Here is a 226,508-nt window from a genome sequence, read left to right on the forward strand (position 1 = left end):
TCGGGGGCGGCGGGTGCGGGGGCGGGCGCGACCGCGGTGGCCCGGTCGGGTCCGGCCGCGGTGGCGCGGTCGGGGGCGGCGGTGGCGACGCGGTCGGGTCCGGCCGCGGTGACGCGGTCGGGGGCCGGTGGGGTGGCTCCCCCGGGCTCCGGTACGGGAGCCGGGCCGGGCCGGGGAACCTCCCCCGAGGGGATCCTGTGGGCCAGACGGCGGAGCAACAGCGCGCGGATCGGCTCGGCGACCAGCATCGTCAGGGTCAGGTAGAGGAGCACCGCGAGCCACAGGAACCCCGGCCAGGCCACCGCCTGCTGGAGCACGAAGGGGGCGCCGGCGCGGCCCGTGGTCAGCGCGGCCACAGAGAGGAGGGGCAGGGCGATGGTCAAGGCCGTGCCGATGCGGCGGGGCAGTCCGCCGGGGGCCGTGGTGTCGCGGACCAGGCGGATCCACAGCCAGCGGTGGACCAGCACCAGGAGGGCCAGGACGGCGAGCGCGATCAGCGCGAAGGCGGCGGTCTTCACGCGTCCGAGCCGTCACGTGATCCGCGCCGCAGCGCCAGTACCCCGCGCAACCCGATCACACCGACGGCCGTCCCCAGGAGAAAGGACGTCACCGCGAGGGCCAGGTGCACCCAGAAGTAGGAAGTGGGATCGCCCGCCGCGTCGAACGCGAGGCCGCTGCCGTTCTTCCACAGGTTCCGGACGAAAGACACCCAGATGAACCAGCTCCACACGCCGAAGGCGAGCAGGAACCAGGAGGCGGCGCGGCTGAGTCTCATGCCCTCAGTATCGGATCCGCAGCCAGGACGGACGCGCGGGGGTGGGCTGTCCCGGCGGTGGTGGCCCCGAACTGCCCGGTCAGCGGCTGCGCCCGGCCCGCCGGACGGTACTTTCACCTGCGTGTCCGCCAAGAAGACCGCGCTGACGGTCCTTTCCGCCGCGCTGATGGTCCCCGCGATGTTCGTGGCCCCCGCGCACGCCGCGCCGGCCCCGCCGGCGCCGCCGGACGGGAAGGGGAAGCCCTCCAGGACCCGGGCGGCGGCCGCGCCCCCCGCGTCGATGTCCACGGTCGGCGGAGCCCTGCTCGGCCAGCCCGGTACGCAGGTGAACCTGCTGCCCGGGGCGCCCGCCCTCCCGGCGAACCTGACGGGCCGGTCGTGGATCGTGGCGGACGCGGAGTCCGGCGAGGTGCTGGCCGCGCACAACGCCCACTGGCGGCTCCCGCCGGCCTCCACCATGAAGATGCTCTTCGCGGACACCGTGCTGCCGCGCCTGCCCAAGGACCAGGTCCACAAGGTCACCGACCAGGACATGGACGGCGTCGGCCCCGGCAGCAGCCTGGTCGGGGTCAAGGAGGACCACGAGTACAGCGTCCACGACCTGTGGCTCGGGGTGTTCCTGCGGTCGGGCAACGACGCCGTGCACGTGCTGTCGGCCATGAACGGCGGGATCGACAAGACCGTCCGGGACATGCAGGCGCACGCCGAGGAGCTCCAGGCCCTGGACACCCACGTGATCTCGCCGGACGGGTACGACGCCCCGGAGCAGGTGTCGAGCGCCTACGACCTGACCCTGATCGCCCGGTCGGGCCTGGCGAAGCAGGACTTCCGGGAGTACTGCGGCACGGCCGAGGCGAAGTTCCCGGGCCTGCAGGAACCGGGGAAGGCACGCGACTACTTCGAGATCCAGAACACCAACCGGCTGATGACGGGGGCGGGTGGCCTCTCTCCCTACAAGGGCATCGCCGGGGTGAAGAACGGCAACACCACCATGGCCGGTTCCACCTTCACGGGCGTCGCGCAGCACGGCGCCCGCAAGCTGCTGGTCACGGTGATGAATCCGGACGGGGGCGGCGCCAACGAGGTATACGAGGAGACCGCCGCGCTCTTCGACTGGGGTTTCGGCGCGGTCGGGAAGGTCAAGCCGGTGGGTGAGCTGGTGCCGCCGAAGAGCGCGGACACCACCTCCCAGGGGTCCACGGCCGAGGCCCACGAGCACGGCCCGGCGGCGGCCGGGGCCGGTTCGGGCGGCGGCGGCGCGGGCACCGCGCTCGGTGTCGCCGGCGGTGCGCTGGCGCTCCTCGCGGGCGGCGCCCTCGTCTTCAACCGCCGCTGGCCCCGCGGCCGCCGGGGCCGGGACGAGGACCTGGTCTAGGACCCGGTCCGGGACCCGTCCGCGGCGCGGCCCGTCGGCGCCGGCCGCGGGTTCCCGACCGGCCCGGGCTCCTGGTCCGCGTCCGGCTGCGGCGCGGGGCCCGGCTCCCTGCCCGGCTCCGGGTCCTCCAGGCCGTCGCCGTCCGCGTCGTTCCGGGTCGCCGTCCAGGCGGCGACGAACAGCAGCAGCTTCGCCGTGAAGTTGATCCACAGCAGCAGGGCGATCGGCACGCCGAAGGCCCCGTACATGCTCTTCGCGGCGACCCCCCGCATGTAGCCGCTGAGCAGGAGCTTGAGCAGTTCGAAGCCCGCCGCCCCGATCAGGGCCGCCTGGAGCAGGCGGCGGCGCGGCGGGTGGACGCCGGGGAGCAGGGTCAGGACGTACAGCAGCAGCAGGAAGGCCGCCAGCACGCCGACGAGGAAGGCGCCGCCGCGCAGCAGCACGCCGCCCGCGCCGTCCCGCGGGATGCCCAGCCACCCGCCGAACTTCCCGACGGCGCTGGAGCCGATGATCGAGGCCGCCGCCGAGGCCAGGGCTGCGCCGCCGAGGCCGAGGAGCACCAGGCCGTCCTTGCCCTTGCGGGCGATCGGGTTCCCCTGCTCCTCGTCGTCCTTCTCCCACACGGCGCGCAGGCAGTCCCGCATCGAGCCGACCCAGCCGATACCGGTGAAGAGCAGGAGGGCCGCGGCCACGAGGCCGACGGTGCCGGCGTTCTCGACGAGGGTGTTCAGGTCGAGCTGGTCGGAGATGCCGGGGACCTGTTGGGCGAGGTTCTGCTGGAGCCGGTCGAGCTGCTCGTCGCTGAGGAGGGCGGCGCCGACGGCTGCGGCCACGGTGATCAGCGGGAAGAGTGCGAGGAAGCTGATGAAGGTGATCGCGGCGGCGAGCCGGGTCCAGTGCACGCGGTCGAGGCGCTCGTACGAACGCCACGCGTGGGTCCGCATCAGACGGGCCACCAGAGGCCCGATCACCGGGAGTTTCGTCAGCCAGTCCATGGGGCCACCGTAATCAAGCTGCCGGAAATAGCCGGGATCGTCACGTTCGGGGACTACGGTCGTTGATTGTGACTTTTCGCCCGACGGCTCTCCCGTTCCACACCCTGGTCCTGCGAAGGCTCGGCTTCCGTGTCCGGCCGGCCGCCCGGCTGACCCTGCGCCCGCTCCGTCAGGAACGCCGTACCGTCTCGTCGGCACGTGGGCCCGGCTGCGCCGGAACGCCGGCGGGCCCCGAGCCGAAAGGGTATTCGCGCAGCTTGCGCCACACCCCGTCCGAGCCCTGCTCGTAGAGCGCGAAGCCCTCGCAGACCCAATCGGCGGCGTAGCCGGCGAGTGCCTCGAACGCCAGGTCCATCGCTTCTTCGGAGATGCCGTGGGCGACGGTGACGTGGGGGTGGTAGGGGAAGGCCAGCCGGCGGTCGAGCGGCCCCTCGGGAGCGCGGAGCTCGTTCTGGAGCCGGGTGCAGCCCGCGGCGCCTTCGACGACCTGGACGAAGACGACCGGGGAGAGGGGGCGGAAGGTCCCGGTGCCGCCGAGCCGCATCCGGAAGGCGCGGAAGCCGGCCGCGACCCCGGCGAGGTGGGCGCCGATCGCCGGGAGCCGCTCCGCCTCGACCTCGGTGGGCGGGACGAGGGTGACGTGCGTGGGGATGCCGTGCGCGGCGACGTCCCCGAAGCCGGCGCGCCGCTCCTGGAGCTGGCTGCCATACGGCTCCGGGACCGCGATCGAAACGCCGAGCGTTACGGTCCCCACGTATCTCTCCTCCGTCTGTCGCTGCGGACTGCTGCCGCCCCAGTGTGGCGGCAGCACCCCCCTTGGTGCCAGGGCCCCCTGTCCCGGGTCCCCGCGGTCAGTGCTTGGCGGGCAGGAAACCGAGGCGGTCGTACGTCTGCGCGAGGGTCTCGGCGGCGACCGCGCGGGCCTTCTCCGCGCCCTTGGCCAGGAGGGAGTCCAGCGTCTCGGGGTCGTCCAGGTACTCCTGGGTGCGCTGCTTGAACGGTGTGACGAAGTCGACCATCACGCCGGCCAGGTCGGTCTTCAGCGCGCCGTAGCCCTTGCCCTCGTACTTCGCTTCGAGAGCCGGGACCGTTTCGCCCGTGAGGGTGGAGTAGATCGTGAGCAGGTTGCTGACGCCGGGCTTCTTCTCGGTGTCGAAGCGGACCTCGGCCTCGGTGTCGGTGACCGCGCTCTTGATCTTCTTCTCGGTGACCTTGGGCTCGTCGAGGAGGTTGATCAGGCCCTTGGGCGACGACGCGGACTTCGACATCTTGATCGTCGGGTCCTGGAGGTCGTAGATCTTCGCGACCTCCTTGACGATGTGCGCGGCGGGGAGGGTGAAGGTCTGGCCGAAGCGCTGGTTGAAGCGCTCGGCGAGGTCGCGGGTCAGCTCGATGTGCTGGCGCTGGTCCTCGCCGACGGGCACCGCGTTCGCCTGGTAGAGCAGGATGTCGGCGACCTGGAGGATCGGGTACGTGAACAGGCCGACGGTGGCGTTGCCCGCGCCCTGCTTGGCGGACTTGTCCTTGAACTGCGTCATCCGGCTGGCCTCGCCGAAGCCGGTGATGCAGTTCATGACCCAGCCGAGCTGCGCGTGCTCGGGCACGTGGCTCTGGATGAAGAGCGTGCAGCGCTCCGGGTCCAGACCGGCGGCCAGCAGCTGCGCGGCGGAGAGGCGGGTGTTCGCGCGGAGGTCCTTCGGGTCCTGCGGCATGGTGATCGCGTGCAGGTCGACGACCATGTAGAACGCGTCGTGCGTCTCCTGGAGGGCGACGTACTGGCGGATGGCCCCGAGGTAGTTCCCGAGGTGGAACGAACCGGAGGTGGGCTGGATGCCGGAGAGCGCGCGAGGACGATCAGAAGCCATGGCCCCATTCTCTCAGGTGCGGGGGCGGGCTCCGGCCCGCCGGGGGCCGGAACCTGCCGCGCCGCCCCCGCCGCCGTCCGGTACCCGCACGGGTACCGGACGGTAGCGGGGTGTCCGGATCCTGCCCCGGCCGGTCGACCGGTTCACCGTCCGGCGCCGGGGCCGCCCACGGCCCGGCGCGATCGCCACGGCACCTTCTACGACAGGGGCAGGCCCGGCGCCGGGAACGCCGCCATCAGGTCCGTGACCTCCGCGCGGACGGCGGCGAGGGCCGGCTCGTCGGACGTGGCGGCGGCGTCGACCGCACGCGAGATCCACTCCGCGACCGCCGGCATGTGTGCGGTCGACAGGCCCCGCGACGTCAGCGACGGGGTGCCGATCCGGATACCCGACGGGTCGAACGGCTTGCGGGGGTCGAACGGCACGGTGTTGTAGTTCACCACGATGCCCGCCCGGTCCAGGGCCTTGGCCGCGACCTTGCCCGGGACGTCCTTGCCCGTCAGGTCGATCAGGATCAGGTGGTTGTCCGTACCGCCCGAGACGAGGTCGAAGCCCCGCTCCAGCAGCGCCGCGGCCAGGGCCTTCGCGTTGGCGACCACGGCGTGCGCGTACGCCGTGAAGGACGGCTGCGCGGCCTCGTGCAGCGCCACCGCGATGCCGGCCGTCGTCTGGTTGTGCGGGCCGCCCTGCAGGCCCGGGAAGACCGCCTTGTCGATGGCCTTCGCGTGTTCCTCCCGGCACATCAGCATCGCACCGCGCGGACCGCGCAGCGTCTTGTGCGTGGTCGTCGAGACGACGTCCGCGTGCCCGGCCGGGGAGGGGTGGGCCCCGCCCGCGATCAGGCCCGCGATGTGCGCCACGTCGGCGACCAGGACCGAGCCCGCTTCCCGGGCGATGGACGCGAAGGCGGCGAAGTCGATGGTCCTCGGCAGGGCGGTACCGCCGCAGAAGATGATCTTCGGCCGCTCAGCGAGGGCCTGGTCGCGCACCGCGTCGTAGTCGATCAGACCGGTGTCCTGCCGTACGCCGTACTGGACCCCTCGGAACCAGGAGCCCGTCGCCGAGACGCCCCAGCCGTGGGTAAGGTGCCCGCCCATCGGCAGCGCCATGCCCATCACGGTGTCGCCCGGCTGCGCGAAGGCGAGGTAGACGGCCAGGTTCGCCGGGGAGCCGGAGTACGGCTGGACGTTGGCGTGGTCCACGCCGAACAGTCCCTTCGCCCGCTCGACGGCCAGGGCCTCGACGCGGTCGATGTTCTGCTGGCCCTCGTAGTAGCGGCGGCCCGGGTAGCCCTCGCTGTACTTGTTCTGCAGCACCGTGCCGGACGCCTCCAGCACGGCGGCGGACACGTAGTTCTCGCTGGGGATCAGGCGCAGGGTCCGCGCCTGGAGTTCTTCCTCGGCCGCGACGAAGGACGCCAGTTCGGGGTCGGTCGCGGACAGGGCGGGATGGCGGCTCGCGGGCATGGCGGGCTCCTCCGGGGTCGATGTGATCGGTACCCCGCGAGGCCCAGGCGAGCGGCCCTGAATGCGGTAGTGCGCGCACGACTCCCCCGGAGTTGGTTCTCCGTACGCCAGTCGCCGTGCGTACCGGCCACCTTAGCGGGCGCGCCACAGGAAAGGTTTCTCCGTCCCGTATACGAGCGAGGATGGACAGTGACGCCACCCTCGTCACAGGCCTGACGGACGATCGGAGACCCCGTGTCGACAACTGCTGATGCCATCCGTTCCGCCGACGCGCACAGCGCGCACAACTACCATCCGCTGCCCGTCGTCGTCACCTCCGCGGAGGGCGCGTGGATGACGGACGTAGAGGGCCGCCGGTACCTCGACATGCTCGCCGGGTACTCGGCGCTCAACTTCGGGCACGGCAACCGCCGCCTCCTCGACGCGGCCCGCGCGCAGCTGGAGCGGGTCACGCTCACCTCGCGCGCCTTCTTCCACGACCGGTTCGCCGACTTCTGCACCGAACTGGCCGCGCTGTGCGGCAAGGAGATGGTGCTGCCCATGAACACCGGCGCGGAGGCCGTGGAGACGGCCGTGAAGACCGCGCGCAAGTGGGGCTACGAGGTCAAGGGGGTGCCGGACGGGCACGCCAAGATCGTGGTCGCGGCGGACAACTTCCACGGGCGCACGACGACCATCGTCTCCTTCTCCACGGACCACGAGGCCCGCGACCACTTCGGCCCGTACACCCCGGGCTTCGAGATCGTCCCGTACGGGGACCTCACCGCGCTGGCGGCCGCCGTCACCGAGAACACCGTCGCCGTCCTGCTGGAGCCGATCCAGGGCGAGGCGGGGGTGCTGGTGCCGCCCGCCGGGTACCTCAAGGGCGTACGGGAGCTGACGCGCGAGCGGAACGTCCTCTTCATGGCGGACGAGATCCAGTCGGGGCTCGGCCGGACCGGCCGGACCTTCGCGTGCGAGCACGAAGGGGTCGTCCCCGACGTGTACATCCTCGGCAAGGCGCTGGGCGGCGGGGTGGTGCCGGTGTCGGCCGTCGTCGCCGACCGGGACGTGCTCGGGGTGTTCCGGCCGGGTGAGCACGGCTCCACCTTCGGCGGGAACCCCCTGGCGTGCGCCGTGGGCCTGGAGGTCGTCGCGATGCTGCGCGGCGGCGAGTACCAGCAGCGCGCCACCGAGCTCGGCGACCACCTGCACCGGGAGCTGAACCTGCTGGTCGGCGGGGGCGCGGTGACCGCCGTGCGCGGGCGGGGCCTGTGGGCGGGCGTGGACATCGACCCGTCGCGCGGCACGGGGCGGGAGATCAGCGAGAAGCTGATGGCGCTGGGCGTCCTGGTGAAGGACACCCACGGCTCGACGATCCGGATCGCGCCGCCGCTGGTGATCAGCAAGGAGGACCTGGACTGGGGGCTGGAGCAGCTCCGGACCGTCCTCGCCGGGTAACCGGGCCGGGGCGGCCGGCGGGTCGGCGGCGGGTCGCCGCCGGTCGCAGGCCGCCGGTCGCCGTCGCCGTCGCCGTCGCCGTCGCCGTCGCTAGAGGATCACGTGGGGCAGGAAGCGGGCGTACTCGTCCGTGACCGGCCCCGCGGATTCGCGGATGCCGAGCCCCGCCGCCTCGTCCTCGACGACCCACGCGCCGAGCACCACCCGGTTGCCCTCGAAGTCGGGCAGCGGGGCGAGGCCCTGGAAGACGTACGACTCCCCCTCGGCCGGCACGAAGGGCTCGCCGCCCTCCCCGGCCGGGTGGAGCGTCACCCCGGCGCCCTCGCGGCCCAGCAGCGGTTTGGCCGCGTAGCCGGCGGAGCCGGCCTCCGCCAGCTCGCGCGGGCCGTCCAGGTAGGCGGGCAGCAGGTTCGGGTGCTCCGGGAAAAGCTCCCACAGGATCGCCAGCAGGGCCTTGTTGGACAGCAGCATCTTCCACACCGGCTCGATCCAGCAGGTGGTGCCGGAGCCGCCGCCGTGGTCATAGGTGCCGAGGACCTGGGGGCCGAACGGGTCCGTGGCCAGCCACTCCCACGGGTAGAGCTTGAAGCAGCCGCGGATGAAGCGGAGCTTGTCGTCCACGAACCGGCCGGAGAGGCTGTCCCAGCCGATCTGCTCGACGGACAGGGCGTGGGTGTGCAGGCCGGCCTGCTCGGCGGTCTCCTGGAGGTAGGCGACCGTCATCAGGTCCTCGCCGAGCTCGTCGGTCTCGGAGTGCGCGAAGTGCAGCGGGCCGGGCGGCAGCAGCTCGGCCTGCCGGCGCCAGGCGTCGACGAGCCGCTCGTGCAGGGAGTTCCACTGGTCGGCGCCGGGGAAGCGCTCCTCCATCCAGAACCACTGCGGGCCGGCCGCCTCCACCAGCGAGGTGGGGGTGTCGGCGTTGTACTCCAGCATCTTGGCGGGACTGCCGGTGCCGTCGTAGCGCAGGTCGAAACGGCCGTAGAGGGAGGGCTGTTCGGCCCGGCGGCGCCAGGACCGCGCGATCAGCGCGGCCAGTTCCGGGTCGGTGATGCCAAGGTCGGCGAAACGGTCCTGGTCGACGATGTGCGCGGCCGCGGCCAGGCACATGGCGTGCAGCTCCTCGACGACGTTCTCCAGCGCCTCGACCTCGGGCAGGGAGAAGGAGTAGTACGCGCTCTCGTCCCAGTAGGGGCGCAGGGAGTCGTCGGGGTAGCGGGTGAGGGGGTAGATCAGGCCCTGTTCCTCGACCGTCTTCTGCCAGTCGGGGCGGGGCTCTATGGTGTGCCGCTGCATGGGGCGCTCAGCCGCCGGACGAGCCGGAGTGGCTTCCGCCGATGCCGCCACGGGTGACGGCCGACTTGTCGAAGCTACCGCCGGAGACCCTGCCGTTGCTGACGGTGCCGCCGTAGTAGTACGCGCCGTGGCCGCCGCTCTTGCACTCCCGGTTGTTCAGCTTCTCCAGGGTGGAGCGGTGGGCGCACCGCTTGTCCGGCTCGTCGCTGCTGCCGCAGGCCACGAGCGTGGCCGCGAGCAGGCCCATGCCTCCGAGTGCGACGGCGCCGGAGCGCATACGGCGCTTGTTGGTGCTGCTGCTGTCCATGTCTGGGGCTCCCCCTCGGTGGCGTGCTTCCGACAGACTAGGCCGGGGGCGTGGGGGGATGGAATCCGGCCGTCGAGAGATCCGTGACTTAGAGTCGGTTCGTGCTCATTGGGATGGTTTGCGCACTCGGTGCGGCGGTGTGCTTCGGTACGGCGTCCGTCCTGCAGGCGATGGCGGCGCGCGCCGCGCAGCCCGGGACCGGGTCCGGGGTGGACCCGGCGCTGCTGCTGCGGGCGGCGCGCCAGTGGCGCTACCTGGCCGGCCTCGGCCTGGACGCCGTCGGCTTCGTGCTCCAGATCGTCGCGCTGCGCCACATCCCGATCTACGCGGTGGGGGCCGCGCTGGCCGCGAGCCTGGCCGTGACGGCGGTGGCCGCGGCGAGGCTGCTGCGGGTGCGGCTGTCCGGTACCGAATGGGGTGCGGTGGGGGTGGTCTGCGCGGGACTGCTGATGCTCGGGCTGGCTTCCGGAGAGGAGGGTTCGGGGACGGGCACCTTCGCGCTGAAGCTCGGGCTGCTCGGCGTGTCGGTGCTGGTGCTGCTGGCCGGAGCGGTGGCGGGCCGGCTCCCCGAGGGCCCGCGGGCGCTGGTCCTGGGGCTGGGCTCCGGGACGGGCTTCGGGGTGGTGGAGGTGTCGGTCCGCCTGATCGACTCCGTCCGGGACCTGCGCAACCCGGCCCTGTACGCGCTCCTGCTCGGCGGCGGCGCGGGCTTCCTGCTGCTCACCTCGGCGCTCCAGCGCGGCTCGGTGACGGCGGCGACGGCCGGCATGGTGCTCGGCGAGACCATCGGGCCGGCGGTGGTGGGGGTCGTCTGGCTCGGGGACCGCCCCCGCGAGGGCCTGGCCTGGCTGGCGGTCACCGGCTTCGCGGTAGCGGTCGCCGGCGCCCTCGCCCTGGCCCGCTTCGGCGAACTCCCGAAACCGGAACCCGGCCCCGACCCCGGGACGGAGACGGGGACGGGGACAGGGACAGGGGCGGCTACGGGGCCCGGACGGAACCCGGAGCGCGGGCCAGAGCCGGAGCAGTAGCGGGACTTGGAGCGGGGTACCGGAGCCCGGCCCGGAGCGGGGGCCAAAGGCCGGAGCGAGAGCAGCAGCGAGGGCAAGACCCCGGACGGAACCCGGAGCGCGGGCCAGAGCCCGGCCCGGAGCGGGGGCAGTAGCAGGACCCGGAGCGGGGGTCGGGGCCTGACCCGCAGCCCGGACCCGGCGCCCGGCATCGGTGTCACGGCAGGGCCGCCGACAGGGCCGCCAGGGTTGGTGTCCAGGCGCTGTCCGACGGGGTTCCGTAGCCGACGACCACCGCGTCGCGCGGCGGGAGGCCGGCCTGCGGATGGCGGAAGGCGGACAGGCCGTGCAGGGCCAGGTCCTGCCAGGCCGCCGACTGGAGCACGGAGCGCTCCGTCCCGGCCGGGAGGTCCAGCACCGCGTGCAGCCCCGCCGCGATGCCGGAGACGGCCACCCGGCCGTCCACCGCCGCCACCAGTTCGTCCCGGCGGCGCCGGTAGCGCAGCCGCATGCCGCGCACGTGCCGGTCGTAGGCGCCGGAGGTGATGAACTCCGCCAGCGTGAGCTGGTCCAGCGCGCTGGAGGTCCAGTCGCCCATGCCCTTCGCGGCGAGGACCTCGTCCAGCAGCGCCGGCGGGACCACCATCCAGCCCATGCGCAGCCCGGGCGCCAGCGACTTGCTGGCCGTGCCGAGGTACACCACCCGCTCCGGGTCCAGCCCCTGCAACGCGCCCACCGGCTGGCGGTCGTAGCGGAACTCCCCGTCGTAGTCGTCCTCCAGGATCAGGCCGCCCGTGGTCCGGGCCCAGTCGACCGCCGCCGCCCGGCGGGCCGGGGTCAGGGCGACCCCGGTGGGGAACTGGTGCGCAGCGGTCAGCAGCACCGCCCCGGCCGCCGGGGAGAGCCCGGCGAGTTCACCCGTCCGCGCCCCCTGCGCGTCCACGCCGAGCGGCGAGGTCCGCAGCCCCGCGCGCGTGAGCAGGTTGCGGTGGACGTCCAGGCCGTACCCCTCCACCGCCACCTCGCGGACCCGGCGCCCCCTCAGCACCCGTGCCAGAAGGGTCAGGGCGTGGGCGAAGCCGGCGCACAGCACGATCCGCTCGGGGTCGGCGTGGACCCCGCGGGCCCGTGCCAGGTACCCGGTCAGCGCCTCCCGCAGCTCGGGCCGGCCGCGCCCGTCGGACCCGTACCCGAAGGCTTCGTTCGGCGCGTGGGTCAGCGCCCTGCGGGCCGCCGTCAGCCAGGCCGCCCGGGGGAAGGCGCCCACGTCCGGGGAGCCGGGCAGCAGGCTGTACGAGGGCCCCCGGCGGGCCGGGTGCCGTACGCGGGCGGACGCCGCGGCCCGGCGCGGCCGTGCGCGCTGGGCGACGCGCGTGCCCGAGCCCTGGCGGGCCGTCAGCCAGCCCTCGGCGACGAGCTCGGCATAGGCTTCCGCGACCGTGTTGCGCGCGACGCCCAGGTCGACGGCGAGCGAGCGGGAGGACGGGAGTCTGGTCCCGGGGGCGAGCCGTCCGCTGCGGGCCGCCTCGCGCAACGCCTCGGCGAGACCGGCCCGCAGCCCCCGGCCCGCGGAGAGGTCGAGATGCAGGTCGGCTCCGAAAGTGGCCCACGATTGCGTCATGAACATGGACCATATCGGCGGGCCGTCCGCCTCCTAGGGTGGATCACATGACGACTACGAACGAGCAGCGGTACACCGCCGGCGTCACGCCCGCCCCCGCCCCCTCCCCCGCCCACTCCCACGCGCCGGAGCACACTCCGCGCCTGCACATGGCCAAGCTCGCCCCCGAGGTGTACAAGGCCGTCCTGGGCCTGGAGATCGCCTCCAAGAAGGGTCTGGACCCGGCCCTGGTCGAGCTCGTCAAGATCCGGGCCTCGCAGGTCAACCACTGCGCCTTCTGCCTGGACATGCACACCAAGGACGCGCTCGCGGCCGGTGAGAGCGTCGAGCGGATCGTGCAGCTGGGCGCCTGGGAGGAGTCGCGGCACTTCTACACGGAGAAGGAGCTCGCCGCGATCGAGCTCACCGAGGCGGTCACGGTCCTCACCGACGGGTTCGTACCCGACGCGGTGTACGAGAAGGCCGCCCGGCACTTCGAGGAGGGCGAGCTGGCCCAGCTGATCGCCGTCATCGCGACGATCAACGTCTGGAACCGCTTCGGTGTCACCACCCGTATGGTGCCGGGGCACTACACGCCCGGCATGTACAAGAGCTGACCCCGGGCCCGGGCCCGGGCCCGGTCCCGGTCCCGGTCCCGGTCCCGGTCGGTCGGTCGGCCCGTTCGCCCGTTCGCCCGTCCGTCCGTCCGTAAGGGACCCACGGCCGTCGCACGCCGAAAAGGCCCCGGCGCGCTGGGCGCCGGGGCCTTCGGTCGTGCGGGCCGGGCGAGTGGCCGATCCGGCCGGCTCGCGCCGGGTCGGGTCAGATCAGGCCGAGTTCGCGGACCGCGTCGCGCTCCTCGACGAGCTCCTGCACGGAGGCGTCGATGCGGGTGCGGGAGAACTCGTTGATGTCCAGGCCCTGGACGATCTCGTACGTGCCGTCCTTGGTGGTGACGGGGAAGGAGGAGATGAGGCCCTCGGGGACGCCGTAGGAGCCGTCCGACGGGATGCCCATGGAGGTCCAGTCGCCGGCGGCGGTGCCGTTGACCCAGGTGTGCACGTGGTCGATGGCGGCGTTGGCGGCCGAGGCGGCCGAGGACGCGCCACGGGCCTCGATGATCGCGGCGCCGCGCTTGGCGACGGTCGGGATGAAGGTGTCGGCGAGCCACAGCTCGTCGCTCACGACCTCGGCGGCGTTCTTGCCGGCGATCTCCGCGTGGAAGATGTCGGGGTACTGGGTCGCCGAGTGGTTGCCCCAGATGGTGAGGCGCTTGATGTCGGTGACGTCGGCGCCGGTCTTCTTCGCGAGCTGCGAGATCGCCCGGTTGTGGTCCAGACGGGTCATCGCGGTGAAGCGCTCGCGCGGTACGTCCGGGGCGGCGGCCTGCGCGATGAGCGCGTTGGTGTTGGCCGGGTTGCCCACGACGAGGACCTTGATGTCGTCCGCGGCGTGGTCGTTGATGGCCTTGCCCTGCGGCTTGAAGATGCCGCCGTTGGCGGACAGCAGGTCGCCGCGCTCCATGCCCTTGGTGCGCGGGCGGGCGCCGACGAGCAGCGCCACGTTGGCACCCTCGAAGCCCTGGTTCGGGTCGTCGAAGATGTCGATGCCCTTGAGCAGCGGGAAGGCGCAGTCGTCGAGCTCCATGGCGGTGCCCTCGGCGGCCTTCATGCCCTGCGGGATCTCCAGGAGGCGGAGCCTGACCGGCACGTCCGCGCCGAGCAGGTGGCCGGAGGCGATGCGGAAGAGCAGCGCGTAGCCGATCTGGCCGGCAGCGCCGGTCACGGTGACATTCACGGGAGTGCGGGTCATGGCCTTCTCCGTTAGACAGCGGGCGGTGGGGCGTCCCTGCCCCATGTGCTGGGAGGACGCCGCTCCCCGGCCCTGTGAATCTTGACGTGAAGAGACATCCGCGGTCAGGCTATCCGACCCGGGACCGGGTCAATCCCCCGGTCCCTGTGGTCCGTGGCACACAAAGCCCCCGGTTCCCAGGGGATACGGGGGCCCGGCCCCCTATTCGACCAGGAAGATCTCGCCCGTCCGGTGGCCTTCGACGGCCTTGACGTAGGCGTTCGCCGCGCGCCGCACCGGCACCGCGTCGAAGCCGGCGAAGGTGTCCCCGTAGACGCCGAGGGACTCTTCGAAAACGGTCGGGCTGACGGCGTTGATCCGCTGCCGGCCGGGGAGTTCGATGGCGGCGGCCCGTACGAAGGCTTCCACGGCGCCGTTGACCAGGGCGGCGACCGAGCCGGTGAGCAGCGGTTCGCGCGCCAGGATCCCGGTGATCAGGGTGAAGGAGGCGTGGGCGGGCAGCCGGGCCGCGCCCTGGCGGACCAGTTCGATCTGGGAGACGGCCTTGCCCTCCAGGCCGCCGCGCACGTCCTGGACGGTCAGTTCGCCGAGCGGGCGCCAGGGGACGCTGCCGGCGGCGACGGCCACCGCGTCCACGGCGCCCACCGCCTCGTACATCGCCCGGATCGATTCGGGGTCGGTGATGTCGACGTGGATGTCGGCCCCCGTGCGGGAGGCGGTGACGACCATGTGGCCGCGCTCGCTCAGGGCCGTGTGAACCGCTCGGCCGAGGGTTCCGTTCGCTCCGATCAGTACGACGTTCATAGGGCGAGCATCGCGCCCGCCGACCGTGAAGTCCAGCTACCTCCGCTACAGCGATCGTTAAGGTGAACTCATGCTTGATGTGAAGCGGATGGTCCTGCTGCGCGACCTGGCGCAACACGGTCGGGTGACGGCGGTCGCCGAGCTGCACGGGGTGACGCCTTCCGCCGTCTCCCAGCAGCTGCGCGCCCTGGAGGCCGAGGCGGGTGCCGCCCTCGTCGAGCGCGAGGGGCGGGGGCTGCGGCTCACCGCGGCCGGCTCGGCGCTGGCCGCCGCCTGCGAGCCGGTGCTGGCCGCGCTGGAGCGCGCCGAGGGGGCCGTCCGCGCCCTGGACGCCGACGTGAGCGGGGAGCTGGCCGTCGGCTGCGCCCCGAGCGCGCTGGCCACCGTGGCCGCGCCGCTCGTCGCCGAACTGGCCGTGCGCCACCCCGGGCTGCGCCCGCGGATCGTGCAGGCCGACCCGGAGGAGGCCGTCCCGCTGCTGCGCGGGCGCCGCCTGGACCTGGCGGTCACCTACGCCTACCCGCTGCTGGGCGCGCCGCCCGCGCCCGGGACCACCTCGGTGCCGCTCTTCGAGGACCCGCTGTGCCTGGCGCTGCCCGAGGCGCTGGCACCGGCGTACGAACGGGACGGGCTCGCGGCGCTGCGCCGGAGCGAGTGGGTCTCGGCCCCGGCCCCCGGCAGCTGCCGGGAGATGCTGCTGCACGCCTGCCGGAACGCCGGTTTCACCCCGCGCATCGCACACGAGTGCGCCGATCTGCGGGCGGGGCTGTGGATCGTCGCCACCGGGCAGGCGGTGTCGATCCTGCCGAAGCTGCTGTGCGACGCCCCGCCGCCGGGCACCGTCGTACGGGAGTTGCCGGGCCCGGGGCGGACGCTGCAGGCGCTGGTCCGGGCGGGCAGCGAGAGCCGGCCGGCCGTGGCGGCCACCCTGGCGGCGCTGACCGCCCGGCACGCACTGCACGCCCGCGACCCCCGCGGCGCCGGGCCCGTGCGGCCCGGCGGGCGCGGGCCGGTTACCGGCGGGCGCGGGCCGGTCAGCGGACGGTGAAGCGGACCGCCGTCTCCAGGAAGGGGATCTCCAACCACGGCTTCGGGGCCATGACCAGCGCGAGCAGCGTGATCGCGATGCCCAGCAGCCCGTAGGTGACCATGTCCGTGAAGCGGGAGCGGACCGCGAGCATGCCCACCGAGGGCAGCAGGCGCCGCAGCGCCGCCGCCGCGATCAGGGCCACACCGATCACCAGGCAGCCGACCCGGGGCTGCCCCAGCGCGGTGACCAGCAGCCCGGCCGCCGTCGCGGTCAGCACGCTGAGCATCGGCCACTGACGGGCCGGCGCGGACACCGCCCCGGGGACGGCCCGGCCGCTGCCCTCCGGGCGTGCGGTGCCCTCGGTGACGGGCGGGAAGCGGCGGGAGCGGGGCGCCTCGGCCGCGGGTTCCGTGCCCGGTTCAGCCTGCACTGGTGATCCGTTCCGCCGCTTCGACGACGTTGCCCAGCAGCTGGGCCCGGGTCATCGGGCCGACGCCGCCCGGGTTCGGGGAGATCCAGCCCGCCACCTCGGCGACGCCGGGGTGCACGTCGCCCACGATCTTGCCCTGCTCGTCGCGGCTGACGCCCACGTCGAGCACGGCCGCGCCCGGCTTCACGTCCTGCGGCTTGACCAGGTGCGGGACGCCGGCCGCCGCGACGACGATGTCCGCCTGGCGCAGCAGCCCCGGCAGGTCGCGCGTGCCGGTGTGGCAGAGGGTCACGGTGGCGTTCTCGGACTTGCGGGTCAGCAGCAGGCCGATGGAGCGGCCGACGGTGATGCCCCGGCCGAGGACGACGACGTGCGCGCCGTCGATCCCGACCCCGTGGTGGCGCAGCAGTTCGACGATGCCGTAGGGGGTGCACGGCAGCGGGCCGGGCTCGTTCAGCACCAGTCGGCCCAGCGACATGGGGTGCAGGCCGTCGGCGTCCTTGACCGGGTCCATCAGTTCGAGGACCCGGTTGGTGTCGATGCCCTTGGGGAGCGGGAGTTGGACGATGTATCCCGTGCACGCCGGATCGGCGTTGAGTTCCCGTACGACGGCCTCGATGTCCTCCTGTGAGGCGGTCGCGGGAAGTTCGCGCTGGATGGAGGCGATGCCGACCTCGGCGCAGTCCTTGTGCTTGCCGTTGACGTACCAGCGACTGCCCGGATCGTCCCCGACCAGCAGGGTGCCGAGGCCGGGCGTGACGCCCCGGGCCTTCAGGGCCGCCACACGGGCGGTCAGTTCGGACTTGATCGCGGCTGCGGTGGCCTTGCCATCGAGAATCTGGGCGGTCATGTACCCATCCTCCCGGATGGAGTGCCCCCGGTTCCAGTCAAGGGGCTCGCGGGTGCGCGCGGTTCATTGCACTTGCACAACAAGTCACCGGCCGTTCGGCCGTCGGCTGGACAAGTCCTGTCCGATCGGACGACGATGACGCAAAAGAGTGCCGCGGGCAGTGCCGGGGGGCGGACCGTAGACCACAGCTTTCCTCCGTGCGTGCCGTGCGTCCCCGCACTTCCACGGAGGAACACCCCAGATGAGCTTCGGCGACCCGAACAACCCGTACGGGCAGCAGCCCCCGGCCCCGCAGGGCCAGCCCGGCTACGGCTACCCGCAGCAAGCCCCCCAGGGCGTCCCGCCGCAGGGCGGCTACGCCTACCCGCAGCAGCAGGCCCCCCAGGGGTACCCCGGCTACCCGGCCGGTCCCGGTGGCTACCCGGGCATGCCGATGGAGATGCCCGGTCTGCTGAAGACCGCCCGCGTCCTGCTGTTCATCGTGTCCGGCCTCCAGATCGTCGTCGGACTCTTCGCGCTCGTGGGCGCGGCGGCGGTCTCCAGCAGCACCAACTCGGACGCCGGCGACCTCGGCGCAGGCCTCATCGCGGTCGTGGCCGTCCTCGTCTTCGCGTTCGCCGTGTGGGCCCTCATCCTCGGCGTGAAGTTCGCCAAGGGCGGCAACGGCGTCCGCATCGCGACGATCGTCTACGGGTCGCTGTCGATCCTGGGCAGCCTCGCCAACTTCGCCAACACCTCGGCGAACGGGTCGAGCGGCGTCTTCGGCGGCATCATCGGCCTGGCCATCGGCGGCACCATCCTCGCCGCGGCGGTCAGCAGCTCTGGCGCCGCGTGGTTCAAGCGCCCGCGCTACTGACACGGGCGGTCCACACGGCGAAGGCCGCGACCCGCAGCGGTGCTGCGGGTCGCGGCCTTCGCCGTGTCCGGGGGCCGGCTCAGTGGAAGAAGTGGCGGGTCCCGGTGAAGTACATCGTCACGCCGGCCTTCTTCGCGGCCTCGACGACCTGCTCGTCGCGGACCGAACCGCCCGGCTGGACCACGGCCTTGATCCCGGCGGCCGTGAGGATCTCCAGTCCGTCCGGGAAGGGGAAGAAGGCGTCGGACGCGGCGTACGAGCCCTGCGCGCGCTCGGCGCCCGCCCGCTCGACGGCGAGCTTCGCCGAGTCGACGCGGTTGACCTGGCCCATGCCGACGCCGACGGAGGCGCCGTCCTTGGCGAGCAGGATCGCGTTGGACTTGACGGCCCGGCAGGCCTTCCAGGCGAAGGCGAGCTCGGCCAGCTCGGCCGGGGACAGCGCGTCCCCGGTGGCGAGGGTCCAGTTCGCCGGGTCGTCGCCCTGCGCCTGGAAGAGGTCGGACTGCTGGAGCAGCGCGCCGCCGCTGATGGGCTTGAGGTCGCCCGGCTGGTGCGGGGCGCCGTCCACCTTCAGGACGCGGATGTTCTTCTTCCCGGCCAGGATCTCGACGGCGCCGTCCTCGTAGGCGGGGGCCGCGATGACCTCGGTGAAGATCTCGGCGACCTGCCGGGCGAGCGCGACGGTCACCGGGCGGTTGACGGCGATGACGCCGCCGAAGGCCGACAGCGGGTCGCAGGCGTGGGCCTTGCGGTGGGCGGCGGCGACGTCCTCGCCCTCGCCGGCGACGGCGATGCCGCACGGGTTGGCGTGCTTGATGATCGCGACGCAGGGCTCTTCGTGGTCGTAGGCGGCGCGGCGGGCGGCCTCGGTGTCCACGTAGTTGTTGAAGGACATCTCCTTGCCGTGCAGCTGCTCGGCGTTGGCCAGCCCGCCCGGACGGCCGTCCGTGTAGAGGGCGGCGGCCTGGTGCGGGTTCTCGCCGTAGCGCAGGGTCGACTTGCGCTCCCAGGCGCCGGCCAGGAACTCGGGCAGGGCCGTGGTGTCGTCCTCGGCGGCTTCCGGGGCGTACGCGTTCGTGAACCAGGAGGCCACGGCCACGTCGTAGGCGGCGGTGTGCTGGAAAGCCTCGGCCGCCAGCCGCTTGCGCGCGGTGAGGTCGAAGCCGCCGCCGCGGGCGGCGTCGAGCACGTCCGCGTAGCGCTCGGGGCTGGTGACGACCGCCACGGAGGGGTGGTTCTTGGCGGCGGCGCGGACCATGGAGGGGCCGCCGATGTCGATCTGCTCCACGCACTCGTCCGGGGAGGCACCCGACTGGACGGTCGCGAGGAAGGGGTACAGGTTCACGACGACCAGGTCGAACGGCTCCACGCCCAGCTCGCCGAGCTGGCGCCGGTGGTCCTCCAGGCGCAGGTCGGCGAGGATGCCGGCGTGCACGCGGGGGTGCAGGGTCTTGACGCGGCCGTCGAGGCACTCGGGGAAGCCGGTCAGCTCCTCGACCTTGGTGACGGGCACGCCGGCCGCGGCGATCCGGGAGGCGGTGGAGCCGGTGGAGACGAGGGCGACGCCCGCCTCGTGCAGGCCGCGGGCCAGCTCTTCCAGTCCCGTCTTGTCGTAGACGCTGACGAGCGCACGCCGGATCGGCCGCTGGGTCGTGGTCGGGTCGTTGCTCTCTACGGCGGTCACTGGATTGTTACCTTTCGTCCCTCAATGCGGTAGCCGTGCCGGGCCAGGCGCCCCACGACGTCGACGAGCAGCTGGCGCTCGACTTCCTTGATCCGCTCGTGCAGAGCGGCTTCGCCCTCCCCGTCCGCGATCTCGACGACACCCTGGGCGATGATCGGACCGGTGTCCACGCCGGAGTCCACGAAGTGGACGGTGCAGCCGGTGACCTTCGCGCCGTAGGCGAGCGCGTCCCGTACGCCGTGGGCGCCGGGGAAAGCGGGCAGGAGGGCGGGGTGGGTGTTGATGAAGCGGCCGCCGAAGCGGTCGATGAAGGCCTTGCCCACGATCTTCATGAACCCGGCGGAGACCACCAGGTCCGGCGCGTGGGCCGCGGTCGCCTCGGTGAGGGCGGCGTCCCACTCCTCCCGGCTCGCGTGGGCCTTGACGGGGCACACGAAGGTGGGGATCCCGGCCTTCTCGGCCCGCTCCAGGCCGACGATGTTCTCGCGGTCGGCCCCCACGGCGACGACTTCGGCGCCGAAGCCCTCGGAGCCGCCGGGGTGGGCGTCGATGGCGTCGAGCAGGGCCTGGAGGTTGGTGCCGGAACCGGAGACCAGCACGACCAGGCGGGAGGCGGCCATGGGAGGCCCTTTCTCACGGGAATGCGGTGTTCGTCTTTGTGCGGTCATACGAAACTTCGGGGTACCGATATACGGGGAACCATACGAAGCGACCGACCGCCTGCAACGATACCGGCACACCGGACGGCCCCCGAGGGACGGGGGGACGGCCGGGAGGTAGCGTCGGGCGTACACGCCACGACGTCGTCCTGACGTCCCTGACCCAGGGGAAGAAACGCACCCGATGCCGGACCGCCGTCAGCCCGACTCCTCCACCGACGACAACCCCTTCGCGGCTCCCCCCGAAGGCCGGCCCGACCAGCCGTGGCAGCCGCGCGCCGGTGGCAGCGGCGAGGGCGGCGACGGCACCGGCCGCGACTCCGAGGGCCGGGGCGGCCCGGCGCGCTGGGACCCGACGGACCCGGTCCAGCGGCGTGCGCGGTACGCACTGCTGGCCGGCATGTGGGGCTTCTTCTTCGGGATCTTCGGGATCCCGTCGGTGGGGTTGCTGCTGGGGGCGCTCGCCCTGTACTGGGGCATCACCGCGCTCCGGGGCAGGCCGGCGCCGAAGCCGGCGGCCCCGACGGACCCGGCGGCGCGGACCGGCGCCCCGGCGCCCACGGGAGCGACCCCGCCCCCGGGTGGCCTGGCCGCCCTGGGCCCGGCGGCCCGCCCCCAGCGCACGGCGGCGGTGAGCGGCCTGGTCTCGGCCTCGCTGGCGATCCTGCTGGCGATGAGCTCGTACGCGCTGCAGCTGGCGTACAAGGACTTCTACATCTGCCGCGACGACGCCCTGACGAGCGCGGCGGAACTGCAGTGCAACACCCTCCTGCCGGACAACATCGTGGGCGACGTCCTGAAGGTCCGCCAGTAACCTCCGAAACCCGCGGGACCGCCGGACCCCGGGACGCCTCCTGAACCCGCGGGACCGCCGGACACCTCCGGAACCCGCGGGACCGCCAGTAACCTCCAGCGCGTCGGGCTGGAGGTGTCCGGCGGCCGTTCGAGGCACAAGGCCGGGGGCTCCCTCCCCGGGCCGCCCAGCCGCACGGGCAATCCCAGTCCCGCCGACGTTTGAGGCGCGGGGGCCCGGGGGCAGAGCCCTCGCAACGGCGCCGCGGGCGCCCCCCACCCGACCGCGCACCCGCCCAGGCCTCCCACACGGAGTGCCTACGCCCGCCGGGGACACACCTCCGGCCCGCTTGCGACCGACACGCGACGGCCTGTCCTCTCCGGGCCCGGGCTACCCCGCCACAGCGGCAATTCCAGCCCCGACGGCATTTCAAGGCGCGGGGCGCGTACCTGCTCCCGCGGCTGGTCGGCCCAGTCGCAGGGGCAATTCCAGCCCCGCCGGCGTTTGAGGCGCGGGGGCCGAGCTCCCCCATCGGGCCCCCAGCCGCACGGGCAATCCCAGCCCCGCCGGCGTTTGAGGCGCGGGGGCCCGGGGGCAGAGCCCCCGCAACGGCGCCGCGGGCGTCAGACCGGCGGCTTCCGGCGGGCCAGGACACGCGCCCCCACCACCGGTGGAGCCAAGGGCACCCCCGGCGCCCCCGTCGGCTTCGCCGGAATCACGATCGGGGACAGGTCCAGGCTCAGCCCCGGCACCACGGTCAACGACCGGTGCGACCGCGTCACCGCGCCGCGCGCCGGAGCCGCCCCCACGCCAGGAAGATCAGCCCGGGCCGACGCCCGAACGCGGTCACGGGCCGGCACCGCTGCTCCCGGAGCCGGGGCCAGGCCCGGACCCGATTCCGAGCGCGGCCCCGCAGCCAACTCCAGCCCGGGAGCCAAAGCCGCGCCCGGAGCCGGGGCCGCACCCGGGGTGAGAACTACGCCAGGGACCGAAGCCAAGTCCGGCCCGGGGGTCAGGGCCTTCCCCGGAGCCAAGGCCAAACCGAGAGCCGAATCCGGGGCCGGATCCGGGGCCGGGGCCGAATCCGGGGCCGTGCCCGGGGCTAGGGCCGCGCCCGGGGCCAAGGCCGAACCCGTGGCCACGGCCGCAGCCGGCCCGGGGGTCAGGGCCTCCCCAGGAGCCGGGGCCCCACCAGGAGCCGAATCCAGCCCCGGGCCCGGAGCCGGGGCCGCGCCTGGGGCCGGGGCCGGGCCCGGAGCCGGGTCCTTGGCCGGGCCCGGAGCCGGGGCCGGAGTCGGGGCCGGAGTCGGGTCCTTGGCCGGGGCCGGGCCCGGGGGCGGGGGTTCGGGGGCGGGCTGGGGGGTCATGTCCGGGACCAGGGCGCCGGCGGCGCGCCGCAGGGCCGCCCACCGGACCTCCCGCACCCCACTGTCGTGCCACCCGTCGTCCACCACCGCCGCCCCACCCCGCACCGGCCGCATCCGCCACCCATGCACCGCCACCGCCACCGGTACCGCCAGCACCAGCGTCCACGCGAACGCCGCCGCCCCGGTGGCCCACCACACCGGCCCGAAGGCGGCCAGCGCCCGCGACCCCATCGGCCCCGCCGAAGCCGCCGCCAGAGCGCCCATGAGCAGCCCGCACACCACCGCGCCCAGCGCCGCCGTGAATGCGGTCTCCCCGTACGAGACCTCCCGCGCCCGGCGCACCGCGAACCAGCCCACCGCCAGCCCGGCCACCACCGGTACCCCGGCGACCGCCCAGGTCAGCGGCGTCCCGGGCCCCTCGGGCGGCAGCGCCGCCAGGAGCGGGAACCGGGGCAGCGCGGGTGACCCGGCGAAGCCGAGCGGCGTGACGCTTCCCCCGGCCCCCAGGGCGAAGCCCGGCCCGAGGGCATAGGCCGCTCCCCACACCATGGCGTTGGGGACCAGCGCGAGCGCGAGCAGCAGCACGGCGAACCGGCCCGACCACACCCCGGTCAGCGCCAGGAAGGACCCCTGCACCTCCGCACCGTGCCAGGCGAGCGAGCCGCCGACGAGCAGGACGCCGCCGCCCAGCAGGACCAGCGCCCCGCCCGCCCCGGCCCGGAGCGCCAGCGCGTACCGGGGGCGCGCACATGCCCTCCGCACGCCTTGCGGCACCCACGCCGGCACCGGCCCGGGCAGCCGCCCCCGGGCGGCCCACACCCCCACGGCGGCGGCGAGCACGGCCACCATCGGCACGTGCCAGGCCGCGCTCAGCGGATCGGCGGGCATCGGCCCGCCGGCCGCGTACACCGTGGCCAGGGCCCCGACGGCCAGGTACCCGCACAGCACGGCCGAGAAGACCACGCCGGCAGGCAGCTCCTCCTCCCCCTCCTCGTCGGAGGCGGCCCCCAGCCGGGCGGCCCGCCGCATGAGCAGCACCGGCAGCGCGACGAGCAGCAGGGGGGTCATGCCGACGGGCGCGGGCACGCCGGAGAGGGTCTCGTAGCGGACCAGCTCCGTGCCGTGGGCGAGCAGCCACAGCCCGGCAGCCAGGTGCAGCGCCCCGCCGGGGCCGCTGTCGGGGTAGGGGGAGCTGATCCACAGCACGATGACGAGCACGGCGAGGAAGCCGAGCCCGAGTCCGGCCGCCACGGCGCCGCCCACCACGCATGCGGCCGCCGCCGGAGAGCGGCGCCGCCGGACGCTTCGCGGGGCCGCGGACAACGGGGTCCCGGGTTCGGTCACTTGGGTCACCCCGCCATGGTGCCAACGACACGCGCTATGGGCGGGTAACAGGCGAATGTCCGTGGTGTCGCTCAATATACGTTTATGTACTTTTTCGCCCAGGGCTGTCGGGTCGCGGGGAGTGTGGCATGACACAAAGCGTCGAGACGACCTCGGAGCTGAGCCTCCCCTCTCCGAAGGAACGCCGCAGACTGCGCGAATCGGCGGACCTGACGCACGAGGACGTGGCGGCGGCGGTGGGCGTCACACCGAACACCGTGCGCTCCTGGGAGACGGGCCGCACGGAACCGCGCGGGCGCAAGCGCGAGGCGTACGCCAGGCTGCTGGCCCGCATCGCGGCGCCGGTGCAGGACCCCCCCTGCCCGGACCCGGCCCCGGACCCGGACCCGGACGCGGACCCGGACGCGGACCGCGAAATCGCCCTTGCCGAAGGCGGCGCCGCCGACACCCCGGCCACGGGGCCGGGGCCCGTGTCCGCACCGCACACCGGCGGGTCGCCGAAGCTCTCCGGCGGCGGCCAGGAGCGGCCCGGCGGAGCTGGGACCCGCCCGAAGTCCGCCGCCCCGAATTCCGCCGCCCCGCAGGCCGCCAAGCCGCCCGCACCGCTCCCCGGGCACGAGGCGCTGCCACCCGTACGGATCACCGGCTCCCCGGCCCCGGACACGCCCGCTCACGGCAGCGCTGACGGCGGTGAGGACGGCGAGCCACACGGACCCGGCGGGCGGCCCGTCGGCGCCGCCCACATCAAGGCCGCACTCCCCGAGCACGGTCCCCACCCGGCCTCGGCCGCGCCGGCGGCGTCCCCGGAAGCCGGAGCCGCACCCCAGCCGGCGCCCGCCCCCTGCGGCGGTGCCGCCGCACCGGAGGCACCCGCCGCCTGTCCCCCGGCGCCCGGGACGCCCCCCTCCCCCGAAACCGCGCTCGCACCCGTACCCACCCCGGAGCCCGGGACCGCCGCGGCCACGGCGTCTGCGGAGACCGGGGCCCCCACCCAAACGGCCGACGCCGCCGAAATCGCCGAAATCGCCGGAACCGCGGGGGCCGGGGCAACGACCGCACCGACCACGCCGGACGGGTCCGCCCCGTCCGATGTATCCGCCGAAGGCGCCGAGTCGGCCGCGTCCGCCGACGCCGACCCTGCCGGCCCTGCCGAAGCCGCCGACCCTGCCGAAGAGCCCACCGGATCCGCCGAGTCCGCCGCCTCCGACGACACGCCCGCGCCCCCGCCGGGACCCGCCCGGGACTTCGACGCCCTCTACGCCCATGCGGCCGCCACCCTCACCCGCCAGGCCTACCTGCTCACCGGCCGCCGGGCCCTCGCGCACGAAGCCGTGGAGCGGGCCTTCCAGCGAGCGTGGGCCAACTGGCCCGAGGTCGCCGCCGACCCCGACCCCGTGGGCTGGGTGCGCGCGGCCGCGTACGAGTGCGCCCTCTCCCCCTGGCACCTGCTGCGCCGCGCCCACCGGCACCCCGACAAGCCCCCCGTCGAACCCGCCGACCGGATCCTCCTCGACGCCATGCTGGCGCTGCCCGTCGCCCACCGCCGCACCGTGCTGCTCTACGACGGCGTCGGCCTCGACCTGCCCGACACCGCCGCCGAGACCGAGGCCAGCACGCCGACCGCCGGCGGCCGCCTGATCCACGCGCACGCCCACCTCGCCGACCGGATCCCCGAACTGGCCGGCGTACCGCCCGAGAAGCAGTCCGCCGTGCTGCGCGAACGGCTCACCGCGCTGGCACCGGCCGTACGCATCGAACCGCGCCCCGCAGCCGTCGTACGCACCTGCGGCGAACGCCGCACCCGGCGGTGGACGCGCGCCGCCCTCGGCCTGACCGCGGTGATCGCCGCCGCCACCGCCTACACGGCCACGACCGCGCCCACCCGCTACGAACCCCCGAACGCCCCCGGCGCGAACGTCTCGGGCGTGCCCCCGCTCAGCGGCCCCCAGCAGCTCACCGAGGAAAGCAGGCAGCTCCACGACAAGCTGCGCGCGGACCCGGCCGCCGGGCCCGCCCGCGTCGCCCCGCGGATCGACTGAGAACGGGCGTGGCCCGCACCCCGGAAGGGTGCGGGCCACGCCCGTGCGCACGTACCGCTGAGACTGCTACTGCGCGGCGGCCAGGATCGCGCGCGCCAGCTGGGCCGTCTCGGTCGGCGTCTTGCCGACCTTGACGCCCGCGGCCTCCAGGGCTTCCTTCTTGGCCTGTGCGGTGCCGGAAGAGCCCGAGACGATGGCGCCGGCGTGGCCCATGGTCTTGCCCTCGGGGGCGGTGAAGCCCGCGACGTAACCGACGACCGGCTTCGTGACGTTCTTGGCGATGAAGTCCGCCGCACGCTCCTCGGCGTCGCCGCCAATCTCGCCGATCATGACGATGAGGTCGGTGTCGGGGTCGGCCTCGAACGCCTCCAGGGCGTCGATGTGCGTGGTACCGATGACCGGGTCGCCACCGATGCCGACGGCCGAGGAGAAGCCGATGTCACGGAGCTCGTACATCATCTGGTAGGTCAGCGTGCCGGACTTGGACACGAGACCGATGCGGCCGGGCTTGGTGATGTCGCCCGGGATGATGCCGGCGTTGGACTGGCCGGGGGTGATCAGACCCGGGCAGTTCGGGCCGATGATCCGGGTCTTGTTGCCCTTGGCGGACGCGTACGCCCAGAAGGCGGCGGAGTCGTGCACCGCGATGCCCTCGGTGATGACGACGGCCAGCGGGATCTCGGCGTCGATCGCCTCGACCACGGCGGACTTGGCGAAGGCCGGCGGGACGAAGAGGACGGAGACGTTGGCGCCCGTCTTCTCCATCGCCTCGGCGACGGAGCCGAAGACCGGGACCTCGGTGCCGTCGAAGTCGACGGACGTGCCGGCCTTGCGCGGGTTCACGCCGCCGACGATGTTGGTGCCGTCAGCCAGCATCAGCTTGGTGTGCTTCATGCCCGTGGCACCGGTCATGCCCTGGACGATGACCTTGCTGTCCTTGTTGAGGAAGATAGCCATGTGAGTCTGTGACCTCTGCCCTTACTTCGCAGCCGCGAGCTCGGCGGCCTTGTCGGCCGCGCCGTCCATGGTGTCCACGCGCTGGACCAGCGGGTGGTTGGCGTCCGAGAGGATCTTGCGACCCAGCTCGGCGTTGTTGCCGTCGAGACGGACGACGAGCGGCTTGGTGACCGCCTCGCCCTTCTCCTCCAGCAGGGCCAGCGCCTGGACGATGCCGTTGGCGACCTCGTCACAGGCGGTGATGCCACCGAAGACGTTGACGAACACGGACTTGACGTCCGGGTCGCCGAGGATGATCTCGAGACCGTTGGCCATGACGGCGGCGGAGGCGCCACCGCCGATGTCCAGGAAGTTGGCGGGCTTGACGCCGCCGTGGTTCTCGCCGGCGTAGGCGACGACGTCGAGGGTGCTCATGACGAGACCCGCGCCGTTGCCGATGATGCCGACCTCGCCGTCGAGCTTCACGTAGTTGAGGTTCTTCGCCTTGGCGGCGGCCTCGAGCGGGTTCGCGGCCGCGTGGTCGACGAACTCGGCGTGGCCCGCCTGGCGGAACTCGGCGTTCTCGTCGAGCGAGACCTTGCCGTCGAGCGCGATGACGTCGCCGTTGGCGACCTTCGCGAGCGGGTTGACCTCGACGAGGAGCGCGTCCTCGGCGATGAAGGTGTCCCACAGGGTCACGAGGACCTCGGCGACCTTCTCGGCGACCTCGGCCGGGAACTTCGCCTGGGCGACGATCTCGCGGGCCTTCTCGATGGTCACGCCCTCGTTGGCGTTGACCGGCACCTTGGCGAGGGCCTCGGGGGTCTTCTCCGCGACCTCCTCGATGTCCATGCCGCCCTGCACCGAGGCCATGGCCAGGAAGGTGCGGTTGGTCCGGTCGAGGAGGTACGAGACGTAGTACTCCTCGAGGATCTCGGGAGCGGTCTCGGCGATCATCACCTTGTGGACCGTGTGGCCCTTGATGTCCATGCCGAGGATGTCCGTCGCCCGGGCGACGGCCTCGTCCGGGGTGGCGGCCAGCTTCACGCCGCCGGCCTTGCCGCGGCCGCCGACCTTCACCTGCGCCTTGACGACCGACTTGCCGCCCAGCCGCTCGGTGGCCTCGCGAGCCGCCTCAGGCGTGTCGATGACTTCACCGGCCAGCACCGGTACACCGTGCTTGGCGAAGAGGTCCCTCGCCTGGTACTCGAACAGGTCCACGCGCGTCCGTCCCTTGTCTTTTTTAAAGATTCGCAGTGATTCGCGGTTGTCTGCTATCTGCGTGGGCGTGCCGCGGAGGGCAACGTGACGGCGCTGTCACAAGGAAGGCGCACACGGTGACCGTGGACGCGGCATGTCCGTCCCGCAGGTTATCCCCGTGGGCCGTAGGTCCCTAAATCGCAGATCACACCTGAGCGGTGATACCTGTCACAGATCGCCTCACGGTTGAACTGGAACTTCGTGTGATCCGCCGATTTCCCGCGATCCTTTTCCGGCCCGGTCAGGGCACCGGCAGGGGCCTCTTCTCCAGGGCCGCCGCCATCACGTCGGGGAACAGGTCAGGGGTGCAGGCGAAGGCGGGCGCGCCCAGTGCCGCGAGGGCGGCGGCGTGCTCGCGGTCATAGGCCGGGGCCCCCTCGTCGGACAGTGCCAGCAGGGTCACGAATTCGACTCCCGCGCCCTTCATCGCGGCGACGCGCCTGAGCATTTCGTTGCGTATGCCTCCCTCGTAGAGATCGCTGATGAGGACGACGACGGTGTCGGCGGGCCGGGTGATCTTCGACTGGCAGTAGGCGAGGGCCCGGTTGATGTCGGTGCCGCCGACCAGCTGGGTGCCGAAGAGGACGTCGACCGGATCGTCGAGCTGGTCCGTGAGGTCGACGACGGCGGTGTCGAAGACGACGAGGCGGGTGGCGATGGACCGCATGGAGGCGAGGACCGCGCCGAAGACGGAGGCGTAGACGACGGAGGCCGCCATCGAACCCGACTGGTCGATGCAGAGGATCACCTCCTTCTTCACGGATTGCGCCGCCCGGCCGTAGCCGATCAGCCGTTCGGGGACGACCGTGCGGTATTCGGGCAGGTAGTTCTTGAGGTTGGCCCGGATCGTGCGGTTCCAGTCGATGTCGTGGTGGCGCGGGCGGCTGATGCGGGCGGAGCGGTCCAGAGCGCCGGTGAGGGTGGCGCGGGTGCGGGTCGCGAGGCGCTCCTCCAGCTGCTCGACCACCTTGCGGACGACGGCCCGCGCCGTCTCCCTGGTCGTCTCCGGCATGGCTTTGTTCAGTGAGAGCAGGGTGCCGACCAGGTGCACGTCGGGCTCGACGGCCTCCAGCATCTCCGGCTCCAGCAGCAGGGTGGACAGGCCCAGCCGCTCGATCGCGTCGCGCTGCATGACCTGGACCACCGAGCTGGGGAAGTACGTACGGATGTCCCCGAGCCAGCGCGCCACATTCGGCGCGGAACCCCCGAGGCCGGCCGACCGCGCCGAGGACCCCTTGCGGGACCCGCCCGCCCGGCCCGCGCCGTACAGGGCGCTGAGCGCGGCGTCCATGGCCGCGTCGCGCCCGGCCAGGGTGCAGCCGGTGCCGTCGCCCTCTCCCCCGCCGAGCACCATCCGCCACCGCCTGAGCCTCTCCCCGGCCCCGGCCCCGGCCTCTGCCGCTCCCCCGCCCGTGCCGGTCCCGCGGTGCGCCGCCGGGCTCTGCGTGCTGGTCATACGTCCGTCCCCCTGTGCTCGTCGTCTGCGCCGGCCACCACGGCCGGCTCCGTCTCTCCCCGTGCGGCGGCCCGGTGCGCAGGCCGCCCGGGCGGGGGCCCGGGACCGCGGTCCTCCTCGGCCCGCGCGCTCAGCCCGGGGCGGCCGCCCCGGCCGCCGTCGTGACGGGCGGTGCCCCGGCGAGCAGCATCCGGACGAGGTCCAGCACCGCGTCCGCCCGGGCCGTGTCCAGCCCGGGGCCGAAGCCCTGGGGGGCCGAGCCCGCCGGGGACGCGGCCGGGCCGCCCGGGCCGCGCCGGACCAGCTCGCCCAGGGTCCGCTTCACGCCCGGCTCGTACGCCCCGAAGGTCCGCCGCAACAGCGGCAGTACGTCGGTGAAGGCGCGCTCGGGCACCCCCACCAGCCAGGCGTCGATCAGGCCCAGCAGCCGGTCGTCATGGACCAGCAGCGTCCCCCCGCCCGAGCTGCCGCCCGCGAAGCCCTCGATCCAGCCCGCCGCGTCGGCCGGGGTGGCCGCCGGGGACAGGGCGAGCCCCATCAGCCGCGCCGTCTCCGCGGCCGGGAGCCGCCCGTCGTCGAGCAGCAGCCTTACGGCGCGGCCGCGGATCACACCGGGCACCGTTTCCCGTCCCGCCAGCGCGCGCAGCACCGCGGACCAGCGCTCGCGCAGCCCCTCCTGCGCGTCCTCCAGCAGACCGACCGCCCCGTGCACCCCGTCCACGTGGCCGCGCAGCTCCGCGGCCGCATCGGCGTCCAGGCCGGCCGCACAGGCCGGCGGCAGCGCCACGCATATCCGCTCGGCGAGACCGGCGGCCACCGTGCCGAGGGCCGCCGCGTCCGTGCCGCGGACGTCGCCGTACCGCAGCGAACGGGCCAGTGCGGGCAGGGCCTTGGCGAGCCGTGCCACATCGGTGTCCAGTGCGGCCCGGTCGGCGAGCGCCCGCAGGACGGCGGGGAGCGCCTCGGACAGGCCGGCCAGCAGGCACTGCTCGGCCAGCGCCGTGACCTCGCCCAGTTCCCCGGCCGCGGCCGCCCCGGCCTCCGCTTTGGCGGTGGCCGCCGCCTGCACGGTGGTGCCCCAGATCCCGGCCTCGGCCACCCGTACCGACAGCTCCGGCTCCCAGCACAGCCGCCAGGTCTCCCGGAAGGTGCCGGTGCTGCCCCGGGAGGCGGTGGGCGTGCCCCAGCCGATGCCGAGCAGCCGCAGCCGGTGCAGGAGGCGCGATTTGGCCGCATCGGTGTCCTTGCGCAGGTCGAGCTCCAGCTCGCGCTCCTGTGCCTCGGCCTTGAGCCGCAGGGAGCGCTGCCGGCGCGTCAGGTCGCGCTGGAGCGGTACGACGGGCGCCGGGTCGGGGACGTCGCCGAGCACGTCGCCGACGACCAGGCGGTCCTCGATCAGGGCCAGCGGTATGTCCGAGCCGTCGCACATCACCGCACGGACCGCTTCGAGGGTCTCCGTCAGCCCGGGCAGCGGTCGCCCGCGCATGGCGGCCAGGGTGTCGGCCAGCCGGACGGCCTCGATGACGTGCGCCGAGGAGACCTGCCGGTCCTCTTCCCGCAGCAGTCCGGCGACCTTGGTCAGCCAGCGCTCCACGGGCCGGTCGCGGGCGGCGAAGAGGTGTGCGTACCAGCCGGGCGAGGCGATGCCCGCGCCGTACCCGCCGGCCCGGGCCAGCCTGCGGTGCGTCCAGGGCACCCAGGTGGTCTCCACCTTGACCTTCGGCAGGCCGGTGAGCAGCGCCTTGTCGGCGGTCGCGGTGGTCTTCACCCGGAGCGCCGGGACGTGCCAGGCCCCGCACACCACGGCGTAGGTCTCGCCGAACTCCCGGCGTGCCGCCCGCATCCGCTGCCGCATGTACGCCTCGCGCACGAGGTCGCGCGGGTGGCCGCCGTCCCCGTACGCCTCGCGCAGGGCGCCCATGGCCTCCCCGAGGGCCGCGAACGCGGCCAGCGGGTCGCGTACGGTCCCTGAGCCGCGGTGTTCGACCACGTCCTCCCACCAGCGCTCGGGATCGTCGTAGCCGGCGGCCCCGGCCAGCGCCGCGAGCGGGTCCAGCCGCGCGGGGGCGGGCTCCGGCTGCTCCGTGTCCGCCCCGGCGGCCAGGGTGTGCGCCGCCGGGAGGTCCATGAAGCGCACCGGTACGCCGGCCTCCTGGGCCCAGCGGATCGCGACCCACTCCGGGGAGAATTCGGCGAGCGGCCAGAAGGCTGCCCGGCCGGGGTCGTCGGCGGCGTGTGCCAGCAGCGCGACGGGCGGCCGCATCCCGGGGTCGGCGGCAAGTCCGAGCAGTGCGTCCCCTTCGGGCGGCCCCTCGACGAGCACGGCCGGCGGCCGGGCCGCATCCAGCGCGGCCCGCACCGCGCGGGCGGAGCCCGGTCCGTGGTGCCGGACGCCCAGCAGCAGGGGCCCGCCCGGCTCCACCGCCGCGGCCCGCGGGCTCATGCCGTCACCTCCCGGCAGGCGCGGTAGAAGTCCTTCCAGCCGTCCCGCTCGCGGACCACGGCCTCCAGGTACTCCTGCCAGACGACCTTGTCGGCGGCCGGGTCGCGCACCACGGCGCCGAGGATGCCGGCGGCGACGTCGCAGGGGCGCAGGACGCCGTCCCCGAAGTGGGCGGCCAGGGCCAGGCCGCCGGTGACGACGGAGATGGCCTCGGCGGTGGACAGGGTGCCGCTGGGCGACTTCACCTTGGTCCGGCCGTCGTCGGTGACTCCGTCGCGCAGCTCGCGGAAGACGGTGACGACGCGGCGGATCTCCTCCAGTCCCTCGGGCGCGGCCGGCAGGTCGAGCGAGCGGCCCATCTGGTCGACGCGCCGGGCGACGATGTCGACCTCGGCGTCGGCGGTGGCGGGCAGCGGCAGGACGACGGTGTTGAACCGCCGGCGCAGTGCGCTGGAGAGCTCGTTGACCCCGCGGTCGCGGTCGTTGGCGGTGGCGATGAGGTTGAAGCCGCGGACGGCCTGTACCTCTTGGCCCAGTTCGGGTATGGGAAGGGTCTTCTCGGACAGGACGGTGATGAGGGTGTCCTGGACGTCGGCGGGGATGCGGGTGAGCTCTTCGACGCGGGCGGTCATCCCCTCGGCCATGGCGCGCATGACGGGGCTGGGGACGAGGGCTTCGCGGCTCGGGCCGTGGGCGAGGAGCCGGGCGTAGTTCCAGCCGTAGCGGATGGCCTCCTCCGGGGTTCCGGCGGTGCCCTGGACGAGGAGGGTGGAGTCCCCGCTGACGGCGGCGGCCAGGTGCTCGGAGACCCAGGTCTTGGCGGTGCCGGGGACGCCGAGGAGGAGCAGGGCGCGGTCGGTGGCCAGGGTGGTGACGGCGACTTCGACGATCCGGCGCGGTCCGACGTACTTGGGCGTGATCACGGTGCCGTCGGGCAGTTCGCCGCCGAGCAGGTAGGTGGCGACGGCCCACGGGGAGAGCTTCCAGCGGGTCGGGCGGGGCCGGTCGTCGGCGGCCGCCAAGGCTTTCAGTTCGTGTGCGAAGGCGTCTTCGGCGTGCGGTCGCAGCGCTTCTGCGCGCGTCTCGTTCGCGGGCGTGGTCATGGTCCCCCTCCAAGGATCGGCAGCCGCTCCCGACTGCTTCCACCACGGTGCACCACGCCACTGACAACCGGCCTTGTTCATAGCGTTGTTGCAGGTCAGAGCGATTGTCAGTGGCGGTGCCTACGGTGGTTCACATGACTGAGCAGCAGGTCCGCTGGACGGCGGAACAGGTACTGGCCCTGGCTCCTGACGATGCCTCACGCAAGGCGGGGGCCAGGCTCGGCGGGGCGGGTCCGTGGTCGCAGATCGGAGGTTCCGCTTCCGGTTCTGTATGGGGTTTGTGCAAGGGCAGCGGCAGCAAGCCGTACCGCACGGTCGTGGACCTGACGGGGCCGGCCTACAAGTGCTCCTGCCCGAGCCGGAAGTTCCCCTGCAAACACGCGTTGGGGCTGCTGCTGCTGTGGTCGGCGGAGGGGGCGGGCGAGCCCGCCGAGGCGCCGGACTGGGCGGCGCCGTGGCTGGCGGACCGGGCGGCGAAGTCCGCGCGGCCGCCCGCCCGGGCGGCCGCGCCGGCCGATGAGGAGGGGGCCCGGCGGCGGACCGAGCGCCGGGCGGCGCGGATCGGCGCGGGCGTCACCGAGCTGGAGCAGCGGCTGGCCGATCTGCTGCGCGGCGGCCTCGCCGGGCAGGAGCAGTCGGGATACGCGGCGTGGGAGGAGACGGCCGCCCGGATGGTCGACGCCCAGGCTCCGGGACTGGCGGGGCGGGTGCGGGAGTTGGGCACGATACCCAGTTGCGGCCCCGGCTGGCCCGCCCGGATGCTGGAGGAGGCGGCGCTGCTGCACCTGCTGGACCGGGCCTGGCTGGGGGTGGCCGGGTTGCCGGAACAACTGGCGGCGACGGTGCGCAGCCGGGTGGGGCTGCCGGCCTCCGGGGTGGGGGAGGCCGTACGGGACCGCTGGCTGGTGCTGGCCCAGTCCGATTCGGTGTCGCCGGACGGGCGGCTCACCACCCGCCGGATATGGCTGCGCGGGCTGGGGGGCGGGAGGCCGGCCCTGGTGCTGGACTTCGGCCCGGCCGGGCGGCCGCCGGGGCTGGCGTTGCCGGTGGGGCTGGTGCTGGAGGCGGAAGTCCGTTTCCGGCCCGGGTCGGCGGGGCTGCGGGCGGATCTCGGGGAGAGGTTCGCGGCGGCCGTGCCGTGCGCGGAGGTTCCGGCCGGGGTGGGCGCGGAGGCCGCCTTGGCCGCCTATGGGACGGCGCTGCGGGAGGACCCGTGGCTGGAGTCCTGGCCGGTGGTGCTCGGTCCGGTGGTCCCGGTGCCGGGAGAGCTCGGCTGGCAGCTGGCGGACGCGGAGGGCGACTGCGCCCTGCCGGTGCCCCTCGTGGGCGCCGGGAGTCGTTCCCGCCAGGGACTGTGGCAGCTGGCCGCGTTGTCGGGCGGGGGCCCGGTGACGGTGTTCGGGGAGTGCGGCCATCGCGGCTTCACGCCCCTGACGGCCTGGCAGCCGGGCTCGCCGGAGCCGGTCGCCCTGGTCTGACGAGCGGGAGGGGACGGCGGGAGAACGAAGGAGATCACGGGGGCCTGGGGGGACCTTTGGCCGCGCGCCGGCCCTGACCGGCACGGCGCCGGGGGGCTGCGACCCGTCCGCGCGGGAGGGCGGAAGGGGAAACGGGGAGGACGCGGCGGCGCGGGGGCGCCGGCGTGTGGATGACGAGAAGCCGGGGGGCTTTTGTGAACGACAACCATGCCAGTTGAGCGCAGGCCGACGGCACATCGACTGCTCCGGTCCCGCGGAGGGGGCGGGACCGGAGCGCAGGCCATGAGGGTCGAAGAGCCATGAGCGACAGCGACGAGCGACGAGCGACGAGGGAGGGGTCCGATGGGGCAGGACGCGGAGCGGCACGGGGAGCACGGGCAGTACGGGGACTGGGAGGAACTGGTCGGCGCCGCGCTGCTGGGCACTGACCGGCGACGCGGCGCAGGCCCGGCCGGGTCGCCGCAGGCCCTGCTGGACGCGGCGGCCGTGCACACGGTACGGCGCCGGGCCGGGCTGCGGCCGGCGGGAGCCGGTCCGCGTCCGGAGCCGGCGCCCCGCGATCCCCGTCCGGCGCCACCGGCGGCGGCCCGGCGGCGGCTCGCGCAGCTGCTGGCCGGTCGGACGGGTGCGGGCAGCGGCGGAGGACGGCGCGGGGGTGCCCCGGATCTGACGGAGTTGCTGCCGCAGTGGCTGGCCGCGGCCGGCCGGCACGGCTACCGCGCTCCGGCCGCGCTCGTCCCCGCGCTGTTGGACGCGGCCCGGGCCCGTACGGACCTGCGGCCGCTGGCCCTGGCCCTGGCCGGGGCGCGGGGGATGTGGCTGGCGCGGCTGAATCCCGACTGGCGGTTCGCCCTGCGCGGCGGGACCGGCGCCGGCGGTCTGCCGGACGTGACGGACAAGGCCGGAGTGGAACGACTGTGGCAGGAAGGGCTGTTCGCGGAGCGGGTGGCCCTGCTGGGTGCGGTGCGGGCGCATGATCCGGCGGCCGCGCGGAGCCTGCTGGCAACGACCTGGGCCACCGAGCGGGCAGAGGACCGGCTGATGTTCCTCGATTCCCTGCGAGCGGGGCTCTCGGCGCAGGACGAGGGCTTCCTGGAGGCCGCACTGGGTGACCGTAGCCGCAATGTCCGCTCCACGGCGGCCGAGTTGTTGTCGGCGCTGCCGGGCTCGGCGCTGGCGGCGCGGATGGCGGAGCGTGCCATGGCCTGCGTGGGCCCCGAGGGCGTGCGGCCGCCGGCCGAGTGCGATGCGGGGATGCTGCGGGACGGGGTGGTCGAACGACCGCCCGCGGGGCGGGGCGAACGGGCCTGGTGGCTGGGCCAGCTGGTGGAGGCGGCGCCGCTGTCCTGCTGGCGGGAGCGGTTCAACGGGCTCGGTCCGGAGGGGATAGTGGAGCTCCCGCAGGGCGAGGCGCAGGACTGGCGGGAGGAGCTGCACGCGGCGTGGTGCCGGGCGGCGGTGCGCCAGCGGGACGCGTCGTGGTCGCGGGCCCTGCTCGGAGCGCCGTCGGCTCCGCCGGCGGCCGGCCCGGGGACGGCGTCGCCGGCGGAGCGCGCGAAGCTGCTGGAGACCCTGCCGGAGGGGGAAAGGGCGCACTGGGTGGCGGAGTTCATACGGGCCCACGGACTCCCGGAGGCTTTCCAGCTGCTCGGGGTGTGCGTGGTGCCGTGGGCGGGCACGCTGGGGCGGGCGGTGGTGGACGCGCTGGAATCGGCCCGGGAGGCGGGCAGCTACCCGTGGAGCTTCAGCGGGGTGATGGGCCTGGCGGAACGCTGCCTGGATCCTGCGGAGGCCGACCGGCTGGAGGCGCTGACCGCGGCGGCCGGGGATCTGTCGGACACGTCGTCCGGTCCGGCCGCGTACTGGTCGGAGGCGTTCCAGCGCCTGGTCGCCACCCTCCGCCTCCGCGCGACGATGCTGTCGGAACTGGCCCCGGCCTGATCCCGCGAACCTGCGGGCCCGCCCCGGCCCCGGCCTCGCCCCGGCTGAGCCGGGCGCGGGGCCGGACCGGGCCTGCACTGCGCCGGCCACCGGGCTGATCCGGACGGACCGGGCTTGCGCTGACCTGGCCCGTGCCTCTGCGCTGGGGCCGGGCGCCCGGCTGGATCGGGGCCGCCCTGGGCCGGGCGCCGGGCCTGGCTCCGGACCGGGTGTGGGCCGGACCGGGCGTGCGCTGGGGCTGGGGCTGGGCGCCCCGTTGGATCGGGGCCGGCCTCGGCCGGGCGCCGGGCCTGGACCGGGCCTGCGCAGGACTGGGGCGCAGGGCCGGCCTGGGCCTGGGACGGGCTGGGGCGGGCCGGGGTCGGTGGGCTACTGGCGGACGTGGGCGCGGACCCAGTCGACGATGGCGGTCGTGGTCGCGCCCGGCGTGAAGATCTCGGCCACGCCCTTTTCCTTGAGGGGGGCGATGTCGTCCTCGGGGATGATCCCGCCGCCGAAGACCTTGATGTCCTCGGCGTCGCGCTCCTTGAGGAGTTCCAGCACGCGCACGAAGAGCGTGTTGTGGGCGCCGGACAGGATGGAGAGGCCGATCGCGTCGGCGTCCTCCTGGATGGCGGTGTCCACGATCTGCTCGGGGGTCTGGTGGAGGCCGGTGTAGATGACCTCCATGCCCGCGTCACGCAGCGCCCGCGCAATCACCTTCGCGCCGCGGTCGTGGCCGTCGAGACCCGGCTTGGCCACCACCACACGGATCGGACCGGTCACACCCATCGCACTGCCTCCCGAGTGAACGAACGTTAAGTACAGCATCGCGCACGCCGCCGTTTCGCGGTCGACCGGGAGGGGGAAATCACACGTGGGACGGCATCGCGCCACCGCGCCGCCAGCCGCACGGCACGGTGGCGCGGCAGCCGCGGGTCCCGAAAGGCTCAGGGGAGGCCGTCGATGGGGCTGTCCGTACCCATGTCCATTCCCGTCTCCGGCGCCGCGCTGCGGGCCGGCGTGCTGGAGGTGGTCGTGCTCGGCGGGCACCTCCTGCTGTATCCCACCGGAGTGTGCCAGGAGAAGCTCGCCACCGGCCCCCTCACGCCACGCGGGGCCGCGGCACGCCGCAGCCGCCCGCCCGTCCTCCTCCTCCACGGGTTCACCGACAACCGCTCGGTCTTCGTCCTGCTGCGCCGCGCCCTCGGGGCGGACGGCCTGCGGCACGTGGAGGCGTACAACTACTCGCTCCTCACCCGCGACCTGCGCGTCACCGCCCGCCACCTCGCCCGGCACGTCGAGGAACTGTGCGCGCGCACCGGCCAGGATCAGGTGGACCTGGTGGGGCACAGCCTGGGCGGGCTGATCGGCCGGTACTACGTCCAGCGCCTCGGCGGCGACGCCCGCGTCCGCACGCTCGTCACGCTCGGCACGCCGCACTCCGGCACCCTCGTCGCCCCCTTCATGGACGCGCATCCGCTGGTGCGGCAGATGCGACCGGGCTCCGCGGTCCTCACCGAGCTGGCCGACCCTGCGCCCGGGTGCGCGACACGATGCGTCGCGTTCTGGAGCGAGTTCGACACGCTGATGAGCCCGGTCGGGACGGCCCGGATCGAACATGCAGATCTCCTCGTGGAGAACGTCCAGGTCACCGGCATCGGCCATCTCGCGCTACCCGCCCACCCCACCGTCATCGCCGCCGTCCGGCGCGCCCTCGACGGGCTCGGATCCCTCCCCGTGGAACGTCGGGGGGCCGAGTCCGTCGCATAGACGGCCGCCGGCAAAGAGTCGAACGAATTTCGAACTCAGGGCCAAGGCCGCGTCTTTCGGCGACCGAAAGGCGGCCGAATGCCCGGTTCCCCGAATCCGGCAGCCCTCCGAAGATTGTCGTTGCGTGTAACCGCCGGGTACAGTCACGCCACTGCTCTCCTCCGGTGAACCTCTGGTTCCCCGGCCACCCAGGCCCCCCTACGCCGAGGCGAAAGAGAAGTTGGTGAACGACCGCCCCTCGCCGGGCCAGTACCCGGATTTCGGGTATGACGGCCTTGCCGCCACCACTTTCGCTGGTGACTCGACCTACGCTTCCTACGAAACGCAGGGCCAGGGGGTCAATTACGCGGCATACGGCTCTTATGAGACCGGCGCGTACGACACCACCGCCTGGACCGCGCAGGACGGTTACCTGTCCACGGTTCCGGCCCAGGGCGCCCCTGGCGACACCACGGGCCAGTGGGACGCGAACGCCTGGACCACGCCGGGAACCGACTACTCCGGTTCCACCGACTACCAGCCGGCCTCCGTCGGCTACGACCCCTCCGCCGAGCAGACGGGCCACTGGGCGACGCCCGGTTACGGCACCGGGACCGGCGCCTACGACGCCACCGCCTGGAACACCGCCGAGCAGACCCCGGCGGGGCTGGAGCAGGACTACGCGTACCAGTACCAGCACGCGCAGCCCCAGCCGCAGCAGGAGTACGCCCACCAGCAGAACCACCAGCATGTGCAGCAGCACGAGCAGCACCAGGGCTACGCGCAGCAGTACGAGCAGCACCAGGATTACGTCTACGACGCGGCCTCCGCCACTTACGCCTACGAGGCCCACGCCCCGGCCCAGGACACCGCTGCCGACACCGGCGCCGATACCGCTGCCGGTGCCGAAGACGACACGCGTGCCGCCGAGGGCTACAGCGAGACCGCCGTCTTCGAGGCCGTCACCGACGAAAAGGCCGAGGTGCACGACCTGCCCACGCAGGCCATGCCCGTGACCTCCGTGCCGCGCGCCGCGCGCCGGACCGCCGCCAAGGGCAACGGCAACGGCAACGGCAACGGCAAGGCGACTGCCGGCACGGGCACCGGTGCCAGGGCGGGCAGCAGCCGTCGGCGTACGCCCGCGAAGCGTTCCGCGCTGCTGACCGTCGCCGTCCCCTCCGCCTGCGTGATGGGTGTCGCGGGTGTCGCGGCCGCCTCCGTCGGCGGGCTGGGCGGCACGGACAAGCCCGCCGAGGACACCACCACGATGGCCGCGCCCGACCCGGCCTCGGTGAAACCGGTCGCGGCCAACACCAAGCTCGACACCCAACTGGCGGCGCTCAGCGCCGACGCGGGCGACTTCGCGGACCGCGCGAGCCGCACGCAGGAGCGCATCGACCTGCGCCAGCGCCAGGAGGAGGAGAAGAAGAAGAAGTCGGAGGAGGCCGCGGCCAAGGAGGCGGCCCGCCCCAAGTTCGCGATCCCGGTCAACCAGCACGGCCTGAGCGCCAGCTTCGGACAGGCCGGCGGCATGTGGATGTCCGTGCACACCGGCATCGACTTCCCCGTCGGCTACGGGACGCCCGTCATGGCGGCCACCGACGGCACCGTGCGCACGCAGTTCAACAGCGCCTACGGCAACATGGCCATCGTGACCTCGCCCGACGGCACCGAGACCTGGTACTGCCACCTCAGCAGCACCAAGATCCGGAGCGGCAAGGTCAAGGCGGGCGACGTCATCGCCTACTCCGGCAACTCCGGCAACTCCACCGGTCCGCACCTGCACTTCGAGGTACGGCCGGGCGGCGGCGCCGCGATCGACCCCCTGCCGTGGCTGCGCAGCCACGGCCTCGACCCGACCTGACGCCTCCCGCTCCGGCGCCCCGATGCTCCGGAGCCTGCCGCGGCACCCACAGCCGCCGCCCACCGGCGACGGCTGTCCGTTGTTCGCACCGCACCACACCACACCACTGCCCCGCATCACTGCCCCGCGCCGCACCGCCCGCGCCGGCGCTGCGCCGGCAGGAGCGGAACGTACCTCGCTACAGCTTCTGCACCGGCGCGTAGCGCAGCAGCAGCCGCTTGGGCTTGTCGTCACCGAAGTCGATGGTGGCCTGCGCGTCGGCGCCGACTCCCTTGACCTCCATGACCGTGCCGAGCCCGAACTGGTCGTGCGTGACCCGGTCCCCGACCACCAGGGCGATGACCGGCTTGTCCGCGGCCCTGCGCGTCGCGAACCCGGACGGGCCCGACTTCGTACGCGCCGAGGACAGGAACGACTCGGGCGACGTGCCGAACGACGCCCTGCCCCCGCCGGAACCCGAGCCGTAGCCGGAACTGCGCACCGGGCCGGCCGGCTTCTGGGCTGCGCCGGTGCGCTTCCAGTGCAGGTACTGGTCGGGGATCTCTTCCAGGAACCGCGACGGCGGGTTGTACGAGGGCGTGCCCCACGCACTGCGCATCGAGGACCGGGTGAGGTACAGCCGCTCGCGCGCACGCGTGATGCCGACATAGGCGAGGCGGCGTTCCTCCTCCAGTTCCTTGGTCTGGCCCAGCGACCGCATGTGGGGGAAGACCCCGTCCTCCATGCCGGTCAGGAAGACCACCGGGAACTCCAGGCCCTTGGCGGTGTGCAGGGTCATGAGCGTGATGACGCCCGTGCCCTCCGTCTCCTCGTCCGGGATCTGGTCGGAGTCGGCGACGAGGGCGACCTGCTCCAGGAACTGGGCGAGCGTGCCGGGACCGGCGGCGGCCACGGCGGCGCCCGTCGCCGCGGAATCGGACTCGACCGCGGAATCGTCGGCCTCGGCCGCCGACTCGGCCTCCGCCTCCGCCGCCGCGGCCTCGCGCGCCTGCTCGAACTCCAGCGCCACCGCCGCCAGTTCCTGGAGGTTCTCGATCCGCGTCTCGTCCTGCGGGTCGGTCGACGCTTGCAATTCGGCGAGGTAGCCCGTCCGCTCCAGCACCGCTTCCAGCACCACGGCCGGGCCCGCGCCGGAGTCGACGATCGTGCGCAGCTCCTCCATCAGCACGTTGAAGCGCTTCACCGCGTTCGTGGAGCGGGCGGCCATGCCGAAGGCCTCGTCCACGCGCCGCAGTGCCTGCGGGAAGGTGATCTTCTCCCGCATCGCGAGGGCGTCGATCATGGCTTCCGCGCGCTCGCCGATGCCGCGCTTGGGCACGTTCAGGATGCGGCGCAGCGGGACGTTGTCCTCCGGGTTGGCGAGGACGCGCAGGTAGGCGAGGACGTCGCGGACCTCTTTGCGCTCGTAGAAGCGGACGCCGCCGACGACCTTGTAGGGCAGCCCGACGCGGATGAAGATCTCCTCGAACACGCGGGACTGCGCGTTCGTCCGGTAGAAGATCGCCACGTCGCCGGCCTTGGCGTCGCCCGCGTCCGTCAGCCGGTCGATCTCGTCGGCGACGAACTGTGCCTCGTCGTGCTCGGTGTCCGCGACGTACCCGGTGATGACGGCGCCGCTGCCGGCGTCGGTCCACAGGTTCTTGGCGCGGCGGTTCTCGTTGCGCTCGATGACCGCGTTGGCCGCGGAGAGGATCGTCTGCGTCGAGCGGTAGTTCTGCTCCAGCAGGATCGTCGTCGCGTCCTTGTAGTCCTCTTCGAACTGGAGGATGTTGCGGATGGTCGCACCGCGGAAGGCGTAGATCGACTGGTCGGCGTCGCCCACCACGCACAGCTCGGCGGGGGGAAGGTCCGGGTAGCCGGTGCCGACCAGCTCGCGCACCAGCGTGTACTGGGCGTGGTTGGTGTCCTGGTACTCGTCGACCAGCACGTGCCGGAAGCGGCGCCGGTAGTGCTCGGCCACGTCCGGGAACGCCTGGAGCAGGTGGACGGTGGTCATGATGATGTCGTCGAAGTCGAGGGCGTTGGCCTCGCGCAGCCGCCCCTGGTACATCGCGTACGCCTGGGCCAGGGTCTTCTCGAAGCCTCCGCCGGACTCCGTCGGGGAGGTGCCCCCCGCCTGCTCGGCGAATGCCTCTTCGTCGATGAGCTCGTTCTTCAGGTTGGAGATCTTGGCGCTGAAGGCCTTCGGCGGGAACTTCTTCGGGTCCAGGTCCAGGTCGCGGCAGACGAGGGCCATCAGGCGCTTCGAGTCCGCCGCGTCGTAGATCGAGAAGGAGGAGGTGAAGCCGAGCCGCTTGGACTCGCGGCGCAGGATGCGCACGCACGCGCTGTGGAACGTGGAGACCCACATGGCGTTGGCGCGGGGGCCGACCAGGCCCTCGACGCGCTCCTTCATCTCGCCGGCGGCCTTGTTGGTGAAGGTGATCGCCAGGATCTGGCCGGGGTGGACGCCCCGCGCGGACAGCAGGTGTCCGATGCGGTGGGTCAGGACCCGGGTCTTGCCGGAGCCGGCGCCGGCCACGATGAGCAGCGGCGAGCCCGCGTGCACCACGGCCGCGCGCTGCTGCTCGTTCAGCCCGTCCAGGAGCACCGCCGGGTCGATGACGGGCTTGCGGGCGCCGTCCCGGTAGTAGCCGTCACCGTGCCCGCCGCCGCCGAACGGCACGTCGAAGCGCCCCCCGAAGAGGTCGTCCGCGCCCGCTTCCGGGGCGGGGTGGTCCTCGGGCGGCGGCGGGACCTCGTCGGAGGGGTTGAGGTCCGCCAGGAAACTGTCGTCAAAGAGGCTGCTCATCGCATTCCGAGTCTAGGGGGCGGGACCGACAGCCGGTCCCGGGCCCGGAAAATCACCGACGGCCAGGGTGAGGAGTCCCGGGAAGCGCCGCTCCAGGTCCTCGCGGCGCAGGGTCAGGAAGAGTTTGCGGCCCTCGGGGCGCTGGCGGATCACCCCGGCCTCGCGCAGCGTGCGCAGGTGGTGGGTGACGGTGGAACGGGGCAGGCCGGTGGCCACCGCGCCGCAGTAGACCTCCGCCCCGGAGCGGGCCAGGGTCCGGACGATCTCCATGCGCACGGGATGGCCGAGGGCGGCCAGGACCCCGACGAGATCGATCCCGGCCGCGTCGGGGTGGTGGAGGTCGTCGGCGGCCATGGAACAACTGTACGCAAAACCCGAACGGACCCGGTCCCGGCCCCGGACTCGGACCCGGCCCCGGACTCGGACCCGGCCCCGGACCCGGCACCCCGCCGCCCGCTCCCCCCGCCTGCCCGGAGGGCGCCCGCGACGCCCCCGTACGCTCGACGCCATGGACGTACTGATCAATGTCTTCGTCGGCCTGCACATCATCGGGATCGCCTCGCTCCTCGGCGGCTTCCTGACCCAGATGAAGGCCATGGGCGCGGGCACCGCCCGCTTCGTGCCCGCCATGCTGCACGGCGCGCTCACCATGCTCGTCACCGGCGTGCTCCTGGTGGGTTTCCGCGAGATGGACGGCGGCCACGTCAACAACATCAAGATAGGCGTGAAGCTCGCGGTCCTCTTCGTGATCCTGGCCCTCGTCTACGTCAAGCGGGACGAGGAGCGGGTGGACAAGGCGCTGTTCGGCGCGGTCGGCGGGCTGACCGTGCTCAATGTCTTCATCGCCGTCCTCTGGCACTGATCCACACCGGTCCGGGTCGGCCATCCACAGTCGCATCAGGACACTTGCGATCATCTCGTCATCCGTCCGTGACCTGCGGGTCTAACGTCCTCCTCCAAGCACCGACCAGTGAGGAAGGACGTGAGGCCCTCGTGGCCCGTCACCGAAAGCCAAGGCAGCGCCCGCTCTCCGGCAACGCCGTACGGACCGCCGTCACCCTCGCGCTCGCGGGCGCTGCCACCGCCACCGCCTTCGAAGGCACCTCCCAGGCCGACCCGGCCCCCACCCCCTCGCAGGTCGGGGCGGAGGTGGACCGGCTCTACCGGGAGGCGGAGGCCGCGACCGAGCGCTACAACGGGGCCAGGGAGAAGGCCGGGGAAACCGAGCGCGCGCTCACCGGTTTGCGCGACGAGGCCGCCCGCAAGACCGACCAGCTCAACTCCGCGCGCGGCGCGCTCGGTTCGCTGGCCGCCACCCAGTACCGCAGCGGGTCCCTCGGCAGCGCCGTGCAGCTCGCCCTGGCGGACGACCCGCAGGAGTACCTCTCCCGGGCCTCTTTCGTCACGCGCGCCGGGGACCGCAACGCCGCCGGGATCAGCAGTGTGCGCCGGCGCCTCGACGAGGTCAGCCGGCTGCGGGAGCAGGCCACCGGGCGGCTCGCCGACCTGAGCGCGCGGCGCGACGAACTCGCCGAGCGCAAGGCCGAGATCGAGGCCAAGCTCTCCGGCGCCCGGCGGCTGCTGGCCCGGCTCACCGCCGAGCAGCGCGCCGCGTACGAGGCCCGGACGACCGGCGCGTCCCCCGGCTCCCCCGCGGCGGCCGGACGGCCGCCGTCCGCGCCCCCGCCGCCCGCCGACGGTTCCCGCGCGGCGCGCGCGGTGGCCTTCGCGCACGGCGCGATCGGCAGGCCGTACGTCTGGGGGTCGACCGGCCCGGCCTCCTTCGACTGCTCGGGCCTGACCCAGGCGGCCTGGCGCGCGGCCGGGGTGTCCCTGCCCCGCACCACCTACACCCAGATCAATGCCGGCCGGCGCGTCCCGCGCGACCAACTGGCCCCCGGGGATCTGGTGTTCTTCTACTCCGGCGTCACGCACGTGGGCCTGTACATCGGCAACGGCCAGATGATCCACGCCCCGCGGCCCGGCTCGACGGTCCGGGTGGCCCCGGTCGACTCGATGCCGTGGGCGGGCGCCTCCCGCCCCGCGTAGCGGCGCCGGACGCCCCGGGTCCGGCCCGGACCGGCAGGACACCCCGCTACGGGGCCTTGACCTGCTGGCTCAGCCACCCGAAGGTCTGGGGCAGCTGCTTGGACCACGATTCGAGGTTGTGGCCGCCGGCCACCTTCTCCGCGTGCACGGTGGTCGGGTTCTGCGCGATCCCCTTGAGGTCCATGCCGGACAGGTAGCCGTCCTGCTCGGCCCCGGACATCCACAGCGAGACCGCCGGCGGCGTGGGCGCGGCCTTGAGCATGTTCTTCAGGTTGTGCGTGCGGCGCAGCTCCGGGTCCTGGGCGACGAGCGAGGACGGCTCCTGGCCCGGGTCGTTGTAGCCCGAGAGGGAGACGGCCGCGCCGTAGCGGTCGGGGTGGGAGATCGCCAGCTTGGCGGCGCAGTACGCGCCGGCCGAGTAGCCGGCCACTCCCCAGCTGCGGGCCTCCTGCGACACCCGGAAGTTGTCTGCGACCATCTTGCGGACGTCGACGCTGAACCAGCTGTCGGCGTTGACCTTGCCGGGGATGTTGGCGCAGCCGGTGTCGGCGTTGCCGACCAGCATGGCGCGGGGCGAGACCAGGATGAACGGCTGCACCTTGCCGCTCTTCATGAGCGGCTCCAGGACCTCGTGCGCCTTGAGCCCCTGGAACCAGGACTTGCCCGTCCCCGGTATGCCCGGGATCAGCTCGACGACCGGGAACTTGCGGTCCTTGTGGGCCGGATCGTCGTACTGGGGCGGCAGCCACACCATGACGTCGCCCTTGACCCCGGAGATCGTGCCGTCGAGCTCGGTCTTCCTGACCCGGCCGCCGAGCCCCTCGACGGGACGGAACTCCTGGAGCACCTTCGGCGCGGCCTTGACCTCCGCCGCCTTCTTCCCGCCCAGTCCGTCCGGACCCAGGTCGGGGGCTGCGGTGACGTACGTGCCGGTGCCGAACAGATCACCCCACGAGGCGTAGAAGTTCATCTCCCGGTTGACCCCGACGAACACCACCGCGATGGCGGTGACCTGGGCGAACACCACCATCAGGGCGCGGGTGGCGAGGCGTGCGGCGGCCGGGCCGCGCACCTTGCCCCACACGGCCAGGGGCAGGAGGACGGCGATCGCGGCCAGCGCGACCGCCACCGCGAAGAGGGGGGTCCCCGTCAGGCTCATCACGGGAACGAAGAGGGCCTCCCGGCGCGCTCCGGTTGCCCTGCGCCCCTGCGGCGTTGATCACACCAGGCGGCGTGCCGTGGCCCAGCGGGTCAGTTCGTGGCGGTTGGAGAGCTGAAGCTTCCTGAGCACCGCCGAGACGTGCGACTCGACCGTCTTCACGGAGATGAAGAGCTGCTTGGCGATTTCCTTGTACGCGTATCCGCGGGCGATCAGCCGCAGCACCTCGCGCTCGCGCTGCGTCAGGCGGTCCAGGTCCTCGTCGACGGGCGGTGCGTCCGTCGAGGCGAAGGCGTCGAGCACGAAGCCCGCCAGCCGCGGCGAGAAGACCGCGTCGCCGTCCTGGACGCGGAAGACCGAGTCCACCAGGTCGCCACCGGTGATGGTCTTGGTGACGTAGCCGCGCGCGCCGCCCCGGATGACCCCGATGACGTCCTCCGCCGCGTCCGACACCGACAGGGCCAGGAACCGCACCGGGTTCTCGGCGGCCGCCATCAGCGGGGCGCAGCGCCGCAGCACCTCCACTCCGCCGCCCCCGGGCAGGTGGACGTCGAGCAGGACGACCTCGGGCCGGGTCGCGGTGATGACGGTGACGGCCTGGTCCACGTCGGCGGCCTCGCCGACGACCTCGACCCCGGTCCGGGCGGTATCGCCGATCTCGGCCTGTACGCCGGTGCGGAACATCCGGTGGTCGTCGACGAGCACCACCCGGACCTGCCTGCTCGCCGCGCCGGTGGTCGCGTTGTCCTCGGTCATGCTGCGTTCGCCGCCCTCTCCATCTCCAGCTCGACTTCCGTGCCGCCGTCGGGCGCGGACCGCAGGCGTGCGGTCCCGCCGTTGCGCTGCATCCGGCCGATGATCGATTCTCGTACGCCCATGCGGTCGTCCGGTACCGCGTCGATGTCGAAGCCCGGCCCCCGGTCCCGTACGGACACGAACACCGTCCGCCCCTCCACCTCCGCGTAGACCTGCACCGGGCCGCCCTCGCCACCGTACTTGGCGGCGTTGACCATCGCCTCGCGCGCTGCCTGGACCTGGGCGGCCAGCCGCTCGTCGAGGGGGCAGTCGCCGACGACCACGACCTCGATGGGGACGCCGTGGTGGTCCTCCACCTCGGCGGCGGTCTTCTTCACGGCCTCCGCCAGGGTGGCCGGCTCCTCGGCCTCGTCCTTGCCGGTGCCTTCGGGCTTGTAGAGCCAGTTCCGCAGCTCGCGCTCCTGGGCCCGGGCGAGGCGGCGCACCTCCCCGGGATCCTCGGCGCCCCGCTGGATGAGGGTGAGGGTGTGCAGGACCGAGTCGTGGACGTGGGCGGCGACCTCGGCGCGCTCCTGGGCGCGGATGCGCATCAGGCGCTCCTCGGAGAGGTCCTGGGTCATGCGGATCAGCCAGGGGCCGGCGAGAAGGGCGACGCCGACGAGGACGGCGAGGGTGGCGGTGAGGACGTTGCCGAGTTGGGCGGCGGAGCCGCGCACGACGATGAAGACGGTGAGGCCGACGCCGACGAGGGCGACTCCGGCCAGCGCCCGGGCGGCCTGGAGGAGCCGCCCGTGCCGTCCCGCGGCCGAGGTCCAGTGGGCGCGGCGGGCGTTGTCGGCCTGCCGCCATACGAGGACCACCCCGGCCCCGACCAGCAGCGTCGGCCACACGTAGCGGCCGGAGGCGCCCCCGACCTGCACCTTGGAGATGAAGATGCCGGCGCCGACGGCCAGGGCGACCAGCGCGGTGATCTGTCCCCGGTCGGGCTTGCGCAGGCGGCGGGTGCCGTCGGGCAGGGTGTCGAAGAAGGAGCGGTGCCCGGTGCGGCCGCCGACGCCGAGCGGTACGAACACCCAGAACGCGGCGTACAGCAGCACGCCCAGCCCGTCCCCCCACATGAAGATGCCGAGGAAGGCGAGCCGCACCCAGATCACGGGGAGCCCGAGGTGTCCGGCCAGACCGCGTGCGACACCGCCGAGCATCCGGCCGTCGGCGCTGCGGTAGAGCTTGCGCGGAGGTACCTCTTCGACGTCCGGTGCGTGGGGGGTGCGGGGGGCGGCGGCTACGGGCATGCCACCGATGGTCACACGGGCGGGGGCGGCCGGGCATCAGGGCAGCCCCCCAGTCCTGTCCGGGGGATATCAGGGTTGTGCCAGGGTCGGGCCCGGTGCCGTGCGCTGCCCGGGCCCGTCACCATGGACCCATGACCGACGTGCACGACGCCCCGCCGGCGGACCCCGGGGCATCCCAGGCCGCCGACCCCCGGCCCCCCCTGCGCCGCAGCAGGCGCGACAAGGTCCTCGCGGGTGTGTGCGGGGGCCTGGGCCGGTACTTCGACCTGGATCCGGTGGTCTTCCGGATCGTGCTCGGTGTCCTCGCGGTCACCGGCGGCGTCGGCCTGATCTTCTACGGTTTCGCGTGGCTGCTGCTGCCCCAGGAGGGCGAGGAGGACAGCGAGGCGAAGAAGATGCTGACGGGCCGGGTCGAGGGCGCCACCCTCGCGGCGGTGTTCGCGGCCCTGGTGGGCTGCGCGCTGTTCCTGTCGATGCTGGACAACGGCGCCCTCGCGGTCTTCTCGGTGCTGGTCGTCCTGGCACTGGGCGGGGCCTCGTACTGGTCGCAGCGCAGGCGCCACACCCGCCCCCCGGAAGCGGAGCCGCCGGCCGCGCACCGCACCGCGCACTCGCCCGCGCCGCCGGAGACGAAGGCGCCCCCCGCCCCGGGCGGCCCGTCCTGGTGGCGGGACCCGCTGGTCAAGGACGGCACCACCGGCCCGGTCGGCAGCACCGGTTACCTGTGGGGGCCCGCGGACGAGGCCGGACCCGGCGGCCCGGGCAGTGTGCCGGCGGCGCCGGCGGTCGTCCCCGCGTCCCGCCCGCGCGGCGGGATCGGCGGCCGGGTCTTCGTCCTGGCGCTGCTCGCGGGGATCGCCGGGGCCGGCGCCGACTGGCAGGGCCGGCCGCTTGGGGACGCACTGCAGAGCGGCCTGGCGGCCGCGCTGCTGGTCTTCGGCCTCGGTCTGGCGGTGAGCTCGCTGCTGGGGCGCACCGGATTCGGCACGATCGTGCTGGCCGTGCTGACCTCGGCGCTGCTCGCGGGTGCGGCCGTGATGCCCCGCGAAATCGGCACGGACTTCCGGCGGGTCGCGTGGCGGCCGGCGGCGGTGGCCGACGTGAGGGCGCGGTACGAGGCGGACACCGGGCTGGCCACGCTCGACCTCAGCCGTCTGGACGTGCCCAGGGGCACCACCCTGTCCGTGGGGGCTTCCCTGGAGGCCGGGCGGCTGAAGGTGATCGTGCCCCGGGAGGTGACGGCGCAGGCCGATGTCTCGATCCGGCTGGGCGACATCCGCCTGCCCGGGGAGACGGGCCAGGTGCTGCGGGTCCGCACCGGCGGCGAACACCAGAGGGCGACGCTGATGCCCACCGCCGGCACCGAGGCCGGCGGGACGATCGAGCTGCACCTGGAGACGGGTGTGGGACAGGTGGAGGTGGCCCGTGCGGCGTCATGAGTTCCAGCCGGGACGGCTGATCGCGGGTCTGGCCCTGATGACGGCCGGCGTGCTCTACCTGCTCGACAGCGGCGGCGAGGCGGATGTGCCCTGGTTCGCCGTCGTCCCGATCGCGCTGGGCGGCCTGTCCCTCGCCGCCCTGACCGGGATGGTGGGCTACGCCCTGAGGCGGGACCGGCGCGACCGGATCAGGGAGTCCAGCGACAGGTAGGGCGCCCCGGCGAGGACCAGCGGGCTCCAGGCCATCAGGTAGACGAGATCGTTGCCGTAGTAGTACGGGGTGACGGCCCACGACACCGTCAGCCACAGGCTGAGCGAGATCAGCGCCCCGCCGAGGGCCGCGAGGCGGGTCAGCAGGCCTGCGAGGACTCCGAGGCCGACGAGGAGCTCGCCGATGGCGATGACCGTCCCGAAGGCGACGGGGGCCTTCAGTGCCATGTCCACCATGGCGGGGATCGCGGAGGCGTCGCGCACGCCGCGCATCTGGTCGCCGATCGATCCGTCGCCGGTGGCGGAGAGGAACGCGGAGTCGGTGAGTTTGTCCAGACCGGCGTAGACGAAGGTCACGCCGAGGAAGATCCGCAGGGGCAGCAGCGCGTACCGGGCCGCCCGTTCCCTCAGCGGGGGGGCCGTGGCGGGGCTGACGTCAAGGACATCGGTTCGATTCACGCGTCATGTGTACCCCGATCACTCGGAGACGTCGATGCTGCAGCGGTTGGATTCCACTCCGGCGGCGGTCACCACCTGGATCTCGACCCGCCCCGGCTCCACCTCCGCCGGTACCGGCACGGTCAGCACGGCGTCGGAGGGGTTGGTGAACCCGCCCGGCACCGGGACCAGCGGCACGTGCACGTGCACCGCCCCGATCCGCACCACCAGCCGGGCCAGCATCTCCGGTGTCTGCGCCCCGGGCGGCACGAAGCCCACGCCCCGGATCTCGATGTCGTCCCCGGGGCGCAGGACCGCATCCAGGTCCCCGGGTTCGCGCCTGCGCACCACCGACAGCACCAGCGGGCGGCTGCCCTCCGCGTACTTGGCCGCCAGGTACACGGCGGCCGACAGGCACACCAGCAGCGCCAGCGCCCACGGCAGCTGCGGGAGCCGGTCCGGGAAGCGGGCCAGCGACACCGCCGCGTAGCCCAGCACCACCGTGGAGACGAGCACGTACTGGGCGTCCGGGAAGCTGCCGCGCCCCGCGTCGTCCGTCAGCAGGTCCGCGCCGCGCGGCCGGTCCGCCGGCAGCTTCTGCAACCGCTGACCCATGATCCGTACGGACACCACCCGGCGCACCAGCACGGCCACCGCCGAGGTCAGCGCGACCACCGCCAGCAGCGGCAGCGCCCGGTCCAGCGCGAACCCCGCGTACAGGGACTCCCGCTCCGGGCCGGGCACGGAGGCGGCCAGCCGCAGGGCGGGCAACAGCGCGGCGAAGGACGTCAGCACCACCCAGGCGCTCGGCACCGCCTTCGAGGTGGACAGCCGGTTGTCCTCGCCGACCAGGGGGGCCAGCAGACCGCCGCGCACCGACTGGGCGCGGGCCGCGACGGTGAGCATCCCGGCCAGGACGAGGGCCGCCAGCAGCGCGGCGGTGCGGGCCGTGGACCAGCCGGTGCCGAGAGCGGTGCCGACCTGGATCACGAGCAGGACCCCGGCCGCCATCCACACGGCGAGGACGGCCCGCCGGGAGAAGAGGTACAGCCAGGAGTTCCCGGCCTCCCGTCCGCGGTCGGCGACGGTGCGGGCCGACAGGGTCAGTTCGTCGGAGACCCACTGGCGGGAGGCGCCGAGGGAGTGGGCCACGGCGGCCGGCACGCCCTGGCCGGCGGCGAACTCGTCGCGCTTCTCCAAGAACGCGGCGACGGCGCGGCGGTGTCCTTCGCGGGCGCACTCCTCACAGACACAGGCGGGGGTGTGGGCACTTCGGGAGATCTCTTGGACAGCCACGTACGTGCCGCCTCTCTGAACTACGGTGCAATGCCAGCGAATTGTGCACCACTGCGCCGGTGCTCCGGATTGCGCACGATGTCAGAGCAGGTGATTAACCGTTCATGATGTTGACGCCACCCGCGCGGCGACGGCGTGGCGCAGGGGCTGGTAGCTCACCCAGGCGGCCAGGTCCGACCCGAAGCTCTCGCGCGTCCGGGCCGCGCCGCGGTGGTCGATGGACACCGGCTTGCCGGCCGCCCGCGCGATCAGCTGGACCTGCGCCGCCCGCTCGGCCGCGATGAACCACCAGACGGCGGCGTCGACGGAGTCCCCGACGGTCAGCAGCCCGCGGTTGCGCAGGACCAGCGCCTTGTAGGGGCCGAGCGCGCGGGCGGTCCGGGCGGCGTCCACGGGCCCGTCCCCGGTGAACTCGTCGAGCAGCGCGTGGTCCTCGTAGAAGGCACAGGCCTCCTGGGTGACGGGGGCCAGCAGCTCGCCGAGGGCGGCCAGCGCGCGGCCGTACGGGCCCTGCGCGCGGACCACGGCCACCACCTCGGGGCGCGCCCGGTGGACGGCGGCGTGCACGGCGAAGGCGAGCTGGTTGACCCGGCGCTCCCCGCGGACCACCCGCCCGTCCCCGTCGACCAGCAGCAGGTCCTCGGCGCCGAGGGTGGCGAAGGCCCGCCCGAAGGGGTTCACCCAGTAGCAGTCCTGGAATTCGGGGTCCCGCGCGGTGATCTGCCCGGTGATGCCGTCCTCGTACCCGAGGCCGCCCAGCAGCCGCAGCGCCTCGGCGAGGCGCTCCTTGCGGTGGGCCCGTTCCTGCCCGGCGGTGGCGTGCACGGGCGGCATGTCGAAGCGCAGCCGGTCCGCCGGTACGGGCGCGGGCGCGGGTCGGGGTGCGGGCGCGGGTGCGGATCGGGGTGCGGGCTGGTCCGGCATGGCCCCTCCTTCGGGTCGCGGCGCAAGCTACCCGGGCCCACCTGAAGTGGCCAGAGCAACGGCGAAGCCGCCGCTCCGGGAAGGAGCGGCGGCTTCGCCACGGGCACGGGAGGGGACTACTCCCACTCGATGGTGCCCGGGGGCTTGCTGGTGCAGTCCAGGACCACCCGGTTCACGTCCGGCACCTCGTTGGTGATGCGGGTGGAGATGCGGGCGAGCACCTCGTACGGCATGCGCGTCCAGTCCGCGGTCATCGCGTCCTCGGAGGAGACGGGGCGCAGCACGATCGGGTGGCCGTAGGTGCGGCCGTCACCCTGGACGCCGACGCTGCGGACGTCCGCGAGCAGGACGACCGGGCACTGCCAGATCTCGCGGTCCAGGCCGGCCGCGGTGAGCTCGTGGCGGGCGATGGCGTCGGCCTCGCGCAGCAGGTCCAGGCGCTCCTTGGTGACCTCGCCGACGATGCGGATGCCCAGGCCGGGGCCGGGGAAGGGCTGGCGCTGGACGATCTCGTCCGGCAGGCCCAGCTCCTGGCCGACCATCCGGACCTCGTCCTTGAACAGCTGGCGCAGCGGCTCGACGAGCTCGAACTCGATGTCGTCGGGGAGCCCGCCCACGTTGTGGTGGGACTTGATGTTCGCGGTGCCGGTGCCGCCGCCGGACTCCACGACGTCCGGGTACAGGGTGCCCTGCACGAGGAAGGCGACCGCCGGGCCCTCCTCCTGGAGGATCTCCAGCTGGGCCTGCTCGAAGACGCGGATGAACTCGCGGCCGATGATCTTCCGCTTGGTCTCCGGGTCGGAGACCCCGGCCAGCGCGTCCAGGAAGCGCTCCTGGGCGTCGACGACCTTCAGCTGCACGCCGGTGGCGGCGACGAAGTCCTTCTCGACCTGCTCGGTCTCGCCCTTGCGCATCAGGCCGTGGTCGACGTAGACGCAGGTCAGCTGGGAGCCGATGGCCTTCTGTACGAGGGCCGCGGCGACCGCGGAGTCGACGCCGCCGGAGAGGCCGCAGATGGCGCGCTTGTCGCCGACCTGCTCGCGGATGGCCGCGACCTGCTCCTCGACGATGTTGCCGGTGGTCCAGGTGGGGGCGAGGCCGGCGCCGCGGTAGAGGAAGTGCTCCAGGATCTGCTGGCCGTGCGTGGAGTGCATCACCTCGGGGTGGTACTGCACGCCGTACAGCTTCTTCTCGTCGTTCTCGAAGGCCGCGACCGGCACCACGTCGGTCGACGCGGTGACGGCGAAGCCCTCGGGGGCGGCGGAGCAGGCGTCGCCGTGGGACATCCACACCGACTGGTTGTCGGGGGTGCCCTCGAAGAGGGTGGAGCCCGACTTGGAGACGGCCAGCGGGGTGCGGCCGTACTCGCGGGCGCCGGTGTTGTCGACCTGGCCGCCGAGGGTGGTCGCCATCAGCTGGAAGCCGTAGCACATGCCGAAGACGGGGACGCCGGCCTCGAAGATGGCGCGGTCGATGCTGGGCGCACCCTCCTCGTACACGGAGGACGGGCCGCCGGAGAGGATGATCGCCTTGGGGTCCTTGGCCAGCATGTCGGCCACCGGCATCGTGCTGGGGACGATCTCGCTGTAGACCCGTGCCTCGCGGACGCGGCGGGCGATGAGCTGGGCGTACTGTGCGCCGAAGTCGACGACGAGAACCGTGTCCGGGGCGCTGTCGTGGGCGGCGGAGGGTGCTTCTGGCACGGGACGGCCTTCCGGCGGAAGAAGTGGCTGTTTTGTCGATTCTAACGGGGGACGTGCGGGCCGTTTCGTCTCACCATCCGAACCCGCTTGGCCGGGAGGGGGACGGGAGGCAATAATTCCTTCCGTGCGCAAGCAGCTGAGCTTCCTCTTTACCTATGGCACCGGCCGGTCCGGTCGCCATGGGTCCTCGTGATGCTCGCTTGAGCCGCTGACTTCCCAGAGCGCCCCGGTCCGACAGGACCGGGGCGCTCTCGCGTTCCCGCTCCTGTCGCCCTCACCCCAGGAGAAACGCCATGAACACCCTCGCCGCCACCCCCGAGCAGCTGATCGCCGGTTCCCGCGAGCGCATCGACGCGCTCGACGACCGGATCATCGGGCTGATCCAGGAACGCATGGCCGTCTCGGCGGTCATCCAGGAGGCCCGGATCTCCTCCGGCGGCCGCCGGGTGCACCTGTCCCGCGAGATGGAGGTGCTCCAGCACTGGAGCGATGCGCTGGGCAAGCCCGGCACCGGCCTCGCCATGACCCTGCTGGAGCTGTGCCGGGGCCGCGTCTGACGGGTGTTCGTCACTCGTCCGGACCGTGACCGCTCCCCGGGCCCTTTCGTTGGTGAGGGTGCCGCGCCAGCCAGGCGCGGGACCGCACCACCACGCGTGGCTCCGCCGGAGCGATGAGACGCACGCCCCGTGGAGCGTGCGTCGTGGGACCTCGCTGCGGCGCGTGACCGGACGGCAGGGGACAGCAGCCCGGTCACCCCATGGAGGACGGCCGGCCCGGGGGACGCCCCGGGCCGGCCGTCCTCGCGTCCCGGCCCCTCCGGCCGCCTACCGGCCGAAACGGCCCGCACGGCCCCCCGGTCCGCCCGGGCCGCAGCCGCCCGCTTCGGTGTGTGATCGACACCACAGCCCGGGAGGCGTGCTTCCGGTACAACCATCCGGACGGACCGCCTGTCACTCATGTACCGCGGTGGGTACCGCGCTCGGAGGGGGAGCGCGGTACCAACCCGGTCATCCGGCCGGGTCGCCGGAGCGCGCCGGGACCTCCGGGACCGCGAGGAACGGCAGCCGCAGCGCGCCGAACGCCTCCTTCGGGACCGCCGGACGGGCCGGCTCCACCGCCGCGAGGCGCAGGTAGCCGGCGCCCTGCTCCGGCCGCGGGTCCTGCTCGCCCTTGTTCGGCCAGTACGACATCGCCCGCTCGGCCTGCGCCGTGATCGTCAGCGACGGGTTGACCCCCAGGTTCGCGGAGACGGCCGAGCCGTCCACCACCGAGATGCCGGGGTGCCCGTAGAGCCGGTGGTAGGGGTCCACCACGCCCTCCTGCGCCGACGCGCCGATCGGGCAGCCGCCGAGGAAGTGCGCGGTGAGCGGGGTGCCCATCAGCTCGCCGACGTTGCTGCCCGCGAAGCCGTTGATCTCCTCGGCCAGGAGCGTCGCGGCCTGCGTGGCCTCCGCGATCTGGACCGGGTTCGGGGCGCCGTGGCCCTGACGGGCGGTGAGCAGGCCCTTGCCGATCCCGCCGGGCTTGCGGTAGGTCGTCAGGGAGTTGTCCAGCGACTGCATGACCAGCCCGATGATGGTCCGCTCCGACCAGCGCCGGTTGGACAGGGAGCGGGCCAGCTGCACCGGGTGCCGCACGGTCCGCGCGAGCCAGGCCCGGACCCGGTGCCTGCTGTAGGGCACCTGCAGGACGGTCATGAAGCCCATCGCGTTGGAGCCCTTGCCGTAGCGCACGGGCTCGATGTGGGTGTCGGCGTTGGGATGCACCGAGGAGGTGATCGCCACGCCCCGGGTGAAGTCGGCCCGCCCCGCGCCGCCGTGGCGCCTGCGGTAGCGGCGGTCGTCGGTCTGCGCGCCGACCAGGCCTTCGGAGTTGGTCCGGGTCAGTTCGCCGAGCCTGCCGGAGATCCCCGGCAGCTCGCCGCGGTCCTTCATGGTGTGCAGCAGGGTCTGGGTGCCGTAGGTGCCCGCCGCGACGACCACGTACCGGGCGCGCAGCACCTTCCCCCCGGCCTTGCGGCGGGCGTCGGTGGGGACCGTGAGGACCCGGTGGCCGCCGCCGGGGTGTTCGGAGAGCGCCGTGACGGTGGTCATGGGGTGGATGACGGCGCCGGCGCGCTCGGCCAGGTGCAGGTAGTTCTCGTTCAGGGTGTTCTTCGCGCCGTGCCGGCAGCCGGTCATGCACTCCCCGCACTCGGTGCAGGCCCCGCGCGCGGGCCCGGCGCCGCCGAAGTACGGGTCGGCGACCTCCTCGCCGGGCCGGACCCGGTCCGAGCCGTCCCCGTCCTGCCCTGCGTCCTTGCCGTCCCCGAAGAAGACGCCGACCGGGGCCATGTGGAAGGTGTCCGCGACGCCCATCTTCGCGGCGGCGGCCTTCAGGTGGACGTCGGAGGGGGTCATGGTCGGGTTCAGGCGCACGCCGAGCATCCGGCGGGCCTGGTCGTAGTACGGCGCCAGCTCGTCCCGCCAGTCGGTGATCGAGGCCCACTGCCGGTCCTCGAAGAAGGCGGCGGGCGGCACGTACAGGGTGTTGGCGTAGTTCAGCGAGCCGCCGCCCACGCCGGCGCCCGCGAGCACCATGACGTTGCCGAGCAGGTGGATCCGCTGGATCCCGTACAGCCCGAGGGCCGGCGCCCACAGGTAGTTGCGCAGGTCCCAGCTGTTCTTCGGCAGGCTCGCGCGGGTGAAGCGGCGCCCCGCCTCCAGGACGCCGACCCGGTAGCCCTTTTCGGTGAGCCGCAGCGCCGAGACCGCCCCGCCGAAGCCCGATCCGATGACGATGACGTCGTAGTCGTATGCGTCGTCGTGCGACACGGGTACCCCTTAGCGCAGTCGGAGAGCCTTCATGACCTTGAGGCTGCGGGTCATGAACGCCGCGTACTTCTCGTCGTCCATGCCCAGCGAGGGCGCCATCGGGAGCAGTCGCTGGTGGGCGACCGTCTGGGCCTCGGTGTACTTGAGGATGCCCTCGGAGCCGTGGCGGCGGCCGAGGCCGGAGTCCTTCATGCCGCCCATGGGCGCCTGGGCGGAGCCGTAGGCCGGCGCGTAGCCCTCGTTGATGTTGACGGTGCCGGTGCGCAGGCGGGCGGCGACGGCCCGGCCGCGGCGGGCGTCCTTGGTCCAGACGCTGGAGTTCAGGCCGTAGGAGGTGGCGTTGGCCTCCGCGACGGCCTGGTCCTCGTCGGTGAAGCGGTAGACGGAGACGACGGGTCCGAAGGTCTCCTCGCCGCACACCGCCATGGGCGCCTCGACGCCGTCGAGGATGGTGGGCTCGTAGAAGAGGGGGCCGATGTCGGGGCGGGCGGTGCCGCCGGCGACCACGGTGGCTCCCTTGGCCACGGCCTCGTCCACGTGCCGCTGCACGGTCTCCAGCTGGCGCTCGCCGACGAGCGAGCCCATGTCGGCGCCGTAGGCCAGGGAGCTGCCCAGACGCATCGCCTTGGTCCGGGCGGCGAAGCGGGCCACGAACTCGTCCGCGACCGAGGCGTGGACGTAGAGCCGTTCGATGGAGATGCACAGCTGGCCGGCGGAGGAGAAGCAAGCGCGGACGGCGCCCGCGGCGGCCTTCTCCACGTCGGCGTCGTGCAGGACCAGCATGGCGTTCTTGCCGCCGAGTTCGAGGGAGACGCCGACGAGGCGGGCGGCCGCTCCCTGGGCGACCTCGCGGCCGGTACGGGTGGAGCCGGTGAAGGAGACGTAGTCGGCGTACCGGACCACCTCGGGGCCGACGACGGGGCCCTCGCCGAGGACGATCTGGAAGACCTCGGCGGGCAGGCCGGCCTCGATCAGCAGCTCGCGGGCCCACAGGGCGGTCAGCGCGGTCTCGGTGTCGGGCTTCATGACCAGCGCGTTGCCGGCCACGAAGGCGGGCAGGGCGTCGCCCACGGACAGTTCGAGCGGGTAGTTCCAGGGGGCGATCTGGCCGACGACCCCGCGCGGCTGGCGCAGCTCGGTGACCTTGGTGAGGGTGGGCATGGCGCCCGTGTGGCCCTTGGGGCGCAGGTACGAGGGTGCCTTGCGGCCGTAGTGCCGGGCGGCGATGGCGACCGCCTGGACCTCCTCGTGGGCGTGCAGGCGGGCCTTGCCGGTCTCCAGCTGGATGAGGTCGAGGACCTCGGCCTGCCGCTCCAGGACCAGGTCGTGGAAGCGGAGCAGGACCGCGGCCCGCCGGCGTACGGGGACGGCGGCCCAGGCGCTCTGGGCGGCGCGGGCCCGGGCAAATGCCTCGGCCACGTCCTCGGGCGTGGCCTCGGGCAGCTCCGCCAGGCGCTCGCCGGTGAAGGGCGTGTGGTTGGCGGTGCGGCCGGAGCCGATCACCCCGCGGGTGAGGCGGGCCACCAGGTCGGGGGTGACCACGTCGGCGGCGGTGCGGGCACCGGCCGGGGCCGGGGCGACCGGATTGGTGGGAGCCGGTGCGGTGCGGAGGGGGGCCGGGGCCTGCGAGTCCGTCATGGCGGTGAGCGTATTGCGCCCGGCAGCCTTTGGGTACCCGTGGGTAACCGGATTTTGCCATTTCGCCAGTGATCGCTGGCAGAATCAGCCGGGGACGGGCCGCGACGGCGCGTTCACCGCGCCGCGGCGCGCGGCTGCCAGCCACTGAGCACGGTGTCGAACTGCCTCTGCGTGGTCGCCCAGTCGGCGGTCGGACCCGACATGTACACCGCGTACTCGGTGTCGTCGGGGGCGATGTACATCTGCTCGATCGCCCGCCGCGCCCCGGGGAAGTTCACCTTCTCCGTCCAGCTGAACTCCCACCGGGCCGCCCGCGTGCTGTCCCGGAAGGTGTTCTGGTTCATTCGCTTGCGCTCGTACCCCGGCAGCCGCGGCTTGACCTGCTTCTCCAGGTCGAGCAGATGCTCGAGCGGGGTGTCGAAGTCCGCGGTCTCGTCCATGGCGATCCGGATCCGGTGCTTGCCGTTGTCGGGGGTGTAGTCGATCTGATCGCCGTCCATCTGGCGCTGCCAGCCGTCGGGCACGAAGAGCGTGAAGCCCGCCGGATCGGTGACCTTGTTCCAGCCGGCCGGAGCACCCGGCGCCTGCCCGCTCTTGGTGTCGGCGCCCTGCCCGTCGGGGGCGCTCACGTTCTTGTCGTCACCGCCGTCCCCGTGCGTCCCGGCGGTGTACTTCAGCACCCAGAAGACACCGCCGCCGCCGAGCAGCGCCGCCACCAGGGCGACGGCCGCCGCGCGCCTGATCCGGCCCGCCGCGGCGGGCGGCGCGGGGACGGGGGCCGCTGCGGGCGCGGACGGTTCCGGCAGGAGCGCCGTCCGGCCGGTCTCCAGCGGGGCGGCCGGCCGCTCGGGGGCCTCCTGCGCCGGGGCCAGCTCCTCCGGGGTCACGGCGCGCGTCGGCACGTACGCCTGCGCGGCCCTCGGCTCACGCCCCTCCATCGCCTCCAGCAGCATCCGCTCGGCCTCGGCGGCCGAAGGACGCTCCAGCGGGTCCTTGCGCAGCAGGGCCGTGATGACCGGCCCGAGTGCGCCGGCCTGGCGCAGCGCCGGCGGTTCGTCGTTCACCACTGCCTGGAGGCTGGAGATCGGTGAAGTACGGCGGAAGGGCGAACGGGCCTCCACGGCCGTGTACAGGGTGGCGCCCAGCGACCACAGGTCGGAGGACGGGTCCGGTGACCCTCCGGTGACCCGCTCGGGCGCCAGGTAGTCGATGGAGCCGACGATCTCACCGGTTCGGGTGATCGATGAGTCGCCCTCGATCGCGGCGATCCCGAAGTCCGTCAGCAGTACCCGGCCGTCCCTGGCCAGCAGGACGTTGCCCGGCTTCACGTCCCGGTGCAGGACGCCGACCGCGTGCGCGGCGCGCAGCGCACCCAGCACGTGCAGTCCGATCCGGGCGGCTTCGCGGGGCTCGATCCGACCCGCCTCCTTGGCCGCATCGGCCAGCGAGGGACCGTCGATGTACTCCATGACGATCCACGGCCGGTCGTCGTGCTCCAGCACGTCGTGGACGACGACGACCGCCGGATGCTGGATCCGGGCCGCGGCCCGGGCCTCCTTCTGCGTCCGGGCGTGCATGACGTCCCGGTCGGCCTGCGCCACGTACAGACCCGCCGTCAGTTCCTTGACGGCGACGGTCCTGTGGAGCAGCTCGTCATGCGCGCGCCACACCTTGCCCATGCCGCCGCGGCCGATCGGCTCGACGAGCCGGTACCGGCCCGCCAGCACGGCGCCCCCACCTGTCTGCTGTTCCACGAAACCCCGCCGCTCTCTGCACCTCAGGCCAGATTACGGAGCCCACGGGCGCTGCCGGAACCGCCGGGGCGCCGAATGGCCGCACTGTGACGCAATCGCCGTACTGATCGGGCGTCAGCCCGCAGTCAGCCACCCGACTTGTAACTCGCCGTGGCTTTCTCGAAGACCTCGGTGACCTTGCCCTGTTCGTCCTCCGGGCCGGTCACCATGACGACGTGGTAGGTACCGCCCAGTGCCACGACGAAGTTGCGCGCGAAGACGTTGCGCCCGGTGCCGTCGATCCACGTGTACCGGCCCGTGGCGCGCAGTTGTTGGCCGACCTTGGTGGTCTTGACGTCGCCGACGGTCGACCAGGTGGAGGTGCGGTACGGCGTCAGCTCCTGCTCCTTGTCCTTCTGGTAGGCCGCCGGATCAGGATTGCCCTCGACCTTGTCCCGGCCGGGGACGACGGTCAGCGTGAACTGCCCCGCGGTGTAGCGGACCTGGCCCGCTTCGTTGATGCCGCGGCGCTCCCAGCCGTCCGGGACCGCGATCTCGAAGTGCTCGGGATCCTGCTGGGCGGTGTATCCGGCCGGAGCGGGCACGGGGGCGGCCGACGCGGAGGGGGGCGGCGTGGCCGTCTGGGGCGCCGGCTTGGACTCGGGGGTGCCGGTGGGGACGTGGGACGGGCTCTGCCTCGGCGGCGTCTGCGCGGTGCCGCCCCCGCCCGCCGGGCCGGCCGACCGGGGCATGAACAACAGCGCGTACGCCACGGCGCCCGCGAGGAGGACCATGATGCCGAGGAGCAGGCTCCGGCCGAGGGAACGGGGCTTGCGGGGGGCGGAGGGATTGCGGTGGCGCCCGTGGAGGTCGCCGCGGCGGCGCACGACGGGCAGGCGCGCGGGATCCGGCTCCGACACCGGAAGGACGCCGAAGCCGGCGTCGGGCTCGGGCGCGGACCGTACGAGCGAGCGGAGCCAGCCGCGAAGCTCCTCGAAGTCGGGCCGTTCGGTCGGGTCCTGACGCAGCAACGACTCGACGACCGGGCGCAGCGCCCCGCACTCCTCCGCGAAGGCGGGGGGCTCGGCGCAGACCATCTCGACGAGCTCGGCGACGCTGTCCTCGGGGTAGGGCGCGTGCCCCTGGACGGCGCGGTACAGCAGGGCGCCGAGTGCCCAGAGATCGGTGGCGGGGCCGACCGGGGGTGCCAGTTGCCAGTGTCCGTGCACGGGACGGGCCTGTTCGGGGGCCCAGCGCTCGGTGACGGCGCCGACGACGGCCATCCGCGTCTGCCGGGCCCGCTCGGCGTCCAGACCGGTCAGCGGACCGCCCCGGTCGGGGCGGCCGGGCTGGGGCTGGGGCTGGATCCGCGGCTGCGGCTGCGGCTGGGACTGGGGCTGCGGCAGCGGCTGGGGCTGCGGCCGGCGCTGTGCCTCGGTGTGCGGCTGGGTGTGCGGCTGCGGCCGGTGGTGTGGCCCCGGCTGCTGCGACGCCGTCTGCTGCCGCGGGTCCCGCCCGGCCTGCGGGGCACGCAGGTCCGGGGTGTCGTCGGCCTGGCGGTAGCCCTGCGGCAGCGCGAGCTGTGCGGGCAGCACAGGCCGGCCGGAACCACCCTCGGGCTCGGCCGGGACGTGCGCCTGCCCCTGGGCGGGGAGATCGAGTGCGGGCTGCTGGGGGGGCCGGGGCTCCAGCTCGGGCAGCGGCTCGAGCCCGGGGCGCGGCTCCAGCTCCGACCGCGGCTCCGCCTCGGGTGCGGAGAGCTCCGGGCGGCGGGGGGCGGCACCGTGCCAGGCCGGGGCGCCGCTCTCCGGGCCGCCGTACGGGTAGGAGTACCCCTGCGGCAGGGTAGATCCCTCGGGCCTGTGCTCCGGCGCCACGGGATCGGACTTGCGCTGCTCGCTGACCTTGGCGGCGGCCGCCCGCGCACCGGCCCGGTACGCGGCGATGGCCCCGGCGCGCGCGGCGGCCTTGAGATCGGGCCGGTCCTCGGAGCGTTCGGGGGTGATGTGGTCGTTGTAGCGGGGCCCGGTGTCGTACCCGGGAGCCACCAGAGGCGCGTACGCCGGCCCGGTCCCGGTTCCGGGCCCCGGCTCCGGACCGGCCTCGGGTCCGAAGGCGCGGCCGGCGTCGGTCCAGGGCTCCTCCTGACCTGCCGCGTACCGGGGACGGTCCACGTAGTCGGGGTGGTCGGCGTAGTCCGGGCGGCCGGGGTGGTCCGGGAGGCCGGGGTGGTCCGGGAGGCCGGGGGAAACCGGCCGGTCCGGCTCGCCCGGCTCGCCCGGCCGGCTCGGGTGGCCCGAGCCGTCCCAACCACCGCCGTCACGGCCGCCGGGAAGGGCCGGCTCCGCGGGGCCGCGCAGGGCGAGCCCCGTACCGGGCACCGAGCCGCCCGTGTCACGGCCGGGGGCGGGGGTCCCGAAGGCGAACTCCGTTACGGCACCGGGCGCCTGTTCCGCCGGAGCGGGGGGCCGTCCCCAGCCCGATCCCTCGTCGGGGGCGTCGCCGCTGCCCGGGACGGGGTCGTAGCCGCACAGGGCATCCTCCGCCGCTCCCGCCGCCAGGCCCGTCAGCACGACTCTTCCGTCGTCGCAGACCAGCACCGTCCGCACGGTGATGTTCCGGTGGGTCCAGCCGTGTGCGTGCAGCACCCGCAGGGCCGTCAGCACGTCGGAGGCGACCTCGGCCGCCCGGTAGGGACTCAGCGGTTCGTCGGCGATCAGCGCCGCCAGGGGCCTGGCCGGGACGAGTTCGCTCACTATCCACAGCGAGCCGCCCTCGGCGAACACGTCGAAGACCTGGTCCAGCCGGGGGTGGTCGGGGATCGAGGCCGCGGCCTGCGCCGCCTCGATCGCGCGACGGACGGCGGGCAGGTCCGCCGGGGTACGCCGCCCGGCCGCCAAGGCGGCCCCGGGCCCATCCAGCAACTCGGCATCCACGACCTCCGGCAACGGCACCTGCCGTAACAGGACTTCCTGCCCGCTACGGGTGTCGAAGGCCCGGGTCTCCACCAGTTCGTACTCGTCCGACGGCGGCAGCGGCAGACGGTAGCGGTGGGCCAGGATCCGGCCCGCGTAGTCCTCCACTTCGCCTCCCCCGAGTGCGGTGGGTCCCCCGTGGCCCCGCTGCCACGATACGTCGGGAGGGGTGCCCGCGTCCCGGGGTCAGCTCAGCGACTGGAAGGTCTCGAACGCCGTGGCGCGCATCTGGGTGCACTCGGGGCCGCCCCACTGGTCGGCGGGGCAGCTGATCATGATGGCGTAGCCGTGCTTGGCGTCCATCTTGAAGCCGCGGTTCAGGACCCGGACCTTGGTCCCCTTCTGCTCCCGTTCGAACTCCCAGTCCGCGACGGTCGGGTAGCCCCGGTACTCCACCGTGTCGATCCTGATGTGGTGGTAGCCCGTGCTGCTCTTCGACGTGCCGGGGACCGACTCGGCCCAGGCGGCGCGGGCGTCGTCGCCGGGGCTGCCGGTGTAGTCGACCTGGATGCGCGGGAATCCGCCGTCACGGCTGTAGATGACGCCGGAGTTCTCGCCCGCTATGCCCGTCTGCTTGAACCCCTCGGGCATCCCTATCGAGAAGTGGAAGCCGGGCTCCGTCACCAAGGTGTAGCCCGCGGGCAGGCCCGTTACCGGAGCCCCGCCCGTGGTGCCCTGTCCCTGGCTGCCACTGCCGTTTCCGCTGCCGCTGCCGCTGCCGCCCCCGTCGGGGGCGGGCGTCTGCTGTCCCTGGCCGCCCCCGCCGGTCTGGCCGCCCTGTTCGCCCGGCTTCGCGGAGGGCTGGGGCGAGGGCGATGTGCCGCCGCCCGGCGACGGCTTGGCGGATGCGGCGGGGGTGGGCTTGCCGCCCTTGCCCGCGTCCTTGCGGCCGGTGTCGTCGCCGCTCATGGCGTAGGCGATCAGCGAGCCGACCACCGCGAGCACCACGACCACGGCGGCTATCGCGAGCACGATGGTCCGGCGCGGCATGACGTCGGTGAGCGGGGCCACGACCGACGACGCCTTGCCCGCGGGCTTGGCGGCGGGCTTGGCCGCCGGGGGCTCCGCGGCGGATGCGGCAGCGGTGGCCGTGGCGGCGGCCGCCGCCTTGCGGGCGGACTTCAGGGCGGCGCGGGCGCGTTCGCGCTGCTCGCGCTCCCGGCGCTCGCGCTCCTTCTTCGCCGCCTTCTCGGCCGCCTTCTCCGCGGCGGCCTTCTCGGCGGCCTCCTTGGCGTCGATGAGCGGTATGTGCCGCGTCTCATCGGCGACCGGGGCCGGCACGGGGACAGGCGCGGGCTCGGGCGCGTTGACGACGGCGGTGAGCAGCGCCCGGGCCCGTGCGTCGTCCAGCCGGTGGGCCGGGTCCTTGGCGAGCAGACCGTAGATGACCTCGGTCAGCGGGCCCGCGTTCTTGGGCGGGTCCACCGGCTCGGTCATCACGGCGGTGAGGGTGGCGAGTGCGGACCCCTTGTCGTACGGGGGCACGCCCTCCACGGCGGCGTACAGCAGGCCGCCGAGCGACCACATGTCGGCGGGCGGGCCGGGCTTGTAGCCGCGGGCGCGCTCGGGCGAGATGTAGGAGGGGGCTCCGACGAGCATGCCGGTGGAGGTGACGGAGGGGTCGCCCTCGACCTGCGCGATGCCGAAATCGGTGAGGACGACCCGGCCGGTGGCGGCGATCAGCACGTTGGACGGCTTGACGTCCCGGTGCAGGATCCCCTGACCGTGGGCGGCGCGCAGGACGTCGAGCACCGCGAGGCCGACCTCGGCGGCGCGGTGGGGGGTGAGGGGGCCGTTCTCCCGGATGAACTCGGCGAGCGACGGGCCCTCGATGAGCTCCATGACGATCCACGGGCGCGCGTCCTCGTCGACGACGTCGTAGACGGTGACCGCTCCGCCGCTGCGGATCCGCGCGATGGCCTTGGCCTCGCGGAGGGTGCGGGTGATGAGGCGGCGCTTCTCGTCCTCGTCGACACCGGAGCCGAAACGGAGTTCCTTGACGGCGACGGTCCGGCCGAGGGTCTCGTCCTCGGCCCGCCAGACGGTACCCATACCGCCCTTGCCGAGCACGGTCCCGAGCCGGTAGCGACCGGCCAGCAGCCGCCCCTTGTCCTTGGCGTCCTTGCCGCTCGCCGCCACGTCCTTCCTGCCGCCGACGGCCGCGCCCTCGACGGCGCCCACCTTGGCGGCGCCCGCCTTGGCATCGGCCGCCTTGGCGTCGGCCGCCTTGGCGTCGGCCGCCTTGCCCGCTGCCGGCTTGCCGTCCGCGGGCTTCACCCCGCCGGCGGGCTTCGCGTCCGCGCGCGCATCGGCGGTCTGACCCTTGCCCAGCCGCAGCTTCCCGCCCCCGGCCTTCACACCGTCAGCCACCGGCGCCACCTTCCCGGAGGCAGACTTCGCCCCGTCAGCACCGCCCGCAGACCCAGCACCCGCCCCCTTCACGTCCCCGACCTCCACCACAGGCGCACCGGCAGACTTCGCGTCCCCGGATTCCACCACAGGCGCACCGGCAGACTTGGCGTCCCCGGACTCCGCCGCGGCAGCGGCAACAGCTGACGCCCCGCCCGCGCCGGGCTTCACACCCTCAGGCTTCGCCGCAGGCGAACCGGCAGACTTCGCATCCCCGACCTCCACCACAGGCGCACCGGCAGACTTGGCGTCCCCGGACTCCGCCGCAAGGGCAGGGGCAGGCTTCGCGTCCTCGGGCTCCGCCGCGGCAGCGGCAGCAGCTGACGACCCACCCTCGCCAGGCTTCACACCCTCAGGCTCCGCCACAGGCGAACCGGCAGACTTGGCGTCCCCGGGCTCCGCCGCGGCAGCGGCAGCGGCAGCAGCTGACGCCCCGCCCGCGCCGGGCTTCCCATCCTCGGGCTTCGCCGCAGGCGCAACGGCGGGCGCAGTGGCACCGGCCCCGTCCACCCCGGGCTTCGCCGCAGGCGACTCGGTGTGCTCCGGCTTCGACATGCGTCCCCTCTGCGATCGTGCCGCCCGCTCCGGCAGCCCCGGCAGCGGCCGGGGTCCGCGGTAACCCGCCCCGGCAGAACCCTCATTGTTCCTCACCTCGCAACGGACGGACGCCCCGGGTCCGCGGTTCCCCGTTCCGCATTCCGGAGTTACAACGGAACGATGTCCGGCGCCCCCAGCCGCGCCGCGTCCGCCGTCTGGTCGTCCGGCTGGCGCTGCGATTCCCGTTCTGCCTGGACCCGCTTCTCGTAGTGCTCCACTTCCTTCTCGATCTGCTGCTCGTCCCAGCCCAGCACCGGCGCCATCAACTCCGCGCACTCCCGCGCCGACCGCGTCCCACGGTCGAAGGTCTCGATCGAGATCCGCGTCCGCCGCGTCAGCACGTCGTCCAGGTGGCGGGCGCCCTCGTGCGAGGCGGCGTACACGATCTCCGCCCGCAGGTAGTCGTCCGCCCCGGCCAGCGGCTCGGCGAGGCCCGGGTCGGCGGCGATGAGGTCCAGCAGCTCTTCCGTCAGGGAGCCGAACCGGTTCAACAGGTGCTCCACCCGCGCCACGTGAAGACCCGTCCGGGCCGCCATGCGCGCCCGCCCGTTCCACAGCGCCCGGTAGCCCTCCGCGCCCACCAGCGGCACGTCCTCCGTCACGCACTGCGCCACTCGCTGGTCCAGCCCGTGCACCGCCTCGTCGACGGCGTCCTTGGCCATGACCCGGTACGTCGTGTACTTGCCGCCCGCGACCACCACCAGTCCCGGCAGCGGGTGCGCCACCGTGTGCTCGCGCGACAGTTTGCTCGTCGCGTCCGATTCGCCGGCCAGCAACGGCCGCAGGCCCGCGTACACGCCCTGCACGTCGTCCCGCGTCAGCGGTACCGCCAGCACCGAGTTCACGTGCTCCAGCAGGTAGTCGATGTCCGCGCTGGAGGCCGCCGGGTGGGCCTTGTCCAGGTCCCAGTCGGTGTCCGTGGTCCCCACGATCCAGTGCCGACCCCACGGGATGACGAACAGCACCGACTTCTCGGTCCGCAGGATCAGCCCGGTGGACGAGTGGATCCGGTCCTTCGGCACGACCAGGTGGATGCCCTTCGACGCCCGGACGTGGAACTGCCCGCGCTCCCCGATCAGCGCCTGGGTGTCGTCCGTCCACACGCCGGTCGCATTGACGACCTGCTTGGCGCGGATCTCGTACTCACCGCCGTCCTCGACGTCCCGCACGCGTGCGCCCACGACCCGTTCGCCCTCGCGCAGGAAGCCGATGACCCTGGCCTGGTTGGCGCAGTGCGCGCCGTACGCCGATGCGGTCCGCACCAGCGTCGCCACGTAGCGCGCGTCGTCCATCTGGGCGTCGTAGTACTGCAGGGCGCCCACCAGGGCGTCCTTGCGCAGGGCGGGCGCCACCCGCAGTGCGCGCTTGCGCGACAGGTGCCGGTGCACCGGCAGTCCGCGCCCGTGCCCGCTGGAGACCGACATCGCGTCGTAGAGCGCGACGCCCGAGCCCGCGTACAGCCGCTCCCAGCCCTTGTGCTGCAAGGGGTACAGGAACGGCACCGGCTTCACGAGGTGCGGCGCGAGGCGCTCCAGCAGCAGGCCGCGCTCCTTCAGCGCCTCCCGCACGAGGGCGAAGTCGAGCATCTCCAGGTACCGCAGTCCGCCGTGGATCAGCTTGCTCGACCTGCTGGAGGTGCCGGACGCCCAGTCCCGCGCCTCGACCAGCCCGGTGGACAGGCCCCTGGTCACCGCGTCGAGCGCGGTGCCGGCGCCGACCACTCCCGCGCCCACGACCAGGACGTCCAGCTCCCGCTCGGCCATCTTGGCGAGGGCCTCGGCGCGCTGCGCCGGTCCCAGTGTCGCTGTCCTCACGGCTGCCTCCCGTTCGTGCGGGCCTGCCCCCGCGTCGTGCGAGTGATCCCGCTCGCATGCCCCCGTTTCATGATTCTGACCGTCCGCACCCACATCAGCCACCGGCTGTGGACAACACAACGGCGACCACTACCCCAGAATGCGACATATCTTTCATATATACGCCTAGTCTGACATTGCGCCAGCTCTTCGGGGCTTTGCCTGTCCACAGGGCTTGCGCGCGCATCCCCCTCATGTCAGGGAAGGGACGGCACCCCCATGCCCGCAGACCTCGCCGTCATCGGACTCGGCCATCTCGGCCTCCCCCTCGCCCAGGCGGCCGTCGCCGCCGGGATCGAGACGGTCGGCTACGACAGCGGTCCGGTCACGGACTCCACCCTCACCGCCGCCGAGATCCGCCGCATGTCGGCGGCCGGCTTCCGGGTCACCACCAACCCCGCCGAGCTCGGCCGGGTCCGCACCGCCGTCATCTGCGCCCCCACCCAGCTGGGGGCCGACCGCGCGCTCGACCTTTCCGCCGTCGGGGAGGCCGGCCACGCGCTCGCCGCCCGGCTGCGCCCGCACACGACGGTGATCCTCGAATCCGCCGTCCACCCCGGCGTGACCGAGGACCACCTCCGTCCCATCCTCGAAGAGGGCTCCGGACTGCGCGCCGGCCGGGACTTCCACCTGGCCTACTCCCCCAGCCGCCTCGACCCGGGCAACCGCACGCACGGCGTCTCCAACACCCCCAAGGTCATCGGCGGCCTCACCCCCGCCTGCACCGAGTCCGCGCACGCCTTCTACGCCCGCCTCACCGAGAAGGTCGTCCGCGCCCGCGGCCTGCGCGAGGCCGAGACCGTGCAGCTCCTGGAGACCAACTACCGGCACGTCAACATCGCCCTCATGAACGAGATGGCGGTGCTCTGCCACGATCTCGGCGTCGACCTGTGGGACGTCATCCGCTGCGCCGAGACCAAGCCCTACGGCTTCCAGGCCTTCCGCCCCGGCCCCGGGGTCGGCGGCCACGGCGTCCCCCTGGACCCGAACTACCTCCCCCACACCACCCGCACCCCCGGCCACCCGCTGCGCATGGTCGGCCTGGCGCAGGAGATCAACAACCGGATGCCGCAGTACGTCATCCAGCGTTCCGCCACCCTGCTGAACGAGCACGGCAAGTCGGCCCGCGGAGCCCGCGTCCTGCTGCTCGGCGTCACCTACAAGCCCGACCTCGCCGACCAGGAGGGCTCCCCGGCGCGCGAGATCGCCAGCCGCCTCCTCGACCTGGGCGCGTCCGTCAGCTACCACGACCCCTTCATCGCGGGCTGGCGCGTCAGGGACCTGCCGGTGCCCCGCGCCGAATCCCTGTACGAGGCCGCCGCCAACGCCGACCTGACGATCCTGCTCCAGCACCACCGCACCTACGACCTGCAGGGCCTGGCGGTGAAGGCCCAGCTGCTCCTCGACACCCGCGGCGCCAGCCCGGCGGGCGCGGCCCACCGTCTCTGACCTCCGCAAATCCCCCCACGGATGGCAGGGCCTGCTGCTAGCCTGCGGCGTCACTCATCTCGCACACAAGTCCCCGGGACACGTGTGCGTCCTGTATCCCCGGGGGGATCACACAATGAGCCAGAACTTCCCGCAGCCGCCCGAGCCCGACGACTTCACCGCGGCCCCGCCCGCCCCGGCCCCGGCCCGCAGCGGGAACCTGGCCCTCGGCGTCGCCGCCGCCGTCGTCGTCGCGCTGGTCACCGCCGGAATCTACGGCGCGATCATCGGCGCGTCCAGGCACGAGATCGGTTACGCCGCTGTCGGTGTCGGCGCCTTGATCGGCTTCGCCGCGGGCAAGCTGGGCGGCCCGAACCCGGTCGTGCCCGTCGTGAGCGCCCTGCTGTCCGTGGCGGCCGTCTTCGCCGGGCAGATCCTCGGCATCGCCGTGATCGACGCCCATCAGCTCGGCGTGAGCATGCTCGACATGCTGGACCTCGGCGTCTCCGTCTCCCTGCTGTTCGACGTCTGGAAGCAAGACGCGGACCCGCTGACGTACCTCTTCTTCGCCGTCGGCGCCTACGCGGCCTTCCAGACGGCCCGCAAGACCGCGGCCTGACCCGGTTCCCGGCGAAGGCGCCGCCCCGCACACGCCGGAGGGCCGGCACCCTGATCGGGGTGCCGGCCCTCCGGCGTTCGTCCGCGCGCCCCCGGATCCGTACGCGGTGGTACGGGACCCGCGGGAGCCGGTCAGCGGCTGTGCTGCGAGTCCGCCACGGTGACCTCGACCCGCTGGAACTCCTTGAGCTCGCTGTAGCCGGTGGTGGCCATCGAACGGCGCAGCGCGCCGAAGATGTTCATCGAGCCGTCGGGGCTGTGCGAGGGGCCGGTGAGGATCTCCTCGGTGGTGCCCACCGTACCGAGGTCGACCTTCTTGCCGCGCGGCACGTCCTCGTGGACGGCCTCCATGCCCCAGTGGTTGCCCTTGCCGGGCGCGTCGGTGGCACGGGCCAGCGGGGAGCCGATCATCACGGCGTCCGCGCCGCAGGCGACGGCCTTCGGGATGTCGCCCGACCAGCCCACGCCGCCATCGGCGATGACGTGCACGTAGCGGCCGCCGGACTCGTCCATGTAGTCGCGGCGGGCCGCGGCCACGTCCGCGACGGCGGTGGCCATCGGGACCTGGATGCCGAGCACGTTGCGCGTGGTGTGCGCGGCGCCACCGCCGAAACCGACCAGCACGCCCGCCGCGCCGGTGCGCATCAGGTGCAGGGCCGCCGTGTAGGTGGCGCAGCCGCCCACGATGACCGGGACGTCGAGCTCGTAGATGAACTGCTTGAGGTTCAGCGGCTCGGCGGCGCCGGAGACGTGCTCCGCCGACACGGTGGTGCCGCGGATCACGAAGATGTCCACGCCCGCCTCGACGACGGCCTTGGAGAACTCGGCGGTCCGCTGCGGGGAGAGCGCCGCGGCGGTGACGACGCCCGAGTCGCGCACCTCCTTGATCCGGCGGCGGATCAGGTCCGCCTGGATCGGGGCCGCGTAGATCTCCTGGAGGCGGCGGGTCGCGGTCGCCTCGTCCAGCTCCGCGATCTCGTCGAGCAGCGGCTGCGGGTCCTCGTACCGGGTCCACAGGCCCTCGAGGTTCAGCACGCCGAGGCCGCCGAGCTCGCCGATGCGGATGGCGGTCTGCGGGGAGACGACCGAGTCCATGGGGGCGGCCAGGAAGGGGAGCTCGAAGCGGTACGCGTCGATCTGCCAGGCGATCGAGACCTCCTTCGGGTCCCGGGTCCGCCGGCTCGGGACGATGGCGATGTCGTCGAACGCGTACGCCCTGCGGCCGCGCTTGCCGCGCCCGATCTCGATCTCAGTCACGTGTGGTGGCCTTTCCTCTGGGTCTGCCCGTCCAGTATCCCCGACGGGCGCGGGACTGCGTTTCGGTGACCGCTGTACGGACGTACGGCCGCAGGGACGGTGCGTCGCGCGGGCGCACACGGCGAAGGGGCGGGTCCGGCGGCAGCGTTTCCTCGCTGGCTCCGGGCCCGCCCCTCCACGTACGGCGGTGTCAGCTCTTGCGGCTGTAGTTCGGTGCTTCCACCGTCATCTGGATGTCGTGCGGGTGGCTCTCCTTGAGGCCCGCCGAGGTGATCCGGACGAAGCGGCCCCGGTCCTGGAGCTCGGGGACGGTGCGGCCGCCGACGTAGAACATCGACTGGCGCAGACCGCCGACGAGCTGGTGCACCACCGCGGAGAGCGGGCCGCGGTAGGGCACCTGGCCCTCGATGCCCTCGGGGATGAGCTTGTCGTCGCCGCCCACGCCCTCCTGGAAGTAGCGGTCCTTGGAGAAGGAGCGCTGGTCGCCGCGGGACTGCATCGCACCGAGCGAACCCATGCCGCGGTAGGACTTGAACTGCTTGCCGTTGATGAAGAGCAGCTCGCCCGGGGACTCCTCGCAGCCGGCCAGGAGCGAGCCGAGCATCACCGTGTCCGCGCCGGCGACCAGGGCCTTGGCGATGTCACCGGAGTACTGCAGGCCGCCGTCGCCGATGACCGGGACGCCCGCGGCCTTGGCGGCCAGCGCGGCCTCGTAGATCGCGGTGACCTGCGGGACGCCGATGCCGGCGACGACGCGGGTGGTGCAGATGGAACCGGGGCCGACGCCGACCTTGATGCCGTCACAGCCGGCGTCGATCAACGCCTGGGCACCGTCGCGGGTGGCGACGTTGCCGCCGATGACGTCGACCGTGGAGTTCGACTTGATCTTGGAGACCATGTCGCCGACCAGGCGGGAGTGGCCGTGGGCGGTGTCGACGACGATGAAGTCGGCGCCCGCCTCGATCAGCGCCTGGGCGCGGTCGTAGGCGTCTCCGGCGACGCCGACGGCGGCGCCGACGAGCAGGCGGCCTTCCTTGTCCTTGGCGGCGTTCGGGTACTTCTCGGCCTTGACGAAGTCCTTGACCGTGATGAGGCCCTTGAGGATCCCCGCTTCGTCCACGAGCGGGAGCTTCTCGATCTTGTGGCGGCGCAGCAGCTCCATGGCGTCCACGCCGGAGATGCCGACCTTGCCCGTGACCAGCGGCATCGGGGTCATGACCTCGCGCACCTGACGGCTGCGGTCCGACTCGAAGGCCATGTCGCGGTTGGTGACGATGCCCAGGAGCTTGCCGGCCGCGTCGGTGACCGGGACACCGGAGATGCGGAACTTGGCGCACAGCTGGTCGGCCTCGCGCAGCGTCGCGTCCGGGTGCACCGTGATGGGGTCGGTGACCATGCCGGACTCGGAGCGCTTGACCAGGTCGACCTGGTTGGCCTGGTCGGTGATCGACAGGTTGCGGTGCAGGACGCCCACGCCGCCCTGGCGTGCCATCGCGATGGCCATGCGGGCCTCGGTGACCTTGTCCATGGCGGCGGACAGCAGCGGCACGTTGACGCGGACGTTCCGCGAGATGAGGGAGGAGGTGTCGATCTCGTCCGGCGCCATGTCCGACACGCCCGGCAGCAGCAGCACGTCGTCGTAGGTCAGTCCGAGCGTGGCGAATTTGTCGGGCACTCCGTCGGTAGTCATGACACCTTCCCAATGGTCTTGCTCAGCGCGGATGTCCATGCTAACGGGATCCCGCAGCGTCTCATTCCACGACGAAGGCCAGGGGGAAGTTTCGTGCCTTCCTCCTACTGCCCGCTACTGCTCGGCGAGCGCCCGCAGCCTGCTCAGTGCCCGGTGCTGGGCCACGCGGACCGCGCCCGGGGACATGCCGAGCATCTGCCCGGTCTCCTCGGCGGTCAGTCCGACGGCCACCCGCAGCACCAGGAGCTCGCGCTGGTTCTCGGGGAGGTTGGCCAGCAGCTTCTTGGCCCAGGCGGCGTCGCTGCTGAGCAGCGCCCGCTCCTCCGGGCCCAGCGAGTCGTCGGGCCGCTCCGGCATCTCGTCGGAGGGCACGGCCGTACTGCCCGGATGGCGCATGGCGGCCCGCTGCAGGTCGGCGACCTTGTGCGCGGCGATGGCGAAGACGAAGGCCTCGAAGGGGCGCCCGGTGTCCCGGTAGCGCGGCAGGGCCATCAGGACGGCGACGCAGACCTCTTGCGCCAGGTCCTCCACGAAGTGGCGGGCATCACCGGGAAGCCGCGAGAGCCGGGTGCGGCAGTAGCGGATGGCGAGGGGGTGGACGAAGGCGAGCAGGTCGTGCGTGGCCTGTTCGTCGCCCTCGACCGCTCGGCGCACGAGCGCGCTGACAGCCCCGGCGCTCCCGCCTCTGGCGGCGCCGGTGGAGCCTGTGGCCGCGGGTGACCCCGTGGCCTCGTCGTCGCGCATCAATCCATGGTGCCTTGGCGCCGGAGCATCCGCGGCACCGTGGCCTTGGTTGTGCATCGAAGCGTTATGAGCGGGTGCGCCGGTACTCATGGTCTGCACCCTCCCCTCCCCGCTCGGCCGAATGGTCCCCAGGACTCCACATCTCCAAGGATGCGGCACACCCTCAAGGATGCGGCATCGCGCACGAAGCGACACGTCCCCCGGATTGTGCCCCTCCAACCCCCGGGTGCGCACGGGGTACGACGGGACGGGCCGGGCCGGACCGGAAGGCGGCGCGCCGCCCCGTCCGCCTGGGCGGACGGGACCGCAGCCGCTCACCGGCCCCGGACCTCGCGGTCCGCCGGCGGGCCGGGCCGCGACTTGCGGGTCAGCGGACCAGGCCCCAGCGGAAGCCGAGCGCCACGGCGTGCGCCCGGTCCGAGGCCCCGAGCTTCTTGAACAGCCTGCGGGCGTGCGTCTTGACCGTGTCCTCGGAGAGAAAGAGCTCGCGCCCGATCTCCGCGTTGGACCGGCCGTGGCTCATGCCCTCCAGCACCTGGATCTCACGGGCGGTGAGGGTGGGCGCGGCGCCCATCTCGGCCGAGCGGAGCCGGCGCGGGGCCAGTCGCCAGGTCGGGTCGGCCAGGGCCTGGGTGACCGTGGCCCGCAGTTCGGCGCGCGAGGCGTCCTTGTGCAGGTAGCCGCGGGCGCCGGCGGCGACCGCGAGGGCCACGCCGTCCAGGTCCTCGGCGACCGTCAGCATGATGATGCGGGCCCCGGGGTCGGCCGAGAGCAGCCGGCGAACCGTCTCCACACCGCCCAGCCCGGGCATCCGTACATCCATCAGAATGAGGTCGGAGCGGTCGGCACCCCAGCGGCGGAGGACTTCCTCGCCGTTGGCAGCCGTCGTCACACGCTCGACGCCGGGCACGGTGGCAACCGCGCGACGGAGCGCCTCTCGGGCAAGCGGGGAGTCGTCGCAGACGAGGACGGATGTCATGACCGCCCTCCGCAGCTGCTGATGCGCGTCACCTTGAGCCTCCAGGCTGGTACGTATCGTCACCTGAGCGGTCGATGCCCCCGGACACCTGTCCGAGGACGTATGGGTTCAACCGCCTTCGCACTCTCAACGATGGTCACTCGAAAGAGTTACGGGTCGGACGGACACCTTCAGCACTCTACGTGAGGAAGCGATCACGGCCCGGGCACCACGAGTGGCGTGTCGTCCATCTGGAGCTATGCCCTATTTGGCGGCTTTCCTTCCGTTTGGCACATGTCTGAGGCTAGATTCCCAATGAGTCATATTTACATCTACTACGACAGTAGGTGTGGAGACATGCACCGTATCCGCCTCAGTACCGGCACCAAGAGGATGAGGACTACCCATGGCAGATTTCTCCCGCCTCCCCGGACCGAACGCCGATCTGTGGGACTGGCAGCTGCTCGCTGCATGCCGAGGGGTCGACAGCTCCCTCTTCTTCCACCCGGAAGGTGAGCGGGGCGCGGCCAGGAGCGCGCGCGAGGCCTCGGCGAAAGAGGTCTGCATGCGTTGCCCGGTGCGCTCCGAATGCGCCGCGCACGCGCTCGCCGTCCGCGAGCCCTACGGGGTCTGGGGAGGACTCACCGAGGACGAGCGGGAGGAACTGATGGGCCGGGCCCGGCACCGTCTGATCCCGGCGTCCAGTGCGATCGGACCGATCGCCCCGCACTGAACGGAGCACGAAACGTCGGAAGGAACGTTTCTCCCGCACACCGCGCCACCCGTCCGGCGGTAGCCGGCGGCGCGGTTCCCGGGGGCACCGGCCCCCGGGCCGGCGGGCGGCGCGGTACCCCGCATCAGCGCCTGCCGGCGCGCTCCAGCTCGGCCAGAGTGGCGGCCACGGCCGGCACCCTGGCGAGGTCGGGCAGGGTCAGGGCCACGACCTCCCGTTCGACGGCCGGTTCCACCGCCACCGTGCTCACGCCCTTGGCCCGTACGGACTCCACCGCGAGTTCCGGCAGCACCGCCACGCCCAGCCCGGCCCCCACCAGCCCGACCACCGCCGGGTAGTCGTCGGTCGCGAAGTCGATGCGCGGGGTGAAGCCCGCGACCTCGCACACCTCGACCAGGTGCCGCCGGCACCGCGGACATCCCGCGATCCACGGCTCGCCGGCCAGCTCCGCCATGCCCACGCGCTCCGCCCCGGCCAGCCGGTGCCCCGCCGGGACCAGTCCGACGAGCCGGTCGGTCAGCAGGGGGCGCACGACCAGGTCCTCCCACTCCGCCGCGGAGCCCGCGGCCGTGCCGTAGCGGAACGCGAGCGCCACATCGCAGTCCCCCTCGCGCAGCATCTCCACCGAGCGCGGCGGCTCCGCCTCCACCAGGGAGATCCGCGTCCCCGGATGCTCGGCGCGCATGGCGGCCAGCGCGGTCGGCACCAGCGTGGAACTGCCGCTGGGGAAGGACACCAGCCGGACCCGGCCGGCGCGCAGCCCGGCGATGGCCGCGACCTCCTCCTCGGCGGCGGTCAGCCCGGCCAGGATCCCCGCGGCGTGCCGGACCAGTGCCTCGCCCGCCTGGGTCAGCCGCATCTCACGGCCGGTACGGATGAGCAGCGGTGTTCCCGCCGACTGCTCCAGCGCCTTCATCTGCTGGGAGACGGCCGGCTGGGTGCAGCCGAGCTCGCGGGCGGCGGCGGAGAAGGACCCGGTCCCGGCGACGGCGCGCAGGACCCGGAGATGGCGTGCCTCGATCACCCGTCGAGCATAAGCCCCGCTTTGACCGCCCGGCACATACGGGCGTGACGCTTTGGGACCGCTCGGATAACTTGTCCGCCATGGGCCCCACACACCTGATATCCGTGAACATCGGCCGCGCCATGGCCGTTCCTTACACCGACGCGCCGAGCGGCACCACCGGCCACGGCAAGAGCCCGGTGTCCGGCCCGGTCCGCGTCTTCGCGCCGGGCCCCCGCGCCACGGGGCTGGGCAGCGGACTCGAAGGTGACGCCGTGTGCGACCGCCGCCACCACGGCGGCGACCACCAGGCCGTCTACGCGTACGCCCGCGAGGACCTGGACCTCTGGGAGGCGGAGCTGGGCCGCGAGCTGCCCGACGGGGTGTTCGGCGAGAACTTCACCACCTCGGGCCTGGACCTGAACTCCGCGCGCCTCGGCGAGCGCTGGCGGGTCGGCGACGGTCCCGTCCTCGAAGTGGCCTCGGCCCGCATCCCGTGCCGGACCTTCCAGGGAGCCCTCGGGGAAAGCGCGTGGGTCCGGCGCTTCACCCGGACGGTGCGCCCCGGCGCGTACCTGCGGGTGATCGAAGAAGGATCCGTCCGGGCCGGCGACCGCATCGAGGTGATCCACCGCCCGGACCACGACGTGACGGTGGAGCTCTGGTTCCGCGCCTTCACCACCGAGCGCGCCCTGCTGCCGCGCACCCTCGTGGCGGGCGCCGCGATGGAGCCGCAGGCCCACGAGACCGTGCGCCGGTACGTGGAGAAGTACGGGGTCGAGGACGGGGCGAGGTAGAGGCGTCACCCGGGGCCGCTAGGTTGCGCCTATGACGACTGCGTTGATTACGGGATCCACGGCGGGCATCGGCGCCGCCTTCGCCCGGCGGCTCGCCGCCCAGGGCCACAATCTGGTGCTGGTGGCACGCGACACCAAGCGGCTGGGCGAACAGGCCACCGAACTGCACGACCGGCACGGCATCGAGGCCGAGGTACTGGCCGCCGACCTCGCCACGGAAGGGGGGATCGCGGCGGTCGAACAGCGCCTGGGCGACCGTACGCACCCGGTGGACCTGCTGGTCAACAACGCGGGCTTCGGCAACAAGGGCCGCTACCTCGAAGTCTCCATGGCCGACGAGCTCACCATGCTGAAGGTGCACGTCGAGGCGGTGCTGCGGCTGACCTCGGCGGCCACCTCCTCGATGCGCGAGCGCGGCCGCGGCGGTGTGATCAACGTGGCTTCGGTCGCCGCCTTCCTGCCGCGGGGCACCTACGGGGCGAGCAAGGCCTGGGTCGTGCAGTTCACCCAGGGCGCGGCGAAGGACCTGGCGGGGAGCGGGGTGCGGCTGATGGCCCTGTGCCCGGGCTTCGTCCGGACGGAGTTCCACGAGCGCGCGGGCATGGGGACGGACAACATCCCGGGGTGGATGTGGCTCGACGCGGACAAGCTGGTGGCGGCCGCTCTGGCGGACCTGGCGCGCGGCAGGACGGTGTCGATCCCGGACCCGCGGTACAAGGCGCTGATGGGCGTGGTCAAGCTGACGCCGCGCGGCCTGCTGGGCGGGGTGTCCTCGCGCACGGGCCGCAAGTACGGGCCGCAATGACTCGCCAGTAAGCCGCCCGAATGGGTGATATCTCCCTAAACTGGACATATCCCACACGCAGGGAGGCCTCGCGATGACATTCGTACAGGTGATTGATTACGAGACCATGCGCTTCGATGAGATGAACGCCCTCATCGACCGCTACGCGGAGCAGACCAGCGGCAGGCGCACGGTCACCCACACCATGATCGGCAGGGACCGGGAATCCCGGACCCACTACGTCGACCTCGTCGAATTCCCCTCGTACGAGGAGGCCATGAAGAACTCTCAGCTCCCCGAGACCGACCGGATGTTCCAGGAGATGGTGTCCCTCTGCGAGGGCATGCCCACGTTCATGAACCTCGACGTGGTCCGCGACGAGCACATGAACAAGATGACCGCGAACCGGGTCTTCGACGAGATCCTCATGAACGCCGACTTCGCGGCGATGGAGGAGTGCTTCGCGGCTGACTACCTCGACCACGACATCATGCGGGCCGAGGGCGGCGGCAACGACCGCGACGGACTGCGCCGGACGATCGGCATGTGGCGCGACGCCTTCGAGTACACCTTCGAGCGGACCCGCCAGATCGCCGAAGGGGACTGCGTCACCACGCTCTGGGACTGGAAGGGCACCCAGCACGGCGAGTTCATGGGAGTTGCGCCCGAGGGCAGGGAATGCACCATGTCCGGCTGCACCACCTTCCGCTTCGACAACGGCCTGATCGCAGAGGGCTGGTGGTACTACGACGCCCCCGGCCTGATGCGCCAAATGGGCATGATGCCCGGCTGACCGCAGACGGGAAGGCCCCGGTCACCCCCGCTTGGCAGCGGTGACCGGGGCCTTCTCATGCATCGGGCGTCAGTGGCTGTGACCGTGGCCGTGGCCCGCGTCGGACTCTTCCTCGGCCGGCTTCTCGACGACCAGGGTCTCGGTCGTGAGCAGCAGGGAGGCGATGGAAGCGGCGTTCTCCAGCGCGGAGCGGGTGACCTTCACCGGGTCGATGACGCCGGCCTTGACCAGGTCGCCGTACTCGCCGGTGGCGGCGTTGAAGCCCTGGCCCTTGTCGAGCTCGGCGACCTTCGAGGTGATGACGTAACCCTCGAGACCGGCGTTCTCGGCGATCCAGCGCAGCGGCTCGACGGCGGCGCGGCGCACGACCGCGACACCGGTGGCCTCGTCGCCCGTCAGGCCGAGGTTGCCCTCCAGGACCTTGACGGCGTGGACGAGCGCGGAGCCACCGCCGGAGACGATGCCCTCCTCGACCGCGGCGCGGGTCGCCGAGATGGCGTCCTCAAGGCGGTGCTTCTTCTCCTTGAGCTCCACCTCGGTGGCGGCGCCGACCTTGATGACGCAGACGCCGCCGGCGAGCTTCGCCAGGCGCTCCTGCAGCTTCTCGCGGTCCCAGTCGGAGTCCGTGGACTCGATCTCGGCCTTGATCTGGTTGACGCGACCGACGACTTCCTCGTGGCTGCCGCCACCGTCGACGATGGTCGTGTCGTCCTTGGAGATCGTGACGCGACGGGCGGTGCCCAGTACGTCCAGACCGGCCTGGTCGAGCTTGAGGCCGACCTCTTCGGAGATGACGGTCGCACCGGTGAGGGTGGCGATGTCCTGGAGCATGGCCTTGCGGCGGTCACCGAAGCCGGGGGCCTTCACCGCAACCGCGTTGAAGGTGCCGCGGATCTTGTTGACGACGAGGGTGGAGAGCGCCTCGCCCTCGACGTCCTCGGCGATGATCAGCAGCGGCTTCGAGGCGCCGGCCTGGATGACCTTCTCCAGCAGCGGCAGGAGGTCCTGGATGGAGGAGACCTTGCCCTGGTTGATCAGGATGTACGGGTCGTCGAGGACGGCCTCCATACGCTCCTGGTCGGTGACCATGTACGGGGAGAGGTAGCCCTTGTCGAAGGCCATGCCCTCGGTGAACTCCAGCTCCAGGCCGAAGGCGTTGGACTCCTCGACGGTGATGACACCGTCCTTGCCGACCTTGTCCATCGCCTCGGCGATGAGCTCGCCGACCTGGGTGTCCTGCGCGGAGAGCGCGGCCACGGCGGCGATGTCGGACTTGTCCTCGATCGGACGGGCGGTCGCGAGGAGCTCCTCGGACACGGCCTTGACCGCGGCGTCGATGCCCTTCTTCAGGGCGGCCGGGGAAGCACCCGCGGCGACGTTGCGCAGGCCCTCGCGGACCAGCGCCTGGGCCAGCACGGTGGCGGTGGTGGTGCCGTCACCCGCGATGTCGTTGGTCTTGGTCGCCACCTCCTTCACGAGCTGGGCGCCGAGGTTCTCGTACGGGTCGTCCAGCTCGACTTCGCGAGCGATGGTGACACCGTCGTTGGTGATGGTGGGCGCACCGAACTTCTTGTCGATGACGACGTTGCGGCCCTTGGGGCCGATCGTCACCTTGACCGTGTCGGCAAGCTTGTTGACGCCGCGCTCGAGGGCACGACGGGCGTCCTCGTCAAACTTCAGGATCTTCGGCATGGGAGCGGTTCAGTCCTCTCGTTGCGATCCTCGGCCGCTCACCGCGACCTCCACCGCCTAGAACGAACTACGCCCCTCGCCGCCCGGCATCAGCAGGGTGACCAGGGGCGCAGCTCAAATCAAAACTGGAAGCGAATTACTTCTCGACGATCGCGAGCACGTCGCGAGCCGAGAGGACGAGGTACTCCTCGCCGCTGTACTTCACTTCGGTGCCGCCGTACTTGCTGTACAGCACGATGTCGCCGACGGTGACGTCCAGCGGGAGACGCTGGCCGTCCTCGAAGCGACCCGGGCCCACCGCGAGGACGACGCCCTCCTGGGGCTTCTCCTTCGCGGTGTCCGGGATGACCAGGCCAGAGGCCGTGGTCTGCTCGGCGTCGAGCGGCTGGACCACAATGCGGTCCTCGAGCGGCTTGATGGCAACCTTGGAGCTGGCGGTCGTCACGATCCGACCTCCCCCTTCGGAGATCCGGGGTTAACTGTCTGAGGTGGCGACCAGGTCGATCCGTCGTCGCGGGTGCCGGACCTGCCTGTCGCTGTGTTGGCACTCACCAGTGGTGAGTGCCAGGTGCGACACTATTCCGGGGATTAGCACTCGGTCAAGCGGAGTGCCAATTTCTTGCCTGCCGGGCGTTGCGCGGCCAGGGTCCGCGGTGACGCCAACCGCCCTCGCACGTGGCCCGCACCAGCTGCCGACACGGCTCTGACCAGCACGGATTCCCTCCGCAGTCCCGCCGGGGCCGCCGCTGCGGCCCCCTTGGCGGGCCCGGCGGGATCTGTGCGATCTCACCACCCGCACCACACGGACGGTCCGGCTGCGGGAGAGGGCGGCGAAGGAATGCCGTGCACACCACTCCCCGCCGGGGGCTTCGGCAGGAACCATGGTGAGGGCCGCGACGTCGTAGAAGATATGAAGATAAAGCGCCTCATTGCCGAGCAGATCGGGCCCAAGTCCCCTGCGAGCCCGAGCGCACCGGGCGCCGCTTCCTCCCGGCCGGACGCACTCCCGGCGCCGCCCGCACCCCCGGCCGGACGCCAGGCGTCACCCCCCGTGCCACCCCGGCCCGCCCCCACGGCCGGCGGCGGCATCCCGTGCGCGGTCTGAAACCCCTGACGCGGGCGGGTGCCCGCCGGCGCACCGAGGCGCTGCTGCTCGCCTTCGTCGTCGCCATCGCCGTCCTCGGCCACTCGGCCGCCGGCCTCGCCATGAACGGCGAGCTGCCGCCCAACCTCACCGGATTCACGATCAGCATGACCCTGCTGGCCCTGGTGGGACACCTGGGGGTGCGCCGCTTCGCCGCCCACGCCGATCCGCTGATCTTCCCCCTCGCCATGCTGCTGACCGGGCTGGGGCTCGTCCTGCTGCACCGGCTCGACCAGGGCTACATCGAGCGGTACAACTCGGACGCCAACGCTCCGGAGCAGCTGATGTGGACGGTGGTCGGGATCGCCGCCTGCATCCTGGCCCTGGCCCTGCTGCGCGACCACCGCCTGCTGCAACGCTTCATCTACATCACCATGGCCGTCGCCCTGGTGCTGCTGATCGCGCCCGCGTTCTTCGGGGCCGACACCTACGGCGCGAAGCGCTGGATCAAACTCTTCGGTTTCTCGCTGCAGCCCGGCGAGTTCGTGAAGATCATGATCGCGATCTTCTTCGCCGGCTACCTCGTCGTCCACCGCGACTCGCTGGCGCTGACCGGTCGCAAGTTCCTGGGCGTGCGCCTGCCCCCGATGCGCCAGCTCGGTCCCATCGTGACGGTGTGGATCGTCTCGATGCTGGTGCTCGTCTTCGAGCGCGACCTCGGCACGTCGCTGATCTTCTTCGGGGTGTTCGTGGTGATGCTCTACGTCGCCACCGAGCGCACCAGCTGGATCGTGTGCGGCGTGCTCATGGCGTCGGCGGGCGCCTTCGTCGTGGGCTCGACGGAACCGCACGTCAAGGCGCGGGTGGCCGCGTGGCTGGAGCCGCTGTCGTACTACTGGGAGAACCGGCCGCCGGGCGTGACCTCGGACCAGTCGGCGCAGGCCCTGTTCAGCTTCGGCACCGGCGGCATCTCCGGGACCGGCCTCGGCATGGGCCACCCGGAGCTGATCGCATTCGCGGGCCGCAGCGACTTCATCCTGACGACGGTGGGCGAGGAACTCGGCCTGGCCGGCGTCATGGCGGTACTGCTCCTGTACGCCCTCCTCGTGCAGCGGGGGCTGCGGATGGCCCTCGGCGCGCGCGACCCCTTCGGAAAGCTGCTGGCGGTGGGCCTCGCCTCGGCGCTGGCCCTGCAGGTCTTCGTGGTGGCGGGCGGCGTGACGGGCCTGATCCCCCTGACGGGCAAGGCCCTGCCCTTCCTGGCGAAGGGCGGCTCGTCCCTCCTGGCCAACTGGATCATGATCGCCCTGCTGCTCCGCATCAGCGACAGCGCGGAACGCCAACGCGAGGCGGACGCCCAGGGCCCCCCGGAAACGACGATCACCCCGGTGGCGGCGGAGGTGGGGTGAGGGGCGGGGGGCGGCGTCTACGCCGGGCGGGGTCACGGAGGGGCGGGCGGGGGCTTCGGGGGGCGGGGTCCGCGCCGCTCGGCATCAGGGAAGGGTTGGGGGTTTCCCGTCAGTCTCATCGTCTCTCCGTGTCGGGCCGGGCCCTCAAGGGCGCTCCTTCGTCGCGTCGCTTCGCGATGGCCTTCGGCCACCCTTGACCGCCCGTCCCGCCCCGGACATACGAAGACTGCCGGGAACCCCCCAAAGGAACGGGCCGGCTGTAAGACATAGACACCGGGAGATCAGAGAGCCGACTGCCCGCTTCGGCGGGCATGTTCCCGCCCGGGTCCCATAGGCAGGCACGGTCCGGGTCGGGGGGCGCATCAGATCGCTACACACTTGCTCTCAGCTCAGCGACTGCCACTCGCTCGGGGCTGGGGCAGGTCGCTCCACACGTATCCGGGACGGCGACTGCGGGCAGTTTGTCCGCATTTGACGCCCGGGTGGGAGCGGGAAAACCACCTGACGGACTGTGGCGTTGGAAAGTTCGGCGTCAGACTCCGGCAGGGCTCGCTGAGCCGCCCGAAGGGCGCTCAAGCGCCCTCGCTGCCCCACTCCCGGCCCTCTCCCCGGGCCTCTCGGCCCATTCCTTTGCTTTTCCTGCCCCCAACTCCCCGCTGTGGCGGGCAAAGAGGGACAGGTGACGGCCGTGGACGGCTTGTGACGCTTATGCCCGGCCACAAACAGGTGGCAGCCGCCAAACGAGAGACGTCTGTAGCGATCTGTCGCGGCTCATGCCCAGCCAAAAGCAACTGGCAGCCGCTATGCAGGAGAACTGTGTAGCGATCTGATGCGCCCCCCGACCCGGGGCGTGCCTGCCTATGGACCCCGGGCGGAAACATGGCCGCCGAAGCGGACAGTGGCCTCCCTGATCCCCCCGAACGTCTCTCTGTCCCCCGGCCCGTTCCTTTGGGGGGTTCCCGGCAGTCTTCGTATGTCCGGGGCGGGACGGGCGGTCAAGGGTGGCCGAAGGCCATCGCGAAGCGACGCGACGAAGGAGCGCCCTTGAGGGCCCGGCCCGACACGGAGAGACGATGAGACTGACGGGAACCCCCAACCCATCCCTGACACCGACCAGCGCGGACCCCGACCCCGAAGCCCCCGCCCGCCCCTCCGTGACCCCGCCCGGCGTAGACCCCGCCCCGAAGCCACCCCAAGCCTCACGTGATGCCGCCCCACCACACCCCCGCCCCCCGAAGCCCCCGCCCCCCCCTACAAGTAATCCTCCAGCCGCCCTATCCGGTACCCCTGCTCCTGTATGCGCTGCAGCATCCGCGTCGTCATCTGGATCTCCGTCGAGCCCTTGAGCTCCGACGGGCCGCGGAAGTGGGCCAGGATGATGTCGCCCGGTTTGAGGGCGGAGCCCTCGGCGTACTGGAAGTTGTTGATCTGCATCGAGACCCGCCACAGGACCAGGGACGAGATGCCGCACTCCGAGGCGGCCCGGAGGGTGTCGTCGTTGTAGTTCCCGAAGGGCGGGCGGAAGAGCGGTGGGCGCTTGCCGAAGCGCTTCTCCAGGCGCTCCTGCTGGCCGCATATCTCGTGCTTCTGCGCCGCGTAGGACAGGGTCCGCAGGTTCGGGTGCGTCAGCGTGTGGTTGTTGACCGTGCTCGCGGAGCCGTTGTCGCGGAGCTTCTCGAAGTGCCCGTAGTCCGAGGACGCGACGTTGTCCGTCAGGAACATGCTGATCGGCAGCTTCAGATCAGCGGCCATCTTCAGGAACTCGGGGTCCTTCTCCGCGCCGTCGTCGAAGGTCAGGAAGACGGTCTTCTCCCCGGCCGGGACGGGTATTCGGTCGACGACCGGCACCTTGCCCGGGGCGGGCTTGGGTATCCCGGGCTTCTGGGCGGGCTTCGGCGCGTACTGGACGGGGGCCGTCAGGCCCCACTTGCGGTACGCCTCGTCCGAAGCCCCACCCGTCGGCGAGGGCGCGGCCGGGGAGGCGGGTGCGCCGCTCGCGCCCGGCGCCTCCCGTGTCGGCTTGGGTCCCAGCCGCTCGGTGGGGTCCGCGCTGTCCCCGCACCCCGTCAGGGACAGCGCGAGCGCGCCGGCCGCCAGCGTTCCGGCTACCAACCGGCGCGCGTGCTTCACAGATAGTCCTCCAGGCGAGCCACGGCGTATCCCTTGTCCGTGACGGTCTTCATGACCTGACGGATCATGTCAGGCATCGTGCCCTTCCAGTCCTCCTTGCCCCGGAAATGCGTGAGGATGATGTCACCGGGGTGCAGGTCGCGGTCCCACTCGCGGTAGTCCATGCGGTTGGTGAAGGCCTCCGCGTTCCACAGCGGAACCGCCTTGATCCCGCAGGACTTCGCCGCGCGCAGCGTGTCCTGGTTGTAGTTCCCGTAGGGCGGCCGGAAGAGGGTCGGGCGCTTGCCGAACTCCTTTTGGATCGTGTCCTGCTGGCCGCAGATCTCCTCGCGCTGCTTGTCGTACGAGAGGGCCGGCATGTAGCGGTGGTTGAGCGTGTGGTTGTTCAGGGTGACGCCCGCGGCCTGCATCTCCTTGAAGTACGGGTAGTTGTCCCGCACGAGGTAGTCGCTGAGGAAGGCCGTGTAGGGGATCTTCAGCTCCTTCATCATCTTCAGGAACTCGGGGTCCTTCTCCGCGCCGTCGTCGATCGTCAGGAAGACGACCTTGTCCTCCGTGGGGACGGTGGTGAAGACCGGCGGGTACTCCTCCTGGTCCTCCACCTCGAAACCCTCGCGCGTGGTGATCTCCGGCTTCGACTTGGGCGCCGGGGGAGCTTGGAGGGGCGGCTTGAGCAGGCGCCACTTCTTCGCCGCGACGATGCGCGCCTGCTGGGCCGCCCTGGCCTTCTCGGCAGCGCTGAGCGCACCGGCCGCGCCGGCCTCCGCACCCGTGGCCGCCTTCGCCTTCGCGGCCTTGTCCGGCGCCTCGGACTGGCCGGAGCCGCAGGCCGTGCCGAGGGCGGCTACCAGCAGGGCGGCCACGGCCGCCCCGAACCGGCCGCGCGGACCAGCCGCGTACCGGTGACCCTGTTGCGTCTTATTTCCTTTTTGTCCGACTAGCTGCATAGCAGCGCATCCTGGCATCCGACACGCGACGCCCCCGGAAGACACCGCGGGCACGGCCCCACCTTCCTTCGACTGGCCCACACCCGGGGGCGGCCGCCCGCCGGCACCCGCACGGGGTCCGTCGCCGACAATGGAGCCGTGACCCCCGAAGACTTCGCCGCCCTCCTCACCCCCGGGGGGCGCACCCTCCTCGACTCGCTCCGCGACTACGACCCCGCCCAGGAACTGGCCGTCGCCACCCGGCTCCGCCGCGAGCACCCCGCCGGACTGGTCTCCGCGGCGCTCGGGCAGGCCCGGCTGCGGCAGCGCGCGGTGGCGAAGTTCGGCGCCGAGGACGCCTTCCGGATGTACTTCACGCCCGGCGGCGGCGAGATGGCCACCCGGGCCTCCGTGGCCTCCTACCGCGCCCGGCGGCTCGCGGACCTCGGCGTGCGCAGCCTGGCGGACCTGTGCTGCGGCATCGGCGGGGACGCCCTGGCCCTGGCCCGCCTCGGCATCCGGGTACTCGCGGTCGACCGCGACCCGCTGACGGTCGCCGTCGCGCGGGCCAACGCGCGGGCGCTGGGCCTGGCGGACCTGATCGAGGTCCGGGAGGCGGACGTGACGGACGTGGACGTGTCCTCCTACGACGCCGTGTTCATCGATCCGGCCCGGCGCGGTGGACGCGGCCGGATCTTCGACCCGGAGTCCTACTCGCCGCCGCTGTCGTGGGCCGTGCAGACGGCCCGCACGGCGAAGTACGCGGCTATCAAGATCGCCCCCGGGATCCCGCACGAGGCGGTCCCCGCGGAGGCGGAGGCGGAGTGGATCTCCGATCAGGGGGACGTCAAGGAGGCCGTGCTCTGGTTCGGGACCGCTCCGGGGACCGTGCGCGCCACCCTGCTGCCCGGGCCGCGCGCCCTGCACACCGCCGATCCGCTGCCCGACCCGGAGGCCGGACCGGTCGGTCGCTGGCTGTACGAACCCGACGGCGCGGTGATCCGCGCGCACCTGGTCGCCGAGGTCGCCGAGCAGCTGGACGGCCGGCTCATCGACCCGACCATCGCCTACGTCACCGCCGACGAGCTGCGGGCCACGCCGTACGCGACGGCGTACGAGATCACCGACGTGCTGCCGTTCGGGCTGAAGAAGCTGAAGGCGCTGCTGCGCGAGCGCGGGGTGGGGATCCTGACCGTGAAGAAGCGGGGCTCGGCCGTCGAGCCGGAGGAGCTGCGGCGCAAGGTCAGGCCGCAGGGCCCGAACGCGGCGACGGTCTTCCTGACCCGGGTCGCGGGCGCCCCGTCCATGCTGATCGGCGCCCCCGCCACGCCGCCCACCCAGGCCACCACGCCCGCCGCGCCGTCCGCGGCGGATCCCGCACGGTAGCGCCCGCCCGCCGCGGGGTGCCTCGGGGCCCCGAGCGGGCCGGCCCGGGCCCCGCGCCTACGCGCCGAAGGTGCGGATCGCCCAGCGGTAGTGGGCGCCCGCTTTCCCCAAGCCCAGGAGGGCCGTGATCCACAGGATCATCCCGAGGCCCATGTAGTAGGCGACCTCGGCGGTCGTGTCCTCGCCCGGCCGGGCCGACAGCGCGACCCCGAAGGTCAGCCACAGCCCCGCAGCACCCAGCCCGAAGGAGGCCAGCAGCCAGGCCAGACCCAGGCCCGGCGCGCGCAGCAGGGAGTCCGCGGCAGGATCGCGGCCCGCCTGCGCCCATGCGGAGAGCAGCCCGCGCACCTGGCGGTCCCGCCGTGCGCCCCACGCGAACCAGAAGCCGCCCGGGACCAGCACCCCGACGCCCAGCACCACGAAGACCAGGCCGAGAACGCCGGAGACCGGGTCGCCCTCCTCGAAGGCCACCAGTCCCATGCCGACGAAGGACCAGCCGAGCGCGAAGACCCCCGAGACGGCCCAGAGCAGCAGCAGTCGCCCGATGCCGAGGCTGCGCCGGCCGAGTTCCCGCAGGATGCGCGCGCGGTCGGCCCGTACGACGGCCTCGTCCAGCCAGGCCCGCAGGTGCGCGGGAGGCGGCGGGGGCGGCAGGTCACGGCGAGGCATGCACATGACCATAGCGGCACTGCCGGTCGCTTCCCCGGCCGCTTCCCCGGCCTCTCGCCGGCCCCTCCCCCGCACTCTCGACGGCCGCTTCCCCGGCCTCCTGGCCGGCCGCTTTCCCCGTGGTCCCTCCGGCCGGCGCCGGACAGCTCACGGCCGGGGAACTGCCCGTCCCGGGCCGCTCGGGGCCGGTCAGCCCTCGCTGACCTCCACCGACTCGAACCGCCAGCGGTGCACCGCCCGCGTGATCAAATCGGCTTCGGGCTCAGGCAGTTCGGGGAGTTCGGCGGACAGCCCCTCGGCCGCCTCCCACCAGGTGACCACGAGCACCCGGTCCTGCGGGGCACGGAACACCTCGCGCCGCACCGGCTCCCGGGCGAGGACCCGGGAACGCGCCCACTCCAGCAGTTCGTTGCCCCGGCCGTCGGCGGCCCGGGCCTCCCACATCAGCGCGACGGTGCTCATGAGTAGAGGTTGTCCTTGCTCAGTTCGTGCACGTGGTCGTGATCGTGCCCGTGCGCGTGGCCCTCGCTGCCGTGGCCCCCGCCGCCGTGACCGTGCCCGGCGTTTCCCGGCACGTGCGGGTCCGTCACCGGCAGCGAGGAGTCCGCCGACAGGTCCCAGTCCGAGGCCGGCCGGTTCCGCTTGACCATCTCGGCGCCCAGCGCCGCCACCATCGCGCCGTTGTCGGTGCACAGCTTCGGCCGCGGCACCCGCAGGACGATCCCGGCGTCGTCGCACCGCTCCTGCGCCAGCGAGCGCAGCCGCGAGTTGGCGGCCACGCCACCGCCGATCATGAGGTGGTCGACGCCCTCGTCCTTGCACGCCCGGATCGCCTTGCGGGTCAGCACGTCGACGACGGCCTCCTGGAAGGACGCCGCCACATCGCGCACCGGCACCTCCTCGCCCGCGTTCCGCTTCGCCTCGATCCAGCGGGCGACGGCCGTCTTCAACCCGGAGAAGGAGAAGTCGTAGGCCGCGTCGCGCGGTCCGGTCAGCCCGCGCGGGAAGTTGATCGCCCTGGGGTCTCCCTCGCGGGCGAGCCGGTCGATGACCGGGCCGCCGGGGAAGCCCAGCTGGAGCACGCGCGCGATCTTGTCGAACGCCTCGCCCGCCGCGTCGTCGATGGTCGCGCCGAGCGGCCGTACGTCGGAGGTGATGTCGGGGGCCAGCAGCAGCGAGGAGTGGCCGCCGGACACCAGCAGCGCCATGGTCGGCTCCGGCAGCGGTCCGTGCTCCAGCTGGTCCACGCAGATGTGCGAGGCCAGGTGGTTCACCCCGTACAGCGGCTTGCCCAGCGCGTAGGCGTACGCCTTGGCGGCCGAGACGCCCACCAGCAGCGCCCCCGCCAGGCCGGGGCCGGCCGTGACCGCGATGCCGTCGAGGTCGCGGGCGCTGACCCCGGCCTCCTTCAGGGCGCGCTCGATGGTGGGGACCATCGCCTCCAGGTGGGCGCGCGAGGCCACCTCGGGCACGACGCCCCCGTAGCGCGCGTGCTCGTCGACGCTCGACGCGATCGCGTCCGCGAGCAGGGTGGTGCCGCGGACGACGCCGACGCCGGTCTCGTCGCAGGAGGTCTCGATGCCGAGGACGAGAGGTTCGTCAGCCATTGCTCTCACTTCTTGCTTGTGCGGGGTCGGTCAGTCGCATCACGAGCGCGTCGACGTTGCCGGGCTGGTAGTAGCCCCGGCGGAACCCGATGGGCTCGAAGCCGAAGCGCTCGTAGAGCTTCTGCGCGCGGGTGTTGTCCACCCGCACCTCCAGCAGCACCTCGGCGCACTCGAAGGCGGTGGCGGCGCGCAGCAGGTCGGTCAGGAGACGGGCGCCGAGCCCGGTCCCCCACTGGTCGCGGGCGGCCGCGATGGTCTGTACGTCGGCCAGGTCCCCGGCGGCGGCCAGCCCGGCGTAGCCGACCAGGCGGCCGTCCGCGTCCTCGGCGACGACGTACCGGCGGGTGGCCCGCGGCCCGCGGGCGTGGGCCAGTTCGGACCAGAACATCCCGGCGGACCAGGCGTCGTCGGGGAACAGTTCGTGCTCCAGTTCCAGCACGCCCTCGATGTCCCACCAGCGCATCTCGCGCAGTTCGGCGCGGGCGCCGGGCGGCGGCTGCGCCGAGAGGTGTCGTCCGGTCGACGGGCGGGCGGTCACTGGGGGGTGACCACCTTGTAGTTCTTGGGCACCTGCGCGTCGGGGCGGCGCAGGTAGAGCGGGGTCGGCGGCAGGAACGGCGCCCCGGCCGCCAGGCGTTCCGCGGCCAGGGCGGCGAGGGCCGCGGCCGACTGGTGCTCGGGGCCGCGCGCGTCGGGGAAGACCTCCGGGTACAGCAGCGCGCCCTGGCCGACCGCCGGGAGGCCCGCGACCTGCTCGGCGATGTCGGCCGGGCGGTCCACGGAAGGCTCGCCGACCCGCGTGCGGGGGTCCTCGTAGCGCGCCCAGTAGACCTCCTTGCGCCGCGCGTCGGTGGCGACGGTGAAGGGGCCTTCGATCCCGGCGGTCCCGGCGGCGTAGGCGAGTCCGTCGAGGGTGCACAGGCCGTGGACGGGCACGCCCAGGACGGAGGCGAAGGTCGAAGCGGTCACGAGGCCGACGCGCAGTCCGGTATAGGGGCCGGGGCCGACCCCGACCACGATGCCGGTGAGCGCGTCGAGTTTCAGCCCGGCCTCGGCGAGCACCTTGTCCACGGAGGGCAGCAGCAGCTCTCCGTGGCGGCGGGCGTCGACCTGGCCGGAGGCGGCGAGGACGGACTCGCCGTCGTGCAGGGCGACGGTGACGGCGGGCGTGGCGGTATCTACAGCGAGCAGGAGCACGCGAACAGCCTACGACTCCGGGGCGCAGGGGGGTGCCGCAAGGACCGGCCGGGGGCCGGGCCGGGCCGGTCCGACACCCCCCGGGGCCGTGCGGCCGGGTGTGGAGCGGGCCTGCTGCTACCTTTCGATCAGGCATCCAGACATCCAGGCATGAGGCATCAGGCAGCGCGGAAAGGCGGAGCAAGGTGGCACGCAGCAGCTCGGGAATCGTGGCCGGGCTCACCGTCGCGGCGGTCGCCGCCGTCGGTTTCCTCGGCTACCAGGCATCCGCGACGGCGCCCGCGCGACCGCCCAGGGCGGTCGCGCAGGAGCCGGTCCCGGCTCCGAGCCCGTCCGCGGCCAAGCAGGACCCCTCGAAGCCGGTGCCGGTGCCGGAGGGTTCGGGAACGGGGGTGCGCGTCGTGTACTCGGTGGGCCAGAAGCGCGTGTGGCTGGTCGGCGAGGCCGGTCAGGAGCCCAGGTCGTTCACGGTGATGCCGAGCACGGTGCATCCGAAGGCGGGGAGTTACGCGGTCGGTTCGCGCTCGGGGTCGGTCACGGGCTCGGACGGGGTGCCGATCGAGCACGTCGTACGGTTCGCCACCACGGACGGCGTGGCCATCGGTTTCAGCGCCCGTGCGGACGGTGCGACGCCGGAGCCGGACCCGAGCAAGAAGACCGGCGGCATCCGCATGACGCGCGCCGACGGCGATGCGATGTGGGCGTTCGCGACGATCAGCTCGAAGGTCGTCGTCGTTCCCTGACGGCCGGACCCGCTTCCCGCTCCGCCGGCCGGATGCCGGCCGCTCCTGGTCCCGGCCGCTCCCGTCCCGGCCGCTCCTGGTCCCGGCCGCTCCCGTCCCGGCCGCTCCTGGTCCCGGCCGCTCCCGTCCCGGCCGCTCCTGGTCCCGGCCGCTCCCGTCCCGGCCGCTCCCGTTCCGGCGGTGCCCGTCCCGGGCCGTTCCCGCCCCGGCCCGCGTTTCACCCGTTCGGGGGGCTCCCGTTCGCTCAGGCCGCTTCGGATTCCGGAGCGGCCCCTTCGCGTGCGGTCTTCCCGTCCCCCGGTGCGCCGCCGTCGCCGGCCGGCCCGCGGGCGGGCACGGGCGGCGTCGACACCGCGGTGGCGGCCGCGCCCGCGGCGAGGAGCGCCCGCATGGACACGGCGGAGGGGCGGGGTTCGCGCTGTGCTCCTGCTGGTGCCGACATGGCTGCCTCCTGGACCCCGGCACGCCGGACTTAGGCATACCTAAGAAACTCTCGGTACCATGTCACCACGGGTCCGGCCGCCCGCGCAATATTTTCCCGACGCGTTGTCGGTACGTTTACTCCGCGAAGGCTCCGGCCAGGGTCTCCAGCCCGGCCCCGGCGCCCCAGCGCGCCCCGATCCCGCGGACCGAGACCTCCCGTACGTCGTCCAGGACCTCCTCGTGGCCGACCGCGCGCGCGATCACCACGTGCAGCCGGTCGTCGGAGAGCTCCTCCACCTTGCCGTCGCCCCACTCGACGACGACCACGGAGTCGGGCAGCGAGACGTCGAGGTCCAGGTCCTCCATCTCCTCCAGCCCGCCGCCCAGCCGGTACGCGTCGACGTGCACCAGCGCCGGCCCGCCGCTCAGGGGCGGGTGTACGCGGGCGATCACGAAGGTCGGGGAGGTCACGGCCCCGCGCACGTCCAGGCCCTCGCCGAGACCGCGGGTCAGGGTGGTCTTGCCCGCGCCCAGCTCGCCGGTCAGCAGGACGAGGTCGCCCGGGCGCAGCAGGCGGGCGAGCCTGCGGCCCAACTCCCGCATCGCGTCCGGGGAGTCGATGGTGATGCGGGTCCCGGCCGCGGCCGCGGTCCCGGTCCCGGCCGCGGCGTCAGGCGCCGGCGCCTGGCTGCGCTGTGCTCGTGCTTCCAGCGGTACTTCTTCCATGCCCGCCAACGTTAGCCGGTGCGGCGGCCGGGACCGCGCCGGTACGGGCCAGCAGGTCGCTCAGCAGGCCGGTCACGGTCTCGGGCTGCTCCAGCATCATCAGGTGCCCGGCGGATTCCAGGACCACCAGCTCGGCGTTCGGCAGCGCCTCCTTGATGGCCGCGCTGTGCCCGGCCGGGGTGATCATGTCGCGTTCGCCGGCGATGACGGTGACGGGGATGTCCGCGAACCGCATGAGCGCTTCGGTCTTGTCGTGGACCTGGAAGGCGGGGAAGAACTCGGCGACCACGTCGATCGGGGTCGCCTCGATGAGCCGTTCCGCGAAGCGGGCGACGGCGGGGTCCACGTCCCGTGAGCCGAAGGAGTACAACTTGATCATGCCGGCGAAGAGGTCGGCGGTGGCCCGGCGGCCCTTCTCCACCAGTTCCACCTGCGAGCCGAGCGCCTTGATCACCCCCGGCAGGAGCCGGCGTACGGCGCCCATGCCGACGGCGGGCAGTCCGTACGTCACCTCGGAGAGGCGGCCGCCGGAGGTGCCGATCAGGGCGACGCCGACGACGCGGTCGCGCACGAGGTCGGGGAACTGCTCCGCGAATCCCATGATGGTCATACCGCCCATCGAGTGACCCACGAGGATCAGCGGGCCCTCGGGGGCGGCGGCGTCGATGACGGCCTTCAGGTCCCGGCCGAGCAGCTCGATGGTCACGGGCTCGCCGTCCGCCTGGGCCAGGCCGCGCGCGCTGCGGCCGTGGCTGCGCTGGTCCCAGTAGACGGCGCGGACCGCTCCGCGCAGGGCGGCCCGCTGGAAGTGCCAGGCGTCCTGGCCGAGGCAGTAGCCGTGGCAGAAGACGACGGTGGCCCGGGGGGCCGGCTTGCGGCGCAGCCGCCTCTTGTCCTCGCCGTCGCCGGACGCCTCGTCGACCTCGTAGTACAGCTCGGTGCCGTCCTCGGCCCGGCAGGTCCCCTGGGTGCCGCGCAGGGACCCGTAGTCGCCGGCCGCGTCGAGGGCCAGCCGGGCCTTCATGCGCATGCCGCGCCCGACGGTGATCCGCTCGACCGCGACCCCGGCGGCCGCGCCCGCGGCTATCACGCCGATGGCAGCGCCGGCCCAGCCGGCCTTGCGCCAGTTCTCGCCCACGCCGACCTCACTCCCTCTCAGGCGCCCAGGTACACCCGGGGCACGCGCCCTCCGATACGAGTGACGATCTCATACGCGATCGTGTGCGCCGCTTGAGCCCAGTCCTCGGCGGTGGGCTCGCCGCGTTCCGCGTCGCCGAAGATGACGGCTTCGTCACCGGCGGCCGCCCGGTCGCCTTCGAGGTCGACGACGAACTGGTCCATGGCGACCCGGCCGGCGACGCGGCGGATCCTGCCGCCCACGAGGACCGGCCCGCGACCGGAGGCGTGCCGCGGGATGCCGTCGGCGTAACCGGCGGGGATCAGTCCCAGGGTGGTCTCGCCCTCGGTGACGTAGTGGTGTCCGTAGCTGACGCCGTGCCCGGCCGGGACGGTCTTGACCAGGGCGAGGGACGCCCTCAGCGTCATGACGGGCCGCAGGCCGAGCTGGGCGGGCGTGCCGAGTTCGGGCGCGGGCGACACCCCGTAGACGGCCAGGCCGGTGCGCACCAGGTCGAAGTGGGACTCGGGAAGGGTGAGGGTGGCCGGGGAGTTGGCGATGTGCCGGACCTCTGGCTCCACGCCCTCCTTCTCGGCGTAGGCGAGCATGTCGCGGAAGGCGGTGAGCTGGAGCTGGATGGACGGGTGTCCGGGCTCGTCGGCGCAGGCGAAGTGCGACCAGACGCCGGTGACCCGGACGGTGCCCTCGGCCTGGGCCGCGACGGCGGCCCCGACCAGCTCGGCCCAGTCGGCGGGCTGGCAGCCGTTGCGGCCGAGGCCGGTGTCGGCCTTGAGCTGGATGCGCGCGGTGCGCCCGGCGGCGCGGGCGGCGGCCCGTACCTCCTCCAGGGCCCACATCCCGCTGACCGAGACGTCGACGTCGGCCTCGACGGCCTCCCGCCAGGGGCCGCCGGGGGTCCACAGCCAGCACAGGATCCGGCCCTCGATCCCGGCGGCGCGCAGCGCGAGCGCCTCTTCGGGCGTGGCGGTGCCGAGCCAGGTCGCGCCGGCCTGCTGGGCGGCCCGGGCACACTCCAGGGCGCCGTGCCCGTAGGCGTTCGACTTGACCACGGCCATCAGCGCGGAACGGGGTGCCCGCTCGCGCAGCGCGCGTACGTTCGCCCGTACGGCGTCGAGGTCGATCTCGGCGTACACGCGCGTCGGTGTCTCGTTCATCCCCCACAGTCTCTCAGAAACCCCCGCCCAGCCCTGCTGGGGCCACTGCCCGGCGCCCACGGCCGGGCGCCGGGCGGTCGTGCGCGCCCGGGGCCGCAGGGCCCCGGGTCAGGGGCGGTGGGCGTCGCGCCAGGCCGCCGGGAGGGCTTCGGCGATCTCCTGCGCGAGCACCGGCGCGCCGTCCGCCGCGCGGCGGCCCGCCAGGCCGTGCAGGTAGGCCCCGACCGACCCCGCGTCCGTCCCGGACAGTCCGCCCGCCAGCAGGGACCCGGCCAGCCCGGAGAGCACGTCACCGCTGCCGGCGGTGGCCAGCCACGGCGTGCCCGTCGGGTTGACCCGCACCGCCGCGCCGGAGGTCACCAGCGTCGTCGAGCCCTTCAGCAGGACCGTCGCCCCGTACCGCCCTGCCAGTTCCCGCGCGGCGGCCAGCCGTCCCGCCTCCACCTCGTCCCGCGGAACCCCCAGCAGCGCCGCCGCCTCGCCCGCGTGCGGGGTCAGCAGGGTCGGCGCCGTCCGGGCCTTCAGGAGCGCCCCGTCCAGCCCGCGCAGCCCGTCCGCGTCGACCAGCACCGGGACGTCCTGCTCCAGGAGGTCGGCGACCTCGCCGGCGCGCCCCTCCCCCAGCCCCGGCCCCACCACCCACGCCTGGACCCGGCCGCGCCCGATCAGCGTCTCGGGGAAGCGCGCCAGCACGGCGTCCGCCGCGGGTCCCGCGTACCGCACCGCGCCCGCGCCGCCCCGCAGGGCTCCCGCCACGCACAGCACCGCCGCACCCGGGTACTGCCGGGACCCGGCGACGATCCCGACCACGCCGCGCCGGTACTTGTCGCTCGCCGCCGTGGGCGCCGGCAGCAGCCGCGCCACGTCCGCGTGCTGCAGGGCCTCGGCGGCCGGGCCGGACGGCTGCAGCCCGATGTCCACCAGGTGCACCACGCCCGCCCGCGAGGCCCCGGGGTCGATCAGCAGGCCGGGCTTGTACGCCCCGAAGGTCACCGTCACCTCCGCCGTCACGGCCGGTCCCGCCACCTCGCCAGTGTCCGCGTCCACCCCGCTCGGCAGGTCCACCGCGACCACCCGCGCGCCCTCGGGGATCCGCTTCACCAGCGCGGCGGCGCCGGGGCGCAGCCCGCCGCGCCCGCCGATGCCGAGCAGCCCGTCCAGGACGAGGTCCGCCCGGTCCGGGACCGTCTGCTCGACCCGGCCCCCGGCGGCCAGCAGCGCCGCGAGCCCGGCCGGGTGCATCCGCCGGGGATCCATGGGCACGGCCGTCACCCGGGCCCCGCGCCGGGCCAGGCGGGCCCCCGCCCAGAGGGCGTCGCCGCCGTTGTCCCCGGTCCCGACGAGCAGGACGACCCGGGCCCCGTAGGTCCTCGGCAGCAGCCCGGCGCAGACGGCGGCCAGCCCGGCCGCCGCCCGCTGCATCAGGGCGCCCTCGGGCAGCTTGGCCATCAGCTCGCGCTCGGCGGCCCGTACGGTCTCCACGCTGAAAGCAGTACGCATGGAACCACCCTGCCCGCTATCCCTCGGCGATCACCACAGCGGAGGCGACGCCGGCGTCGTGGCTCAGCGAGAGGTGCCAGGACCTCACCCCGAGGGCCACGGCCCGCGCCTCGACCGTCCCGGACACCCGCAGCCGCGGCTGCCCGGTCGCCTCGACATACACCTCGGCATCGGTCCACAGCATCCCGCCGGGCGCGCCCAGCGCCTTGGCCAGCGCCTCTTTGGCCGCGAAGCGGGCGGCGAGCGAGGCGACACCGCGCCGCTCCCCGCTCGGCAGGGTCAGCTCCCCCTCGACGAAGAGGCGCTGCGCCAGGTTCGGCGTGCGCTCCAGCGCCGCGCCGAACCGCTCGATCTCCGCGACGTCGATCCCCACGCCGATAATCACCAGGCCCACCCCGCTGTTCCACCGTCGTCACTTGGCCCGTCGGCCGGCGGGGCGGTCCACCGCTCCGCCCGCTCCGCTCACTCCACGGTCACCGACTTGGCGAGGTTACGCGGCTGGTCCACCTCGTTGCCCCGCGCGGTCGCCAGTTCGCAGGCGAACACCTGCAGCGGCACCGTCGCCACGAGCGGCTGGAGCAGGGTCGGCGTGGCCGGGATCCGGATCAGGTGGTCGGCGTACGGCACGACCGCCTCGTCCCCCTCCTCGGCGATGACGATGGTCCGCGCCCCGCGCGCCCGGATCTCCTGGATGTTGGACACGATCTTGTCGTGGAGCACCGACCGGCCCCGGGGCGACGGGACGACGACCACCACCGGCAGGTCCTGCTCGATCAGCGCGATCGGCCCGTGCTTGAGCTCGCCCGCCGCGAAGCCCTCGGCGTGCATGTACGCCAGCTCCTTCAGCTTGAGCGCGCCCTCCAGCGCCACCGGGTAGCCCACGTGGCGGCCCAGGAAGAGCACGGTGTTCTTGTGGGCGAGGGAGCGCGCGAGCTCCCGTACGGGCTCCATCGTCTCCAGTACGGTGTCCACCGCCGCGGCGATGTCCGACAGCTCCCGGACCACCACCCCGATCTCGTCGCCCCACTTCGTGCCCCGTACCTGCCCGAGGTACAGCGCGACGAGGTAGCAGGCCACCAGCTGGGTCAAGAACGCCTTGGTCGAGGCGACGGCCACCTCGGGACCGGCGTGCGTGTACAGCACGGCGTCCGACTCGCGCGGGATGGTCGATCCGTTGGTGTTGCAGATGGCCAGCACCTTCGCGCCCTGCTCACGCGCGTGCCGCAGCGCCATCAGGGTGTCCATGGTCTCGCCGGACTGCGAGATGGCGACCACGAGCGTGCGCTGGTCCAGGATCGGGTCGCGGTAGCGGAACTCACTGGCCAGCTCCGTCTCGCAGGGGATGCGGGTCCAGTGCTCGATGGCCAGCTTCGCGATCATGCCCGCGTGGTAGGCCGTGCCGCAGGCCACGATGACGACCTTGTCGACCTCCCTGAGCACCGAGACGGGGATGCGCACCTCGTCCAGGGTCAGTGAGCCGCTCGCGTCGATCCTGCCCAGGAGGGTGTCCGCGACGGCCTTCGGCTGCTCGGCGATCTCCTTGAGCATGAAGTAGTCGTAGCCGCCCTTCTCGGCCGCCGAGGCGTCCCAGTCCACGTGGTAGGCCCGCACGTCCGCCGGCGCGCCGTCGAAGTCGGTGACCGTGACCCCGTCGCGCCGCAGCTCGACGACCTGGTCCTGTCCCAGCTCGATCGCGGCCCGGGTGTGGGCGATGAAGGCGGCGACGTCGGAGGCGAGGAAGTTCTCCCCCTCCCCCACGCCCACGACCAGGGGCGAGTTGCGGCGCGCGCCGACCACCACGTCCGGCTCGTCGGCGTGCACCGCGACCAGCGTGAAGGCGCCCTCCAGGCGCCGGCACACCTGGCGCATGGACGCCGCCAGGTCCCCGGTGGCCGAGAACTGCTCGGCCAACAGGTGCGCCACGACCTCGGTGTCCGTCTCGGACACCAGCCGGTGTCCGCGCCCGGAGAGCTCCTCGCGCAGCGCCGCGAAGTTTTCGATGATCCCGTTGTGGACGACCGCCACCCGGCCGGAGTTGTCCAGGTGGGGGTGGGCGTTGACGTCGGTGGGCCCGCCGTGGGTGGCCCACCGGGTGTGCCCGAGCCCCGTGGACCCGGCCGGCAGGGGGCTGGCGACCAGTTCCTTCTCCAGATTGACGAGCTTGCCCGCCTTCTTGGCGGCGGCCAGCCCTCCGTCGGAGAGCACCGCGACGCCCGCCGAGTCGTAGCCGCGGTACTCCAGCCGCTTGAGTCCGGCGATGACCACATCGAGCGCCGACTGCGCTCCCACGTAACCCACAATTCCGCACATAGGCCGCAGCGTACGCCGTGGCAGGCCCTCTGCCCGGTACCCGGACAAGACGAAACCCCGCTCCGGCGAACGTGCCGGAGCGGGGTCGGCGCCTGTCCCCTACCGGGTCAGCCGAGCTTCTTGGCCTGCGCGTCGACGATCGCCTTCGGCTGCTCGGCGTCGCCGGTCAGGTTCATGCTGGTGAAGGTCGCCAGGGTGTTGCCCTTGCGGACCGCGGCGAGCTGCCAGGTCGCCTTGTCGCCGTCCTTCAGGTCGATGACGACGGCGAAGGCCAGGGCCTCGTCGCCCGCCGCGGCAGGGGTGCCCGGGACGACCTTCTCGATCTTGGTGCTGTCACCCTCGGCGGCGACGGTGTAACCGCCGGCGCAGGCCGTGACCGCGCCCTTCAGGGCGGCGAGGGCCTCTTCGGCGCCCTTGCCGTCGTAGGAGTTGAGGGCGACCGAGGTGCGCGTGACGCTCAGCCCCTTCATGGCCGCGTCCAGCTTCTCCTCCATGGTGGCCCCCTCGGCGGCCGGCTGCGGCTTGGAGGTGGCCGCCACCCGCGCCGTGCCGGCGGGCGCGCCGACCGACTGGAAGGACTGGAACTGGACCAGCGGCTTGCACTCGGGCTTGTCCGTCTCGGCGGGCTTGCCCTTGGCGGCGGCGGCCGCCGCAGCGTCGTCCTCGACCTTGTGGTCGGGCAGGTCCGCCTGGGTGACCAGCAGCGGTGTCAGCTCGGCGGCCGTCTTGGCCTTGGCGGCCGGGGCCGGGGCCGAGGTCGCCGGGGCGGCGGCGGACGGCTTGGCGTCCGCCGTGGTGTCGGCCTTGTCGGAGCCGCAGGCGGTGGCCAGCAGGGTCAGGGACACCGCGGAGGCGGTCAGGACGGAACGGCGGACAAGAGCGGAACGCACGAAGGATCTCCCCCAGTAAGCACACGGAAGTCAGCGCAGCCCGAAAGAACGGTCGGGAGCTGCGGTGATCGACAATGTACGCGGCCGTTCGATCACCTGATCCACTTTTATGCGCGGCCGCGACCGATCGTGACCGTGGCGATACCCGCGCTTCCCCCATCCGAGACCGGCCCCCTGCACATCCGCCGCCCCGAGGCCCCACGCCGGTTGCGGGGCCCCGCGTCCCGGCGGGGCGCTTGCTTACGTGACCGACCACACCACCCACAACCGGCTCCGAGCCCCGACAATGGCGGTGTGATCACTTCGCCGCCACGAAGCACCACGCCGGACAGCGCGACGGAGCGCTCCGGTCCGGACGGTCCGACCGCCCGCCCCGGCCACCGCCGGGCCCCGGACGCGTCCCCGTACGTCGACCTCACCCGCGCCGAGTGGAGCGCCCTGCGCGAGCGGACCCCGCTGCCCCTCACCGCCGACGAGGTGGAGCGGCTGCGCGGCCTGGGGGACGTCATTGACCTCGACGAGGTCCGCGACGTCTACCTGCCGCTCTCCCGCCTCCTGAACCTGTACGTGGGCGCCACCAGCAACCTCCGGGGCACCCTCAACACCTTCCTCGGCGACGCGGGCAACGGCCACGGCGCCCAGCAGGGCACCCCCTTCGTCATAGGGGTCGCCGGCTCGGTCGCCGTCGGCAAGTCCACCGTGGCCCGCCTGCTCCAGGCCCTGCTCGCCCGCTGGCCCGAGCACCCCCGGGTGGAGCTCGTCACCACCGACGGCTTCCTCTACCCGATGAAGGAGCTCCAGCGGCGCGGGCTGACCTCGCGCAAGGGCTTCCCGGAGTCCTACGACCGCCGCGCGCTCACCCGCTTCGTCGCCGACATCAAGGCCGGCAAGGACGAGGTCCGCGCCCCGGTCTACTCGCACCTGATCTACGACATCGTGCCCGGCGAGGAGCTCGTCGTACGCCGCCCGGACATCCTCATCGTCGAGGGCCTGAACGTCCTGCAGCCGGCCCTCCCCGGCAAGGACGGCCGCACCCGCGTCGGCCTCGCCGACTACTTCGACTTCAGCGTGTACGTGGACGCCCGGCCCGAGGACATCGAGGGCTGGTACCTCAACCGCTTCCGGAAGCTGCGCGCGACCGCCTTCCAGAACCCCTTTTCCTACTTCCGCAAGTACACCCAGGTCTCCGAGGAGGAGGCGATGGAGTACGCGCAGACCATGTGGCGGACCGTCAACAAGCCCAACCTGCTGGAGAACGTGGCCCCCACCCGCGGCCGGGCCACCCTGGTCGTGCGCAAGGGCCCCGACCACAAGGTGCAGAAGCTGAGCCTGCGCAAGCTCTGAGCGCCGCACTAGGGTGCGGGCATGCTGCATCTGCGGATGATCACTCCACCGGACCGGACGGACGCGGTGGTCGCGGCCATCGAGAAGACGGTCGGCACCACCCACCTGGCGGTGGTGCCCGGCGCGGCCCGCCGGCCCCCGGGCGACCTGGTCCTGTGCGACGTGGCGCGCGAGGCCGCCGACGAGCTGCTGCACGACCTGCAGGCGCTGGGACTCGAAGAGGACGGTTCGATCGCGGTCGAGGACATCGACCTCTCCCTGTCGAAGCGCGCCGACGAGGCGGAGGAGGAGGCGCCCGGCGAGGGCGCCGACGCCGTCCTGTGGCAGCAGCTGACCGGGGCGACGCACGAGGAGTCCACCCTCAGCTTCACCTACTGCGCGTTCATGGTCATCGCCACGATGATCGCGGCCTGCGGCGTGGTCCTCGACAACGCGATCCTGATCGTGGGCGCCATGGCCGTCGGCCCGGAGTTCGGCCCGCTGGCGGGCGTGTGCGCCGGCCTGGTGCAGCGCCGTCCGAGGCTGGCCGCACGCTCCCTGACCGCCCTGGTGGCCGGCTTCGCCGTCGCCATCGGCGCCACCACCCTCTTCAGCCTGGGGATGGACGCGATAGGGCAGTTCGAGGTGGGCATGCTGGAGAACCCGCGCCCGAACACCAGCTTCATCTGGCAGCCGGACCCCTTCTCCTTCGTCGTGGCGCTGCTCGCCGGCGCGGCCGGGGTGCTCTCGCTGACCTCGTCGAAGTCCGGGGCGCTGGTCGGAGTGGCGATCTCGGTGACCACCATCCCGGCGGGCGCCAACGCGGCCGTCGCCCTGAGCTACGGCGACTTCGGCCAGATGTGGGGCTCGGCGGAGCAGCTGATGCTGAACCTGGCCGGGATCGTCCTGGCGGGTGTGCTGACGCTGCTGTGCCAGAAGTTGCTGTGGCGCACCCGGCGCCGTCGCCGGAGCGGTCTGCCGAACGCCCGACCGGACCTGTGACGCGCTACGGCCCCGCCACCCGGATCGCGGGGGCGGGGCCGTAGACGCAGGCGCGGGGTGCGGGCGTGAAGCCCGCGGGCCCGTGGTGCGGGGGCGGCCGGCCGGGCGCCGGCCTGAGGGCGACCGCGAGCGGCCGAGCCCCGACGTGACGGTTCCGCGACTAGCCGAGCGCCGACTTGACGACGTCCGCGAGCCGGCCCGCGACCGCACGGGCCTGCTCGATGTCGGCGGCCTCCACCATCACCCGTACGAGCGGCTCCGTACCGGACGGACGCAGCAGCACCCGCCCGGTGGTGCCCAGTTCGCGTTCGGCCTCGGCCACCGCCGCGGCCAGTTCGCCGGAGGTGGTGACCCGGGACCTGTCCACGTCGGGCACGTTGACCAGCACCTGCGGCAGCCGCTGCATCACACCGGCCAGTTCCGCCAGGGGCTTGCCGGTGGCCGCGACCCGCGCCGCCAGCAGCAGCCCGGTCAGGGTGCCGTCCCCTGTGGTCGCGTGGTCGAGGATGATCACGTGGCCGGACTGCTCGCCGCCCAGCGCGTAGCCGTGCTCTTTCATCGACTCCAGGACGTACCGATCGCCGACGCCGGTCTGCACGACCTGGATGCCCTCGCCCTCCATGGCCAGCTTGAAGCCCAGGTTGGACATCACGGTGCCGACCACGGTGTTCTCCCGCAGTTGCCCGGCCTCGCGCATGGCCAGGGCCAGCACCGCGAGGATCTGGTCGCCATCGACCTCGGCGCCGGTGCCGTCCACCGCCAGGCAGCGGTCCGCGTCGCCGTCGTGCGCGATGCCGAGGTCGGCGCCGTGCTCGACCACGGCGGCCTTGAGCAGGCCGAGGTGGGTGGAGCCGCACCCGTCGTTGATGTTCAGCCCGTCGGGCTCGGCGCCGATGGTGATGATCTCCGCGCCGGCCCGGGCGAAGGCCTCGGGCGAGACGAAGGCGGCCGCGCCGTGCGCCTCGTCCAGGACGATCTTCAGGCCGTCGAGGCGGTTGGGGAGGACCGCGATCAGGTGGGCGACGTACTTGTCGAAGCCCTCGGAGTAGTCGGAGACCCGGCCGACACCCGATCCGGTGGGCCGGTCCCAGGGCGCGCCGGTGCGGTGCTCCTCGTAGACGGACTCGATCCGGTCCTCCAGCTCGTCGGCGAGCTTGTGGCCGCCGCGCGCGAAGAACTTGATGCCGTTGTCCGGCATGGCGTTGTGGCTGGCGGAGAGCATCACGCCGAGGTCGGCACCCAGCGCACCGGTGAGATACGCCACCGCCGGGGTGGGCAGCACACCGACGCGCAGGACGTCCACGCCGGCGCTGGCGAGGCCCGCCACGACCGCGGCCTCCAGGAATTCACCCGAGGCCCGGGGGTCCCTGCCGACCACGGCGGTGGCCCGGTGGCCCGCGAAGGTGCCCGCCTCCGCCAGTACGTGGGCAGCCGCCACGGAGAGGCCGAGCGCGAGCTCCGCCGTCAGATCCGCGTTGGCAACGCCGCGTACACCGTCCGTCCCGAAGAGTCGTCCCACTGTTGTCCTCCCGAGTTTGCGCATCGTTTGTGACCGCTTGTGACAGGTATTTGCCGCTTGTGGCGGTAAACGAACCGCCCCGGCAGCACAGAGAGTGCTGCCGGGGCGGTTTCGTTGCAGAACAGCAGGCGCAGATTAACGCTTGCTGTACTGCGGAGCCTTACGGGCCTTCTTGAGACCGGCCTTCTTGCGCTCGACCGCACGGTCGTCGCGGGAGAGGAAGCCGGCCTTCTTCAGCGCCGGGCGGTTGTTGTCGACGTCCGCCTCATTCAGCGCGCGGGCCACACCGAGGCGCAGGGCGCCGGCCTGGCCGGAGACGCCGCCACCCGAGATGCGGGCGATGATGTCGTAGCGGTTGTCGAGCTCGAGCAGCTTGAACGGCTCGTTGACTTCCTGCTGGTGCACCTTGTTGGGGAAGTAGTCCTCAAGGGTGCGACCGTTGATCTTCCACTTGCCGGTGCCCGGAACGATCCGGACGCGGGCGATGGCGTTCTTGCGGCGGCCCAGGCCGGCGGCCGGCTGGGGGTCGCCGAAGCGACCGGCAAGGGACTCGGAGGTGTAGTCGCCCTCGACTACGGCCTCGGACTCGCTGGTGTACTCCTCGACGTTGCCCTCGAACTCTTCGACGGGGGTCGTCTCGGCGGTGGTCTCGGCCACGATGCTCCTCAGAATTTTCTACGTCTTAGGGGGTGGCCGGAACTACTGCGCGACCTGGGTGATCTCGAACGGCACCGGCTGCTGGGCAGCGTGGGGGTGCTGGTCGCCCGAGTAGACCTTCAGCTTCGACAGCATCTGACGGCCCAGGGTGTTCTTGGGGAGCATGCCCTTGATGGCCTTCTCGACGGCCTTCTCCGGGTTGTTGGCCAGGAGGTCGTCGTAGCGCACCGAGCGGAGACCACCCGGGTAGCCGGAGTGGCGGTAGGCCATCTTCTGGGTCGCCTTGTTGCCGGACAGGTGAACCTTGTCGGCGTTGACGATGATGACGAAGTCGCCCATGTCCATGTGGGGGGCGTAAGTCGGCTTGTGCTTGCCCCGCAGGAGGGCAGCGGCCTGGGTCGCCAGACGGCCGAGGACAACGTCCTGGGCGTCGATGACGAGCCACTGGCGCGAGATGTCGCCGGGCTTGGGGCTGAACGTACGCACGCGTATGCCTTCGCTTCTTCAGTGGTGGGTCATCCCATAGGGCACAAGCCCCGCGGGAATGGTCCTGACAGGGTCACCACGGACGATCACGACAGCCCTCGTTCACATCGGGGACGCAACCCGTGTGAACCGCTGGTCATCGGTCCGGTGGACCGGCGTAAGGCCCTTTCACGTGAGAATGAGAAAGCCAATACGCATAACAAACCAGCAGAGTACCCAAGCAGACCCGTACGGGTCAAAACGCGGTCCGCGATGCCGATTCTGCTGGCGTCGCGGCGCACTCCGGTTCGGTCCTGGGTGGGGACCCCGCAGTTGTTACGGGTCCCAGAGTAACCCGACCGGAGCCCAGCGCACGACGCGCCAGCAGTGCCGCGAGCGCGCACAGCGTGAAACAGTCCTTGAACGCCCGCCGCTTGTGCTCCAGCTCCGACGGCCACGGGATCCCGGCCACCTGGGGCCCCAGCGCCACCCAGAACCAGGGCGAACGGGGCATCGAGCCCGGCCGCACCGCGGACGCCAGCAGCAGCGGCAGCACCACCAGCAGGTAGTGGTCGAAGGACGGCCGCGAGACCAGGAATGCGGCGAGCATCACCATGCAGGCCGTCTCCACCAGCCGCAGCTCGCCCCCGTCCCCGTCCGCGTCGGGCCGCCGCCACCGCGTCCAGGCCCCCCACAGACCGGTGCCTGCCCCCGCGAAGGCGACCAGCACCGCGAGCGGCTCGGGCACCCCCAGCCGCGGCAGCACCGCGATGGGCGAGGCATCCCAGGGCAGGGCGTAGGCGTCCTGCCCCTTGAGCAGGAAGGGCAGCGTCTTGGTGAAGAACAGCGACGGGCTCGGCATCATCAGCGCCCCGGCCAGCGAGATGCCCAGCGGCACCAGCACGGCCACGGCCAGCCCCCGCCACTGCCGGGCGAGCAGGAAGAGCAGCCCGATCGGCACCAGCATCGGCTTGCAGGCGATCGCCAGTCCGATCACCAGACCGGCCGCCCCCCAGTGCCGCCGGTGCGCGAGCAGCAGCGCCACCGGCAGGGCGGCCGCCGAGATGGCCGTCCAGTTGCCGATCAGCACGAGGTTCACATACGGCTTGTAGGCCAGCGCCAGGGCGGCGAACCCGCCGACCGCCAGGCGCGAGCGCAGCGGCACGCGCAGCAGCCGCAGGGCGGCCAGCCAGCCGGCGCCCAGCAGCGCCGACATCCCCACCGGCAGCACCCAGCGCAGCACGGTCTGCGGCAGCAGCGCCTCCGGGACCGCCATCAGCACGGCGCTCGGCAGGTACAGGAAGCGCTTGTCCTCGTACGGCGAACCGCCCGCGAGCAGGGTCTGCGCCGCCTTGACCACGAAGGCGTTGTCCGAGCCCCAGTTCGCCCGCAGGCTCGTGGAGACCGCGATCCCCAGCAGCACCGCGAGGCAAACGGTCTGGAGGAGGCGGGACGACGGCCTCAGCAGCCAGCCGATCAGGCGCTCCCCGGAGGCCGGGCCCCCGGACACCGGGTTGTCCCACTTCATGAGCCAGATGCCAGGCCGCAGGCCCACAACGCGTCTCCCTCACTCCGACCGAGGGGGCGGTCTCCCCCCTAGCGCTTGCGTTCGACTCTACGTTCGTCCCATACGGGTTCCCGAGTCTCCCGCACAACACCGTCCGAACCGAAGACCAGATAGCGGTCAAAAGTGCGCGCGAACCAGCGGTCGTGCGTGACGCACAGCACAGTCCCCTCGTACGCCTCCAGCCCGTCCTGGAGCGCCTCCGCCGACTCCAGGTCCAGGTTGTCCGTCGGCTCGTCCAGCAGCAGCGCAGTGGTGCCGGCGAGCTCCAGCAGCAGGATCTGGAAGCGCGCCTGCTGGCCGCCGGAAAGCTTCTCGAAGGGCTGGTCGCCCTGGCGCTCCAGCTCGTAACGGCGCAGGGCGCCCATCGCGGCGCCGAGCGGCTTCGCCGCCTCCGTCCACAGGATGTCGACGAGGGTGCGCCCGAAGAGCTCCGGGTGCGCGTGGGTCTGCGCGAAATGGCCGGGAACCACCCGTGCGCCCAGCTTCCAGGTGCCGGTGTGCTTGACGTCCTCACCGGCGAGCAGCCGCAGGAAGTGCGACTTGCCGGAGCCGTTGGAGCCGAGGACCGCGACCCGCTCCCCGTAGAAGACCTCCAGCGAGAACGGCTTCATCAGGCCGGTCAGCTCCAGGTTCTCCACCGTGAGCGCGCGCACCCCCGTACGCCCGCCCTTGAGCCTCATCCGGATGTCCTGCTCGCGCGGCGGCTCCGGCGGCGGGCCGGCCTCCTCGAACTTCTGGAAGCGGGTCTGCATCGCCCGGTAGCGCGAGGCCATGTCGGGGCTGGAGGCGGCCTGGTTGCGCAGCCGCAGCACCAGGGCCTTCAGCCGGGCGTGCTCCTCGTCCCAGCGGCGCTTGAGCTCCTCGAAGCGCGCGAAGCGCTCCTTGCGGGCCTCGTGGTACGTCCCGAAGCCGGCTCCGTGCACCCACACGTCGCTGCCCGTCGGGCTCGCCTCCAGGCTGACGATCTTCTCCGCGGCCTGGGTGAGCAGCTCCCGGTCGTGCGAGACGAACAGCACCGTCTTGCGGGTGGCCTTCAGCTGCTCCTCCAGCCACCGCTTGCCGGGGACGTCGAGGTAGTTGTCCGGCTCGTCGAGGAGGAGCACCTCCTCGGGCCCGCGCAGCAGCGCCTCCAGTACGAGCCGCTTCTGCTCACCGCCCGAGAGCGTGCGCACCTCGCGGTACTGGGCGCTGTCGTACGGGATGGCGAGGGCGGCCATGGTGCAGACGTCCCACAGGGTCTCCGCCTCGTAGCCCTGAACGTCGGCCCAGTCGCTGAGTGCCTGCGCGTACGCCATCTGGGCGGCCTCGTCGTCCACCGTGAGGATCAGGTGCTCGGCGCGGTCCACGGCCGCCGCGGCGGCGCGGATCCGAGGCTGCGACACCGACACCAGCAGGTCCCGCACGGTCGTCTCGTCCCGGACGGAACCCACGAACTGCGACATCACCCCGAGTCCGCCGCTGATGGCGACCCCGCCGCCGTGGGGCTGGAGCTCTCCGGAGATCAGCTTGAGCAGGGTCGTCTTGCCGGCGCCGTTCGCCCCTACCAGGGCCACCACCGAGCCCTCCCCCACGCGGAAGGAGACGTCGGGGAGCAGGACCCGCCCGTCGGGAAGGTAGTACTCCAGGTGGTTGGCTTCGAGATGTCCCATGCCGGGCATTGTCCCGGTCGGGCCGCGATCCGCCCAAACGGTTTCGGCGCCCCCTCAGCAGCAGCCGGCGCCCGGCAGGGTCCGCAGGTTGCGCGCCTCCTTGCTGCGGGCGGCCAGCAGCTCGTCGGCGGGGTAGCCGACCTCCTCCAGGGTCAGCCCGTGCGGCTTGACCACGTGCACCGAGGAGTCCCGCACGGCGGCGGCCAGCACCCTGCCGGGCCAGTCGACCGGCCGGTGGCCGTCGCCGACGTGCAGCAGGGCGCCCACCAGCGAGCGGACCATGTTGTGGCAGAAGGCGTCGGCCCGGACCGTCGCGGTGACGATCCCGTCCTCGGCGCGCTCCCAGCTGAGCTGCTGGAGCGTACGGATGGTCGTGGCGCCCTCGCGCTTCTTGCAGTACGCGGCGAAGTCGTGCTCGCCGAGCAGCGGGGCGGCGGCCTCGTTCATCGCGTCCACGTCGAGCGGCCACTGGTGCCACAGCACGTGGCCGCGGCGCAGCGGGTCGACACCCGCCCGGTGGTCGCCGACGCGGTAGGCGTAGCGCCGCCAGATGGCGGAGAAGCGCGCGTTGAAGCCCTCGGGGGCCTCGGCTGCCTTCCAGACGCGTACGTCCTGCGGCAGCCGTCCGGCGAGGCGGCGCAGCAGCTTGTCGTGGTGCTCGGCCCACACCTCTTCGCGTACGTCGAACTGCGCGACCTGCCCGCGCGCGTGCACGCCCGCGTCGGTACGGCCGGCCACGGTCAGCTCGACCGGGTCCGGGAGCCGCATCACGGTCTGCAGCGCGGACTCCAGTTCGCCCTGCACGGTCCGCAGCACGCGCTGCTTGGCCCAGCCGGAGAAGTCCTTGCCGTCGTAGCTCAGGTCCAGCCTGACCCGGACGTGTCCGGGCTCCACCTCGTCACTCACGTGACAGATCCTCTCAGAACGCAGAACGGGCCCGCCCCGGAAAGGGGGCGGGCCCGTTCAGAGCCGTTCAAGCAGACGAGATCCCGGAGGATCAGGCCTCCTTGGTCTCCTCGGCGGGCGTCTCGGTGGCGTCGGACTTGGCCTCCGCCTCCTTGACCGCGCGCTTGGTGGCGGCCTCGGCCTCACCGGTGGCCTGCTGGGCGACCGTAAGGGCCTCGACCAGCTCGATCACGGCCATCGGGGCGTTGTCGCCACGACGGTTGCCGATCTTGGTGATGCGCGTGTAACCACCGGGGCGGTTCTCGTAGCGCGGGGCGATCTCGGTGAACAGCGTGTGCACGATGCTCTTGTCCGTGATCGTCTGCAGCACCAGGCGACGGTTGTGGATGTCGCCCTTCTTGGCCTTGGTGACCAGACGCTCGGCGTAGGGACGCAGGCGACGGGCCTTGGCCTCGGTGGTGGTGATGCGGCCGTGCTCGAAGAGCGACTTCGCGAGGTTCGCGAGGAGGTGCTTCTCGTGCGCGGCGCTGCCGCCCAGACGGGCACCCTTTGCGGGACGCGGCATGGTGTTACTCCTTCATATCTGCACCGGCCGTGTCAGGTACCGGTGTCAGTTCCCCCGGGGCGGACGCCCCGGGAAAGTCCTGCTGTGCGAGCCGGGGCTCAGTACTGCTCGGTCTCGACGAAACCGGCGTCCGCGTCGTCGTCGGCGCCGAAGGCGTCGGCGGCGGCGGTCGGGTCGAATCCGGGCGGGCTGTCCTTGAGGGCCAGGCCCATGCCGGCCAGCTTCGCCTTGACCTCGTCGATCGACTTCGCGCCGAAGTTGCGGATGTCGAGCAGGTCGGCCTCGGAGCGGGCGACGAGCTCACCCACGGAGTGGATGCCCTCGCGCTTGAGGCAGTTGTACGAGCGGACCGTGAGCTCCAGCTCCTCGATCGGCAGCGCCAGGTCGGCGGCCAGGGCGGCGTCCGTGGGGGACGGGCCCATGTCGATGCCCTCGGCGTCGATGTTGAGCTCGCGCGCCAGACCGAACAGCTCGACCAGGGTCTTGCCGGCGGACGCCATGGCGTCGCGCGGGCGCATGGCCTGCTTGGTCTCGACGTCGACGATGAGCTTGTCGAAGTCGGTGCGCTGCTCGACTCGGGTCGCCTCGACCTTGTAGGTGACCTTGAGGACCGGGCTGTAGATGGAGTCGACCGGGATGCGGCCGATCTCCTGGCCCAGCTGCTTGTTCTGGACGGCGGAGACGTAGCCGCGACCGCGCTCGACGGTCAGCTCCATCTCCAGCTTGCCCTTGCCGTTGAGCGTGGCGAGGACCAGGTCCGGGTTGTGCACCTCGACACCGGCCGGGGGCGCGATGTCGGCAGCGGTGACCAGGCCGGGACCCTGCTTGCGCAGGTACATCACGACCGGCTCGTCGTGCTCCGAGGAGACGACCAGCTGCTTGATGTTGAGGATGATGTCGGTGACGTCTTCCTTGACACCCGGCACGGTGGTGAACTCGTGCAGGACGCCGTCCACGCGGATGCTGGTGACAGCGGCACCCGGGATCGAGGACAGGAGCGTGCGGCGCAGGGAGTTGCCGAGGGTGTAGCCGAAGCCCGGCTCCAGCGGCTCGATCACGAACCGCGAGCGGTACTCGTCGACGACCTCTTCGGTCAGCGAAGGACGCTGAGCGATAAGCATGTCTGTGTTCCTTCATTCGTGGACGCCCACTATTTGACGCCCGACGGGTGCAGCACGGGGCTGCGGACTACAAGGGTACGGGCGGTACGTCCCCCGAAGGGTTCGTACCGCCCGGACACTCAAGAACGCACAGGTGCGTCCGCTGCGCATACGCGGCGGCGCGGATCACCCCCGCGACGGCGGGGAGGGGCGCCGCCACGGATCAGACGCGGCGGCGCTTCGGCGGGCGGCAGCCGTTGTGCGGGGTGGGGGTGACGTCCTGGATCGAGCCGACCTCGAGGCCGGTGGCCTGGAGGGAGCGGATCGCGGTCTCGCGGCCGGAGCCCGGACCCTTGACGAAGACGTCGACCTTGCGCATGCCGTGCTCCTGCGCGCGGCGGGCGGCCGACTCGGCGGCCATCTGCGCGGCGAAGGGGGTGGACTTGCGCGAGCCCTTGAAGCCGACGTGGCCGGCGGAGGCCCAGGAGATCACGTTGCCCGCGGGGTCCGTGATCGAAACGATGGTGTTGTTGAACGTGCTCTTGATGTGGGCGTGCCCGTGAGCGACGTTCTTCTTTTCCTTGCGGCGCACCTTCTTGGCAGCGCCCTGACGACCCTTGGGGGGCATCTAAATCTCCTACGGGAGGTGGTCGGTCCTACAGCGCAAGACCGCTGAACAGGACTACTTCTTGCCCGGCTTCTTCTTACCGGCGATCGCGCGACGCGGGCCCTTGCGGGTACGCGCGTTCGTGCTGGTGCGCTGACCGTGCACCGGCAGGCCACGACGGTGGCGGATGCCCTGGTAGCACTGGATCTCGATCTTGCGGCGGATGTCGCCCTGGATCTCGCGGCGGAGGTCACCCTCGGTACGGAGGTTGGCGTCCACGTACTCGCGGATCTTGACGAGGTCCTCTTCGGCCAGGTCACGAACGCGGGTGTTCGGGTTCACGCCGGTGGAGGCGAGGATCTCCTTGGACCGGGTGCGCCCGATACCGAAGACGTAGGTGAGTGCGATCTCCACGCGCTTTTCGCGCGGGATGTCAACACCGGAAACGCGTGCCACAAATGGCTCCTGTGTGTTCGGGGGTCTTCCGCAGAACCGCTCCCGACCGCCGACCACCCTTGATGGATGGTGGTACGCCCGGGTCCCCGGCCCCCGCCGGAGGTACCGCCGGCCCCGTGCAGGGCTGGGCGGGTTCTGCGTATGTACGTTTTCTTACGTCGCGCGAAGAACTGCGGAAGGCAGGTCGGTCGGCGTGCGTCAGCCCTGGCGCTGCTTGTGGCGCAGGTTGTCGCAGATGACCATGACCCGACCGTGACGGCGGATCACCTTGCACTTGTCGCAGATCTTCTTGACGCTCGGCTTGACCTTCATGTTGGTGAGGTTCTCCGGGTCAGTGCCACCACCCGCACCGGGACGGACGCCCAGGCAGGAGTGAGGACAAGATCTACTTGTATCGGTAGACGATCCGGCCACGCGTCAGGTCGTACGGAGACAGCTCCACGACGACCCGGTCATCGGGAAGGATGCGGATGTAGTGCATGCGCATCTTGCCACTGATGTGCGCGAGGACTTTGTGACCGTTCTGGAGTTCCACCTTGAACATGGCGTTCGGGAGGGACTCGATCACGGTGCCCTCGATTTCGATGGCACCTTGCTTCTTGGCCACGCTTCGCCTTTCGAATCGGCTACCTTGATCGGCTCCGTGCGCCATGCGGGCATGGATGTGCACGACAGCCGACGAGTCAGTCTACGTCAGGGCATCCGGAAAGACGAATCCGGAAAGTTTGCCCCAGAGTCTAGATCATTAACCAGAGGGGTCTCCCGCGGGCCGCTAGGCCCCCGCGAGAGGATCCGGAGCCGTGGTGACCCCGTACTCCGCCAGCTTCGCCTTGCCGCAGTCCGGGCTGGTCAGGACGATGGGACCGGCCTCGGTCAGTGCGACGGAGTGCTCCCAGTGCGAGGACCAGGTGCCGTCCGTCGTGATGACCGTCCAGTCGTCGGCCAGGACCTCCGTCTGGGCGGTGCCCAGCGAGACCATGGGCTCGATGGCCAGGCAGACGCCCGGGGCCAGCTTGATCCCCTTGCCCCGCTTGCGCGAGACGTAGTTCAGCAGGTGGGGGTCCATGTGCATCTCGGACCCGATGCCGTGGCCGCCGTAGTCCTCGATGATCCCGAACTTGCCGAGGCTGTGCTCACCGGTGGCCGGCCGCGGCTGGCGCCTGATGTAGGTCTCGATCGCCTTCGAGATGTCGACCAGGCGGTTGCCGAGCTTCATGGCGGCGATGCCGGCCCACATCGACTCCTCGGTCACCCGGGAGAGCTCGACGAGCTCAGGGGCGTGCCCGGTGCCCACGAAGGCGGTGTAGGCCGCGTCCCCGTGCCAGCCGTCCACGATCGCACCGGCGTCGATCGAGATGATGTCGCCGTCCTTCAGGACCGTCTTGTCGTCCGGGATGCCGTGGACGACGACCTCGTTCACCGAGGTGCAGATGGTCGCGGGGAAACCGCCGTAGCCCAGGAAGTTCGACTTCGCGCCGGCGTCCGCGATCACCTTGCGCGCCACCATGTCCAGATCCCGCGTCGTGGCGCCCGGCACGGCCGCCTCACGGGTCGCCGCGTGGATGGCGGCGACGACCAGCCCTGCCTCGCGCATCTTCGCGATCTGCTCGGGGGTCTTGATCTGGACCATGGGGAACAGCCTTCCAGCTTCGGAGCGGGTTTTTTCAACAGTACGGCCGCGATGCCCTGGGGACACCGCGGCCGTACCTGCACAGCAAAGGGTGACTACTTCCGCAGCGCTTCCATCGCGCGCTTCGTCACGTCCGCGACCTCACCGAGGGCGGGGATCGTCACGAGCAGGCCCTGGGCCTTGTAGTAGTCGATGATCGGCTCGGTCTGCGTGTGGTAGACCTCCAGCCGGTTGCGCACCGTGTCCTCGGAGTCGTCGCCGCGCTGGTACAGCTCGCCGCCGCAGGCATCGCAGACGCCCTCGGCCTTCGCCGGGGCGTACGTGACGTGGAAGACGTGCGCCGAGTCGTTACGGCAGATCCGGCGTCCGGCGATGCGCTTGACGACCTCGTCCTCCTCGACCTCCAGGTCGAGGACCGCGTCGAGCTTCATGGTCGCGGCCCGGAGCATCTCGTCGAGGGCCACGGCCTGCGACACGTTGCGCGGGAATCCGTCGAGCAGGAAGCCGTTCGCGGCGTCGGGCTGCTCCATGCGGTCCCTGGCCATGGCGATGGTGACGGCGTCGGGAACCAGGTCGCCGGCGTCCATGTACGCCTTCGCCTGCTTGCCGAGCTCGGTGCCCTGGCTGATGTTGGCCCGGAACAGGTCGCCCGTGGAGATGTGCGGGATCGACAGGTTCTTGGCAAGGAACGCGGCCTGCGTACCCTTGCCCGCACCGGGCGGTCCGACGAGGACGATTCGCATCAGCGGAGGAACCCTTCGTAATTACGCTGCTGGAGCTGGCTCTCGATCTGCTTCACGGTTTCCAGACCCACACCCACGATGATCAGGATGCTCGTCCCGCCGAACGGGAAGTTCTGGTTCGCTCCGAAGCCGGCCAACGCCATCGTCGGCACAAGAGCGATCAGACCCAGGTACAGCGACCCCGGCCAGGTGATGCGGTTGAGTACATAGCTCAGGTACTCGGCGGTAGGTCGACCGGCGCGGATACCCGGGATGAACCCACCATACTTCTTCATGTTGTCTGCAACTTCCTCGGGGTTGAACGAGATCGCCACGTAGAAGAACGCGAAGAAGACGATCAGGAGGAAGTACGTCGCGATGTAGTACGGGTGGTCGCCCTTGACGAAGTGCTTCTGGATCCAGGTGGCCCAGCCGGCGGTCGAACCGCTGAACTGGACGATCAGCGCCGGGATGTAGAGCAGCGACGAGGCGAAGATGACGGGGATGACGCCCGCCTGGTTCACCTTGAGCGGGATGTAGGTGGAGGTCCCGCCGTAGGCACGGCGGCCGATCATGCGCTTCGCGTACTGGACCGGGATCCGGCGCTGCGCCTGTTCGACGAAGACCACCAGGGCCACCATCACCAGGCCGACCAGGATGACCACGCCGAACTCGACCCAGCCGTCCGCGATCTTGCCCTGGAGCTTGATGGCCCAGAGGGCGCCGATGAAGCCGGCGGCGATCGAGATGAACATGAGGATCGACATGCCGTTGCCGATGCCGCGGTCGGTGATGAGCTCACCGAGCCACATGACGACACAGGTGCCGGCGGTCATCGTGATGACCATGACGATCGTGGTGAAGATCGACCGGTCCGGAACGATCTCGCGGCCGACCGGGCAGCTCCCGAACAGGGCGCCCGTACGGGCGGTGGCGACGAGGCCGGTTCCCTGGAGGATCGCGAGGGCGACCGTCAAATAGCGCGTGTACTGAGTGATCCTCGCCGTGCCGGACTGTCCCTCTTTTTTGAGGTTCTCCAGCTTCGGGATGACCACGGTCAGCAGCTGCAGGATGATGCTCGCGGTGATGTACGGCATGATGCCGAGCGCAAAGATCGTGATCTGCAGCAGCGCACCGCCGCTGAACATGTTGACGAGGCCGAACAGTCCGTTGCTGTTGCCTGCCTGGTCGACACAGATCTGAACGTTCTTGTAGCTCACGCCGGGTACCGGGATATGGGACCCGAGCCGATACAGCACGATGATGCCGAGCGTGAAGAGCAGCTTCTTGCGCAGGTCGGGCGTCTTGAACGCCCGGGCGAACGCGGTGAGCACGGTGCCTCCTGCGACCCCCGCGCTACTGCGTCAGAGGTGACGGTCTGAGGGATCGACGAATACGTACAAGCAAAGGTGCAGGCCACCTTACCGGCGACTGCGCCCCCCGTGGAACGACCAACCGGGGATGCCCCATATGTGAGGCATCCCCGGTCGGGTTTCGAGCTATTCAGCCACTGGATTCGTCTTAGACGAGCTCAGTGACAGTGCCGCCCGCGGCAGCGATCTTCTCCTTGGCGGAGCCGGAGACGGCGTCAACCGAAACCTGCAGCGCCACGGAGATCTCGCCCTGGCCCAGGACCTTGACGAGGCTGTTCTTGCGAACCGCGCCCTTGGCGACCAGGTCGGCCACCGTGACCTCTCCACCCTCGGGGTAGAGAGCGCCGAGCTTGTCCAGGTTCACGACCTGGTACTCGGTGCGGAACGGGTTCTTGAAGCCCTTGAGCTTCGGGAGACGCATGTGGAGGGGCATCTGCCCGCCCTCGAAGCGCTCCGGGATCTGGTAACGGGCCTTCTGGCCCTTCGTACCACGACCGGCCGTCTTACCCTTCGACGCCTCACCACGACCGACACGGGTCTTCGCGGTCTTGGCGCCGGGGGCGGGACGGAGGTTGTGGGCCTTCAGCGGGCTGTTCTCAGCCATGATTAGTCAACCTCCTCAACCGTCACGAGGTGGCGGACGGTCTGCACCATTCCGCGGAACTCGGGGCGGTCCTCCTTGACGACCACGTCGTTCAGGCGCTTGAGCCCGAGCGAACGCAGAGTGTCACGGTGGTTCTGCTTGCTGCCGATGTACGACTTCGTCTGCGTGATCTTGAGGCGAGCCATTACGCACCCGCCCCGGCACGTGCACGAAGCAGGGCCGCGGGAGCGACGTCCTCGAGGGGCAGACCACGGCGAGCCGCGATCTCCTCGGGACGCTGCAGGCCCTTGAGGGCCGCCACGGTCGCGTGCACGATGTTGATCGCGTTGGACGAGCCGAGCGACTTCGACAGGATGTCGTGAACGCCGGCGCACTCCAGAACGGCGCGCACCGGGCCACCGGCGATAACACCGGTACCGGGAGAAGCCGGCTTCAGGAGCACGACGCCCGCGGCACGCTCGCCCGTGATCGGGTGAGGGATGGTGCCCTGGATGCGCGGAACCTTGAAGAAGCTCTTCTTGGCCTCCTCGACACCCTTGGCGATGGCCGCGGGAACTTCCTTGGCCTTGCCGTAACCGACACCTACAGTGCCGTCACCGTCGCCCACCACGACCAGCGCGGTGAAGCTGAAGCGGCGACCACCCTTGACAACCTTGGCGACGCGGTTGATCGCGACAACGCGCTCAACGTAAGCGGTCTTCTCGGCGGCAGGGCCACCGTCGCGACCCTTCCGGTCCCGCCGCTCGCCGCCACCGGCACCGCTTCCGCGGCGCTGGGGTCCAGCCATTGGATTACCTCTCTCTGTTACGTCCGTGAGTCCCGGAACCGGGGCTTAGAACTTCAGCCCGGCTTCGCGGGCGGCGTCAGCCAGAGCGGCAATGCGCCCGGCGTATCGGTTGCCACCGCGGTCGAACACGACGGTCTCGACACCCGCGGCCTTGGCACGCTCGGCGACGAGCGCGCCGACAGCCTGGGCCTGCGAGCTCTTGTCGCCTTCGCCACCGCGGATCGAAGCGTCCAGGGTCGACGCCGACGCCAGGGTGTGACCCTGGAGGTCGTCGATGACCTGAGCAACGATGTTGCGGTTGGAACGCGTCACGACGAGGCGCGGACGCTCCGCCGTACCCGAGACGTTCTTGCGGATGCGGATGTGGCGGCGAGCCTTGGCAGCGCGCTTGTACGCGTCGCCCTTGGCGATCTTCACACCGTATGCCATGGCTACTTACCAGCCTTTCCGACCTTGCGGCGGATGACTTCGCCGGCGTACTTGACACCCTTGGCCTTGTACGGGTCGGGCTTCCGCAGCTTGCGGATGTTGGCGGCGACCTCGCCGACCTTCTGCTTGTCGATGCCCTCGACCGAGAACTTGGTCGGCGACTCGACCTTGAAGGAGATGCCCTCGGGCGCCTCCACCAGGATCGGGTGGCTGTAGCCGAGCTGGAACTCCAGGTTGGAGCCCTTCGCGGCCACGCGGTAACCGACACCGCTGATCTCGAGAGCCTTGACGTACCCCGTGGTCACACCGGTGATCATGTTCGCCACCAGCGTGCGGGACAGGCCGTGCAGGGCCTTGTTCTGACGCTCGTCGTTCGGGCGGGTGACGTTCAGAACGCCGTCCTCGTCCTTGACGATTGCGATGGGCGCCTTAACGGTGTGCGCGAGGGAACCCTTGGGGCCCTTCACAGCAACCGTCTGGCCATCGATGGTGACGTCCACACCGGCGGGAACCTGGATGGGGAGCTTGCCGATTCGCGACATTGCTTTTCCTCCGTTCCCGACTACCAGACGTAGGCGAGGACTTCCCCACCTACGCCCTTCTTGCCTGCCTGCTGGCCGGTGAGGAGACCGTGGGACGTGGAGATGATCGCCACGCCCAGGCCGCCGAGCACCTTCGGCAGGTTGGTGGACTTCGCGTACACGCGCAGACCGGGCTTCGAGATCCGCTTGATGCCCGCAATGGAGCGCTCGCGGTTCGGCCCGAACTTCAGCTCGAGGACGAGGTTCTTGCCGACCTCGGCATCCTCGACCTTCCAGCCGGTGATGAAACCCTCCTGCTTGAGGATCTCTGCGATGTGCGACTTGATCTTGCTGTGCGGCATCACGACGGTGTCGTGGTACGCCGAGTTAGCGTTACGCAGACGCGTGAGCATGTCTGCGATCGGGTCAGTCATGGTCATGAAGTGGCCTTCGGCCTCTCTCGCCGGGGTTTCCTGTATGCGCCATCCCTCTCCCCACTCAGTGGCGGGACGGGTGCGGTGCGGGGACCTACGGCGTAGTAAGTCGTTATGGGCGGCGGACGCCCAACCACACAAGCCTAAGGCATGCGCGGCCGGGCACCCACCGTCCAGATGCTTACCGAGAGTGCCTGGTACTCCCCAAGTCCTTGCGGACGAGGGTGATTTACCAGGAGCTCTTGGTCACGCCCGGCAGCTCGCCACGGTGAGCCATCTCACGAAGGCACACGCGGCACAGGCCGAACTTGCGGTACACGGAGTGGGGGCGACCGCAGCGCTGGCAGCGGGTGTACGCACGCACACCGAACTTGGGCTTGCGGGCAGCCTTCGCGATGAGAGCCTTCTTCGCCATCTCGCTTACGCCTCCTTGAAGGGGAAGCCGAGGTGACGAAGGAGGGCACGGCCCTCGTCGTCGTTGGTCGCCGTGGTGACCACGGTGATGTCCATACCCCGGGTACGGTCGATCTTGTCCTGGTCGATCTCGTGGAACATGACCTGCTCCGTGAGACCGAAGGTGTAGTTGCCACGGCCGTCGAACTGCTTCGGCGACAGACCACGGAAGTCACGGATACGCGGCAGCGCGAGCGACAGCGTACGGTCCAGGAACTCCCACATGCGGTCACCACGGAGGGTGACGTGGCAGCCGATCGGCTGACCCTCGCGCAGCTTGAACTGCGCGATGGACTTGCGGGCCTTCGTGACGGCCGGCTTCTGACCGGTGATCGTCGTCAGGTCGCGGATGGCGCCGTCGATCAGCTTGGAGTCGCGGGCGGCGTCGCCCACACCCATGTTGACCACGATCTTCACGAGACCGGGGATCTGCATGACGTTCTCGTAGGAGAACTCCTCACGCAGCTTGCCGGCGATGTCCTCGCGGTACTTCGTCTTGAGACGCGGAGTGGTAGCCATCAGATGTCCTCACCCGTCCGCTTGGCAACGCGGATCTTGTTGCCCTCGTCGTCGAAGCGGAAACCGACGCGGGTAACGACCTTCTGGCCGTCCTTCTCCACGACCAGCTGAACGTTGCTGACGTGGATCGGCGCCTCGGTGATCACGATGCCACCGGTCTGCGAGCCACCAGCGGTCTGGCCGGCCTTGGTGTGCTTCTTGACCCGGTTGACACCCTCGACGAGGACGCGGTTCTCAGCGGGGAAGGCGACGATGACCTTGCCCTGCTTGCCCTTGTCCTTACCGGTGATGACCTGAACCAGGTCGCCCTTCTTGATCTTCATGCTTACAGCACCTCCGGCGCGAGCGAGATGATCTTCATGAACTTCTTCTCGCGCAGCTCACGGCCCACCGGGCCGAAGATACGGGTGCCGCGAGGGTCGCCGTCGTTCTTCAGAATGACGGCGGCGTTCTCGTCAAAGCGGATGTACGAGCCGTCCTGGCGGCGACGCTCCTTGACGGTGCGAACGATGACCGCCTTGACGACGTCACCCTTCTTCACGTTGCCACCGGGGATCGCGTCCTTGACGGTGGCGACGATGACGTCACCGATGCCCGCGTAGCGGCGACCGGAACCACCGAGAACACGGATGCAAAGGATTTCCTTCGCACCAGTGTTGTCGGCGATACGCAGTCGCGACTCCTGCTGGATCACGTGTATCTCCTGATTGTCTGCCGGTTCCCGGCGGGGGCTGTACTCCGGAGAGCGTCAGCCCCCACCGAGCCTGGCGGAACGAACCTGAGGGAAACCCCTCAGGTGCTTACTTGGCCTTCTCGAGGATCTCGACGATGCGCCAGCGCTTGCTCGCCGACAGCGGACGCGTCTCCATGATGAGGACGCGGTCGCCGACGCCGGCAGCGTTCTGCTCGTCGTGCGCCTTGAGCTTGTTCGTACGGCGGATGACCTTGCCGTACAGGGCGTGCTTGACGCGGTCCTCGACGGCGACGACGACGGTCTTGTCCATCTTGTCGCTGACGACCAGACCCTCACGGGTCTTGCGGAAACCGCGCTCGGTCTTGTTCTCAGTCACGTTGTTCTCGCTCATCAGGCGCTCTCCACCGTCTCGATACCGAGCTCACGCTCGTGCATCAGGGTGTAGATGCGAGCGATGTCCTTGCGGACGGACCTGAGCCGGCCGTTGTTCTCCAGCTGACCCGTGGCCGCCTGGAAGCGGAGCTTGAACAGCTCCTCCTTGGCCTCGCGCAGCTTGCCAACGAGCTCCTCGTTGCCGAGCTCGCGCAGCTCGGACGCCTTGGTTCCCGTCGCCATCACGACTCACCTGCCTCGCGCCGAACAATCCGGCACTTCATCGGAAGCTTGTGAGCAGCGCGGGTGAGCGCCTCACGAGCAATCTTCTCGTTCGGGTAGGACAGCTCGAACATGACCCGGCCCGGGTGCACGTTCGCGATCCACCACTCGGGAGAACCCTTACCGGAACCCATGCGGGTCTCGGCGGGCTTCTTCGTCAGCGGACGGTCCGGGTAGATGTTGATCCAGACCTTGCCGCCACGCTTGATGTGGCGGGTCATCGCGATACGAGCCGCCTCGATCTGGCGGTTCGTCACGTAGGCGGGGGTGAGCGCCTGGATGCCGTACTCGCCGAACGAGACCTCAGTACCGCCCTTGGCCATACCGCGGCGCTTGGGGTGGTGCTGCTTGCGGTGCTTGACCCTACGAGGGATCAGCATGTCGGTCAGGCCTCCGTTCCGGTGCTCTCGGCCGGAGCGGCGGCGGGAGCGTCGGCCTTGGGGGCCTCGGCACCAGCAGCCTGCTGCGGCTTGCGGCCACCACGGCCGCCGCGCTCGCCACCACGGCCACCACGGCCGGCGGGACGGTCGCCAGCGCCCTGCGCGCCACGGGCCGGGCGGTTACCCGCACGGGCCGCGGCGTTCTCGGCGCGAACCTCGGCGATGTTCTTGACGTCGCCCTTGTAGATCCAGACCTTCACACCGATACGGCCGAAGGTGGTCTTGGCCTCGAAGAAGCCGTAGTCCACGTTCGCGCGCAGCGTGTGCAGCGGCACACGACCCTCGCGGTAGAACTCGGAGCGGGACATCTCGGCGCCGCCGAGACGGCCGCCACACTGGATCTTGATGCCCTTGGCGCCGGCCTTCATCGTGCCCTGCATGCTCTTGCGCATGGCACGACGGAAGGAGACGCGGGAGGAAAGCTGCTCGGCAACGGCCTGGGCAACCAGCTGAGCGTCGAGCTCGGGGTTCTTGACCTCGAGGATGTTCAGCTGGACCTGCTTGCCCGTGAGCTTCTCGAGGTCACCGCGGATGCGGTCGGCCTCGGCGCCACGGCGGCCGATGACGATGCCCGGACGAGCGGTGTGGATGTCCACACGCACGCGGTCACGGGTGCGCTCGATCTCAACCTTCGAGATGCCGGCGCGCTCCATGCCGGACGTCATCATCCGACGGATGGCGACGTCTTCCTTGACGTAGTCCTTGTACAGCTTGTCGGCGTACCAACGCGACTTGAAGTCGGTGGTGATGCCGAGCCGGAACCCGTGCGGGTTTACCTTCTGGCCCATTACCGGGAACCTTCCTTGCTGCTGACGACCACGGTGATGTGGCTGGTCCGCTTGCGGATCCGGTAGGCACGGCCCTGCGCACGCGGACGGAACCGCTTCAGGGTCGGGCCCTCGTCCACGAACGCCTCGCTGATGACCAGCGTGGAGGCGTCCGGGTGGTTGTAGTTGTGTGCGGCGTTGGCAATGGCGCTGTCCAGCACCTTGCCGACCGGCACGCTCGCGGCCTGCGGGGCGAAACGCAGGACCGCCTGAGCCTCCGTGGCATCCATGCCACGGATAAGGTCCACCACTCGGCGGGCCTTCATGGGCGTGACGCGGATGTACCGCGCCTGGGCCCTGGCTTCCATGGTTGTCCCTTCGGTGTAAGTCATAGTCGTAACCACCCCGCCTTTAGCGGCGCTTCGACTTCCGGTCGTCCTTGACGTGGCCGCGGAAGGTGCGAGTCGGCGAGAACTCGCCGAGCTTGTGGCCGACCATCGACTCGGTGACGAACACCGGGACGTGGGTCTTGCCGTTGTGCACCGCGATGGTGTGACCCAGCATGCTGGGGATGATCATCGAGCGACGGGACCAGGTCTTGATGACGTTCTTGGTGCCGGCTTCGTTCTGGACGTCCACCTTCTTTACGAGGTGGTCGTCGACGAAGGGCCCCTTCTTGAGACTGCGCGGCATCTAAACCCGCTCCTAGCGCTTCTTGTTCGTCTTGCGGCGGCGGACGATGTACTTGCTCGAAGCCTTCTTCGGCGAGCGAGTACGACCCTCCTTCTGACCCCACGGGGAGACCGGGTGGCGACCACCACTGGTCTTGCCCTCACCACCACCGTGCGGGTGGTCAACCGGGTTCATCGCGACACCGCGGACGGACGGGCGAACGCCCTTCCAGCGCATGCGGCCAGCCTTGCCCCAGTTGATGTTCGACTGCTCGGCGTTGCCGACCTCGCCGACGGTGGCGCGGCAGCGCGCGTCGACCAGGCGGATCTCACCGGAAGGCATACGAAGGTGGGCCATCGTGCCCTCCTTCGCCAGCAGCTGCACGGAGGCACCCGCGGAACGGGCGAACTTGGCGCCACCACCGGGACGGAGCTCGATCGCGTGGATCGTGGTACCGACCGGGATGTTGCGGAGGGCCAGGTTGTTGCCGGGCTTGATGTCGGCCGTGGGGCCGTTCTCAATCCGGTCGCCCTGCTTCAGAGCCTTCGGCGCGATGATGTAGCGCTTCTCGCCGTCCGCGTAGTGCAGGAGCGCGATGCGCGCAGTGCGGTTGGGGTCGTACTCGATGTGCGCGACCTTGGCCGGCACGCCGTCCTTGTCGTGACGACGGAAGTCGATCACGCGGTAGGCGCGCTTGTGACCGCCACCCTGGTGGCGAACAGTGATCCGACCGGTGTTGTTACGGCCGCCCTTGCTGTGCAGCGGGCGAACCAGCGACTTCTCCGGCGTGGACCGCGTGATCTCGACAAAGTCGGCGACGCTGGAGCCACGACGGCCCGGGGTCGTCGGCTTGTACTTGCGGATACCCATTTCTCAGTCCTCGTCCGATTCCGGACGACTCAGGACTCCGTTAGGAGCCCTGGCCGCCGAAGATGTCGATTCGGTCGCCCTCAGCGAGGGTCACGATGGCGCGCTTGGTGTTCGCACGCTTGCCGAAACCGGTCTTGGTGCGCTTGCGCTTACCCTGACGGTTGATCGTGTTGACCCCGGTGACCTTGACCGAGAAGACCGCCTCGACGGCCTGCTTGATCTGGGTCTTGTTGGCGCCGGGCGCGACGATGAACGTGTACTTGTTCTCGTCCAGCAGCGCGTAGCTCTTCTCCGAGACAACCGGCTTGATCAGCAGGTCGCGCGGGTCAGTGAAGGTCTTGCTGGTAACGGTCGCCTCAGACATCAGGCGTCGCTCCCTTCGGTCTCATCGGCCTTGGGGCCAGACACGAAGGACTCGAAAGCGGCCTGGGTGAAGACCACGTCGTCAGAGACGATCACGTCGTACGTGTTCAGCTGGCCCGGCTCCAGGATGTGGACCTGGGGCAGGTTGCGGGCGGACAGCCACGCGGCCTCGTCGGCGCGCTCGACGACCAGGAGCAGGTTCTTGCGCTCCGAGATCTTGCCGAACAGCGTCTTGGCGGCCTTCGTGGAGGCGGCACCCTCGACCACGCCGGTGACGACGTGGATGCGGGAGTGACGCGCACGGTCCGAGAGGGCACCGCGGAGGGCGGCGGCCTTCATCTTCTTCGGGGTCCGCTGGGAGTAGTCACGCGGCTGCGGGCCGTGGACGACGCCACCGCCGACGAACTGCGGCGCACGGGTGGAACCCTGACGCGCGCGGCCGGTGCCCTTCTGGCGGTAAGGCTTGCGGCCACCACCACGGACTTCGCCACGACGCTTGGTCTTGTGCGTGCCCTGACGGGCAGCAGCCAGCTGGGCGACAACGACCTGGTGGATCAGCGGAACGCTGGTCTTCGCGTCGAAGATCTCCGCGGGGAGCTCGACGGTACCGGCCTTGTCGCCTGCCGGCGAAAGGATGTCAATGGTGCTCATTACCTCAAGCCCCCTTGGCCGCGGTACGGACCAGGACGAGGCCGCCGTTCGGACCGGGGACTGCGCCCTTGATGAGGAGCAGACCCTTCTCCGCGTCAACCGCGTGGATGGTCAGGTTCTGGGTGGTGACGCGCTCGTTACCCATACGACCGGCCATGCGCATGCCCTTGAAGACACGCCCAGGGGTGGCGCAGCCACCGATCGAACCGGGGGAGCGGTGCTTGCGCTGCACACCGTGACCGGCGCCGAGGCCCCGGAAGTTGTGCCGCTTCATGACACCGGCGAAGCCCTTGCCCTTGCTGTTGCCCGTGACGTCAACCTTGACGCCGGACTCGAACACCTCAGCAGTGATCTCCTGGCCGAGCGTGTACTCGCTGGCGTCGGAGGTGCGGAGCTCCACCAGGTGGCGGCGGGGGGTCACGTCGGCCTTGGCGAAGTGGCCCTTGAGGGGCTTGTTCACCTTGCGCGGGTCGATCTCGCCGAAGGCGATCTGGACCGACTCGTAGCCGTCGATGTCGTTCGTACGGACCTGGGTAACGACGCAGGGTCCGGCCTTGACCACGGTGACCGGGACGACACGGTTGTTCTCGTCCCAGACCTGGGTCATGCCGAGCTTCTCGCCCAGGACGCCCTTGATCTGCTTTGCCATCTTCTCGACGCCTCTCAGAGCTTGATCTCGATGTCAACGCCGGCCGGAAGGTCCAGGCGCATCAGCGAGTCAACGGTCTTGGGGGTCGGGTCGAGGATGTCGATCAGGCGCTTGTGCGTGCGCATCTCGAAGTGCTCGCGCGAGTCCTTGTACTTGTGCGGCGACTTGATGACGCAGTACACGTTCTTCTCAGTGGGCAGCGGCACCGGGCCCGCGACCGACGCACCAGTGCGCGTCACCGTCTCGACGATCTTCTTCGCCGAGGAGTCGATGACCTCGTGGTCGTAGGCCTTGAGCCGGATGCGGATCTTCTGTCCCGCCATGGCTACTCCGTAGTCCTGTCTGTATGTGGAACGCTCTGGCCCTCGATCGGCTGCGGGACGGATCCCACTGCCTCTCCTCCGACCCACGCGGTCGGGTGTGTCGCACTCCCTCTACAGAAAATTCCCATACGGAAACTCCCTCTCCAAGGGGGTGCGGTCCCAAGACCGCGCTGCGGGGGAGAAACACCCACCGAGCGCCTGGTGACCACCGTGCTGACACTTCCCAGAAGATTCCCGTACGTCCGTCCCCATTGCTGCCCCGAGAGGCAGATTAAGGACGACGAGTACTGTGGGACTTGCTTCCGGTCCTCCCGGCGGGAGGCGCGCAGCATCGGCACTCAACCGAGCAACTTGAGTAGTCTGCCATACGAGGCACGTACTGCGCCAATCGGGCCGAAGACAATACCCCGCCACGCTGCGTGGTCAAACCCCGCCGCGGGTACCCCTGCGCGGGGTGATTCCCCCGGTCAGGACGGGGGGACCGTCCCGCACCCTCCGCCTGTTGCCCGCGCTGCCGGCGTACGGTGCCTGGCGGGCCCGGTGGATGCCGGACCGGCCGACGCGTCCTTCGGTAGCTGCGGGTGCAGGTAGCTGTCGGCCGCCTCGCATGTCACGTCAACCACTCCGAGGGGTACTCGCTACGGCCGAGAGGCCCCGCACCGTGCGGCGCGGGGCCTCTCGGCCACGGATGGAGTGATTAGTCGCGTCGCCAGATCACGAAATCGTATTCCGGGACGTGCCGGTCGACGTGCCAGCCGGCCGGCGCCCTTCGCCAGCTGTCGGCCGGCGGGGCCGCGTCGTCGAAGAGGGCGAGCACGGCCACGTCGGCCTCGGTGGGCGGCTCCTCGTTCACGATCAGGGCACGGGTCCAGACCCGGCCGTCGAGCACCTCGTAGCCCAGGGTCGCCCGGGTCTCCCAGCGGAAGGCCCGGTCCATCACCAGCTGGTCGCCGGGGCGCAAGCCCGCCGTCTTGAGGAAGCCGGTGCCGTCGGCGTAGCGCCCGTCGTGGTTCGGCCGACTGACGTTGTCGGTGATCGCCACGGCCCCCCAACCGGCGAAGACCGCCAGCGCCACCGCGAACGCACCGGTCGCGAGGGCGATCCGGTGGCTGCCTCCCAGCAGGCGCAGTGCCAGCAGGACGATGAACACGATCAGGGCGACCACGGTGGTGCGCCCCGCGTGGAAGTGCTTCCAGTCCTCCGTCCCCAGGCTGGAGAGGAAGGTCGCGTCGGGCAGGCCCCACAGGACGAAATAGGACTTGGCCCACTGGTGCTGGGCCATGTGGAGCAGCACTGCCGTGAACGCCCCGGTCACGGCCACGGTTGCGGCGCCGAGGACCGCGATCTTCTTCCAGCTGCGTACGTGGTAGAGCACCGCCACCGCGACCACCACGTACACCGCGACCAGCGGGGACAGGTAGCGGGCGTAGGTGATGGTGTCGATCCGGTGGTCGTTGGGAAGGCCGGCCGCCGCCGCCAGCGCGATGCCGCCGAGGAGCGCGACCATCACGAAGGCCACCACCCGGCTGGCCCGGCTGAAGCGCGAGCTGAACACGACGAGCACGCAGACGACCAGAGTCAGCGCGCCCAGCCCCCAGGTGCTGGTCAGGAAGTACCAGATGTGCCCTACCATGCGCATGATGGTGCGCCGCAGCAGGCGGGTGTTCCCAAGGGTCTGGAAGACGGCGTTGCCGACCTCGCTCGGCTTCGCTCCGTCGATCCTGGACATCAGCCAGCTGGTCATCAGCCGCTTGGTGACGAACATGAGGGCCAGCACGGCCAGGCCGAGCACGGAGGCGATCCGCGGTGCCCAGTTGAAGACCAGTGCCACCAGCAGGACCAACCCGGTGAGCGCGATGATCACGCCGCCGCGGTCATGGGTGAGCAGGCAGTAGCCGGCCGCGAAGGCGCCCAGCAGGCCGAACCAGGTCCGGCGGCGGCGGCCGCCTTCCGACAGCAGGCCGTGCAGGCCGATCAGCCACGCCAGCACGAGGCCCGGCAGCGGGGTGTCGGCCATCCCGAACTGCGAGTAGAAGACCACTGGCGGTAGCAGCACCACGGCGCACGCGGCGACGTACGACACCGCCCGGGAGACGTCCAGCCTGCGCAGCGCCCAGTACGCGAGGGGCAGCACCAGGCAGCTGAGCAGGGCGTTGATGCCCAGCATCAGGTGGTAGGCGAAGACCGGGTCGTCGGTGATGCGCAGGGCGGGCGAGATGAGCAGCGAGTAGCCGGCCGGAAGAACCTGGTCACTGGGGATCTCGGTGGTCGACCGGCCGGCGAGCATCCTGGCCATCACCAGGTACATGGGCTCGTCGGGGTTGACCGTCGGGTAGTCCAGCTTCCTGACCAGCGACAGCCGGAACAGCATGCTGAGCACGTAGCCGACGGCCAGCGCCAGCGGCACCACCCACCGGGCGTGCCACCACATCGCCGGAGTACGGCTGTCCGCCGGCAGATCTCCTGTGGTCCGCTCCGTCTCGGGATCGACAGTCGGGTCGTGGGCCAGTCGCGTCATGAGAAGTCAGACTTCCGTGAGATGTCCGTCGAGTTGCGGTGTGGTGGTGCGGCGCGGCACGGCACCGCGCAAGGTCAGCAGCATCGCGACGGCGGTGGCCAGCGAACCGATCGCGTAGGCGAGGCCCACGCGCAGCGCGATGTCCCCGGGTACCAGCGTGATGCCGAGCAGTACCGCGGTGCCGAACACCCAGCAGGCCAGCTGGGCGCGGTGCTTGTGGAGCACCATCTGGGCCTGGCCGAGCACCATCGCCAGCATGTAACAGGTCGTCCCGACGGCGAACCACAGAAAGTCGACGCGGCCGAGCTGGCCGGTCACGGCGCGGAACAGGACCTCGATCAGCCACGGCCCGAGCAGCACGGCGGGCACGCCGCCGACGACGCCGAGCCCGAGCACCACCAGGCAGGCCTTGCGGAGCATCCGGGCGAAGCCCTGGTGGTCTCCGCCGGCCACCACGGTGGACAGGCCGGAGAGCAGCGAAGCCTGCAGCGAGCCGAAGACGAACAGCGGTATCCGGGCCAGCACCAGGGCGCTGAGCAGGGCCGAGATCAAGGCGGTGCGGGTCGGTTCGAGCAGCTGGGTGCTCATCACCGCCGCGTTGACCACCACCTGCGCCAGCAGGGTGGAGGCGGTCAGCGGCCCGAGGCCGCGGACCAGCTTTCGGGTGGGGAACACGCCGCCGGGCCGCGCCGCGCGCAGCGTCGGAGCCAGCGTGACCAGCAGGGCGATGAACGGCGCCACGACGAGGAGCAAGCCGAAGGCGAGCGCCGAGTGCAACCCGGCAACGGCGCAGGCGAAGGCCAGCACGATCCGCAGGCCGCCGTCGACCGCGAGCTGGGAGCCGTAGGCGGTGAAGCGGCCGACGCCGGCCAGGATGCCCCGCGTGAGATAGCACAGGGCCATCCCGGTGAAGGCGCCACCGAGCACGGCGACCATCTGGAGGTCACCGTGGAAGAGCCGGTCGGCGATGGGCCGGGCGAAGACGGCGAGCGCCCCGAGTACCGCGCCGAGGATGCCCCCGGTCAGCAGCCCCGCCTTCCGGAGTACCGGCGCGGCGCCCTCACCGCGCACCACGCGGGCGGCGACGATCCGGGTGAGCTCCTGCTCGATCGGGAAGAACAGGCCGATCCCGACGGACATCACCAGGGTCCACAGCACCGAGACGCTGGCCTTCTCGGCCTCGGAGAGGCTGTGCCCGGCCACCGCGAGGTGAATGTAGGAGGCGGCGCCGAGTACGGCGGTGCCCCCCGCGACCATGGCGGTCCCGGGGGGCAGGGCTTTGAGCAACTTCGCTATCGGGTTCATCCAGTGGCTTTCATCGGCCGCACGCTCAGCGCGTGGCGTGGCGGAGCATGGCGCTGACACCAGCCCGGCCGGCGTGCTTCACAGCGCCGGGCAGCAGGGTGACCGCGTGCAGCCGGGAGGAGAGGTGCAGTCGGGAGACCTTGGCCGCACGCGACCAGCCGTGCCGGTCCAGGCGGTCGGCGGTCTCCACGAAGAAGCGCTTTGCCTCCTCGAAGCGGTGGCCGGTGTAAGCCTTGGCGGAGGACTCGCTACCGGCATGCCGGCGGTAGCTGAAACAGACCTCCGGCGTGGTGGCCAGGCTCTCCCCCGCCACCAGCAGGTCGACGACCAGGGCGAGGTCCTGGATCACGCCCAGGTCGGCGCGGAAGCCGAAGCGCTTGACGGCCTCGGTGCGCCAACAGATCGACGGGAAGTACAGCCAGTTGCCGCGCAGCACGCTGACGGCCAGCTCCTCGCCGCCGAGCAGGGCCCGGCCGGGGCCCTTGGGGGAGTACAGCTTGCGCTTGGTCCGGTCGACCAGGGTGTCGTACTCCCGGCCGTCGGTGCCGATCACCAGGACGCCCGGCTGGATCATCGCGGCGGTCGGCTCGCGGTCGGCCGCAGCCCGGACCACCTGCAGGTAGTTCGGGTGCATGAGGTCGTCGCAGCCCATGAGTACCAGGTACTCGTACTCGGCGAGCTCGGCGCAGCGGTTGAAGTTGCCGGTCACCCCGAGGTTGCGCTCGTTGCGGAAGTAGCGGACGCGGGCGTCCGCCAGCGCCTCGAACCACTCGGGGACGCCCGGCTCGCGGCCGTCGTCGACGACGGTGAGGCGCCAGTCGTCGCCGTCCTGGGCAAGGACGCTGCGAACGGCGTCTTGCATCAGCGCGACGTCTCCGTAGTACGGCAGAAGGATCTCAAAACGCGACATGCTCTCCGCCTATGCCTTGGTCAGCTCGCGGGCGACCAGCTCGGCAGTGCGCTGCTGGAAGGCGGCGTACGCCGGGGTGCCGGGCGTGAACGTCTTGAGCTCACCGGGCATCCGGCGGATCATCGCGAGCAGCAGCACGAGGCCGGCTCGGGTGAGGTAGACCATCGCCCTGAACGGCGAGGCGCTCGGCCGGCCGGTGGTCCGTTCGCGCATCGCCACGGGGATCTGGCGCACGGTGAAGCCGGAGCGGGCGGCGCCGACCATGGACTCGATGGTGTCCCCGAGGTATTCCACGGGGTACCAGCGGGCGAAGAACTCTATGAGTGGCCGGTTGCAGGCACGGAAGCCCGAGGTGGTGTCGGTGAGCTTGGTCCGGGTGATCCGCGACAGCACCACGGACAGCAGCGACATCGCCCATTTGCGCGGTCCGCGCACCGTGTAATCGCCGTCGCCGGCGAACCGGGCGCCTATGACGAGGTCGGCGTCGCCGACGGCGAGGCGCTCCAGCAGCGCCGGCACGTAGGCGGGATCGTGCTGACCGTCGGCGTCCACCTGGATCGCCACGTCGTAGCCGTGCTGCTGCGCGTAGCGGTAGCCGAGCCGCATCGCGCCCCCGACACCGAGGTTGAAGGGCAGCTGGGCGACGGCGGAGCCGGCTGCCCGGGCCACCTCGGCGGTGTTGTCCGCCGAGCCGTCATCGACCACGAGGGTGTCTACGTAGGGCAGTTGCTGCTGGATCTCGCGCAGGACGGAGGGCAGTCCGTCCTCCTCGTTCCAGGCGGGAAGAATGATCAGAACGCGACGACCGTCGTTCACGACTTCACCTGTGCCTCAGGGGCGCCGGAATCCTCCGCGCGCGGCGACGTATTGGGGTAACCGCCCTGCTGGACGAGGTGCGCGCGGATCAGCGCGACGTCCTCCGCCAGGGTGCGGGTCTCCGCCTCCAGCCGACTGGTCTCCCAGCTGAGGTGCAAACTCACCAGCAGGACCAGGACGAACCCGACGAAAAGCACCAGGCTCACGCCGGATGCCACGCCCAGGCTCCTTGCCACCGGGTCCAGCACGTGGGGGACGAACCCGAGCGGGGCGACCAGCAATCCGATCGCGAGCCATATCGCCGCGTACTTCTCCCGTAGTTGCTGGCGGCGCAGCAGCTCAAGGATGTACCCCAGCACCAGAAGACCGGTGATGGAGGTCAGAACGGAGAGTCGCACAGCGGACGGCGCCTTTCGCGCGAAGGGGCCAACATCTTTATAGGAGAAGCATATGGCACGGCGCATGACGTCAACGGGGCCCGAAAGGCTGCCTCCCGGGCCCCGGCAACGTCGCGCGTGTGTAAGCGATCAGCCTCGACGGCTCACTTCGTGGAGGGGAGTCTCAGCAGCTCAGCGAAGGCCGGACGGGTGAGCGCCTCGGCGAGCTGCGCCCGCCAGTCGGGCAGCGGTTCCAGCCCGGCGGCCGACCAGCCGTCGTGAGCAAGGACACTGAAGGCCGGGCGCACGGCGGGGCGGACGAACGCCGCGGAGGTGGTCGGGCGGATCCGCTCGGGGTCCAGCCCGCTCAGCCGGTAGGTCTCGCGGGCCAGGCCCAGCCAGGTCGTCCGGCCGCTCGCGGTGCCGTGGTAGACACCGCCGGGGGCGCGGCCGTCGAGGGCGGCGCGGCCGAGCTCCACCAGGCGGCGGGCGAGCGCGTACGACCAGGTGGGCTGGCCGTGCTGGTCGTCGACGACGTCCAGGGTGTCGCGCTGGGCGGCCAGCTTCAGCATGGTGGCGACGAAGTTCGGGCCGTGCTCGCCGTACAGCCAGGCGGTGCGGACCACGAAGCCGTCCTGCGGCAGCAGTTCGGCGACGGCCAGCTCGCCGGCCAGCTTGGAGCGGCCGTAGGCGTTGACCGGGCCCGTGGCGGCGTCCTCGCGGTACGGCTGCGCGGCGTCGCCGGGCAGCACGTAGTCGGTGGAGACGTGCAGCAGGCGTGCGCCGGCCGCGGCGCAGGCCCCGGCCAGGACGCGGACGCCGGTGCCGTTGACGGCGGTGGCGGCCTCCTCGGCGCTCTCCGCCCCGTCCACGTCGGTCCAGGCGGCGCAGTTGACGACGACGGCGGCGCCCTGGACGGCGGCGCGGACCGCCGCGGGGTCGGTGATGTCGAGGTCGGCGCGGCGCAGACCCACGGCGTCGATGCCGGCGTCCTTCAGGACGGCCAGGACGTCCTGGCCGAGCATCCCGGCGGCGCCGGTCACGAGCCAGCGCGTGGCCCCGGAGTCGGCGCTCACTTCTGCAGCGCCGCCTTCGCCTTCAGCGGCTCCCACCAGGCACGGTTGTGCCGGTACCAGTCGATGGTGGCCTTGATGCCGTCCTCGAAGGTGACCTGCGGGGCGTAGCCGAGCTCGGAGCCGATCTTGCTGATGTCGATGGAGTAGCGCAGGTCGTGGCCCTTGCGGTCCTCCACCTGCTCGACCATGTCCCAGCCCAGGCCCGCGGCTTCCAGCAGGACGCCGGTGAGCTCCTTGTTGGTGAGCTCGGTGCCGCCGCCGATGTTGTAGACCTCGCCGGCGCGGCCCTTGCGCATCGCCAGGTCGATGCCGCGGCAGTGGTCGGACACGTGCAGCCAGTCGCGCACGTTGCCGCCGTTGCCGTACAGCGGGACCTTCTTGCCGTCCATCAGGTTGGAGACGAACAGCGGGATGACCTTCTCCGGGAACTGGTAGTGCCCGTAGTTGTTGGAGCAGCGCGTGACCACCACGTCCATGCCGTGGGTGCGGCTGTAGGCCAGCGCCAGCAGGTCGGAGGACGCCTTGGACGCGGAGTAGGGGGAGTTCGGCACCAGCGGCCACTCCTCCGTCCAGGAGCCCTCGCTGATCGAGCCGTAGACCTCGTCGGTGGAGATGTGGACGAAGCGGCCGACCCCGTGCTTGCGGGCGGCGTCCAGCAGGACCTGGGTGCCCACGACGTTGGTCATGACGAAGGGGCCGGCGCCGGCGATCGAGCGGTCCACGTGGGACTCGGCGGCGAAGTGCACGACCACGTCGTGACCGGCCATCACCTGGTCGACGGCGTCGGCGTCGCAGATGTCGCCCTTGACGAAGGTGTATCCGGGGTGGTCTGCGACCGGTGCGAGGTTGGCTTCGACGCCCGAGTAGGTCAGCTTGTCGAAGACGGTGATCCTCGCCGAGGCATCTGCGCCGAGCTGCTGGCGGACGAATTCTGAACCGATGAAGCCGGCGCCGCCGGTCACGAGGATGCGCATAATACGAAGAGTCTAGCGGGCTGCCGAACGTCACATGCCCTGAGCTCGGCTCCCCCGCGCCCTCTCGCATAGGGTTCTCCCCATGCGTGGAATCCTCTTGGCCGGTGGCACCGGATCACGACTCTGGCCGCTGACCCGGGCAGTCTCGAAGCAGCTGCTGCCCGTCTTCGACAAGCCGATGATCTACTACCCCCTCTCCACCCTGGTGATGGCGGGCATCAGCGAGATCCTGATCATCACCACCCCGGACGACCGCGACCAGTTCGAGCGACTGCTCGGCGACGGCTCGCAGTTCGGCCTGCGGCTGGAGTACGCCGTCCAGGAGCGCCCCGAAGGCATCGCCCAGGCCTTCGTCCTCGGCGCCGACTTCATCGGTGACGACTCCGTGGCCCTGATCCTCGGCGACAACATCTTCCACGGCAGCGGCCTCGGCACGCGCCTGGCCCAGCACACCGGTTCCAAGGGCGGCCGGGTCTTCGCGTACCCGGTGGCGGACCCGACGGCGTACGGCGTGGTGGAGTTCGACGAGAAGGGCCAGGCCATCTCCATCGAGGAGAAGCCGGCCGAGCCCAAGTCCCGCTACGCGGTGCCGGGTCTGTACTTCTACGACAACCAGGTCGTGGAGATAGCCCGCGGGCTGAAGCCCAGCGCCCGCGGCGAGCTGGAGATCACGGCCGTCAACGACGCCTACCTCCAGGCCGGCGAACTGAACGTCACCATCCTCGACCGCGGCACCGCGTGGCTGGACACCGGGACCTTCGTCTCGATGGTGCAGGCCTCGGAGTTCGTCCGCGTCATAGAGGAACGCCAGGGCTTCAAGATCGGCTGCGTCGAGGAGGCCGCCTGGCGGGCCGGCCTGATCGATTCCGCGCAGCTGCGCGCGCTGGCCGAGCCCCTCACCAAGAGCGGCTACGGCGACTACCTGCTGACCCTGCTCGACGAGGAGAGCGCCCGGTGAAGTTCCGTGAGCTCTCCATCGAGGGCGCCTTCGAGGTCACCCCGCAGCTGCACGGCGACCCGCGCGGCTTGTTCACCGAGTGGTACCGCTTCGACAAGCTGTCCGAGGTCGTCGGCCACCCGCTGAACCTGGCGCAGGCGAACCTCTCGGTCTCCTCCGCGGGCGTGGTCCGCGGCATCCACTTCGCCGACGTCCCGCGCGGCCAGGCCAAGTACGTGAGCTGCGTACGCGGCGCCGTCCTCGACGTCATCGTCGACCTGCGGGTCGGCTCCCCCACCTTCGGCACGTGGGAGGGCGTCCGCCTCGACGACACCGACCGCCGCGCGGTCTACATCCCCGAGGGCTTGGGCCACGGCTTCTGCGCGCTGAGCGACGACGCCACGCTCTCCTACCTGTGTTCGGAGACGTACAACCCGACGGGTGAGCACTCGGTGCACCCGCTCGACGCCGACCTGGCCATCGAGTGGCCGGCGGACGTCCCGCTGCTGTCCGCCCGCGACGAGGCCGCGCCCTCGCTGGCCGACGCCATCGCGTCGGGGCTGCTCCCCGACTACGCCGCCTGCAAGGAATTCACCGAGTCCCTCCGCGTGAGCTGAGCCGCACCGCCCCGACGACAGGAGGGCCGCACCCGCGGGGGTGCGGCCCTCCTGTCGTCGCGTCGCGCCGCAGGCAGGCAGGCAACCAGGCAGGGCCATCCCACGCCGAAGGGCCCCGCCCCACCGCCGGAGCGGTGGGACGGGGCCCTTCAGTGCAACTGGGTGCCCGGTGACCGGGCCACCAGGTCAGAGCACGAAATTACTTCGTGATCTTGGTGACCTGGCCGGCGCCCACGGTACGACCACCCTCACGGATGGCGAACTTCAGGCCCTCCTCCATGGCGACCGGCTGGATCAGCGCGACCGACATCTCGGTGTTGTCGCCCGGCATGACCATCTCCGTGCCGGCCGGCAGGGTGACGACACCCGTGACGTCCGTGGTACGGAAGTAGAACTGCGGACGGTAGTTGTTGAAGAAGGGGGTGTGACGGCCACCCTCGTCCTTCGACAGGATGTAGGCCTGGGCCTCGAACTCGGTGTGCGGGGTGACCGAACCGGGCTTGATGATGACCTGGCCGCGCTCGACGTCCTCGCGCTTGATGCCACGGAGGAGCAGACCGACGTTCTCGCCCGCCTGGCCCTCGTCGAGCAGCTTGCGGAACATCTCGATACCGGTGACCGTGGTGGTGGTCTTCTCTTCCTTGATACCGATGATGTCGACGGTCTCGTTGACCTTCAGGACACCACGCTCGATACGGCCGGTGACGACCGTACCGCGACCGGTGATCGTGAAGACGTCCTCGACGGGCATGAGGAACGGCTTCTCGGTGTCACGCGGCGGGGTCGGGATGGCCTCGTCGACGGCGGACATGAGGCCGAGAAGCTTCTCGCCCCACTCCTTGTCGCCCTCGAGCGCCTTCAGCGCGGAGACGCGGACGACCGGAAGGTCGTCGCCCGGGAACTCGTACTCGGAGAGCAGCTCACGGACCTCGAGCTCGACGAGCTCCAGGATCTCCTCGTCGTCCACCATGTCGGCCTTGTTCAGGGCGACGACGATGTAGGGGACGCCGACCTGGCGGGCCAGGAGCACGTGCTCCTTGGTCTGCGGCATCGGGCCGTCGGTGGCGGCGACCACGAGGATGGCGCCGTCCATCTGCGCCGCACCCGTGATCATGTTCTTGATGTAGTCCGCGTGACCGGGGCAGTCGACGTGGGCGTAGTGACGCGCTTCGGTCTGGTACTCGACGTGCGCGATGGAGATGGTGATACCGCGCTGGCGCTCCTCAGGAGCCTTGTCGATCTGGTCGAAGGCCGAGGCCTCGTTCAGGTCCGGGTACGCGTCGTGCAGCACCTTGGTAATGGCGGCCGTGAGGGTCGTCTTACCGTGGTCAATGTGACCGATGGTGCCGATGTTGACGTGCGGCTTAGTCCGCTCGAACTTCGCCTTCGCCACGGGGGTCCTCCTGGAGAGTGGTTCTGTACGCCTTACAGGTCGGCGCCAGGTGATCTTTGCTGGAAAGCCGGCCGGTCCCGGGGTAACAGGAGTGTTGCTCCTGCTACCCCAGAGGCTGCCGGTGACAAGCCTAAAGCGTGTACTCGGAAGAGTTACTCGCCCTTGGCCTTCGCGATGATCTCCTCAGCGACGTTCCGGGGAACCTCGGCGTAGGAGTCGAACTGCATCGAGTAGCTGGCGCGACCCGAAGTCTTGCTGCGGAGGTCGCCGACGTAGCCGAACATCTCCGAAAGGGGCACGAGGCCCTTCACGACGCGGGCGCCGTGACGCTCCTCCATGGCCTGGATCTGGCCACGGCGGGAGTTGATGTCGCCGATGACGTCACCCATGTAGTCCTCGGGCGTGGTGACCTCGACGGCCATCATCGGCTCAAGGAGCACGGGAGAAGCCTTGCGCGCGGCCTCCTTGAAGGCCTGCGAACCGGCGATCTTGAAGGCGAGCTCGGAGGAGTCGACCTCGTGGTAGCCACCGTCGAGAAGCGTGACGCGGACGCCCGTCATCTCGTAGCCGGCCAGGATGCCGAACTGCATGGCCTCCTGCGCACCGGCGTCGACCGAAGGGATGTACTCCTTCGGCACGCGGCCACCGGTGACCTTGTTCACGAACTCGTACGCCGGACCGTCGGCCTCGGTGATCGGCTCGATCGCGATCTGCACCTTGGCGAACTGACCGGTACCACCGGTCTGCTTCTTGTGGGTGTAGTCGTGACGCTCGACGGCCTTGCGGATCGTCTCACGGTACGCGACCTGCGGCTTGCCGACGTTGGCCTCGACCTTGAACTCGCGCTTCATACGGTCGACCAGCACCTCGAGGTGCAGCTCGCCCATACCGCCGAGGATGGTCTGGCCCGTCTCCTCGTCCGAGTGAACGTGGAAGGAGGGGTCCTCCTCCGCGAGACGCTGGATGGCGACACCCAGCTTCTCCTGGTCACCCTTGGACTTGGGCTCGATGGCGACCTGGATGACCGGAGCCGGGAAGTCCATGGACTCCAGGATCACGGGTGCCTTGTCGTCACACAGCGTCTCACCGGTGGTGGTCTGCTTCAGGCCCATGACGGCGACGATGTCACCGGCGCCCACCGCGTCGATCTCTTCACGCTTGTTGGCGTGCATGCGGTAGATCTTGCCGATGCGCTCCTTCTTGCCCTTGACGGAGTTCAGCACCGCAGTGCCGGCCTCCAGGCGGCCCGAGTAAACCCGGACGAAGGTGAGCTTGCCGAGGTGCGGGTCGCTCATGATCTTGAAGGCCAGAGCCGCGAGCGGCTCCTCGTCGGAAGGCTTGCGCTTCACGACGACCTCGGGGTCCTTGACGTCGTGGCCTTCGATGGCCTCGATGTCCAGGGGCGACGGCAGGTAGCGGACGACGGCGTCGAGCAGGGGCTGAACGCCCTTGTTCTTGAACGCCGTGCCACAGAACACCGCGGTGATCGTGGCGCCCTGGCCCTTGCCGGAGCCGATGATGATGCGACGCACGGCGGCGTGCAGCTGCTCGACGGTGGGCTCGGTGCCCTCCAGGAACAGCTCCATGAGCTCGTCGTCGTTCTCGGCGACCTGCTCCACCAGCTTGGCGCGCCATTCCTCGGCGGCCTCGGTGTGCGTGGCGGGGATGTCGACGATGTCGTACATCTCGCCCTTGGTCGCCTCGGCGGACCAGACGAACGCCTTCATGGTGACCAGGTCGACAACGCCCTGGAAGTCCATCTCGGCACCGATGGGGAGCTGCATGACGATCGGAACCGCACCGAGGCGGTCCTTGATCATGTCGACACAGCGGTGGAACTCGGCGCCGGTGCGGTCCAGCTTGTTGACGAAGCAGATGCGCGGCACGCCGTAGCGGTCGGCCTGACGCCATACCGTCTCGGACTGCGGCTCCACACCGGCGACACCGTCGAACACGGTGACGGCGCCGTCGAGGACGCGGAGCGAACGCTCCACCTCGACGGTGAAGTCGACGTGACCCGGGGTGTCGATGATGTTGATGGTGTGGTCGACGTCCTCGAGCGGCCAGTGGCAGGTCGTCGCGGCGGACGTGATCGTGATGCCGCGCTCCTGCTCCTGCTCCATCCAGTCCATCGTGGCAGCGCCGTCGTGGACTTCACCGATCTTGTACGAGACACCGGTGTAGAACAGGATCCGCTCGGTGGTGGTCGTCTTGCCCGCGTCGATGTGGGCCATGATCCCGATGTTGCGGACCTTGGCCAGGTCAAGCGAAGTGGTAGCCATAAGGCTTCGGTCTTCTCTCGGTCTCGATGTGGGGTGGGACTACCAGCGGTAGTGCGCGAAGGCCTTGTTGGACTCGGCCATCTTGTGCGTGTCCTCGCGCTTCTTGACGGCAGCGCCAAGACCGTTGGAGGCGTCGAGCAGCTCGTTCATCAGGCGCTCGGTCATGGTCTTCTCGCGGCGGGCGCGGGAGTAACCCACGAGCCAGCGCAGCGCCAGGGTCGACTGGCGACCCGGCTTGACCTCGACGGGAACCTGGTAGGTCGCGCCACCGACACGGCGGGACTTGACCTCGAGGGACGGCTTGACGTTCTCCAGCGCGCGCTTCAGCGTGATGACCGGGTCGTTGCCGGTCTTCTCGCGGAGGCCTTCCATGGCACCGTAGACGATGCGCTCGGCGGTGGAGCGCTTGCCGTTCAGGAGGATCTTGTTGATGAGCGACGTCACCAGAGGAGATGCGTAGACCGGGTCGATGATGACCGGGCGCTTCGGGGCGGGGCCCTTACGAGGCATTCTTACTTCTCCTTCTTGGCGCCGTAGCGGCTGCGGGCCTGCTTGCGGTTCTTGACAGCCTGGGTGTCAAGCGCACCGCGGATGATCTTGTAACGAACACCCGGCAGGTCCTTCACACGGCCACCACGCACGAGCACGATCGAGTGCTCCTGCAGGTTGTGTCCCTCACCCGGAATGTAAGCGGTGACCTCGATGCCGGAGGTCAGACGCACACGCGCGACCTTACGGAGCGCCGAGTTCGGCTTCTTCGGGGTGGTCGTGAACACACGCGTGCAGACGCCACGACGCTGGGGCGAAGCCTCGAGCGCGGGGGTCTTTGTCTTCTCGACCTTGTCCTGCCGGCCCTTCCGGACCAGCTGCTGGATCGTAGGCACTACTTCTCCGGTTTCTGTGTGCCGTGTAGTGAAGCTAACCTGGAACTTTGCCGACCCACGCGGTCGGGTGTGTCGGATCCTGCGGACCTCCGCGCAAGCACGGAGACGCATGGATCGCGGTGGCTGATTCGGCTCGCTTGCGGTGGATGGACACGCACGGGAGCCCAGGCACACCCCAGGCACAAGGTCTGAGCGTACCTACCGCATCCACTCCGGTCAAAACAAAGGCCCGGACCCCGCGACGCGAAGACCGCCGGGGGCCGTGCGCCGCCTGGGCGACACCCCTGTGCGGCCGCCCCGACTCGCGCACGAGGCCGTGACGTGGTAAGGGCGGCGCCCGGCGACTCCGCCCGCGCGCCCCCGCCGGCCGGCCGCGCGTCCCGCCGGCACCCCGGCCCGAGCACACGCGCGAGGCCCGGCGCGCGGCCCCGCGCCCGCCCGGCGAACTAAACTGCCCAGCGATTCAGCCCGAACGCCACCACCATCAGGGAGCGGGACATTGCGGACGGTCACCTCGGAGCCGACGACCGCGGGCGACCCGCCTCCCGACGGCGGCCGGGACCTCCCCTCCCCCCGCCGCCGCCGGCCGCGCCTCGCCCGCCTGCGCGGACCCCTGCTCGCCTTCGCCGTCACCGCGGGCGCCTTCTGCGCGGCCTGGGCCGCGCGCGGCAGCTTCCCCTTCGGCAACACCGGCCGGGCCCTCAACGACCAGGCCAACCAGTACGTGCCCTTCCACCGCGCCCTGTGGGACCTGGTCCACGGGCAGGCCGCCGGTGACGTCCTGTTCACCTGGCGCGGCGGCTTCGGACAGCAGTTCCTGTCCGACTACTACACCTACCTGGGCAACCCCTTCTCGTGGCTGGCCGTCCTCGTGCCCCGCGCCCACGTCGACCTGGCCGTCTTCGCCGTCACCCCCATCACCATGGGCACCGCCGCCGCTCTGATGACGGTGTACCTCGGCAAGCTGCACCCCGGTCCCTGGTGGCAGCGCGGCGTCCTCGGCGCCTGCTACGGGCTGTGCGGCTGGGCGCTCAGCGACGCCTCGTACATCCCCATGTGGCTGTGGGGGCTGGTCGCCCTCCCCCTGCTCGGCATCGCCGTCGAGTGGTGCCTGGAGGAACGCCGCTGGCCCGGTGCGGCCCTGCTGGTCGCGCTCGCCTGGTACGGGAACTTCTACACCGCGATGATGGCCACGATGGCCGCCTGCGTCCTGCTGGCCATCCGGCTGATCACCCTGGACCTGGCGGGCCGGCAGCGGCTGCGCGCCGTGTGGCGGGCCGCCACGGCCGCCGCCACCGGGGTCCTGCTGACCCTCCCCCTCCTCCTGCCCTCGTTCCTCTCCAGCGGATCGGCGCAGCCCACCCGCGCCGCCGCCTTCGACCCGGTGCGGATCGAGGTCTTCCTCGCGGGCATGCTCCCGGCGACCCACCTGTGGGGCGGCCGCCCCCGGCTCTACGTCGCCTCGCTGGGCCTGATCCTGGCCGGAACCTTCGTCTTCAACACCGCCCTCGCGCGCAGGACCCGCCTGGTGTGGGCGGCCGCGACCCTGCTGGTGGCCGTCTCCTTCCAGTTCCCGCCCACGCAGTACGTATGGCACGGGCTGGCGGTGCCCAACGGCAACCCGTACCGCGAGGCGTTCGTCTTCAGCGGGATGGTCGTCGTCCTCGCCTGGCTGGCACTGGCCGGCCGGCCGCGCCCGCTCCACCTGGCGCTGAGCGCCGGCCTGCTGGTGGCGGCCACCTTCGCGCTGCGGCACACCGACGACTTCGGCGGCTGGACCTGGCCCGCCGTGCTCGGCGGCGGCGCCGTCTCGCTGCTGGCGCTGGTGCTGCTGCGACTCGGCGAGGAGCGCCGGTTCCTGGTCCCGCTGGCGGCGGCCCTGATGATCGGCGTGGTCTTCGCCGAGTCCACGGTGGCGGCGGCCAACGCGGACGCCCGCCGGGCCCGCGAGCGCTGGGCGAAGCCGGCCGCCACCTCGAACCGGTCGATCGGCAACCACTTCGAGGCCGTGCGCCGCGTGGAGGGCTGGCCCGCCTACCGGACCGACTCCGGCGCCCCGCAGAGCTCGTACAACGACGCCCTGGCGCTGCGGGCGGAGGGCCCGCAGTACTACAGCAGCTACCTTCCCGAGGCCACCTACCGGGCGCTGGAGCCCCTCGGGTACGGATACAAGAACGACGGCCGGACCTTCTTCGGCGCCGACAACCCCGTCCTGGACGCGATCTTCTCGATCGGCGCGCGGGTGCGCCCCGCAGCCGCGCCGGACAGCTGGACGGGCTCGACGTTCCCCGCGCCCCCCCTGGTCACCGTCCGCGCCGCCCCCTACACGTCGCCCAACCCGGCGGACAGCGTCTACGCCCACCAGGAGGACGTCCTGGGCGCCACCGTCTACCAGGTCCCCCAGGTCACCCGCGGCGGCAGCGCCACGGAGCAGACCTACACGGCCCGCTGCACGCCCGGCTCCCGGGCCTACTGGTACTCCCCCGCCGTCCGCGGCACCGTCCGCGCCGGCGGCGCCGAGCAGCCGCTGGAGGACCGGACGACGGGCGTCGTCCCGCTGGGCGAGGTCCCCGCGTCGGGCCGCGTCGAGGCCACCGTGCGCACCGCCGCCCGGGGCGCCGCCGCCGGGGAGCACCCGCTCGGCTGCCTGGACGGCGGGGCGCTCGACGCGGCGGTGTCCCGGCTCACCGCCACGGGCGCCACCGCGGTCGAGACCGGCGGCCACACCATCGAGGCCACCCTCCCCGCGGGCGCCGCGGGCACCGCGGTCTTCGCGATGACGGACGTCCCGGGCTGGCGGTGCGACGCCCCGGCCCGCAGCTTCCACGGCCTGGTCTCCGTCCCCCTGAAGCCGGGCACGGCCAAGGTCTCCTGCACCTTCACCCCCAAGGGCCTCACCCCGGGCCTGGCCGGCGCCGCCCTGGCCCTCCTGGCCCTGGCCTCCACAACGGTGGCCTCCCGGCGCCGTCGGGCCTGACGGCCGCCGGTACGGCCCCCCGGGTCCGTACGGGAGCCGTAAGGCCGTCCGCCCGGGCCACGGCACGAAGAAGCCCCCCGCCGCTCCTCTCGGAGCCGCGGGGGGCTTCTTCTCACGCGCTTACGAGCTGTCAGCCGTTGTACGGGCCGTAGTCGTAGTCCTCCAGCGGGACAGCCTGGCCGGAGCCGGTGCCGAAGGGCGAGTAGTCGATGTCGTCGTAGCCGACGGCCGAGTACATCGCGGCCTTGGCCTCCTCGGTGGGCTCCACCCGGATGTTGCGGTAGCGGGCGAGGCCCGTACCGGCCGGGATGAGCTTACCGATGATGACGTTCTCCTTGAGGCCGATGAGGCTGTCGGACTTGGCGTTGATCGCCGCATCCGTCAGGACTCGGGTCGTCTCCTGGAAGGAGGCGGCCGACAGCCAGGATTCCGTCGCCAGCGAGGCCTTGGTGATACCCATCAGCTGCGGACGGCCGGAGGCGGGGTGACCGCCCTCGGTGACCACACGACGGTTCTCGGTCTCGAACTTCGACCGCTCGACCAGCTCGCCCGGCAGGAGCTCCGCGTCGCCGGACTCGATGATCGTCACGCGGCGCAGCATCTGCCGGATGATGATCTCGATGTGCTTGTCGTGGATCGACACGCCCTGCGAGTTGTAGACCTTCTGGACTTCGCCGACCAGGTGGACCTGGACGGCACGCTGACCGAGGATGCGCAGCACGTCGTGCGGGTTGGTGGCACCCATGGTGAGCTTCTGGCCCACCTCGACGTGCTCGCCCTCCTGCACGATGACCTTGGCGCGCTTCGAGATCGGGAAGGCCGTCTCGTCGCTGCCGTCGTCGGGCGTGATGACGATCTTCTTCGTCTTCTCGGTCTCCTCGATCCGCACGCGGCCGGCGGCCTCGGAGATCGGGGCGACACCCTTCGGGGTACGGGCCTCGAAGAGCTCGACGACACGCGGCAGACCCTGCGTGATGTCGTCACCGGCCACACCACCGGTGTGGAAGGTACGCATCGTCAGCTGGGTACCGGGCTCACCGATGGACTGGGCGGCGATGATGCCGACCGCCTCACCGATGTCGACCAGCTTGCCGGTGGCGAGCGAGCGTCCGTAGCAGAAGGCACAGGTGCCGACCGCGGACTCACAGGTCAGGACCGAGCGGGTCTTGACCTCCTCGACGCCGTTGGCGACCAGGGCGTCGATGAGCACGTCACCGAGGTCGACGTTGGCCGGCGCGATGACCTTGCCGTCGATGACGACGTCCTCGGCCAGCATGCGGGCGTAGATCGAGGTCTCGACGTCGTCGGCCTTGCGCAGCACGCCGTCCTCGCCGCGAACGGCGATCTTCAGCTTCAGGCCGCGCTCGGTGCCGCAGTCCTCCTCGCGGATGATCACGTCCTGCGAGACGTCCACCAGACGACGGGTCAGGTAACCCGAGTCGGCGGTACGCAGGGCGGTGTCCGCCAGACCCTTACGGGCACCGTGCGTGGAGATGAAGTACTCCAGAACGGTGAGGCCCTCACGGAAGGACGCCTTGATCGGACGCGGGATGGTCTCGTTCTTCGCGTTCGACACCAGACCACGCATACCGGCGATCTGTCGCATCTGCATCATGTTTCCTCGGGCACCCGAGTCAACCATCATGAAGATGGGGTTCGTCTTGGGGAAGTTCGCGTTCATCGCCTCGGCAACCTCGTTGGTCGCCTTGGTCCAGATCGCGATGAGCTCCTGCGTGCGCTCGTCCTTGGTGATCAGACCGCGCTCATACTGCTTCTGGACCTTCTCGTCCAGCTCCTCGTAGCCCTTGACGATGGCCTTCTTGGCCTCGGGCACGACGACGTCGGAGATGGCCACGGTGACGCCCGAACGGGTCGCCCAGTGGAAGCCGGCCGCCTTCAGGTTGTCGAGCGTCGCCGCCACGATGACCTTGGGGTAGCGCTCCGCCAGGTCGTTGACGATCTCGGAGAGCTGCTTCTTGCCCACCGAGTAGTCGACGAACGGGTAGTCCTCGGGCAGCAGCTCGTTGAAGAGCGCGCGGCCCAGGGTGGTGCGCAGCCGGAAGCTGTCCCCCGGCTGGAACTCCTGCTCACCTTCCTCGGCGACCGGCGGCACCCAGCCACGCGGCGGGATGGTGCCCACCGGGAAGCGGATGTCGACGGGCGACTGGAGCGCGAGCTCGCCGTTGTCGAACGCCATGGTCGCCTCGGCCGTGGAGCCGAACGCGCGGCCCTCGCCCTTGGTGTCACGGAGCTCACCGTCGGTGGTCAGGAAGAACAGACCGAGGACCATGTCCTGGGTCGGCATCGTGACCGGACGGCCGTCGGCCGGCTTGAGGATGTTGTTCGAGGACAGCATCAGGATGCGGGCCTCGGCCTGCGCCTCCGCGGAGAGCGGCAGGTGCACGGCCATCTGGTCACCGTCGAAGTCCGCGTTGAACGCGGTGCAGACGAGCGGGTGGATCTGGATGGCCTTGCCTTCGACCAGCTGGGGCTCGAAGGCCTGGATGCCGAGGCGGTGCAGCGTGGGCGCACGGTTCAGCAGGACCGGGTGCTCGGCGATGACCTCTTCGAGCACGTCGTAGACGACCGTGCGGCCGCGCTCGACCATGCGCTTCGCCGACTTGATGTTCTGCGCGTGGTTCAGGTCGACCAGGCGCTTCATCACGAACGGCTTGAAGAGCTCCAGCGCCATGGCCTTGGGCAGGCCGCACTGGTGCAGCTTCAGCTGGGGGCCGACGACGATCACGGAACGCGCGGAGTAGTCCACGCGCTTGCCGAGGAGGTTCTGACGGAATCGACCCTGCTTGCCCTTGAGCATGTCGCTCAGGGACTTCAGCGGGCGGTTGCCGGGACCGGTGACCGGGCGACCACGACGACCGTTGTCGAAGAGGGCGTCGACGGCCTCCTGGAGCATGCGCTTCTCGTTGTTCACGATGATCTCGGGGGCACCGAGGTCGAGAAGGCGCTTCAGGCGGTTGTTGCGGTTGATCACGCGGCGGTACAGGTCGTTCAGGTCGGAGGTCGCGAAGCGGCCACCGTCCAGCTGCACCATCGGACGCAGGTCCGGCGGGATGACCGGCACGCAGTCCAGAACCATGCCCTTGGGCTTGTTGCTGGTCTGCAGGAACGCGGAGACGACCTTGAGGCGCTTGAGCGCACGGGTCTTCTTCTGGCCCTTGCCGGTACGGATGATCTCGCGGAGGCGCTCGGCCTCTTCCTCGAGGTCGAAGGACTCCAGGCGCTTCTGCAGCGCGGCGGCGCCCATGCAGCCGTCGAAGTACGTGCCGAAGCGGTCACGCAGCTCGCGGTAGAGGAGCTCGTCGCCCTCCAGGTCCTGGACCTTGAGGTTCTTGAAGCGGGCCCACACCTCGTCGAGGCGGTCGATCTCGCGCTGGGCGCGGTCACGCAGCTGCTTCATCTCGCGCTCGGCACCTTCGCGCACCTTGCGGCGTACGTCGGCCTTCGCGCCCTCGGCCTCGAGCTCGGCCAGGTCGGTCTCGAGCTTCTTGGCACGGCCTTCGAGGTCCGCGTCCCGGCGGTTCTCGATCTGCTGGCGCTCGACGGAGACGTGCGCCTCCAGGGACGGGAGGTCGCGGGTGCGGCGCTCGTCGTCCACGAACGTGATCATGTACGCGGCGAAGTAGATGACCTTTTCGAGGTCCTTCGGCGCGAGGTCCAGCAGGTATCCGAGGCGCGACGGGACGCCCTTGAAGTACCAGATGTGGGTGACGGGAGCGGCAAGCTCGATGTGGCCCATCCGCTCGCGGCGCACCTTGGCGCGCGTGACTTCGACGCCACAACGCTCACAGATGATGCCCTTGAAGCGGACACGCTTGTACTTGCCGCAGTAGCACTCCCAGTCGCGGGTCGGACCGAAGATCTTCTCGCAGAAGAGTCCGTCCTTCTCGGGCTTGAGCGTGCGGTAGTTGATGGTCTCCGGCTTCTTGACCTCGCCGTGGGACCAGGTTCGGATGTCGTCCGCGGTGGCAAGGCCGATCCGCAGCTCGTCGAAGAAGTTGACGTCGAGCACTGTGCGTCAATCCCTCTTTCGGGGTCGAGTCTCAATCATGGTCTGAACGGTCCCGGGGATGACGGGGGGCTCTTGAGCGAGCCCCCCGTCAGGCCCGTCAGACCTCTTCGACGCTGCTCGGCTCACGCCGGGACAGGTCGATACCGAGCTCCTCCGCCGCGCGGAAGACGTCCTCGTCGGTGTCGCGCATCTCGATGGACATGCCGTCCGAGGACAGCACCTCCACGTTGAGGCAGAGCGACTGCATTTCCTTGATGAGCACCTTGAAGGACTCGGGAATGCCCGGCTCGGGGATGTTCTCGCCCTTGACGATGGCCTCGTAGACCTTCACGCGGCCGGTGACGTCGTCGGACTTGATGGTCAGCAGCTCCTGGAGGGCGTAAGCGGCGCCATAAGCCTCAAGCGCCCACACCTCCATCTCACCGAAGCGCTGGCCACCGAACTGCGCCTTACCACCCAGCGGCTGCTGCGTGATCATCGAGTACGGACCGGTCGACCGAGCGTGGAGCTTGTCGTCGACCAGGTGGTGGAGCTTGAGGATGTACATGTACCCGACCGAGATCGGGTCCGGGAACGGCTCGCCGGAGCGGCCGTCGAACAGACGCGCCTTACCGGTCGGGAGCACCATGCGCTCGCCGTCGCGGTTCGGGATGGTGTGCTGCAGCAGGCCGGCCAGCTCGTCCTCGCGGGCGCCGTCGAACACCGGGGTGGCGACGTTGGTACCGGGCTCGACCTTGTCGGCGCCGATCGCCTGGAGGCGCTGCGCCCACTCGTCCGCCAGGCCGGAGACGTCCCAGCCGCGACTGGCGAGCCAGCCGAGGTGGATCTCCAGGACCTGTCCCGGGTTCATTCGGGACGGGACACCCAGCGGGTTCAGGATGATGTCGACCGGGGTGCCGTCTTCGAGGAAGGGCATGTCCTCGATCGGAAGGATCTTGGAGATGACACCCTTGTTGCCGTGACGGCCGGCGAGCTTGTCACCGTCGGTGATCTTGCGCTTCTGGGCGACGTAGACGCGGACCAGCTGGTTCACGCCCGGAGGAAGCTCGTCGCCCTCCTCGCGGTCGAAGACGCGGACACCGATGACCTTGCCGATCTCACCGTGAGGAACCTTGAGCGAGGTGTCACGCACCTCGCGGGCCTTCTCACCGAAGATCGCGCGGAGCAGGCGCTCCTCCGGGGTCAGCTCGGTCTCGCCCTTGGGCGTGACCTTGCCGACCAGGATGTCGCCGGCGACGACGTCCGCACCGATGCGGATGATGCCGCGCTCGTCGAGGTCCGCGAGGACCTCCTCGGAGACGTTCGGAATGTCCCGGGTGATCTCCTCGGGGCCGAGCTTGGTGTCACGGGCGTCGACCTCGTGCTCCTCGATGTGGATCGAGGAGAGGACGTCGTCCTGCACGAGGCGCTGCGACAGGATGATCGCGTCCTCGTAGTTGTGACCCTCCCACGGCATGAACGCGACGAGCAGGTTCTTGCCGAGGGCCATTTCGCCCTCTTCGGTCGCGGGACCGTCGGCGAGGACCTGGGACTCGATGATCCGGTCACCCTCGTTGACGATGACCTTCTGGTTGACCGAGGTGCCCTGGTTCGAGCGGGAGAACTTCGCGACGCGGTACGTGGTATACGTGCCGTCGTCGTTGGCGACGGTGATGTAGTCGGCCGAGACCTCCTGGACCACACCGTCCTTCTCCGCGCGGATCGAGTCACCGGCGTCGACCGCACAGCGGTACTCCATGCCGGTGCCGACGAGCGGCGCCTCCGCCTTGATGAGCGGAACGGCCTGGCGCATCATGTTCGCGCCCATGAGGGCACGGTTGGCGTCGTCGTGCTCCAGGAAGGGGATCATCGCGGTCGCGACGGACACCATCTGGCGCGGGGAGACGTCCATGTAGTCGACGTCGTCGCCGGCGATGTAGTCGATCTCGCCGCCACGACGGCGGACCAGCACGCGGTTCTCGGTGAAGCGCATGTCGTCGGACAGGCCGGCGTTGGCCTGGGCGATGACGAAGCGGTCTTCCTCGTCCGCGGTCAGGTAGTCGACGTCGTCGGTGACGACACCGTCGACGACCTTGCGGTACGGGGTCTCGACGAAGCCGAACGCGTTGACGCGGCCGTAGGAGGCGAGCGAGCCGATCAGACCGATGTTCGGGCCTTCAGGGGTCTCGATCGGGCACATGCGGCCGTAGTGCGACGGGTGCACGTCACGGACCTCGAAGCCGGCCCGCTCACGGGACAGACCACCCGGGCCAAGTGCCGACAGGCGGCGCTTGTGGGTGAGACCCGACAGCGGGTTGTTCTGGTCCATGAACTGCGACAGCTGGCTGGTGCCGAAGAACTCCTTGATGGAGGCGACGACCGGCCGGATGTTGATCAGGGTCTGCGGCGTGATCGCCTCGACGTCCTGGGTCGTCATGCGCTCGCGGACGACGCGCTCCATACGAGCCAGACCCGTGCGGACCTGGTTCTGGATGAGCTCGCCGACGTTGCGCAGACGACGGTTGCCGAAGTGGTCGATGTCATCGGTCTCGACCACGATCGAACGGCCGGACTCGCCGGTCGTCTCGGTCTCGCCGGCGTGCAGCTTGACCAGGTACTTGATCGTGGCGATGACGTCGTCGGTGGTGAGCACGCCGGCGTCCAGCGGCTCGTCGGCGCCGAGCTTCTTGTTCACCTTGTAGCGGCCGACCTTGGCGAGGTCGTAGCGCTTGGGGTTGAAGTAGAGGTTCTCGAGCAGCGTCTGAGCGGCCTCGCGGGTCGGCGGTTCGCCCGGACGCAGCTTGCGGTAGATGTCGAGCAGCGCGTCGTCCTGACCCTGGGTGTGGTCCTTCTCCAGGGTGGCGCGCATGGACTCGTACTCGCCGAACTCTTCGAGGATCTGCTCGGTGGTCCAGCCGAGAGCCTTCAGGAGGACGGTGACGGACTGCTTGCGCTTGCGGTCGATGCGGACACCGACCATGTCGCGCTTGTCGATCTCCATCTCCAGCCAGGCACCCCGGGACGGGATGATCTTGGCGGAGAAGATGTCCTTGTCGGACGTCTTGTCGATGGAGGAGTCGAAGTAGACACCAGGGGAACGGACAAGCTGCGACACGACGACACGCTCGGTGCCGTTGATGACGAAGGTGCCCTTGTTGGTCATGAGCGGGAAGTCGCCCATGAAGACCGTCTGAGACTTGATCTCTCCGGTCTCGTTGTTCGTGAACTCGGCAGTGACGAACAGCGGAGCCGCGTACGTGAAGTCGCGCTCCTTGCACTCGTCGACGGAGTTCTTCGCCGGCTCGAAACGGTGGTCGCGGAAGGTCAGCGACATCGACCCGGAGAAGTCCTCGATCGGCGAGATCTCCTCGAAGATCTCTTCCAGACCGGACTTGGTGGGGACGTCCTGTCCACTCTCAAGCGCCGACTCGACGCGAGACTTCCAGGCAGCGTTGCCGAGAAGCCAGTCAAAGCTCTCGGTCTGCAGCGCCAGGAGGTTCGGAACCTCGAGGGGCTCCTTGATCTTTGCAAAGGAGATGCGCAGCGGGGCAGTGCTGGCACCGTTGTTCGTATTGGTCGAGGCGTTGCGCGAGGCGGCCAAGAGGGGGTCCTTCCGAGGGCTCGGACTCACTACGCGCGTACCGGTCCCAGCCGACACAGAAGACGCCCGCTTTCGATCCGGCCGGAAGGGCCAGGTCAAGGCGATCAATCAAGTGTGCTTCAGCGTGGGCATGCCCCTGGCGACGGGCAGGGGACAGCTAACAGGCAGCGCAAAGGGTCAGTGTAGCCACTTGGCTCACTGATGTCCAGACCAGGTTTCCGGAAACCGGCAACAGGCCTTCCCCGTGTCGTTTACAAACCAACCCTGCGTCCCACCCTGCGGCTCGCGTGTACAGAGCGCGTATCAGTACTGCCCTCTTCGTAGCCGATCCATGCCTCGGATCCCGGATCGGGCTGTCCGAGCTGACCGAGGCAGCGACGGGTCTGAGAATTGCGCGCCGCGTCTCGTTCGTCAAGGCCCCCTGCTCCGTGCGGATCATCTCGGGACACTGCGCCGGGGCAACGATGATCACCCTACTCCCCAGCGAGACCAGGGCAAGTCAGGCACTTCGGGTACGCCAAAGGGCGACCACCCTTACGGGTGATCGCCCTTGACCGGAGCCTCAGAGAGGCCCCAGAGGTGTTACTTGACCTCGACAGCCGCGCCGGCGGCCTTGAGGGACTCGGCGGCCTTGTCAGCGGCCTCCTTGGCGACCTTCTCGAGAACGGGCTTCGGGGCGCCGTCCACGAGGTCCTTGGCCTCCTTGAGGCCCAGGGAGGTCAGCTCACGCACGACCTTGATGACCTGGATCTTCTTGTCGCCGGCACCGGTGAGGATGACGTCGAACTCGTCCTGCTCCTCGGCGGCCTCGACCGGGGCACCCGGGCCCGCGGGACCGGCAACGGCGACGGCCGCGGCGGCGGTGACGTCGAACTTCTCCTCGAAGGCCTTCACGAACTCGGAGAGCTCGATGAGGGTCATCTCCTCGAACTGGGCGAGGAGGTCGTCCTGAGAGAGCTTCGCCATGATGGGCGATCCTTCCACTAATTCGGCAGGTGCCGGATGTATATAGAGGCGGGCGTAACGGCCCGCTACGACCCACGCACTAGGCGGCGTGGATCAGTGCGCGAGCCGAATTACTCGGCACCGCCCTGCTCGGCGAGCTTGACGCGAAGCGCTTCCGCAGTGCGGACGAACTTCGACGGCAGCGCCTGGAAGAGCGAGGCAGCCTGAGACTGCTTGCCCTTGAACGCGCCGGCCAGCTTGCTGAGCAGAACCTCGCGGGACTCGAGGTCCGCAAGCTTCTTGATCTCGTCAGCGGTGAGCGCCTTGCCATCAAGGACACCGCCCTTGATGACGAGGTTCGGGTTCTCCTTGGCGAAGTCACGCAGGCTCTTCGCCGACTCCACCGGGTCACCGGTGATGAAGGCGACCGCGGTCGGACCAGCGAAGTGCTCGTCCAGCGCGGTGATCCCGGCCTGGTTGGCCGCAATCTTGGTCAGCGTGTTCTTCACCACGGCGTACTGGGCGTTCTCACCGAGCGAACGACGCAGCGTCTTGAGCTGCGCGACGGTGAGACCCCGGTACTCGGTCAGCACGGCGGCGTTCGAGCTCTGGAACTGGTCCGTGAGCTCGGCTACCGCGGCAGCCTTGTCGGGCCTTGCCATAGAGCGTCGGCCTCCTTCCGGGTGATGAGGACCGCTCAGAAGGGGCTGAACAATACGAAACGCCCCGGCGCAGGCGCACGGGGCGTAAGCTCGACCGGATCACTCCGGGAGCTTTTCCACGAACACCTACGCAGGACGCCCGCGATCAGCGGATCCTTCGGCCACCGAACCCTTGCGGGCACGGCAACGACCAGCGGTCTTTGGCTTCTCCGGAAGAGTACGTGAACGCCCCCAGCCGAGGCAAATCGCCCTCAGGCCGCTTGAAACCTTCGGCGTCCGGTCGGCCTCGCCCGGCGTGCGGTCGGTCTCCCTGCCCGCCCAGTGGACGCCCTTCAGCGCGGAAGGGACGGGTCCGGGCGCCGTCGGTCTTGTCGGCTCCTGCCGGCCCGATTCCGGGCGGTCAGGAGCCGACATGGGGTGCCGGCCGGGTACCCGATCGTGCAGGGCCTGGAGGGCAGGACACGGCGCCCTCGGTATCGCCGCCATCAGCCCCTCAGTCGGGGGCGATGTGTTCGGTGACACGCAAACGGGCCCCCCGCCACCCCGTGAAGGGGGCGAGAGGCCCGTTCAGCTACGCGGTGAGCCCGTCAGGCTCAGACAGCGGCCGGGTCTTCCTCGACGAGGAGGTTCCGGGTGCGGTTCGGGTCCAGCTGGATGCCGGGGCCCATGGTGGTGCTGAGGGCGGCCTTCTTGATGTAGCGGCCCTTGGCGGCGGACGGCTTCAGACGAAGGATCTCGTCCAGGGCCGCGCCGTAGTTCTCGACCAGCTTGTCATCGGAGAAGGAGACCTTGCCGATGATGAAGTGCAGGTTCGAGTGCTTGTCGACACGGAACTCGATCTTGCCACCCTTGATCTCGGTGACAGCCTTGGCGACGTCCATGGTGACGGTGCCGGTCTTCGGGTTCGGCATGAGGCCACGGGGACCGAGCACGCGGCCGAGGCGGCCGACCTTGCCCATGAGGTCCGGGGTGGCCACAACGGCGTCGAACTCGTTGAGGCGGTTGCCCTTGGCGATCTCGTTGATCAGCTCGTCGTCGCCGACAATGTCGGCGCCGGCGGCTTCCGCGGCCGCAGCACGGTCACCGGTCGCGAAGACCAGGACCCGGGCGGTCTTGCCGGTGCCGTGCGGGAGGTTCACGGTGCCACGGACCATCTGGTCGGCCTTGCGCGGGTCGACACCCAGGCGGAAGGCGACCTCGACGGTGCCGTCGAACTTGGTCGCGGAGGTCTCCTTGGCGAGACGGACGGCCTCGAGCGGGGCGTACAGCTTCTCCCGGTCGACCTTGGCGTCCGCAGCGCGGAGAGTCTTGCTGCGCTTCACTTCTGCTCCTGTGTTGTTTCTTCAGGCGTGGAGTCGTGGTGCGGACCAGCGCTTGGCCCTACCACTGGTGGTGCTGGGGGGTGGCTGGATCAGCCTTCGACCGTGATGCCCATCGAGCGCGCGGTACCGGAAATGATCTTCACGGCGGCGTCGATGTCGTTGGCGTTGAGGTCGGGCATCTTCAGCTCGGCGATCTCCTTGACCTGGGCGGCCGTGAGCTTGGCGACCTTGGTCTTGTGGGGCTCGCCGGAGCCCTTCTCCACGCCCGCGTGCTTCAGGATGAGACGCGCGGCCGGCGGAGTCTTGGTGATGAAGGTGAAGGAGCGGTCGTCGTAGACCGTGATCTCCACCGGCACGACCATGCCACGCTGCGACTCGGTCGCGGCGTTGTAGGCCTTGCAGAACTCCATGATGTTGACGCCGTGCTGACCGAGCGCGGGGCCGACCGGCGGAGCCGGGTTGGCCGCACCGGCCTTGATCTGGAGCTTGATAAGCCCCGTGACCTTCTTCTTCTTGGGAGGCATTGCTCTCTCCGGGTCCTAGTGAGAGTTTTCAGCCGCCTTCCGGTCATCCGGATGGAGGCATACCGCACCACGATAACGGGTATCAGTGCGGGGCTAAAAACCGAGCAGGTCAGACCGCCCTTTGGGGGGCAATCTGACCTGTCCGGAAGCTCGGGCTCAGAAGCCGTGACTCACGCGAAGTGGATCAGCGCGGGTCAGTTCTTCTGGATCTGGTCGAAGCTGAGCTCGACCGGGGTCTCGCGGCCGAAGATCTCGACGAGACCCTTGACCTTCTTCGAGTCCGGGTTGATCTCGTTGATGGTCGCCTGGAGCGTGGCGAAGGGGCCGTCGGTGACGGTGACCGAGTCGCCGACCTCGAAGTCGAGCACCTCGATCGTGCGCTTGACGGCGGGCGCGGGCAGACCGGCCTCTTCCGCGGCGGCCTTGGCGGCCTTCTCCTGCGCCTCCGGGGCGAGCATCTTGACGATCTCGTCCAGGGTCAGCGGGTAGGGGTCGTACGCGTTGCCGACGAAGCCGGTGACACCAGGCGTGTTGCGGACGACGCCCCAGGACTCGTTCGTCAGATCCATGCGGACGAGAACGTAGCCGGGCAGCTTGTTCTGCCGGACGTTCTTGCGCTCGCCGTTCTTGATCTGGACGATCTCTTCCTCGGGCACCTCGGCCTGGTAGATGAACTCCTCGACGTTCAGCGAGACGGCGCGCTGCTCCAGGTTGGCCTTCACACGCTTCTCGTAGCCGGCGTAGGTGTGGATCACGTACCACTCGCCGGGCAGCAGGCGCAGCTCCTCGCGCAGGGCCTGGACGGGGTCGACGGGCTCGGCGGGCTCGGTCTCGGCGGCCTCTTCGGCCTCCTCGCCGGCCTCGGCGTCGCCCTCTTCGTCCGCGTCGCCGGCCTCGGCGTCGCCCTCTTCGTCCGCGTCGCCGGCCTCGGCCTCGACCGCGTCTTCGATGTCGGCGTCGGCGTCGGCCGCAGCCTCGACCTCGGCGTCCTCATCGGCCTCGACGTCAGCCGCACCCTCGTCCTCGACGTGCAGCGCGGCCTCCTCGGCGGGGGCACCCGCCTCGGCGTCGGCGAGCTCGGCCTCGTCGGGGTCCACAGCGTCTGCCGCCTCGACGATGTCGAGCTCGTCCTCGACGGACTCGACGGAGTCGTGGCTCACGTTCAGGTTCGGGTCAGACACGGTGGCTGCTTCTTCCTGGATACAAAAGGTGGTGGAACATGCGAAAACGGGCGGCACCCATCAGGCGCCGCCCTCCGCGGGGATCAGCCGAAGACGAACTTGATGGCTTCCTGGAACCCATAGTCAATCACGGTCACCAGACCGATCATGATGACCACGAAGACAATCACCACGGTGGTGTACGTCGTGAGCTGGTTGCGAGTGGGCCATACAACCTTGCGGAGTTCCGCGACGATCTGGCGGTAGAACAGCGCGAGCCGGCCCAGGGGGCCCTTCTTGCCGCGCTTGCCGCCCTTGCGGGCCTTCTTCTCGCGCGTCTCGTCCTCGGCGTCAGGCATGTCGATGGAGCCCAGGGCGTCCGTCACGTCTCTCACCTGAATCCGGGTCGTGGCCGTACCGCGCCCGGTTGCGCCGCACGGCGTTGCATCGAAGTACGTACCTGCGCACACACATCCGAGAGGGAGTGTGGAGCAGGGCCGGAGGGACTCGAACCCCCAACCGCTGGTTTTGGAGACCAGTGCTCTACCAATTGAGCTACGACCCTTTGCGTCCCCCAACCTACCGCATCCGGGCGAGTGCACGGAGTGCTCACGCTCTGCAGCGGCTGGCGAGGTCCAACGACAGGTGAGTGTACGTGAACCGCGCCCTGACGTCGAACAGAACGCCTCGCGGCCCCCTTCGGTCCGGTGACTGAAACGGTGTGCGGCGCGTCTGGGCCGTCTGGGACGATTGCTCGCATGACCTCTGCAACGCCTTCCTCCGAGCGCCGGGTGTCCGCCCGTATCGGCGCCATTTCCGAGTCCGCGACCCTCGCCGTCGACGCCAAGGCGAAGGCCCTCAAGGCTGCCGGGCGCCCGGTGATCGGCTTCGGCGCCGGCGAACCCGACTTCCCGACCCCGGACTACATCGTCGAAGCCGCGGTCGAGGCCTGCCGCAACCCCAAGTACCACCGCTACACGCCGGCCGGCGGTCTGCCCGAGCTGAAGGCCGCGATCGCCGCGAAGACGCTGCGCGACTCCGGCTACGAGGTCGACGCGTCGCAGGTCCTGGTGACCAACGGCGGCAAGCAGGCGATCTACGAAGCCTTCGCGGCCATCCTCGACCCGGGCGACGAGGTCATCGTCCCGGCCCCCTACTGGACCACCTACCCCGAGTCCATCCGTCTCGCCGGCGGTGTCCCGGTCGAGGTCGTCGCCGACGAGACCACCGGCTACCGGGTCTCCGTCGAGCAGCTGGAGGCCGCGCGCACCGAGCGCACCAAGGTCGTCCTCTTCGTCTCCCCCTCCAACCCGACGGGCGCCGTCTACAGCGAGGCCGACGCCGAGGCGATCGGCCGCTGGGCCGCCGGGCACGGCCTGTGGGTCCTGACGGACGAGATCTACGAGCACCTGGTCTACGGCGACGCGAAGTTCGTCTCGCTCCCCGCGATCGTCCCCGAGCTGGCCGACAAGTGCATCATCGTGAACGGCGTCGCCAAGACGTACGCGATGACCGGCTGGCGGGTGGGCTGGATCATCGGCCCCAAGGACGTCGTGAAGGCCGCGACCAACCTGCAGTCGCACGCCACCTCCAACGTCTCCAACGTGGCCCAGGTCGCTGCGCTGGCCGCCGTCTCCGGCAACCTGGAGGCGGTCCACGAGATGCGCACCGCCTTCGACCGCCGCCGTCAGACGATCGTGCGGATGCTGAACGAGATCGACGGCGTCTACTGCCCCACCCCCGAGGGCGCGTTCTACGCGTACCCCTCCGTCAAGGGGCTGCTCGGCAAGGAGATCCGCGGCAAGCGCCCGCAGACCTCCGTGGAGCTCGCGGCCCTGATCCTGGACGAGGCCGAGGTCGCGGTCGTCCCCGGCGAGGCCTTCGGCACCCCGGGCTACCTGCGCCTGTCCTACGCGCTGGGCGACGAGGACCTGGTGGAGGGCGTCTCCCGGCTGCAGAAGCTCCTGGCGGAGGCCAAGGCCTGAGCCGGCCGGCACCACAGCACTGAGCGGCGCCGCCCCGACGAGGGCGGCGCCGCTCCGGCGTTCGGCGGGGACCGGTCTGGGTCCCGGTCTGGTGTTCGAGCAAGACCCCGATAGGTAAAAGCCCCTCCCGCTCGGCGCGCGCGTACGGCAGGATCACCGGATGGAGCACGTACGCGATCTCACGCTTCTGCCGAAGGCCCACCTCCACCTGCACTTCACCGGGTCGATGCGACCATCGACCCTGCTGGAGCTCGCCGACAAGTACGGCGTCCGCCTGCCCGACGCACTGACCGCCGGCGAACCGCCCAAGCTGCGCGCCACCGACGAGCGCGGCTGGTTCCGTTTCCAGCGGCTCTACGACGCCGCCCGCTCCTGCCTGCGCGAGCCGGACGACATCCGGCGCCTGGTGCGCGAGGCCGCCGAGGAGGACGTACGGGACGGCAGCGGCTGGCTGGAGATCCAGGTGGATCCCACGTCCTACGCCCCGCTCCTCGGCGGGATGATCCCCGCCGTCGAGATCATCCTGGACGCCGTGGACTCCGCCTCCCGCGAGACCGGCCTCGGCATGCGCGTGGTCATCGCCGCGAACCGCATGAAGCACCCCCTGGACGCCCGCACCCTGGCCCGCCTCGCCGTCCGCTACGGCGACCGCGGCATCGTCGGCTTCGGCCTGTCCAACGACGAGCGCCGCGGCATGGCCCGTGACTTCGACCGGGCCTTCGCCATCGCCCGCGAGGGCGGTCTCCTCGCCGCCCCGCACGGCGGCGAGCTCGCCGGCCCCGCCTCCGTCCGCGACTGCCTCGACGACCTGCACGCCTCGCGCATCGGACACGGCGTACGGGCCGCCGAGGACCCCCGGCTGCTCCAGCGCCTCTCGGACCGGCAGATCACCTGCGAGGTCTGCCCTGCCTCCAACGTCGCCCTCGGGGTCTACGAGCGGCCCGAGGACGTCCCGCTGCGCACCCTCTTCGATGCCGGGGTGCCGATGGCGCTCGGCGCGGACGACCCGCTGCTGTTCGGTTCCCGGCTCGCGGCGCAGTACGAGATCGCCCGCCGCCACCACGCCTTCACCGACCAGGAGCTCGCCGAGCTGGCCCGCCAGTCGGTGCGCGCTTCGGCCGCGCCCGAGGAGGTGCAGGCCAAGCTGCTGGCCGGGATCGACCACTGGCTCACCGGGTGAGCCGCAGGTCCCCCTGGTAGCAGTCCGCGCGCACCCGGCCGCCGCCCGGGAAGCCGATCTCCAGGTGGGTGCGCCCCTGCTCGGGCAGGGCGAACTCGGCGACGGAGGCGACCGTCTCGCCGAGGTGGCGCAGGAACGGGTGGTCGCCGAGGTCCTCACCGACCTCGATCCTGCCCCACTCCCCCATGTCGTAGGGCGCGTGCGGCGCGGCGGACTCGACGATCAGGCACCGGTCGGAGCCGGTGGTGATGCGGATGGAGTCCCCGACGCTGTCGATGAGCCAGACGTCGAGGGGAGCCTCGGATCGCTCGCCGTCGCTGATGTGCCAGGACGCCACGACTCTGCTGAGCGTGCGTCCCACGAGGCGGGTGGGGTCCGTACCGGCTCCGTGGAGGGGACAGAGCATGGGCGGCCGGGGCTCCTCAGATGCTGACGCCGACCGTCACCGGTTCGTTGACCAGGGTGACGCCGAAGGCCGCGTGGACGCCCGCGACGACCTCGCGGGCCAGGGTGATGAGGTCCTCGGTGGTGGCCTCGCCGCGGTTGGTGAGGGCGAGGGTGTGCTTGGTGGAGATGCGCGCGGGACCGGAGCCGTACCCCTTGGTGAAGCCGGCCTTGTCGATCAGCCAGGCGGCGCTGGTCTTCGTACGGCCGTCGCCCGCGGGGTAGGCCGGCGGGGCGGCGGCGGCGCCGAGGCGGTCCTGGACGCGGGCGAGGAAGGCGGCGTACGCCTCGTCGGTCAGGATCGGGTTGTGGAAGAAGGAGCCGGCCGACCAGGTGTCGTGGTCGGCGGGGTCGAGGACCATGCCCTTCCCGGCGCGCAGGCGCAGGACGGTCTCGCGGGCGGCCGCGGCGGGGACCCGGTCTCCGGCCCCTACGCCGAGGGCGCGCGCGGTCTCGGGGTACTTGATCGGCGCGGAGAGGCCGCCGGCGTCCTCCAGGGCGAAGCGCACGCGCAGGACGACGTAGCGCCCGGGCTGGTCCTTGAAGGTGCTGTTGCGGTACCGGAAGGCGCATGCGGCGGCGCTCAGGGTGACCGTCTCGCGGCGGCTGCGGTCGTAGGCGACGACCTCGGTGATCGTGTCGCACACCTCCTGGCCGTACGCGCCGACGTTCTGGATCGGAGTGGCACCGGCGGAGCCGGGGATCCCCGCGAGGCACTCGACGCCCGCGAGGCCCGCCTCGACGGTGCGGGCGACGGCGTCGCTCCAGTTCTCGCCGGCGGCGAGCTCCAGGGTGGTGCCGTCCAGGGTGAAGCCGGTGGTGGCGATGCGCAGGGCGGTGCCGTCGAAGCCCTGGTCGCCGATGACCAGGTTGCTGCCGCCACCGATGATCAGGAGCGGGGTGCCGCTGTCGTCCGCGGCGCGGACGGCGGCGATCACCTCGTCGTCGGTGGTCGCGGTGACCAGCCGGCTGGCGGGGCCGCCGAGACGGAAGGTGGTCAGCGGGGCGAGGGGGGCGTCGTGGAGTTCCTGCACGTGGACAAGAGTACGGTCCGTGCCCCTCGCATCCCGGCGTGGCCACGGACCGGACCGGGCCGAGTGGTCCGGGCGGCGGACGGGACCGGCCCGGATGGCGGACGGGCGGACCGGCCGGACGGACGGACCGGCCGGACGGTCACGAGCCGGCCCGGCCGGCCCGTCACCGAACGTCCCACCCTTCACCGACGGCCGGCCCGTGCCCGAACGGCCGGCCTGGAGCGGCCGGCCCGGACCGCGGGTCGGCGGGCGGTCCGCCGCCCGGCCCCCGGAGCCCCTCCGGGCCCGGGCGGGAGGGCGGGATCAGCCGGCCGCGGGCACCTTCCGCGGCGTCACGGCCTGCGGGGCGGGGTCCGCGAGGGCCGGACCGGCGGGTGCGGGCCGCGCCTTGCGCGGCAGCAGCAGGGCGAGGGCGGAGGCCAGGGCCACGGCGCCGGCCCCGATCCACAGGGCCGGGACGGTGCCGTCGGTGAAGGCCTGCGGGGATTCGTAGCCGCCCTGGGCGGAGAAGACGGAGGCCAGGACCGCGACCCCGAGCGATCCGCCGACCTCGCGCAGGGCGTTGTTGGTTCCGGACGCCTTGCCCTGGTCGGCGGGGGCCACCGTGGACATCAGCACGTTGGCGGCGGGCGCGAAGTAGAGGGCCATGCCGATCCCGCTGAGGATCAGTGGGGGCAGCTGGGTGGCGTACGACATGTCGGTGCTCAGCGTCGCCGCGAACCAGCCGAGGCCGAGGGCCTGGAACGCCAGCCCGGCGGCGACGACGGGACGGCCGCCGATGCGGTCGGAGAGGATCCCGGCGAAGGGCGCGACGATCATCGGCATGCCGGTCCAGGGGAGCATGCGCAGGCCGGCTTCGGCGGGCGAGTAGCCGGCCACGCCCTGGAAGAACTGGCTGAGCAGGAAGATCGAGCCGAACATGCCCAGGAACATCAGCAGGCTGGCCATGTTGATCCCGAGGAAGCCGCGGTTCTGGAAGAGCCGCATGGGGAGCATCGGGTTGGGGTGGCGGAAGCCGTGGTGGATGAAGCCGCCGACGAGCACCGCTCCGAGGACTAGCCCGCAGAGGACGGGAGCGCTGGTCCAGCCTTCGGAGTTGGCGTTGACCAGGCCGTAGACGATGCCGAAAAGGCCGCCGCTGACGAGCAGGGTGCCCCGGAAGTCGAGGCGGGACCCGGGGGCGGTGGACTCCGTGAGCCGCAGCCGGGCGAGCGGTATCAGGGCCACGCCTATCGGGACGTTCAGCCAGAAGATCCATTGCCAGGAGATGTGCTCGGTGAGGCTGCCGCCGATGAGGGGGCCGCTGGCGACGGCGAGTCCGGTGACGGCGCCGTAGATACCGAGGGCCATGCCGCGGCGGGCGGCCGGGACGGCAGTGGTGAGCAAGGTCAGGGTGACCGGCATCATGATCGCGGCGCCGACACCCTGGACGGCACGGGCGGCGATGAGCTCGTTGATGCCGGGCGAGAGCGCGGCCGCGGCGGACGCACCGGTGAAGATCGCGAGCCCGGTGACGAACAGCCGCCGTCGCCCGAACCGGTCACCGAGCGCGGCGCCGAACAGCAGGAGGACGGCGAAGGTGAGCGTGTACGCGTTCACCGTCCACTCCAGGTCCTCCAGCTTGCCGCCGAGATCACCGCGGATGGCGGGCAGGGCGGTGGTGACGACGAGGTTGTCCAGGGCAGCCATGAAACTGGCGACGGCGGTGAGTACGAGGGCCCAGACGGCGGGCCCCCGGAGCTTTGTATCCGGGTCTGGCGTGTTCACGGTTTCCCCCTGGAGCTTGTTAGTTATTGCTGACTAACTTCGGTGACAGCGGAGTGCGCGCAGGGCGCGGGGCGCGGAGTACGCAGAGAGTGCAGGACGCGCAGGGAGTGCAGGCAGAACAGGTGGGACTGGCAGGACAAGTGGGACAGGTGGGGTAGCAGAGGCCGGCGGCAGGGAGGGAGGACCTCACCCTACGGAAGGGTCGGCGCCGCTCGCCGTCCCGGCTACGACGTCGCCCCGGGCGGCTGCTTCGGCGTCACTGTCGGCCTCGGCCTGATCCTTGTGGGACCGCACCCCTTCCCAGACCCGATGCCCCGGCGGGAAGCCCATGGCGGCGAGGGTGTTGATGAGCATCCCTGAGGCCATGAAGGAGGTCGTCTCCTCGACGTCGCCTCCGAGTGGCCCATGGACGGTGTCCCAGAGCCGCATCCACCCGGCCCGCACCATCTCCCCGAACTCCGGCTCCCCGGCGGCCTCGGCTGCGGCGACGGTCACATGGATCTGGAGCTGCATCTGCAACTTGTCGGGATGGTCCGTGATCAGCTGCCTGTACGCCGCCGCCATGGCCTTCCGGGCATCCTCCCCGCGCAACCCCTCGCCCGCTCCCTCGAAGGCGAGCCGGATGTCTTCCGTGCACCGCACGGCGGCAGCAAGGAAGATCGCCTGCTTGTTGGGGAAGAGCCGGAAGAGGTACGGCTGCGAGACACCCACCCGCTTGGCGATCACCTCGGTGGACGTCCCGTAGTAGCCGCCTCGGGCGAACTCATACATGGCCGCCCGAATGACGCTCTCGCGCCGCTCCTCTGCGCTCATCCTTGCCATGGAACTAAGTTAGTACTCAATCACTAACTAGACAAGGGGTGGGTGGGTGCGGTGGGTGGAGTACGGGGCTGGGCGGGCGGCGGGTGAGAGCCGGGCGGGGGCTACGGGGGCTGTGCCGGGCGGGGTCAGGGAGGGCCGGGCGGGGGCTTCGGGGGGGCGGGGGCTGTGCGCCGGTCGGTGTCACGGACAGTCGGGGTGGCTTCGGGAGGCGGGGTCCGCGCTGGTCGGTGTCAGGGATGGGTTGGGGGTTTCCCGGCAGTCTCATCGTCTCTCCGTGTCGGGCCGGGCCCTCAAGGGCGCTCCCTGCGGTCGCGTCGCTTCGCGATGTCGCTGCGCTCCACCCTTGACCGCCCGTCCCGCCCCGGACATACGAAGACTGCCGGGAACCCCCCAAAGGAACGGGCCGGGGGACAGAGAGGCATACGGGGAGATCAGAGAGCCGACTGCCCGCTTCGGCGGGCACGTTCCCGCCCGGGCCCCATAGGCAGGCACGCCCCGGGTCGGGGGGCGCATCAGATCGCTACACACTTGCTCTCAGCTCAGCGACTGCCACTCCCTTGGGGCTGGGCATAAGCGTCACGGCCCGCCCACTGCCCTCACCTGCCCCTCATCGACCGCGACAGCGGGTAGTTGGGGGCAAGAAGGCAATGGAAAGGCCGAGAGGCGCAGGAGAGAGCGGAGAGGCCCCTGGAGAGAGCCCGGGAGGAGCCCGGCGATGGAGTGGGGAGCGCGCGAGGAGGGGTGGAGAGGAGCGGGGAGTGCCGAGGAGGACTGGTAAGGGGCCGGAGGGGGCGCTTGAGCGCCCTTCGGGCGGCTCAGCGAGCCCTGCCGGAGTCTGACGCTGAACTTTTCAACGCCACAGTCCGTCAGTCGGCTTTCCCGCTCCCACCTGGGCGCCAAATGCGGGCAAACTGCCCGCAGTCGCCGTCCCGGATACGTGTGGAGCAACCTGAGGCGGCTTATGCCCGGCCACGAGCAGGTGGCAGCCGCCATGCAGGCGACGTGCGTAGCGATCTGTGGCGGCCTATGCCCGGTCACAAGCAGGTGGCAGCCGCCATGCAAGAGCACTGTGTAGCGATCTGATGCGCCCCCCGACCCGGGGCGTGCCTGCCTACGGGCCCGGGCGGGAACATGCCCGCCGAAGCGGGCAGTCGGCTCTCTGATCTCCCCGTGTATCCATCTGAGAGCCGGCCCGTTCCTTTGGGGGGTTCCCGGCAGTCTTCGTATGTCCGGGGCGGGACGGGCGGTCAAGGGTGGAGCGCAGCGACATCGCGAAGCGACGCGACGAAGGGGCGCCCTTGAGGGCCCGGCCCGACACGGAGAGACGATGAGACTGACGGGAAACCCCCAACCCATCCCTGACACCGACCAGCGCGGACCCCGCCCCCGAAGCCCCCGCCCGCCCCTCCGCGACCCCGACCGGCACAGACCCCGCCCCCCGAAGCCCCCGCCCGGCTCTCCGTGGCCCCGCCCGGCACAGCTCTCGCCCCCGCCCCCGCCCTCAGCCCAGCTCGACCACCGCGCGGGACATGCCCAGGACCTTCTGGCCGGCGCTCGTTGCCGTCAGGTCGACGCGGACGCGGTTGTCGTCCAGCTTGGCCGCGACCTTGGCGGTGACTTCGATCAGGCCGCCCTGGTCGTCGTTCGGGACCACGACCGGCTTGGTGAAGCGGACGCCGTACTCGACCACCGCGCCCGGGTCGCCGACCCAGTCGGTGACCACGCGGATCGCCTCGGCCATGGTGAACATGCCGTGCGCGATCACGTCCGGCAGTCCCACCTCCTTGGCGAACTTCTCGTTCCAGTGGATCGGGTTGAAGTCACCCGACGCACCGGCGTAGCGCACGAGGGTCGCCCGCGTCACGGGGAAGGACGCGGCCGGCAGCTCGGTTCCGACCTCGACGTCGGCGTACTGGATCTGCGCTGCCATGTCAGGCCTCCTGGGGGGCGCGGGAGACGAGCTTCGTCCAGGCCGTCACCACGTGCTCGCCGGTCTCGTCGTGGACCTCGCCGCGGATGTCGATGATGTCGTTGCCCGCGAGGGACTTCACGGCCTCGATCGTGGAGGTCACCGTGAGCCGGTCACCGGCCCGCACCGGGCGGGAGTACGCGAACTTCTGGTCGCCGTGGACGACGCGGCTGTAGTCCAGCCCCAGCTGCGGGTCCTCGATGACCTGCCCGGCAGCCGTGAACGTGATCGCGAACACGAAAGTCGGCGGAGCGATCACATCGGGGTAGCCGTGCGCCTTGGCGGCTTCGGGATCGGTGTAGACGGGATTGGCGTCACCCACCGCGACCGCGAATTCGCGGATCTTCTCCCGGCCGACCTCGTACGGATCGGTGGGCGGGTAGCTCCGCCCCACGAAGGACTGGTCGAGAGTCATGCTCACTACCTCCTGATGAAGGGACACGAATGACACGAAGACAGATGCAATGACAAGACAAGTGCCAAGACCACTGCCGGTACAACCATGAACATCGACAAAGACCGGCACGCGAGTGTGCCGGAAAACGACACGAGGCCGCCCCCCAATGAAGGGGACGACCTCGTGACGGTGCCTGTATTCGAGACTTCGCTGGGGTCAGCGGGTCTCGCGGTGCGCGGTGTGCGAGTTGCAACGCGGGCAGTGCTTCTTCATCTCAAGACGGTCCGGGTCGTTACGCCGGTTCTTCTTGGTGATGTAGTTCCGCTCCTTGCACTCCACGCAGGCCAGCGTGATCTTCGGGCGGACGTCGGTGGCAGCCACGTGAGTGCTCCTTGACGGACTATAGGACGGATGAACGCATAAAAGAGTAGCCGATCGGGAGACCGACCCCGCAATCGGCTACTGTGTGTAGCGGCGACCGGACTTGAACCGGTGACACAGCGATTATGAGCCGCTTGCTCTACCGACTGAGCTACGCCGCTTTGATGTGATCCGCTCCCCACCCGAGGGTGGGGAACCTCTCTCACCAGAGCCCCAATGCGGAATCGAACCGCAGACCTTCTCCTTACCATGGAGACGCTCTACCGACTGAGCTATTGGGGCGAGCGAGGAAGACATTACACGGTTGCCAGCCGTCGCCCAAATCCTTTGCGGGGACCGGACTCCGAGGGGGTCGGGAAGTCTTTCTTGATCAGTCCATCAGGGGCTCACCGGCCACTTCGGGCACGAAATGTGTGCGGGCTCACATCGCCTCCCTCCTCCGAGGAGCCGTCGCGCGCTGCCGGAGCGCGCCCTCGCTCGGTACGTCGCCCAGGCACGTTCGGGACCACACCGGTACGACTATTTCGCTCCTCCGCGAGGCGGGCTCTCCCGCGCCCTAGGCTCTGAGCACGCTGCGTGATCTTGGGCCGCGGGCGCGGCCAGGGCCCAGACCGCCCGAGCCCCCGCAGGAGCGCGATGTCCGACAGCCAGCCGCCGCAGCCGTTCCATTCGCCGCGCAGCGGCGGCGGCGAGGGCCGGGGGCACGGCCCCGCTCGGGGTCACGGCCCCAGCCACGGCGACGCCGCCGCCGAGGCCACCACCCTGCTGCTCGCCGGGGCCCGGCTCACCGACGGCCGGACCGTCGACGTCCGTCTCAGCGGCGGCCGGATCCAGGCCGTCGGAACCGCCGGGAGCCTCCCGGCCCCCGCCCTGCCCCGGGTGGACCTCGGCGGCTACCTGCTGCTGCCCGCGCCCGCCGAGCCGCACGCCCACGGGGACACCGCCCTGACCGCCGACGGCGAGGGGCCCGTCTCCTACGCCCCCGAGGAGGTCCAGCGGCGGGCCACCGAAGCGGCCCTCCTCCAGCTGGGACACGGCGCCACCGCCGTCCGCTCCCACGTCCGGATCGGCGACGTGTACGGCCTCGGCCCCATGGAGGCGGCGCTCCAGGCCCGGCGCTCGCTGCGCGGTCTCACGGATCTGACCACCGTCGCCGTCCCGCGGCTGCTGACCGGGATGGCCGGCACCGACGGGCTCGCGATGCTGCGGGACGCGGTCAAGATGGGCGCTTCCGTGATCGGCGGCTGTCCCGACCTGGACCCCGACCCGACGGGCTTCCTCGAAGCCGTCCTGGAACTCGCCGGCGAACACGGCTGCCCCGTGGACCTGCACACGGACGGTGACGACCCCGGCCGCCTGGCCCGGCTCGCCGCGATGGCCGGCGGGCTGCGCCCGGGGGTCACCATCGGGCCCTGCGGCGGCCTGTCCCGGCTCCCGCTGGATGCCGCGACCCGCGCCGCCGACCAGTTGGCCGCAGCCGGTGTACGGGTCACCTGCCTGCCCCAGGGCGACTGCGCGGCCCTGGAGCGCCGCGGCCTGCGCACCGCCCCCGTACGCCTGCTGCGGGCCGCCGGCGTGCGGGTCGCGGCCGGCAGCGGAGCACTGCGGGACGCCGGGAACCCGGTCGGCCGGGGTGATCCCCTGGAGGCTGCCTACCTGCTCGCCTCCCAGGGCGGCCTGCGGCCGGGCGAGGCCTATGCGTCGGTCAGCTCCTGGGCCCGTGAGGCCATGGGTCTGCCGGAGGTCCGGGTCGAGGCCGGTTTTCCCGCGGAGCTGCTTGCCGTCCGCGGGGACCGGATCGCCGGGGTGCTGTCCCTGGCGTACAGCCGCATCGTGATCCACCGCGGCCGCGTGGTAGCCCGTACGAGTGCGGTCCGGGAGTACTGCGACTCCGCCGTCGCGGTGGCTCTGGACCTGCCCCGGCAGGGGCGGACCGAGCCCGCCCCGTGAGGGGCCGCCCGGCGTTCGCGGGCGCAGGGGCCCGGCTCGACGTACGGTCGGACCATGCGCATCGTCATCGCGGGTGGACACGGTCAGATCGCGCTGCGGCTGGAGCGCCTGCTCGCCGCGCGCGGGTACGAGGTAGCGGGCATCATCCGCAACCCGGAACAGGGCGACGCCCTCAGGGAGGCCGGAGCCGAGCCGGTGCTCTGCGATCTGGAGTCGGCGTCGGTGGAGCACGTCGCGGGGATCCTGCACGGCGCGGACGTGGCGGTCTTCGCCGCCGGGGCGGGCCCGGGCAGTGCCGTCGGCCGCAAGGAGACCGTGGACTTCGCAGCGGCGACGCTGTTCGCCGACGCCGCCGAACGGGCTCGGGTACGGCGCTTCCTGATGGTCTCTTCGATGGGCGCGGACGCACGGCACGAGGGTGACGAGGTGTTCGACGTCTACCTGCGGGCCAAGGGAGAGGCCGACGACCACCTGCGCACCCGGCTGGGTCTGGAGTGGACGATCCTGCGCCCCGGCTCGCTGACGGACGACGCGGGGACGGGCCTGGTACGCCTGGAGGCGCACACGGGTCGCGGCTCCGTCCCGCGCGACGACGTGGCCGCGCTGCTGGCCGAGCTGGCCGACACCCCGGCGACGGCGGGACTGACCCTGGAGCTGGTTTCCGGCTCGACCCCGATCACGGTGGCGGTCAAGGCCGTGGCCGGCAACTGACGGGCCCCGGACGGCTCAGAACCCGGCGCTGACCTTGTCGTCGGAGCGGCCGACCGAATCCTGCCGGTACTGCTCCTCCTACGCCTGCCGGATCCGCTCGGTGCGACCGCCGCGCGCGTCGGCCTCCTTCTCGGGGTACAGGAGCACCACCTCGTAGAGGTCTCGCGGACGCTCTTGCCGTCCTGGCCGCGCCACTGGCCGTAGCCGTCCTGGACGGGGACGAGGGGGTCGCGGCCGCATACGAGAAGACCCCCGTTACTGCGCTTCCGCAGTAACGGGGGTCTCACATCGCGTGGCGGCGCCAGGGTTCGAACCTGGGTAGGCTGAGCCGGCAGATTTACAGTCTGCTCCCTTTGGCCACTCGGGCACACCGCCATGTTCGCTGCCGTCTTTCCGCCTTTCGGCGGCGCTCCGTGGCAACGACGTAAACGATACCCGATGACCGGGGGTGCTTCGCCACAGGATTGATCAGCGCTGCGGGTGGGCACGGTGGCTAGGCTTTGCGGAGCGGGCCGGGGATGTCCGGCCGCGGCCTCCGGGCTGATCACCACCAACCTCAAGGAGCCACAGCACATGGCCGACTCCAGTTTCGACATCGTCTCGAAGGTCGAGCGGCAGGAGGTCGACAACGCCCTCAACCAGGCCGCCAAGGAACTCTCGCAGCGCTACGACTTCAAGGGCACCGGAGCCACGATCGCCTGGTCCGGCGAGAAGATCCTGATGGAGGCGAACTCCGAGGAGCGCGTCAAGGCCGTCCTCGACGTCTTCGAGACCAAGCTGGTCAAGCGCGGGATCTCGCTCAAGGCGCTCGACGCCGGAGAGCCGCAGCTGTCCGGCAAGGAGTACAAGATCTTCGCGACCATCGAAGAGGGCATCTCGCAGGAGAACGCCAAGAAGGTGGCGAAGATCATCCGCGATGAGGGCCCCAAGGGCGTCAAGGCCCAGGTCCAGGGTGAGGAGCTGCGCGTCAGCTCCAAGAGCCGTGACGACCTCCAGGAGGTCCAGGCACTGCTCAAGGGCAAGGACCTGGACTTCGCGATCCAGTTCGTGAACTACCGCTGACCCAGGTCCCGCACCTGTCCGCACGCCGGCCCGGCGGTCCTCACGGACCGCCGGGCCGCGGCGGTTGCGGGAGGTGCGTGGGGCGTGAGCGGCGCCGCCCGCCTGTGTGGACTTCCGCGGGCACTCGGGCGGGGGTGGGTGCGCCCACCACGCTGGGCGGGCCCCATCACCGCGTGGCAGGGGGTTCTCGCGTGGCTGGGGCCCGTTCGTTGCGCGAGGACTTCGTGGCGTCCGTCGTCGTCACGCTCGTCGCGCTACCGCTTCGCAGGGAAGCGGTCCGGCTCGATCCGAGCGGATTGCGCCACCTCGACCACGCCTGTGTGACCGCGCTGGAGGGGTGGGAGCGCACGCGGATGCCGCCCGCCGGCCGGGAAGGCGTCATCCAGGACGGTTACCCTCCGCCCGTGGCCCACGAACTGAAGCGCACCCTGGGGGTTTTCGACGCGGTCGTGGTCGGGCTGGGTGCGATGGTCGGCGCCGGCATCTTCACCGCCCTCGCCCCGGCGGCACGCGCCGCGGGCGGTGCGCTGCTCGCTGCCCTCGCGACGGCGGCCCTGGTGGCCTACTGCAACGCGCATTCGTCGGCTCGGCTCGCCGCCCGGTATCCGTCCTCCGGCGGCACCTACGTCTACGGGCGCGAGCGGCTGGGGCCCTTCTGGGGGTATCTGGCCGGCTGGGCCTTCGTGGTGGGCAAGACGGCGTCCTGCGCGGCGATGGCGCTGACCGTCGGCGCGTACCTCTGGCCGGGACAGCGGCACGCCGTGGCCGTCGCCGCGGTGGTGGCGCTGACCGCCGCGGGCTACGGCGGTGTGCAGCGGTCCGCCCGGGTCTCGCGGGTGATCGTGGCGGTGGTGCTGGCGGTTCTGGCCGGGGTGGTCGTGGTGTGTCTGGGCTCGGGTGCGGCCGGGGCGGGGCGGCTCGGTGGCGCGGGCCGGGGCGCCGTGGGGCTGTTGCAGGGCGCCGGGCTGCTGTTCTTCGCCTTCGCGGGCTATGCGCGGATCACCACCCTGGGTGAGGAGGTGCGCGATCCGGAGCGGACCATCCCGCGGGCGGTGCCGCTCGCTCTGGGGATCGCCCTGCTGGTCTATGCCGCCGTGGCGGTGGCGGCGTTGTCGGTACTGGGCCACGGCGGGCTGGCGGCCTCGTCTGCGCCGCTCGCCGACGCGGTCGGGGCGGCCGGGTGGCCCGCGGCGGCCCCCGTGGTCCGGGTCGGTGCGGCGGTGGCGGCGCTGGGCTCACTGCTGGCGCTGGTGCTCGGGGTGTCGCGGACCACGATGGCGATGGCCCGGGACGGCCACTTCCCCCGTGCGCTGGCCGCCGTACATCCCCGGTACCGGGTTCCGCACCGTGCGGAGTTGGCGGTCGGTGCGGTCGTGGCGGTGCTGGCGGCGACCGCCGATCTGCGGGGCGCGATCGGCTTCTCCTCTTTCGGGGTGCTGACCTACTACGCGATCGCGAACGTCTCCGCATGGACTCTCGATGGAGGTGTCAAGGACCGGGCCGTGGCAGCGGTCGGGCTGTCCGGCTGTGTGGTGCTGGCTTGCGCGCTGCCCCCGGCGTCGGCGGTCTCGGGGGCGGCGGTACTGGCGCTGGGTGCGCTGCTCCACGCCCTGCGCGGCCGGTTCAGATCCGGGATCTAAACCGGCCAGGGGACTGGTTCGAGGTCGTAGTCCTCCCCCGCTCCCGACTCCTCGCAGTACCAGGCGGTGCCGTCGAGCCAGGCGTGGAGCCAGCCCGCCAGGCTCGGGCTGTCGATGGACCAGGCGAGCTCCGGCTCCCCCGGATTCGGGTCGAACAGCAGGACTTGGGCGCTTTCGGAACGGCAGTCCACGCATGCGTACACGGAGCAGCCGAAGTCCGCTATCGGCAGTACTCCCTCGGGCCAGCGCCAGCCGGATGCGCGCCGCTGCGTGTAGTCCCGCGTCGCCCGACCGAGGGGCAGCAGGCCGCGCTCGGGGCCGAATCCGCCGTCGGCGACGCGCGTGTACAACTGGGCGAGCAGGGGTGGCAGGGGGAATCCGATCACGGCTTCGGCCCGGGTGATCTGCCGGGCGCCCAGCGGGGCGGGCAGGGGCTTTCCATGCCCGTGCGCGGACTGGCACGCACGGGCTGCGACTTGCTCCAGCAACTGCTCGGTCTCGTTCATGCGTTCATGGTGACCGAGCCCACTGACAGCCCGCACCCCCTGTGGACAACCCCCTTCGCGAGGGCCGGGCGGATCAGGAACGCCCTGGTCAGCGCGAGGCGAACGGCGCGTCGGTGGGGACGATTTCGCGGCCCAGCGGGAGCAGGGAGAGCGGGACCATCTTGAAGTTGGCGATGCCGAAGGGGATGCCGATGATCGTCACGCACAGGGCGAGGCCGGTGACGATGTGTCCGATGGCCAGCCACCAGCCCGCCAGGAGCAGCCACAGGACATTGCCCAGGCAGGAGCCCGCTCCTGCGTCGTGGCGCTCGACCGTGGTGTACCCGAAGGGCCACAGGGCGTAGACGGCGATGCGGAAAGCGGCGACCCCGAAGGGGATGCCGATGACGGTGATGCAGAGGATCAGGCCCGCGAGGCAGTAGCCGAGGAACAGCCAGATGCCGCTGAGTACGAGCCAGATGACATTGAGGATGGTCTTCACTGCCTGCGTCCTGCCATCTGTTCGAGCCGGGCGATGCGCTCGGCCATCGGAGGGTGGGTCGAGAACATCTTGGACAGGCCCTCACCGGGACGGAACGGGTTGGCGATCATCATGTGGCTGGCCGTCTCCAGCCGGGGTTCCGGCGGCAGCGGGAGCTGCTTGGTGCCCGCGTCGAGCTTGCGCAGGGCGCCGGCCAGGGCCAGCGGGTCCCCGGTGAGCTGGGCGCCCGAGGCGTCGGCCTCGTACTCGCGCGAGCGGCTGATGGCCAGCTGGATCACGGAGGCGGCCAGCGGCCCGAGGATCATGATCAGCAGCATGCCGAAGAGGCCGGGGCCCTCGTCGTCGTTCGAGCGGCCGACCGGTATCAGCCAGGCGAAATTCACCAGGAACATGATCACCGAGGCCAGGGCGCCGGCCACCGACGAGATCAGGATGTCCCGGTTGTAGACGTGGCTGAGCTCGTGGCCGATGACCCCGCGCAGCTCGCGCTCGTCGAGGATGCGCAGGATGCCCTCGGTGCAGCAGACCGCGGCGTTGCGCGGATTGCGACCGGTGGCGAAGGCGTTGGGCGCCTCGGTGGGCGAGATGTAGAGGCGCGGCATGGGCTGGCGCGCGGAGGTGGAGAGCTCGCGCACCATGCGGTAAAGCTGGGGGGCTTCGAACTCGCTGACGGGGCGGGCGCGCATCGCGCGCAGAGCCAGCTTGTCGCTGTTCCAGTACGCGTACGCGTTCGTCCCGAGCGCGATGACGACGGCGACGATCAGGCCGCCGCGGCCGAAGAAGCTCCCGATGAGGATGATGAGTGCGGACAGCCCGCCGAGGAGTACGGCGGTTTTGAGCCCGTTGTGCCGGCGGTGCACGGTACGCCCTCCAAGTGGTGCGGCAGGGGAGCCCGTCATGGTCTGGGGGTCTACGGTCCAGTGGACCCTCCCTTCCTGGTCAACGCGAGGTGAGGGCGTCAGGTTCCCCGCACGGGCGCGCCCCGCCGCCCGGGGTGCGGGGGCGGCGGGGCGGCGGCGTGCGTTGCTCCGTCGGGGTTACGCAAGCCGTGGGCTGCTGCGCGGCTACTGCGGGAAGAGGCTGCCCGACGCGAAGCGCAGGACGAGCTGCGGGGCCCCGGAGAGCACGAGCGCGGTGGCGGCGGTGAGGACGATGGCGGCGGTGACGGGCCAGGGGGCCGCGGCGCGGGCGGCCGCGTCCCCGGCGCCCGCGGGGGCCTCGGCTTCCTGGGGCGAGCGGAAGAGCAGCGCGGTCCACCGCAGGTAGTAGTAGAGGGCGACGACGACATTGACCGCCATGACCACGGCGAGCCAGCCCAGGCCGGCGTCCACCGCCGAGCGCAAGACGGTGACCTTGGCGAAGAGGCCGATGATGCCGGGCGGCAGGCCGGCCAGGCACAGCAGGAAGAAGGCCAGCGAGAGCGCGGCCGACGGGCGCCGCGCGTACAGGCCCCGGTAGTCGCTGATCCGCTGGAGCGGCTTCGTGCGGGCGACCAGGGCGGCCACGGCGAAGGCGCCGAGGTTCACGGCGCCGTACATGAGGGCGTAGGCGACGGTGGAGCCGACCTGGGAGCGTCCGGAGTAGGCGGCCGCGGCGATCGGGACCAGCAGGTAGCCGGCCTGCCCGACCGAGGACCAGGCGAGCAGCCGCACGGCGCTGTTCGGGCGGTCCGCGGACTGGCGCAGGGCGGCGGCGTTGCCGAGGGTCATGGTGAGCGCGGCCAGGACGGCGAGGGCGGGGCCCCAGATGTCGGAGTACGCGGGGAAGGCGATCACCGTGACGAGGATGAGGCCGGAGAAGCCGACGGCTTTGCCGATCACCGAGAGGTAGCCGGCGATGGGCAGGGGGGCGCCGACGTAGGTGTCGGGGACCCAGAAGTGGAAGGGGACGGCCGCGGTCTTGAAGGCGAAGCCGACGAGAGTGAGCGCGACACCGGCCATGGCGAGGGTGTCGAGCTGCCCGGGGACCTCTTCGAGCCGGTCGGCGACCTGGCTGAGGTGCAGGGACCCGGTGGCGGCGTAGACGAAGCTGACGCCCATCAGCGACACGGCGGTGGCGGTGACGGAGGAGAGGAAGAACTTGAGGGCGGCCTCGGAGGAGAGCCGGTCGCCGCGGCGCATGCCGACCAGGGCGAAGGCGGGCAGCGAGGCGACCTCCAGGGCGACGATCAGGGTGGCCAGGTCGCGGGCCGCGGGCAGCAGGGCCGCGCCGGCGGCACTGGAGAGCAGCAGGAACCAGTACTCGCCGGCGGGCATGCGCGCGTCGTGTACGGCGGTGACCGACAGCAGCGCGGTGACCAGGGCGCCCGCCAGCACCAGGAACTGGATGACGAGCGCGAAGTGGTCGGCGGTGTAGCTGCAGGCGGCGGGGTCGCCGGTGAGGCAGAAGGTGGTGCGGTCGCCGGCACGCAGGGGCAGGAGCGTGGCGGTCGCGGCGGCGAGGCCGGCGACGCAGATCCAGCCGAGGACGGGCCTTTGCCGCTCCGGTACGAAGAGGTCGGCGACCAGGACGGCCAGGCCGACGGCGGCGGTGATGACGACGGGAGCGAGGGCGAGCCAGTCGATGGACTGGACGAGGCTGGGGGTCTCGGCGGACAGGACCGTGAGGGCCGTCATGAGGTGCCTCCTGCGAGGAGCTTCTGGACGGCCGGGTCGGTGAGGCCGAGGAGGATGGCGGGCCACAGGCCGGCGAGGACGGTGAGGGCGGCCAGCGGGGTCCAGGCCGCGAACTCGTAGTGCCGGATGTCCGCGACGGTGAGCTCGGGACCGGCCTTGGGGTCGCCCATGCAGACGCGCCGGACGACGATCAGGAGGTAGGCGGCGGTCAGCAGGGTGCCGAACGCTCCGACGGCCATGTAGGTGAGGAAGGCGGGGCGGGGCAGCCCGTCGGCGGGGTCGAAGGCGCCGAAGAGGGCCAGCATCTCGCCCCAGAAGCCGGCCAGCCCGGGGAGGCCGAGGGAGGCGACGGCGGCGAAGGCGAGGAGGGCGCCGAGGCGGGGGGCGCGGCCGTAGAGGGCGGCGCCGGTGGCTCCGGAGAGGGTGTCGAGGTCGGCGGTGCCGTAGCGGTCCTTGAGGGCGCCGACCAGGAAGAAGAGCAGGCCGGTGATCAGGCCGTGGGCGATGTTGGCGAAGAGCGCGCCGTTGACGCCGGTGGGCGTCATGGACGCGATGCCGAGGAGCACGAAGCCCATGTGGCCGACGGAGGAGTACGCGATGAGGCGCTTGAGGTCGCCCTTGTTCCCCTTGCGGGCCAGTGCGAGGCAGGCGAGGGACCCGTAGACGATGCCGACGGCGGCGAAGGCGCCCAGGTAGGGGGCGAAGGTGGCCATGCCGTCGGGCGTGACGGGCAGCAGGATGCGGACGAAGCCGTAGGTGCCCATCTTGAGCAGGACGCCGGCGAGCAGGACGGAGCCCACGGTGGGCGCGGCGGTGTGGGCGTCGGGCAGCCAGCTGTGCAGCGGCCACATGGGGGTCTTGACGGCGAGGCCGGTGCCGATGGCGAGGACGGCCAGGAGCTGGGTGGTGTGGGTCAGTCCGCGGCCGTTGTCAGAGGCGAGTGCCACCATGTCGAAAGTGCCGCTGTTCAGGCCGATCAGCAGCAGGCCGATCAGCATGACGACGGAGCCGAGGAGCGTGTAGAGGATGAACTTCCAGGCGGCGGCCTGCCGCTGAGCGCCGCCCCAGCGGGCGATGAGGAAGTACATCGGGATGAGGACCATCTCGAAGGCGAGGAAGAAGAGCAGCAGGTCGAGGACGGCGAAGGTGGCGAGGGTGCCGGATTCGAGGACGAGCAGCAGGGCGACGAAGACCTTCGGGGAGGGGCCCTCGGGGAGCTTGAAGTAGCTGTAGAGCGCGCAGAGGAAGAACAGCAGCGCGGTCATCAGGAGGAGGGGGAGCGAGATGCCGTCGATGCCGAGGTGGAGCCGGACGTTCAGCGCCGGGATCCAGCTGATGTCCGTCGTCGCCTGGAAGCGGGACGGGGCGCCGTGGTCGAAGCCCAGGGTGAGGGCGATCGCCGCGGCGAGGGTGACGCCGGTCACGGTCACGCCGTGGCGCAGCACCGCCTGCTCGGGGCTGCGGCCCTTGAGGCCGGGCGGGGCCGGCAGGAGCGCCGCGACTGCGCCGAGGAGGGGTGCGGCCACGATGAACGCCAGAAGGAACTGCATCACGGACGGACTGATATCAATCACGGCTGACTCACGGCTCACGATCCGGCGTTGACGTTGGCGAGGACGGCGGTGGCGATCGCCAGGACCACGGCGCCGGCGAGCAGGGCGCTCAGGTAGCTCTGCACGTTGCCGGTCTGGGCGCGGCGTACGAGGCTGCCGAGCAGCCGGGGACCGGCGCCCGCGCCGCGGACGTAGGTGTCCACGACCTCGCGGTCGAGGAAGCGGACCAGGGTCGCGGCCGCGCGGACGGGGCGGACGAAGAGCCGGTCGTAGACGGCGTCGAGGTGGAAGCCGTCGGCGGCGTGGCGGTGGAGCGGGCCGAGGAGGGCGCGTCCGGGGTCGGGGGCGGCGCCCGCGGGGACGGCGGGGTGCTCGTGGGTGACCTCGCCGACTTCGGGGGTCTCCGCCGCCGATTCGGCGGCGGCGGTGGCGGCGGACACTGCGGCGGCGACGGCGGCGGGCTGGTCGGCCACCGCTCCGGCGGCGGGGCCGACCGCCACGGGGGCGGTCCCGGTCTTCGCCTCGGCGCGCTGCCAGAGGGCGTAGGTGAGCAGGGCGCCGATGGCCGCGGCTCCGGTGCCGAGGACCGAGGTGGCCAGGGTCGGGGTGAGCTGCCCGCCGTCGAACCAGTCGGCGAGGGGGGCCGCCGCGAGGCCGAGGCCGACGGACGGGACGGCCAGCAGCCACAGCACGCCGGTCATGGCGATGGGCTCCTTGCCGTGGTCGGGGGCGGCGGCGCCCCGGCCGCGGAAGGCCATCAGCCACAGCCGGGTGGCGTAGGCGGCCGTGAGCAGCGCGGTCAGTACGCCCGCGACCAGAACGACCCAGCCGGCGGCGCCGGGTGCGAAGTCCGAGTGCCCGGTGGCGGCGTGCTCGGCGGCGACGAGGACGGCTTCCTTGGAGAAGAAGCCGGCGAAGGGCGGGATCGCGACGAGCGCGAGCAGCCCGATCGTCATCGTCCAGAAGGCATCGGGGATGCGCTTGGCCAGGCCGCCCGTCCGGGACATGGCGGCCAGGGAGTTCGTCCCGGCGGCGTGGATGATGACGCCCGCCCCGAGGAACAGCAGTGCCTTGAAGGCGCCGTGGGACATGAGGTGGAAGACGGCGGCGCCGCGGTCGCCGACGGCCAGCGCGCCGGTCATGTAGCCGAGCTGACCGACGGTGGAGTAGGCGAGTACCCGCTTGATGTCGTCCTGGGCCAGGGCGGCGAGGCCGGATCCCACCATCGTGACGGCCGCCATGACGGCCATGACCACCAGCGCGGCGCGGGAGGCCGCGAAGACGGGGAGGAGACGGGCGATGAAGTAGACGCCGGCGGCGACCATCGTCGCGGCGTGGATCAGCGCGGAGACCGGCGTGGGGCCGGCCATGGCGTCCGGGAGCCAGGTGTGCAGCGGGAACTGCGCGGATTTGCCGGCGACTCCGGCGAGGAGCAGCAGGGCGACGAGCGTCGGCCGGTCGAGTCCGCCCGCGGCGACGGTGCCCAGGATCTTGGTGATCTGGAAGGACCCGGCGTCGGTGGCGAGCGCGAACAGGCCGATGAGGAAGGGGACGTCGCCGAGCTTCGTGACGAGGAATGCCTTGAGGGAGGCGGAGCGGGCCGCCTCGGTCTCCCAGTAGTGCCCCACCAGGAAGTACGAACAGATGCCCATGACCTCCCAGCCGACCAGCAGCACCATCAGGTCGCCCGAGTAGACGACGAGCAGCATGGCGGAGGTGAACAGGGAGACCAGAGCGGCGTACGACGGGTAGCGCGGGTCATCGCGGAGGTACGCCGTCGAGTAGATCTGGACGCAGGTGGCGACGACCCCGACGACGACGGCGACCAGCACGGCGAAGCCGTCCAGGTGGAGCGAGAGCTCGATGGGCACCGAGCCGGTCGGGGTCAGTTCGGTGGCGGCGTCGATGGTCTTGCCGCCGCCCTGGCGGATGGCGACGACGACGGCCAGTACGGCCGCGCCGAGCGTCGGCAGGAGGGCGAGCGGCCGGACGAAGCCGGGGGCGGTGCGGCCGAGGAGCAGTCCCGCCACGGCGCCCAGGAAGGGCAGGAGGGGGGCCAGGACGGCGAGGGTCGTGGTGCTCACGCGGCGACCTCCGGCCGGGCGGTGCCGGCGCTGCTGCTGTCGGTGCCGGGGCCGGGGCCGGTACTGGTGCCGGTGGCCTGGTCGGACTCGTGGCTTTCGGCGGTGTCACGGAGCCGGTCGATGTCCGAGGTGCCCCGGTTGCGGTACACCATCAGCACGATGGCGAGGCCGATGCCGATCTCGGCGGCGGCGATGGCGATGGTGAAGAGGGTGAGGGCCTGGCCGGCGTGCAGGGTGTCGCGCAGCCAGACGTCGAAGGCCACCAGGTTGAGGTTGACGGCGTTGAGCATCAGCTCGACGGACATCAGGACCAGGATGGCGTTGCGGCGGGCAAGGACGCCGTACAGGCCCGTGCAGAAGACGAGCGCCGCGAGGACGGCGGGGTAGGCGAGGTGCATCAGCGCTGCCCCTTGTCACGGGCGTCGGCGGGGTCGTTCCTGCGGGACAGCACGATGGCGCCGATCAGGGCCGCGAGGAGGAGGACGGAGAGGGCTTCGAAGGGCAGCACCCAGTGCTGGAAGAGGATCTCGCCGGAGACCTTCGTGGAGCCCTGGACCGGGCCGTCGAGGTCGATCCAGGTCGTGCGGAAGGCGTCGACGACGACCCAGACGAGCGCGGCGGCCGCGACGACGGCGACGCCCAGCGCGAGTGGGCGGTTGCCGGAGTCGGCGTCCGGGGAGCGGCCGATGGGGGCCTTGGTCAGCATCAGCCCGAAGAGGAGGAGGACGACCACGGAACCGAGGTAGATCAGGACCTGGACCCAGGCGATGAACTCGGCGGTGAGCAGGAGGTACTCGACGGCGATGCCGCCGAGCGCGACGACCAGCCAGAGGGCGGCGTGCACGAGCTGCCTGGTGGTCACCGTGACGAGGGCCGCGCCGAGGGTGGCGAGGCCGACGAGCACGAAGGCGATCTCGACTCCCGTCGGGGAGAGGAAGCCGGGTCCTGGCCCTTGGGCCGCGGGAGCGGTGGTGGCGGCAGCGGCAGCCGAGGTGGCGGCCGCGAGGTGGGCGCTGAGCATCAGGCGGAGCCTCCGGCCGGGGAGTCGGGAGTACCGGGGGCGCCGGGGCCGGGGGTGCTCGGGTCGGGGGTGGCCTGGCCCGGCGTGCTGGGGCCCGGCGTGCTCGGGTCGGGTCCGGGCGTGGCCGGACCCGGGGTGGCCGAACCAGGCGCCGCCGAGCCCGGGGTGGGCGAGCCCGGCGTGGCCTGGCCCGGAGTGGGCGAGCCCGGGGTGGGCGAGCCCGGGGTGGGCGAGCCCGGAGTGGGCGAGCCCGGAGTGGCCGGACCCGGAGTGGGCGGACCCGGAGTGGGCGAGCCCGGAGTGGCCGGACCCGGAGTGGGCGAGCCCGGAGTGGCCGGACCCGGAGTGGCCGGGTCTGGGGAGGGGGTGGGGGGTTGGGGGGCGGCGGCTGCTGCTGCGGCTTCGGCCTTCTCCGCGGCCTTGCGGGCGGCGGCGATCTCCTTCGGCTCCTCGGCGGCAGGGTCCAGGGCGGGCGGGGCCGGGACGGTCCACATCCACTCGCGGAGCTTGTCCCGCTCGTGCGTCAGCTCGTGGATGTCGGTCTCCGCGTACTCGAACTCCGGCGACCAGAAGAGGGCGTCGAACGGGCACACCTCGATGCAGATGCCGCAGTACATGCACAGGGAGAAGTCGATGGCGAAACGGTCGAGGACGTTGCGGCTGCGCTCGCGGCCACCGGGGGTGGAGGCCGGCACCGTCTCCTTGTGGGAGTCGATGTAGATGCACCAGTCGGGGCACTCACGAGCGCACAGCATGCAGACCGTGCAGTTCTCTTCGAACAGGCCGATGACCCCGCGGCTGCGGGGCGGGAGCTGGGGCTGGACCTCGGGGTACTGGGCGGTGTGCGAGCGCTTCGTCATGGTGCGCAGCGTCACGGCCAGGCCCTTGGCGAGGCCGGATCCGGGGATGGGCATCAGTTGATCGCCACCTTCACGATGCCGGTGAGCGCGATCTGGGCGAGCGCGAGCGGGATGAGGACGGTCCAGGCGAGCTTCTGGAGCTGGTCCTCGCGCAGTCGCGGATAGCTCACGCGGAGCCAGATCACGACGAACGCGAGGATCGCGGTCTTGAGCAGGGTCCAGACCCAGCCGAGGCCGTCGGCGCCGAGGGGGCCGTGCCAGCCGCCGAGGAACAGGACGGTGGTGAGGGCGCAGAGGACGACGATGCCGGCGTACTCGGCGAGGAGGAACAGCGCGAAGCGCAGGCCGGTGTACTCGGTGTACGCGCCGAAGATGATCTCGGAGTCGGCCACGGGCATGTCGAAGGGGGGCCGCTGCAGTTCGGCGAGGCCGGCGGTGAAGAAGACGAGGGCGCCGACGATCTGCCAGGGCAGCCACCACCACTGGAAGCCCTCGACGATGCCGGGGAGGGAGACCGTCCCGGCGGCCATGGCCACCGAGGCGGCGGCGAGCAGCATGGGCAGCTCGTAGGCGAGCAGCTGGGCGGCGGTGCGCAGGCCGCCGAGCAGGGAGAACTTGTTCGCGGAGGCCCAGCCGGCCATGAGGGAGCCGAGGACTCCGATGCCCATGACGGCGAGCACGAAGAACAGACCGGCGTCGATGGCCTGGCCGACGGCGCCTTCGCCCGGGCCGATCGGGATCGCGAGGAGGACGAGGAGGTACGGGAGCAGGGCGACGGCGGGGGCGAGCTGGAAGATACGGCGGTCGGCGTTGGCCGGGACGATGTCTTCCTTCTGCGCGAACTTCACGCCGTCGGCGACGAGCTGGGCCCAGCCGTGGAAGCCGCCCGCGTACATGGGGCCCAGGCGGCCCTGCATGTGCGCCATCACCTTGTGCTCGGTCTGTCCGACGACGAGCGGGAGCACGAGGAAGACGGCGAAGACGACGATCAGTCGCAGGGCGACGTCGAGGACGTCGTTCACGCGTCGCCTCCGTTGTCGGTGGTGGGCCGGTCGCCTGCGGCGGGCCCGGCGGTGGGGGTGGGTGGTGCGTCGGCCCGCCGGCGCGCCTCCGGCGCGGGGGCCGGGGTCTCGGACCCCGGGTCGGCCGGTTCTTCGGGGGCAGGGGCCGGCGCTGCCGGGGCCGGGGTCGCGGGGCCCTCGTCCGCCGGGGCGGGAGCGTCGGGCTGCGGCTGCTGCGAGGGGGTCCGGGCGTCCTCGTTCACCGGTGCCGGGGTCGGCGCTGCCGGGGCCGCGGGGACTTCTCCCGCCGAGGCAGGAGCGTCGGCCTGCGGCCGCTCCGACGGGGGCGGGGGTGTGGGCGTGGGGTCCTCGGCCCCCGGGGACGGCGCCGACGTGGACGGCGCCACGATCGCAGGGCCCTCGTCCGCCGGGGCGGGAGCGTCGGCCTGCGGCTGCTGCGAGGGGGTCGGGGCGTCCTCGTTCACCGGTGCCGGGGTCGGCGCTGCCGGGGCCGGGCCCGCGGGGGACTCGGCTGCCGGGGTCGTAGTCGCGGGGGGCTCGGTGGCCGGGGCGTCGGCGGTGGCCGCGGGGTTCGGCGGGAGCGAGGGGGTGGCGGGCTGCGGGTCTTCGAAAGCGGGCTTCGGGTTGTGCCAGGGGGCGTCCGAGCCGGCTCCCGTCGAGGGGGTACGGCGCGGCCCGGCCCCGGGGGCCGTCGCTTCCGGCGGGTTGGCCTGGCTCGCGGAGCCGGCCGCCGCCGAGCGGGTGCGGCGGGGCGGCCGGGGGGCGGCCTCCGGGGGCGGCGTCGCCGACGGGGCCGGCGTCGCGGGCGCTTCCGGATGCGGGGGCGTGCCCTCGGCCTGGCTCGCGGAGCCGGCCGCCGCCGAGCGGGTGCGGCGGGGCGGGCGGGATGCGGCCTCCGGGGGCGGCGTCGCCGACGGGGCCGGCGTCGCGGGGGCGCCGGCCTGCGGGAGCTGGGTGGCCGAGCCCTCCGTGGTGGAGCGGGTGCGGCGGGGTGGGGCGCCTTCGCGGGGGGTGCGCGGGGCGGCGCCGGCGGCTCGGGGGGTGCGGGCGGGGCGGGCGGGGGCCGGGGGGAGCTGGCCCTTCATCGGGCCCCAGTCGTTGGGGTCCGGGACGCCCGGCGGGAGCATCTGGCGGCGCTTCGGACCATCGGAGTCCGCGCCCTCGCCCGGCTCCTTGGCGCCGGGCCACGCCTTGGCGACCCGCGCGGCCAGGACGAAGTCCTTGCGCAGCGGATGGCCTTCGAAGTTCTCCGGCAGGAGCAGGGGCACGAGGTTCGGGTGGTCGGTGAAGGTCACGCCGAACATCTCGAAGGTCTCCCGCTCGTGCCACGCCGCCCCCGCGTAGACGGAGACGGCCGAGGGCAGGGAGGGGGCGCCGTGCGGGACGGTCGTGCGCAGCATGAGCCGGCGTACGCGGTGGTTCTCCAGCGAGACGACGTGCGCGCAGACGCGGAAGCCGGTGCCGGGCTCGTCCACGGCGCTCAGCCAGTCGAAGAAGGTGCAGCCCAGCTTGTCCCGGGCGATCTCCAGGGAGGAGATCCAGGAGCCGGCCGGGACGTCCACCGTGAGGAGTTCGTAGGAGGACGAGCCCACGGCCTCCTCGCCGAAGACCGCCGCCGCCGCGTCGGGAAGGGAGTCGTAGAGGTTCATGCGCCGGCCCCCGCTGTGGGTGCGGGCGGGGGCGTGACCAGACCGCTGGTCAGCTGTCCCACGGACGGGCCGGTCGCGTAGCGCTCGGCCAGCGACTCGCGCGCGATCTTCTCCTGGAGCTTGAGGATGCCCTGGAGCAGCGCCTCCGGGCGTGGCGGGCAGCCGGGGACGTAGACGTCGACGGGGATGATCTGGTCGACGCCCTTCGTCACCGAGTACGAGTCCCAGTACGGGCCGCCGCAGTTGGAGCAGGCGCCGAAGGAGATGACGTACTTGGGCTCCGGCATCTGCTCGTAGAGCCGCTTCACGGCCGGTGCCATCTTGTCCGTGACCGTCCCGGAGACGATCATCAGGTCCGCCTGGCGGGGGCCCGGCGCGAAGGGGATGACACCGAGACGGATGAAGTCGTGACGGGCCATCGACGCGGCGATGAACTCGATCGCGCAGCAGGCGAGGCCGAAGTTGAAGACCCACAGGCTGTACCGGCGGCCCCAGTTCAGGACCACCTTCATCGGCTCGGGGGCCAGGCGCGAGAGCACGCCCAGGCGCCGGGGCTCCGGGAGCGGCTGGGGCTCGGCGGGCGTCCGGGCGGCGGACCGGCTTGCGGCTCCGCCCGCTGCCTGAGCCGCCCGAGCTGCCGTCTGGGCTGCCGTCTGGGCCGTTCGGTCCGCCGTTTGGTCCGCCGTTCGGTCCGGTGTCACGTCCATTCGAGGACGCCCTTCTTGTACGCATAGAGCAGGCCGACGGCCAGGAAACCGAGGAAGACGAACATCTCCACCAGCGTCGTGGCGCCGTAACCGGCGGCGGCGAAGACCGTCGCCCACGGGAACAGGAAGATCGAGTCGACGGCGAAGATGACGTAGAGGAAGGCGTAGACGTAGTAGCGGACCTGGGTGTGTGCCCAGCCCTCGCCGACGGGGTCGACGCCGCATTCGTACGTCAGCAGCTTCTCGGGGGTCGGGACCACGGGCCGCAGCAGGCGGCCCGCGCCGAAGGCCACGGCGACGAAGAGCACACCGAGGAGGGCGAGCAGGCCGACGACCGAATAACTCCGGAAGTAGTCCGCCGCGAGCACGGTTGCGGTCGATACCGTTGGTTCTGGCACGTCCGTTCCTCGCTCCTCGGTCACTGTCGACGATCTGGTACAGGCGGGAGTCTAGGGCCTGCCTCACACGGGGGGGGTTATCCCCCGTTCACAGCACCCCGGCCACCCCATGGCATCGGCGGACGGGCCTTGGCAGGCTGTGCCGCATGACCACGAGCCAGGACATCCGCGACAACGACCGGCCCCCTCCCGTACGCGCCGTCTTCAGCGCCGTGACGTGGAAGGAGATCGCGTACCTGGTGAGCAACCTGCCGCTGGCGATCATCGGATTTGTTTACACGGTCGTCATGGTCGCCGGCACGGGCGCGCTGTCCGTGACGGCGGTCGGACTTCCGCTGCTCGCATGTGGTCTCTTTCTGTCCCGGCAGTGGGGACGGCTGGACCGGGCGCGGGCCCGGGCGCTGCTGGGCGTACGGGTGGACGAGCCGACTCCGCTTCCGGGTCCCGGGCGGGCCGGTGGTTTCTTCCCCTGGTTGTGGACGAGCATCAAGGACCCGGTCGCCTGGCGGACGGTGCTCTACCAGCTGGTCCGGCTCCCCTGGGGAGTGCTCACCTTCACGGTAGCCCTGACCGGGCTGTTCGTGCTCTGGCCGGTGCTTCCGTATGTGGTGCGGCTGCTGGCGAACGCGGACCGCGCGATGGTGCGGGGACTGCTGTCACCGTCCGACGAGCTGGAGCGGCGGATCGCGGAGCTGGAGTCCGACCGGGGCGTGGTGGTCGACACGGCGGCGGCCGACCTGCGGCGCATCGAGCGGGACCTGCACGACGGGGCGCAGGCGCGCCTGGTGGCCCTGGCGATGGGGCTGGGCCTGGCGAAGGAGAAGCTGCTGGAAGATCAGGACCCGGAGGGCGCGGCGGCGATGGTCGATGAGGCCCACGGTGAGGTGAAACTGGCCCTCCAGGAGCTGCGGGACCTCGCGCGCGGGATCCATCCGGCCGTGCTGACCGACCGGGGTCTGGACGCGGCGCTGTCGTCGGTGGCCTCGCGGTGCGTGGTGCCGGTGAAGGTGGCGGTGGACCTGCCGGCGCGGCCGGCGGAGGCGATAGAGGGCATCGCGTACTTCGTGGTGTCGGAGCTGCTGCAGAACGTGAGCAAGCACGCGGGGGCGCGGGGCGCGAGCGTGGAGGTGTGGCGGGCGGGGGCGCGGCTGCTGATCCGGGTGTCGGACGACGGCCGGGGCGGTGCGCGGATGTCCGGGGGGACGGGGATGTCGGGGCTCGCGGAGCGGCTGGGGGCGGTGGACGGGGTCTTCGTCCTGGACTCCCCGGAGGGGGAGGGGACCGTGGTCACGGCGGAGCTGCCGTGGCGGGATCGGGTGGCTGTGGGGTAAGGGGGCCGGGGGCCCGGGGCCGGGGGGCCAGGGGCCCCGGGGGCCCGGGGCAGGGGGGCCAGGGGCCGGGGCGCGGGCGGGCTGGTGTGTGCCGGTGCCGGGTGTCCGGGGTGCGGTGATGGGGGCTTCCGTCCGGGTGGGCGGAGGCCCGCTTTGGCGTGCGGATCCGTCGCGTGCCTGTGTGCGGCGCCGTCTCCCGGGGCTCCGCCCCAGACCCCGCGCCTCAAACGCCGGCGAGGCTGGATGGCCGGACCTCGCCCCGCGCGGATGCCAGGGCTTCGCCACAGGGCCCGGCCCCGGCCGCCCGGGAACTGCTCGGGACAGACCCCGTGCGGATCCGCCGCGTGCCCGGGTGCGGCGCCGTCTCCCGGGGCTCCGCCCCAGACCCCGCGCCTCAAACGCCGGCGAGGCCGGATGGCCGGGCCTGGATGTCCGGGGGGTGGGCGGGCTCTGGCGGGGTGGGGATAACCCCCCGCAGGACAGGCCCACCCGCCGCATGGTTTCGGGGAGGGGCGGGCGGCAGGGTGGAGGTGCGGAGGCCGAGGATGACGGAAGGCGGGGCGGGGACCATGAGTGACGGTTACGACAGGGGTCACGGTTACAGCAGGGGTGCGGGGGGCGGCGGGGGTGCGGGGCACGGCGGGGGTGCGGGTCACGGTGAGGGCGCGGGTCACGGTGAGGGTGCGGGTGGTGGCGGGGGCTTCGCCAGGGGGGTCGGTGCCGTGTTGCGGGCTCCCGTCGAGGGTCGGGCCTGGCGCGAGCTCGGTTACCTGCTGACCGGGCTGCCGCTGAGCATCCTGTACTTCTCGTTCGTCGTCACCGGCCTGAGCCTCGGTGCCGGCCTGCTCGTCACCTTCCTCGGCGTCCCGGTCCTGGCCGGCGTGCTCGCCGCGTGCCGGGGCTTCGGGCACCTGGAGCGGGCCCGCGTCCGCGCCCTGCTCGGCGGCGACATCGCCGATCCGGCGCCCGTGCGGGCCCGGAAGGGCGGGGCGCTCGCCGCGATGGGCGCGATGCTCAAGAGCGGGAGTGCCTGGCGGCACGTGCTGTACGGCGCCATCCACTTCCCGTGGGCGCTGTTCACCTTCTGCACGGCCCTGGTGTTCTGGACGTGCGGATGGGCCTTCCTGCTGTACCCGGTCTGGTTCTGGGTCTTCCCCGCCTACACCGGCCGGCCCGGGCTGCAGCTGTACCAGAACGACACCTACTCCGCCTACCTCGACTCCCCCGCCGAGATCGCCCTGACCTTCCTGGCCGGACTGGTCCTGACCCTGGCCACCCCGTGGGTGGTCCGGGCCCTGACCACCGTCGACCGGGTCGTGGTGGGCGGGCTGCTCGGACCGTCCCGGCTGGCCACCCGCGTCACCGAGCTGGAGTCCGACCGCGGCGTGGTCGTGGACACCGCCGCGGCCGACCTGCGGCGCATCGAGCGCGATCTGCACGACGGGGCCCAGGCCAGGCTGGTGAACCTCGCGATGGACCTGGGGCTGGCCAAGGAGAAGGTCGCGCAGGACCCGCGGGCCGCCGCCCGCATGGTGGACGAGGCGCACGGCGAGGTGAAGATCGCCTTGCAGGAGCTGCGCGACCTGGCCCGCGGGATCCACCCGGCGGTGCTGACGGACCGCGGCCTGGACGCGGCGCTGTCGTCGGTGGCCTCCCGGTGCGCCGTTCCGGTACGGGTGGCCGTGGACCTTCCGGCCCGCCCGGCGGCGGCGATCGAGGGGATCGCGTACTTCACCGTCTCGGAACTGCTTCAGAACATCACCCGGCACGCCCTGGCCCGGTCGGCCTCGGTGGAGGTCTGGAAGTCCGGTGAGCGGCTGCTGATCCAGGTCGCCGATGACGGCCGTGGTGGGGCGCAGGTGCAGGCCGGGACGGGGCTGGCGGGCCTCGGCGAGCGGCTGGACGCCGTGGACGGGGTGCTCGTCGTCGACTCCCCCGTGGGTGTGGGGACGACGGTCACCGCGGAGCTGCCCTGGCGGGCGTGAGCCACCCCCGCCCCCGCCGCACCCCCGGGGCCCCGCGCCCCCGCCACACCCCCGGGCGCCGCGCCCTCGTCACACCCCCGGGCCCCGCGCCCCCGCCACCTCCTCGCGCCCCGGGCCCCCTGCCCCCGTCACACCCCCCGGGCCCCGCGCCCTACGCTCCCGCCACCCCCTCGCACCCGCGCCCGCGCCGCCACCCCGACACCCCCGTCATCCCGCGCCCGGGGCCGCCCCGGCGTCGTGGCCGGTCCCGCCCGCGGCCGGAAACTCCCCCCGCATCCCCACGCGTTGTCCCGCTCCGCCCGTGATCCGGGCCCCGGGCTGGGATGCTTGGCTGCGTCAGGGAGTGCGGTAACGAGTGACGCGGGAGCTGCTGAATCGTGGAAGACAGGGTGCGGGTGGTCATCGCCGAGGATTCGGTGCTGCTGCGGGAGGGCCTGACCCGGCTGCTGACCGACCGGGGGCATGACGTCGTCGCGGGCGTCGGGGACGCGGAAGCCCTGATCAAGACGGTGGCGGAGCTGGCGGCGGAGGACGCCCTGCCCGATGTGGTGGTGGCCGACGTACGGATGCCGCCCACGCACACCGACGAGGGCGTACGGGCTGCCGTGCGCCTTCGCCGCGATCATCCCGGGATCGGGGTCCTCGTGCTCTCGCAGTACGTGGAGGAGCAGTACGCCACCGAACTGCTGGCCGGTTCGAGCACCGGGGTGGGGTACCTGCTCAAGGACCGGGTGGCCGACGTGCGGGAGTTCCTGGACGCGGTGGTGCGGGTGGCCCGGGGCGGTACCGCCCTGGACCCGGAGGTCGTCGCCCAGCTGCTCGGCCGCAGCCGCAAGCAGGACGTGCTGGCCGGGCTGACCCCGCGCGAGCGCGAGGTGCTGGGCCTGATGGCCGAAGGACGCACCAATTCGGCCGTGGCGAAGCAGCTCGTCGTGAGCGACGGCGCGGTGGAGAAGCACGTCAGCAACATCTTCATGAAGCTGGGCCTGTCGCCGAGTGAGGGGGATCACCGGCGTGTACTGGCCGTTCTCACCTATCTGAAATCTTGATCGACTGACACTCTGTCAGACATGGCATACCGGTCGGGCCGTCTCGATGGGCGGTCCGACGGTCCGGAATGTGGCCCGCCCCCGGAGCGCCGACCGTCGTAGGGTTGGTTCTGGGGGTGCCCACGCCTCGAAGGAGGTCCACTTCAGTGACCAGCCAGGTCAGTAGCCCAGCCGACCAAGCCGACGGGGCCGGGGGTGCGGTTGTCGGCGGACAGCGCATCCCCGCGAGTCCGGGCGCCAAAGAAGTACGACGTCTTGATCGTGTGATCATCCGATTCGCGGGTGACTCCGGCGACGGCATGCAGCTCACCGGTGACCGCTTCACCTCGGAAACGGCGTCGTTCGGCAACGACCTGTCCACCCTCCCGAACTTCCCCGCCGAGATCCGAGCCCCCGCCGGAACCCTGCCGGGCGTGTCCTCCTTCCAGCTCCACTTCGCCGACCACGACATCCTGACCCCCGGCGACGCGCCGAACGTACTGGTCGCGATGAATCCGGCGGCCCTGAAGGCGAACATCGGCGACGTACCGCGCGGCGCGGAGATCATCATCAACACCGATGAGTTCACCAAGCGCCCCATGGCCAAGGTCGGCTACGAGACCTCCCCGCTGGAGGACGGCTCCCTCGACGCCTACAACCTGCACCCGGTGCCCCTGACCACGCTGACCGTCGAGGCGCTGAAGGACTTCGGGCTGTCCCGCAAGGAGGCCGAGCGCAGCAAGAACATGTTCGCGCTGGGCCTGCTGAGCTGGATGTACCACCGCCCCACCGAGGGCACCGAGAAATTCCTGCGCCACAAGTTCGCGAAGAAGCCCGCCATCGCGGAGGCGAACGTCGCGGCCTTCCGGGCCGGCTGGAATTTCGGTGAGACGACGGAGGACTTCGCGGTCTCCTACGAGGTGGCTCCGGCCACCCGCGCCTTCCAGGCCGGCACCTACCGCAACATCTCGGGGAACCTGGCCCTGTCCTACGGGCTGATCGCGGCCTCGCGCCAGGCCGATCTGCCGCTCTACCTGGGCTCCTACCCGATCACTCCGGCCTCCGACATCCTGCACGAGCTGTCGAAGCACAAGAACTTCGGCGTGCGGACCTTCCAGGCCGAGGACGAGATCGCCGGCATCGGCGCGGCGCTCGGCGCGGCCTTCGGCGGCGCGCTCGCCGTGACCACCACCTCCGGTCCGGGCGTGGCGCTGAAGTCGGAGACGATCGGCCTCGCGGTCTCCCTGGAGCTGCCGCTGCTGATCGTGGACATCCAGCGCGGCGGCCCGTCCACGGGCCTGCCGACCAAGACCGAGCAGGCGGACCTGCTGCAGGCGATGTACGGCCGGAACGGCGAGGCCCCCGTACCGATCGTGGCGCCGCGCACCCCCGCGGACTGCTTCGACGCCGCGCTGGACGCGGCCCGGATCGCGCTGACCTACCGGACCCCGGTCTTCCTGCTCTCCGACGGCTACCTGGCCAACGGCTCGGAGCCCTGGCGGATCCCGGACGTCGCGGACCTGCCCGACCTGAAGGTGCAGTTCGCGGCCGGTCCCAACCACACCCTGGCCGACGGCACGGAGGTGTTCTGGCCCTTCAAGCGGGACCCCCGGACCCTCGCCCGGCCGTGGGCGGTCCCCGGCACGCCCGGCCTGGAGCACCGCATCGGCGGCATCGAGAAGCAGGACGGGACCGGCAACATCTCCTACGACCCGGCCAACCACGACCTCATGGTCCGCACCCGGCAGGCCAAGGTGGACGGCATCGAGGTACCGGACCTCGAAGTCGACGACCCGGACGGCGCCCGCACGCTCGTCCTGGGCTGGGGCTCGACCTTCGGGCCGATCACCGCCGCCGTGCGCAGGGTGCGCGTGGCGGGCCTGCCGGTCGCCCAGGCCCATCTGCGCCACCTCAACCCCTTCCCCGGGAATCTCGCGGAGGTCCTGGGGCGTTACGAGAAGGTGGTGGTGCCGGAGATGAACCTCGGACAGCTGGCGACCCTGATCCGGGCGAAGTACCTGGTGGACGCCCGGCCGTACAACCAGGTGAACGGTATGCCCTTCAAGGCGGAGCAGCTCGCGACGGTTCTCGAGGAGGCCATCAATGACTGAGGTGACCGACGCCCCCCACCTGTTGTCCCTCGTGCCCAAGGCCGAGGGCGCACAGTCGATGAAGGACTTCAAGTCGGACCAGGAGGTCCGCTGGTGCCCCGGGTGCGGCGACTACGCCGTCCTGGCCGCCGTCCAGGGCTTCATGCCCGAGCTGGGACTGGCGAAGGAGAACATCGTCTTCGTCTCCGGCATCGGCTGTTCCTCCCGCTTCCCGTACTACATGAACACCTACGGGATGCACTCCATCCACGGCCGCGCCCCGGCCATCGCCACGGGCCTGGCCACCTCGCGCCGCGACCTGTCCGTCTGGGTGGTCACCGGTGACGGCGACGCGCTCTCCATCGGCGGCAACCACCTCATCCACGCCCTGCGCCGCAACGTCAACCTCAAGATCCTGCTGTTCAACAACCGGATCTACGGGCTGACCAAGGGGCAGTACTCCCCCACCTCCGAGGTCGGCAAGATCACCAAGTCGACCCCGATGGGCTCGCTCGACGCGCCGTTCAACCCGGTGTCCCTGGCCATCGGCGCGGAGGCCTCCTTCGTGGCGCGCACGGTGGACTCCGACCGCAAGCACCTGACCGAGGTGCTGCGGGCGGCCGCCGACCACCAGGGCACGGCGCTGGTGGAGATCTACCAGAACTGCAACATCTTCAACGACGGCGCCTTCGAGGTCCTCAAGGACAAGGACCAGGCCCAGGAGGCGGTGATCCGCCTGGAGCACGGGCGCCCGATCCGCTTCGGCGCGGACGGCCGCAAGGGCGTCGTGCGCGACCCGGCCACCGGGGACCTGGAGGTCGTCGAGGTCACCCCGGAGAACGAGGCGCGGATCCTGGTCCACGACGCGGGCACGGCCAGCCCCACCAACGCCTTCGCGCTGTCCCGGCTCGCCGATCCCGACACCCTGCACCACACCCCCATCGGGGTGTTCCGCAGCGTCGAGCGGCCCGTCTACGACACGCTCATGGCGGAACAGCTCGATACGGCCGTCGACCGCAGCGGCAAGGGCGACCTGGCCACGCTGCTCGGCGGGAACGACACCTGGACCGTCATCGGCTGAGGCGCCGCGCCGTACCGCCTCCGTGAAGCCCGGGCCCTGTGGGGGGCCCGGGCTTCGGCGTGCGACGTGCAGCGGGCGGCAGGCAGCGGGCGGCGGGCGGCGGGCGGCGGGCGGCGGGCGAGCGATCCGGGCACGCCGCGCCGTTCCGCCGCCGCACCCCTCCCCTCGCCCCGCCCGCCCGGCGCGCCCCTCCCCCCACTTTCTAAAAGTTAGCGCTTACCGTAGGGTGGCATTATCACCCCACGAGGAGAGCAATCATGAGCATCGTCGTCACCGGAGCCACCGGAGCACTCGGCCGCCTCGTCGTCGGAGAGCTGCTGGACAGGGTCCCCGCCGACCGCGTCGCCGTCGTCGTCCGCGACGCGGCGAAGGCCGCCGCCCTCGCCGCCCGCGGAGTGGAGGTGCGCGTCGCCGACTACGACGACCCGGCAGCCCTCGCGGCCGCCTTCCGGGCCGGCGACCGGGTCCTGCTGATCTCCGGCAACGAGTTCGGCCGCCGCGTCGCCCAGCACACCGCCGTACTGGAGGCCGCGCAGGCCGCCGGTGTGGCCCAGCTCGCCTACACCGGCGCCCTCGGCGGCCCCGAGGCCGACTTCGACCTGGCCGCCGAGCACCGGGCCACCGAGCGCGCGGTACTCGACTCCGGGATCCCCTACACCTTCCTGCGCAACGGCTGGTACCACGAGAACTACACCCGCGAGCTACCCGCCGTCCTGGAACGGGGCGCCGTCGTCGCGAGCGCGGGCGAGGGCCGGGTCGCCTCGGCGGCGCGCGCCGACTACGCGGCCGCCGCGGCCGTGGTGCTGACCGGCGAGGGCCACCTGAACCAGGTCTACGAGCTCTCCGGCGACACCGCCTGGAGCTTCGCCGAGTACGCGGCCGAGGTGTCGGCGCAGTCCGGCAAGGAGGTCGTCTACGAGGCGGTGCCGGCGCAGCAGCACCTGGCGATCCTGACCGCCGCCGGGATGCCCGAAGGCTTCGCGGCGATCATGGTCGATGTGGACGCGGCCATCGCGCGCGGCCGGCTCGCGGGGACGAGCGGGGACCTGTCGCGGCTGACGGGGCGCCCGACGACCCCGGTCTCCGAGGCGATCGCCGCGGCCCTGGCCTGACGCCCGCCGGGGCGAGCCGCCGGGATGTCATGAGTATCTGCCGCTTACGGGCATGACATCCGGCCCGCGTGGCGATACCGTCGTCAGGTTGGCTGGAAGTCGTACAGGAGGCCCCGTGAAGGCGGACAACGAGCAGCGCACGGGTTTGCTCTACGGATTCGGCGCATACGGAATGTGGGGGCTGGTCCCCCTCTTCTGGCCGCTGCTCAAACCGTCCGGCGCCGTGGAGATCCTGGCCCACCGCATGGTGTGGTCCCTGGCCGTGGTCGGGGTGGCCCTGCTGGCCCTGCGCCGCTGGGACTGGATGCGCGAGCTGCTGCGACAGCCCCGCAAGCTCGCCCTGACCGCCCTGGCCGCCTCGGTGATCACCGTGAACTGGGGCCTGTACATCTGGGCCGTCAACAGCGGCCAGGTCGTCGAGGCGAGCCTGGGCTACTTCATCAACCCCCTGGTCAGCATCGCGATCGGCGTGCTGGTGCTGGGCGAGCGGCTGCGGCGGGTGCAGTGGGCGGCGGTCGCCATCAGCTTCGCCGCCGTGCTGGTGCTCGCCGTCGGATACGGGCGGCCGCCGTACATCTCGCTGGTGCTGGCCTTCTCGTTCGCGACGTACGGACTGATCAAGAAGAAGCTCAACATGGGCGGGCTGGAGTCGCTGACCGCCGAGACGGCCGTGCTGTTCCTGCCCGCGCTCGGCTACCTGCTGTGGCTGGGCGCCCGGGGCCGGTCCACCTTCGCCGCGCACGGCGTGGACCACGCCCTGCTGCTGGCCGCGACCGGGCTGGTCACCGCGGTCCCGCTGGTGTTCTTCGGGATGGCGGCGATCCGGGTCCCGCTGTCCACCCTCGGGCTGCTCCAGTACATGGCCCCGGTGTTCCAGTTCGGGCTCGGCGTCCTGTACTTCCACGAGGCCATGCCACCCGAGCGCTGGGCCGGCTTCTCCCTGGTGTGGGCCGCCCTCGCCCTGCTGACCTGGGACGCACTGCGCACGTCGCGACGCTCCCGGATGCGGCTCGACGCGGTGTCGCCGGCCGTCGCGGCGCCCACCCGCGAACCCGCGTAGCGACCGCCCCCGCGCGGCGCCCCGGCGCGGCACTCGGCCCCCGCGGTCCCCGGTAAGGAACCCCCTTACCGGGGACCGTCCGTTTTTCGAACTGCCCTGACCGAATTGTGGTCTTGACGGACAGTCACACTCTCGCTGAACATCAGGCTCGCACAGACGCACTACAGCTCACCCGCTCTATCCCGCTCGTTCCGTCATATCCCCGCGGAATCCCGGAGCCCCCACATGAGCCTGTCCGTCTCCCGGCGCCTCGCCGCCGTGACCGCCCTCGCGGTCACCGGCCTGTTCGCCGCCACCGCCCCCGCCGCCCTGGCCGCCCCCACGGCGGTCACCGCGGCGCCGACACCGCCCGACATACCCCTGGCCAACGTCAAGGCCCACCTGTCGCAGCTCTCCACCATCGCCGCCAACAACGGCGGCAACCGCGCCCACGGCCGGACCGGCTACAAGGCCTCGGTCGACTACGTGAAGGCCAAGCTCGACGCGGCGGGCTTCACCACCACCGTGCAGACCTTCACCTCCAGCGGCGCCACCGGCTACAACCTGATCGCCGACTGGCCGGGCGGCGACCCGAACTCGGTCCTGATGTCCGGCTCGCACCTGGACTCGGTGACCGCGGGCGCCGGCATCAACGACAACGGTTCCGGTTCCGCGGCCGTCCTGGAGACCGCGCTCGCCGTCTCCCGCGCGGGCCTGCAGCCGACGAAGCACCTGCGCTTCGGCTGGTGGGGCGCGGAGGAGCTGGGGCTGGTCGGCTCGAAGTACTACGTCACCAATCTGCCGGCCGCCGAGAAGGCGAAGATCTCCGGCTACCTCAACTTCGACATGATCGGCTCGCCGAATCCGGGCTACTTCGTCTACGACGACGACCCGACCATCGAGCAGACCTTCAAGAACTACTACGCGGGCCTCGGCATCGCGACCGAGATCGAGACCGAGGGCGACGGCCGCTCCGACCACGCGCCCTTCAAGAGCGCGGGCATCCCGGTCGGCGGCCTGTTCTCCGGCGCCGACTACACCAAGACGGCGGCGCAGGCACAGAAGTGGGGCGGCACCTCCGGTCAGGCCTTCGACCGCTGCTACCACTCCTCCTGCGACTCCCTGGCGAACATCAACGACACCGCCCTGGACCGCAACGCCGACGCCATCGCCTACGCGGTGTGGAACCTCGGCGCGGCCACGCCGGTCCCGCCGGGCCAGTCCTTCGAGAACACCGCGGACGTGAACGTCCCGGACTCGCCCGCGGCCGCGGTGACCTCACCGATCACCGTGTCGGGGGTCGCGGGCAACGCGCCCGCCACCACCAAGGTCGACGTGAACATCGTCCACACCTACCGCGGTGACCTGGTCGTCAACCTGATCGCCCCGGACGGCACCGCCTACCTGCTGAAGAACTCCTCCAGCTCGGACTCGGCGGACAACGTCATCGCCACCTACACGGTCAACGCGTCGAGCGAGGTGGCCAACGGAGTGTGGAAGCTCCAGGTCAAGGACGTGGCCGCACAGGACGTCGGCTACATCAACAGCTGGAAGATCACCTTCTAGGCTGCCGCAGGACCGCAGCAGGATCACGGCAGGCCCGCAGCAGGACAGCCTCGGGCCGCCAACCGCAGGACCGGCGACCCGGGCCGCCGCCGCGCGAGCGGCGGCGGCCTACGCGTCCTCGCGGCGGCCCTGCAGTGAGGCGGGCAGCGGCTCCTGGATGCGGGCGCGGAGCTCCTGCGCCACCGCCGCGACGTCCGCACGGCCCAGCTTCGCCGCCTCGACCAGATCGCCGAGCTCCTCCGGCGAGGGCAGCTGCCTGGCCCCGGCCACGCGCAGGTACGAGCGGGTCGCGGCGGCGGCGTAGAACTCGTTCATCGGGGACTCCAGCGCCGGGCACACGGCGAGGGTGTGCAGAAACGCGGCGGCCCGCCACGCGGTGTCCGGGGCGGGCTGTTCGGGCACCAGGACGAGGTCGTTCTGGTGCCGGGCGACCGCGGCGGCCACCCCGGAGGGGTCCCATACGGCGGGATCGGACGGGAGATGGTGGGCCAGAGCGGTCCAGGCCCACTCCATGGTGATCTTCAATTGCCGAACCGCTCCTGGAAGTAGCCCCAGTGGTCGGCGAACTCCTCGATGCCGGACAGGAAGTTCTGCCGGTCGTCGTCCAGTTCGCGTTCCGTGACCTCGGTGATCAGCGCGGTGACCGTCGTCCCCAGCGCCGCCGCACGCGCCTTCAGGCGTTCATGGAACTCTTCGTTCAGGCGGATGGTGACGTGTCTCGACATGCCGACCACCGTACAGCGGGGCCGCTGTACGCAGGAGGGGAACGACGCGAGGGTGGCCCGGGACACAGGTCCCGGACCACCCTCGTCGCGTGCGCGGCGGCGTCGTGCCTACTTCGCGGCGTCGGCCGTCTTCACCAGCTGGTCCTTGGTGACGGCGCCGACGTAGACCTTGCCGTCGTCCGTGATCAGGGCGTTGACCAGGCGGGTGGAGAAGATCCGGCCCTCGCCGAACTTCCCGGAGACCTTGTCTCCGAGCGAGTTCAGGAACTGCTTGGCCTCCTTGGGGGCGTTCTTGTCGTTCTCCAGGTCCTTCAGGCTCCTGTCGGCCCCGCTGTCGATCCGCGCGACGCTGGACCAGCCCTCGCCGAGGACCTTGACCTCGCCCTTGCCGTTGCCGTCCGCGCGGCCGGCCAGGTCACCCAGGCCCGGGAAGGCATCCAGGCCCTTGAACTCCTTGCCGTGCCCGCCCTTGGCAGCCCCGTCCGCGCCCTCGGTCACCGTGGCGCCCTTGGGCGGGGTGAAGGCGAAGGCGTCCGCGGCCGGCTTGGCGAAGTCCACCTTGGTGAAGCCCGCGTCCACGATGGGCTTGCCGCCCTGGGCGGAGAGCAGCTGCACGCGCAGCGGCACTCCGTTCTTGGCGTCCACCGCGATCTGCACCGAGCCGACCGTGGAACCGGCCTGCTTGGGCTTCAGCACCAGCTGGTAGGCGTCCCGCCCGGCCACCTGCGCCGTGTCGCCCACGCTGACGTCCGTGGTCGGGCCGGCGGCCTTCAGGGCCTCCTCGGCCATCTGCCGCGGCGAGGCGGCCATCCGGTCCGCCGCCTTGTGCTCGGCGCCCTTGCCGGCGTCCTTCTCGTGGAAGACCTCGTTCGACTTGGAGTCGTAGCCCCACACGTCGTTGCCGTTGTGGACGAGGCTGTACTCGTCCTTGCCGTCCAGGAAGGTCAGCTTCTGGCGGTCCGGGCCGTCCGCGGCGACGCGGAAGGTGTGGGTGCCGCTCGCCAGCTGCGCGACCTTGTCCTGCGGGGCGGCGGAACCCCCGGTGACGCCACCGCCGCCGAGCAGCCCGCTCGCGAAGGAGGGCAGGCCCAGGTCGGTGCTGATGCGGGCGGTGCCGGACAGCTGCTGCACGTCCGAGCCGGCGATCTTCTCGATGAGCTGCTGCGCCGTGACCTTCGGCAGGTCGGGTCCGCCGGCGTTGGCGAAGGCCGGGACCATCGCGACGGTCGCCGCGGCCACACCTGCCACCGCAACCGGTACGGCGTACCGGGCGACCTTGCGAGAAGTCTTCGTGTTCGCTGCCATGTCAGTGCCCTGCCCTCTGTGTCGACGGCGGCGACGCCCGTGTCACCGCGCTCACCCGATCTGGTGGGGTTGATGACTCCATCTGACCAAAAATGCGGCTCGTGGGCGTCAGCCCCCGGACGCAAGTGCGCGTACGACCGTGGGATGACACGGGGAGGGCCCCTCTCCCCCGACCCGTAGGGGTCGGTGGGGCGGAAGGGCCCGTTCCGCGTCTGCGGGGGCGGTAGCGGTGGCGATGCCGTGGCGTGCCGTGCCGGTGGCGCCCCGCCTGCGGGGATCAGCCCGCCCGGTGCACCACGGCGTCGCAGAGCTCTTCCAGGGCCGACTTCGCGAAGCACTCGGGCAGCGGCGCGAGCATGGCCCGCGCGTCCTCGGCGTAGCGGACGGTGTCGCGGCGGGCCTGTTCCAGGGCGGGGTGGGCCCGGAGCCGGGTGAGGACCTCGGCATGGCGGGCGTCGTCCGTCAGATCGCCGTCCAGGAGCCGTACGAGCTCCAGGTCCTCCGCGCGCCCGTCGCGGGCGGCGGTCTCGCGCAGCCGCAGGACGGGCAGCGTGGGGATGCCCTCGCGCAGGTCGGTGCCCGGGGTCTTGCCGGACTCGTGCGCGTCCGAGGCGATGTCCAGGACGTCGTCGGCGAGCTGGAAGGCGGTGCCGAGCCGCTCGCCGTACTGCGTCAGGATGTCCACGACGGACTCGTCGGCGCCGGACATCAGCGCGCCGAAGCGGCCGGACACCGCGATCAGCGAGCCGGTCTTGCCGGCGATGACGTCGAGGTAGTGGGCGACGGGGTCCCGGCCGTCGCGCGGGCCGGCCGTCTCCAGGATCTGGCCGGTCACCAGCCGCTCGAAGGCCTCGGCCTGGATGCGGACGGCCTCCGGACCGAGGTCGGCAAGGATGTGCGAGGCGCGGGCGAACAGGAAGTCACCCGTCAGGACGGCCACCGAATTGCCCCAGCGGGCGTTCGCGCTCTCGACCCCGCGCCGGACGTCCGCCTCGTCCATGACGTCGTCGTGATAGAGGGTCGCCAGGTGGGTCAGCTCCACCACGACGGCGGACGGCACGATCCCGGGCGCGTACGGATCGCCGAAGCGGGACGCGAGCATCACCAGCAGCGGCCGGAAGCGCTTGCCCCCGGCCCGTACCAGGTGCTGCGCGGCATCGGTGATGAAGGGGACTTCGCTCTTGGTGGCCTCCAGCAGACCCGCCTCGACGGCGGCCAGTCCGGCCTGGACATCGGTCTCAAGAGCCTGGTCCCGCACGCTCAGTCCGAACGGCCCGACGACGGTCACGAGGGGTACTCCTGTCTGCTGACGATCACGCTGACGATCACCTGGATTGTCGATGTGTCGCTGCCATCACTCAAGCCAGCGTATCGGGTCTGTTTTCGATCACCGAGAGCGCCCGCCCGGTCGCGACCCGCGCACCGCCCGAACTGCACCGGTATGTTCGGTGAGAAGGCGAAACAACCGGAGATTACGTGGTGTCCGGAACTGCGGGCGACACGGAGGAACCCGCGGATCCGCAGGCCGGCCGGCCGCCACCCCAGTCGCGGCCCGCGGCCTGCTGAACCATGGTCCATCTCCTCCCCGTCGCCGGTGGACGGCTCGCCGACCGTGCACCCCGTCCACCGAGGCGATTGGCGGCTGAACGAGATGATCATCCGTACCGGTTTCCCGTACGAGACCACCCGCGAGGACGTCCGCATCGCGCTGCCCGACGGCGTGGAGCTGTACGCCCGCGTCTGGCGCCCGGTGACCGGCGAGCCCGTACCGGCGCTGCTGGAGTACCTCCCCGACCGGCTCACCGACCGGACGGCGCCGCGCGACTGGCAGCGCCACCCCTGGTACGCGGGGCACGGCTACGCCTCCGTCCGGGTGGACGTGCGCGGCCACGGGTGCAGCGGGGGCCGCCCGGGCGACACGTACGACGCCCGTGAGCCGGCGGACGGGGTCGCGGTGGTGGAGTGGCTGGCGTCGCAGCCGTGGTGCACGGGGTCGGTGGGGATGTTCGGGATCTCCTGGGGCGGCTCCCACAGCCTGCGGGTCGCCTCGCTCGCACCCGAGGCCCTGAAGGCGGTCGTGAGCGTCTGTTCGACGGACGACCGGTACGACAACGGCGGGCACTACACGGGCGGATCGGTGCCGGCCGCGGACATGCACGCGCGCGCGGCCGCCGCTCTGGCCTTCGCCGCCCGTCCGCCGGACCCGCTGTACGCGGGCGAGGGCTGGCGGGAGCAGTGGCTGGACCGCCTGGAGGCGCTCCAGCCGCTCATCCACACCTGGCTCTCGCACCAGACCCGTGACGCCTACTGGCGCCACGGCAGCGTCCGCGAGGACTACGGGGCGATCGGCGCGGCCGTGCTCGCGGTGGGCGGCTGGCACGACCCCTGCCGGGACACCGTCCTGCGGCTGGCCGAGCACCTGCCGGCGGACCGCGTACGGGGCCTGATCGGGCCGTGGTCGCACCAGTACCCGGACCGCGGGCTGCCGCCGGGCCCCGCCATCGGCTTCCTGCAGGAGACCCTGCGCTGGTGGGACCACTGGCTCAAGGGGGAGGACACCGGCGTGCTGCAGGAGCCGCTGCTGCGCTCCTGGATCAGCGACTCGCACGCGCCCGCCACGGTGTACGAGGAGCTCCCGGGCCGCTGGACCGGGGAGCGGGCCTGGCCCTCGCCCTCCGTCGTCCCCGTCCGCTACGGGCTCCAGGGCGCGCCGGTGGTCGTCGCTTCCCCGCAGCACACCGGCGTGGACGCGGGCCGGTCCTTCCCCTCCGGCAACGACGCCGACCTGCCGCCGGACCAGCGGGAGGAGGACGCGAAGTCGGCCTGCTTCGAGTTCCCGGTGGGGGGCGTGGAGCCGCTGGAGATCCTGGGCCGGCCGTCGGTGGCCCTGCGGCTGCGGCTGGAGGTGCCGTACGGGCAGGCCGTGGCCCGGCTGTGCGACGTCGCCCCGGACGGCTCCTCGACGCTGGTCACCCGGGGCGCGCTGAACCTCTCCGCCCGCCGTGGGCGGGAGCGGGCCGTGCCGTGGCCGGTGGGGTCGTACGAGGACGTCACCTTCGAGCTGAACGCCATCGGCCACGCCTTCGCTCCGGGGCACCGCATCCGCCTGGCGGTGTCCTCGGCGTACTGGCCGTGGATCTGGCCGCGGGCCGGTTCCGAGGCCGGCTGGACCCTGGACCCGGCAGGCAGCGCGCTGACCCTGCCGGTGCGGGTGGGCGCCGCCGGCGGGGCGGACGAGGGCATCGTCTTCGAGGCCCCGGAGCAGTCGGAGCCGCTGCGGGTCCTGCAGCCGGCCACGCTGGACGAGCCGCCGCCGGAGCGGCTCGTCGTACGGGACGTCGCGCGCGGCACCTGGCGGCTGGAGGTGGACCCGCGGTACGGGGGCACGCGGGTGTATCCGGACGGGCTGGAGTTCGGCGAGGAGGCGCGGGAGGTGTACGAGATCCAGGACGCGGACCCGCTGTCGGCCCGCGCCCGCTCGGAGTGGCGGATCCGGCTCCACCGGCCGGAGCTGGGCTGGGACACCCGGGTGGAGACCCGCTCCGAGATCCGCTGCGACGAGGGCGGCTTCCAGACGTCGAACGAGGTGGTGTGCCGGGAGGGCGAGGAGGTGGTCTTCCACCGCACCTGGGAACGCCGCCTCCCCCGCACGGCGGGCTGAGCGGCCCCGGGGACGGCGGCGCCGCCGCGGGCCGGGGGCCGCGGGCCAGGGACCGGGGCCCGGTCAGGCGTAGAGGCGTTCCAGGACCACCGCGATGCCGTCCGCCTCGTTCGACAGCGTCAGCTCGTCGGCCACGGCGACCAGCTCGCGGTGGGCGTTGGCCATGGCCACCCCGTGCGCCGACCAGGCGAACATCGGGATGTCGTTCGGCATGTCCCCGAAGGCGATCGTCGCCGAGGCGGGCAGGCCCAGGACCTCCGCCGCCCGTGCGAGGCCGCTCGCCTTGTCGATGCCGGGCGGCTGGAGCTCGACCGTGTGCTCCCCGGCCATGGTGACGTTCACCAGGTCGCCGACCACCGACCGCGCCGCGCGCGTCAGCTCGTCGTCGTCCAGCCGGGGGTGCTGGAGCAGCACCTTGTTGATCGGGGCCGACCACAGGTCCGCGCGCCGCGGCACGCGCACCGTCGGCAGGTGCGGGTGCCACATCCGGTAGCCCGGCCCTATCAGCATCTCCGCGTCGATCCCCTCCTGGTTGACCGCCGCGTACACCTCCCCGATCTCCGCTTCGATCTTGCCGAGGGCCACTTCGGCCAGCCAGCGGTCCATGGACACGGAGTGCAGCAGGCGCCCGCGCGCCGCGTCGTACACCTGCGCGCCCTGCCCGCACACCGCGAGCCCCGTGTAGCCGAGGTCGTCCAGGACGTGGCGGACCTGTGGGACGGGGCGGCCGGTGACGATGATGTGCTGGGCACCGGCCGCGCGGGCCGTCGCGAGTGCCTGGTGGGAGCGGGCGGAGACGGTGTCCCCGGCGCGCAGCAGAGTCCCGTCCAGGTCGGTGGCGATCAGTGCATAGGGGAGGGCGGAAGTCACGGCGTCAAGGATACGGACCTCGTTGGACAAGTCCTACAAATAGTGCCCGAATCCGGCCTCCCGCAGCCCCCACCAGCCACGTAACGTGTCAACAAGCCCCCGGGACACCCCCGGACCGCGTCGAAAGCGAGGCAGCACCCCATGCCCCAGCAGAGCCCCCTCGATGTCCCCGAGGGCGACCCGTTCGGGCCGCACAACCTCCCCTACGGCGTCTTCTCGACGGCATCGCAGGGCCGCCGCCGCATCGGTGTGCGGATCGGCGGACACGTGCTCGACGCGGGGGCGGCCGCCACCGCGCTCGGTTCCCCGTACGCCGGGCTGCTCGGGCAGCCCTCCCTCAACCCGCTGCTCGCCGCCGGGCGCACCGCCTGGCGCGACGTGCGCCGCGCGCTGACCGCCTGGGTCACCGATCCCGGCCACCGCCCCGCCGTGGAGCCGCACCTGCTGCCGCTGGAGGAGGTCGAACTGCACCTGCCGTACGAGGTCGCGGACTACGTCGACTTCTACGCCAGCGAGCACCACGCCACCAACGTCGGCCGGATCTTCCGCCCGGACGGCGACGCGCTGACCCCCAACTGGAAGCACCTGCCGATCGGTTACCACGGCCGCGCGGGCACGATCGTGGTCTCCGGGACCGATGTCGTACGGCCCTGCGGGCAGCGCAAGGCGCCCTCGGACCCGGCGCCCGTCTTCGGCCCGTCCGTCAAGCTGGACATCGAGGCCGAGGTCGGCTTCGTCGTCGGCGCCCCCTCCGAGCTGGGCCGCTCGGTGGGGCTCGGCGAGTTCGAGGACCACGTCTTCGGCCTGTTCCTGCTCAACGACTGGTCGGCGCGGGACATCCAGGCCTGGGAGTACGTGCCGCTGGGCCCCTTCCTCGGCAAGTCCTTCGCCACCTCCGTCTCGGCGTGGGTGACCCCGCTGGAGGCCCTGGACGCGGCCCGTGTCGCCCCGCCCGCCCGGGACTTCCCGCTCCTGCCCTACCTCGACGACTCCGCCGACGACCGTCCCGGCGGCTTCGACCTGCACATCACCGTCTCCATCAACGGGCAGGAGGTGGCGCGGCCGCCGTTCGCGTCGATGTACTGGACCGCCGCCCAGCAGCTGGCCCACATGACCGTCAACGGCGCCTCCCTGCGCACCGGCGACGTCTACGGCTCCGGCACCGTCAGCGGCCCGGAGACCGGCCAGCGGGGCTCCCTGCTGGAGCTGACCTGGAACGGCCGCGACGCGATCGAACTCGCCGACGGAAAGCGCACCTTCCTGGAGGACGGGGACACCGTCACGCTCACCGCGTGGGCCCCCGGCGCCGACGGTACCCGCGTGGGCCTCGGCGAGGTCACCGGCCGCATCGTGGGCTCCCGCTAGTCCCGGCCCCGGGGCGGACGGCCGCGGCGGGGTGGCGGGGCTCCCTGCCGCCCGCCGCCCTGCCGCCCGGGCGGCCACCCCGTCGCGCTGCCATCCCGTCGGGCGGCCATCCCGTCGGGCGGCCACGGCGTGGCCCGGACGCGGGTGCCCCGGCGTACGCCGCCCGGGCGGCCCGGCCCCCCTGACCGGCCTGCCGTGCCCGGCCGGGGCGGCCCGCAGGGTGATGCTCCTGGGGCCGACCGCCCGACATCGCCCCAAGGAGACCCCGTATGGCCTCTCGTACCGGCATCCTCACCCTGGCCCTCGCCGCCGCTCTCACCCTGGCGGGCAGTCCCGCCGGCGCCCACCCCGTGCCACCCGCCGGTCCGGCTTTCGCCGCGGATCCCGCGGCCTGGTCCGAACTGAAGCGGGCGACCGTGGCGACCAGCCGATACCACCGGGAGCGGGCCGGGCTGGAGGCCGGCTACGTCCCGGACAAGTACTGCGTCCGCGACCCGGCCGGCTCGGGGGCCCTCGGCTACCCGCACTTCAACCACGCCCACGACAACTCCCTCGACCCCACGAAGCCCGCCGCCCTCCAGTACGAGGACGACGACAAGGGCCGCCGCAGGCTCGTCGGTCTCGAATGGGTCGTCATGGACCGCGACGGCAGGGTCGACACGGACGACGACCGGCCGGCCCTCTTCGGACAGCCGTTCAAGGGGCCCTTCCCGGGCCGCTTCAAGGGCCAGCCGGTGCACTACGCCCTGCACGTCTGGCTGTGGAAGAAGAACCCGGCCGGGCTGTTCGCCTCGTACAACCCGGCGGTGCGCTGCCTGCCCGGCACCACCCGGCCGTAGCGCGGGGCCCCCGTTTGGGGGCGCGCCGCGTGCAGCGCTCCCGCGGCCCCGGGATGGTGGACGAAAGCCCGTCCGCCCAGGAAAGCGCAGGAGTCCCGATGCACGCACCCCGCTTCAAGGCCGTCCTCACGTGCGCCGCCGCCGCCTCCATAGTCCTCGCCGCCCTCCCGGCGGCCAGGGCCGTGGACGGCCCGGCGCCCGACAGGAACAACCACCGGGCGATGCTCGACATGGCGACGGCCTACCGGGTGACGGCCAAGTACCAGAACGAGCGGGCGGCCATCGCCGACGGCTACATCCGTACGGACGACTGCATGTCCAACAAGAGGGGCCCGGGCGCCATGGGCTACCACTACCTGAACCCGTCCCGCTGGGGCTCCACGGACCCGAGCAGGCCGACGTCCCTGATCTACGGCGCGGAGAAGGGCCCGGGCGGCCGCAAGCTGTACGCGGTGGAGTGGCAGGTCTCCGACCCGGACCAGAACCTGGCGACGCACGAAGGCCGCCCCACGATGTTCGGTCTGCCCTTCGACGGCCCGATGCCGGGCCACACGCCCGGGATGCCCATCCACTTCGACCTGCACATGTGGGGGTACAAGGACAACCCGCAGGGCCGGTTCCACAACTGGAACCTCAACGTCACCTGCCCCGCGCCGTCTTCTCACGAGCACTCGTAGGAGCAGCCCTCACGCAGGTGCGGCGATACACCGGCGGGCCCCGCTCCCCTGAGGGAACGGGGCCCGTCGCCCGCAGCAACGGAACCGGTCAGCGGACGAAAGTGCTCGCCTGTCCCGCCAGGTCCAGGAAGTACTGCGGGGCCACGCCCAGGACCAGAGTGACCGCCACGCCCACCGCGATGGTCGTCATCGTCAGCGGCGAGGGGACGGCCACCGTCGGGCCGTCGGCCTTCGGCTCGCTGAAGAACATCAGGACGATCACCCGGATGTAGAAGAACGCGGCGATCGCGGAGGAGAGGACACCGACCACGACCAGCGCGCCCGCGCCGCCTTCGGCCGCCGCCTTGAACACGGCGAACTTGCCGGCGAAGCCCGAGGTCAGCGGAATGCCGGCGAAAGCCAGCAGGAACACCGCGAACACCGCCGCCGTCAGTGGCGAACGGCGGCCGAGCCCGGCCCACTTGGACAGGTGCGTCGCCTCGCCGCCCGCGTCGCGCACCAGCGTGACCACCGCGAAGGCGCCGATCGTCACGAAGGAGTACGCGGCCAGGTAGAAGAGGACGGACTGCACGCCCTGCGCCGAGGTCGCGATCACGCCCGCCAGGATGAAGCCGGCGTGCGCGATCGAGGAGTAGGCCAGCAGCCGCTTCACGTCCGTCTGGGTCACGGCGATCACCGCGCCCGCCAGCATCGTGACGATCGCGACGCCCCACATCACCGGCCGCCAGTCCCAGCGCAGGCCGGGCAGGACCACGTACAGCAGCCGCAGCAGCGCCCCGAAGGCCGCGACCTTCGTCGCCGCCGCCATGAAACCGGTGACCGGCGTCGGGGCGCCCTGGTAGACGTCCGGGGTCCACATGTGGAAGGGGACCGCGCCGACCTTGAAGAGCAGACCCGTCAGGACCAGCGCCCCGCCGATCAGGAGCAGCGCGTCGTTGCCCATGGTGTCGGCGAGCGCCGGGTCGATCTTCGAGACCGTGCCGTCGACCACGTCGGCGATCACGGCGTACGAGACCGAGCCGGCGTACCCGTAGAGCAGCGCGATCCCGAAGAGGAGGAAGGCGGAGGAGAAGGCGCCCAGCAGGAAGTACTTGACCGCGGCCTCCTGCGACATCAGCCGCTGGCGGCGGGCGACGGCGCAGAGCAGGTACAGCGGGAGGGAGAAGACCTCCAGCGCGATGAACAGGGTCAGCAGGTCGTTGGCCGCCGGGAAGACCAGCATCCCGGAGACCGCGAACAGCGCGAGCGGGAAGACCTCGGTGGTGGTGAAGCCCGCCTTGACGGCGGCCTTCTCGCTCTCGCTGCCCGGTACGGACGCCGCCTGGGCGGCGAAGGAGTCCACCCGGTTGCCGTGCGCTGCCGGGTCCAGGCGCCGCTCGGCGAAGGTGAGGACCGCGACGACCGACGCCAGCAGGATGGTGCCCTGCAGGAACAGCGCCGGGCCGTCCACGGCGACCGCGCCCATGGCCGCGATGTGCGCCTTGGTGCTCCCGTACCCGCCGGCGGCGAGGCCGACGACCGCCGCGAAGGCCGCGGCCAGGGCCGCGACGGCGAGGAACACCTGGACGTAGTAGCGGGACTTGCGCGGTACGAAGGCCTCGACGAGGACTCCGAGGACCGCCGCGCCCAGCACGATCAGCGTGGGCGCGAGCTGCGCGTACTCGATCACCGGTGCCGGGATCCGTTCGACCGGTCCGTCGGCCGCCAGTGTCCACAGGCTGTGGGCAGCAGTCACGGTGCTCACTTCGCCGCCTCCCCATTCTTCGCAGGTACGGCCTCGACAGCCACCTCGGGCTTCGGGTCGCTCTGCTTGACGTCCGACATGGTGTGCTGCACCGCCGGGTTGACGATGTCCGTCAGCGGTTTCGGGTACACGCCCAGCCCGATCAGCAGCACGATCAGCGGAGCGACCACCAGCACTTCCCGCAGGCGCAGGTCCGGCATCTCGCGGACCTCCTCCTTCACGGGGCCCGTCATCGTGCGCTGGTAGAGGACCAGCGTGTACAGCGCGGCCAGCACGATGCCGACGGTGGCGATGGCGCCGACGACCGGGTACCGGGCGAAGGTGCCGACCAGGACCAGGAACTCGCTGACGAAGGGCGCGAGCCCGGGCAGCGACAGGGTGGCCAGTCCGCCGATCAGGAAGGTGCCGGCGAGGACGGGTGCCACCTTCTGGACGCCGCCGTAGTCGGCCATGAGCCGCGAGCCGCGCCGTGAGATCAGGAATCCGGCCACCAGCATCAGGGCGGCCGTCGAGATCCCGTGGTTGACCATGTAGAGCGTCGCCCCGGACTGGCCCTGGGAGGTCATCGCGAAGATGCCCAGGATGATGAAGCCGAAGTGCGAGATCGAGGCGTAGGCGACCAGCCGCTTGATGTCGCGCTGTCCGACCGCGAGCAGGGCGCCGTAGACGATGCTGATCAGGGCCAGGACCAGGACCACCGGCGTGGCCCACTTGCTGGCGTCGGGGAAGAGCCCGAGGCAGAAGCGGAGCATCGCGAAGGTGCCGACCTTGTCGACGACCGCGGTGATCAGCACGGCGACCGGTGCGGTGGACTCGCCCATCGCGTTCGGCAGCCAGGTGTGCAGCGGCCACAGCGGGGCCTTCACCGCGAAGGCGAAGAAGAACCCGAGGAACAGCAGACGCTCGGTGTTGGTCGCCATGTCGAGGGTGCCCGCCGCGCGGGCGGCGGTGATCTCCTGGAGCGAGAAGTTCCCGGCGACCACGTACAGCCCGATGACGGCGGCCAGCATGATCAGACCGCCGGCCAGGTTGTAGAGGAGGAACTTGACGGCGGCGTACGAGCGCTGAGCGGCCGCGTTCTCGTCGGATCCCGCGTGTGCCCGGTCCCCGAAACCGCCGATGAGGAAGTACATCGGGATGAGCATGGCTTCGAAGAAGATGTAGAAGAGGAAGACGTCGGTGGCCTCGAAGGAGATGATCACCATCGCCTCGACCAGCAGGATCAGGGCGAAGAAGCCCTGGGTCGGCCGCCAGCGCGTGGAGCTCGTCTCCAGGGGGTCGGCGTCGTGCCAGCCGGCCCCGATCACGAAGGGGATGAGCAGCGCGGTGAGCGCGATGAGCGCCACCCCGATGCCGTCGACGCCCAGCTCGTAGCGGACGCCGAAGTCGGCGATCCACGCGCGGGATTCGGTGAGCTGGTAGCGGTCGCCGCCGGGCTCGAAGCGGATCGCGACGAGCACGGCCAGCGCCAGGGTCGCCAGCGAGAACAGCAGCGCGAGCCACTTGGCGGCGGTCCTGCGGGCGGCCGGTACGGCCGCCGTCAGGATCGCGCCGGCCGCGGGGACCGCCGCCGTCACCGTCAGAAGCGGGAAACTCATCTCACACCGCCCTCATCAGCAGGGTCGCGGCGATCAGGATCGCCGCGCCCCCGAACATCGAGACCGCGTAGCTGCGGGCGTAGCCGTTCTGCAGCCTGCGCAGCCGGCCCGACAGTCCGCCGACCGAGGCGGCCGTCCCGTTGACCACCCCGTCGACCAGGCTGTGGTCGACGTACACGAGGGAGCGGGTCAGGTGCTCCCCGCCGCGCACCAGCACGACGTGGTTGAAGTCGTCCTGGTAGAGGTCCCGCCGGGCCGCCCGGGTGAGGAGCGAGCCGCGCGGGGCGAGCACCGGGACGGGCCTGCGGCCGTACATCGCCCAGGCGACGGCGACACCGAGGACCAGGACCACCATGGTGGCGAGCGTGACCGTCAGGGCGCTGACCGGCGGGTGTCCGTGCTCGTACCCGGTGACGGGCTCCAGCCAGCTCAGGAACCGGTCGCCGATGCTGAAGAAGCCGCCGGCGAAGACGGAGCCGAAGGCCAGCACGATCATCGGGACGGTCATGGACTTCGGGGACTCGTGCGGGTGCGGCATGCGGCCCGCCCGGTGGTCCCCGGCGGGCTCGGCGCCGGGCGCCGTGTCCGCGTCGGGGGCGGGCTGCCAGCGCTTCTCGCCGAAGAAGGTGAGGAGCATGACGCGGGTCATGTAGAACGCGGTGATCGCGGCGCCGAGCAGGGCCACCGAGCCGAGGATCCATCCCTCGGTGCCGCCCTTCGCGAAGGCCGCCTCGATGATCTTGTCCTTGGAGAAGAAGCCGGACAGGCCAGGGAAACCGATGATCGCCAGGTACCCGAGCCCGAAGGTCACGAAGGTGATCGGCATGTACCGGCGCAGGGCGCCGTACTTGCGCATGTCGACCTCGTCGTTCATCCCGTGCATCACGGAACCCGCGCCGAGGAAGAGGCCGGCCTTGAAGAAGCCGTGCGTCACCAGGTGCATGATCGCGAACACGTAGCCGATCGGGCCGAGGCCCGCGGCGAGGATCATGTAGCCGATCTGGGACATCGTCGATCCGGCGAGCGCCTTCTTGATGTCGTCCTTCGCGCAACCGACGATCGCACCGAAGAGGAGCGTGACCGCGCCCACGACGGTGACCACCAGCTGGGCGTCGGGGGCCCCGTTGAAGACGGCTCCCGACCGCACGATCAGGTAGACGCCGGCGGTCACCATCGTCGCCGCGTGGATCAGGGCCGAGACCGGGGTCGGGCCCTCCATCGCGTCGCCGAGCCAGGACTGCAGCGGGACCTGGGCCGACTTGCCGCAGGCCGCCAGCAGCAGCATCAGGCCGATCGCCGTCAGCCTGCCCTCGGAGGTCTCGCCGACCGAAGCGAAGACCGGCCCGAAGGCGAAGGTGCCGAAAGTGGTGAACATCAGCATGATCGCGATCGACAGGCCGATGTCACCGACGCGGTTGACCAGGAAGGCCTTCTTCGCGGCGGTGGCCGCGCTGGGCTTGTGCTGCCAGAAGCCGATCAGGAGGTACGAGGCGAGGCCCACGCCCTCCCAGCCGAAGTACAGCAGCAGGTAGTTGTCGGCGAGGACCAGCAGCAGCATCGCCGCGACGAACAGGTTGAGGTAGCCGAAGAAGCGGCGGCGCCGCTCGTCGTGCTCCATGTACCCGATGGAGTAGACGTGGATGAGCGTGCCCACGCCGGAGATCAGCAGGACGAAGGTCATCGACAGCTGGTCGAGCTGGAAGGCGATGTCCGCCTGGAAGCCCTCCACCGGGATCCAGCTGTACAGGTGCTGGCTCAGGGTCCGGTCCTGCGCCCCGCGCCCCAGCATGTCGGCGAACAGCGCGGCGCCGATGCCGAAGGAGACGGCGGCGAACAGGGTGCCGATCCAGTGTCCGGCCCTGTCGAGACGCCGGCCGCCGCACAGCAGCACCACCGCTCCGAGCAGGGGCGCCGCCACCAGCAGCGCAATCAGGTTCTCCACTGCGACCCCTTACAGCTTCATCAGGCTGGCGTCGTCGACCGAGGCCGAGTGGCGGGCACGGAACAGCGACACGATGATCGCCAGGCCGACCACGACCTCCGCGGCGGCGACGACCATCGTGAAGAACGCGATGATCTGGCCGTCGAGGTTGCCGTGCATCCGCGAGAAGGCCACGAAGGCGAGGTTGCAGGCGTTGAGCATCAGCTCGACGCACATGAACAGCACGATCGCGTTCCTGCGGATCAGCACTCCGGCCGCGCCGATGGTGAACAGCAGCGCCGCCAGGTACAGGTAGTTGACCGGATTCACTTCGAGGCCTCCTCACGGCCGAGGCGCTCCGAGGACGCCTGCTCCAGTGCCTTGAGGTCGTTCAGCGCATCGCCGGAGACGTCCCGGATCTGGCCGCGGGCGCGCAGCGTCTTGCTGACCGTCAGCTCGGAGGGGGTGCCGTCCGGCAGCAGGCCGGCGACGTCCACCGCGTTGTGCCGGGCGTAGACGCCGGGCGCGGGCAGCGGCGGGAGCTGTACGCCCCCGCGGACGCGGCGCTCGGCCAGCTCGCGCTGGGTGGCGGCCCGCTCGGTGCGCTCGCGGTGGGTCAGCACCATCGCGCCGACGGCCGCGGTGATCAGCAGCGCGCCGGTGATCTCGAAGGCGAAGACGTACTTGGTGAAGATCAGCTGGGCCAGGCCCTCGACGTGCCCGGCGGAGTTGATCCGGCCCAGCCCGTTGAAGTGGGAGAGCCCGGCGTGGGCGATGCCGGCGATCAGCAGGATGCCGAAGCCGAGTCCGCACAGGACCGCCAGCCAGCGCTGGCCCTTGATGGTCTCCTTCAGGGAGTCGGCGGCGGTGACGCCGACGAGCATGACCACGAAGAGGAACAGCATCATGATCGCGCCGGTGTAGACGACGACCTGGACGACGCCCAGGAAGTACGCCCCGTTGGCGAGGTAGAAGACCGCCAGGATGATCATCGTCCCGGCCAGGCTGAGGGCGCTGTGCACGGCCTTCTTCATCAGGATCGTGGACAGCGCGCCGATGACGGCGACGGTGCCGAGGACCCAGAACTGGACTGCCTCTCCGGTGGAGGTCAGCGAGGCGGCCGCGGCGAGCGGAGCGCTCATCGTCCGATCACCTCCTGCGAGGCGGGCTCGGTCGGGCCGAAGTCGGAGGCGGCCTCCTGCGGGGCCTGCTCGCCCGCGGACTTCGCCTCCTGCCGGACCGTGCCGGGGGCGGCCCCCGTCACCAGCCCGCGGTAGTAGTCCGTGTCCTGCGTGCCGGGGAACATCGCGTGCGGGGCCTCGACCATGCCTTCGGTCAGGCCCGTGAGCAGCTGCTCCTTGGTGTAGATGAGCGATTCACGGCTGGAGTCGGCCAGTTCGAACTCGTTGGTCATGGTCAGCGCCCTCGTCGGGCACGCCTCGACGCACAGCCCGCACAGGATGCAGCGGGCGTAGTTGATCTGGTAGACCGCGCCGTAGCGCTCACCCGGGGAGTAGCGCTCCTCCTCGGTGTTGTCCGCGCCCTCCACGTAGATGGCGTCGGCGGGACAGGCCCAGGCGCACAGTTCACACCCGATGCACTTCTCCAGACCGTCCGGGTGCCGGTTGAGCTGGTGGCGTCCGTGGAAGCGCGGGGCGGTGGTCTTGTGCTGCTCCGGGTACTGCTCGGTGAGGCGCTTCTTGAACATGGCCTTGAAGGTCACGCCGAAGCCGGCCACCGGGTTCTGCCACTTGTCGTCGGACATGTCTCAACCCTCCTCTCGGTCGCTGTCGGTGTTCGTCCCGCCGCTGCCGATCAGCTCCCGCTGACCGCGGGACCGCCGGCGCGGTACAGGTGCCAGGTGCTGCCCGGGCTTGGGCGGTACGGGGAAGCCGCCCGCCTGCGGGTCGAAGGGCCCGGCGGCGGCCCCCTTGCCGGCCTCTTGGGCGGCGGCCTTCTCCCGCTTGTCGCGCAGGACGTCCGCGACGAAGGAGAGGAGCAGGACCGCCACGACGGCGCCCCCGACGTACAGCACGATCTCGCTGAAGTCGTAACTCTCGTTGCGCAGCGCCCGGACGGTGGCGACCAGCATCAGCCAGACCACGGAGACGGGGATCAGGACCTTCCAGCCGAGCTTCATCAGCTGGTCGTAGCGCACGCGCGGCAGCGTGCCGCGCAGCCAGATGAAGAAGAACAGCAGCAGCTGCACCTTGATGACGAACCAGAGCATCGGCCACCAGCCGTGGTTCGCGCCCTCCCAGTACGTCGAGATCGGCGCCGGGGCCCGCCAGCCGCCCAGGAAGAGGGTGACCGAGACCGCGGAGACGGTGACCATGTTGACGTACTCGGCGAGCATGAACAGCGCGAACTTGATGGAGGAGTACTCGGTGTTGAAGCCGCCGACCAGGTCGCCCTCGGACTCCGGCATGTCGAAGGGGGCGCGGTTCGTCTCGCCGACCATGGTGATGACGTAGATGATGAAGGACACCGGCAGCAGGACGATGTACCAGCGGTCCGCCTGGGCTTCCACGATCGCCGAGGTCGACATCGACCCGGAGTAGAGGAAGACGGAGGCGAAGGCCGCGCCCATCGCGATCTCGTAGGAGATCATCTGCGCGCAGGAGCGCAGGCCGCCCAGGAGCGGGTAGGTCGAGCCGGAGGACCAGCCCGCCAGCACGATGCCGTAGATGCCGACCGATGCCACCGCGAGGATGTAGAGCATCGCGATGGGCAGGTCGGTCAGCTGCATCGTGGTGCGCTGGCCGAAGATGGAGACCTCGTTGCCCGCGGGCCCGAAGGGGATCACGGCGATGGCCATGAAGGCGGGGATCGCCGCGATGATCGGGGCCAGGACGTAGACGGCCTTGTCGGCCCGCTTGACGATCAGGTCTTCCTTGAGCATGAGCTTCACGCCGTCGGCGAGCGACTGGAGCATGCCCCAGGGCCCGTGCCGGTTGGGGCCGATGCGCAGCTGCATCCAGGCGACGACCTTGCGTTCCCACACGATGGAGAAGAGCACCGTCACCATCAGGAAGGCGAAGCAGAACACCGCCTTGAGGACGACGAGCCACCAGACGTCGCGGCCGAAGAGGGAAAGGTCCTCCGCGGCGAGCTGTACCGCGTTCACGCGCCCACCTCCGCAGTGGTGTCGCCTGCGCCGGCCGGGGTCGCCGGACCGATGCGCACGAGGGTGCCCGGGCGGGCGCCGGTGTCGGCGAGGACGCCGGATCCGGTGGAGTTCAGCGGGAGCCAGACCACGCGGTCGGGCATCTCGGTGATCCGCAGCGGGAGTTCCACGGAGCCGGCCGGGCCGGTCACCGCGAGGACGTCGCCGTCCTTGACGCCCGTCTCGGCGGCCGTGGCGGGCGACAGGCGGGCGCTCGCCTCGTGCCGGGTGCCGGCCAGGGCTTCGTCGCCGTCCTGGAGCCGGCCCTGGTCGAGGAGGAGCCGGTGGCCCGCGAGGACCGCCTCGCCCGCTCCGGGACGGGGCAGCGGCGTGGTGTCCGCGGACTGCTCGGCGGCGCGCTCCCCGGCCCACGGGCCGAGCGCGTCGAGCTCACGGCGTACGGCGTGTACGTCGGGCAGCGCGATCGGCCGGTCGGCCGCGTCGGCCAGCATGTGCAGCACGCGGGCGTCGGCGGGGGCGAGCCGGCGGGTCATCTGGTCGGGCTTCAGCGCGGCCTCGAACGGCCGGACCCTGCCCTCCCAGTTGATGAAGGTGCCCGCCTTCTCGGCCACGGCGGCGACCGGGAAGACCACGTCCGCGTGGTCGGTGACCTCGCTGGGGCGCAGTTCCAGACAGACCACGAAGGCCTCCTGGAGGGCGGTCCGCGCCCGTGCCGGGTCCGGCAGGTCGGCGACCTCGACGCCCGCCACCAGCAGCGCGGACAGCTCGCCTCCGGCGGCGGCCTGGACGATCTGGCCGGTGTCGCGGCCGTAGCGGTGCGGGAGCGCGTCCAGGCCCCAGACGCCGGCGACCTCGTCGCGGGCCCGCGGGTCGGTGGCCGGGCGGGCGCCGGGCAGCAGCGACGGCAGCGCGCCCGCCTCGACGGCGGCCCGTTCCCCGGCCCGGCGCGGGATCCACACCAGGGTGGCCCCGGTCGCGGCGGCGGCCCGTACCGCGGCGGTCAGCGCGCCCGGGACCCCGGCGAGGCGCTCCCCGACGACGATGACGGCGCCCGGTTCGCGCAGCGCCCCGGCGGCGGCCGCGCCGCCCTCCTCCAGGCCGCTGTGGGCGGCGAGGGCGTCCAGCCACGCGGGCTCGGTGCCGGGCGCGGCGGCCAGCAGGGTGCCGCCCGCCTTCTCCAGGCCGCGGGTGGCGAAGGGCGCGAGGGCGAAGGTCCGCTGCTTGTGCTTGCGGTGCGCCTTGCGCAGCCGCAGGAAGACCCCGGGCGCCTCTTCCTCCGCCTCGATGCCGGCCAGCAGCACGGCGGGCGCCGCCTCCAGCGAGGTGTAGGTGACCCCCCTGCCGCCGAGGTCCTTTCCGGTGCCGGCCACGGTGGCGGCCAGGAACTCGGCCTCCTCCGCGCTGTGCACACGGGCCCGGAAGTCGATGTCGTTGGTGTCCAGCACGACCCGGGCGAACTTGGCGTACGCGTAGGCGTCCTCGACGGTGAGCCGGCCACCGGTCAGTACTGCGGCCCGGCCGCGCGCGGCGGCGAGGCCGTTCGCGGCGGCTTCCAGGGCCTCGGGCCAGCTCGCCGGCGCGAGGATGCCGTCGGCGCCGCGCACCAGCGGGGTGGTGAGCCGGTCGGGGCGCTGGGCGTATCGGAAGGCGAAGCGGCCCTTGTCGCAGACCCATTCCTCGTTGACCTCGGGGTCCTCGGCGGCCAGGCGGCGCAGCACCTTGCCGCGGCGGTGGTCGGTGCGGGTCGCGCAGCCGCCCGCGCAGTGCTCGCACACGCTTGGGGAGGAGACGAGGTCGAAGGGGCGGGAGCGGAACCGGTAGGCGGCCGAGGTCAGCGCGCCGACGGGGCAGATCTGGATGGTGTTGCCGGAGAAGTACGACTCGAAGGGGTCGCCCTCGCCGGTGCCGACCTGCTGGAGCGCGCCGCGTTCCAGCAGCTCGATCATCGGGTCGCCGGCCACCTCGTTGGAGAAGCGGGTGCAGCGCGCGCACAGCACGCAGCGCTCGCGGTCCAGCAGCACCTGGGTGGAGATCGCGACCGGCTTCTCGTAGGTGCGCTTCCTCCCCTCGAAACGGGATTCGGCGTTGCCGTGCGACATCGCCTGGTTCTGCAGCGGGCACTCGCCGCCCTTGTCGCAGACCGGGCAGTCCAGCGGGTGGTTGATGAGCAGGAGCTCCATCACCCCGCGCTGGGCCTTGTCGGCGACGGCGGAGGTCAGCTGGGTCTTGACGACCATGCCGTCGGTGCAGGTGATGGTGCAGGAGGCCATCGGCTTGCGCTGGCCCTCGACCTCGACGATGCACTGGCGGCAGGCGCCGGCCGGGGAAAGGAGCGGGTGGTCGCAGAAGCGTGGGATCTCGATGCCGAGCTGTTCGGCGGCCCGGATGACGAGGGTGCCCTTGGGCACCGAGAGCTCGATCCCGTCGATGGTCAGGGAGACCGTGTCGGGCTTCGCGGCCGGCCCGCCGGCCTCGCCGCCACCGGCGGGAGCGTTCGTGGTGACGGTCATGCGTTCACCTCCGTGTCAGCCCAGAGGGTCGACTTCCTGGGGTCGAAGGGGCAGCCCTTGCCCGTGATGTGCTGCTCGTACTCCTCGCGGAAGTACTTCAGCGAGGAGAAGATCGGGCTGGCCGCGCCGTCGCCGAGTGCGCAGAAGGACTTGCCGTTGATGTTGTCGGCGATGTCGCCCAGTTTGTCGAGGTCGGCGAGGGTGCCGGTCCCGTTTTCGATGGAACGCAGCAGCTGGACCAGCCAGTACGTGCCTTCGCGGCACGGTGTGCACTTGCCGCAGGACTCGTGGGCGTAGAACTCGGTCCACCGGGTGACGGCCCGCACCACGCAGGTCGTCTCGTCGAAGCACTGGAGCGCCTTGGTGCCGAGCATCGAGCCGGCGGCGCCCACGCCCTCGTAGTCGAGCGGGACGTCGAGGTGCTCGTCGGTGAACATCGGGGTGGAGGAGCCGCCCGGGGTCCAGAACTTCAGCCGGTGCCCGGGCCGCATCCCGCCGCTCATGTCGAGGAGCTGGCGCAGGGTGATGCCGAGCGGGGCCTCGTACTGGCCGGGGCCCACGACGTGCCCGGAGAGCGAGTACAGGGTGAAGCCGGGGGACTTCTCGGTCCCCATCGCCTTGAACCAGTCCTTGCCCCTGTTGAGGATGGCGGGGACCGAGGCGATGGATTCGACGTTGTTGACGACGGTGGGGCAGGCGTAGAGCCCTTCCACCGCGGGGAAGGGGGGACGCAGCCGGGGCTGGCCGCGCCGGCCTTCGAGGGAGTCGAGCAGGGCCGTCTCCTCGCCGCAGATGTAGGCGCCCGCCCCCGCGTGCACCGTGATGTCGAGATCGGTGCCGCTCCCGAGGATGTCCTTGCCGAGGTAGCCGGCCTCGTACGCCTCGCGCACCGCCTCGTGCAGGCGCCGCAGGACCGGCACGACCTCGCCGCGCAGGTAGATGAAGGCGTGCTGCGAGCGGATCGCGTAGCAGGCGATGATCATTCCCTCGATGAGGGAGTGCGGGTTGGCGAAGAGGAGGGGGATGTCCTTGCAGGTTCCCGGCTCCGACTCGTCCGCGTTGACCACCAGGTAATGCGGCTTCCCGTCTCCCTGCGGGATGAACTGCCACTTCATCCCGGTGGGGAAGCCCGCTCCGCCGCGCCCGCGCAGACCGGAGTCCTTCACGTAGGCGATCAGGTCGTCCGGGGTCATCGCGAACGCCTTGCGCAGGCCCTCGTAGCCCTCGTGGCGCCGGTAGGTCTCCAGGGTCCACGACTCGGGCTCGTCCCAGAAGGCCGACAGGACGGGCGCGAGGAGCTTCTCCGGGCTGGACCCGCCCCCGGCCTGCGGCCGGGAGGTGTCTCCGAGATGTTCGTTCGGAGTGGACACCGACATCACTCCCCTCCCTTGGTGGTTGCCTCGCCCCGCGGGTGCACGACCGAGGTGTGCGGGGACTCGCCGCGTGCGAGGCGCAGGCCGGCCAGGGAGGCGGGGCCGGCGCCGCCGGTGGCCTCGACCGCGCCCTCGCGCTCGTCGGGGAAACCGGCCAGGATGCGGGCCGTCTCCTTGTACGTGCACAGCGGAGCGCCCCGGGTCGGCTCGACCGGCCGGCCGGCCAGGAGGTCGTCCACCATGGCCTTGGCGGACTCGGGGGTCTGGTTGTCGAAGAACTCCCAGTTCACCATCACCACGGGGGCGAAGTCGCAGGCCGCGTTGCACTCGATGTGCTCCAGGGTGACCTTGCCGTCGGGGGTGGTCTCGTTGTTGCCGACCCCGAGGTGCTCCTTGAGCTCCTCGAAGATGGCGTCCCCGCCCATCACCGCGCACAGCGTGTTCGTGCAGACGCCGACCTGGTAGTCGCCCGAGGGCCGCCGCCGGTACATCGTGTAGAAGGTGGCGACGGCGGTGACCTCGGCGGTGGTCAGGCCCAGGACCTCGGCGCAGAAGCGGATGCCGGTGCGCGAGACGTAGCCCTCCTCGGACTGCGTCAGGTGCAGCAGGGGCAGCAGCGCGGAGCGGCTGTCGGGGTAGCGGGCGATGACCTCGGCGGCGTCGGCCGCGAGCCGCTCGCGGACCTCCGCCGGGTAGTCCGGGGCGGGCAGCTGGGGCATGCCCAGCGAGAGGGGGGCTGCGGGGGTCTCCCCCCGAGAAGGCACGGTGGTCATCGGTCGACGCCTCCCATCACGGGGTCGATGGAGGCGACGGCGACGATGACGTCGGCGACCTGGCCGCCCTCGCACATCGCCGCCATGGCCTGGAGGTTGGTGAAGGACGGGTCGCGGAAGTGGACCCGGTAGGGGCGGGTGCCGCCGTCGGAGACGACGTGCACGCCGAGCTCGCCCCTGGGTGATTCGACGGCCGCGTACGCCTGCCCGGCCGGCACCCGGAAGCCCTCGGTCACGAGCTTGAAGTGGTGGATCAGGGCCTCCATGGAGGTGCCCATGATGTTCTTGATGTGGTCGAGGGAGTTGCCGAGGCCGTCGGGGCCCATCGCCAGCTGCGCGGGCCAGGCGATCTTCTTGTCGGCGACCATCACCGGTCCGGGATCCAGCCGGGCCAGGCACTGCTCGATGATCCGCAGCGACTGGCGCATCTCCTCCAGGCGGATCAGGAACCGCCCGTAGGAGTCGCAGGACTCGGTGGTCGGCACGTCGAACTCGTAGGTCTCGTAGCCGCAGTACGGGTCCGACTTGCGCAGGTCGTGGGGCAACCCCGCGGAGCGCAGGACGGGGCCGGTGGCGCCCAGGGCCATGCAGCCGGCGAGGTCGAGGTAGCCCACGTCCTGCATGCGGGCCTTGAAGATCGGGTTGCCGGTGGCGAGCTTGTCGTATTCCGGCAGGTTCTTCTTCATGGTCTTGACGAACTCGTGCAGCTGGTCGACGGCGCCCGGGGGCAGGTCCTGCGCGAGCCCGCCGGGGCGGATGAACGCGTGGTTCATGCGCAGGCCGGTGATCAGCTCGAAGATGTCGAGGATGAGCTCGCGGTCGCGGAAGCCGTAGATCATGATCGTCGTCGCGCCCAGCTCCATGCCGCCGGTGGCGATGCACACCAGGTGGGAGGAGAGCCGGTTGAGTTCCATCAGCAGCACGCGGATGACCGTGGCGCGGTCCGGGACCTGGTCGGTGATGCCCAGCAGCTTCTCGACGCCCAGGCAGTACGCCGTCTCGTTGAAGAAGGGCGTCAGGTAGTCCATGCGCGTCACGAAAGTGGTGCCCTGGGTCCAGTTCCGGTATTCGAGGTTCTTCTCGATGCCGGTGTGCAGGTAGCCGATGCCGCAGCGGGCCTCGGTGACCGTCTCGCCGTCGATCTCCAGGATCAGGCGGAGCACGCCGTGGGTGGACGGGTGCTGGGGGCCCATGTTGACGACGATCCGCTCGTCGTCCGCGCGGGCCGCGGACTGCAGGACCTCGTCCCAGTCGCCGCCCGTGACGGTGTAGACGGGGCCTTCGGTGGTCTCCCGGGAGGAGGCGGGGTGCGATGCGTTCGGGGTGTTCATCAGCTGTACGACCTCCGCTGGTCGGGAGCCGGGATCTGGGCGCCCTTGTACTCGACGGCGATGCCGCCGAGCGGGTAGTCCTTGCGCTGCGGGAAGCCCTGCCAGTCGTCCGGCATCATGATCCGGGTGAGGGCCGGGTGGCCGTCGAAGACCAGGCCGAAGAAGTCGTACGTCTCGCGCTCGTGCCAGTCGTTGGTGGGGTAGACGGAGACGAGCGAGGGGACGTGCGGGTCGCTGTCCGGGACGGACACCTCCAGCCGCAGGATCCGGCCGTGGGTGAGCGAGCGCAGGTGGTAGACGGCGTGCAGCTCGCGGCCCTTGTCGTGGGGGAAGTGCACCCCGCAGACGCCGGTGCACAGCTCGAAGCGCAGGGCCGGATCGTCGCGCAGGGTGCTCGCGACCCGTACGAGGTGCTCGCGGGCGATGTGGAAGGTGAGCTCGCCGCGGTCGACCACCGTCTTCTCGATGGCGTTCTCGGGGACCAGGCCCTGCTCTTCCAGCGCGCCTTCGAGCTCGTCGGCGACCTCGTCGAAGTAGGAGCCGTACGGGCGGCTGGTCGCGCCGGGCAGGACCACGGTGCGGACCAGGCCGCCGTATCCGCTGGTGTCGCCGCCGGCGGCGGCCCCGAACATGCCCTTGCGGACGCCGATGACCTCGGGTCCCTGGGCACGCGGTGCGGGTACGTTCCCGCCGCCCGCGCCGTTGGCGTCCTCCGCGCCTTCGCGGCCGTCGGCGCCGTTCTCCGGCTCTTGGGTCTCGCTCACCGGAGCAGCCCCTTCATCTCGATGGTGGGCAGGGCCTTGAGGGCCGCCTCCTCCGCCTCACGGGCCGCCTCTTCGCGGTTCACGCCGAGCTTGCCGCCCTGGATCTTCTGGTGGAGCTTGAGGATCGCGTCCATCAGCATCTCGGGGCGCGGAGGACAGCCTGGCAGGTAGATGTCCACGGGGACGATGTGGTCGACGCCCTGGACGATCGCGTAGTTGTTGAACATCCCGCCCGAAGACGCACAGACGCCCATGGAGATGACCCATTTCGGCGCGGGCATCTGGTCGTACACCTGCCGCAGTACCGGCGCCATCTTCTGGCTCACCCGGCCGGCCACGATCATGAGGTCGGCCTGGCGCGGAGAGCCGCGGAAGACCTCCATGCCGAAGCGGGCCAGGTCGTACCGGCCCGCCCCGGTGGTCATCATCTCGATGGCGCAGCACGCCAGACCGAAGGTGGCGGGGAAGACGGATGACTTGCGCACCCAGCCCGCGGCCTGTTCGACGGTGGTCAGCAGAAAGCCGCTCGGCAGCTTCTCTTCCAGTCCCATGGAAAATTCAGCCCCTCAGTCCCATTCCAGGCCGCCGCGGCGCCAGACGTAGGCGTAGGCGACGAAGACGGTGAGCACGAAGAGCAGCATCTCGACGAGCCCGAAGATCCCCAGGGAGTCGAAGGTGACGGCCCAGGGGTAGAGGAAGACAACCTCGATGTCGAAGACGATGAAGAGCATCGCCGTCAGGTAGTACTTGATGGGGAAGCGGCCGCCGCCGGCCGGCACGGGAGTGGGCTCGATGCCGCACTCGTATGCTTCGAGCTTTGCCCGGTTGTACCGCTTTGGACCGATCAGCGTGGCCATGACCACGGAGAAGATCGCAAACCCTGCGCCGAGGGCGCCGAGCACGAGGATGGGCGCGTACGCATTCACGCTCCTCGCTCCTTCCAGTCGTCCTTGACCGTTGGACCGCTGCGCCGGCTGGAGCGCCGCCCAGCGGGTGGCTGGGGGCGTGTCCCGCCTCGCGAAGATCGTGTACATGTGAGGCAGTTCACAAGCCGGACTGCTGCGCATCTTATGCCTGCTCGTCTGTGATCTGCGACACGGGTTGCAACACCGACTTTGTGATCTCCACCACCTGACGAACGATCATGAAGGCAGATGAGTGGTGATCTTCATACGTGAAGCATCCACATGATCACCAAAGGTGACATCCGGCCCTGTTACTGCAGGTAGAGGCCTTTGCGCTTTATCAAAGGTTTCCCTATGCAGGCAAATTGGCGACAGCAGCTCCTCGGTGATAAAGGGATCGGCGTCGCCCGGACGAGGGAGGTTCCGCGTACGGAAGTGGACGCGGGGCGGGAGCGCACGCCTGCCGTCACCGACCGTGTGCATCCGTTCACGATCGCGCCGCGGACTTCACGGCAAGGTCACGGACGGGCCACAGCGTCCGCACAGCGTGACGCTCCTGTGACCTGCGCCACTCCCGTTTCGCGTCGGCAAAAGCGGGCTTGGCCATCTGTGCGGAGTGATGGTAGGTCGTGGATCAATACGGACTAATTGCAGAAACCCCATGATCACAGGCTTGTGAAGCCATGTCCGTTTGGTCCGATACGGCGTCAATAAGAAGCCTGACGCCCCCGGTTCACGGGCTCCGCGAGCAACTGTGGCGCACGCCACGTTTCTTGAAGGGAACCCATGGGCCCTGATACCGGTTGTCCTCATGTCCCACACCGCTCACATACCCAGCCACCGGAAGCCCCGCCGCAGCGCCTCGAAGCTTGCGGTCCGCGCCGGAGTTGCCGGTGGCGTCCTCAGCACCCTCGCCATGGCCGGCACCGCGAGCGCGTCCCCGACCGCCGAGCCCGTGGCCGAGACAACGCTCGAAATGCCGGTCCTCAACCTGGACCTGGGCGCCGACGTCGCCTCCGCCGTCACCACGGCAGCCGAGAACACCCGCTCGGCAGCCGTCGAAGGCGAACTGACCGCCCAGGAGGAGAGCGCCCGCACCGGCGCCGCCGCCGAGGCGAAGAAGGCCAAGGAAGACGCCCAGCAGAAGGCCGACGCCGAGAAGAAGGTCCAGGAAGAGGCGGCCCGCAAGGCCGAGGCCGAGCGCGCCAACCGCAGCACCGCCCGCGCCACGCTCGCGACCAAGTCCTCCTCCGGCGCCACCTCCAGCGACGGCTCGGGCGCCTCGGTCGCCGCCCCGGCGACCGGCTCCGCCGCCGCCATCGTGAACTTCGCCCGCGCGCAGGTCGGCAAGGCGTACGTCATGGGCGGCACCGGGCCGTCCTCGTTCGACTGCTCCGGCCTCGTCCAGGCCGCCTACCGCCAGGCGGGCATCTCCCTGCCCCGCATGTCCCAGGACCAGTCCTCGGCCGGCACCTCGGTGTCCCTGAGCGCCCTCCAGCCTGGCGACATCCTGTACTGGGGCTCCAAGGGCAACGCCTACCACGTCGCCCTGTACGTGGGAGGCGGCAAGTTCGTCGGCGCGCAGAACCCCAGCACGGGCATCGTCGAGCGCGGCATGAGCTACGACAGGCCGACGGGCGCCGTGCGCATCCTTTGAGCCGTGTGAGACGTCGCGACGTCAGGAAGGGCCGGTACTCCCCCGCTCGGGGGCGGAGTACCGGCCCTTCCGTCTGCCCCGGGCCGCGGAGGGACGCAGGCATCGCAATCCCCGTGACCGGCAGGCAACTTGTCAACGGCAGTCCCGTGCCACCCACCATCACCCGGCGCCCCTACCGGCCGCCCGCGCAGGGCTCCGTCCCGCCTGGCGGGCGGCCCGTATCGAACCGGCCGAGGCCCTGCGAAGATGGCCGTGGCGCGCCCGGCCCCGTTCGACCCATGGAGGTGGTGGCTTCGTGAGCACCAGGCCGTACGAGTACCACGGCACCGGCGACCCCACCGCGGCCCCCGCCGCCCTCGGTCTCGGACTCCTCGCCGTGGGCGGCTGGCTGCTGACCACGGCCCGTCCCTGGCACAAGCCGGGCAACGCCCTGACCCTGGGCCTCGGCTGGAGCGCCTCCGGGGCACTGCTGCTGTGCGGGCTGGTGCTGCTGGCCCGCTGCGTGCGCACGGTCCACGGCGTCACGGACGCGCAACCGCGAACGGCAGCGGACCGGGCCGGGGAGCCCCCCGCCCGGCCCACCGGCTCCTGCTGAGCCTGCGAAGCCGGTTCCACCTGGGTAACCGTCGGACAAGAAATGTCCTACCGGCGGTGTTACGTTTTAGATATGAGCAGTCACGCAGCACCCGAGGCCGCCGAGCGGGCCGGCAAGAGATCCGTGTCGCTCGCCCAGTCGTTGATCAAGGAAGTCGAGGAACGCGCGGGTAAAAGCGGCTTCTCCTCCGTTGTGGCCGAAGCTCTGGAGGAATGGCTCGCCGCGCAGAAGCTCCGCGAGGTCGTGACCGCTGACCGCAAGGCGTTCGGCCCCGTATCCGCCGAAGCTCGGCGGCAGGCGGAGCAGGAGTGGTAAGCAAGCGCCTCAAGATCAAGGCGAAGAGCGAGGGCACGCTCGTCCTGGACGCCCAAGGGCTTTCACTGCACGTCGACGGTGACGAGGGGATGCGTGCTCGCATCGAGGTCGCTCAGCAGAGCGGCCGACGCGTGGCGCTGTCCGCACTGACGCCCCTGGAGGTGCGTCGAACAGGAGAAGCCGCCAAGCGACTCCAGTTCCTGCTGTCCCGGTTCGACGTGAAGCCGGTCAACGACGCGGTGACGGACGCCGCGGCGAAACTGCTGGACGCCTCGGGCCTCGACGGGCACGAATGCCTCGTGGACGCACTCGTGGTGGCCACGGCCGCGCTCTGCCCGCCCCCGGTACTCCTCGTCACCTCCGACAAGTCGCACATCCCCGCGCTGTGCAAGGCCGCAGAGGAGCTTCCCGGCTCACCGAAGGTGAAAATCGTCAACGTGTGACGACCCCACCCCACGGGCCGGGCCGCTCGACTGTCCAGCGAGCGGCCCGGCCTTGAACGGTCAAGCTCGGGGTGCCACCTTCGAGAGGCCGTTGATGATGCGGTCCATCGCGTCGCCGCCCGTCGGGTCGGTCAGGTTGGCCAGCATCTTGAGCGTGAACCGCATCAGCACCGGGTGGGACAGGCCGCGCTGCGCGGCGATCTTCATGACCTTGGGGTTGCCGATCAGTTTCACGAAGGCGCGGCCCAGCGTGTAGTAGCCGCCGTACGTCTCCTTGAGCACCTTCGGGTAGTTGTGCAGGGCCAGCTCGCGCTGGGCCGGGGTCGCCCGGGCGTGCGCCTGCACGATGACGTCGGCCGCGATCCGGCCCGACTCCATGGCGTAGGCGATGCCTTCGCCGTTGAAGGGGTTCACCAGGCCGCCCGCGTCACCGACGAGCAGCAGGCCCTTGGTGTAGTGCGGCTGCCGGTTGAAGGCCATCGGCAGGGCCGCGCCGCGGATCGGCTGCGTCATGTTCTCGGGGGTGTAGCCCCAGTCCTCCGGCATGGAGGCGCACCACGCCTTGAGCACCTCGCGCCAGTCCAGCTCCTTGAAGGCGGAGGAGGAGTTGAGGATGCCGAGACCGACGTTGGAGGTGCCGTCGCCCATGCCGAAGATCCAGCCGTAGCCGGGCAGCAGCCGGTCCTGCGGGCCTCGCCGGTCCCACAGCTCCAGCCAGGACTCCAGGTAGTCGTCGTCGTGGCGGGGCGAGGTGAAGTAGGTGCGCACCGCGACGCCCATCGGACGGTCCTCGCGCCGGTGCAGGCCCATCGCCAGGGAGAGCCGGGAGGAGTTGCCGTCGGCCGCGACGACCAGCGGGGCGCTGAAGGTGACCGGCGTCTTCTCCTCGCCCAGCTTGGCCTGCACGCCGGTGATGTGGCCCGTGCGCGGGTCGCGGACGGGTTCGCCCACGGTGCACCGCTCGTAGAGGCGGGCGCCGGCCTTCTGTGCCTGGCGGGCCAGGGTCTCGTCGAAGTCGTCGCGCTTGCGGACGAGTCCGTAGTCCGGGTAGGAGGCGAGTTCCGGCCAGTCCAGCTGGAGCCGCTGGCCGCCACCGATGATGCGCAGGCCCTTGTTGCGGAGCCAGCCGGCCTCTTCGGAGATGTCGATACCCATGGCCACCAGCTGTTTGGTGGCGCGGGGGGTCAGGCCGTCACCGCAGACCTTCTCGCGCGGGAACGCCGTCTTCTCCAGCAGCAGGACGTCCAGTCCGGCCTTGGCGAGGTAGTACGCGGTGGTGGACCCGGCGGGCCCGGCCCCGACGACGATCACGTCCGCGGAGTGTTCGGAGAGGGGCTCGGTCACTGCGGGGTCTCCCGAAGGCTCGATATAGGGTGCCAGGCGGCACCGGACGTGTGCAGTCTATGCAGCGAGAGAGATCGCGATCCGAAGGGCTGCCCGATGACCACCTCGCCGACCCGGCCGCTTCCCGCCGTACAGCTCCGCGTGCCCACCGACGAGGACGCCCACACCTGGCACCGCGTCTTCCACGACCCCGACGTCATGGAGTTCCTCGGCGGTCCCGCCGAACTGTCGCTCTACGAGGAGTTCACCGCGCGCCAGCGCATGCACGACGCCCAGCTCGGCTACTGCCTGTGGACCCTGCTGGACGAGGAGGGCGCGGTGATCGGCTTCACCGGCGCCCAGCCCTGGCCCCGGGACAAGGACTGGGGGCCGGTCGGGGAGATCGAGATCGGCTGGCGGCTGGCCCGCTCCGCGTGGGGCCGGGGGTACGCCTACGCCGCCGCGCTGGCGACGCTGGAGAGGGTCCGGGAGGCCGGTGTCCCGCACGTCGTCGCGATGATCGACGACGCCAACGTCCGTTCCATAGCGGTGGCCGAGCGGCTCGGCATGACCCTGGCGGAACGCTTCCTCCTGCCGAACGGGGTCCGTCACGGCCGCCGCTACTCGCTGACGCTGGGGCCTGCCTGACGGGCCGGGCCGGGCCAAGGGCGCGGCCCGGCCGGCCGCGTCAGAAGACCGACAAGCCCGTCAGGGTCGTGAAGCGGTCCAGGGCCGCCACACCCGCGACGGAGTTGCCCTGGCGGTCCAGGCCCGGACTCCACACCGCGATGGTGCACCTGCCCGGGACGACGGCGACGATCCCGCCGCCCACCCCGCTCTTGCCGGGCAGCCCGACCCGGTAGGCGAACTCGCCCGCCGCGTCGTACGTTCCGCACGTCAGCATCACCGCGTTGATCTGCTTGGCCTCGCTGCGCGTCAGCAGCCGCGAGCCGTCCGCCCGCAGCCCGTGCCGGGCCAGGAAGCGCCCGGCGCGGGCCAGGTCGGCGCAGCTCATTTCGATGGAGCACTGCCAGAAGTAGTGGTCCAGGAGCGTCGGCACCGGGTTGTCGATGTTGCCGTACGCGGCCATGAAGTGGGCGAGGGCGGCGTTGCGGTCGCCGTGCTCCTGCTCGGAGGCCGCGACGCCGGCGTCGAAGCCGATGTCCGGATTGCCGCTCTCCTCCCGCATGAAGCGGAGCAGTTCGCTGCTCGCGTCACCGGTCAGCGTCTGGAGCCGGTCGGTGACGACCAGGGCGCCCGCGTTGATGAACGGATTGCGCGGGATGCCGTTCTCGTACTCCAGCTGCACGAGCGAGTTGAAGGGGTTGCCGGAGGGCTCGCGGCCCACCCGGTCCCACAGGGCGTCGCCGCCCTCGGCCAGGGCGAGGGCGAGCGCGAAGACCTTGGTGATGGACTGGGTGGAGAAGGGGACCTGCCAGTCCCCGGTCCCGTAGACGTTGCCGTCGAGGTCGGCGATCGCCATGGCGAACCTGTTCGGGTCCACCGAGGCGAGCGCCGGGATGTACTCGGCCGGGGTGCCGCTGCCCACCAGCGGCACCAGGTCGGCCGCGATCTGGCGGAGCAGGGCGGCGTAGTCGAAGGGGGCCTCCTCGAAGGGCACGTCGCCGAAGGGAGCGGTGTCCACCGCGTCAGGCCTTGGTGCCCCGGTGCAGCGCCACGATGCCGCCGCTCAGGTTCCGCCAGGCGACCTTGGCCCAGCCGGCCTTCTGCAGCAGGACGGCCAGCGCCGGCTGGTCGGGCCATTCGCGAATGGATTCGGCGAGGTACACGTACGCGTCGGGGTTGGACGACACCGCGCGCGCGACCGGGGGCAGGGCGCGCATCAGGTACTCGGTGTAGACGGTCCGCAAGGGGGCCCAGGTGGGCTGTGAGAACTCGCAGATGACGACCTGCCCGCCCGGCTTGGTCACCCGGTACAGCTCGCGCAGGGCGGCGTCGGTGTCCTGGACGTTGCGCAGGCCGAAGCTGATCGTGACGGTGTCGAAGACGCCGTCCTTGAAGGGCAGCCCGGTCGCGTCGCCGGCGGTCAGCGGCAGCCAGGGGTTGCGCTTCTTGCCCTCGCGGAGCATGCCCAGGGAGAAGTCGCAGGGGACGACGTAGGCGCCGGCGGCGGCGAAGGGCAGCGACGAGGTGGCCGTGCCGGCGGCCAGATCGAGGACGCGCTGCCCGGGGCGCGCGCCGACCGCCTTGGCGACCTCCTTGCGCCACAGCCGGGCCTGGCCGAGGGAGAGGACGTCGTTGGTCAGGTCGTAGTTCGCGGCGACCCCGTCGAACATGGAGGCGACTTCGTGCGGCTGCTTGTCCAGGGAAGCCCTTGTCACTGGCGTTCGCCCCTCGGTGTGCGATGCGGATCGGCGGGTACGGCCCCATCCTCTCAGGCCGGCCCTCCTGCCCGGGCGCGACCCTGCCGCAGGCGGACAACTGGCCCGAAGGACAGTTACGCACGGGAGCGCCGGGGCGTTGACTGGGGCCGGTGCGGCCCGGTGACGGTCACCCGCCGGATCACGGCCCGGACCAGCGGCCGGGTCCGAGGCGGCCGCCACGAGCAAAGGGCTTCACGATGCCGGCAGGCCGCTCCACCGGTCGCCCCCGCCCCCGTCTCAGCCCCCGCGCCGTGCGCCGGGCCGAGCGGCGCAGGCGGCTGCGGCTCACGATCCTGGGCTCCGCGG

General features: G+C 71.5%; 210 protein-coding genes, 4 tRNA genes, 1 pseudogene and 1 riboswitch (2 of these 216 running past the window's edge). Of the genes and pseudogenes, 55 read left to right on the forward strand and 160 right to left on the reverse strand.

Features of this window, described 5'->3' with window-relative positions:
- Positions 1-518, reverse strand: the start of a protein-coding gene (locus tag AMK16_RS11060) for a metallophosphoesterase (RefSeq protein ID WP_073912643.1). Its footprint begins 862 nt before the window's first position; 518 of the gene's 1,380 nt are visible here — the first part of the coding sequence; the start codon lies at positions 516-518; the stop codon falls past the left edge of the window.
- Positions 515-775 carry an SCO4848 family membrane protein gene (locus tag AMK16_RS11065; protein ID WP_073912647.1) on the reverse strand — a complete coding sequence of 87 codons (261 nt, stop codon included), beginning with the start codon at positions 773-775 and terminating at the stop codon, positions 515-517. The genes AMK16_RS11060 and AMK16_RS11065 overlap by 4 nt, the downstream gene beginning before the upstream one ends.
- 121 nt (positions 776-896) lie before the next feature.
- On the opposite strand from AMK16_RS11065, the gene AMK16_RS11070 reads away from it, so the two are divergent.
- Positions 897-2,150, forward strand: coding sequence for a D-alanyl-D-alanine carboxypeptidase family protein (locus tag AMK16_RS11070; RefSeq protein WP_242438680.1), 1,254 nt, complete (start codon positions 897-899; stop codon positions 2,148-2,150).
- Here AMK16_RS11070 and AMK16_RS11075 read toward each other — a convergent pair.
- The 4 genes from AMK16_RS11075 to glyA form a co-directional block, all read right to left on the reverse strand.
- Positions 2,147-3,145, reverse strand: a complete 999-nt coding sequence (locus tag AMK16_RS11075) for a YihY/virulence factor BrkB family protein (protein WP_107417101.1) — start codon at positions 3,143-3,145, stop codon at positions 2,147-2,149. The genes AMK16_RS11070 and AMK16_RS11075 overlap by 4 nt on opposite strands.
- Before the next feature lie 169 nt (positions 3,146-3,314).
- Positions 3,315-3,899: a 2'-5' RNA ligase family protein gene (locus tag AMK16_RS11080; RefSeq protein WP_073912651.1), complete on the reverse strand. Its 585-nt coding sequence runs from the start codon at positions 3,897-3,899 to the stop codon at positions 3,315-3,317.
- Positions 3,900-3,996: 97 nt separating this feature from the next.
- Entirely contained in the window at positions 3,997-5,010 is a 1,014-nt protein-coding gene (gene trpS / locus AMK16_RS11085) for a tryptophan--tRNA ligase (RefSeq protein WP_073912655.1), read from the reverse strand.
- A 197-nt stretch (positions 5,011-5,207) separates the two neighbouring features.
- Complete coding sequence (gene glyA, locus AMK16_RS11090; RefSeq protein ID WP_073912658.1) at positions 5,208-6,476, reverse strand: serine hydroxymethyltransferase; 1,269 nt, start codon at positions 6,474-6,476, stop codon at positions 5,208-5,210.
- A gap of 34 nt (positions 6,477-6,510) precedes the next feature.
- A riboswitch (ZMP/ZTP riboswitch) is annotated at positions 6,511-6,601 on the reverse strand.
- 109 nt (positions 6,602-6,710) lie between these two features.
- On the opposite strand from glyA, the gene rocD reads away from it, so the two are divergent.
- Positions 6,711-7,916: an ornithine--oxo-acid transaminase gene (gene rocD / locus AMK16_RS11095; protein ID WP_073912662.1), complete on the forward strand. Its 1,206-nt coding sequence runs from the start codon at positions 6,711-6,713 to the stop codon at positions 7,914-7,916.
- Between the two features lie 90 nt (positions 7,917-8,006).
- Here rocD and AMK16_RS11100 read toward each other — a convergent pair whose 3' ends face one another.
- Positions 8,007-9,209, reverse strand: a complete 1,203-nt coding sequence (locus AMK16_RS11100) for a glutathionylspermidine synthase family protein (protein WP_073912665.1) — start codon at positions 9,207-9,209, stop codon at positions 8,007-8,009.
- Between the two features lie 7 nt (positions 9,210-9,216).
- On the reverse strand, positions 9,217-9,516 hold the full coding sequence (locus AMK16_RS11105; protein ID WP_073912669.1) for a hypothetical protein: 300 nt from the start codon (positions 9,514-9,516) through the stop codon (positions 9,217-9,219).
- A 113-nt stretch (positions 9,517-9,629) separates the two neighbouring features.
- Between AMK16_RS11105 and AMK16_RS11110 the strand changes: the two genes are divergently transcribed.
- Positions 9,630-10,544 (forward strand): hypothetical protein, encoded by a 915-nt coding sequence (locus AMK16_RS11110; RefSeq protein ID WP_079191445.1) that lies wholly within the window; start codon positions 9,630-9,632, stop codon positions 10,542-10,544.
- Positions 10,545-10,740: 196 nt separating this feature from the next.
- On the opposite strand, the gene pdxR is transcribed toward AMK16_RS11110, so the two are convergent.
- Positions 10,741-12,144, reverse strand: a complete 1,404-nt coding sequence (pdxR, locus tag AMK16_RS11115; RefSeq protein ID WP_073913653.1) for a MocR-like pyridoxine biosynthesis transcription factor PdxR — start codon at positions 12,142-12,144, stop codon at positions 10,741-10,743.
- Positions 12,145-12,191: 47 nt separating this feature from the next.
- Between pdxR and AMK16_RS11120 the strand changes: the two genes are divergently transcribed.
- The gene (locus AMK16_RS11120) at positions 12,192-12,740 is read left to right on the forward strand and encodes a carboxymuconolactone decarboxylase family protein (protein ID WP_079191446.1); all 549 of its coding nucleotides are present in this window, start codon (positions 12,192-12,194) and stop codon (positions 12,738-12,740) included.
- A gap of 205 nt (positions 12,741-12,945) precedes the next feature.
- Here the strand turns inward: AMK16_RS11120 and AMK16_RS11125 are convergent, their stop codons facing one another.
- Both AMK16_RS11125 and AMK16_RS11130 read right to left on the reverse strand, forming a co-directional pair.
- The gene (locus AMK16_RS11125) at positions 12,946-13,935 is read right to left on the reverse strand and encodes a malate dehydrogenase (protein ID WP_073912673.1); all 990 of its coding nucleotides are present in this window, start codon (positions 13,933-13,935) and stop codon (positions 12,946-12,948) included.
- 201 nt (positions 13,936-14,136) lie between these two features.
- Entirely contained in the window at positions 14,137-14,739 is a 603-nt protein-coding gene (locus AMK16_RS11130) for a short chain dehydrogenase (RefSeq protein ID WP_073912676.1), read from the reverse strand.
- Between the two features lie 70 nt (positions 14,740-14,809).
- Between AMK16_RS11130 and AMK16_RS11135 the strand changes: the two genes are divergently transcribed.
- Entirely contained in the window at positions 14,810-15,787 is a 978-nt protein-coding gene (locus tag AMK16_RS11135; RefSeq protein ID WP_079191447.1) for a LysR family transcriptional regulator, read from the forward strand.
- Here the strand turns inward: AMK16_RS11135 and AMK16_RS11140 are convergent.
- Both AMK16_RS11140 and AMK16_RS11145 read right to left on the reverse strand, forming a co-directional pair.
- Positions 15,774-16,199, reverse strand: a complete 426-nt coding sequence (locus tag AMK16_RS11140; RefSeq protein WP_073912682.1) for a DUF3017 domain-containing protein — start codon at positions 16,197-16,199, stop codon at positions 15,774-15,776. The genes AMK16_RS11135 and AMK16_RS11140 overlap by 14 nt on opposite strands.
- Positions 16,189-17,049 carry a bifunctional methylenetetrahydrofolate dehydrogenase/methenyltetrahydrofolate cyclohydrolase gene (locus AMK16_RS11145; RefSeq protein ID WP_073912685.1) on the reverse strand — a complete coding sequence of 287 codons (861 nt, stop codon included), beginning with the start codon at positions 17,047-17,049 and terminating at the stop codon, positions 16,189-16,191. Before AMK16_RS11145 ends, AMK16_RS11140 begins: the two co-directional genes overlap by 11 nt.
- A 241-nt stretch (positions 17,050-17,290) precedes the next feature.
- Between AMK16_RS11145 and AMK16_RS11150 the strand changes: the two genes are divergently transcribed.
- A complete protein-coding gene (locus tag AMK16_RS11150) occupies positions 17,291-17,905 on the forward strand; it encodes a hypothetical protein (protein ID WP_073912688.1) in 615 nt (204 codons plus the stop codon).
- A gap of 79 nt (positions 17,906-17,984) precedes the next feature.
- Here the strand turns inward: AMK16_RS11150 and purH are convergent, their stop codons facing one another.
- Both purH and purN read right to left on the reverse strand, forming a co-directional pair.
- A complete protein-coding gene (gene purH / locus AMK16_RS11155; RefSeq protein ID WP_073912691.1) occupies positions 17,985-19,589 on the reverse strand; it encodes a bifunctional phosphoribosylaminoimidazolecarboxamide formyltransferase/IMP cyclohydrolase in 1,605 nt (534 codons plus the stop codon).
- Positions 19,586-20,209, reverse strand: a complete 624-nt coding sequence (purN, locus tag AMK16_RS11160) for a phosphoribosylglycinamide formyltransferase (RefSeq protein WP_073912694.1) — start codon at positions 20,207-20,209, stop codon at positions 19,586-19,588. Before purN ends, purH begins: the two co-directional genes overlap by 4 nt.
- A 223-nt stretch (positions 20,210-20,432) precedes the next feature.
- Between purN and AMK16_RS11165 the strand changes: the two genes are divergently transcribed.
- Positions 20,433-21,062 (forward strand): hypothetical protein, encoded by a 630-nt coding sequence (locus tag AMK16_RS11165; protein WP_073912697.1) that lies wholly within the window; start codon positions 20,433-20,435, stop codon positions 21,060-21,062.
- Positions 21,063-21,664: 602 nt separating this feature from the next.
- On the opposite strand, the gene AMK16_RS38075 is transcribed toward AMK16_RS11165, so the two are convergent.
- Positions 21,665-23,761 carry a cell division protein PerM gene (locus tag AMK16_RS38075; RefSeq protein ID WP_079191448.1) on the reverse strand — a complete coding sequence of 699 codons (2,097 nt, stop codon included), beginning with the start codon at positions 23,759-23,761 and terminating at the stop codon, positions 21,665-21,667.
- 119 nt (positions 23,762-23,880) lie between these two features.
- Between AMK16_RS38075 and AMK16_RS38505 the strand changes: the two genes are divergently transcribed.
- The gene (locus tag AMK16_RS38505; RefSeq protein ID WP_073912703.1) at positions 23,881-25,791 is read left to right on the forward strand and encodes a helix-turn-helix domain-containing protein; all 1,911 of its coding nucleotides are present in this window, start codon (positions 23,881-23,883) and stop codon (positions 25,789-25,791) included.
- A 66-nt stretch (positions 25,792-25,857) separates the two neighbouring features.
- Here AMK16_RS38505 and sucD read toward each other — a convergent pair whose 3' ends face one another.
- From sucD to AMK16_RS11200, 5 genes are all read right to left on the reverse strand, one after another.
- Entirely contained in the window at positions 25,858-26,748 is an 891-nt protein-coding gene (gene sucD, locus AMK16_RS11180; RefSeq protein ID WP_073912706.1) for a succinate--CoA ligase subunit alpha, read from the reverse strand.
- A gap of 21 nt (positions 26,749-26,769) precedes the next feature.
- The gene (gene sucC / locus AMK16_RS11185) at positions 26,770-27,948 is read right to left on the reverse strand and encodes an ADP-forming succinate--CoA ligase subunit beta (RefSeq protein ID WP_073912709.1); all 1,179 of its coding nucleotides are present in this window, start codon (positions 27,946-27,948) and stop codon (positions 26,770-26,772) included.
- A 280-nt stretch (positions 27,949-28,228) separates the two neighbouring features.
- The gene (locus AMK16_RS11190) at positions 28,229-29,341 is read right to left on the reverse strand and encodes a VWA domain-containing protein (protein ID WP_443333556.1); all 1,113 of its coding nucleotides are present in this window, start codon (positions 29,339-29,341) and stop codon (positions 28,229-28,231) included.
- Positions 29,342-29,573: 232 nt separating this feature from the next.
- The gene (locus tag AMK16_RS11195) at positions 29,574-31,886 is read right to left on the reverse strand and encodes a DUF5682 family protein (RefSeq protein ID WP_073912714.1); all 2,313 of its coding nucleotides are present in this window, start codon (positions 31,884-31,886) and stop codon (positions 29,574-29,576) included.
- Positions 31,883-32,989: an ATP-binding protein gene (locus tag AMK16_RS11200; protein WP_073912716.1), complete on the reverse strand. Its 1,107-nt coding sequence runs from the start codon at positions 32,987-32,989 to the stop codon at positions 31,883-31,885. Before AMK16_RS11200 ends, AMK16_RS11195 begins: the two co-directional genes overlap by 4 nt.
- A 134-nt stretch (positions 32,990-33,123) precedes the next feature.
- Between AMK16_RS11200 and AMK16_RS11205 the strand changes: the two genes are divergently transcribed.
- Together AMK16_RS11205 and AMK16_RS11210 are read left to right on the forward strand one after the other, a co-directional pair.
- The gene (locus AMK16_RS11205; RefSeq protein ID WP_073912718.1) at positions 33,124-34,467 is read left to right on the forward strand and encodes an SWIM zinc finger family protein; all 1,344 of its coding nucleotides are present in this window, start codon (positions 33,124-33,126) and stop codon (positions 34,465-34,467) included.
- A 342-nt stretch (positions 34,468-34,809) separates the two neighbouring features.
- Positions 34,810-36,408 carry a DUF5691 domain-containing protein gene (locus AMK16_RS11210; RefSeq protein WP_073912720.1) on the forward strand — a complete coding sequence of 533 codons (1,599 nt, stop codon included), beginning with the start codon at positions 34,810-34,812 and terminating at the stop codon, positions 36,406-36,408.
- Between the two features lie 369 nt (positions 36,409-36,777).
- Here AMK16_RS11210 and AMK16_RS11215 read toward each other — a convergent pair whose 3' ends face one another.
- On the reverse strand, positions 36,778-37,179 hold the full coding sequence (locus AMK16_RS11215) for a cobalamin B12-binding domain-containing protein (protein ID WP_073912722.1): 402 nt from the start codon (positions 37,177-37,179) through the stop codon (positions 36,778-36,780).
- A gap of 192 nt (positions 37,180-37,371) precedes the next feature.
- Here AMK16_RS11215 and AMK16_RS11220 point away from each other — a divergent pair, with 192 nt between their 5' ends.
- Both AMK16_RS11220 and AMK16_RS11225 read left to right on the forward strand, forming a co-directional pair.
- A complete protein-coding gene (locus tag AMK16_RS11220) occupies positions 37,372-38,160 on the forward strand; it encodes an esterase/lipase family protein (protein ID WP_079191483.1) in 789 nt (262 codons plus the stop codon).
- A gap of 223 nt (positions 38,161-38,383) precedes the next feature.
- Complete coding sequence (locus AMK16_RS11225) at positions 38,384-40,003, forward strand: M23 family metallopeptidase (RefSeq protein ID WP_107417102.1); 1,620 nt, start codon at positions 38,384-38,386, stop codon at positions 40,001-40,003.
- 178 nt (positions 40,004-40,181) lie between these two features.
- Here the strand turns inward: AMK16_RS11225 and AMK16_RS11230 are convergent, their stop codons facing one another.
- Positions 40,182-42,794 (reverse strand): ATP-dependent DNA helicase, encoded by a 2,613-nt coding sequence (locus tag AMK16_RS11230; protein ID WP_073912726.1) that lies wholly within the window; start codon positions 42,792-42,794, stop codon positions 40,182-40,184.
- 12 nt (positions 42,795-42,806) lie between these two features.
- Positions 42,807-43,148 carry an ArsR/SmtB family transcription factor gene (locus AMK16_RS11235; RefSeq protein ID WP_073912728.1) on the reverse strand — a complete coding sequence of 114 codons (342 nt, stop codon included), beginning with the start codon at positions 43,146-43,148 and terminating at the stop codon, positions 42,807-42,809.
- A 154-nt stretch (positions 43,149-43,302) separates the two neighbouring features.
- Here AMK16_RS11235 and AMK16_RS11240 point away from each other — a divergent pair, with 154 nt between their 5' ends.
- Both AMK16_RS11240 and AMK16_RS11245 read left to right on the forward strand, forming a co-directional pair.
- Positions 43,303-43,656: a hypothetical protein gene (locus tag AMK16_RS11240; RefSeq protein WP_073912730.1), complete on the forward strand. Its 354-nt coding sequence runs from the start codon at positions 43,303-43,305 to the stop codon at positions 43,654-43,656.
- Between the two features lie 131 nt (positions 43,657-43,787).
- Positions 43,788-44,843 carry a C40 family peptidase gene (locus AMK16_RS11245; protein ID WP_073912732.1) on the forward strand — a complete coding sequence of 352 codons (1,056 nt, stop codon included), beginning with the start codon at positions 43,788-43,790 and terminating at the stop codon, positions 44,841-44,843.
- A 46-nt stretch (positions 44,844-44,889) separates the two neighbouring features.
- Here the strand turns inward: AMK16_RS11245 and AMK16_RS11250 are convergent, their stop codons facing one another.
- The 3 genes from AMK16_RS11250 to AMK16_RS11260 are packed head-to-tail and all read right to left on the reverse strand — an operon-like array spanning position 44,890 to position 48,050.
- The gene (locus AMK16_RS11250; protein WP_073912735.1) at positions 44,890-46,002 is read right to left on the reverse strand and encodes an alpha/beta hydrolase; all 1,113 of its coding nucleotides are present in this window, start codon (positions 46,000-46,002) and stop codon (positions 44,890-44,892) included.
- 60 nt (positions 46,003-46,062) lie between these two features.
- Positions 46,063-46,758, reverse strand: a complete 696-nt coding sequence (locus tag AMK16_RS11255) for a LuxR C-terminal-related transcriptional regulator (protein ID WP_073912738.1) — start codon at positions 46,756-46,758, stop codon at positions 46,063-46,065.
- Entirely contained in the window at positions 46,755-48,050 is a 1,296-nt protein-coding gene (locus tag AMK16_RS11260; RefSeq protein WP_073913662.1) for an ATP-binding protein, read from the reverse strand. Before AMK16_RS11260 ends, AMK16_RS11255 begins: the two co-directional genes overlap by 4 nt.
- A 131-nt stretch (positions 48,051-48,181) precedes the next feature.
- Here AMK16_RS11260 and AMK16_RS11265 point away from each other — a divergent pair, with 131 nt between their 5' ends.
- Positions 48,182-49,489, forward strand: a complete 1,308-nt coding sequence (locus tag AMK16_RS11265; protein ID WP_073912741.1) for a PspC domain-containing protein — start codon at positions 48,182-48,184, stop codon at positions 49,487-49,489.
- Positions 49,476-49,700 (forward strand): hypothetical protein, encoded by a 225-nt coding sequence (locus AMK16_RS11270; protein WP_073912744.1) that lies wholly within the window; start codon positions 49,476-49,478, stop codon positions 49,698-49,700. The genes AMK16_RS11265 and AMK16_RS11270 overlap by 14 nt, the downstream gene beginning before the upstream one ends.
- Here the strand turns inward: AMK16_RS11270 and AMK16_RS11275 are convergent.
- The 4 genes from AMK16_RS11275 to guaA all read right to left on the reverse strand — a co-directional run bounded on the left by AMK16_RS11275 (position 49,646) and on the right by guaA (position 54,060).
- Positions 49,646-50,158, reverse strand: a complete 513-nt coding sequence (locus AMK16_RS11275) for a DoxX family protein (protein ID WP_073912747.1) — start codon at positions 50,156-50,158, stop codon at positions 49,646-49,648. The two genes, AMK16_RS11270 and AMK16_RS11275, sit on opposite strands and share 55 nt — an antisense overlap.
- A gap of 18 nt (positions 50,159-50,176) precedes the next feature.
- Positions 50,177-51,433: a hypothetical protein gene (locus tag AMK16_RS11280; RefSeq protein WP_073912750.1), complete on the reverse strand. Its 1,257-nt coding sequence runs from the start codon at positions 51,431-51,433 to the stop codon at positions 50,177-50,179.
- 102 nt (positions 51,434-51,535) lie between these two features.
- A complete protein-coding gene (locus AMK16_RS11285; RefSeq protein WP_073912753.1) occupies positions 51,536-52,357 on the reverse strand; it encodes a class II aldolase/adducin family protein in 822 nt (273 codons plus the stop codon).
- Positions 52,358-52,473: 116 nt separating this feature from the next.
- Entirely contained in the window at positions 52,474-54,060 is a 1,587-nt protein-coding gene (gene guaA / locus AMK16_RS11290; protein WP_073912756.1) for a glutamine-hydrolyzing GMP synthase, read from the reverse strand.
- 293 nt (positions 54,061-54,353) lie between these two features.
- On the opposite strand from guaA, the gene AMK16_RS11295 reads away from it, so the two are divergent.
- Positions 54,354-54,617 (forward strand): chorismate mutase, encoded by a 264-nt coding sequence (locus AMK16_RS11295; RefSeq protein WP_073912760.1) that lies wholly within the window; start codon positions 54,354-54,356, stop codon positions 54,615-54,617.
- A gap of 450 nt (positions 54,618-55,067) precedes the next feature.
- Here the strand turns inward: AMK16_RS11295 and AMK16_RS11300 are convergent, their stop codons facing one another.
- From AMK16_RS11300 to AMK16_RS11325, 6 genes are all read right to left on the reverse strand, one after another.
- Positions 55,068-56,873, reverse strand: a complete 1,806-nt coding sequence (locus AMK16_RS11300) for a GMC oxidoreductase (RefSeq protein ID WP_073912763.1) — start codon at positions 56,871-56,873, stop codon at positions 55,068-55,070.
- Positions 56,874-56,882: 9 nt separating this feature from the next.
- Positions 56,883-58,511, reverse strand: a complete 1,629-nt coding sequence (locus AMK16_RS11305; RefSeq protein ID WP_073912765.1) for a succinic semialdehyde dehydrogenase — start codon at positions 58,509-58,511, stop codon at positions 56,883-56,885.
- Positions 58,512-58,624: 113 nt separating this feature from the next.
- Positions 58,625-60,265 (reverse strand): serine/threonine-protein kinase, encoded by a 1,641-nt coding sequence (locus AMK16_RS11310; protein WP_073912768.1) that lies wholly within the window; start codon positions 60,263-60,265, stop codon positions 58,625-58,627.
- Positions 60,266-60,390: 125 nt separating this feature from the next.
- On the reverse strand, positions 60,391-63,327 hold the full coding sequence (locus AMK16_RS38080; RefSeq protein ID WP_073912771.1) for a protein kinase: 2,937 nt from the start codon (positions 63,325-63,327) through the stop codon (positions 60,391-60,393).
- A 78-nt stretch (positions 63,328-63,405) separates the two neighbouring features.
- Positions 63,406-65,589 (reverse strand): serine/threonine-protein kinase, encoded by a 2,184-nt coding sequence (locus tag AMK16_RS11320; protein ID WP_443333551.1) that lies wholly within the window; start codon positions 65,587-65,589, stop codon positions 63,406-63,408.
- 743 nt (positions 65,590-66,332) lie between these two features.
- Positions 66,333-68,039 carry a glycerol-3-phosphate dehydrogenase/oxidase gene (locus AMK16_RS11325; RefSeq protein ID WP_073912774.1) on the reverse strand — a complete coding sequence of 569 codons (1,707 nt, stop codon included), beginning with the start codon at positions 68,037-68,039 and terminating at the stop codon, positions 66,333-66,335.
- Between the two features lie 258 nt (positions 68,040-68,297).
- On the opposite strand from AMK16_RS11325, the gene AMK16_RS11330 reads away from it, so the two are divergent.
- Together AMK16_RS11330 and AMK16_RS11335 are read left to right on the forward strand one after the other, a co-directional pair.
- The gene (locus AMK16_RS11330) at positions 68,298-69,527 is read left to right on the forward strand and encodes a nucleotide sugar dehydrogenase (protein ID WP_073912777.1); all 1,230 of its coding nucleotides are present in this window, start codon (positions 68,298-68,300) and stop codon (positions 69,525-69,527) included.
- A gap of 115 nt (positions 69,528-69,642) precedes the next feature.
- Positions 69,643-70,125: a hypothetical protein gene (locus AMK16_RS11335; RefSeq protein WP_073912780.1), complete on the forward strand. Its 483-nt coding sequence runs from the start codon at positions 69,643-69,645 to the stop codon at positions 70,123-70,125.
- Positions 70,126-70,256: 131 nt separating this feature from the next.
- On the opposite strand, the gene AMK16_RS11340 is transcribed toward AMK16_RS11335, so the two are convergent.
- The 4 genes from AMK16_RS11340 to AMK16_RS11355 all read right to left on the reverse strand — a co-directional run bounded on the left by AMK16_RS11340 (position 70,257) and on the right by AMK16_RS11355 (position 74,794).
- Positions 70,257-71,381: a GuaB3 family IMP dehydrogenase-related protein gene (locus tag AMK16_RS11340; RefSeq protein ID WP_073912783.1), complete on the reverse strand. Its 1,125-nt coding sequence runs from the start codon at positions 71,379-71,381 to the stop codon at positions 70,257-70,259.
- Positions 71,382-71,571: 190 nt separating this feature from the next.
- On the reverse strand, positions 71,572-73,071 hold the full coding sequence (gene guaB, locus AMK16_RS11345; protein ID WP_073912786.1) for an IMP dehydrogenase: 1,500 nt from the start codon (positions 73,069-73,071) through the stop codon (positions 71,572-71,574).
- Between the two features lie 114 nt (positions 73,072-73,185).
- On the reverse strand, positions 73,186-73,815 hold the full coding sequence (locus AMK16_RS11350) for a sigma-70 family RNA polymerase sigma factor (protein ID WP_073912788.1): 630 nt from the start codon (positions 73,813-73,815) through the stop codon (positions 73,186-73,188).
- Positions 73,816-74,182: 367 nt separating this feature from the next.
- Entirely contained in the window at positions 74,183-74,794 is a 612-nt protein-coding gene (locus tag AMK16_RS11355; RefSeq protein WP_003948568.1) for a response regulator transcription factor, read from the reverse strand.
- A 385-nt stretch (positions 74,795-75,179) separates the two neighbouring features.
- Here AMK16_RS11355 and AMK16_RS11360 point away from each other — a divergent pair, with 385 nt between their 5' ends.
- Entirely contained in the window at positions 75,180-75,506 is a 327-nt protein-coding gene (locus AMK16_RS11360; protein WP_030027725.1) for a WhiB family transcriptional regulator, read from the forward strand.
- A gap of 124 nt (positions 75,507-75,630) precedes the next feature.
- Here the strand turns inward: AMK16_RS11360 and AMK16_RS11365 are convergent, their stop codons facing one another.
- The gene (locus AMK16_RS11365; protein WP_073912791.1) at positions 75,631-76,530 is read right to left on the reverse strand and encodes a LysR family transcriptional regulator; all 900 of its coding nucleotides are present in this window, start codon (positions 76,528-76,530) and stop codon (positions 75,631-75,633) included.
- A gap of 80 nt (positions 76,531-76,610) precedes the next feature.
- On the opposite strand from AMK16_RS11365, the gene AMK16_RS11370 reads away from it, so the two are divergent.
- The 3 genes from AMK16_RS11370 (at position 76,611) to AMK16_RS11380 (ending at position 78,883) form a co-directional block, all read left to right on the forward strand.
- Positions 76,611-77,306: an MOSC domain-containing protein gene (locus AMK16_RS11370; RefSeq protein WP_073912794.1), complete on the forward strand. Its 696-nt coding sequence runs from the start codon at positions 76,611-76,613 to the stop codon at positions 77,304-77,306.
- 31 nt (positions 77,307-77,337) lie between these two features.
- On the forward strand, positions 77,338-78,111 hold the full coding sequence (locus AMK16_RS11375) for an SDR family NAD(P)-dependent oxidoreductase (protein WP_073912797.1): 774 nt from the start codon (positions 77,338-77,340) through the stop codon (positions 78,109-78,111).
- Between the two features lie 73 nt (positions 78,112-78,184).
- Positions 78,185-78,883 (forward strand): ester cyclase, encoded by a 699-nt coding sequence (locus tag AMK16_RS11380; RefSeq protein ID WP_073912800.1) that lies wholly within the window; start codon positions 78,185-78,187, stop codon positions 78,881-78,883.
- A gap of 69 nt (positions 78,884-78,952) precedes the next feature.
- On the opposite strand, the gene groL is transcribed toward AMK16_RS11380, so the two are convergent.
- Positions 78,953-80,575, reverse strand: a complete 1,623-nt coding sequence (gene groL / locus AMK16_RS11385; protein ID WP_073912803.1) for a chaperonin GroEL — start codon at positions 80,573-80,575, stop codon at positions 78,953-78,955.
- Positions 80,576-80,711: 136 nt separating this feature from the next.
- A complete protein-coding gene (groES, locus tag AMK16_RS11390) occupies positions 80,712-81,020 on the reverse strand; it encodes a co-chaperone GroES (RefSeq protein WP_030011064.1) in 309 nt (102 codons plus the stop codon).
- 647 nt (positions 81,021-81,667) lie between these two features.
- Between groES and AMK16_RS11395 the strand changes: the two genes are divergently transcribed.
- Positions 81,668-83,068 (forward strand): FtsW/RodA/SpoVE family cell cycle protein, encoded by a 1,401-nt coding sequence (locus AMK16_RS11395; RefSeq protein WP_073912805.1) that lies wholly within the window; start codon positions 81,668-81,670, stop codon positions 83,066-83,068.
- A gap of 1,251 nt (positions 83,069-84,319) precedes the next feature.
- Here AMK16_RS11395 and AMK16_RS11400 read toward each other — a convergent pair.
- Entirely contained in the window at positions 84,320-85,198 is an 879-nt protein-coding gene (locus AMK16_RS11400; protein WP_242438681.1) for a polysaccharide deacetylase family protein, read from the reverse strand.
- On the reverse strand, positions 85,195-86,145 hold the full coding sequence (locus AMK16_RS11405) for a polysaccharide deacetylase family protein (RefSeq protein WP_107417105.1): 951 nt from the start codon (positions 86,143-86,145) through the stop codon (positions 85,195-85,197). Before AMK16_RS11405 ends, AMK16_RS11400 begins: the two co-directional genes overlap by 4 nt.
- A 138-nt stretch (positions 86,146-86,283) precedes the next feature.
- On the opposite strand from AMK16_RS11405, the gene AMK16_RS11410 reads away from it, so the two are divergent.
- Complete coding sequence (locus tag AMK16_RS11410; RefSeq protein WP_073912811.1) at positions 86,284-87,510, forward strand: class I SAM-dependent methyltransferase; 1,227 nt, start codon at positions 86,284-86,286, stop codon at positions 87,508-87,510.
- 57 nt (positions 87,511-87,567) lie between these two features.
- Here the strand turns inward: AMK16_RS11410 and AMK16_RS11415 are convergent, their stop codons facing one another.
- From AMK16_RS11415 to tsaB, 5 genes are all read right to left on the reverse strand, one after another.
- Positions 87,568-88,179 (reverse strand): hypothetical protein, encoded by a 612-nt coding sequence (locus AMK16_RS11415; RefSeq protein ID WP_073913671.1) that lies wholly within the window; start codon positions 88,177-88,179, stop codon positions 87,568-87,570.
- A gap of 189 nt (positions 88,180-88,368) precedes the next feature.
- Positions 88,369-88,641 (reverse strand): hypothetical protein, encoded by a 273-nt coding sequence (locus AMK16_RS11420; RefSeq protein WP_073912814.1) that lies wholly within the window; start codon positions 88,639-88,641, stop codon positions 88,369-88,371.
- Positions 88,638-89,786, reverse strand: coding sequence for a tRNA (adenosine(37)-N6)-threonylcarbamoyltransferase complex transferase subunit TsaD (gene tsaD, locus AMK16_RS11425; RefSeq protein WP_073912818.1), 1,149 nt, complete (start codon positions 89,784-89,786; stop codon positions 88,638-88,640). Before tsaD ends, AMK16_RS11420 begins: the two co-directional genes overlap by 4 nt.
- Entirely contained in the window at positions 89,779-90,249 is a 471-nt protein-coding gene (gene rimI, locus AMK16_RS11430; protein WP_073913675.1) for a ribosomal protein S18-alanine N-acetyltransferase, read from the reverse strand. Before rimI ends, tsaD begins: the two co-directional genes overlap by 8 nt.
- Before the next feature lie 71 nt (positions 90,250-90,320).
- Positions 90,321-90,983 (reverse strand): tRNA (adenosine(37)-N6)-threonylcarbamoyltransferase complex dimerization subunit type 1 TsaB, encoded by a 663-nt coding sequence (gene tsaB, locus AMK16_RS11435; RefSeq protein ID WP_073912821.1) that lies wholly within the window; start codon positions 90,981-90,983, stop codon positions 90,321-90,323.
- Between the two features lie 185 nt (positions 90,984-91,168).
- Here tsaB and AMK16_RS11440 point away from each other — a divergent pair, with 185 nt between their 5' ends.
- Positions 91,169-91,726, forward strand: coding sequence for a hypothetical protein (locus AMK16_RS11440; protein ID WP_073912824.1), 558 nt, complete (start codon positions 91,169-91,171; stop codon positions 91,724-91,726).
- Positions 91,727-91,970: 244 nt separating this feature from the next.
- On the opposite strand, the gene AMK16_RS11445 is transcribed toward AMK16_RS11440, so the two are convergent.
- The 8 genes from AMK16_RS11445 to AMK16_RS11480 all read right to left on the reverse strand — a co-directional run bounded on the left by AMK16_RS11445 (position 91,971) and on the right by AMK16_RS11480 (position 99,867).
- The gene (locus AMK16_RS11445) at positions 91,971-92,168 is read right to left on the reverse strand and encodes a hypothetical protein (RefSeq protein ID WP_073912827.1); all 198 of its coding nucleotides are present in this window, start codon (positions 92,166-92,168) and stop codon (positions 91,971-91,973) included.
- 116 nt (positions 92,169-92,284) lie between these two features.
- A complete protein-coding gene (gene tsaE / locus AMK16_RS11450) occupies positions 92,285-92,875 on the reverse strand; it encodes a tRNA (adenosine(37)-N6)-threonylcarbamoyltransferase complex ATPase subunit type 1 TsaE (RefSeq protein WP_079191450.1) in 591 nt (196 codons plus the stop codon).
- Positions 92,820-94,013, reverse strand: coding sequence for an alpha/beta fold hydrolase (locus AMK16_RS11455; protein ID WP_107417106.1), 1,194 nt, complete (start codon positions 94,011-94,013; stop codon positions 92,820-92,822). Before AMK16_RS11455 ends, tsaE begins: the two co-directional genes overlap by 56 nt.
- 17 nt (positions 94,014-94,030) lie before the next feature.
- On the reverse strand, positions 94,031-95,167 hold the full coding sequence (gene alr / locus AMK16_RS11460; protein WP_073912832.1) for an alanine racemase: 1,137 nt from the start codon (positions 95,165-95,167) through the stop codon (positions 94,031-94,033).
- 108 nt (positions 95,168-95,275) lie between these two features.
- Positions 95,276-96,667, reverse strand: coding sequence for a bifunctional ADP-dependent NAD(P)H-hydrate dehydratase/NAD(P)H-hydrate epimerase (locus AMK16_RS11465; protein WP_073912836.1), 1,392 nt, complete (start codon positions 96,665-96,667; stop codon positions 95,276-95,278).
- Between the two features lie 16 nt (positions 96,668-96,683).
- On the reverse strand, positions 96,684-97,055 hold the full coding sequence (locus tag AMK16_RS11470; protein WP_073913683.1) for a holo-ACP synthase: 372 nt from the start codon (positions 97,053-97,055) through the stop codon (positions 96,684-96,686).
- A 74-nt stretch (positions 97,056-97,129) separates the two neighbouring features.
- Positions 97,130-98,977 (reverse strand): glutamine--fructose-6-phosphate transaminase (isomerizing), encoded by a 1,848-nt coding sequence (gene glmS, locus AMK16_RS11475; RefSeq protein WP_073912839.1) that lies wholly within the window; start codon positions 98,975-98,977, stop codon positions 97,130-97,132.
- A gap of 107 nt (positions 98,978-99,084) precedes the next feature.
- The gene (locus tag AMK16_RS11480) at positions 99,085-99,867 is read right to left on the reverse strand and encodes a hypothetical protein (RefSeq protein ID WP_073912843.1); all 783 of its coding nucleotides are present in this window, start codon (positions 99,865-99,867) and stop codon (positions 99,085-99,087) included.
- Between the two features lie 294 nt (positions 99,868-100,161).
- On the opposite strand from AMK16_RS11480, the gene coaA reads away from it, so the two are divergent.
- Complete coding sequence (gene coaA / locus AMK16_RS11485) at positions 100,162-101,211, forward strand: type I pantothenate kinase (protein WP_073912846.1); 1,050 nt, start codon at positions 100,162-100,164, stop codon at positions 101,209-101,211.
- 21 nt (positions 101,212-101,232) lie between these two features.
- The gene (locus AMK16_RS11490; protein WP_073912849.1) at positions 101,233-102,192 is read left to right on the forward strand and encodes a DUF389 domain-containing protein; all 960 of its coding nucleotides are present in this window, start codon (positions 101,233-101,235) and stop codon (positions 102,190-102,192) included.
- Between the two features lie 160 nt (positions 102,193-102,352).
- On the opposite strand, the gene glmM is transcribed toward AMK16_RS11490, so the two are convergent.
- The 43 genes from glmM to rfbB form a co-directional block, all read right to left on the reverse strand.
- A complete protein-coding gene (gene glmM / locus AMK16_RS11495; RefSeq protein WP_073912852.1) occupies positions 102,353-103,711 on the reverse strand; it encodes a phosphoglucosamine mutase in 1,359 nt (452 codons plus the stop codon).
- 135 nt (positions 103,712-103,846) lie between these two features.
- Complete coding sequence (gene rpsI / locus AMK16_RS11500; protein WP_073912855.1) at positions 103,847-104,368, reverse strand: 30S ribosomal protein S9; 522 nt, start codon at positions 104,366-104,368, stop codon at positions 103,847-103,849.
- A 42-nt stretch (positions 104,369-104,410) separates the two neighbouring features.
- A complete protein-coding gene (rplM, locus tag AMK16_RS11505) occupies positions 104,411-104,854 on the reverse strand; it encodes a 50S ribosomal protein L13 (protein ID WP_073912858.1) in 444 nt (147 codons plus the stop codon).
- A 235-nt stretch (positions 104,855-105,089) separates the two neighbouring features.
- Entirely contained in the window at positions 105,090-106,361 is a 1,272-nt protein-coding gene (locus tag AMK16_RS11510) for a glycosyltransferase family 87 protein (protein ID WP_073913686.1), read from the reverse strand.
- A 68-nt stretch (positions 106,362-106,429) separates the two neighbouring features.
- On the reverse strand, positions 106,430-108,049 hold the full coding sequence (locus AMK16_RS11515) for an ABC-F family ATP-binding cassette domain-containing protein (RefSeq protein WP_073912862.1): 1,620 nt from the start codon (positions 108,047-108,049) through the stop codon (positions 106,430-106,432).
- 54 nt (positions 108,050-108,103) lie between these two features.
- Entirely contained in the window at positions 108,104-108,955 is an 852-nt protein-coding gene (truA, locus tag AMK16_RS11520; RefSeq protein WP_073912865.1) for a tRNA pseudouridine(38-40) synthase TruA, read from the reverse strand.
- A gap of 91 nt (positions 108,956-109,046) precedes the next feature.
- Complete coding sequence (gene rplQ / locus AMK16_RS11525; protein ID WP_073912868.1) at positions 109,047-109,520, reverse strand: 50S ribosomal protein L17; 474 nt, start codon at positions 109,518-109,520, stop codon at positions 109,047-109,049.
- A 98-nt stretch (positions 109,521-109,618) separates the two neighbouring features.
- The gene (locus AMK16_RS11530) at positions 109,619-110,641 is read right to left on the reverse strand and encodes a DNA-directed RNA polymerase subunit alpha (RefSeq protein WP_007265920.1); all 1,023 of its coding nucleotides are present in this window, start codon (positions 110,639-110,641) and stop codon (positions 109,619-109,621) included.
- 202 nt (positions 110,642-110,843) lie between these two features.
- Positions 110,844-111,248, reverse strand: a complete 405-nt coding sequence (rpsK, locus tag AMK16_RS11535) for a 30S ribosomal protein S11 (protein WP_006376016.1) — start codon at positions 111,246-111,248, stop codon at positions 110,844-110,846.
- A gap of 54 nt (positions 111,249-111,302) precedes the next feature.
- Positions 111,303-111,683 (reverse strand): 30S ribosomal protein S13, encoded by a 381-nt coding sequence (rpsM, locus tag AMK16_RS11540; protein ID WP_007265919.1) that lies wholly within the window; start codon positions 111,681-111,683, stop codon positions 111,303-111,305.
- 198 nt (positions 111,684-111,881) lie between these two features.
- Positions 111,882-111,995, reverse strand: a complete 114-nt coding sequence (gene rpmJ, locus AMK16_RS11545; protein ID WP_003956441.1) for a 50S ribosomal protein L36 — start codon at positions 111,993-111,995, stop codon at positions 111,882-111,884.
- Positions 111,996-112,068: 73 nt separating this feature from the next.
- The gene (gene infA / locus AMK16_RS11550; RefSeq protein WP_003956442.1) at positions 112,069-112,290 is read right to left on the reverse strand and encodes a translation initiation factor IF-1; all 222 of its coding nucleotides are present in this window, start codon (positions 112,288-112,290) and stop codon (positions 112,069-112,071) included.
- Between the two features lie 165 nt (positions 112,291-112,455).
- On the reverse strand, positions 112,456-113,313 hold the full coding sequence (map, locus tag AMK16_RS11555) for a type I methionyl aminopeptidase (RefSeq protein WP_073912871.1): 858 nt from the start codon (positions 113,311-113,313) through the stop codon (positions 112,456-112,458).
- Between the two features lie 95 nt (positions 113,314-113,408).
- Positions 113,409-114,056, reverse strand: coding sequence for an adenylate kinase (locus tag AMK16_RS11560; RefSeq protein WP_073912874.1), 648 nt, complete (start codon positions 114,054-114,056; stop codon positions 113,409-113,411).
- A complete protein-coding gene (gene secY, locus AMK16_RS11565; RefSeq protein ID WP_073912877.1) occupies positions 114,056-115,369 on the reverse strand; it encodes a preprotein translocase subunit SecY in 1,314 nt (437 codons plus the stop codon). The genes AMK16_RS11560 and secY overlap by 1 nt, the downstream gene beginning before the upstream one ends.
- Positions 115,370-115,556: 187 nt before the next feature.
- Positions 115,557-116,012, reverse strand: coding sequence for a 50S ribosomal protein L15 (rplO, locus tag AMK16_RS11570; RefSeq protein ID WP_069921525.1), 456 nt, complete (start codon positions 116,010-116,012; stop codon positions 115,557-115,559).
- 2 nt (positions 116,013-116,014) lie between these two features.
- Entirely contained in the window at positions 116,015-116,197 is a 183-nt protein-coding gene (gene rpmD, locus AMK16_RS11575; RefSeq protein ID WP_053682614.1) for a 50S ribosomal protein L30, read from the reverse strand.
- Positions 116,197-116,799, reverse strand: a complete 603-nt coding sequence (gene rpsE, locus AMK16_RS11580; protein ID WP_073912880.1) for a 30S ribosomal protein S5 — start codon at positions 116,797-116,799, stop codon at positions 116,197-116,199. Before rpsE ends, rpmD begins: the two co-directional genes overlap by 1 nt.
- Before the next feature lie 45 nt (positions 116,800-116,844).
- Entirely contained in the window at positions 116,845-117,228 is a 384-nt protein-coding gene (gene rplR / locus AMK16_RS11585; protein WP_030008471.1) for a 50S ribosomal protein L18, read from the reverse strand.
- Positions 117,229-117,230: 2 nt separating this feature from the next.
- Positions 117,231-117,770, reverse strand: a complete 540-nt coding sequence (rplF, locus tag AMK16_RS11590; protein ID WP_073912883.1) for a 50S ribosomal protein L6 — start codon at positions 117,768-117,770, stop codon at positions 117,231-117,233.
- A 20-nt stretch (positions 117,771-117,790) separates the two neighbouring features.
- Positions 117,791-118,189 carry a 30S ribosomal protein S8 gene (gene rpsH / locus AMK16_RS11595; RefSeq protein WP_007265911.1) on the reverse strand — a complete coding sequence of 133 codons (399 nt, stop codon included), beginning with the start codon at positions 118,187-118,189 and terminating at the stop codon, positions 117,791-117,793.
- A gap of 223 nt (positions 118,190-118,412) precedes the next feature.
- Complete coding sequence (locus AMK16_RS11605; RefSeq protein ID WP_003956452.1) at positions 118,413-118,598, reverse strand: type Z 30S ribosomal protein S14; 186 nt, start codon at positions 118,596-118,598, stop codon at positions 118,413-118,415.
- A 5-nt stretch (positions 118,599-118,603) separates the two neighbouring features.
- The gene (gene rplE, locus AMK16_RS11610; RefSeq protein WP_030298216.1) at positions 118,604-119,155 is read right to left on the reverse strand and encodes a 50S ribosomal protein L5; all 552 of its coding nucleotides are present in this window, start codon (positions 119,153-119,155) and stop codon (positions 118,604-118,606) included.
- Entirely contained in the window at positions 119,155-119,478 is a 324-nt protein-coding gene (gene rplX / locus AMK16_RS11615) for a 50S ribosomal protein L24 (RefSeq protein ID WP_073912889.1), read from the reverse strand. Before rplX ends, rplE begins: the two co-directional genes overlap by 1 nt.
- Positions 119,479-119,480: 2 nt before the next feature.
- A complete protein-coding gene (rplN, locus tag AMK16_RS11620) occupies positions 119,481-119,849 on the reverse strand; it encodes a 50S ribosomal protein L14 (protein WP_008739701.1) in 369 nt (122 codons plus the stop codon).
- Positions 119,850-119,955: 106 nt separating this feature from the next.
- A complete protein-coding gene (gene rpsQ, locus AMK16_RS11625) occupies positions 119,956-120,240 on the reverse strand; it encodes a 30S ribosomal protein S17 (protein WP_030773830.1) in 285 nt (94 codons plus the stop codon).
- Positions 120,240-120,464 carry a 50S ribosomal protein L29 gene (rpmC, locus tag AMK16_RS11630; RefSeq protein WP_073912892.1) on the reverse strand — a complete coding sequence of 75 codons (225 nt, stop codon included), beginning with the start codon at positions 120,462-120,464 and terminating at the stop codon, positions 120,240-120,242. The genes rpsQ and rpmC overlap by 1 nt, the downstream gene beginning before the upstream one ends.
- The gene (rplP, locus tag AMK16_RS11635) at positions 120,464-120,883 is read right to left on the reverse strand and encodes a 50S ribosomal protein L16 (RefSeq protein WP_030026326.1); all 420 of its coding nucleotides are present in this window, start codon (positions 120,881-120,883) and stop codon (positions 120,464-120,466) included. Before rplP ends, rpmC begins: the two co-directional genes overlap by 1 nt.
- Positions 120,884-120,888: 5 nt before the next feature.
- Positions 120,889-121,731 (reverse strand): 30S ribosomal protein S3, encoded by an 843-nt coding sequence (gene rpsC, locus AMK16_RS11640; RefSeq protein WP_008739710.1) that lies wholly within the window; start codon positions 121,729-121,731, stop codon positions 120,889-120,891.
- Positions 121,731-122,078, reverse strand: a complete 348-nt coding sequence (gene rplV / locus AMK16_RS11645; protein ID WP_037792011.1) for a 50S ribosomal protein L22 — start codon at positions 122,076-122,078, stop codon at positions 121,731-121,733. The genes rpsC and rplV overlap by 1 nt, the downstream gene beginning before the upstream one ends.
- A 43-nt stretch (positions 122,079-122,121) precedes the next feature.
- On the reverse strand, positions 122,122-122,403 hold the full coding sequence (gene rpsS, locus AMK16_RS11650; RefSeq protein ID WP_008739713.1) for a 30S ribosomal protein S19: 282 nt from the start codon (positions 122,401-122,403) through the stop codon (positions 122,122-122,124).
- A 12-nt stretch (positions 122,404-122,415) separates the two neighbouring features.
- A complete protein-coding gene (gene rplB / locus AMK16_RS11655; RefSeq protein ID WP_008739715.1) occupies positions 122,416-123,252 on the reverse strand; it encodes a 50S ribosomal protein L2 in 837 nt (278 codons plus the stop codon).
- A gap of 40 nt (positions 123,253-123,292) precedes the next feature.
- Complete coding sequence (gene rplW, locus AMK16_RS11660) at positions 123,293-123,616, reverse strand: 50S ribosomal protein L23 (protein ID WP_073912895.1); 324 nt, start codon at positions 123,614-123,616, stop codon at positions 123,293-123,295.
- Positions 123,616-124,266: a 50S ribosomal protein L4 gene (gene rplD, locus AMK16_RS11665; protein ID WP_030008466.1), complete on the reverse strand. Its 651-nt coding sequence runs from the start codon at positions 124,264-124,266 to the stop codon at positions 123,616-123,618. The genes rplW and rplD overlap by 1 nt, the downstream gene beginning before the upstream one ends.
- 4 nt (positions 124,267-124,270) lie before the next feature.
- Positions 124,271-124,915, reverse strand: coding sequence for a 50S ribosomal protein L3 (gene rplC, locus AMK16_RS11670; protein WP_007265899.1), 645 nt, complete (start codon positions 124,913-124,915; stop codon positions 124,271-124,273).
- A 14-nt stretch (positions 124,916-124,929) separates the two neighbouring features.
- Complete coding sequence (rpsJ, locus tag AMK16_RS11675) at positions 124,930-125,238, reverse strand: 30S ribosomal protein S10 (RefSeq protein ID WP_003948644.1); 309 nt, start codon at positions 125,236-125,238, stop codon at positions 124,930-124,932.
- 697 nt (positions 125,239-125,935) lie between these two features.
- Positions 125,936-127,756, reverse strand: coding sequence for an ArnT family glycosyltransferase (locus AMK16_RS11680; protein ID WP_107417107.1), 1,821 nt, complete (start codon positions 127,754-127,756; stop codon positions 125,936-125,938).
- A gap of 6 nt (positions 127,757-127,762) precedes the next feature.
- Positions 127,763-129,061 (reverse strand): lipopolysaccharide biosynthesis protein, encoded by a 1,299-nt coding sequence (locus AMK16_RS11685; protein ID WP_073912901.1) that lies wholly within the window; start codon positions 129,059-129,061, stop codon positions 127,763-127,765.
- Between the two features lie 25 nt (positions 129,062-129,086).
- Positions 129,087-129,971, reverse strand: a complete 885-nt coding sequence (locus tag AMK16_RS11690; protein WP_073912904.1) for a glycosyltransferase family 2 protein — start codon at positions 129,969-129,971, stop codon at positions 129,087-129,089.
- A 9-nt stretch (positions 129,972-129,980) separates the two neighbouring features.
- Positions 129,981-130,787: a glycosyltransferase family 2 protein gene (locus tag AMK16_RS11695; RefSeq protein ID WP_073912907.1), complete on the reverse strand. Its 807-nt coding sequence runs from the start codon at positions 130,785-130,787 to the stop codon at positions 129,981-129,983.
- Positions 130,784-131,185 carry a DUF2304 domain-containing protein gene (locus AMK16_RS11700; protein WP_073912910.1) on the reverse strand — a complete coding sequence of 134 codons (402 nt, stop codon included), beginning with the start codon at positions 131,183-131,185 and terminating at the stop codon, positions 130,784-130,786. Before AMK16_RS11700 ends, AMK16_RS11695 begins: the two co-directional genes overlap by 4 nt.
- Positions 131,186-131,328: 143 nt before the next feature.
- Complete coding sequence (rfbD, locus tag AMK16_RS11705) at positions 131,329-132,189, reverse strand: dTDP-4-dehydrorhamnose reductase (protein ID WP_242438707.1); 861 nt, start codon at positions 132,187-132,189, stop codon at positions 131,329-131,331.
- A gap of 47 nt (positions 132,190-132,236) precedes the next feature.
- Positions 132,237-133,214 carry a dTDP-glucose 4,6-dehydratase gene (gene rfbB, locus AMK16_RS11710; protein ID WP_073912913.1) on the reverse strand — a complete coding sequence of 326 codons (978 nt, stop codon included), beginning with the start codon at positions 133,212-133,214 and terminating at the stop codon, positions 132,237-132,239.
- 82 nt (positions 133,215-133,296) lie between these two features.
- Here rfbB and rfbA point away from each other — a divergent pair, with 82 nt between their 5' ends.
- Together rfbA and rfbC are read left to right on the forward strand one after the other, a co-directional pair.
- A complete protein-coding gene (gene rfbA, locus AMK16_RS11715) occupies positions 133,297-134,172 on the forward strand; it encodes a glucose-1-phosphate thymidylyltransferase RfbA (protein WP_073912916.1) in 876 nt (291 codons plus the stop codon).
- On the forward strand, positions 134,169-134,768 hold the full coding sequence (rfbC, locus tag AMK16_RS11720; protein WP_073912919.1) for a dTDP-4-dehydrorhamnose 3,5-epimerase: 600 nt from the start codon (positions 134,169-134,171) through the stop codon (positions 134,766-134,768). The genes rfbA and rfbC overlap by 4 nt, the downstream gene beginning before the upstream one ends.
- A 199-nt stretch (positions 134,769-134,967) precedes the next feature.
- On the opposite strand, the gene tuf is transcribed toward rfbC, so the two are convergent.
- The 4 genes from tuf to rpsL all read right to left on the reverse strand — a co-directional run bounded on the left by tuf (position 134,968) and on the right by rpsL (position 139,327).
- Positions 134,968-136,161 (reverse strand): elongation factor Tu, encoded by a 1,194-nt coding sequence (gene tuf, locus AMK16_RS11725; protein WP_030653602.1) that lies wholly within the window; start codon positions 136,159-136,161, stop codon positions 134,968-134,970.
- A 152-nt stretch (positions 136,162-136,313) separates the two neighbouring features.
- On the reverse strand, positions 136,314-138,443 hold the full coding sequence (fusA, locus tag AMK16_RS11730) for an elongation factor G (protein ID WP_073912923.1): 2,130 nt from the start codon (positions 138,441-138,443) through the stop codon (positions 136,314-136,316).
- 39 nt (positions 138,444-138,482) lie between these two features.
- Positions 138,483-138,953, reverse strand: coding sequence for a 30S ribosomal protein S7 (rpsG, locus tag AMK16_RS11735; RefSeq protein WP_007265894.1), 471 nt, complete (start codon positions 138,951-138,953; stop codon positions 138,483-138,485).
- Positions 138,954-138,955: 2 nt separating this feature from the next.
- A complete protein-coding gene (gene rpsL, locus AMK16_RS11740; protein ID WP_007265893.1) occupies positions 138,956-139,327 on the reverse strand; it encodes a 30S ribosomal protein S12 in 372 nt (123 codons plus the stop codon).
- 499 nt (positions 139,328-139,826) lie between these two features.
- Here rpsL and AMK16_RS11745 point away from each other — a divergent pair, with 499 nt between their 5' ends.
- Entirely contained in the window at positions 139,827-142,304 is a 2,478-nt protein-coding gene (locus tag AMK16_RS11745; protein ID WP_242438683.1) for a YfhO family protein, read from the forward strand.
- A 130-nt stretch (positions 142,305-142,434) separates the two neighbouring features.
- Here AMK16_RS11745 and AMK16_RS11750 read toward each other — a convergent pair whose 3' ends face one another.
- The 9 genes from AMK16_RS11750 to AMK16_RS11795 form a co-directional block, all read right to left on the reverse strand.
- A complete protein-coding gene (locus AMK16_RS11750; protein WP_073912926.1) occupies positions 142,435-146,334 on the reverse strand; it encodes a DNA-directed RNA polymerase subunit beta' in 3,900 nt (1,299 codons plus the stop codon).
- Between the two features lie 97 nt (positions 146,335-146,431).
- Positions 146,432-149,914: a DNA-directed RNA polymerase subunit beta gene (gene rpoB / locus AMK16_RS11755; protein ID WP_073912929.1), complete on the reverse strand. Its 3,483-nt coding sequence runs from the start codon at positions 149,912-149,914 to the stop codon at positions 146,432-146,434.
- Between the two features lie 582 nt (positions 149,915-150,496).
- Entirely contained in the window at positions 150,497-150,880 is a 384-nt protein-coding gene (gene rplL, locus AMK16_RS11765) for a 50S ribosomal protein L7/L12 (protein WP_073912932.1), read from the reverse strand.
- 110 nt (positions 150,881-150,990) lie between these two features.
- Complete coding sequence (rplJ, locus tag AMK16_RS11770) at positions 150,991-151,521, reverse strand: 50S ribosomal protein L10 (RefSeq protein ID WP_073912935.1); 531 nt, start codon at positions 151,519-151,521, stop codon at positions 150,991-150,993.
- A 593-nt stretch (positions 151,522-152,114) separates the two neighbouring features.
- A complete protein-coding gene (gene rplA / locus AMK16_RS11775) occupies positions 152,115-152,843 on the reverse strand; it encodes a 50S ribosomal protein L1 (RefSeq protein WP_073912938.1) in 729 nt (242 codons plus the stop codon).
- An 89-nt stretch (positions 152,844-152,932) separates the two neighbouring features.
- The gene (gene rplK / locus AMK16_RS11780) at positions 152,933-153,367 is read right to left on the reverse strand and encodes a 50S ribosomal protein L11 (protein ID WP_073912942.1); all 435 of its coding nucleotides are present in this window, start codon (positions 153,365-153,367) and stop codon (positions 152,933-152,935) included.
- 194 nt (positions 153,368-153,561) lie between these two features.
- Positions 153,562-154,548, reverse strand: coding sequence for a transcription termination/antitermination protein NusG (gene nusG / locus AMK16_RS11785; protein WP_073912945.1), 987 nt, complete (start codon positions 154,546-154,548; stop codon positions 153,562-153,564).
- An 83-nt stretch (positions 154,549-154,631) separates the two neighbouring features.
- A complete protein-coding gene (gene secE, locus AMK16_RS11790; RefSeq protein ID WP_030825982.1) occupies positions 154,632-154,913 on the reverse strand; it encodes a preprotein translocase subunit SecE in 282 nt (93 codons plus the stop codon).
- A gap of 106 nt (positions 154,914-155,019) precedes the next feature.
- Positions 155,020-155,092, reverse strand: a tRNA-Trp gene (locus AMK16_RS11795).
- A 193-nt stretch (positions 155,093-155,285) separates the two neighbouring features.
- On the opposite strand from AMK16_RS11795, the gene AMK16_RS11800 reads away from it, so the two are divergent.
- Together AMK16_RS11800 and AMK16_RS11805 are read left to right on the forward strand one after the other, a co-directional pair.
- Positions 155,286-156,512, forward strand: a complete 1,227-nt coding sequence (locus AMK16_RS11800) for a pyridoxal phosphate-dependent aminotransferase (RefSeq protein ID WP_073912948.1) — start codon at positions 155,286-155,288, stop codon at positions 156,510-156,512.
- A 160-nt stretch (positions 156,513-156,672) separates the two neighbouring features.
- A complete protein-coding gene (locus tag AMK16_RS11805) occupies positions 156,673-157,692 on the forward strand; it encodes an adenosine deaminase (RefSeq protein WP_073912950.1) in 1,020 nt (339 codons plus the stop codon).
- On the opposite strand, the gene AMK16_RS11810 is transcribed toward AMK16_RS11805, so the two are convergent.
- From AMK16_RS11810 to AMK16_RS11850, 9 genes are all read right to left on the reverse strand, one after another.
- Positions 157,682-158,098, reverse strand: a complete 417-nt coding sequence (locus AMK16_RS11810; protein ID WP_073912953.1) for a hypothetical protein — start codon at positions 158,096-158,098, stop codon at positions 157,682-157,684. The two genes, AMK16_RS11805 and AMK16_RS11810, sit on opposite strands and share 11 nt — an antisense overlap.
- A 16-nt stretch (positions 158,099-158,114) precedes the next feature.
- Complete coding sequence (locus AMK16_RS11815) at positions 158,115-159,170, reverse strand: UDP-N-acetylmuramate dehydrogenase (protein ID WP_073912956.1); 1,056 nt, start codon at positions 159,168-159,170, stop codon at positions 158,115-158,117.
- Between the two features lie 303 nt (positions 159,171-159,473).
- On the reverse strand, positions 159,474-160,937 hold the full coding sequence (locus tag AMK16_RS11820) for a DHA2 family efflux MFS transporter permease subunit (protein ID WP_073912959.1): 1,464 nt from the start codon (positions 160,935-160,937) through the stop codon (positions 159,474-159,476).
- Between the two features lie 186 nt (positions 160,938-161,123).
- Positions 161,124-161,759, reverse strand: a complete 636-nt coding sequence (locus AMK16_RS11825) for a TetR/AcrR family transcriptional regulator (RefSeq protein WP_079191452.1) — start codon at positions 161,757-161,759, stop codon at positions 161,124-161,126.
- A 1,501-nt stretch (positions 161,760-163,260) separates the two neighbouring features.
- A complete protein-coding gene (locus AMK16_RS11830) occupies positions 163,261-163,689 on the reverse strand; it encodes a MaoC family dehydratase (protein WP_073912961.1) in 429 nt (142 codons plus the stop codon).
- A 1-nt stretch (position 163,690) separates the two neighbouring features.
- On the reverse strand, positions 163,691-164,143 hold the full coding sequence (locus AMK16_RS11835) for a MaoC family dehydratase N-terminal domain-containing protein (RefSeq protein ID WP_073912964.1): 453 nt from the start codon (positions 164,141-164,143) through the stop codon (positions 163,691-163,693).
- A gap of 198 nt (positions 164,144-164,341) precedes the next feature.
- Positions 164,342-164,506, reverse strand: a complete 165-nt coding sequence (rpmG, locus tag AMK16_RS11840) for a 50S ribosomal protein L33 (RefSeq protein ID WP_006604855.1) — start codon at positions 164,504-164,506, stop codon at positions 164,342-164,344.
- A gap of 88 nt (positions 164,507-164,594) precedes the next feature.
- Positions 164,595-164,667: transfer RNA gene (locus AMK16_RS11845), tRNA-Met, on the reverse strand.
- Between the two features lie 48 nt (positions 164,668-164,715).
- Positions 164,716-164,788: transfer RNA gene (locus tag AMK16_RS11850), tRNA-Thr, on the reverse strand.
- 354 nt (positions 164,789-165,142) lie between these two features.
- On the opposite strand from AMK16_RS11850, the gene AMK16_RS11855 reads away from it, so the two are divergent.
- Both AMK16_RS11855 and AMK16_RS11860 read left to right on the forward strand, forming a co-directional pair.
- Complete coding sequence (locus AMK16_RS11855; RefSeq protein ID WP_079191453.1) at positions 165,143-166,456, forward strand: amidohydrolase family protein; 1,314 nt, start codon at positions 165,143-165,145, stop codon at positions 166,454-166,456.
- A 54-nt stretch (positions 166,457-166,510) separates the two neighbouring features.
- Positions 166,511-167,167, forward strand: a complete 657-nt coding sequence (locus tag AMK16_RS11860; RefSeq protein WP_073912967.1) for an SDR family oxidoreductase — start codon at positions 166,511-166,513, stop codon at positions 167,165-167,167.
- A 293-nt stretch (positions 167,168-167,460) separates the two neighbouring features.
- On the opposite strand, the gene AMK16_RS11865 is transcribed toward AMK16_RS11860, so the two are convergent.
- A tRNA-Tyr gene (locus AMK16_RS11865) sits at positions 167,461-167,542 on the reverse strand.
- Between the two features lie 198 nt (positions 167,543-167,740).
- Here AMK16_RS11865 and AMK16_RS11870 point away from each other — a divergent pair.
- Together AMK16_RS11870 and AMK16_RS11875 are read left to right on the forward strand one after the other, a co-directional pair.
- Complete coding sequence (locus AMK16_RS11870; protein ID WP_030009008.1) at positions 167,741-168,229, forward strand: YajQ family cyclic di-GMP-binding protein; 489 nt, start codon at positions 167,741-167,743, stop codon at positions 168,227-168,229.
- A 353-nt stretch (positions 168,230-168,582) separates the two neighbouring features.
- Positions 168,583-169,869 carry an APC family permease gene (locus tag AMK16_RS11875; protein WP_079191486.1) on the forward strand — a complete coding sequence of 429 codons (1,287 nt, stop codon included), beginning with the start codon at positions 168,583-168,585 and terminating at the stop codon, positions 169,867-169,869.
- Here the strand turns inward: AMK16_RS11875 and AMK16_RS11880 are convergent.
- The 13 genes and pseudogenes from AMK16_RS11880 to AMK16_RS11940 form a co-directional block, all read right to left on the reverse strand.
- Positions 169,866-170,375, reverse strand: coding sequence for an SMI1/KNR4 family protein (locus tag AMK16_RS11880; protein ID WP_073912970.1), 510 nt, complete (start codon positions 170,373-170,375; stop codon positions 169,866-169,868). The two genes, AMK16_RS11875 and AMK16_RS11880, sit on opposite strands and share 4 nt — an antisense overlap.
- Before the next feature lie 88 nt (positions 170,376-170,463).
- Positions 170,464-170,856 (reverse strand): YccF domain-containing protein, encoded by a 393-nt coding sequence (locus AMK16_RS11885; protein ID WP_073912973.1) that lies wholly within the window; start codon positions 170,854-170,856, stop codon positions 170,464-170,466.
- On the reverse strand, positions 170,853-171,716 hold the full coding sequence (gene htpX / locus AMK16_RS11890; protein ID WP_073912976.1) for a zinc metalloprotease HtpX: 864 nt from the start codon (positions 171,714-171,716) through the stop codon (positions 170,853-170,855). The genes AMK16_RS11885 and htpX overlap by 4 nt, the downstream gene beginning before the upstream one ends.
- Positions 171,717-171,920: 204 nt before the next feature.
- Positions 171,921-173,471, reverse strand: a complete 1,551-nt coding sequence (locus AMK16_RS11895) for an NADH-quinone oxidoreductase subunit N (RefSeq protein WP_199885405.1) — start codon at positions 173,469-173,471, stop codon at positions 171,921-171,923.
- Entirely contained in the window at positions 173,468-175,021 is a 1,554-nt protein-coding gene (locus tag AMK16_RS11900; RefSeq protein WP_073912979.1) for a complex I subunit 4 family protein, read from the reverse strand. Before AMK16_RS11900 ends, AMK16_RS11895 begins: the two co-directional genes overlap by 4 nt.
- Positions 175,022-175,059: 38 nt before the next feature.
- Positions 175,060-177,108, reverse strand: coding sequence for an NADH-quinone oxidoreductase subunit 5 family protein (locus AMK16_RS11905; RefSeq protein ID WP_073912982.1), 2,049 nt, complete (start codon positions 177,106-177,108; stop codon positions 175,060-175,062).
- Positions 177,105-177,506, reverse strand: coding sequence for an NADH-quinone oxidoreductase subunit NuoK (gene nuoK / locus AMK16_RS11910; protein WP_199885406.1), 402 nt, complete (start codon positions 177,504-177,506; stop codon positions 177,105-177,107). Before nuoK (AMK16_RS11910) ends, AMK16_RS11905 begins: the two co-directional genes overlap by 4 nt.
- A complete protein-coding gene (locus tag AMK16_RS11915) occupies positions 177,506-178,129 on the reverse strand; it encodes an NADH-quinone oxidoreductase subunit J family protein (protein WP_073912985.1) in 624 nt (207 codons plus the stop codon). The genes nuoK (AMK16_RS11910) and AMK16_RS11915 overlap by 1 nt, the downstream gene beginning before the upstream one ends.
- A gap of 379 nt (positions 178,130-178,508) precedes the next feature.
- Positions 178,509-179,046 (reverse strand): annotated as a pseudogene (locus AMK16_RS37155) (NuoI/complex I 23 kDa subunit family protein); the annotation flags it as partial.
- Positions 179,043-180,011 carry a complex I subunit 1/NuoH family protein gene (locus AMK16_RS11925; RefSeq protein ID WP_073912988.1) on the reverse strand — a complete coding sequence of 323 codons (969 nt, stop codon included), beginning with the start codon at positions 180,009-180,011 and terminating at the stop codon, positions 179,043-179,045. The pseudogene AMK16_RS37155 and the gene AMK16_RS11925, both read right to left, overlap by 4 nt.
- Positions 180,008-181,660: an NADH-quinone oxidoreductase subunit C gene (locus AMK16_RS11930; RefSeq protein ID WP_073912991.1), complete on the reverse strand. Its 1,653-nt coding sequence runs from the start codon at positions 181,658-181,660 to the stop codon at positions 180,008-180,010. The genes AMK16_RS11925 and AMK16_RS11930 overlap by 4 nt, the downstream gene beginning before the upstream one ends.
- The gene (locus AMK16_RS11935; protein ID WP_079191454.1) at positions 181,657-182,367 is read right to left on the reverse strand and encodes an NADH-quinone oxidoreductase subunit B; all 711 of its coding nucleotides are present in this window, start codon (positions 182,365-182,367) and stop codon (positions 181,657-181,659) included. Before AMK16_RS11935 ends, AMK16_RS11930 begins: the two co-directional genes overlap by 4 nt.
- Entirely contained in the window at positions 182,358-182,765 is a 408-nt protein-coding gene (locus AMK16_RS11940; protein WP_073912994.1) for an NADH-quinone oxidoreductase subunit A, read from the reverse strand. The genes AMK16_RS11935 and AMK16_RS11940 overlap by 10 nt, the downstream gene beginning before the upstream one ends.
- A 146-nt stretch (positions 182,766-182,911) precedes the next feature.
- Between AMK16_RS11940 and AMK16_RS11945 the strand changes: the two genes are divergently transcribed.
- The 8 genes from AMK16_RS11945 to AMK16_RS11980 all read left to right on the forward strand — a co-directional run bounded on the left by AMK16_RS11945 (position 182,912) and on the right by AMK16_RS11980 (position 193,997).
- The gene (locus AMK16_RS11945) at positions 182,912-184,096 is read left to right on the forward strand and encodes a sensor histidine kinase (protein ID WP_073912997.1); all 1,185 of its coding nucleotides are present in this window, start codon (positions 182,912-182,914) and stop codon (positions 184,094-184,096) included.
- Positions 184,097-184,665: 569 nt separating this feature from the next.
- On the forward strand, positions 184,666-186,081 hold the full coding sequence (locus AMK16_RS11950; protein WP_073913704.1) for a sensor histidine kinase: 1,416 nt from the start codon (positions 184,666-184,668) through the stop codon (positions 186,079-186,081).
- 389 nt (positions 186,082-186,470) lie between these two features.
- Positions 186,471-187,130, forward strand: a complete 660-nt coding sequence (locus tag AMK16_RS11955) for a response regulator transcription factor (RefSeq protein ID WP_338014437.1) — start codon at positions 186,471-186,473, stop codon at positions 187,128-187,130.
- A 146-nt stretch (positions 187,131-187,276) separates the two neighbouring features.
- Entirely contained in the window at positions 187,277-189,220 is a 1,944-nt protein-coding gene (locus AMK16_RS11960; protein ID WP_073913003.1) for a 2-oxoacid:acceptor oxidoreductase subunit alpha, read from the forward strand.
- Positions 189,213-190,280 (forward strand): 2-oxoacid:ferredoxin oxidoreductase subunit beta, encoded by a 1,068-nt coding sequence (locus tag AMK16_RS11965; RefSeq protein WP_199885407.1) that lies wholly within the window; start codon positions 189,213-189,215, stop codon positions 190,278-190,280. Before AMK16_RS11960 ends, AMK16_RS11965 begins: the two co-directional genes overlap by 8 nt.
- A 257-nt stretch (positions 190,281-190,537) precedes the next feature.
- On the forward strand, positions 190,538-191,392 hold the full coding sequence (locus AMK16_RS11970; protein WP_073913010.1) for an SDR family oxidoreductase: 855 nt from the start codon (positions 190,538-190,540) through the stop codon (positions 191,390-191,392).
- A gap of 115 nt (positions 191,393-191,507) precedes the next feature.
- Positions 191,508-192,452 carry an EamA family transporter RarD gene (gene rarD, locus AMK16_RS11975; RefSeq protein ID WP_073913013.1) on the forward strand — a complete coding sequence of 315 codons (945 nt, stop codon included), beginning with the start codon at positions 191,508-191,510 and terminating at the stop codon, positions 192,450-192,452.
- A 225-nt stretch (positions 192,453-192,677) separates the two neighbouring features.
- Positions 192,678-193,997: a M28 family metallopeptidase gene (locus tag AMK16_RS11980; RefSeq protein WP_073913015.1), complete on the forward strand. Its 1,320-nt coding sequence runs from the start codon at positions 192,678-192,680 to the stop codon at positions 193,995-193,997.
- Positions 193,998-194,105: 108 nt separating this feature from the next.
- Here the strand turns inward: AMK16_RS11980 and AMK16_RS11985 are convergent, their stop codons facing one another.
- The 4 genes from AMK16_RS11985 to AMK16_RS12000 form a co-directional block, all read right to left on the reverse strand.
- Positions 194,106-194,522, reverse strand: a complete 417-nt coding sequence (locus AMK16_RS11985; RefSeq protein WP_242438684.1) for a hypothetical protein — start codon at positions 194,520-194,522, stop codon at positions 194,106-194,108.
- A complete protein-coding gene (locus AMK16_RS11990) occupies positions 194,519-194,722 on the reverse strand; it encodes a ribbon-helix-helix domain-containing protein (RefSeq protein ID WP_242438685.1) in 204 nt (67 codons plus the stop codon). Before AMK16_RS11990 ends, AMK16_RS11985 begins: the two co-directional genes overlap by 4 nt.
- Before the next feature lie 108 nt (positions 194,723-194,830).
- A complete protein-coding gene (locus AMK16_RS11995) occupies positions 194,831-196,027 on the reverse strand; it encodes a LolA family protein (protein WP_073913021.1) in 1,197 nt (398 codons plus the stop codon).
- Between the two features lie 277 nt (positions 196,028-196,304).
- Positions 196,305-197,315: a polyprenyl synthetase family protein gene (locus AMK16_RS12000; RefSeq protein ID WP_073913024.1), complete on the reverse strand. Its 1,011-nt coding sequence runs from the start codon at positions 197,313-197,315 to the stop codon at positions 196,305-196,307.
- Positions 197,316-197,678: 363 nt separating this feature from the next.
- Between AMK16_RS12000 and AMK16_RS12005 the strand changes: the two genes are divergently transcribed.
- Positions 197,679-199,688: a CocE/NonD family hydrolase gene (locus AMK16_RS12005; RefSeq protein WP_073913708.1), complete on the forward strand. Its 2,010-nt coding sequence runs from the start codon at positions 197,679-197,681 to the stop codon at positions 199,686-199,688.
- 63 nt (positions 199,689-199,751) lie between these two features.
- Here the strand turns inward: AMK16_RS12005 and AMK16_RS12010 are convergent, their stop codons facing one another.
- Positions 199,752-200,558 carry an HAD family hydrolase gene (locus AMK16_RS12010; RefSeq protein WP_073913710.1) on the reverse strand — a complete coding sequence of 269 codons (807 nt, stop codon included), beginning with the start codon at positions 200,556-200,558 and terminating at the stop codon, positions 199,752-199,754.
- Positions 200,559-200,699: 141 nt separating this feature from the next.
- On the opposite strand from AMK16_RS12010, the gene fahA reads away from it, so the two are divergent.
- From fahA to AMK16_RS12025, 3 genes are all read left to right on the forward strand, one after another.
- Entirely contained in the window at positions 200,700-201,923 is a 1,224-nt protein-coding gene (gene fahA / locus AMK16_RS12015; protein WP_073913027.1) for a fumarylacetoacetase, read from the forward strand.
- 269 nt (positions 201,924-202,192) lie between these two features.
- Entirely contained in the window at positions 202,193-202,762 is a 570-nt protein-coding gene (locus AMK16_RS12020; protein ID WP_073913030.1) for a hypothetical protein, read from the forward strand.
- A gap of 98 nt (positions 202,763-202,860) precedes the next feature.
- Positions 202,861-203,439, forward strand: a complete 579-nt coding sequence (locus AMK16_RS12025; protein ID WP_073913033.1) for a hypothetical protein — start codon at positions 202,861-202,863, stop codon at positions 203,437-203,439.
- An 88-nt stretch (positions 203,440-203,527) separates the two neighbouring features.
- On the opposite strand, the gene nuoN is transcribed toward AMK16_RS12025, so the two are convergent.
- Genes nuoN through AMK16_RS12095 form a run of 14 tightly spaced genes read right to left on the reverse strand, consistent with a single transcriptional unit; the run spans position 203,528 to position 219,506 of the window.
- Positions 203,528-205,183, reverse strand: a complete 1,656-nt coding sequence (nuoN, locus tag AMK16_RS12030; protein ID WP_073913036.1) for an NADH-quinone oxidoreductase subunit NuoN — start codon at positions 205,181-205,183, stop codon at positions 203,528-203,530.
- Positions 205,180-206,781 (reverse strand): NADH-quinone oxidoreductase subunit M, encoded by a 1,602-nt coding sequence (locus tag AMK16_RS12035; protein WP_073913039.1) that lies wholly within the window; start codon positions 206,779-206,781, stop codon positions 205,180-205,182. The genes nuoN and AMK16_RS12035 overlap by 4 nt, the downstream gene beginning before the upstream one ends.
- Position 206,782: 1 nt before the next feature.
- Positions 206,783-208,723 carry an NADH-quinone oxidoreductase subunit L gene (gene nuoL, locus AMK16_RS12040; protein WP_073913042.1) on the reverse strand — a complete coding sequence of 647 codons (1,941 nt, stop codon included), beginning with the start codon at positions 208,721-208,723 and terminating at the stop codon, positions 206,783-206,785.
- Between the two features lie 9 nt (positions 208,724-208,732).
- Positions 208,733-209,032, reverse strand: a complete 300-nt coding sequence (gene nuoK / locus AMK16_RS12045) for an NADH-quinone oxidoreductase subunit NuoK (RefSeq protein ID WP_073913045.1) — start codon at positions 209,030-209,032, stop codon at positions 208,733-208,735.
- Entirely contained in the window at positions 209,029-209,844 is an 816-nt protein-coding gene (locus AMK16_RS12050) for an NADH-quinone oxidoreductase subunit J (RefSeq protein ID WP_073913048.1), read from the reverse strand. The genes nuoK (AMK16_RS12045) and AMK16_RS12050 overlap by 4 nt, the downstream gene beginning before the upstream one ends.
- Positions 209,841-210,467, reverse strand: coding sequence for an NADH-quinone oxidoreductase subunit NuoI (nuoI, locus tag AMK16_RS12055; protein ID WP_073913051.1), 627 nt, complete (start codon positions 210,465-210,467; stop codon positions 209,841-209,843). Before nuoI ends, AMK16_RS12050 begins: the two co-directional genes overlap by 4 nt.
- Before the next feature lie 3 nt (positions 210,468-210,470).
- Positions 210,471-211,829: an NADH-quinone oxidoreductase subunit NuoH gene (gene nuoH, locus AMK16_RS12060; protein WP_073913054.1), complete on the reverse strand. Its 1,359-nt coding sequence runs from the start codon at positions 211,827-211,829 to the stop codon at positions 210,471-210,473.
- Entirely contained in the window at positions 211,826-214,339 is a 2,514-nt protein-coding gene (locus tag AMK16_RS12065; protein WP_073913057.1) for an NADH-quinone oxidoreductase subunit G, read from the reverse strand. Before AMK16_RS12065 ends, nuoH begins: the two co-directional genes overlap by 4 nt.
- Positions 214,336-215,715 carry an NADH-quinone oxidoreductase subunit NuoF gene (gene nuoF, locus AMK16_RS12070; RefSeq protein WP_073913061.1) on the reverse strand — a complete coding sequence of 460 codons (1,380 nt, stop codon included), beginning with the start codon at positions 215,713-215,715 and terminating at the stop codon, positions 214,336-214,338. Before nuoF ends, AMK16_RS12065 begins: the two co-directional genes overlap by 4 nt.
- Positions 215,715-216,485, reverse strand: coding sequence for an NADH-quinone oxidoreductase subunit NuoE (nuoE, locus tag AMK16_RS12075; RefSeq protein ID WP_073913064.1), 771 nt, complete (start codon positions 216,483-216,485; stop codon positions 215,715-215,717). The genes nuoF and nuoE overlap by 1 nt, the downstream gene beginning before the upstream one ends.
- Entirely contained in the window at positions 216,482-217,816 is a 1,335-nt protein-coding gene (locus tag AMK16_RS12080) for an NADH-quinone oxidoreductase subunit D (protein ID WP_073913068.1), read from the reverse strand. Before AMK16_RS12080 ends, nuoE begins: the two co-directional genes overlap by 4 nt.
- Entirely contained in the window at positions 217,816-218,580 is a 765-nt protein-coding gene (locus AMK16_RS12085; protein WP_073913071.1) for an NADH-quinone oxidoreductase subunit C, read from the reverse strand. Before AMK16_RS12085 ends, AMK16_RS12080 begins: the two co-directional genes overlap by 1 nt.
- Positions 218,577-219,131 (reverse strand): NuoB/complex I 20 kDa subunit family protein, encoded by a 555-nt coding sequence (locus tag AMK16_RS12090; protein ID WP_030162005.1) that lies wholly within the window; start codon positions 219,129-219,131, stop codon positions 218,577-218,579. Before AMK16_RS12090 ends, AMK16_RS12085 begins: the two co-directional genes overlap by 4 nt.
- Before the next feature lie 15 nt (positions 219,132-219,146).
- Positions 219,147-219,506: an NADH-quinone oxidoreductase subunit A gene (locus tag AMK16_RS12095; RefSeq protein ID WP_008738438.1), complete on the reverse strand. Its 360-nt coding sequence runs from the start codon at positions 219,504-219,506 to the stop codon at positions 219,147-219,149.
- Positions 219,507-220,296: 790 nt separating this feature from the next.
- Between AMK16_RS12095 and AMK16_RS12100 the strand changes: the two genes are divergently transcribed.
- The 4 genes from AMK16_RS12100 (at position 220,297) to AMK16_RS12115 (ending at position 222,495) form a co-directional block, all read left to right on the forward strand.
- Positions 220,297-221,142, forward strand: coding sequence for a C40 family peptidase (locus AMK16_RS12100; RefSeq protein WP_073913074.1), 846 nt, complete (start codon positions 220,297-220,299; stop codon positions 221,140-221,142).
- A 295-nt stretch (positions 221,143-221,437) separates the two neighbouring features.
- Positions 221,438-221,737 carry a hypothetical protein gene (locus tag AMK16_RS12105; protein ID WP_073913077.1) on the forward strand — a complete coding sequence of 100 codons (300 nt, stop codon included), beginning with the start codon at positions 221,438-221,440 and terminating at the stop codon, positions 221,735-221,737.
- A gap of 72 nt (positions 221,738-221,809) precedes the next feature.
- Positions 221,810-222,052, forward strand: a complete 243-nt coding sequence (locus tag AMK16_RS12110) for a hypothetical protein (protein ID WP_073913080.1) — start codon at positions 221,810-221,812, stop codon at positions 222,050-222,052.
- The gene (locus AMK16_RS12115) at positions 222,046-222,495 is read left to right on the forward strand and encodes a DNA-binding protein (RefSeq protein WP_199885408.1); all 450 of its coding nucleotides are present in this window, start codon (positions 222,046-222,048) and stop codon (positions 222,493-222,495) included. The genes AMK16_RS12110 and AMK16_RS12115 overlap by 7 nt, the downstream gene beginning before the upstream one ends.
- Before the next feature lie 60 nt (positions 222,496-222,555).
- Here AMK16_RS12115 and AMK16_RS12120 read toward each other — a convergent pair whose 3' ends face one another.
- Positions 222,556-223,839, reverse strand: coding sequence for a geranylgeranyl reductase family protein (locus AMK16_RS12120; RefSeq protein ID WP_073913084.1), 1,284 nt, complete (start codon positions 223,837-223,839; stop codon positions 222,556-222,558).
- Between the two features lie 96 nt (positions 223,840-223,935).
- Here AMK16_RS12120 and AMK16_RS12125 point away from each other — a divergent pair, with 96 nt between their 5' ends.
- A complete protein-coding gene (locus AMK16_RS12125; RefSeq protein ID WP_073913087.1) occupies positions 223,936-224,466 on the forward strand; it encodes a GNAT family N-acetyltransferase in 531 nt (176 codons plus the stop codon).
- Between the two features lie 40 nt (positions 224,467-224,506).
- Here AMK16_RS12125 and AMK16_RS12130 read toward each other — a convergent pair whose 3' ends face one another.
- Positions 224,507-225,403, reverse strand: coding sequence for a glutaminase (locus AMK16_RS12130; RefSeq protein WP_443333557.1), 897 nt, complete (start codon positions 225,401-225,403; stop codon positions 224,507-224,509).
- Positions 225,404-225,467: 64 nt separating this feature from the next.
- Complete coding sequence (locus tag AMK16_RS12135) at positions 225,468-226,160, reverse strand: demethylmenaquinone methyltransferase (RefSeq protein ID WP_073913090.1); 693 nt, start codon at positions 226,158-226,160, stop codon at positions 225,468-225,470.
- 239 nt (positions 226,161-226,399) lie between these two features.
- Between AMK16_RS12135 and AMK16_RS12140 the strand changes: the two genes are divergently transcribed.
- A protein-coding gene (locus AMK16_RS12140; RefSeq protein WP_073913093.1) for a DUF3152 domain-containing protein crosses the window boundary here: on the forward strand, positions 226,400-226,508 show its beginning. Its footprint extends 851 nt past the window's final position; 109 of the gene's 960 nt are visible here — the first part of the coding sequence; its start codon is at positions 226,400-226,402; its stop codon lies off the right edge, out of view.

It is taken from the genome of Streptomyces sp. CB00455 (assembly GCF_001905445.1).
Taxonomy (GTDB): Bacteria; Actinomycetota; Actinomycetes; order Streptomycetales; family Streptomycetaceae; genus Streptomyces.

Excerpts from the sequence above, each read along its gene's own strand:
- AMK16_RS11065 (WP_073912647.1), bottom strand. The coding sequence starts at position 775 with ATGAGACTCAGCCGCGCCGCCTCCTGGTTCCTGCTCGCCTTCGGCGTG.
- AMK16_RS11075 (WP_107417101.1), bottom strand. The coding sequence starts at position 3,145 with ATGGACTGGCTGACGAAACTCCCGGTGATCGGGCCTCTGGTGGCCCGT.
- trpS (WP_073912655.1), bottom strand. The coding sequence starts at position 5,010 with ATGGCTTCTGATCGTCCTCGCGCGCTCTCCGGCATCCAGCCCACCTCC.
- glyA (WP_073912658.1), bottom strand. The coding sequence starts at position 6,476 with ATGCCCGCGAGCCGCCATCCCGCCCTGTCCGCGACCGACCCCGAACTG.
- AMK16_RS11100 (WP_073912665.1), bottom strand. The coding sequence starts at position 9,209 with ATGCAGCGGCACACCATAGAGCCCCGCCCCGACTGGCAGAAGACGGTC.
- AMK16_RS11105 (WP_073912669.1), bottom strand. The coding sequence starts at position 9,516 with ATGGACAGCAGCAGCACCAACAAGCGCCGTATGCGCTCCGGCGCCGTC.
- AMK16_RS11110 (WP_079191445.1), top strand. The coding sequence starts at position 9,630 with ATGGTTTGCGCACTCGGTGCGGCGGTGTGCTTCGGTACGGCGTCCGTC.
- pdxR (WP_073913653.1), bottom strand. The coding sequence starts at position 12,144 with ATGACGCAATCGTGGGCCACTTTCGGAGCCGACCTGCATCTCGACCTC.
- AMK16_RS11120 (WP_079191446.1), top strand. The coding sequence starts at position 12,192 with ATGACGACTACGAACGAGCAGCGGTACACCGCCGGCGTCACGCCCGCC.
- AMK16_RS11125 (WP_073912673.1), bottom strand. The coding sequence starts at position 13,935 with ATGACCCGCACTCCCGTGAATGTCACCGTGACCGGCGCTGCCGGCCAG.
- AMK16_RS11130 (WP_073912676.1), bottom strand. The coding sequence starts at position 14,739 with ATGAACGTCGTACTGATCGGAGCGAACGGAACCCTCGGCCGAGCGGTT.
- AMK16_RS11135 (WP_079191447.1), top strand. The coding sequence starts at position 14,810 with ATGCTTGATGTGAAGCGGATGGTCCTGCTGCGCGACCTGGCGCAACAC.
- AMK16_RS11145 (WP_073912685.1), bottom strand. The coding sequence starts at position 17,049 with ATGACCGCCCAGATTCTCGATGGCAAGGCCACCGCAGCCGCGATCAAG.
- AMK16_RS11150 (WP_073912688.1), top strand. The coding sequence starts at position 17,291 with ATGAGCTTCGGCGACCCGAACAACCCGTACGGGCAGCAGCCCCCGGCC.
- purN (WP_073912694.1), bottom strand. The coding sequence starts at position 20,209 with ATGGCCGCCTCCCGCCTGGTCGTGCTGGTCTCCGGTTCCGGCACCAAC.
- AMK16_RS11165 (WP_073912697.1), top strand. The coding sequence starts at position 20,433 with ATGCCGGACCGCCGTCAGCCCGACTCCTCCACCGACGACAACCCCTTC.
- AMK16_RS38505 (WP_073912703.1), top strand. The coding sequence starts at position 23,881 with ATGACACAAAGCGTCGAGACGACCTCGGAGCTGAGCCTCCCCTCTCCG.
- sucD (WP_073912706.1), bottom strand. The coding sequence starts at position 26,748 with ATGGCTATCTTCCTCAACAAGGACAGCAAGGTCATCGTCCAGGGCATG.
- AMK16_RS11190 (WP_443333556.1), bottom strand. The coding sequence starts at position 29,341 with ATGGTGCTCGGCGGGGGAGAGGGCGACGGCACCGGCTGCACCCTGGCC.
- AMK16_RS11195 (WP_073912714.1), bottom strand. The coding sequence starts at position 31,886 with ATGAGCCCGCGGGCCGCGGCGGTGGAGCCGGGCGGGCCCCTGCTGCTG.
- AMK16_RS11200 (WP_073912716.1), bottom strand. The coding sequence starts at position 32,989 with ATGACCACGCCCGCGAACGAGACGCGCGCAGAAGCGCTGCGACCGCAC.
- AMK16_RS11205 (WP_073912718.1), top strand. The coding sequence starts at position 33,124 with ATGACTGAGCAGCAGGTCCGCTGGACGGCGGAACAGGTACTGGCCCTG.
- AMK16_RS11210 (WP_073912720.1), top strand. The coding sequence starts at position 34,810 with ATGGGGCAGGACGCGGAGCGGCACGGGGAGCACGGGCAGTACGGGGAC.
- AMK16_RS11215 (WP_073912722.1), bottom strand. The coding sequence starts at position 37,179 with ATGGGTGTGACCGGTCCGATCCGTGTGGTGGTGGCCAAGCCGGGTCTC.
- AMK16_RS11220 (WP_079191483.1), top strand. The coding sequence starts at position 37,372 with ATGTCCATTCCCGTCTCCGGCGCCGCGCTGCGGGCCGGCGTGCTGGAG.
- AMK16_RS11230 (WP_073912726.1), bottom strand. The coding sequence starts at position 42,794 with ATGAGCAGCCTCTTTGACGACAGTTTCCTGGCGGACCTCAACCCCTCC.
- AMK16_RS11235 (WP_073912728.1), bottom strand. The coding sequence starts at position 43,148 with ATGGCCGCCGACGACCTCCACCACCCCGACGCGGCCGGGATCGATCTC.
- AMK16_RS11240 (WP_073912730.1), top strand. The coding sequence starts at position 43,303 with ATGGACGTACTGATCAATGTCTTCGTCGGCCTGCACATCATCGGGATC.
- AMK16_RS11250 (WP_073912735.1), bottom strand. The coding sequence starts at position 46,002 with ATGAGCCTGACGGGGACCCCCCTCTTCGCGGTGGCGGTCGCGCTGGCC.
- AMK16_RS11255 (WP_073912738.1), bottom strand. The coding sequence starts at position 46,758 with ATGACCGAGGACAACGCGACCACCGGCGCGGCGAGCAGGCAGGTCCGG.
- AMK16_RS11260 (WP_073913662.1), bottom strand. The coding sequence starts at position 48,050 with ATGCCCGTAGCCGCCGCCCCCCGCACCCCCCACGCACCGGACGTCGAA.
- AMK16_RS11265 (WP_073912741.1), top strand. The coding sequence starts at position 48,182 with ATGACCGACGTGCACGACGCCCCGCCGGCGGACCCCGGGGCATCCCAG.
- AMK16_RS11285 (WP_073912753.1), bottom strand. The coding sequence starts at position 52,357 with ATGCCGGACCAGCCCGCACCCCGATCCGCACCCGCGCCCGCACCCCGA.
- AMK16_RS11295 (WP_073912760.1), top strand. The coding sequence starts at position 54,354 with ATGAACACCCTCGCCGCCACCCCCGAGCAGCTGATCGCCGGTTCCCGC.
- AMK16_RS11305 (WP_073912765.1), bottom strand. The coding sequence starts at position 58,511 with ATGACGGACTCGCAGGCCCCGGCCCCCCTCCGCACCGCACCGGCTCCC.
- AMK16_RS11330 (WP_073912777.1), top strand. The coding sequence starts at position 68,298 with ATGCCCGCAGACCTCGCCGTCATCGGACTCGGCCATCTCGGCCTCCCC.
- AMK16_RS11335 (WP_073912780.1), top strand. The coding sequence starts at position 69,643 with ATGAGCCAGAACTTCCCGCAGCCGCCCGAGCCCGACGACTTCACCGCG.
- guaB (WP_073912786.1), bottom strand. The coding sequence starts at position 73,071 with ATGACTACCGACGGAGTGCCCGACAAATTCGCCACGCTCGGACTGACC.
- AMK16_RS11350 (WP_073912788.1), bottom strand. The coding sequence starts at position 73,815 with ATGCGCGACGACGAGGCCACGGGGTCACCCGCGGCCACAGGCTCCACC.
- AMK16_RS11355 (WP_003948568.1), bottom strand. The coding sequence starts at position 74,794 with ATGACATCCGTCCTCGTCTGCGACGACTCCCCGCTTGCCCGAGAGGCG.
- AMK16_RS11360 (WP_030027725.1), top strand. The coding sequence starts at position 75,180 with ATGGCAGATTTCTCCCGCCTCCCCGGACCGAACGCCGATCTGTGGGAC.
- AMK16_RS11370 (WP_073912794.1), top strand. The coding sequence starts at position 76,611 with ATGGGCCCCACACACCTGATATCCGTGAACATCGGCCGCGCCATGGCC.
- AMK16_RS11375 (WP_073912797.1), top strand. The coding sequence starts at position 77,338 with ATGACGACTGCGTTGATTACGGGATCCACGGCGGGCATCGGCGCCGCC.
- AMK16_RS11380 (WP_073912800.1), top strand. The coding sequence starts at position 78,185 with ATGACATTCGTACAGGTGATTGATTACGAGACCATGCGCTTCGATGAG.
- groL (WP_073912803.1), bottom strand. The coding sequence starts at position 80,575 with ATGCCGAAGATCCTGAAGTTTGACGAGGACGCCCGTCGTGCCCTCGAG.
- AMK16_RS11405 (WP_107417105.1), bottom strand. The coding sequence starts at position 86,145 with ATGCAGCTAGTCGGACAAAAAGGAAATAAGACGCAACAGGGTCACCGG.
- AMK16_RS11415 (WP_073913671.1), bottom strand. The coding sequence starts at position 88,179 with ATGCCTCGCCGTGACCTGCCGCCCCCGCCGCCTCCCGCGCACCTGCGG.
- AMK16_RS11420 (WP_073912814.1), bottom strand. The coding sequence starts at position 88,641 with ATGAGCACCGTCGCGCTGATGTGGGAGGCCCGGGCCGCCGACGGCCGG.
- tsaD (WP_073912818.1), bottom strand. The coding sequence starts at position 89,786 with ATGGCTGACGAACCTCTCGTCCTCGGCATCGAGACCTCCTGCGACGAG.
- rimI (WP_073913675.1), bottom strand. The coding sequence starts at position 90,249 with ATGCGCTGGTGGGACATCGAGGGCGTGCTGGAACTGGAGCACGAACTG.
- AMK16_RS11445 (WP_073912827.1), bottom strand. The coding sequence starts at position 92,168 with ATGTCGGCACCAGCAGGAGCACAGCGCGAACCCCGCCCCTCCGCCGTG.
- tsaE (WP_079191450.1), bottom strand. The coding sequence starts at position 92,875 with ATGGAAGAAGTACCGCTGGAAGCACGAGCACAGCGCAGCCAGGCGCCG.
- alr (WP_073912832.1), bottom strand. The coding sequence starts at position 95,167 with ATGAACGAGACACCGACGCGCGTGTACGCCGAGATCGACCTCGACGCC.
- AMK16_RS11465 (WP_073912836.1), bottom strand. The coding sequence starts at position 96,667 with ATGCGTACTGCTTTCAGCGTGGAGACCGTACGGGCCGCCGAGCGCGAG.
- glmS (WP_073912839.1), bottom strand. The coding sequence starts at position 98,977 with ATGTGCGGAATTGTGGGTTACGTGGGAGCGCAGTCGGCGCTCGATGTG.
- AMK16_RS11490 (WP_073912849.1), top strand. The coding sequence starts at position 101,233 with ATGCTGCATCTGCGGATGATCACTCCACCGGACCGGACGGACGCGGTG.
- AMK16_RS11510 (WP_073913686.1), bottom strand. The coding sequence starts at position 106,361 with ATGAAGTGGGACAACCCGGTGTCCGGGGGCCCGGCCTCCGGGGAGCGC.
- AMK16_RS11515 (WP_073912862.1), bottom strand. The coding sequence starts at position 108,049 with ATGGGACATCTCGAAGCCAACCACCTGGAGTACTACCTTCCCGACGGG.
- rplQ (WP_073912868.1), bottom strand. The coding sequence starts at position 109,520 with ATGCCGCGTCCCGCAAAGGGTGCCCGTCTGGGCGGCAGCGCCGCGCAC.
- AMK16_RS11530 (WP_007265920.1), bottom strand. The coding sequence starts at position 110,641 with ATGCTTATCGCTCAGCGTCCTTCGCTGACCGAAGAGGTCGTCGACGAG.
- rpsK (WP_006376016.1), bottom strand. The coding sequence starts at position 111,248 with ATGCCCCCCAAGGGTCGTCAGGGCGCTGCCAAGAAGGTGCGCCGCAAG.
- rpmJ (WP_003956441.1), bottom strand. The coding sequence starts at position 111,995 with ATGAAGGTCAAGCCGAGCGTCAAGAAGATCTGCGACAAGTGCAAGGTG.
- map (WP_073912871.1), bottom strand. The coding sequence starts at position 113,313 with ATGGTCCAGATCAAGACCCCCGAGCAGATCGCGAAGATGCGCGAGGCA.
- AMK16_RS11560 (WP_073912874.1), bottom strand. The coding sequence starts at position 114,056 with ATGCGAATCGTCCTCGTCGGACCGCCCGGTGCGGGCAAGGGTACGCAG.
- rplO (WP_069921525.1), bottom strand. The coding sequence starts at position 116,012 with ATGGCTGAGAACAGCCCGCTGAAGGCCCACAACCTCCGTCCCGCCCCC.
- rpmD (WP_053682614.1), bottom strand. The coding sequence starts at position 116,197 with ATGGCTCGCCTCAAGATCACGCAGACGAAGTCGTACATCGGCAGCAAG.
- rpsE (WP_073912880.1), bottom strand. The coding sequence starts at position 116,799 with ATGGCTGGACCCCAGCGCCGCGGAAGCGGTGCCGGTGGCGGCGAGCGG.
- rplR (WP_030008471.1), bottom strand. The coding sequence starts at position 117,228 with ATGGCATACGGTGTGAAGATCGCCAAGGGCGACGCGTACAAGCGCGCT.
- rplF (WP_073912883.1), bottom strand. The coding sequence starts at position 117,770 with ATGTCGCGAATCGGCAAGCTCCCCATCCAGGTTCCCGCCGGTGTGGAC.
- rpsH (WP_007265911.1), bottom strand. The coding sequence starts at position 118,189 with ATGACCATGACTGACCCGATCGCAGACATGCTCACGCGTCTGCGTAAC.
- AMK16_RS11605 (WP_003956452.1), bottom strand. The coding sequence starts at position 118,598 with ATGGCGAAGAAGGCTCTCATCGCGAAGGCTGCCCGCAAGCCCAAGTTC.
- rplE (WP_030298216.1), bottom strand. The coding sequence starts at position 119,155 with ATGGCTACCACTCCGCGTCTCAAGACGAAGTACCGCGAGGACATCGCC.
- rplX (WP_073912889.1), bottom strand. The coding sequence starts at position 119,478 with ATGAAGATCAAGAAGGGCGACCTGGTTCAGGTCATCACCGGTAAGGAC.
- rpsQ (WP_030773830.1), bottom strand. The coding sequence starts at position 120,240 with ATGAGCGAGAACAACGTGACTGAGAACAAGACCGAGCGCGGTTTCCGC.
- rpmC (WP_073912892.1), bottom strand. The coding sequence starts at position 120,464 with ATGGCGACGGGAACCAAGGCGTCCGAGCTGCGCGAGCTCGGCAACGAG.
- rplP (WP_030026326.1), bottom strand. The coding sequence starts at position 120,883 with ATGCTGATCCCTCGTAGGGTCAAGCACCGCAAGCAGCACCACCCCAAG.
- rpsC (WP_008739710.1), bottom strand. The coding sequence starts at position 121,731 with ATGGGCCAGAAGGTAAACCCGCACGGGTTCCGGCTCGGCATCACCACC.
- rplV (WP_037792011.1), bottom strand. The coding sequence starts at position 122,078 with ATGGAAGCCAGGGCCCAGGCGCGGTACATCCGCGTCACGCCCATGAAG.
- rpsS (WP_008739713.1), bottom strand. The coding sequence starts at position 122,403 with ATGCCGCGCAGTCTCAAGAAGGGGCCCTTCGTCGACGACCACCTCGTA.
- rplB (WP_008739715.1), bottom strand. The coding sequence starts at position 123,252 with ATGGGTATCCGCAAGTACAAGCCGACGACCCCGGGCCGTCGTGGCTCC.
- rplW (WP_073912895.1), bottom strand. The coding sequence starts at position 123,616 with ATGTCTGAGGCGACCGTTACCAGCAAGACCTTCACTGACCCGCGCGAC.
- rplD (WP_030008466.1), bottom strand. The coding sequence starts at position 124,266 with ATGAGCACCATTGACATCCTTTCGCCGGCAGGCGACAAGGCCGGTACC.
- rplC (WP_007265899.1), bottom strand. The coding sequence starts at position 124,915 with ATGGCAAAGCAGATCAAGGGCGTCCTGGGCGAGAAGCTCGGCATGACC.
- rpsJ (WP_003948644.1), bottom strand. The coding sequence starts at position 125,238 with ATGGCGGGACAGAAGATCCGCATCCGGCTCAAGGCCTACGACCACGAG.
- AMK16_RS11680 (WP_107417107.1), bottom strand. The coding sequence starts at position 127,756 with ATGACGCGACTGGCCCACGACCCGACTGTCGATCCCGAGACGGAGCGG.
- AMK16_RS11685 (WP_073912901.1), bottom strand. The coding sequence starts at position 129,061 with ATGAACCCGATAGCGAAGTTGCTCAAAGCCCTGCCCCCCGGGACCGCC.
- AMK16_RS11690 (WP_073912904.1), bottom strand. The coding sequence starts at position 129,971 with ATGTCGCGTTTTGAGATCCTTCTGCCGTACTACGGAGACGTCGCGCTG.
- rfbD (WP_242438707.1), bottom strand. The coding sequence starts at position 132,189 with ATGCTCGGCCAGGACGTCCTGGCCGTCCTGAAGGACGCCGGCATCGAC.
- rfbB (WP_073912913.1), bottom strand. The coding sequence starts at position 133,214 with ATGCGCATCCTCGTGACCGGCGGCGCCGGCTTCATCGGTTCAGAATTC.
- rfbA (WP_073912916.1), top strand. The coding sequence starts at position 133,297 with ATGCGTGGAATCCTCTTGGCCGGTGGCACCGGATCACGACTCTGGCCG.
- fusA (WP_073912923.1), bottom strand. The coding sequence starts at position 138,443 with ATGGCTACCACTTCGCTTGACCTGGCCAAGGTCCGCAACATCGGGATC.
- rpsG (WP_007265894.1), bottom strand. The coding sequence starts at position 138,953 with ATGCCTCGTAAGGGCCCCGCCCCGAAGCGCCCGGTCATCATCGACCCG.
- rplL (WP_073912932.1), bottom strand. The coding sequence starts at position 150,880 with ATGGCGAAGCTCTCTCAGGACGACCTCCTCGCCCAGTTCGAGGAGATG.
- rplJ (WP_073912935.1), bottom strand. The coding sequence starts at position 151,521 with ATGGCAAGGCCCGACAAGGCTGCCGCGGTAGCCGAGCTCACGGACCAG.
- rplK (WP_073912942.1), bottom strand. The coding sequence starts at position 153,367 with ATGCCTCCCAAGAAGAAGAAGGTCACGGGGCTTATCAAGCTCCAGATC.
- AMK16_RS11800 (WP_073912948.1), top strand. The coding sequence starts at position 155,286 with ATGACCTCTGCAACGCCTTCCTCCGAGCGCCGGGTGTCCGCCCGTATC.
- AMK16_RS11805 (WP_073912950.1), top strand. The coding sequence starts at position 156,673 with ATGGAGCACGTACGCGATCTCACGCTTCTGCCGAAGGCCCACCTCCAC.
- AMK16_RS11810 (WP_073912953.1), bottom strand. The coding sequence starts at position 158,098 with ATGCTCTGTCCCCTCCACGGAGCCGGTACGGACCCCACCCGCCTCGTG.
- AMK16_RS11825 (WP_079191452.1), bottom strand. The coding sequence starts at position 161,759 with ATGGCAAGGATGAGCGCAGAGGAGCGGCGCGAGAGCGTCATTCGGGCG.
- AMK16_RS11830 (WP_073912961.1), bottom strand. The coding sequence starts at position 163,689 with ATGGCAGCGCAGATCCAGTACGCCGACGTCGAGGTCGGAACCGAGCTG.
- AMK16_RS11835 (WP_073912964.1), bottom strand. The coding sequence starts at position 164,143 with ATGACTCTCGACCAGTCCTTCGTGGGGCGGAGCTACCCGCCCACCGAT.
- AMK16_RS11855 (WP_079191453.1), top strand. The coding sequence starts at position 165,143 with ATGTCCGACAGCCAGCCGCCGCAGCCGTTCCATTCGCCGCGCAGCGGC.
- AMK16_RS11860 (WP_073912967.1), top strand. The coding sequence starts at position 166,511 with ATGCGCATCGTCATCGCGGGTGGACACGGTCAGATCGCGCTGCGGCTG.
- AMK16_RS11870 (WP_030009008.1), top strand. The coding sequence starts at position 167,741 with ATGGCCGACTCCAGTTTCGACATCGTCTCGAAGGTCGAGCGGCAGGAG.
- AMK16_RS11875 (WP_079191486.1), top strand. The coding sequence starts at position 168,583 with ATGCCGCCCGCCGGCCGGGAAGGCGTCATCCAGGACGGTTACCCTCCG.
- AMK16_RS11880 (WP_073912970.1), bottom strand. The coding sequence starts at position 170,375 with ATGAACGAGACCGAGCAGTTGCTGGAGCAAGTCGCAGCCCGTGCGTGC.
- AMK16_RS11895 (WP_199885405.1), bottom strand. The coding sequence starts at position 173,471 with ATGACGGCCCTCACGGTCCTGTCCGCCGAGACCCCCAGCCTCGTCCAG.
- AMK16_RS11900 (WP_073912979.1), bottom strand. The coding sequence starts at position 175,021 with ATGCAGTTCCTTCTGGCGTTCATCGTGGCCGCACCCCTCCTCGGCGCA.
- nuoK (WP_199885406.1), bottom strand. The coding sequence starts at position 177,506 with ATGCACCTCGCCTACCCCGCCGTCCTCGCGGCGCTCGTCTTCTGCACG.
- AMK16_RS11915 (WP_073912985.1), bottom strand. The coding sequence starts at position 178,129 with ATGCTCAGCGCCCACCTCGCGGCCGCCACCTCGGCTGCCGCTGCCGCC.
- AMK16_RS11930 (WP_073912991.1), bottom strand. The coding sequence starts at position 181,660 with ATGAACCTCTACGACTCCCTTCCCGACGCGGCGGCGGCGGTCTTCGGC.
- AMK16_RS11935 (WP_079191454.1), bottom strand. The coding sequence starts at position 182,367 with ATGGACGTGACACCGGACCGAACGGCGGACCAAACGGCGGACCGAACG.
- AMK16_RS11945 (WP_073912997.1), top strand. The coding sequence starts at position 182,912 with ATGACCACGAGCCAGGACATCCGCGACAACGACCGGCCCCCTCCCGTA.
- AMK16_RS11950 (WP_073913704.1), top strand. The coding sequence starts at position 184,666 with ATGAGTGACGGTTACGACAGGGGTCACGGTTACAGCAGGGGTGCGGGG.
- AMK16_RS11965 (WP_199885407.1), top strand. The coding sequence starts at position 189,213 with ATGACTGAGGTGACCGACGCCCCCCACCTGTTGTCCCTCGTGCCCAAG.
- AMK16_RS11970 (WP_073913010.1), top strand. The coding sequence starts at position 190,538 with ATGAGCATCGTCGTCACCGGAGCCACCGGAGCACTCGGCCGCCTCGTC.
- AMK16_RS11980 (WP_073913015.1), top strand. The coding sequence starts at position 192,678 with ATGAGCCTGTCCGTCTCCCGGCGCCTCGCCGCCGTGACCGCCCTCGCG.
- AMK16_RS11990 (WP_242438685.1), bottom strand. The coding sequence starts at position 194,722 with ATGTCGAGACACGTCACCATCCGCCTGAACGAAGAGTTCCATGAACGC.
- AMK16_RS11995 (WP_073913021.1), bottom strand. The coding sequence starts at position 196,027 with ATGGCAGCGAACACGAAGACTTCTCGCAAGGTCGCCCGGTACGCCGTA.
- AMK16_RS12005 (WP_073913708.1), top strand. The coding sequence starts at position 197,679 with ATGATCATCCGTACCGGTTTCCCGTACGAGACCACCCGCGAGGACGTC.
- fahA (WP_073913027.1), top strand. The coding sequence starts at position 200,700 with ATGCCCCAGCAGAGCCCCCTCGATGTCCCCGAGGGCGACCCGTTCGGG.
- AMK16_RS12020 (WP_073913030.1), top strand. The coding sequence starts at position 202,193 with ATGGCCTCTCGTACCGGCATCCTCACCCTGGCCCTCGCCGCCGCTCTC.
- AMK16_RS12025 (WP_073913033.1), top strand. The coding sequence starts at position 202,861 with ATGCACGCACCCCGCTTCAAGGCCGTCCTCACGTGCGCCGCCGCCGCC.
- AMK16_RS12035 (WP_073913039.1), bottom strand. The coding sequence starts at position 206,781 with ATGAGTTTCCCGCTTCTGACGGTGACGGCGGCGGTCCCCGCGGCCGGC.
- AMK16_RS12050 (WP_073913048.1), bottom strand. The coding sequence starts at position 209,844 with ATGAGCGCTCCGCTCGCCGCGGCCGCCTCGCTGACCTCCACCGGAGAG.
- nuoI (WP_073913051.1), bottom strand. The coding sequence starts at position 210,467 with ATGTCCGACGACAAGTGGCAGAACCCGGTGGCCGGCTTCGGCGTGACC.
- AMK16_RS12065 (WP_073913057.1), bottom strand. The coding sequence starts at position 214,339 with ATGACCGTCACCACGAACGCTCCCGCCGGTGGCGGCGAGGCCGGCGGG.
- nuoF (WP_073913061.1), bottom strand. The coding sequence starts at position 215,715 with ATGTCGGTGTCCACTCCGAACGAACATCTCGGAGACACCTCCCGGCCG.
- nuoE (WP_073913064.1), bottom strand. The coding sequence starts at position 216,485 with ATGACCACCGTGCCTTCTCGGGGGGAGACCCCCGCAGCCCCCCTCTCG.
- AMK16_RS12080 (WP_073913068.1), bottom strand. The coding sequence starts at position 217,816 with ATGAACACCCCGAACGCATCGCACCCCGCCTCCTCCCGGGAGACCACC.
- AMK16_RS12090 (WP_030162005.1), bottom strand. The coding sequence starts at position 219,131 with ATGGGACTGGAAGAGAAGCTGCCGAGCGGCTTTCTGCTGACCACCGTC.
- AMK16_RS12100 (WP_073913074.1), top strand. The coding sequence starts at position 220,297 with ATGTCCCACACCGCTCACATACCCAGCCACCGGAAGCCCCGCCGCAGC.
- AMK16_RS12110 (WP_073913080.1), top strand. The coding sequence starts at position 221,810 with ATGAGCAGTCACGCAGCACCCGAGGCCGCCGAGCGGGCCGGCAAGAGA.
- AMK16_RS12125 (WP_073913087.1), top strand. The coding sequence starts at position 223,936 with ATGACCACCTCGCCGACCCGGCCGCTTCCCGCCGTACAGCTCCGCGTG.